Origin of the sequence: Phaeobacter sp. JH20_37 (assembly GCF_048056015.1) — a bacterium.
GTDB classification, from domain to species: domain Bacteria; phylum Pseudomonadota; class Alphaproteobacteria; order Rhodobacterales; family Rhodobacteraceae; genus Phaeobacter; species Phaeobacter bryozoorum.
Map to the genome: position 1 here is coordinate 399313 of NZ_JAYMWW010000013.1, position 226935 is coordinate 626247.

The window sequence follows — 226935 nt, forward strand, 5'->3', positions numbered from 1 at the left end:
GCAAATCCGGCCATCTGACCCGGCATCGGTTCTATCTGCTGATCAAGGAATTTGCCGTCGCCGGGGGCATCGCACCCGAAGCGGTGTCGCCCCATACCCTCCGCCACGCCTTTGCCACGCATCTTCTGACCAATGGCGCCGATCTGCGGGCGATCCAGGCACTGCTTGGCCATGCCGATATTGCCACCACCGAGATCTACACCCATGTGCTGGACGCCCGGCTGAGCGAGCTGGTGCTGGACCATCACCCGCTGGCCCGCCCTGCCGGGGCTGCCGATCACCCCGCCCCACCGGGTAAAACCGACCTGTCGGGAACAGAATAGCTCCCGCACGGCGCGAGCGTGCCACCTCCCCCCTTGCGACAGAGCGGTCGGCACCCCATAACCATGGGGATCACAACATTTCTTTCGGGACTCTGATGGACAGCACCACGACCTTTGTCGATTCCACCTTCTGGACCACCGCCGGCGCAATTGTCTTCCTGCTGGTTCTGTCGGGGTTTTTCTCTGGCTCCGAGACCGCATTGACAGCCTCTTCGCGGGGCAAGCTGCGTTCGCAGGCCGACAAGGGCTCCAACGGCGCCAAACGTGCACTGGCGATCACCGAAGACAGCGAACGGCTGATCGGCTCGATCCTCTTGGGCAACAACCTGGTGAATATCCTCGCCACCTCGCTGGCCACCGCGCTGTTCACCCGCGCCTTGGGCGAAAGCGGTGTCGCGCTGGCCACCCTCGTCATGACCCTTCTGGTGCTGATCTTTGCCGAGGTCCTGCCCAAGACCTACGCCATCTCCAATGCCGAGAAAGCCGCCGCCGCCGTTGCCCCTCCGATTGGCATATTGGTCACGTTGCTGGCCCCCGTGGTGGGGGCCGTCCGCCTTCTGGTGCGCGGTGTGCTGCGCCTGTTTGGCGTACGCATCGACCCCAACAGCCACATCATGGCCGTCCGCGAGGAAATCGCCGGCGCCCTGCACCTTGGCCACTCCGAAGGTGTGGTCGAAAAGGAAGACCGCGACCGGATCCTTGGCGCCCTTGATCTCTCCGACCGCTTTGTCGAGGAAATCATGCTGCACCGCTCCAATATCGAGATGATCGACGCCAGCCTTGAGCCACAGAAGATCCTCGAACAATGTCTGACCTCGCCGCACACCCGCCTGCCGGTGTTCAAGGACGAGCCGGAGAACATCATAGGCGTGCTCCATGCCAAGGATCTTCTGCGGGAGATGTACGCCCAGATCGGCGGCCCCGACGGCGATGCCGCCTCGCTGCGCAACTTCAATATCACCAGCGTGACCAAACCGCCCTATTTCGTCCCGGAAACCACCACACTGGATGAACAGATGCGCCAGTTCCTGCGCGCCCGCACCCATTTTGCGCTGGTGGTCGATGAATACGGCACCCTGCAGGGCCTGATCACCCTGGAAGACATCCTTGAGGAAATCGTCGGCGAGATCACCGATGAATTCGACCCGGATGAGGAAACCGTGGTGAAGAAAACCAGCGACGGCAACTACCTGGTCGATGGCGCCACCACCATTCGCGATCTCAACCGCGCAACCGATTGGTCGCTGCCCGATGACGAGGCCAACACCATCGCCGGTCTGGTCATTCACGAGGCGCAGACAATCCCCGTCGTGGGGCAGGTCTTTTCCTTCCATAATTTCCGCTTTGAGGTCACCGCCCGCGACGGCAACCGCGTGACGGAGCTGAAAATCCGCCCGCTGCAATAACGCAACCGCGCCCCCGCATCATCAGGCCGCCGCCCCACCGGGTGGCGGCTTTTTTTGATGCAGCGCCCCACGGCTGACGCCCGGTTCGTCCTTGCAGCGCTCAATCCCGACGGCTGATGTCGCGTTTTTGCTGGACTACTGAACACATCTGTCCAGAATAACCGCAAACAGCCAGTGGGGGATGCAAGATGAAGACGACAACACGGGTAGCGGTGATCGGTGGCGGCGTTGTGGGGTGCTCGGTGCTCTATCACCTGACCAAGCTCGGCTGGTCCGATGTCCTGCTGCTGGAACGCTCGGAGCTGACCTCAGGCTCCACCTGGCACGCGGCGGGCGGCTTCCATACGCTGAACGGCGACACCAACATGGCGGCGCTGCAGGGCTACACCATCAAGCTCTACAAGGAGCTGGAGGAGATCACCGGCATGTCCTGCGGGTTGCACCATGTCGGCGGCGTCACCCTCGCGGACAACCAGGAACGTTTCGACATGCTGAAGGCGGAGCGCGCCAAGCACCGGTTCATGGGGCTGGAAACCGAGATCATCTCTCCCGAGGAGATCAAGAAAATCGCCCCGGTCACCAATATCGACGGCATCATCGGCGGTTTGTATGACCCGCTCGATGGCCACCTCGACCCCTCCGGCACCACCCACGCCTATGCCCGCGCCGCGCGCATGGGCGGCGCCACGATTGAAACCCACTGCAAGGTGATCGAGACCAGCCAGCGCCCCGATGGCAGCTGGGATGTGGTCACAGACAAGGGCACAGTGCACGCCGAACATATCGTCAACGCCGGCGGCCTCTGGGCGCGCGAGGTGGGCGCCATGGCAGGCATCTACATGCCCCTGCACCCGATGGAGCATCAATATATCGTCACCGACGAGGTGCCGGAGATCGCCGAAATCATCAATGCAGGGGGCGAGCATCCGCATGTGATGGACCCGGCCGGCGAAAGCTACCTCCGTCAGGAAGGCCGCGGCCTCTGCATCGGCTTCTATGAACAGCCCTGCAAACCCTGGGCCGTCGATGGCACGCCATGGGACTTCGGCCATGAACTGCTGCCCGATGATTTCGACAAGATCGAGGACAGCATCGCCTTCGCCTACAAACGCTTCCCGGCGCTCGAACGCGCAGGCGTCAAATCGGTGATCCACGGCCCCTTCACCTTTGCCCCCGACGGTAACCCGCTGGTCGGCCCGGTGCCGGGGATGCGCAACTACTGGTCAGCCTGCGCCGTCATGGCCGGCTTTAGCCAGGGCGGCGGCGTCGGGTTGATGCTGGCGCAATGGATGGTCGAGGGCGAATGCGAGCGCGATACATTCGCAATGGACTGCGCCCGTTTCGGCGGCTGGATCACTCCGGGCTATACTCGGCCCAAAGTTATTGAAAACTATCAGAAACGCTTCTCCATCGCCTACCCGAACGAGGAGCTGCCTGGCGCCCGCCCGTTCCGCAGCACCCCGATGTATGACATCTTCGATGGCATGGGCGCGGTCTGGGGCGCGCAATACGGGCTGGAGGTGCCGAACTACTTCGCCACAGGCGACGAGCCGCGCTATGAAACCCCCTCCTTCCGCCGCTCCAACGCATTCACGGCCACCGCACGCGAAGTGAAAGCCGTGCGTGAAAACGTCGGTATCAACGAGGTCCACAATTTCGGCAAATACCTGGTCAAAGGCGCCGGCGCCCGCGCCTGGCTCGACCTCATCATGGCCGGTCGGGTGCCACAGCCGGGCCGCCTGTCGCTGACCCCGATGCTGTCGCCCAAGGGTCGCCTGATCGGTGATTTCACCATCTCCTGCCTCTCCGAGGAAGAGTTCCAGCTCACCGCCTCTTACGGCGCGCAGGCCTACCATATGCGCTGGTTCCTGCAGAACCTGGACGCGGGCGTTCAGCTGGAAAACATCTCCGACACCCGCACAGGCTTCCAGATCGCAGGCCCCCGCGCGCGCGCGGTCCTGCAAGCCTGCACAAGGCAAGACATCTCGGACATGCGCTTCATGGAGGTGCGCCGCCTGACCGTGGGCATGGCCGACTGCATCGTGCAGCGGGTCAGCTATACCGGGGATCTGGGCTATGAAATCTACTGCGACCTGCCCAGCCAGCGTGCCCTGTGGGATGCGCTGTGGAATGCAGGCCAGCCGCACGGCATGAAACCCTTTGGCATGCGGGCGATGATGTCGCTCAGGCTCGACAGGTTCTTCGGCTCCTGGCTGCGCGAGTTCTCCCCCGATTACACGGCGGCGGAAACAGGCCTCGACCGCTTTATCTCCTTCAAGAAACCCGTTGATTTCATTGGCCGCCCCGCGGCTGAAGCCGGACGCGACACACCGCCAGCCCGCCGGCTCTGCGCCTTTGAAGTGGAGGCTGACGACGCAGATGTGACCGCCTATGAGCCGATCTGGCTGGACGGCGCAGTTGTGGGCTTCTGCACCTCCGGCGGCTACTCCCACCACGCGCAGAAATCCATCGCACTCGGCTTTGTCCCCACGGACCGCGCTCAGGACGGGCTCGAGGTCGAGATCGAGATCCTCGGCAAGATGCACAAGGCCCGACTGATCACCAGGCCGCTGTTTGATGCCGACGGCGCCCGGATGCGCGGCTGACAGCAGCAGGCGAGTCAATATTTCTGACCCGTCTCCCCCACTGTTGCCATGTCGGCGCGCGCCGGGCCGCCGCTTTCGCGCAACAGATGGGTCCTGCCCCGGCCCCAATGTTTCGCACGCGAAACATTACGTCAGCCTCACTGACCTGCCCTGTCACTTTTGCTGGACCCCTCTCCTCTTCTGGCCCTAAATATCCCCGCCGGAGGCTTCCGACAGCGCGGCACCACGCCAGGGAGGCGACAGATATGACCGCCATCGCCATTCTGATCCTCGCTGCCGGCAGCGCCTCGCGGATGCGCGGGCGTGACAAATTGCTGGAGGAGATCGACGGAACACCGCTTCTGGCCCGGATCTGCGGGGCGGCCCTTGGCACCGGGCAGGACACCTATGTCACCTTGCCAGCCGCACGGCACCCAAGAATCCAGCTGCTCAGCCGCGCCTGCCCCGCTGCAACAGCGCTCTTTGTGCCGGACGCGCAGGAGGGCATGGCCGCCTCCATTCGCTCAGGCATCGCAGGTCTGACCAAGAGCTACGAGGCGGTGATGATCCTGCCTGCCGATATGCCGGAGGTGACGCAAGCCGATCTGGCGCAGGTCGCGGGCAGCGCTATGGCGCTGCCAGACCGGATCCTGCGCGCGACCGGGACAGCAACCGGTGCAGCCACAGGCTCAATCACCGGGGCGCAGGAGCGGTTTGGACATCCGGTGGTCTTTCCCCGCCGGTATTTCGCCGCGCTCGGCCAGCTCAGCGGCGATCAGGGTGCCCGCGCGGTTCTAAAGGCTGCACAGGATCAGGGAGAGACCATTCACCCGGTGCCGCTGCCCGAGGCCCATGCGCTCACCGATCTGGACACGCCCGAGGCGTGGACGGCCTGGCGCCGCGCGCGAACGACATTCAAAAGCGATTAGGCCACAGGGCTAGTGGATGAACCACTGCGCCCCCGCCTTGCACCCCGGCCGTCGGCGTGACGGCTGCGCAGGGGGCGCACCGGGCACCGGCGGCCGTGTCTGCAACTCGGGAAACAGCATCAGCACCTCATCGCGCTGGGCGCGATCCAACCCGCGCTGGGACTGGTCGGCAGGCTGAAAACACTCGATCCACGCCCCGTCGGCACAGACCACCTGATGGTCCTCACAGACAAAATGCAGATATTCGATGCTGGTGGTCTCTACCGCATCGACCCCGGACAATCCGGTCAGATGTTTGGCCGCGACCAGTATCTCGCGATTCTCGAAATAAAACGCAGTCTTGTCATTGCCGATCAGCACCCGATGGCTCGGGCTGAGCAGCAGATCCCGCTCCGGCATCCCATTGCCAAGCGACCCTGCCGCGATCAGCACCGGTTGCAGATGTGCCGCCGCCTGCAGGGCGCTGCGATCCAGCCTCCGCCGCCCGATCCAGCGAATGGGCTGCAGACCATTGTCACGGGTCACCACACGGTCCCCGACGCTCAGATCCTCGACAGCGCAGCTCCCCTGAGGGGTCGCAACAGTTGTTCCGGGCGTAAAGCAAGGCACGTCATGATCTCCGTCCCAAAGCCCGACCACCCCGGTCGCACAGCCGTGCAACCGGTCCCTAGCCTGCCTTGGTATTGCAAAGGGGCGCCACACCTCGGGGTACAGCTTTGAAGAGAGCGCCACTCATCCTGTGGCAGCATGAGATTACCCTACGCGGGCAAATCTGCCTAAAAAAGAACAAAATCTTAATCAGCGTGCATCCGCCGGCCCGACCGACCGGTGATCCCGTCCCCAGAGGCCGGGGATTGTTTCCGGTCTGACCGCCGTCACCGGGCGATCCCGCAGAATCTGCCGTCACCGCCGCGAAACAACCGCCGTTTGTCGCCATCCTGCAAACAATGGCAGATCATCAGAGCGCACAGCCGCCCTCTGTCAGATCCATCACGCGAACCGCTGGGCGCAGGGGTTGTCCCACGGCGCGCAACAATGGGGAGAATTTTAGACAACTTGTCGCCACCGCGGGCTGATTCACGATTCGCCCGGCCCCGTGACGCCGCCTGAGGCGCCGACCAGCGCTCAGATCATGTCGCTGACCTGCTGGCGAAAGGTTGCATAGGCTGCGTCAAAACCATCGCGCAGGGCAGCATCGGGGGTGACCGTGCGCGCGATCTGCGGCGCGGTCAGAACCTCGGCGGGATCCTCACCTGTCACCGCCAGCCGGGCCAGTCGCGCCGCACCAAGCGCGGCGCCGAACTCACCCCCCTGCGGGAGATGCAGCGGCAGGTCCAGCACCGTGGCCAGCAGCTTGACCCAATAGGGTGATCTGCTGCCGCCGCCGATGACCAGACAGCTGTCCAACTCAGCGCCGGTGCTGCGCAGCGCCGCCAGACAGTCGCGCAGCCCGTAGCAGACACCCTCCATCACCGCGCGGGCCATATCCTCGGGCGTGGTCGCGACCGACAGCCCCTGAAACCCACCGCGCAGGCTTGCCGAGTTATGCGGCGTGCGCTCCCCGGAGAGATAGGGAAGGAATGTCACCTCGCCGGGGGGGCGCAGCTGATCGCCAAGACCTGCTGTCAGATCCGCAGGGCTGCGTCCGGTGATCCGTCCCAGCCAGTTCAGGCAATCGGTGGCCGAGAGCATCACCCCCATCTGATACCAGCGCTCCGGGATCGCGTGACAGAAGGTATGCACCGCCGTTGCCGGATCCGGGTGGAACCCGTCGCGCGCGGTCAGCACCACACCGGAGGTGCCAAGCGAGACAAACCCCTGCCCCGGTGCCATCACCCCGGTGCCACAGGCCGCAGCGGCATTGTCGCCTGCGCCACCGGCCACGGTCACGTCTTTGCCAAATCCCCAGCGCGCGGCCAGTTCGGGACGCAGGATACCACCAGGCTCGCAGCCCTCGACCAGATCCGGCATTTGATCGCGCCGCATGCGACCCGCGCGCAGCAGGGGCTCCGACCAGACCCGCGCCCCCACATCCAGCCAGGAGGTGCCTGCGCTGTCGGACATGTCGGCCACGTGGCGCCCGGTCAGATGCAGGTTCAGATAGGCAGCAGGCAGCAGGACCTTGGCCGTATTGGCAAAAATCTCCGGCTCGTGGCGCTGCACCCACAAAAGTTTCGGCGCGGTGAACCCCGGAAAGACGATATTGCCGCTCAGATCGCGGACCTTCGCTGTAGCGTCCAGCTCAGCCGCCTCAGCGGCGGAACGGGTGTCGTTCCACAGGATGCAGGGCCGCAGCACCTGATCGGCGCCGTCCAGCAGCACCGCACCGTGCATATGCCCTGCCACTGCAATGCCGCATATCTGACCATAGCCGGGGGTATCCCGCAGCTGGTCCATCGCGCGATCCAGCGCGGTGATCCAGTCGCCGGGATCCTGTTCCGACCAGCCGGGATGGGGGGTCTGCACGCAATACTGCGCCTCAGCCGAGGCGACGGGCCTGCCCGCCGCATCGGTCATCAGCGCGCGTAGCCCCGATGTGCCGAGATCAATGCCAAGATACATATCTGTGCCCTCTCCCCATTACGCCATGGTTCCGCCGCCTCAGACGAAACGGTTGACCAGCGCCTCCAGCTGTTCCTGACGGCCAGAGACCGGCTGCGGATCAAGCGCCCTGGCCTCGGCCTGATCGGCGATGGCCTCCAGCGTTGCGCCCTCGGCCAGATAGGCCTGCGCCTCGGCAGTGGTCCAACCGGCGTAACGGTCGCGGCGCTTGGCCTCGAGGCTATCACTTTCCAGCATGGCAGCGGCGGCGCGTAGCCCCCGCGCGCAGACGTCCATGGCCCCCACATGGGCCGCGATCAGATCCTCGGCATCCAGCGACTGACGGCGCAGCTTGGCATCGAAATTGGTGCCGCCGCTGGTAAAGCCACCGCCGCGCAGAATTTCATAATAGGCCAGCGCCACCTCGGGCACGTTGTTGGGGAACTGATCGGTGTCCCAGCCGGACTGGTAGTCGTTGCGGTTCATGTCGATGGAGCCAAAGATCCCCAGCGCGTTGGCCATGGCGATCTCATGTTCAAAGCTGTGACCGGCGAGGATCGCGTGACCCTGTTCAATGTTCACCTTCACCTCCTCCTCAAGACCAAAGCGTTTGAGGAAGCCGTAAACGGTGGCAACGTCATAGTCATATTGATGTTTGGTCGGCTCCTGCGGCTTTGGCTCGATCAGGATCGCGCCTTTGAAGCCGATCTTGTGTTTGTAATCGACCACCATCGACAGGAAACGGCCCATCTGCTCCAGCTCGCGCGACAGATCGGTGTTGAGCAGGGTTTCATAGCCCTCGCGTCCGCCCCAAAGGACATAGTTCTCGCCGTTCAGACGATGGGTCAGATCCATGCAGGCGCGCACGGTGGAGGCGCAATAGGCAAAGACATCCGGGTCGGGGTTGGTGCTGGCACCGGCCATATAGCGGCGGTTGGAGAACATATTGGCCGTCCCCCATAGAAGTTTCGGGCCACCATCTGCCATTTTCTGTTCCAGCAGATCGCCCATCTGGTTCAGGCGTTTGTGGCTTTCGGCGAGGCTTGCGCCTTCTGGCCGGATATCGTGGTCGTGGAAACAGTAGTACGGCACGCCGAGGATGCGGAACATGTCAAAGGCGGCCTCCGCCTTCATGCGCGCCAGATCCATGGTATCGGCGGGGAACCACGGCCGATCAAAGGTCTGCCCGCCAAAGGGGTCGTTCCCCTCCCAAACAAAGTTGTGCCAGTAGCAGACGGCAAAGCGCAGGTGGTCTTCCATCCGTTTGCCCATGATCATTTCATCGGGGTTGTAGTGGCGATAGGCCAGCCCGTCGCCATCTGGATTGTAGGTGATTGCTGCGATGTCGTCGAAATAGCCAGCCATGGTCAGGCCCTCTCTTCTGGCCCGACCGCAGGCTGCGGGGGCATGTTGTGTTTGAAATGGACGGCGGGAATGATCTGCGCGGTCAGCGGGTCGAACGGCAGCCCGTCGCTGAGCGCGACAAGGGCCGCTAGGGCGGCGGTGATTTCCTGCGCCGGTTTCTGGTCGATCACCGCATCAATAAGGCCCTGCGCCACGGCATCGCGGGTCGCGGCGCAGAGTTCGTGGCTGATCACCACCGGAGGGTGCGGCCGTGCCGTCGCTGACAGGGCCGCGACCAGCCCCGGAATGCCGGCACCCAGATTGTAGACCCCGGTAATGTCGGGGTTTGCATCAAGCGCGCGGCGCAGCGCCTGTTCCAGCACATCGGGGTCGTCGCCGGTCTCCAGCGGTGGCAGCACCGGCAGACCGGGCGAGACCACATCGCAGAACCCGGCGTAGCGGTCGGCATGATCGCGGGCGCTGAGACTGCCGGTGATGGGAAGGATCCGGCCCCGCCCTTCGGAGGCCGCTCCGCTATGGGCCAGCACCATCAGGTCGCCTGCGGTGCGACCTGCGGTCCGGTTGTCGATCCCCACATAGGCATCCCGCGTGGTTTCCGGGCTGTCGGCGACCAGTGTGACCACGGCAACACCCCTGGCCCGCAGGCTGGTCAGCGCGGCCTCAACCTGCGGATCCTCCACCGCCACAAGGCAGAGACCGTCGTAATCCCCGGCGGCGCAGTTTTCGATCGCCCGCACCAGCGCCGCCGCATCAAAGGCAGGCACATGGGTGATGGTGATCTGCTGGCGCGCCTGCGCGCGGCGGGTCTGTTCGCTTTGGACATGCTCATGCAGCCGGGCAAAGAAGCCCTCCCCCGCCATCGGCAGCAGAAAGGCAAACCGGTAGCGGCGACGGCGTGACAGATTGGCGGCGGTGATATCGCGCTGATAGCCCAGCTCGGCAATGGCGGCGCGCACCCGGTCCTGCGATTTTTTCGCCACCCCGCCGCGATTGTTCAGCACCCGGTCCGCCGTGGCGTAGCTGACCCCGGCCGCAGCAGCGACATCATGTAGGGTTGGTTTTCCCATCCTTGCAACCCATCTGTTTCCGGCAGTTTTGACAGACGTATATCATTTTCTGATAGACGTCTATCATTTTGTCGATCAAGCCGCGGTCGCCACGATCTGACAGGTGGCTGATGGATCACGGGGGCAAGGTCTGAAACGCAAAAAGCCACCACATGCTGTGGCGGCTGTCATAAAACCATCTTGGTCTAGATGTTATGGCGGAGAGACAGGGATTCGAACCCTGGAGACGGTTCCCCGCCTACACACTTTCCAGGCGTGCGCCTTCGACCACTCGGCCACCTCTCCGTTGGGCGGACTTTTGACGGATCACGGAAGCAATTGCAAGAGCGAAAACAGCAAAAAATTCACTCTTGCAGAAACTTATTTGCAGCCCGCGCTCAAGCCCCCAGATGCAGGTAGACACGGCGGTTCTGCTTGCCCTTTTTTTCAACCTTTCCAAGGCGGATAGGGCCAATTTCAGCGGTGCTGCGCACATGGGTGCCGCCGCAGGGTTGCAGGTCGATCTGCTCCTGGGTCGTACCGATCCGCACCAGCCGAATGCGGCCATTGCCACGGGGCGGCGCCACCGACATGGTTTTCACCAGATCGGGGTTTGCATCCAGCTCCTCCTCGGTGATCCAGCGTTCGCTGACCTCCAGATCGCGGCTGATGAGGGCGTTGAGCGCATCCTCCAGCGCCTGTTTGTCCTCCGGCGCCTCGGGCATGTTGAAATCAAGCCGCCCCTTGTCGGCGCCGATGGAACCGCCGGAGACCGGCAGGGGAATCACCACCGAGAGGAGATGCAGCGCGGTATGGATGCGCATATGGCCAAGGCGGCGGTCCCAGTCGAGGGTCTGCGTCACCTCCTGCCCGACGCTGGGCAGCGGCTGGTCAGGTTCCGGCAGCAGGACAATGGCGCCCGCCTCCCCCTTTACCGTATTAGTGATCGTCAGGCGGTGCGCCCCTGCCCCATCGGACCAGCTGAGATGACCGGTATCGCCCGGTTGCCCGCCCCCGGTTGCGTAAAAGACGGACTGGTTCAGCACCAGCCCGCCTTCGTTTGTGTGGTCCATGATCTGCGCCGGGGCCTGTTGTGCATAGGCATCCGTCAGGAACAATTGGTCGGTCATCGATCGCCGTCTCCGTCTTCATCGCCGCTGTCGGCTGCATCGTCCCGGTTGGAGAGGTCCTCCAGATCCGGGGTTTCGGGGCGTTTGCTGGCGGGCGCCGCTGCCGCAGCCGGTGATGGCCGGGCCGCGCTGTCCTGAACAGATCCGGGGCCAGAGTCGGGGCCAGAGTCGGGCGCAGCTTCAGGCGCCGCGGCCGCCGCCGCCGCCCCGGCCAGCGCCTCGGGGTTGCGGATCCAGATATCGCGCTGGGCAAAGGGGATCTCGATCCCGGCCTCGTCGAAGCGGCGGGCGATGTCGTAGTTCATGTCGGATTTCACCGACAGGACCCAGTTCACATCGCGCAGGATCGCGCGGATCTCAAAGTTGAGACTGTCCGCCCCAAAGCCCTGAAACACCACCGATGGCGGCGGGTTCATCAACACCATCGGATGTGCCTTGGCGACCTCGATCAGGATGGCCTCGACCTTGCGCGGGTCGGTGCCGTAGCTGACGCCGACAGGCACGATCACCCGGCCCACGGTATTGCCGCGGGTGTAATTGGTGACGGTGCCGGTGATCAGATCCGAGTTCGGAACAATCACATCGGTGCGGTCGAAGGTCTCGATCCGGGTGGAGCGCACGGAGATATCGCGCACATATCCCATCAGGCCGCCAACCTCGATCCAGTCGCCCTTGGACACCGGTCGCTCGACCAGAAGGATGATGCCGGAGACAAAGTTCGACACGATGGTTTGCAGACCAAAGCCGATGCCCACAGAGAGCGCACCGGCGACAATGGCGAGCGACGACAGATCCAGACCGGCCATCGAAATCGCCACCAGAGCGGCCAGAAAAATCCCGACATAGCCCATGCCGGAGACGATGGCGTTCTGGCCGCCGACATCAATGCGGGTCTTGGGCAGCAGCGCGTTGCGCAGGCTGCCCTGCACCAGCCGGGTCAGACCGTAGCCGACGGCAAAGATGGTCACAAAGGTCAGAAAGGCGGTGGGCGAAATACGGGTGTCGCCAATCTGGAAGCCCTCGAGGAAGTTCGACCACAGCTCCGTCAGATCCGCAACCCGCGCGCCCCAGATCAGCGCCAGCATCGGCAGCGCCACCAGCGCCAGTGCAAAGCCGATCAGCGCCGTGAAGAGCGAGTCGCGGGCGGCGCTACCCTTGCCGGTGACAAAGCCGTAGAGATCGGCAAAGAACCGTTGCAGGACAAACAGGCCCGCCAGCATCGCCAGCGTCAGCATGGCCGGGTAGATCACCGCCTCGGCCGCGTTGAGATAGCCCACCGCAGCCAGCAGCGGCCCGGCAAAGCCGAGAAGGTAGATCGCCCGGCGCACCACCGCGATGATGCGATTGGCCCCGGCGGCGATGGCGCCTTCCTCGGGCTCCTCCTCGCTCTGTGCCTGACGCTGCTTGGCCCCGATGCGGTGCAGACGCAGCAGGATCAGCGCAGCACAGCTGATCAGCGGAAAGGCATAGACCGCGGAACTGCTGTCCGGGATGTTCTGGATCCGCTCGATGATGGCAAAAACATCCTGCAGCACCAGGATCACCGCCATCATGTCGATCAGAAAGCGGGTCTCGGCCTGATTGCCCTCCTGTACGGGCAGCAGATCATTCTCGATCTGATTGGTATAGAGCTGCTCGCCCAGCCAGTGGAACGACAGCATGATAAAGGCCCAGGCCGGCACGGATTCGAGGAAGATGCTGCCGCGCACCCCAAGAATGCCCGAAAGATCGACCGCTGCGACCAGAAAGATGACACCGATCAGCGGCAGCAGCACCTGTAGCAGCGAGACGACAAAGGTCCAGACGCCGGTGCCCCGCGCGCCGTAGCGCCGCAGGTAATCACCCGCCAGATGCGCCCATGGGCGCCCGCGCAGGATCAGCAGCATACCGATCAGCACCAGCACAAGAATGCCCACCAGATCGCCGCTGATGCGTTCGCTGGTGGTGTCATTGCGCAGCTGCGACAGGGTTTCATTGCCCACAGCGCGGCTGGCGTGGACCAGATCCCGCAGCGCGCCGGGCCAATGTTCGGGGTTGAGCGGCGAGGTGCCGCGTTCAAACAGCCGTTTGGTCAGCCGTTCGCGGACGATCTTGTCGATCTCGTTGATCAGGCCGTCGGCGCGGCTGTAGGCCTCTTCGGCGACGATGCGCGGCACCCGCAGCTCATTGAGCTGCTGGGTCAGCGCGTCACGCAGCTGGGCGATGTCTTCGGGCTCTTCCTCGCCCTCGCCCGGTGGGGCGCCAAGCGCGTCCAGCTGGCCCTGAAGGGTCTGGATACGCTCGCCGTTTTCCCCACGCTTGGTCTGGAAGGTCTGCCGGAATTCGGCCAGCTCGCTGCGCAGCTGTTCCAAGGCGATATTGGAGGCGCGGCTGGCATCAATGACGTTTTCGGCCCGGTTCGCGGTGCGCAGCCAATCCTCGTAATAGGATTTCGAACGCGCATCGAGCTGGGCCAGAGCGGGAAAGGCCAGGCTGATCAGAAGAACCAGCCCGGCCAGACATTTCACAAAACCACGCATGAGGGCGATCATACGTCCTCGAACACGCCGGGGATAGAGGCCGGGGTGTGAGTCATCCAATCCGGCACCGGCAGGTCCTTTTCACGCAGGAAGTCGGGGTTGAACAGTTTCGACTGGTAGCGCGTCCCATAGTCACAGAGCACGGTGACGATGGTCTTGCCCGGTCCCATGTCCTTGGCCATGCGCACGGCACCGGCGATATTGATCGCCGAGGAACCGCCCAGCACCAGACCCTCTTCGTGCAGGAGGTCGAAGACATAGGGCAGCGCGTCGCGGTCCTCGATCTGGTAGCAGAAATCCGGTTTGAACCCTTCAAGGTTCTTGGTGATGCGCACCTGGCCGATGCCTTCTGCGATTGAGCCGCCTTCGGTCACGATTTCACCGGTGGTGTAGTAGGAATAAAGCGCCGCGCCCATCGGATCGGCAAGGCCGATTTTCACGCCCTTGGGCTGGAGCACATCGGCCACACCTGCCAGCGTGCCGCCAGAACCGACCGCGCAGACAAAGCCGTCCACCTTGCCGTCGGTCTGCTCCCAGATCTCGGGTGCGGTGGTTTCGATATGGGCCTGCCGGTTGGCGACATTGTCGAACTGATTGGCCCAGATCGCGCCATTGGGTTCGGTCTTGGCCAGTTCCTTGGCCAGACGTTCCGAATAGCGGACAAAGTTGTTGGGATTGCGATAAGGCGCTGCGGGGACCTGCACCAGCTGGGCGCCGGCCAGTCGCAACATGTCCTTTTTCTCTTCGGACTGGGTTTCGGGGATCACGATCACCGTTTTGAAGCCCATCGACGCGCCAACCAGCGCCAGGCCGATCCCGGTGTTACCGGCAGTGCCCTCGACGATGGTGCCGCCCGGCTTCAGATCACCGCGCGCGATGGCGTCCTTGATGATATAAAGTGCGGCGCGGTCCTTGACCGACTGGCCGGGGTTCATGAACTCGGCCTTTCCCAGAATCTCACATCCGGTTTCATCGCTGACGCGGTTCAGGCGGATCAGAGGCGTGTGGCCGATCGCGTCGGCCAGATCATGTGCAATGCGCATGGTATCCCTTTCGATCATTCCAGTTGAGGTGTAGCCAAGGCATTGGACAACCACAAGCCGAGATAGCGGCGCGCCGCGCGGTTGGCGGGGTCAGCCCTGCCGCAAGCGCTCACGATGGCGTGACAGCCAGAGGGCGGCGGTGACCAGTGGCATGTCCTGATAGGTCTGGTCATCTACGCCCTGTATCAGCGCCTCATAGGGCAGGATCTGGCTGCGGATATCTTCGCCCTCGCTCTCCAGTCCGCCGCCGCCGGCGATCTCATCAAAGTCGCAGAGACCCACAAAAATATGCAGAAATTCGCCTGAGGCGCCGCTGGAGGGGTAGACCTGGGCGACGGTTTCCAGCTGGTCGATCTTCAGCCCTGCCTCCTCCATCGCCTCGCGGCGGGCGGCCTGTTCGGGGGTTTCGCCGGGGTCGATCAGCCCGGCCACCGGCTCCCACATCCAGGGGCGCTGGTTGCCGGCGATATAGGTGGCGGCGCGGAACTGTTCGATCAGCAAAACCGCGTCGCGGCGGCGATCATAGGGCAGCACCACCGCCGCCTGCCCCACCAGCGCGACGCCCCGGTTGATCACCGGGCTGAGGCTGCCGTCATAGCGGCGGAATTGCAGGTCCATCTCCTCCATCGCGAAGAAGTTGAGATAGGCGCGTTTATGCTGGTGGACGACGACATCGCGGGTCAGATCGTGATCGGGATTGCCGGGGCGGTTCTGCGCCGCGAGCCAGGCGGCGGCGCGGATGCGGATCGGGCGGAACCGCTCGGCCACCTCGGCGGCGGTCAGGCGACCGCGATAGGCCATGACCTCCTCTGCCGCGCGCAGCGACAAGGCGCCCCATTTCTGCTGCCAGTCGCCCAGATCCCAGGCCGCCCCGGTCTGCCACAGGCCCGGCTCCGGGAAATAGACCTCCGCCGGGGCGCTACCGCCTGCGTCCAGCGCGACCGTGACAGGGCGCAGCGTATAGTCGAACCCGCCTTCGTAGAAATTCAGCGCCGCCATATCGTCCGGGGTGAGACCGCGCAGCAGCAGCCCCGGTGCGCGGTGGCCGACGCGGGCCTCTATCGCCGGGAAAGGCTGATCCACCACCGCAAAGGCACCGTGATCGGGCAGATGTGCAGGGGTGACATCCAGCGCGGCACCTGACCGCCCCAACACCAGTTCAAGCAGCGGCATATGGCGCAGCGTGCCATAGACAAAAAGATCAACCACGGTCTGTATCCTGTTGGAATTCTGTTATCTCAGCGCCAGCGTCTTGCGGCATTCTCGGTCACCAGACCGCTGAAGATGCCGCCGATCACCAGCGCCAGCAACACATGTGGCACCGCCATCACGAAAAAGAAATCCAAACCGATGACAAAAATCGCCGAAAGCGCCTCAAACGGGCCGTCGTAGCGGTTGCGCATGGCGAGGCGAAACATTTCCCAGGCGCCTTGCAGAAACAGCCCCCAGAGCACCAGCAGCGCCACACCGGTGACGCCGTTGTTGATCGCATTGACCACGCCGCGGCCGACATGGCGGCCGACCCAGACCCAGCCGATCAGCGCGCCAAGCGCGGCGTTGAGCGGCACGAAATAGCCGAAATCGGTGCCCTCGGGCATCAGTGGCATGATCAGGAAAGAGGCGGCAATCGCGACAAGCGCCATGCTGACGGCGGCGATAAGACGGGCGGCTGTGGGCATGATCCGGGCTTTCGTTCAGCGGTGGGCCAGCGTGATCTGGGTCACGTCGCAGGTTTGCGCCTTGAACGCGGCGGCGCAGGAGGTGAGATAGAAATTCCACATCTTTTTGAACCGATCATCAAATCCCATGGCCGCAATCTCGTCCCAGCGACTGTTAAAGGTGGTGTGCCAACGCCGCAGCGTCTGATCGTAACTATCACCGAATTCGAGCGATTTCATGACCTTTAACCCGGCATTTTCAACCTGCTGGCGCAATATCCCGGGCGCAGGGAGCATCCCGCCGGGAAAGATATGTTTCTGGATGAAATCAACTCCGCGTTTGTAGACCGTCCAGCGCCGGTCGGCGACGGTGATGATCTGCAAGGTGGCCTGAGCGCCGGGGCGCAGCCGGTCGTGGATCATCCTGAAATAGGCGGGCCAGTATTTTTCGCCCACCGCCTCGAACATCTCGATAGAGGCAATGCCATCGAACGTGCCTTTGCAGTCGCGATAGTCCTGCATCCTGAGCTCGACCCTGTCGGAAAGCCCCGCCTTTTCAATGCGCTCGCGGGCGTATTTCAACTGTTCTTCGCTGATGGTCAGGCCCGTGACCCGCAGGCCGCGTTCGCGGGCTGCATATTCGGCAAACCCGCCCCAGCCGCAGCCGACCTCCAGCACGTGATCGCCGGGCTGCACGCCCATCTGGTCGACCATGGAGGCATATTTGGCGGTCTGCGCCGCCTCCAGGCTTTCCTGCCCGGTTTTGAACAGGGCGCTGGAATAGGTCATCGTGTCATCAAGCCACAGCCCGTAGAAGGCGTTGCCGAGGTCATAATGATAGGAGATATTCGCCTTGGCCTGTGCGCGGTGATTGCGTTGCAGCCAGAAGCGGAACTGTTCATAGGCGCGGATCAGCCCGCGTCCCGGAAAGCCATCATAGACGGTTTCAGACCCCAGATGCACCAGATCCATGAAGGCCTGAAGATCGGATGTGCTCCACCAGCCATCAAGATAGGCATCGGAGAACCCCAGATCCCCCTCGCGGATCAACCGGGCGAAACAATCGGGGTTGTGAATGCGCAGATCTGCCACCGGACCGGGGCGGTCGCCAGTGACACGGAACACCCGACCGTCCGGCAGATGGATGTCCAGCTGCCCCACCTCCAGCGCCTGCAACTGGTCAAAGATCGCCGCGAAATAGCGCGGCAGATTGGCCTGTCCTTCGGTCTGTGTGAGCGCCATTCTCTCCTCCCCTAGACGGGTCCGGTGGGTTCACGGCCCCTGTCCAGAGAAAAGGCTAGGCCAAATCAGGCGCTTCTGGCAAGGGATCTGTCAGTCCTCGGGCAGCTCGCGCTGGCCATAGACCTCAAGCGCGCGGGCGCGACCCTCTTTCAGATCAACGAAGGGGCTGGCGCGTCTGTCCTGAGGCGACAGCTCCCAGGACAGGGGTGTCGCGCGGTAGAAATCCAGCGCCGTCTGCGGCGGGCTGTCCTGACCTTCGGCGATCCACGCGGATTGGTAGCTGCCCTTGGGGTCGAATTTCTCCAGCTGGCCGTCAGGGTTGAAAATCCGGAAAAACGGCGAGGCATCGGGGCCGGAGCCGGCCACCCACTGCCAGCCCATGGCGTTGGAGGCCGGATCCCAGTCCACCAGACACTCCTCGAACCATTTCTGACCGATGCGCCAGTGGGTGAGCATATGTTTGGTCAGGAAACTGGCCACGATCATCCGGGCGCGGTTGTGCATCTTGCCGGTCACATAGAGTTCGCGCATGGCGGCATCGACGAAATTGTAACCGGTCTGACCACGCCGCCAGGCCTCGACCCGGTCGTCGTCCTGCTCGGACCAGCGGAAGCTCTCCCATTCGGGGCGCCAGTTGCGGGTCAGGATATGCGGAGTGTGGAACATCAGGTGGTAGGCGAATTCGCGCCAGACGATTTCCTTGAGAAAATGCTCAGCGCCGGATTTGCCTGCGCGACGTGCCTCCAGCCCGTGATGCCACATGCGGCGCGGGCTGATTTCTCCCCAGGCGAGGTTTTCAGACAGGCCGGACGTGGCATCCACCGCGGGAAAGTCTCGGTCCTGTTTGTAGTCGGCCACGCGGGAGTCGAGGAATTCCGCCAGCCGCTCCTGCGCGGCATCTTCCCCGACCCGGCAATATTGCGCCACGATGTCAGCGCCGCGCCGCATATCAGCGGCGAGTTTCCAGCTGTCCAGATCATCAGAGGCGGGCCATTGCTCCGGCGCGGGTATTCGGGATGGGGCGGCGATCAGATCCGCGACATCGCGGTCGCGCACGGATTTCCAGTAGGGCGAATAGACCCGGTACATGCCGCCGGTCTTGGTCTCGACGGTCCAGGGTTCAAACAGCAGATGACCACCAAAAGACTGCGCCGCAACGCCCTGCCCATTCAGCTGTTCCTTGATGGTGGTGTCGCGGGCGATGGCGTCGGGATCATAGGCGCGGCTCCAGTGCACCGCCCCTGCCCCGGTCTCCGCGATCACCTGCGCCAGCACCTCGGCTGCCGGACCACGCCGCAGGATCAGGCGGCTGCCGCGCTGCTCCAGCACCTTGGCCAGATGGGCAAGCCCCAGCCCCAGCCGGAACTTTGGCGCAGCGCCCAGGTGTTCATCCAGCGTGTCAAAGACAAAGAGCGGGATCACCGGGGTGCCCCGGGCGACGGCCGCCTCAAGGGCGGGGTTGTCGGCGAGCCGCAGGTCTCGGCGCAGCCACCAGATCACCGGCGCCTGTGGCGGGGTATGCTCAGTCATGAAAGATCAAGGTCCCTGTATCGCTGCGGTTTTCACAACACGCGATCTAGGGCCTCGATCAACTGTGTCATCTCTTTTTTCGAGGTGTAATGCGTAAAACTGAGCCGCAGCACGCCGTCACCGGTGGAGACACCCATCGCGTTCAGGGCACGCAGGGCGTAGAAATCACCGCCCCCCGCCATGATGCCATGTTCGGCCAGTTCACCGGCTACGGCTTCGGCGGGGCGATCCAGCGCCAGTGCCACGGTGGGCGCGCGTCTGCTGGCATCAGAGGGGCCGATCAGGCGCAGATCGTTGCGGTCCTTCACCATATCGAGCAGCGGTTGCAGCAGCTCCACCTCATGGGCGCGCATCAGATCGTGGACAAAGGCCCCCTGTGCCGCGCCTTCGGTCAGCGGGCCGCCGTGATGATGGGCCAGCGCGGCGATGTAGTCAGCCATGCCCGCGCAGGCGGCGACCTGAGCGTGGTCCGGCCCCGCCGGAGTGAAGCGTTTGTAGAGCGTGTCACCGTTGAAGAAATGTCCCTGATTGGGCAGCAGCTCCCCCAGGGCGCGGCGGATCACCATCAGCCCCTGATGCGGCCCGTAGGTCTTATAGGCGGAGAACAGATAGATATCCGGCCCCAGCTCGCCGACATTGGGCAGGCCATGGGGCGCGTAAGAGACACCATCGACGCAGACAAAGGCGCCGGCCGCATGGGCCAGAGCGGTGATTTCGGTGACCGGGTTCAGCTCCCCGACCACGTTGGAACAATGCGGAAAACAGACCAGCCGGACGTTTTCGTCCAGAAGATTTTCCAGATCTGCGGGGTTCAGATGGCCGGTTTGCGGGTCGATCTGCCATTCGCGCACCTCGATACCGGCATCCGCAAGGCGCCGCCACGGGCCGCTGTTGGCCTCGTGATCCTGATTGGTGACGATGATCGCCTCCCCCCGAGACAGGAACTGGCGAAAGGCCTGCGCCAGCACATAGGTATTCTGGGTGGTCGAGGGGCCAAAGCTCAGCTCATCCCGTGCCACCCCGAGGATGCCGGAAAGCCGGTGCCGCGCCTCGTCCATCTCGTCGCCCGCCAGCGTCGAGGCCTCATAGGGGGCATAGGGCTGCACTTTGCGTTCGGTATAAAAGCGGGTGAGCCGGTTGATCACCTGCTGACAGGTATAAGAGCCACCGGCGTTCTCGAAAAAGGCCTGACCTTGCAGGTTGGGCGCTGCAAAGGCCGGAAACTGGCTGCGGACAAAGTCGATATCAAGGGCCATGGTCTCTCCTCTTTCTGTCTCAGAAGAAGTGACGGCGATGATGCGCAAGGTCAAGCGCGGAGAGACTGCGGCCGCCGCTGACCTGATGTCATTTTCTGTCAACAGTGGCGGGTAGCTAGGGGGTACATCAACACGAAAGGATGCAGATGATGGCCTATACGCCCAAGGATTTTCTGGTCTGGGGAGAGATCCCCGTCACCGACATGGACGGCGCCCGCAAGTTCTACGAGCATGTGACCGGCGCCGCGCTGGAACTGGTCAGCGATGGCCCCAACCCGATGCTGCTGTTTCGCCCCAAGGACCCGGCAACCGGGGTCGCGCTGAGCATCTATCCCGGCACCCCGGCCCCGGATGGTGTTGGCCCGACCCTGCATCTGGCCGCCGAAGGTGCGCTGGCCGATGTGATGACGCGGGTGACCGACGCCGGTGGGCAGGTGGTGTCAGAGGCGGTGCCGCTGCCCGACGGGCAGTTCTTCTACGCCAAAGACCCCGACGGCAATTCGGTCGGCTTCTATGAGGCCAAGAGCTGAACGGCAAACGCCCCGGAGTTCTCCGGGGCGTTTCTGGGCGTTGCTGGTCCGGGATCAGCGCGCCTCGGTCTGCAATCCGCGCAGGATCGCCCAGCACATCAGCAGCAGCACGATGGTGAACGGCAAGCCGGTGGAGATCACCATCGCCTGCAGGGCCACAAGACCACCGCCGAGCAGCAGCACGATCGCAACCGCACCTTCGAACACGCACCAGAAGACCCGTTGCGGCAGCGGCGCGTCGACCTTGCCGCCTGCGGTGATGGTGTCGATCACCAGCGAGCCGGAATCCGAAGAGGTGACGAAGAACACGATCACCAGAAGGATGCCGACAAAGGAGGTGATCGAGGCCAGCGGCAGCTGATCCAGCATCTTGAACAGCTTCAGCTCAAGTGCGGCATCCTGCGCGCCGGTATAGCCATCAGCCACCACCTGATGAATGGCGGTGCCGCCAAAGACGCTCATCCACAGGACGCAGACCAGGCTGGGGATCAGCAGAACGCAGATGATGAACTCGCGCACGGTACGGCCCCGGCTGACGCGGGCGATGAACATGCCGACAAACGGCGACCAGCTGATCCACCACGCCCAGTAAAAGGCGGTCCAGCCCTGGCTGTAGTTGGCATCCTCGCGGCCGAAAGGCATGGAGAGCGCCGGCAGATACTGCACATAGGCCACCAGACTGTCGAAGAAGCCGGTGATGATCAGCAGCGTTGGCCCGACCAGCAGCACGAAGATCAACAGCAGGAAGGCCAGCCCCATGTTGATTTCGCTCAGCACTTTCACACCGCCATCAAGACCGCGCACAACCGAGATCAGCGCAACCGCGGTGATGGCGGAGATCAGCAGCACCTCGGTGGTTGAGCCAACCGGCACACCGAACAGCTCGTTCAGGCCCGCATTGGCCTGTGTCGCGCCAAAGCCCAGCGAGGTTGCAAGGCCAAAGAGCGTGGCGAAAACCGCCAGAATGTCGATGATATGGCCGGTCCAGCCCCAGACCCGCTCGCCGAAGATCGGGTAGAAGGCCGAGCGGATGGTGAGTGGCAGCCCCTTGTTGAAGGAGAACAGCGCCAGCGACAGGGCAACAATCGCGTAGATCGCCCACGGGTGCAGGCCCCAGTGATAGATCGTCGCCGCCATGCCCAGACGCACGGCTTCGGTGCTGTCCCCGGCTGCGCCGCCCAGCGGCGCCCAGTCGGTGCGGGCGCCATTTTCACCCATGCTCACGCCACCAAAGGCGGTGGAGTAATGGCTCATCGGTTCGCTGACGCCGTAGAACATCAGTCCGATGCCCATGCCGGCCGCAAACAGCATCGCAAACCAGCCGATGTAGGTATAATCGGGCGCCGCGTCGGCCCCGCCAAGGCGCACCTTGCCCCAAGGCGAGACGATCAGGAAGAAACAGAACAGCACGAAGATATTGCCCGCGCTGAGGAAGAACCAGTCGAACGAGCTGGTCACGGCGGGGCGCAGCCAGCCAAAGAAGGTTGCCGCCTGTTCCGGCAGAACCAGCGCGTAGAACACAAACAGCATGATGCTGATGCCGGAGACCATGAAAACCGGGTTATGGATGTCAAATCCAATCGGTCCCACGGATCCTTCCAGATTGTCCTGTCCGATTTCATATTCAGTGTCGATGACGGCGGCCTCACCGTCGGGGGCGGGTATGCCCTGATTGGCCGTTTCGTCTGTCATGGGTGTCCCTGTTCTGTCTTATGTGAACGTCCAGTGTCTCAACCGTCGCGCGCTGCGCAGGTTCCCGCCGATCGCGAAAAAATGCAGCCCCCGCACGGGTGCCTCTCCATGACCGGCGCCCGTTGAGCAGGCGGGCGCGCGCGATCATCACAGCGCTCATGCCGACAACGATCGCCGATAGATCCGCGTCAGCCCAGTCACGCGCTGCGGTCAGGCAGCGGCTGGCGTGGCCATGGACAGATCACCAGCCTAGCAGAAAACCATGCAAATGTCGCGCCTTGTGGGGCGATCTGCCTGACAGCGGTGCAATCGCTGCGCGACATGCGCCCGGTTGCCGGGTCTATGACGCGGGGATTGACCAGCTGGCCCCGCGGACGCGCAAAGAACGCGCAGGCTGGCTGCGCGTTCTGACAGGTTTCCCTGTGATCATCGCCCGATCTATCTCTGATCTGTCGACCTTCAGGCGGGCGGCCCCGTCAGCAGGGGCCGTGTCAGCCGTTCACATCAACGACAACGCGGCCCTTCACCTGCCCTTTCAGGATATCGGCGCCCAGCTGTGGCAGGTCGGACAGGGTGGCCGGCTGCACCATCGCCTCCAGCTTATCCATCGGCAGATCGGTGGCGATGCGCTGCCAGGCCCGCAGGCGGTTGTCATAAGGCTGCATCACGCTGTCGATGCCCAGAAGGTTGACGCCGCGCAACAGAAACGGGATCACCGTGGCGGGCAGACCGGCCCCGCCTGCAAGGCCAACCGCCGCCACCGAGGCCCCATATTTCATCTGGCCCAGAACCCGCGCCAGCATCGCACCACCGACCGCATCAATGCAGCCCGCCCAGTTCTCGCTTTCGAGCGGGCGCTTTACCGTCTCGTTCAGCTCTTCGCGCGGCACGATCTGGGTGGCGCCAAGGGCGGTGAGATAGTCGGATGTCTCAGGGCGCCCGGTGACCGCCGCAACCTCATAGCCGAGGTTGGAGAGGATCGCGGTTGCCACCGACCCCACGCCACCCGCAGCGCCGGTCACCAGCACCGGGCCGTGGCCCGGTGTCAGCCCGTGATCCTCAAGCGCCATGACGGCCAGCATTGCGGTAAAACCCGCTGTGCCAACAGCCATGGCCTGGCGCGTGTCGATCCCATCCGGCAAGGGCACCAGCCAATCGGCGCGCACGCGGGCCTTTTGCGCATAACCGCCCCAATGGGCTTCGCCGACGCGCCAGCCAGTCAGCACAACCTTGTCGCCGGGTTTGTAACGCTCATCGCTGGAGGTCTCGACCGTGCCTGCAAAATCAATGCCCGGCACATGCGGATATTTGCGCACCAGTCCGCCGCCCGGACCAAGACAGAGGCCATCCTTGTAGTTCACGGTTGAGTAGTCCACTGCCACGGTCACCTCTGCATCCGGCAGCTGCTCGAGGCTGAGCGTTTGCACGGCGGCGGATGTCTCGCCGCTGTCTTCGTCCTTGGTCACAACCAATGCGTTGAACATGATGGGTCCTCCTCTGAATTCAACCTGACGCGCCAGGAGCGCGGACCCGCCGTGCAGCCGAAACGGCGATGGCGGGCGACTCAACTCTTGCCAATCAAATGTCAGACTTTTAAATGTCTGACAAATGATTTCTGCCGAGACGCGCCGCGCCACAGGTCATCACAGAGATCATCACACAGGCCAAGACACTGGCCACCACACAGGGCACCGACATGAAGCTGAACCCCCGTAGCGCCGCCGATCTGTCGGCGCAGATTGCCGAAGCCATCCGCGATGCGATCATCAGCGGCGCCCTGCCTGTGGACCAGCGCCTGCCCTCGGAGGCCGAACTGGCCGAGCAGTTTCAGGTGTCCCGGCCAACAGTCCGCGAAGCCCTGAAGCGGCTGGCCGCGCAGGCGCTGATCCGCACCCAGCGCGGCGCCACCGGCGGCGCCTTTGTCAACCGGCTGAGTTTTGAGGATGCCTACGCCCAGCAGGTGACCACGTCGACGCTGCTGCTGAGTATGAATGCTGTCAGTTTCGACACCGCCTGCGAGGCGCGCTATGCGCTGGAACGGGCCTGCGCGCCGCTGGCGGCGGCACGTCGGACGGCGGATCAGCTGGCGACCATGCGCGCCGAGATCTTTCGTCAGGGGCAGCCCGGGCTGACGGATGAGGCGTTCTGCGCCTCGGATGTGGCCTTTCACCGGGCGCTGGTCGATGCGGCGGGCAATCCGGTGTTGTCCTACCAGCTGGCCGGAGCGGTCGAGGCGATGCAGCCGCTGATGAATATGATCACCTTTACCGCGCGCGACCGCGCCCGGATGGTGGCGCTGCATGGCGCCATTGCCGATGCGCTGGAGGGGCGCGACGAGGCCGCCGCCACTGCCGGGCTGACCGCATTGGAGGACGAGACCCGCACGCTGGCCGCTGCGGTCTTTGCCCGGCGGGCTGGCGAAGCGACCAGGGGCGACCATGGCTAAAACACCGCCCCGGCGTCGTGGTGCAGCCGCTCCCGCCGGGACGTATTTTATGTGTCATTTCCCCTTTAACTCCGTATCGGCACGGCCTATATTCAGGGTGTTCCTTCGGGAACTATGGACATAAACGCGCTCGTAATAAGCGGATCGGACCCGGGGGCGGTACCCGGCGACTCCACCAAACATCCTTCATTTGGGGATCATGGGGTCGAAACAGGATCGACGAACGTCTAAAGGGGTTAGCTTTGTCTCGGCTGTCTGCCACCGTTATCGGCGAAACTTGTACAATTGCAAATGACAATCGTGCTCCGGCAATGGCAGTAGCAGCGTAAGCTGTTAATGTCGCCGAAACTAAGTCCTTGCGCCTAGCCGCGTAAGGCGGGGTTCGCAGGTACCTGGCAACAGAAACCTGCACTTCCTCCTCGCCTACTCCCGACTTCGATCTTGGCCTCGGCCCTGCCGCAATATCTGTTTCTCACAATGCAGGCATCTCGGTACCACAGGCGCCCCCTGACGCCACATCCGGGGCCACGCCGAAGGTCGATACACCAGCGCAGATGCGGGAGGCACCAGAGGCGATCAAACTCGACTGCGGGCAGCGCCAACCGGAGCGAATGCCCATTGAATTGTTGTTAACACTTGTGCTTCAGTCTCATGTCTGACGACGGTCCAGTCCCGCGTCAGGCGTTGTTTCGACCAATGCTGCAACCCTGAATAAGGCTGCCTGCGCAACCCCGATGCTTCAACCGGTGTCAGTTTCTGACCCTTAGGGAATAAATGAAAAACAGTGAACGGCTCTTTCGATGGTTTCACGATGTCTGGGTCGGTCTGGACCTCGACCAGATTGAGCCGATGTTTCATCCTGAGCTTGAGGTAAACGGCCCTCTGCATGGCGCAATCGCAATTGCCGCGGACTACCGCGAAATTGTCGGCACGCTGCACAATCTCATGGAGGATCTTGACCTGACCCTGACCCATGCGCTGGATGACGGCGACTATTGCGCGATCCGGGTCCACGTGCGGTGCTATGGCCGCAGTTCGGATGACAAACTGGACTACTACGGCCAGCTGATTGTGCGGATGCAGGATGGTCAGATCCGGGAATTCCTGTCCAACTTCGACTATATGACCATGTTCGAGCAGCTCGGCCAGCTGCCACAGGACTGTCTGCCGATTTGCATGACCGGTGAGCGGCTGACCTGGATGGATGATACCTGACCAGACAGCCGCAGGCGGCACTGTGAAGTTTCTGTAACCTCTCCGGTTTTCGGCCTCTCCACGGTCCGCGGCCACTGGCACTGGTCGCGCAGAATGCTACAAGGTCAGCGTCCAGCCAATGGTGCGCCTATGACCGACATGTCCGCAGACCCCGAGATTAGCCCAGTCCCCCCCCAGATCGCGATGGCGGATCTGATCCGGGTGTTTGGCCGCATTGGGCTGCTGTCCTTTGGCGGGCCAGCGGCGCAGATTGCATTGATGCACAAGGAGCTGGTCGAGGATCGCCCTTGGCTGAGCGAGGCCGGATTTCTGCGTGCGCTGTCGTTCTGCATGATGTTGCCGGGACCGGAAGCGATGCAGCTGGCCACCTACGCCGGGTGGCGGCTGCGTGGTGGCATCGGCGGGCTGATTGCAGGGCTGTTGTTTGTCCTGCCGGGCGCGCTGGTGATCGCCGCCCTGGTCTTTCTATACGTGAACTTTGGCACCCAACCCGTTGTTCAGGCGGCTTTCCTCGGCATCAAGGCAGCGGTGGTCGCGATTGTCCTTCAGGCGCTGCAACGGCTGGGAAAGAAGGCGCTGCATGGTATCACCGACTATGGGCTGGCGGCTTTTGGCTTTGTTGCGCTGTTCCTGTTCGGGCTGCCGTTTCCGCTGGTGGTGCTGGCGGCTGCGCTGATCGGCGCGCTGGGGGCCCGGCACGCGCCCCCCTCTCCCGCCGGGCCGATCGGTCACGGGCCCGAGGCCGCAGCACCGTTCTGGTCGACACTGCTGATCTGGGGCGGGCTCTGGCTGCTGCCGCTGGCTGCTTTGAGCCTGTTCGGCCCGCAGCTGCTGGCGGATATCGGCTGGTTCTTTGCCAAGCTGGCGGTTGTCACCTTTGGCGGAGCCTATGCGGTTCTGGCCTATATGTCGCAGACGGTGGTCGGGCAGTACCAGTGGATCGATACCGGCCAGATGATTGATGCGCTGGGGCTGGCGGAAACCACACCGGGGCCGCTGATTCTGGTGACGCAATTTGTGGCGATGCTGGCCGGTGCGCTGGCCTCCGGGGCATGGATGGCGATTGCGGCCGGGCTGGTCGCGCTTTGGGCGACCTTTCTGCCCTGTTTTCTGTGGATCTTTCTCGCGGCTCCACATGTGGAGCGGATTGCCAGCCATCCCCGGCTGGGCGCTGCGCTGCGCGCAATCACCGCGGCCGTGGTCGGCGTCATCCTGAACCTGTCGGTCTGGTTTCTGCTGCATGTGCTGTTTCGCGAAATTGCGGTTCTGGAGCTGCCCGCGCTCACCCTGATGATGCCGGTCATGGCCAGCCTGAATATCAGCGCTGCGCTTTTGGTGCTGGCCGCACCGGTGGTGGCGCTGGCCTGCGGTGGACGACTGGCGCTGATACTGCCGGTGATGGGCGGACTTGGCATCCTTCTGGCGCAGGTCATCTGAGCAACGCAATGCCAGCGCAAATGTCGGGCATTCCCCTGCTAGTGTCAGAAATTATTTACGAATCCCTAACGAGCGGGCCTTTAGTTTCCGGTAGAAATCCGTATTCTGAAACCAATAGAGACTTAAGGGTATAGGAATGTCCCGCGAAATTGACTATGGAAATCTGATGCATTCGGCCATGCGTGGTCTGATCCGATCTGTACTGGATGGGGTGGCTGAACACGGGCTGCCCGGAAATCATCATTTTTTCATCACCTTCGACACCTCGCACCCCGATGCGGAGCTGGCAGATTGGCTGTCGGATCGCTACCCTGGCGAGATGACCGTGGTCATGCAGCACTGGTTCGACAATCTGGAGGTCGGCGAGGACGGCTTTGCCATCACGCTGAATTTCGGCGATGCGCCGGAGCCGCTCTATATCCCCTATGACGCCATTAAGACCTTTGTCGATCCCTCGGTTGAGTTCGGCCTGCGGTTTGAGACGCCAGAGGATGACGACGACGTCGAAGAGATGATTGCCGAACTGGACGACGGCATCGAGATCGAGGTCGACGAAGACCCGGACGCGAAGAAGGCCGCCGACGTAGTATCGTTGGACAGTTTCCGCAAGTAACACGCGGTTCCACGCGCCCATTCATTCACATCTGACCGCTAAGGTTCGTGAACCGGTGCTTGCATCGGTGCGCTCCTGTGGGGCCACTGAATGGGCCGCGATAGACTGCGTCCCGTGCGGTGCAGCCCTGACATGCCCGGTAGCCGCGCCTGTTTGACGCCGCCCGTGACGCCTTAGCTTTGCGCCGCAAGAGACTGTTAATAAAATATTTCCCCGGATTCGTCGCGGCGGTCAGTGACGTTCGAGGAAAGTTTTCAGCTCTTTGCGCGGCAACCCGTTGCGATGGGAGGAATAGACCAGATCCAGCCCGCCCTCTGCCAATGTCCGGTCATATTGCTGCATCTCGTAGTCGCCATTGGGGCCGATGAACATCGAGAAAACCGTCAGCGTATCGCCCACGATGCGGCCCCAGACATAGGGTTCGCCCTTCATCGGATCGAGCTGCACGGTATGGCCAAACACATTGCGTTTCATCGCGGCGGCAAAGATATCGTCCCGCTCGGTCGGCTGGAACTCGACACTATAGGACTTGGTCTTGCGTCGCCCATCCTTCTTCAGCGAGGTGGTTGTCCATTGCACATAGAAGCCTTCATCGCTTTTGGCGATCGGGCCGATCTGCACGGTGGCATCACGGTGTTCCTCGCTGCCGTCAGCGTTGGGCACCACCAGAGAGCCCTGATAGCGGCCAAAGAATGGCCGCACATCAGCGGCCAGCGCCTGCCCGGCAAAGATCACGATCAGCGCAAGTGTCAGAAACCCGGCCTGAAGACGCATCTGCAGCCGTGATACACACCGCGTCGCCGCCTCGGGCGTGCAGTGGCGCCTGCCCTGTGAGATGGCCTGAGATGGCTGCAATGGTCGGTGTCTGAGCACAGGCGGATCCTTCGGTTTGGGCTGACGTCGGATTGTCTGAGCCTAATCTAGCGGTCTTCTGCCCCGGTGCAATGGCTCATCCCGCATTGGCCTCTATACCTCGGGTGCGGAATGGCTATGCTGCGCGAAACTGCGCAATTGCCTCGTGGTCCGGCACGGGGTAGACGGCATACCAACGCATACATTTAGTCATCATCAGACGGAGAGAGACTTATGTCCGATACCCGCACCGAAACCGACAGCTTCGGTCCGCTTGAGGTCCCTGCAGACAAGTACTGGGGCGCTCAGACCCAGCGCTCGATCATGAACTTCCCTATTGGCTGGGAAAAACAGCCCGTCGCCATCGTGCGCGCGCTGGGGGTGATCAAACAGGCCTGCGCCATGGCCAACAAGGCATCGGGCGCGCTGGATGCGACGCTGGCGGATGCCATCATCCAGGCTGCGGGCGAAGTGATCGAGGGCAAGTTCGATGACAACTTCCCGCTGGTGGTCTGGCAGACCGGGTCCGGCACCCAGTCCAACATGAACTCCAACGAGGTGATCGCCAACCGCGCCATCGAGATCCTCGGCGGCACCATCGGCTCCAAGGATCCGGTGCATCCGAATGATCACTGCAACATGGGCCAGTCCTCAAACGACACCTTCCCCACCGCGATGCATATCGCCACCGCGATGATGGTGCGCGACGTGCTGGTGCCGGGGCTGACGAAACTGGCCGAAGGGCTGGAAGCCAAATCCGAGGCCTTCAAGGATATCATCAAGATTGGCCGCACCCATACGCAGGATGCCACCCCGCTGACGCTGGGCCAGGAATTCGGCGGCTACGCCCATCAGATCCGTCAGGGTCTGGCCCGGGTCGAGGCGGCGATGCCCGGCATCTACGAGCTGGCACAGGGCGGCACCGCCGTTGGCACAGGACTGAACACGCAAAAAGGCTGGGGCGAGACGGTCGCTGCCAACATGGCCGAGATCACCGGCCTGCCGTTTGTCACCGCGCCGAACAAGTTCGAGGCACTGGCCGCCCATGACGCCATGGTGTTCCTGTCCGGCGCGCTCGCGACCATTGCGGGCAGCTGCTACAAGATCGCCAATGACATCCGCTTCCTCGGCTCCGGCCCGCGCTCTGGTCTGGGCGAGCTGATCCTGCCGGAGAATGAGCCGGGATCGTCGATCATGCCGGGTAAGGTGAACCCGACCCAAGCAGAGGCGCTGACCCAAGTTGCCGCCCACGTGATGGGCAATGATGCCGCGATCAAATTCGCAGGCTCGCAGGGCCATTTCGAGCTGAACGTCTACAACCCGATGATGTCCTATAACCTCCTGCAGTCGATCCAGCTCCTGGGCGATGCGGCGGACAGCTTCACCGAGCGGATGCTGAACGGCATCGAGGCCAATGAGCCGCGCATCGACAAGCTGATGAAGGAATCGCTGATGCTGGTCACCGCGCTGGCGCCGACGATTGGCTATGACAATGCCACCAAGGTTGCCAAGACCGCGCATAAGAACGGCACCACGCTGAAGGAAGAGGCCATTGCGCTTGGCTTCGTGGATGAGGCGACATTTGACGCGGTGGTGCGGCCTGAGCAGATGATCGGTCCCAAGGGCTGATGGTGAAACCGGTCAATCTGAACCGGTATCGCAAAGACAAGGCGCGGGCCGAGAAAAAGGCCCGCGCTGACCGAAACGCCGTGACCTATGGCCGGACCAAAGCCGAGAAGGATCTCGACAAGGCGCGCAATGCGCAGGAGATCGACCGGCTGGACAAGCACCGGCGCGACGATGACTAACCGGCCCAGAAAACACTCTCTGACCCTGCGGGGCCACCGCACCTCGGTCTCGCTCGAAGATGAATTCTGGCAGGCCTTCCGCGAGATTGCAGCCGAAGACGGGCGCGCCATCAATGATCTGGCCGCCGAGATCGACGAAACGCGCGGCGTGGATTGCGGTCTGGCCTCGGCCATCCGCCTGCATGTCTTGCGACGCTTAAGGTCACGTTAATCAGGGCTTGGGATCGTATCGCCATACCGATGCCCGCCCCGCCTACCACCGACAGCTGACTGTTGCGGCTGTTCCAATCTCAGGCCACTGCCCGAGGTGGCGTGATCCGCCGCCAGAATCGCGACATCGAACGGCTGCTGGGTTGGGAGCGTTTTCGGCGCGAGCTGAAACGCAGGGGCGTTCATGCCGTTGGAAACGTAAGTCAGGTGATCCTCTTTTGCCATCAGGACGCATTGCGCATCACTCAGTGACGCAAATATCTTAGACGAAATGTGCCAATAAAATTCGAATTTTCTTGGCTAGCGCGGTGTCAGCTGCAGCCAGATCCCGTTCTTTGACCGAACCGTCAGATGGGCCACCGGGATCGGCTCTTTGCCTGATACCGGCGCCACCCGAAACCTTCGCAGGATCATCGACAGGATCAGCGGCCCCTCGACCATGGCAAACCCCGCGCCGGTACAGACGCGCGGTCCGGCCGAAAAGGGGATATAGGCCTCGCGCTGACAGGTCTTGCCATTCTCGGTCTGCCACCGCCCCGGATCAAACCCGTCCGGGTTCTCCCAGAGCCGCGTATGGCGGTGCAGGTGCCAGGGGCTGAGCACGACCTGAGCGCCCTTTGGCAGGGTGCGGCCACGAAATTGCTGCGGACAGGTCGTCTCGCGCACCATCATCGGCACCGGCGGGTAAAGCCGCAGCGCCTCGCGGAATACATCACGGCTGACCCTGAGCTTGCCCACTTCCGCGAAACTGTCGAGTGACAGATCCTGAGCCTCCGCCGCGATCCTGTCCTGCCAGTCGGGCGCAAGGGCCACCAGATAGAGTGCCCAGGCCAGGGCGGAGGCACTGGTTTCATGCCCGGCCAGAAAGAAAATCGCGACCTGATCGACCATCTCCTGGGTTGAGAACAGATCTCCGGTTTCGGGATCCGCCGTGGTCATGATCTTGGTGGCCAGATCATCCGGGGCGCCGCCTGCCGCGATGGTCGCCATCCGCTGTTGGGTGAGATCGGTGATCAGAGCCCGGATCCGCGCGGCGTTGCGGCGTGTGGCAAGGCGGTGAAACCGCGGCATCCAGCGCGGCAGCGGCACCAAGGCGGCAATATTGAGGATCGGCTGCGCCTGCTGATAGGCCCGAAAGCGATGAAAGACCTCCTGCGCCATATGATGCTCTATCGGGATCGAAAACAGCGTGCGAAAGATCACATCGGCCGCCGCGTGAGAGGTCACGGATTCGATTTCGACCGGGTGGCCGGGGGTTTCGCGCTGTTGATCGGCGAGCCGCGCCACTGCGGCCTCGGCGGCGTCATGGATAGCCGGATAGATCTGGCGCAGGCGGCCACCTTCAAAGGCCGGGTCAATGATCCGGCGCTGGCGCTTCCAGACCTCGCCATTGGTCAGAAACACCGAATTCCCGAGCAGCGGGCGCAGCCCCTCGCTGATGCGGCTGGATTTCGGGAAGCTCTCCGGGCGCTGTTTCAGCACCGTATCAACCAGATCCGGCTGATTGACCAGATAAGAGCGAAAGAAGGGTGTGCGAAACTCTGCCATCCAGGCGCGGTAGAGTTTGGCGGGCTGTGCCGATAGAAGATCGGCGCGAAACAGCCGCAGATAGCGCCAGAGCGAGACCTTGTCGGCGCGCGCGGGCGGCTTGGGCGGGGTTACCGTTGATCCTGCGGAACCGGGCGCCGAGCCGGGTGTGGCTGTGGTTGGATCTGACGTTTTGCCTTTGCCCGCCATCAGTCCCCCAACGAGGTATATTTGGACGCGGTGACATCAATCCGGGACCGCGAGGGGTTGCGGTTGCGATAGCGGCTTTCGAGCGTCCTTGGCCCTGCCGTGATCTGAAAATAATCGTAATCCCCCGGCTGGTCGAAGGCGCAGAGGTATTGAAAATGCAGCCGGAAAAACCGCCACCGCAGCGCGGCCCATCGTTCCGGGCTGAGGGTCTGGGTAAAGGCCGCCGAGATCACCAGCGGCCAACGTTTTGTCGCGGGAGCAACGCCGCTCACGGCAACGGGATCACAAAGCGCAAAGGCACAGCCATCTCCCGGCGCCGTGACATCCACCCAGCACAGATCCCCGCGCCCGGACAGGTCGTGCAGATCACGGCGCAGCCGATGTGCCTCGGGCAGGAAGGAGACCATCGGGACCACCTGGCCGAGGCTCAGAAAGCCGAGGGTGGCATGACGTCCGGCCAGCCCGCTGCGCTGCACATCGGCCAGTACGCTGACCCCGATATAGGCGCCGGAGGAATGACCGACGACCAGCACCTCGTCATAGCTGGGGTCACTCAGGGCGACGGCAACCTCCCCGGCGAATTGTGCAATACGCTGTCCCAGTTCGGGCGCATAGGCGCCGCGCAGCGCGGCGGAATGGGCGTAATCATGCATCAGGTAATAGGCAAACAGCCGACCGTCCTGACGCCGGAACCAGCGCATCAGCGCCGCCGCCGCAATCAGCCCCAGCGCCCAGAACACCACCGCTGCCGCCGCAGCAGCCCAGCCCGCGGAGAGACCAAGCCAGGCAACAGCGCCCTGCCCGAGCCGGGCGATGGTCACGGCAAGCAGACAGGCAAGCACCAGCTGAAGCAGCAGCATACCCACAGGATAAAGCGCCGCGATCACCGGGCCTTTGCGCAGCCACATGAGCCGCCGCAAGGTGCCGGTGGAGATATAGATCCAGGCGGTGCGCAGCATCTGCCAATAGGTCTGCGCAATCGACGGCGCCATGCTGCCCTGAACAATGTCCGACCAGATCAGCACATCAACATCGGTGTGGACCTTGCAGCCCTCGATCTGTGCGGTGACCTGCCAGCCGAACCCGGGTGTTGCGGCAGCTGCCTGCGGTCTCTCAGATCGGGGCGAGAGCGACAACTGGTAGCCGGAAATCTCCGCCTGCCGTGCGCCCTCCGTCCGGTAGAGCTCGCGGTAGCGGCGCGGTGGCATCGGATCATAGCCGGGGATGTAGAACAGCTTGCGGCGGCGCACGGGCGGATCCTGCCCGTCGCACGGGGAGGCGCCACTCTTTTGCGCACCGGGCTTGCCAACGGCGGATGTCTTGGTTGTTTGCTCTTGCACGGACTGCGCGACCCGATTTGCCTGTTTGTCGTCGCGCCAGCTTAGCGGTGCCTTGCAAAAAGAGTAAGCCCCGCCGGACCTCTGTCAGACGGGGCGATCTCGGGCGGGGATGCCGTGGCAACGGCGCAAAGGGACCGCCAGCCCGGACGGCAGGTCAGCCGAGGGTGGCCAGCGCCGGGAAGGTCTCAAGCAGCCAGAAAGAGAACTCAGAGAAAAGGCCGGTGACCAGCATGAACCCGACAACAATCAGCAGCAGGCCCATGAACTTCTCGATCACCCCCATGTAGGGTTTGATCCGGTTCATCAGGACCATCGACCGGGTCAGGAAGATCGCCGCCAGCAGGAACGGCACGCCAAGACCAAGCGCGTAGATCCCGAGCAGCAGCGTACCGCGCGCCACCGATGCCTCGGTCGCCGCCAGCGAAAGAATGGCACCGAGCTGCGGGCCGATACAGGGCGTCCAGCCAAAGGCAAAGGCGAGCCCGAGAATATAGGCCCCCACGGCCGAGCCACCGGATTGATCGGTTTCCATCCGCGCCTCGCGGTCAAGGATCGGAATGCGGAAAACCGACAGGAAATGCAGGCCGAAAATGATTACAACAACGCCTGAGATCTGCGCAAAGAGTTCCTGATTCTGCAGCACAAAGGCACCAAAAGCCGAGGCCGTGAACCCAAGCAGCAGAAACACCGTCGACAGCCCCATGACAAAGAACAGCGCCGCGACGATGGCCTTGCGCCGGGCATGGGTCGTGCCCTGGATCTCGCCAATGGAAACGCCGCTCATATAGGCCAGATAGGGCGGCACGATGGGCAGCACACAGGGCGACAGAAAGCTGATCAATCCAGCCGTCAGCGCCACCAGCATGGCAGGGATCAGCCCTGCGTCGATGATTTCAATACCAAACATGCCCAATCCTTAGACCAGCCTCTTGCAAAGGTCACGGGGGGCGCCGGTCACAACCTTGTGGACAGGATGAAACAACCGGATTATCTGCAAGGTATGACCGACACCAAAGAGACTCTGGACGCAATCGGGCTGCTGTGCCCCCTGCCCGTACTGAAGGCACGCAAACGCCTGAAACCATTGGCCTCTGGCATGGTTCTGGAGGTTCATGCCGACGATCCGGCAGCGGTGGTGGATATCCCGCATTTCTGTCATGAGGCGGGCCATGAGCTGTTGGAAATCCGCGACAATCCGAAGCATCAGACCTATCTGATCCGCAAAGGCGGCTGAGCCTATCAGCCGGTGCAACCCTCTGTTCGGGGTACGGACATGGACAGGCTGCGCGCCTGGGCAGGCTGGTGATCGCCAGCGCCTAGGGGAGCGGGTTTTCCGCCCCCTCTGGCAGGGCCTCGGTGTCTTGGCTGAAGATATTGATCCAGACCGCATCGACGCGCTGCCAGATTGAACTGACATACATTGTGGCGGCCTCTGCATCCCAGCCGGTCTGGTCCGGGCGGGCATAGGTGGCACGATAGGCGAGCAACGCGCAATCGGGTGCCAACGACAGGACGCGCGCCTGCTCAAGTCTGAACCATGCCACTGTGGGTCCGTTGGCCAGCTGTTCGCAATGATCGTCGCGCCCGGCAAAGCCGCTGGGGTAGACGCCCAGAAACTGCGGATGCAGCGCGGCGCGGTCCGCGGCAACATCACCCCGCTGCAACGCTGTCCAGACGGCGGTTTCGGCCGCCAGCAGCTGCTCCAATAGCGGATCCATCACGGGGGGCTCGCTCTGCATGGAGGTGCTCCTGATGTCTTGAGACCTGACATGAAAAAGGCGGGCTAAACGCCCGCCTTTCTTTGGTTTTGCTGATCAGCTACCAACCGACCACCAACCGCGCCGCTTGGGCTTGGGCGGGCTAACCGGCTCCGCCTCTGCGCCTGCCAGGGCAGGTTCGGCCTGGTCCTCAGGCGCCGCTTCGCTAGGCGCTTCGGCAGCGGTCTCCGTCGGCGCCTCGACGTGATCTGCCGCCACATCCTGCGCCGTCGCTTCATCGGTCTCGATCGGGTCGGCCGTTGCCGGTTCGGCTGGAACCTCCTGCGCGGCGGTCGGCTCAACCTCCGCAGCGTCTGGCTGTTCGGGTGTGGAGACGGTGTTTGCCGCTTGGGTTTCTTCCACCGGAGCCGCCCCGTTGAGAGCTGCTGCTGGTGTGGGTGCCACCTCCTCCTCGGTCGGGGCCTCCACAGACGCCTCCTCTGCCGTCACCTGCTCATCCGAAGGCTCCGGGGCGGGATCCGCCTCCTCTGCCCCGGCTTCGGCCGGTGTCTCACCATCGGCTGCCACGGTCTCATCGGTCTTCTTCTTGCGGCTGCGCGAACGGGTGCGGGTGCGGGTGCGTTTCTTCACCTCGCCCTCACCCTCCTCGGGTGCGGCGTCCTTGCCTTCGGCGGCATCAGCTTTGTCGTCGCCGTCGTCTGCGTCGCCATCTGCCGAGTCTGCGGCCTTCTGGTCATCAGATTTCGCATCCGCCTGAGCGTCGCCGTTGGTCTCATCGCCCTCACCGCCGGAGGACTTCCGCCGCCGCCGACGACGACGCTTGCGCTTGGGTTTGTTGTCCCCATCGCCCTCGTCGCCAGAGGCTTGGGTCTCTGCGACATCCGCGTCATTGGTATCGGTCTCGACCTCATCATCGGCCTCCTCGGCCGCCTCGTCGGCGTCGACCTGATCCATGATCGAGGTATCAACGGATACCACCGGCGTCGTGACAACAGGAACCACACGCGAGGCGGTCTTGAACTTCTCGAGCGAGAAATCCGGGCTGACCAGATGCGGGTCACCCTCGATCCGCACGGACAGGCCATAACGGGTTTCGATCTGGGCGATATGCTCGCGTTTCTGGTTCATCAGATAGTTGGCAATGCTGACCGGGCAGCGCACCAGCACCTCGCGGGAACGACGGCGGGTGCCCTCTTCCTCGATCTGGCGCAGGATCGACAGCGCCAGCGAGTCATCCGACCGGATCAGACCGGTGCCGTGACAATGCGGGCACGGCGCGGTGGTCGCCTCGATCATGCCGGGACGCAGACGCTGACGCGACATTTCCATCAGGCCAAAGCCGGAGATCCGGCCCACCTGAATACGGGCGCGGTCGGTCTTCAGCTTGTCCTTCATGCGCTTTTCGACGGCGGCGTTGTTCTTGCGCTCGTCCATGTCGATGAAGTCGATGACGATCAGACCGGCAAGGTCACGCAGACGCAGCTGGCGCGCCACCTCTTCGGCGGCCTCCAGGTTGGTCTTGAGCGCGGTTTCCTCGATCGAGCCTTCCTTGGTGGCGCGACCGGAGTTCACGTCGATTGCCACCAGCGCCTCGGTCACGCCGATCACGATGTAACCGCCGGATTTCAGCTGAACGGTCGGATTGAACATCGCACCGAGGTAGCTTTCGACCTGGAACCGGGCAAAGAGCGGCAGCTGATCCTGATAGTTTTTCACGTTCTTGGCGTGGGACGGCATGATCATTTTCATGAAGTCCTTGGCGATGCGGTAGCCGCGTTCGCCCTCAACCAGAACCTCGTCGATCTCGCGGCTGTAGAGGTCGCGGATCGAGCGTTTGATCAGATCGCCCTCTTCGTAGATCTTAGCCGGTGCGATGGATTTCAGCGTCAGTTCGCGGATCTGCTCCCACAGGCGCTGGAGGTATTCATAGTCACGCTTGATCTCGGATTTCGTGCGTTTGGCACCGGCGGTGCGCACGATCAGCCCCGCGCCGCTCGGCACGTCCAGTTCAACCGCAATATCTTTCAGCTTTTTGCGGTCGGCGGCATTGGTGATCTTGCGCGAGATACCACCACCGCGCGCGGTGTTGGGCATCAGCACGCAGTAGCGGCCAGCCAGCGACAGATAGGTGGTGAGTGCTGCGCCTTTGTTGCCGCGCTCTTCTTTCACGACCTGAACCAGCAGGACCTGACGGACCTTGATGACTTCCTGGATCTTGTAGCGACGCGGGCGCGGTTTGCGCACCGGACGAATGTCTTCGCTGTCGTCTTCCTCGGCAACGGATTCGATATTCTCATCCTTGGCCGTCGCATCGGCAGCGGTCTCGGCATCGTCGCCGTCGTCATCGGCAGACGCATCAGAAGCGTCTTCTGCCTCTGCCGCAAGATCGTCAGCGGAGCTGTCGTCCTGTGCTTCCGGCTCTGGCGAAGCTTCCTTCACCGCTTCTTCGACAACCACCTCTGCGGCGGCGGTCTCATTGCCGTCTGTGGCCTCGGGCACATCCGCCAGCTTGGTGTCAGCTGCGGCCATGTCATCGGTCAGGTCGATGGTTTCCATACCCGCGATGTCGGCGCCGCCTTCGCTGGCCTCCGGGCTGACATCCTTCGTCTCGACGACATCGGCGGATTTCACCTCGGCAGCCCGAGTGCGACCACGACGCGACCGCGACTGGCGCTTGGCAGGCCTTGCCTCTTCCTCGTCATCACGGGCGCGCTGTGCCTCGGCATAGGCGCGCTCTTCCTCCATCAGGGCCTCACGGTCGGCGACGGGGATCTGGTAATAGTCGGGATGAATTTCCGAAAAAGCGAGGAAGCCATGGCGGTTGCCGCCATAGTCCACAAAAGCTGCCTGCAGCGAAGGTTCGACGCGGGTTACTTTTGCGAGGTAGATATTGCCAGCGAGCTGACGTTTGTTTTCGGATTCAAAGTCAAATTCCTCAACCTTGTTTCCATCGACCACCACAACGCGGGTCTCTTCCGCGTGGGTGGCATCAATAAGCATCTTCTTTGCCATGAGTCCTTGGTGCACCTGCCGCGCACGCGCGCATCTGGCCCGTTTCCGGGCGGACGTGAACGATTGGGGTGGTGTCTTGTCTGGGCGATGTCTTGAGGCGCGCGATTGGCCCATGCAGTACAGCGGTTAGCCCCGGAACATCTGTCCGGCCCTCCTGCCTGTCTGCTGTTCTCTCTCGCGCGCGTCATCGCGTTTCTTCTCCGACAGGTGGGAATATCCGCGCCCTGCCCTGATTATATCCCTGCTGGGAAACCCCAGTCAGGCGCTAAACTGCCCCGAAATACTGCGAGGCCAATCGGTCTGACTTTGCTTTCTCGGATCTTGCCGGACAAAAACAAAGGCAGCGAATCTCATCAAGAGGGGCAGGATCACTCTAGTCCCGTCCCCATTTAGGCAGCATAAGACCTGTGGATAGGTAATGACAATGGTCATTCGTCACACCTGCAATCTAAATGCTATCCTCTTGGTTCCTAGGCTGAAAATCATGAATATTCCGTTACCGGTACGACAAGGACCGCCCCCAGGAGGGAGGCGGCCCAATCTTGGTTAACGCGCGGTTTGGCGGTCAGGACAGATAGTCGGAACGTTGCAGCCCGTATTTGGCCATCTTTTCGTTGAGCGTCCGGCGCGGCAGGCACAGCTCATCCATGACGCTGGCGATGGACCCTTTGTGGCGCCGCATGGTGTTGTCGATCAGCATCCGTTCGAAGGCTTCGACATATTCCTTCAGCGGCTTGCCTTCGGTGGTCATCACCGGTTGCATATCCTCGTGGTCCGACATCAACAGCGATGCAATGGTCCCCGAGCCACGGCGCGACTGAAGCACCGCGCGTTCGGCGATATTGATCAGCTGGCGCACATTGCCCGGCCAGGGCGCCTGCAACAGCTGCGCGGCCTCCTGGGCGCTCACCTGAGGTGCGTCACAGCCGTATTCTTCGGAAAACTGTTCGGACAGGCGGGTGAACAGCGTCAGGATATCCTCGCCGCGCTGGCGCAGTGGCGGCACGGTGATCCGAAGCGCGGCAAGCCGGTAGAACAGATCCGGGCGCAGCGCGTCTTCGCAGGTCTTGCCGGCTTCCTGCAGGTTGGAGATCGCCACGATGCGTGTCTCCCCCGGAATGCCCTGCTCATTGATGACGCTAAGCAGCTTGGCCTGGAGCGTTTCGCTCAGGGCTTCGACATCTTCCAGCACCAGGGTGCCGCCACGGGCCTCCTCAATGGCGGGGAGCGAGCTGTCTTCGGGCTGCATCGGACCGAACAGGCGTTTGGACAGCGCCTCCTCTTCCAGCGCGGCGCAGGAGACCAGCACGAATTTCTTGCCCGCCCGGCTGCCGACCGCGTGCAGCGCGTGGGCCACCAGCGTCTTGCCGGTGCCGGTTTCGCCGTCGATCAGCACATGGCCATCCGCCTGCCCCAGATCCAGGATATCCTCGCGCAGGCGCTCCATCACCGGGCTGGAGCCGATGAGTTTCTTCATGATGGTGCTGCCGTCGGAGAGCTCGCGCCGCAGCACCCGGTTGTCGAGCGTCAGGCGCCGGGCCCCGGTGGCGCGCTTGGCCAGTTCCGACATGCGATCCGGGTTAAAGGGTTTTTCGAGAAAGTCGAATGCGCCAACCCGCATCGCCTCAACCGCCATTGGCACATCACCGTGACCGGTGATCATGATAACCGGCAAGGCAGAGTCGCTGCCCATCAGTTTCTTCAGGAACTGCATCCCGTCCATGCCCGGCATCTTGATATCCGAGATGACAATCCCGGGATAATCCGGCCCCAGCACCTTTAGCGCGTCCTCGGCGCTGGCAAAGGTCTCGGTGTCATAGCCAGACAGCGCCAGCCATTGGCTGATCGACTGTCGCATATCCTGTTCATCATCGACGATCGCGATTTTCATGGCCTGTGCCATTCGCGTGCCCTCCATCCAGTGATACCGCGCTATTCCGCGGCCTCGATACCGTCCACAAGGATCGGCAGTTGCATTTCAAATACGGCGCCACCGCTCTGCCCGTTGCGGGCGGTCAGCCGACCGCCTAGGTCGTTCACGATACCCGAGGAGATGGCAAGCCCCAACCCAACCCCGTCCCCCGGCTGCTTGGTGGTGTAGAAGGGTTCAAACAGGCTGCCGAAATCCTTGATCCCCATCCCGTTGTCGCGCACCGACAGAGTGGCTGTCTCGCCCGCCGCCAGCAGGATTTCGACCTCCGGGTCTTCGACTGACTTTGTAGCATCTAGTGCGTTTCGCAACAGGTTCACCATCACCTGCTCAATCCGCATCCGATCGCCCATCACATAGACCGGTTCCTCGGGCAGGATACGGGCGATCTTGACGTGCCGCTGACGCAGCTGCGGCTCCATCATCGACAGCGAGGAGGCAAGCGCATCGCCCATATTTACGGGGCTGAACGTATCACCGCCCTTGCGCGCGTAGGACTTCAGCTGGCGGGTGATCGCGCCCATCCGTTCAATCAGATCGTCGATCCTGCCAAAGGAGGCCAGCGCCTCCTCGGGGCGGTTGCGATTGAGCAGCAGCCGCGCCCCCGCCAGATAGGTTTTCATCGCCGCCAGCGGCTGGTTCAGCTCGTGGCTGACGGCCGCCGACATCTCACCCAGAGCGGCCAGTTTCGAGCTCTGCGCGAGGCTCTGTTCGGCCACTGCGAGGGTCTCCTGCATGCGTTCGCGTTCGGCAATTTCCCGCTGTAGCCGTGCGTTCAATACGCGAAGCTCTGCCGACTCGCGCTGGAACAGCGCCATGCGCAGCGCGGTGCGACGGCTCAGCGCATAGAAAGCCAGCGCCAGCAGAATGGCGAATCCCATGATCTCAAGCGCCAAAACCGTGTTCACCCGCTCGCGGATCGACGCGTAGGTGGTGAAAGAGGTCAGCCGCCAGCCCTGAAACGGGATCCGGGATTCCAGCCGCATCACCGCTTCGCCCTGGAGATAGGCATCGGCGGGCAGCGCGGTCCAATCCGTGGTGGCCCGGATCGCCCGCTGAATGGCCCCCTCAGGGGTCTGCAATTGCAGCGCATCCGCCTCCGACAGGCCGCGCCAGCGCGACTCTGTCGCCAGAATGATGGTGCCGGTGCTGTCGGACACCATCACCGCATCCGAAATCCCTGCCCAGGCGCGCTCGAACTTCTGCAGATCGACCTCCACCACGATCACCCCGAGGATGCCGGAGGTGTCGACGATGCGGCGCGAATAGGTGAAACGATAGCTGCCGACCTCGCTGCGGATCGCCGAGAACACGGTGGTTTTGGAGCGCAGCGCGTCGACGAAATAACCCGCATTGCGGTGAGTTTGGCCCAACCGGTTGCGATCGGTGGCGGCCACGGTGCGCCCGTCCTGCGCCATCAGCATGATGGAGGCGGCGCCGATTTCCTCGACAAAGGAGATCAGCCGCTGGGTCGAGAGCGAAAAATCATTCGATTGCAGCGCCGATATCAGTGCCTGATCCCGCGCCAGCAGCTGCGGCACGATGGCGTGGCGCCCCAGCTCGCTCACCAGGTTGCCAGAGTAGAGCGCAAGACGCAGCTCAGCCCGGTTGCGGGTGCTTTCGGTGAAGCGATCGGTCAGCGCCCGATTGGTGACCCAGACGGTCACCGCAGCGACGGCCATAAGCAAGAGCAAAGCAAGACGCACCCGCCACGAGGTCGTGCGGGAGCGCGGTTTTCCAGAGGATAGGGTTGCGTCACGCGCGGCAGTCATAGGCAAAACCTAACGCAAGCCGCCGCGCATTCACAAGTCACGCCGCAGTGACTAGCCCGGCCAATGCGCGGAACACTGCCGCCCCGTCGGTGCCCCCGTGGCCTGCATCCGCAGCCCGCTCCGGGTGAGGCATCATGCCCAGAACCCGGCGGTTTTCCGACAGGATACCGGCAATATCGGCCACCGACCCATTGGGATTGTCGACATAGCGGAAGGCGACGCGGTCCTGATCCTGAAGGGCGGCGATGGTGTCGGCATCAGCATAGTAGTTGCCGTCGTGATGCGCGATCGGCACGCCGATCACATCACCTGCCGCATAGCCTTCGGTAAAGACGCTGTCGGCTGTCGCCACCTGCAAATCGACGGTGCGGCAGATGTATTTCAGACCGGCATTGCGCAACAGCGCGCCCGGCAGCACGCCGGTTTCGGTCAGAATCTGGAAGCCGTTGCACACGCCGATGGCATAGCCACCGCGATTGGCATGATCGACAACCGCTTGGCAGATCGGTGACTGGGCGGCAATGGCGCCGCAGCGCAGATAGTCGCCATAGGAAAACCCGCCCGGCACGCCAACGATATCGACACCCTCGGGCAGCGCGCTGTCCTTGTGCCAGACCATGGAGACGTCACAGCCCGCCTGTTCAAACGCCACCGCCAGATCGCGGTCGCAGTTGGACCCGGGGAAGACAACAACAGCCGCCTTCATCCCTGCATCTCGATGCTGTAGGATTCGATCACGGTGTTGGCCAGCAGCTTTTCGCACATCGCGGTCACATCCGCCTCGGTGGCATCATCCGCCAGATCGAGGTCGATCACCTTGCCCTGACGCACGCCGCCCACCTTGTCAAAGCCCATGGCGCCAAGCGCGTGGCGCACGGCCTCGCCCTGCGGATCCAGAACCCCGTTTTTCAGCATTACATGCACGCGTGCCTTCATCGCATTTTCCCTCAGGTTTCGATGGCAAAGCCCGGATTAGGGGCCTCTAAGTTAGATAGTCAAAATCCCGCCCTTTGGTCAGGGCGGGATCCATGGATCAGGTCAGTTTACCAGCGTCGGCTTGCCGCTCGCCGGCGGGTTGTTCGGCATCACGCCCAGACGCCGGGCCACCTCGGTATAGGCGTCGGTCAGATTGCCAAGGTCGCGGCGGAACACATCCTTGTCCAGCTTCTGACCGGTTTTCATGTCCCACAGACGGCAGCTGTCGGGGCTGATTTCATCGGCGACGACCAGACGCTGGAAATCGCCGTCATAGATCCGGCCGATTTCGATCTTGAAATCCACCAGCTTGATCCCGACCGCCAGCATGACACCGGACAGGAAGTCGTTCACCCGTAGCGCGAGGCTGAGGATATCATCCATATCCTGCTGGCTGGCCCAGCCGAAGGCGGCGATATGCTCCTCGGTGACCAGAGGATCCCCCAGCGCGTCGTCCTTGTAGCAGTATTCCACAATCGGGCGCGGCAGCTGGGTGCCCTCGTCAATGCCGAGGCGTTTGGAGATCGACCCGGCCGCATAGTTGCGCACGATCACTTCCAAGGGAATGATCTCGCAGCTGCGCACCAGCTGTTCACGCATATTGAGCCGCTTCAGGAAATGGGTCGGCACGCCGATCTGCCCCAGACCTTGCATGAAGAACTCGCTCAACAGGTTGTTGAGCACGCCCTTGCCTTCGATGACATCCCGCTTTTCCGCGTTGAAAGCGGTGGCGTCGTCCTTGAAGTACTGAACGATGGTGCCCGGTTCGGGACCTTCATAAAGTGTCTTCGCCTTGCCTTCGTAGATCTTCTTGCGACGTGCCATGCGGAGCCTTTCGGGAAAAAAGCGGGAATCTCATGCCCGGGAACTGTCGCCCTCATACGGCAAGGGGGGCCGTGCCGCAAGCTTGGTCCCGGCCCGCCCGCAATCACGATTGGGGAGACGGGCTTTTCGTCCCTGCGGGCTTGCTGTGCTATGATGGCCCGGCGTGGTCGGGCAGCCACGCGGATTCTGGGATCAATTGCCCCGCCCGCCTCTTGTTGGCGCCGCGCGCCATCCACATATCACAATGATCTACGACACTTATCGCCCTGAGGGAGGATCCATGACCACTTTCGACGACCGCGAACACGCCTTTGAAGCGAAATACGCCCATGACGAGGAAATGCAGTTCAAGGCGCAGGCCCGCTGCAACAAGATGCTCGGGCTGTGGGCCGCTGGGCTGCTGGGCAAAACCGGCGCTGATGCCGAGGCCTATGCGCATGAGGTGATCAAATCCGATTTCGAGGAACCGGGGTTTGAAGATGTGCTGCGAAAGGTCAGTGCTGATCTGGAAGGTCGGGCCACCGCGGATGAGGTACGCCAGAAGCGGGCCGCCCTGCTGCCGGAGGCCAAGGACCAGGTCCTGAACGACAGCGCATGATTTTACGCGCATTTCACGCAGGACCGGCAGCGATGGGACTGGCATTAACCGGGTGACAATCCATCAGGTGTAGCGTGTCGGATGGCGACCTGCCATTTGACACAAGGATGCTGATGCCCAGCCTACTGTCCCCTGCCGCCCGCATCTTTGCGCGGACTTCCGCACGCGGTCTGCGCCTGATGCTGCCTGTCGCCGTCATGATCGGCTGTCTGGCATTGCTGCAGGCCCATGTGGCGCTGCCCGATCTGGCGGAACTGCGCGGGATATTGCGCTCTCTTGCGCCGTGGCAATGGGGCGCTGCGCTGATGGCCACCGCGGTAAGCTTCTGGGCTCTGGGCCGCTATGACAGCGTTGCGCACAGGCACCTCGGGACCGGGCTGGATGGCCCGCAGGCGCGGCGCGCCGGTATGATTGCCATCGCGGTGTCGCAAACCCTTGGGTTTGGTCTGGTCACCGGCGCCTTTGCCCGCTGGCGCATGCTGACGGGGCTGCGCCCGATCCGTGCAGCCCAGCTGACCGGAATGGTCGCCATCACCTTCCTGATTGCACTGGCGGGTATCTGTGGCGGTGCCCTGATCCTGAGCCCGCCCCCGGTGTCCAGCCCATGGCTGGGATCGGCTATTCTCCTTGCAACTTTCGCCATGACCGCTGCCATGGTGGCGGTGCCGGTGGTGCGGATCGGCCGGATGACCCTGCGCTGGCCCTCGCTGATGGCGATTTCCGCGCTTGGGTTCTGGGCCATGATCGACGTGGTGGCAGCTGGCACAGCGCTGTGGCTGCTGCTGCCTGCCTCTGTCGAGCTGTCTCTTGCTGCAATGTTGCCCGCCTATTTTCTGGCGCTTGGCGCTGCGATCCTTTCCTCGGCGCCCGGCGGCGCCGGCGCATTCGAACTGGCGCTTTGCGCGATGTTGCCCGCAGATATCACCCCCGAAGTTATCGCGGCTATCCTCGGGTTTCGTCTGGTCTACTACCTGCTGCCCGCGATCATCGGCGGGATCTGCCTCGGGTGGCCTGCGCTGGCCGAACTGCCACGACGATTGGCAAGCAATGCGCCCGACGCTGAGCTCTCTGGTCCCGAAGACACGCAGGCCCTCAGCGGCAGTCGGATGCGCCCAGCCGCACAGCTGCCGCAGATCCGTCCTGTCGCCGAAACCGCCGTGATCCAGCAGAATGGCGGACATCTGCATGCTTTTGGCTTCAATCAGGTGGCGCTGCTGGACAGCCCGCAGGCCTCAATCGCGCTCTTTGGTGCGGTGAGCGGTCATCTAAGCGAACTTCTTCCGGGCCTTCACCACCATGCCAAACACCGCAATGCCGTTGCCTGCCTCTATAAGTGCACGGCCCGCGACGCGGTTGAGTGTCGCCGTGCCAGCTGGCGGGTGCTTCGGATCGCGCAGGAGGCGGTGCTTCACCCCGCGACCTTCAGAGAAACAGGCTCAAGCCGGCGCCAGCTGCGACGCAAACTCCGGCAGGCCGAAAAGGCGGGCGTCTGCGCCCTGCCCGCAGCCGCCGAGCTGCCGATTGACCAGATGAAAGCCATCGATGCCGCCTGGCAGTCCACCCATGGACAAGCCAAGGGCACGACGATGGGACGGTTTCAGGCAGAATATCTGGCACAGCAGCAGGTGTTTATCGCCTGGCATGACAAGCGCATGGTCGGCTTTGTCAGCTTTCACGCCATCGCACATGAATGGTGCCTCGATCTGGTGCGCCTGCTGCCCGATGCCCCCGATGGCACCGGCCACGCGCTGATCCGCGCGGCGCTTGCTGCGGCGGCGGAGAGCGGCGTTTCGCGACTGTCACTCGCCGCGGTGCCCGATCATCGGTTTGCCAAGCGCCTGGATCCCGGCTTGCGCCGCTTCAAGACCAGCTTTGCCCCTACCTGGGAAGATCGCTATGTGGCCGCGCCCTCATTCCTGCACATGCTCATCGCCCTTGGCGAACTGCTGCGGCTGGTCCATCATCCTGCGCCGCTGCCCCATTGGCCCAGATCGACCGAAACCGATGGCAGCGACGACACAGCACCGCGCGATGGCGACCGTGGACCGGATGGCGAGCGGCTGAACGGCAGCGTTGCCGACACAAACGCCCGGACCGAAGAGAGCCTGTGGCGCAAATTCGAGCGCCGCGCAGCAGCTGCCCGCGCGGCCCGAAGGCAGGCCTCGGGCAGATGGTCCGACGCGGCAGATCGCGATGATCCGCCGCCCGATGGTGATCGTCTTCATAATGAAGATGAAGAAAATGAAATTGCCCTCACCCGCCGCGCATGACAGACCGGGCCATTGACACAAGCCGACCCCAGGTGCCGATAGCGGCGAGCCGCGGCCCAACCACCGACATCACCCCACAGGAACATCCCATGACAAATACTTTCACAACCCTGCTGGAAACCAAGGACGCCCTGCTTGCCGATGGGGCCACTGGTACCAATCTGTTCAATATGGGACTGCAATCCGGTGACGCGCCTGAACTGTGGAATGTGGACGAACCCAAGAAGATCACCGCGCTTTATCAGGGATCGGTCGATGCAGGCAGCGACCTGTTTCTGACCAACACCTTTGGCGGCACCGCAGCCCGGCTGAAGCTGCACGACGCGCAGCGCCGTGTGCGGGAGCTGAACATTGCCGGCGCAGAGCTGGGTCGCAATGTCGCCGATCGCTCCGAGCGCAAGATCGCGGTGGCCGGATCCGTTGGCCCGACCGGCGAAATCATGCAGCCGGTGGGCGAATTGAGCCATGCGCTGGCCGTCGAGATGTTCCATGAACAGGCCGAGGCCCTGAAGGAAGGCGGCGTTGATGTTCTGTGGCTGGAGACGATCTCCGCGCCCGAGGAATTTCGTGCCGCGGCGGAGGCGTTCAAACTCGCCGATATGCCCTGGTGCGGCACCATGAGCTTTGACACCGCAGGGCGCACCATGATGGGCGTGACCTCATCCGACATGGCGGAGCTGGTCGAGGAGTTTGATCCGGCACCGCTGGCGTTTGGCGCCAACTGCGGCACCGGTGCCTCGGATATTCTGCGCACCGTGCTTGGCTTTGCTGCGCAGGGCACCAGCCGCCCGATCATTTCCAAGGGCAACGCGGGCATTCCCAAATATGTCGATGGTCACATCCATTATGACGGCACGCCAGCCCTGATGGGCGAATATGCCGCCATGGCGCGCGATTGCGGCGCCAAGATCATTGGCGGCTGCTGTGGCACCATGCCCGATCATCTGCGCGCCATGCGCGAGGCACTGGATACCCGCCCTCGCGGCGAGCAGCCGACGCTGGAGCAGATTGTCCAGATCCTCGGGCCGTTCAGCTCAGACAGCGATGGCACCGGCGAGGATAACGCGCCCGAACGGCGCAGCCGTCGCGGCCGTCGGCGCGGGTAACACCCGCCCGAACGGCATTGCGTTTTCAGCCCGAAGCGGTCTCAGGATGGCTTCGGGCGATCACCTTCGCGGCCCTGCGACGACTTTTAGAACAGCGCCAGCTGATCCCCGGCCTGTGCCGGTTTTGCAAAGAGATCGCAGCGCAGCTGAGGCGCGCGCTGCTCAAGGCCCAGCCGTTTGCACGCGGCATTGAACCGGTTGGCGATCACCGCCGCATAAGGCCCCTCGCCACGCATACGATGCCCCCAGCGCGGGTCATAGTCCCGCCCTCCGTGCATTTCGCGCAGCCGTGCCATGACTTTTTCGGCGCGCAGCGGCACATGCTCCGCCAGCCATTCCTGCCAGAGCTCCGACACGTCACGCGGTAGCCGCAGCATGATCCAGCTTGCCGCATCGGCGCCGGCATCGGCCCCGGCGGCCAGCAGCGCCTCCAGCTCATGGTCGGTCAGCCCCGGCACGACGGGCGAGGTCATGATACGCACCGGGACACCCGCCTCAGACAGGCGCCGGATGGTCGCGAGGCGACGGGCAGGCGTCGGCGCGCGCGGCTCCATGCGGCGCGACAGCTCCGCATCCAATGTGGTGACGGAGATGCCAACCCGCACAAGGCCACGCCCGGCCATGGCCGACAGAATATCAAGATCCCGCTCAATCAGGGTCCCCTTGGTGACGATGGCGACCGGATGGGAGAACTGATCCAGCACCTCCAGACAGGCGCGGGTCAGCCCGAGATCACGCTCACACGGCTGGTAGGGATCGGTATTGGTCCCGATGGCAATCGGCGCCACCTTGTAGCGCGGCTGCGACAGTTCGCGGCGCAACACCTCGGCGGCATTGGGGCGCGCGATCAGCCGGGTTTCGAAATCCAATCCCGGCGACAGCCCCAGATAGGCATGGCTGGGACGGGCAAAGCAATAGATGCAGCCATGTTCACAGCCGCGGTAGGTGTTGATAGAGCGATCAAATGGCAGATCGGGCGATCTATTATAGGAAATCAACGAGCGCGCCACCTCATGCCGTATATAGGTTTCGATCCTCGGCGCGCCGCCATCATCGCCGTCATCACGCGAATCCTGCAGCCCTCCCCAACCGTCATCAATGGCATCTCGTGCCAAATCAAACCGCCCTGCCGCATTGCTGAGGCTGGCGCGGGCTTTGCGACGTTGTGGCGGTGGTGGCAAGATCTCGGTCATTGGGGCATCTTGCCGCAAAGTTGAGAACAAATAAAGAACAAACGCAAGAAACCGAAGATTTCCATGCGAAATCTTCATTATTATTCCGCCATTTTTGCGCCTATACGTCGGTTCGGACCAAGGCAACGTCGCAAACAATGCAGTCTCTTGGGGTCAATCTGGACCAATACGAGTTAAACGAGGCCAAACCGGGGTCACCCCGCCCAGTCAAGGAATACACCCATGTCGGAAGACGCAGATGACATCATCCTGGCAGATCTCAATGACGAGGAACTCGTCCAGCAGATGTTCGATGACCTCTATGACGGCCTCAAGGAAGAGATCGAAGAGAGTGTCAATATTCTGCTCGAGCGCGGTTGGGCACCCTACCGGATCCTGACCGAGGCGCTGGTAGGTGGCATGACCATCGTGGGCGCCGACTTCCGCGACGGCATCCTATTTGTGCCCGAGGTGCTGCTGGCGGCCAACGCGATGAAGGGCGGCATGGCCATCCTGAAGCCGCTGCTGGCGGAAACCGGCGCGCCGCGCATGGGCTCCATGGTGATCGGCACCGTGAAGGGCGACATTCACGACATCGGCAAGAACCTCGTCTCCATGATGATGGAAGGCGCCGGTTTCGAGGTGGTGGACATCGGCATCAACAACCCGGTCGAGAACTATCTGGAAGCTCTGGAAGAGCACAAGCCGGACATCCTCGGCATGTCGGCCCTGCTGACCACCACGATGCCCTATATGAAGGTCGTGATCGACACGATGATCGAACAGGGCAAACGCGACGATTACATCGTTCTGGTTGGCGGCGCGCCGCTGAACGAAGAATTTGGCAAGGCAATTGGCGCAGATGGCTATTGCCGTGACGCGGCTGTGGCCGTGGAAATGGCGAAGGACTTCGTTGCGCGCAAGCACAACCAGATGAGCGCCTGATTTGGCACGCAAAGGACGCGCCGCCCGCCTGACTGAGCGGGCGGCGTTCCAACCGCCCACCGGGCGGTCGCTTGAGGAAACCTCCCTCACCGAGCGGGGCCTCGCCGCACCTTTGAGAAAAACGGGCCGTATCCTGTTGATTGCCTGCGGTGCGCTGGCCCGGGAAATTCTGGCTATCAAAGATGCCAACGGGCTTGATCACATTGATCTCACCTGCCTGCCGGCCAAGCTGCACCTTTACCCTGAACAGATTGTTGATGCGGTGGACGGGGCCGTCGCCAAACATTCCCGCGTCTATGACAGCATCTATGTCGTCTATGCCGATTGCGGTACGGGGGGCGCGCTGGAGCGCAAATGCGCCGAGCTGGGTGTCGAGATGATTGCCGGCCCGCATTGCTATTCGTTCTTCGAAGGCAACGACCAATTTGCCGCCCATGGCGAGGCCGGAGAGATCACCGCCTTTTACCTGACGGATTTTCTGGTGAAGCAATTCGACGCCTTTGTCTGGCGGCCGATGGGATTGGATAAGCACCCAGAACTGCGGGACATTGTGTTCGGCAACTACACCAAGCTGGTTTACCAATCGCAGATCGATGATCCGGCACTGGTTGAGAAAGCCGAACTCTGCGCCAAGCGCATGGGGCTGGCGTTTGAACATCGCCACACCGGGTATGGGGATCTGAAAACCGCGGTGCTGGCCTGGAGCGATAAGATGGCGCGCGATTAGACCGCGCGCCGCAGATTTATCGGAATGGGAGGCTGCCCTGACCCGCTCAGGCGTCTTCCAGCGCGCTCAACTGCGCGGTTGTTTCGGCCTCGTAGGCCGCGATGGCCTGACCGTCCTGCGCGGCGCTGACCCGCTCCACCCAGGCCTTGATCACGGCACTGTCGGGCATCAGATGCGGCGCCCACTGAAATGGCGACGCCAACAGGATATCGGCGAGGCAGAGCGTATCGCCCAGCAGGAAGTCACCTTCGGCCAGCGCTGTTTCCAGCGCCGTGCAGACTTCAGCCAAACCGCGATACGCCCCATTGATGGCCGGATGATCCAAGCCTGAGAAGGCCGCCACCAGAACCGGATCCAGCACGCCGCCGGCGTAGGTCATCCAGCTGAGATAGCGGCCACGATCCGGCGCGCCGATCTTGGGGCTGAGCGGCTGACCGTACAGCTCATCCAGATACATCATGATGGCAGCGCTCTCACGAACACCCTGCCCCTCATCGGTGACCAGATAGGGGACTTTCCCCTCGGGATGAGGATTGCGTGGATCACGGCGACCGGTGCCATCAAAGCGCTCTACGCTGACGGGAACGACCTCGACCGCATCCAGTTTGCCGATGAGCATAAGCTGCGCAATGACACGAGAGGAGCGGCTGTTGGGGCAATGATAAAGCGTCGGCATTTCAATGACTTTCCATTTGTTATGTTGCTGATGGTAGTGATATGCGACTACCCTCCTGCCAAATTCTGTCAGGATGTTTGCGGATAGATGGACCCATGCCTAAAACAGATCGCCTTTTTCGTCTGCTGCATCTGATCCGGGGGTTGCGCCCGCCGGTCACGGCGGCCCGGCTTGCCGCCGCGATGGAGGTGTCGGAGCGTACGATCTACCGTGACATCGACAGCCTGCGCGCGGCAGGGGCGCGGATCGAGGGAGAGGCGGGGCTGGGTTATACGATGACCGAAGATCCGGCGCTGCCGCCGCAGACCTTTTCCCAGATCGAGCTGGAAGCGCTGACCCTTGGGCTGTCGGATGTGAATCAGCGCGGCGACCCCGATCTGGCGAAGGCAGCGACAGATGCGCTGGTCAAGATCCTCGCAACATTGCCCGAACGCCAGCAGCGGCAGGCCATGCATGCGGTCAATCTGGTCCATCGCTATTATGCACCGGCCAAACCCACCATTGACATGACCCTCCTGCGCGAAGCGATGTGGGCGGAGGAGGCGCTGGATATAGGTTATCGCGACCTGAAAGACGCCCGGACCACGCGGCGGATCTATCCGCTGGCGCTATCCTATCACGACCGCAGCGTGATGCTGCTGGCCTGGTGCTGCAAACGCGAGGATTTCCGCAGTTTCCATGTGACCCGGATTGATGGTTACAGCAAGACCGGAGAAAGCTTTCGTCCCCGGCGTGTCACCCTGCTGCGTGCGTTCATTGACCACCTTCATTCGCGGGATCGCGGTGGCGAAGGCGCGGCCCGATGACGGGCGATGATCACCCGGGACCGGCCCGCTGGATCAGACGGCCGCCGCTGCCGTTTCGCGAATGCGCTGGACCATTGCAGTCAGCCCATTTGAACGCTGCGCCGACAGATGATCATTGAGACCCAGCCGCGCCAGTTCGGCCCGCGCGTCGACCGCCAGCACCTCCTCAAGGGAGAGGCCGTTATACAGCGCACGCAACACCGCGATCAGCCCGCGCACGATCATTGCGTCGCTTTCACCGTCGAAGTGGAACACACCGTTTTCGATGGTGGGATGCAGCCAGACCTGACTGGCGCAGCCGTCAACCTTGGTTGCGGGCACCTTCAGCGCGTCTTCCAGCGGATCCATCGCCTTGCCCTGTTCGATGACATGGCGGTAGCGATCTTCCCAATCGTCGAGAAACTCGAAATCTTCGACAATCTCTTCAAAGGCGGCACTGGCCATGGGGGTGTTCCTCGTCTGGTTTTGCGGCCCGGTGTCCTGCGCTGATCGACGCAACCACCGGCACCGCTGGACCTAAGGCGCAAACAATGGCTTTTCAACTGCTTTTCAAGTGGCTTGCAATCGGGTAACCACATGCGAGGACATATCGAACGGGTGAACCATCATGCAACGATCTCTCGCACTCCTCCTGATTGGAGCCGTGGCGCTATCTGGCTGTGGGTTTCGCGATTCGCGGGTGAACCCGTTGAACTGGTTTGGCGGCTCCGATGAGGTCGAGGTGCAGGAGACCAGCGGTGAGCCGGTCAATCCGCTGATCCCGGTGAAGACCCGCGTCAGCGTCTTTGCCCGCCCCGATGCGGTGGACAACAGCGTGCTGGTGCAAAGCGTCAGCGAGATGCGGGTGGAACGCACGCCAACCGGTGCAATCGTCTATGCTACCGGCATTGCCGCGCGGCAGGGCGCCTATGGGGTCGAGCTGCGCCTGGACGAGGCCGATCGCGACGTGCGCACCCGTGACGACACGCTGGATTTCACATTCCGCGCCACCTACCCCGAGTATCGGACGGCTGTCGGCAGCGACCGCACCCGGACCTTGCGCGCTGCTTTCAGCCTCAGCAAGCAGGAGCTTGCCAGCGTACGCAGCATCCGGGTTGTCGCCGCACAGAACGCACGCGAAAGCCGCCGCTGAGGTTCACGCCCAACATAGGCTGAATATGCAAAAGGCGCCTGCAACGGGCGCCTTTATTGTTTTATGTTCCGGTGCCCCGGCGACGTGATCGGGCAGCGATCAGAGGGTTACAACCTTCACGTATTGCCCCTTTGCAGCCAGCGCGATCTCGCCGTTGCAGAGACGCAGCGCATCGGCGCCAAACACCTCGTGACGCCAGCCATTAAGCGCGGGAACATCGCGCTGACCGGCCGCGATGGCGTCCAGATCGGAGCTGGGGGCAATCAACTTGGCCGCAACACCGGAGGCCTCGGTCTTGGCCTTCAGAAGCACCCGCAGCAGATCGGCGAGCGCCGGATTCACCTGCATTTTCTCACGGCTGCGATCCGGTTGCGGCTGTGATCCCGCCGGGCAGTTCACACCCTTGGCAACCGCCTGAAGGATGCCTTCGGCAATTGCGCCCTTGCGGGCCTCGCGCAGCAGCAACCGCGAATTGCCGAGGTCTGAGCTGTTCTTCGGCTTGGTCGAGGCCAGCTCCACCAAGGCGTCATCCTTGAACACACGGTTGCGCGGGACATTGTTGGTCTTGGCGTAGCTCTCGCGAAAAGCCGCCAGCTCGCGCACGATTGCAAGGAATTTGCCGGAGTTGGTGCGGGTTTTCACGCGCCGCCACGCCTCTTGCGGGTCGACATCATAGGTCGCCGGATCGGTGAGCACCTGCAGCTCTTCAGCCACCCAATGGGCGCGTTCGGTGCGCTGCAGCTCGGCCGCGAGATGTTCGTAGATCTGGCGCAGATGGGTCACATCCGCCAGCGCATAGGTTTTCTGCGCCTCGCTCAGCGGGCGACGCGACCAGTCGGTAAACCGCGAAGTCTTGTCGACCCCCTGTTTGGCGATCTTGCGCACCAGTGTCTCATAGCCCACCTGCTCGCCAAAGCCGCAGACCATCGCCGCGACCTGCGTGTCAAACAGCGGCTTGGGAAAGACCTGCGCGTCAACCCAGAAGATTTCCAGATCCTGCCGCGCGGCATGGAACACCTTGACCACATTCTCGTTGCGAAACAGCGCATAGAGCGGTTCCAGAGAAATCCCGTCAGCCAGCGGATCAACCAGAACGGCGTCAGTCTCTCCGTCACCGGAGAAGGCCAGCTGAATCAGGCAGAGTTTGGAATAATATGTCCGTTCACGCAGAAACTCGGTATCCACCGTGACATAGGCGTGCTGCGCTGCAGCTTCGCAGAAGGCCTGCAGTTCTTCGGTAGAGGTCAGAGTTTTCATCAATTACGGCTTTTTCTTTATCTGAATTATTGGGCCGTGATACGCGCTTGTCCCGGTCAATGCAAACATGTGCAGAGGGGGCCAGAGGATTTCAGCCCCGCCGTGATGTAGCAGGCGCACAGTCGCTGAAAATGTTCAATTTACGTGATGACAGGGCAATCAAACATTCATTTTCGGAATACCTAACGGATGGCTAGGTTGGTCATATAGCCAAAAAGGAGCATGACCGATGACCGCCCTGACCCCCTGTGAAACCAGCCCCCTTGCCCTCGCCTGCCCCGGGTTGTCCGCCGCCGGCCTGGCAGCCGTGGCGCTTGTCCTGGTGCTTGGCCTGCCCGCCCTGATGGCCCCGTCACCACAGGGGGCGACGCCGGACTGGCATGGCAACAGCGCGACACTGCCTATGCCAGGACCGAGCAATTAGACCGGGAAGATAGTCGTCGGGGCAGATCGTCAGGGCAGATAGACTGGCGTGCGATCTCCGGCGGCATAGCGACGCAACACGGCCGGATAGAGCTGATGCTCCTGCACCAGAACTTTTGCGGCCAGGCTCTCCGGCGTGTCGTCAGCAGCGACATCGACCCGCGCCTGCCCCAGGATCGGCCCGTCGTCGAGCACGGCCGTCACCTCATGTACGGTGCAGCCATGCTGGCGGTCGCCCGCCGCGAGTGCCCGTGCATGGGTGTTGAGACCGGTGTATTTCGGCAGCAGCGAGGGGTGAATATTCAGCATCCGCCCCTGAAACTGCGATACAAAACCATCAGTCAGAACGCGCATGAACCCCGCGAGACAGACGATATCCGCGCCGGAGGCAAGGATCGGCTTGACGAGTTCCGCCTCAAATGCGGCGCGATCCTTGCCATAGGGTTTGTGGTCCACCACCGCAGTTGGAATGCCTGCGGCGGCAGCCTTCGTCAGGCCACCGGCACTGGCGATGTTGGACAAGACCAGACAGGGCCGCGCCGGATGATCGCCGGTCATGCTTTCGACCAGCGACACCATGTTGGAGCCGCCGCCCGAAATCAGGATCGCGACCTTCTTGTGGCTCACAGCAGCTTGCCCGAATAGCGCATACCGGCGCCTGCTGTGACGGTGCCCAGACGCGAGACGGTCTCGCCCTCGGTTTCCAGCACCTTCACCAGTTCATCCGCGCGGCCGGCAGAGACAGACAGGATCATGCCAATGCCGCAGTTGAAGGTCTTCAGCATCTCTGCCTCGGCAATACCGCCAGTCTCGGCCATCCATTTGAACACGGGCGGCAAGTCCCAGGCATTCAGGTCGATGTCAGCGCCCAGATCCTCGGGCAGGACACGCGGCAGGTTTTCGGTCAGACCACCGCCGGTGATATGAGCCAGCGCATGAACGCCGCCCGCCCGCACGGCAGCCAGGCATTGTTTTACATAGAGACGGGTCGGCGTCAGCAGCGCCGCACCCAGCGTGCCCTCGCCGAAGGGGCAGTCCGCGTCCCAGCCGAGGCCGGAGACGTCAACCAGCTTGCGCACCAGCGAGTAACCGTTGGAGTGCACGCCGTCAGAGGCCAGCCCCAGAAGCACGTCGCCTTCTTGCACGTCGGCAGGCAGCGCACTGCCGCGTTCCATTGCGCCCACCGCAAAGCCCGCCAGGTCGAAATCCCCTGCGGGGTACATGCCCGGCATTTCGGCCGTCTCACCGCCGATCAGCGCACAGCCAGAGCGCACGCAGCCCTCGGCGATGCCTTCGATGATGCGGGCCGCCACGTCGGTTTCCAGCTTGCCGGTTGCGAAATAGTCGAGGAAGAACAGCGGCTCAGCACCCTGGCAGACCAGATCGTTGACGCACATCGCCACCAGGTCGATGCCAACGCCATCCACCACACCGGTGTCGATGGCAATCCGCAGTTTGGTGCCGACACCATCGGTGGCGCCAACCAGAATGGGGTCGCTGTAGCCTGCGTCCTTCAGATCGAACAGCGCGCCAAAGCCCCCAAGGCCGCTCATCACGCCAGAACGGTTGGTCCGTTTCGCGGCGGGCTTGATGCGGTCCACCAAAGCGTTGCCTGCATCAATATCCACCCCCGCGTCCGCGTAGGTCAAACCGTTCTTGCCGCTGGTCATCTCAGTGCTCCTTGAAAGACGTTGGGCAGCCTTTAGCGCAAGGCGCATCAGAAGGGAACTAGGGAATCCGCTGCGCCATCCCGGACGGCGCAGCAGGCTGTTGTTCGAGACGGGACAGCTGCCTCAGATGCCAAACTGCCAAGGCGCTGCCTGATAGGCAAAGGCGTCCCCCTGCCGCAGCACCCGGCCCAGCGCCGGGAAGTCGAGATGCGCGCCAGTGACCAGCAGGTTGTCCGCCGCCGCCCGGTCCATCATCCGCCGCCGTGTCTGAGCTGTCTGGGCCGGATCGGTGTCAAAGGCGATGGTCCACTCCGGCAGCGAGAACTGCAGCGCGGCGCTGTGGATCAGGTCACCCCAGAACAGCAACCCCTCGCCGCCCGCATCCAGCATGAAGCCGGTATGGCCCGGCGTATGGCCCGGCAGTTCCAGCGCGGTGAAGCCAGGCGCGGCCTCGCCCTCGCCCTGTAGGAGGCGCAGGCGGTCCGCATAGGGGGCAACCGTGCGGCGCGCCATTTCAAAGAAACCGCGGTTGCTTTGCGGTACGCCCGCCATGATGGCATCGTCATGCCAGAAATCCCATTCCCGCTGCGCCACGACCAGCTCAGCACTGGCAAAGGCCGCAGCACCGTCGGGCGTGATCAGCCCGCCGGAATGATCCGGGTGGATATGGGTCAAGAGTACCGTATCAATACTCTCCGGCGCGACGCCCGCTGCGGCCAGTCCGGCACCCAGCGCCCCCAGCCCGGGCCCCATCAGCTGCGCGGTGCCGGTGTCGATCAACAGCTTCTTCCCGCCCCGCTCCACCAGGTAGCCGTTGACAGGGATCTGCAACGCATCGTTCTGAAGCCGGTGCAGGCCCTGTGCCAGGACGGTTTCGGCCTTGGCAGCATCGTAGCCGTTGAAGAGCTGCGTCCCCAGCGGCAAGTGGCCATCCAGCAATACCGTGATTCTGGCATCCCCAAGTGTGAATGCGTGGATAACCGGGCTCGCCGTTACAGCCCCTTCTGCCGCCCAAGCCCAGCTGCCGCCCGCGAACCCGGTTGCCATTGCCGCGGGGGCCGCTACCAGCCCGCCCAGAAATGCCCTGCGATTGATTGTCATAAGAAACTCCAATATCTGTTTTAGGAAATATTCCCGTGCACCGGACTTAAGGCCGTAATTTCACGGCTTGCAGCCCGGCAGCACCGATAACTGTTATTAGCAACTCTTATAGGCCCCCCATGGACAAACTGACGCTGCTGGAAACCTTCACCATCGCCCTGGACGAAGGCAGCCTGAACCGCACTGCCCAGCGCCGCGGCATTACCCAGTCTGCAGTTAGTCAGCAGATCAAGCAACTAGAGGCGCTGATGGGCCAGCAATTGCTGCACCGCACCGCCAAGGGCATTCACGCCACCCGCGCAGGCGATCTGGTGTTCAGCCATGCGCAGGCCCTGCTGTCCGGCTACAACCGCATGACAGCCGAAGTGGACGCCCTGGAAGGCAGCGTCTCCGGCACCTTCCGCATCAGCGTGAACTCCTTTCTGGGGCGCAGTGTGATCGGGCCGATGCTTTTGGATCTGAACCGCGAACACCCGGACCTGAATATCGTGATGCGGCTGGAGGACCGGCTGGTCCATGTGGTGCGCGAAGGCTACGACCTTGCGATCCGCACCGGGAGGCTAGGCGACACAGACGGTTTTGGACGCAAGATCTCCACTCTGGAAACAGTGCTGTTTGCCACCCCGGACTATCTGGACCGCGAAGGTCGCCCGCAAACGCCAGAGGAGCTGAAACGGCTCAAGTTCATTCAGCACCACGAGGATCAGACCCGCGGCTTCTTTCCGCTGCGCCGCGGCGGGCAGGAATACCCGGCACCGGTGCAGGTTGGCTTCACCGCCGACGACCCGGACCTGATCATGCGCGCCGTCAGCAGCGGCTCCGGCTATACCCGCGCGCCCCGTTTCATGGTGGAGGATCGGCTGGCCAGCGGGGAATACGAACAGGTTCTTCCCGGCTTTGAAGCCCCTTTGAAGGACGTGTTTGCCGTCTACCCGTCGCGCCGCACGCCAGACCGCCGCCGGGACCTGACAATCGAACACACCGTGGCACGGCTGGACGCCCTGCTGCGGCCCCAAGCGTCGGAAACACCGGCGCCCTCTGCAATCACCGCTTGACCTTGGCTGCCCCATTTCCTAACCAACCTGTGGCGGGCCTGTAGCTCAACGGTTAGAGCAGAGCGCTCATAACGCTTTGGTTGCAGGTTCGAATCCTGCCGGGCCTACCATTCCTCCGCTACAGATCAGGGTGATACTACTGCCGGAGCACCCGCAAGGAATTTGACGCGCGTCAACTTGCGTGACACAGTCCACATCCTGCGCGGCGCACTGCGGCGACGGGCGCTGGCATTCAGACCGCAAGGATGCCCCCGGACGCCCCCTCTCCGTACGCCCAAGGACGACAACAAGGACCGCGACTGATGAGTGATCCCAAGATCAAGAACATGGATGAATTCGCGGCCGTTAGCGGCATCTCCCGCCCGACGCTGTCGAAGTTCTTCAACGATCCGGCCAGCGTTCGCACCTCGACACGCAAGCGGATTGAAGATGCGCTGGAGAAATTCGACTACCGGCCCAATCTCTATGCGATGAACCAGAACCGGCGGCTGACCAAGACCATCGGCATCGTGGTTCCAAATCTCACCGATCCGTTCTTTGCCAAGATCGCCGGCCATATCGAAGATCATGTCATCGCCGCAGGCTATCGGCCGGTACTGCTGGGATCAAACGGCACGCCGTCACAGGAATTGGAGAACCTGACCAATCTGCGTATGCTCAAACCCGCCGGTGCGCTGCTGGCGCCCCTTGGGCGCGGGTCCGAGGTCCCGCAGATCCGGCAGTTCTGCGAAGAGGTGCCGACCGTCCTGTTTGATGCCAATCTGGAAGAGACCGGTGCCGCCTTCATCGGCTCGAACAATCAACAGAGTATCGGCACGATCGTGGAGTATCTGTGCCGTACTGGCGATGCGCCAGCCTTTTTCGAGATGAAGACGCCGACGAACCCCAATGCGGTGAAACGGCGCAACGCCTATATTTCCGCAATGCAACAGCTGGGTCACGAACCCGAGCTGATCCAGGTCGAAGGTGACGGCTGGGACTTTGAAGAGATCGGCTTTCGCGAGGGCACCCGGGTGCTGTCTGGTCAGCGACCGCAAACCGATACCATCCTGTGCAGCAATGACCGGCTAGCCATCGGGCTGTTGTCCGCTGCCTATCAGCAGGGGCTGCGCGTCGGCCTTGGGGATGGCTGCGCCCTGCGGATCGCAGGGCATGATGACCACCCGTTTTCCCGCTACACCTGCCCGACGCTGACAACCGTTTCGCAGGATTACACCGCAATCGCCCGCACCAGTGCCGAAACACTGGTGGCCCGAATCGAAGGCAGCGCGGCGGCGGCGCCCCGCCGGGAAATTCTGTTTGACGGACAGCTGGTCATGCGCGGATCCGCATAGGCACTCCCATTCATCCAGCTCTTTCAAAACTTTACGCGCGTTAAATTTAAATTGACGCGCGATGACCTGCTCCGGTATCCTCACGTGGCAACATCCAATCATGGGAGGATAAGGATGTACCTTAAGAGCGCATTGCATGCGGCAACGGCCTTGACCGTTTTTGCCAGCACCGCCGCCTTTGCCGATACGATCACAATCGCCACCGTGAACAACGGCGACATGATCCGAATGCAGGGGCTGACAGAGGATTTTACCGCCAAGACCGGCCATGAGGTGGAATGGGTCACGCTTGAGGAAAACGTGCTGCGGCAGCGTGTCACCACCGACATCTCGGCCAAGGGCGGTCAGTTCGACATCATGACCATCGGCATGTACGAAACCCCGATCTGGGGCAAGAACGGCTGGCTGGTCCCTCTGGATGATCTGCCTGCCGAGTATGACGTGGACGATATCCTGCCCGCCATGCGGGGTGGCCTGTCCCATGACGGCACGCTTTATGCGGCGCCGTTCTACGGCGAAAGTTCCATGATCATGTATCGCACCGACCTGATGGAAAAGGCCGGTCTTGAAATGCCCAGTGCACCGACCTGGGACTTTGTCGCCGATGCGGCACGTCAGATGACCGACAGGGACAATGAAATCTATGGCATCTGTCTGCGCGGCAAAGCCGGCTGGGGGGAGAATGCGGCCTTCCTTACAGCGATGTCCAACTCCTTTGGTGCACGCTGGTTCGATGAAAACTGGGTGCCTCAGTTCGACAGTGATGCCTGGTCGAACACGCTCAATTTCTACATCGACCTGATGAATGACGCAGGCCCTCCCGGGGCATCGGGCAACGGGTTCAACGAAAACCTTTCGCTGTTCCAGCAGGGCAAATGCGGCATGTGGATCGACGCCACCGTTGCGGCGTCTTTCGTGACCAATCCGAATGACTCCACCGTCGCGGACAAAGTCGGCTTTGCCCTCGCGCCGGATACCGGGCTCGGCAAACGCAGCAACTGGCTCTGGGCCTGGGCGCTGGCCATTCCGGCAGGAACACAGAAGGAGGCCGCCGCAAAGGAATTCATCCAATGGGCCACTTCGAAGGACTATATAGAGCTGGTCGCCGAGAAAGAAGGCTGGGCCAATGTCCCGCCGGGTGCGCGGACCTCGCTCTATGACAACCCGAACTACAAGGATATCCCCTTTGCCAAGATGACACTGGACAGCATCCTGTCGGCGGATCCGAACAATCCGACGGTTGATCCGGTGCCCTATGTTGGGATCCAGTTTGCGGCAATCCCCGAGTTCGCAGGAATTGCGACCGAGGTCGGTCAGGAGTTCTCGGCGGCCCTCGCCGGGCAACAGACCGCTGACGAGGCGCTGGCCAAGGCGCAGGCGCTGGCCGCAGACGAAATGGAAGCGGCAGGGTACTGACGCCTCCTCCCTCCCAGAGGGCGGCGCCACGATCTGGCCGCCCTCTGGCCCCCCGGAACTAACAAGCCAATATTGCTCACGACGGCCTCAGCCCCCGGCGAGAATGGAGATTTGCCATGGCGACCCAGCATTCCCGGTCGGCAGCACGCATCATGATGGCCCCCGCAGTGATCCTGCTTCTGGGCTGGATGCTGGTCCCGCTGACGATGACGCTCTACTTTTCCTTCAAGAAATATCTGCCCCTGCGTGGTGGCGATCTGGGCTGGGTGGGATTTGACAACTACGTCCGGTTCCTGTCCTCCAGCTCGTTCTGGCCAAGCGTTCAGGCGACGCTGATCATCGTTGGTGGAGTGCTCCTCATCACCGTGATCCTCGGCGTGTGCCTCGCGCTGCTGCTTAATCAGCCGATGTGGGGACAGGGCATCGTCCGCATTCTGGTGATCGCGCCGTTTTTCGTGATGCCAACGGTCTCTGCGCTGGTCTGGAAGAACATGTTCATGGATCCTGTGAACGGTCTCTTTGCTCACCTGTGGAAGGCCTTCGGAGCCGAGCCGGTGTCATGGCTGTCCGAGGCCTCGCTGCAATCCATCATCCTGATCGTCAGCTGGCAGTGGCTGCCCTTTGCCACGCTGATCCTGCTGACCGCGATCCAGTCGCTGGACAGCGAACAGCTGGAGGCTGCTGAAATGGATGGCGCCCCGCCGGTTGCACGCTTCGGCTATATCACCCTGCCCCATCTCAGCCGCGCGATTACCGTCGTGGTGCTGATTCAGACCATTTTCCTCCTGTCGATTTTCGCGGAGATCTTCGTCACCACCCAAGGCTCGTTCGGGACCAAGACGCTGACCTATCTGATCTATCAACGCGTTTTGGAAAGCCAGAACGTCGGATTGGGATCCGCCGGTGGTGTCTACGCCATCATCCTCGCCAATATCGTTGCCATCTTCCTGATGCGCATCGTTGGCAAGAACCTCGACGCATAGGAGGCCACCATGGCACGAGCCGTTACACCTAGACGCAAAGCCATCAATACTGCGCTGGCCTGGGCTGTTGGGTTGCTGATCTTCTTTCCAATCCTCTGGACCATTCTGACCAGCTTCAAGACCGAGGCACAGGCCATCAGCGATCCGCCCGTCTTCCTGTTCTTTGACTGGACGCTTGAGAACTACAGCATCGTCCAGGAGCGCTCCGACTATATGCGCTTTCTGTGGAACTCGGTGATCATTGCCGGCGGCTCCACCATATTGGGTATAGTCATCGCCGTTCCCGCCGCCTGGTCGATGGCCTTCGTACCCTCGAAACGGACAAAGGATATCCTGCTGTGGATGCTCTCGACCAAGATGCTGCCAGCGGTCGGCGTGCTGTACCCGATCTATATCCTGTTCATCAAAATGGGTCTTCTGGACAACCGCTTTGGCCTGGTTGTGGTGCTGATGCTGATCAACCTGCCGATCATCGTCTGGATGCTTTACACCTACTTCAAGGAAATCCCCGGCGAGATCCTTGAGGCGGCGCGCATGGATGGCGCCACCCTGAAGGAGGAGATCCTCTATGTGCTGACGCCCATGGCCATTCCCGGCATCGCGTCCACGCTGCTGCTGAATATTATCCTGGCCTGGAACGAAGCCTTCTGGACGCTGAACCTGACGGCGGCGCAGGCTGCCCCCCTGACCGCCTTTATCGCCAGCTATTCCAGCCCGGAAGGCCTGTTCTACGCGAAACTGTCAGCCGCCTCGACCATGGCCATCGCGCCGATCCTCATCCTTGGCTGGTTCAGCCAGAAACAACTTGTCAGCGGCCTGACCTTCGGCGCCGTGAAATAAGGAAGATACCCCATGGGACAGATCAAACTTGAACGCGTGACCAAGCGCTTTGGCTCCGTTGAGGTTATCCCGCCGCTGGACCTGACCATTGAAGATGGCGAATTCACCGTTTTTGTCGGCCCCTCCGGTTGCGGCAAGTCCACGCTGCTGCGGCTGATTGCAGGGCTTGAGGATATTACCACCGGCACCATCCGCATCGACGGGCAGGATGCCACCGACATTCCCCCGGCCAAACGCGGGCTGGCGATGGTATTTCAGTCCTATGCGCTCTACCCGCATATGACAGTGCGAAAGAACATCGCCTTTCCGATGAAGATGGCGGGCATCCCGGCGGATGAGCAGAAGCGACGCATTGAAAATGCCGCGGCGGCGCTGAACCTCACCGATTATCTGGATCGCCGTCCGGGGCAGCTGTCCGGCGGTCAGCGCCAGCGGGTCGCCATCGGTCGCGCCATCGTGCGTGAGCCCGCAGCCTTTCTGTTTGACGAACCGCTGTCCAATCTGGATGCCGCCCTGCGCGTCGGGATGCGTCTTGAAATCTCCGAACTGCATAAGCGCCTTGCCACAACCATGGTCTATGTGACCCATGATCAGGTTGAGGCGATGACCATGGCCGACAAGATCGTGGTCCTGAATGCCGGGGTCATCGAACAGGTTGGCAGCCCGCTGGAGCTCTATCGCGCACCGCGCAATGTATTTGTGGCAGGCTTCATCGGCTCGCCCAGAATGAACCTGCTGACCGGACCGGCGGCAGCGGCGCAGGATGCCGCAACGATCGGCATTCGGCCCGAGCACATCGCGATTTCCGAGACCGAAGGATCGTGGGAAGGAACCATCGGCGTTTCCGAGCATCTGGGCTCCGATACGTTTTTTCATGTTCAATGTGAGGCCTTTGACGATCCGCTCACTGTTCGTGCCGGGGGCGAACTCGATCTTCGCTATGGAGCGCGCGTTTTTCTGACGCCCGATATGGCGCATCTGCATCGGTTCGGCTCTGACGGGCTGCGGATCGGATGATGCGGCTGCTTGGAAAACGCGCCCTGATCACCGGGGCCGCGCGTGGCATCGGCGCAGCCTTTGCCGAAGCATATCTGCGCGAAGGTGCACGGGTGGTCATCGCCGATATCGATCATGCGCGCGCCGAGGCTACCGCCGCGCGTCTCGGCGACGCCGCCATTGCCATCGACCTTGATGTCACCGATCAGACCAGCATTGACCATGCGCTTGCCCGCACGGTGGAGGCGCTGGGAGGCCTGGATATCCTGATCAACAATGCCGCCGTGTTCACCGCAGCGCCGCTGGTCGAGGTCACGCGGGAGGCCTATCAGCGCACCTTTGATATCAATGTCTCCGGCACGTTGTTCATGATGCAGGCCGCCGCGCGGCAGATGATCGCGCAGGGCAATGGCGGCAAGATCATCAACATGGCCAGCCAGGCCGGCCGCCGGGGAGAACCGCTGGTGTCGGTCTACTGCGCAAGCAAGGCCGCGGTGATCAGCCTCACCCAATCTGCGGGACTGAACCTGATTTCGCATGGCATCAATGTGAACGCCATCGCACCCGGCGTGGTCGAGGGCGAGCATTGGGACGGTGTCGATGCTTTCTTCGCCAGATACGAAGACAAGGCACCCGGCCAGAAAAAGGCCGAAGTGGCGCAATCCGTTCCCTATGGCCGCATGGGCACCGCAACGGATCTGACCGGAATGGCTGTCTTTCTTGCCAGCGACGAAGCCAATTATATCGTCGCCCAGACCTACAATGTCGACGGCGGTCAATGGATGAGCTGATGCGGGAACACAAGCGGGAGGCAGCGGCCATGAAACTATCAAATGACACCCTGACACAATTGCCGCAAACAATCGCGCGCCCCGGCTACGACCGGGCACAGATCACGCCCGGCATCGTCCATATCGGGCTTGGGAATTTTCACCGGGCACATCAGGCCTGGTATCTCCACGCGCTGATGCAGCGCGGTCTTGCGATGGACTGGGGCATTATCGGAGCAGGTGTGCGCGCCGCCGACGCCAGAATGCGCGACCGGCTGCTTGCGCAGGACTGCCTGACAACTTTGATCGAACTCGACCCCACCGGGCGCTCGGCCGAAGTGATCGGCCCGATGATCGACTTTCTCCCCGTGGAGGCGGGCAACACAAGCCTGATCACGACGATGGCGAGCCCCGCGATCAGGATCGTATCGCTTACGGTGACAGAGGGCGGCTATTATCTGGACCCGCAGCAGGGTGGGCTTGACCTCAAACACGAGGATATCCGTCACGACATCGCCCATCCGGGCCATCCTCGCAGCGTGTTCGGCGCCATCGTCGAAGCGCTGAGGCGGCGCAGAAGCCGCAGCCTGCCCGCCTTTACCGTGCAGAGCTGCGACAATCTGCAGGGCAATGGTCAGATCACCCGCACCGCCGTTGTCACCTTGGCACGACAAACCGATCCCGAGCTTGCGGCATGGATTGATCAGAACGCAGCCTTTCCGAACTCCATGGTCGATTGCATCGTTCCGGCCACCGGCCCGGCAGAGGTGGCACTGGCGCGCGGATACGGGCTTGAGGACAGCGCCCCGGTGACTCATGAGAATTATCGCCAATGGGTGATCGAGGATGATTTCTGCGCAGGCCGCCCCGATTGGGATCAAGTTGGTGCGATTATGACCGATGACGTGCACGGTTATGAAAGCATGAAGATCCGCGTGCTGAACGCAGGGCATCAGGTGCTGGCGAATGTCGGCGAGCTATTGTCGATCCCGACCATCGCCGATTGTATGGGTGACCCTTTGGTGGCGACCTTCTTTCGCAAGGTCCAGCAGGAGGAAATCCTGCCCTATGTCGCGGCCGTCCCGGACATGGCGCCGAGCGATTACCTCAGCCTGATTGAGGCGCGGTTTTCCAACCCGGAGATCCGCGACACGACGCGGCGGGTGGCCTATGATGGCTCGTCTCGCCATCCCGGTTTTGTGCTGCCCATCCTGCGCGATGCGGTGCAGCAGGCCGGAGCGATTGATGGCTTGTGTCTTGTCGAGGCGCTATGGGCGCGGATGTGTACCGGCATTCGCGAAGATGGCAGTCTCATCCCGCCAAACGATCCGGACTGGGAGGTCCGTAATACCCACGCCGAACGGGCACAGCACGCCCCGGAAGCCTGGCTACAGCAGAGCGCGATCTACGCGGATCTGTCGGTTGAGGTGCCTTTCGTTCAGCGGTTTTCCCACTGGATGCAGGTCATAACGGCGCAGGGCTGTCGTTCGGCACTTCGCACCTATCTCGGCCCGGCATGAACATGTTCTATTGCGGAATGCTGGACCGGTCAGCGATTGGTCCCATCAACGGGCAGGCCGCTTGGAACGGACGCGGGCACTGATGACGTTTCGGCGCGGGCCTCTGCCCCGGTGAGTGCTGTGAGGAAAGCGATCAGCGCTGCTATGTCCTGATCGCTGAGGTCCCGGCGTAGATAGATATCCCGCGCGCGCGCCTGCCGCGCCATCTCGAACCGGTCCTGCTGTACCACAAAATCCGTGGCGGCCAGCCAGGACACATCTGGCAATTGCAGATCGTCAGGCGTCCACGCCGAACGGCTTGCGACTGGATCGAGGTGATGCCGGATCATCCGGTCAAGCGTCGGAAAAGCGCCATTATGGCCATAAGGCGCGGTCAGCTCCACATTGCGCAGCATCGGCGTGCGAAAGCGGTAGGCATCTGACAGATCGTCGCTTTCTCCCATTCGACCGACATCCCGGACGTAGGGGTCAAAGCGGCGCGCGCGACCGGGGCCAAAGGCCGGCAGACCAAGGGCGTAGAAGTTCTGATCCGAAAACAGCGGCCCAGCATGGCAGCCGCTGCATCCGGCGCTGCCAAAAAACAGATCGGCACCGGCTTTTTGCTGCGCGGTCAGCGCCGTCGCATCCCCGGCCAGATAGGCATCAAACGGGCTGTCGAACGAGGTGAAATCCTGCACCATGAACTGGGCCAGAGCCTCCGCGATATCGGTTATCTGCACATCCTCAGGCGCCATGATGTGATCAAAGGCGGCGACAAACCCCGCCGCATATGTCGGCAGGCCGCGGACGCGTTTGGCAATGATTGGCCAGGCCAGATCAATCCGGTCGCGGCTGGCACCGATGATTTCATTCTCGCCGACATTCCCGGCCATTTCCACGCTGGACGTCATCGGAAACAGCGCCTGCGCTGCCAGCAGGGATTGCAGCCCGTCAGGCAGCCATTCCTCTGCCGGGGTGTTGAAGCCATTGCCATAGACCGGATCCGCGCTGATCCGCCCGTCGTGCATCAGAACCCGGATGGATTTTGCCCCGAGGTTCCAGAGCGCGGGCGCATTGCGGGGGATGCGTTTTTGCACCCGGTTGCGGCCCCTGGTGGAAACCCGCGCCCGGCCCAGCCCCTCGCCGCCTTCTCCAAGGCCTAAGGATAGTCCGTCAGAGGTGCCATGGCGCGGATGATGGCAGGTTCCGCAGCTGATATTTCTGTTCCCGGACAGGATCTTGTCGTAAAATAGCAGCCGACCCAACTCGGCCTTTGCGGGGTCTACGGGTAGAAAATCGCTTGCCCCCAGCGGCGGCGGAAACCGCGGATCAGTCGCAGCCGCCGACCCCGCAAAAAGGCTGAACGCCAGCACAACACAGGAGAGCACATGCGCAAGAGATGGAAACCGGTTCTGGCCGCGATAGCGCTGTCCACGAGCAGCCTGACGCTGCTGGTCCCGCTGCCCGCGCGGGCCGAAATCGAGCAGGCGCGCGACCTGATGGAGGCCGGCGAATTTGCGGCTGCGCGCGAGGCGCTCTGGCCAGCGGCGCGCTCCGGCAACGCAGACGCTGAAGAGCTGATCGGGGTGATGTATGCCATGGGGCTGGGTGTTGACCGTGACGACCAGCGGGCCTTTGAATGGTATCTGCGCAGCGCCATGAAAGGGCACCCCGGCGCGCAATCGGGTATCGGTTGGTACTATGAAATCGGCCGTGGGCTGCCCGCCCCCGACTTGGTGCGCGCCTATATGTGGTACACGCTGTCGGCCATTGGCGGTGATCCCGATGCGGCGATCAGCCTTGAAGAGGTGGTCAAGAAAATGACCCCTGCGGAGATCGAGAAAGCGCATGTTCTGGTCGCGGACTATAAGGTCTGGATGTATCCGTTTCGCTAGCCAACGGGGCAGCGGCGCGGCTAGATCCCGCACCGCCGGTTGGTGTTGCAGCCGACTGATCAGTTCAGATCGGCGGCACGTGCCGCGTTGACGTCGGCTTCGGCCTTGGCGACTGCATCGGTCAGCGCGGTAAAGATCTCATCGCCGCGCGTCACGTTGGATTTGAACCAGTCATAGACCGGCTCGGCTGCGGATTTGAACGCCGCCTTCTGTTCGGACGTCGGAACATAGAGATCGCCGCCACCGGCAACAAAATCCTCATAGGCCTGGATCGACTTGCGCTTCGGCGAGGCAAATGTGGCCTGTTGCAGCGCGTAGAAGCCATCGACCACGACCTGCCGCATGTCTTCCGGCATACTGGTGAAGGTTTGGTTCGACATCCACCACAGCGCCCCCATATAGGCGTGTCCGTCCAGCGTCACATATTGCAGGCCAGCGTCGGGGAATTTCATGCCCATGATATCGGTGATGCCGTTCTTGGAGCCTTCGACCACGCCGGTCTGGAACGAGGTAAACAGCTCCGGCCAGGGGATCGGTGTCGGAGAGGCCCCGAGCGCCTTCACCAGTTCCTGCGGCAGGTCGGCGACGACCGTTCGGATTTTCAGACCTTCCATGTCGGCAGGTTCCGCGACCCGGCGTTTGGTATTGGCGAAGTTGCGCCAGCCGCCGGTGTTGCCAATGGTCATCAGGCGGATCGCATCGCCGGAATCCTCCAGTGCCATCCGGCGCATGGTGCGGGTGAAATCGCCCGACAGCACATGTTCGGCAATCCGGTCATCCGCCATCAGATAGGGCAGATCCAGCACCTGGACGTAAGGGAACAACCCCGACGCGCCGCCGGAGGTGGAAATATAGATGTCGATTGAACCATCCGCGACGCCTTGCAGGCATTCTGCCCCGTTGGAGCAAAGCTGGGTGCCGATGAACAATTCAACCTCGATTGCGCCATTGGAGGCCGCTTCGACGTAGTTCTTGAACACGACCAGACCGTCGTAATCCTCGTCATTCTCGTTGGAATTGGCGGTCGCGCGGATCTTGTAGTCTGCGGCGTAGGCCGACAGCGCGGTGCCTGCCATCAGGGCCGACAGGGCCAGTGTCTTCACCATTTTGCTGAGCATTCGTGTCTCCTCCTGTTGCTCTTTTATTCTGGGTATCGGGTAGTCCTTAGTTCAGAAATCCGGTCAACCGCGGAATGGTCAGCGAAATGGCCGGCACAAAGGTGATCAGAAAGATCACCGCAATTTCAATCGCAAGAAAGGGCAGGATCGCCCGGGCAATTGTTGTGACCCGCTCTTGCGAAACGGCGGCTGCCACAAACAGCACCAGCCCCATCGGCGGTGTCGCCAGACCAACCGTCAGGTTCACACACATGATGATGGCAAAATGGACCGAGTCGACGCCAAGATCGGTGAACACCGGTCCGAGGATCGGGCCAAGGATGATGATCGCAGGGCCCGCATCCAGGAACATGCCCACGACAAACAGCAAGAGATTGATCAGGAACAGCAGGATCAGCGGATTTTCCGAGAGGGTGAGGATGAAATCCGCCAGCTGTTCCGGCGCGTGACTGAGGCTGACGACGGTCTTGAACGACATCGCGGCGCCCACCAGCAGCAGCACCACGGCGGAGGTGATCCCCGCCCTCGTGAACACCTGCGGCAGGTCCGCCAGCCGCATCGACCCCAGCACCAGAAAGCTGATCAGCAGCGCATAGGCCACCGCCACGGCAGCTGCCTCGGTCGGGGTGAAGACGCCGGCAAGAATACCACCAAGGATCAGGACAGGCGTCTGCAACGGCACCACCGCTCGTTTGCAAATGGTGCGAAACGCCGGGCTGACCATCCGGCGCAGCCCCAGCATCAGCCCATGGGCAAACAGAACCGCGCCAAGGAACACCAGCCATTTGATCTGCGCTCCGGCCCCCTCGCCCAGCGGGACAAACTGTGCCAGCAACAGGCCAAGGTTGAGCCGCACCAGCCCAAAGGAGAACCAGCGCTCCATCGCGCCGATCTCAACGCTGTCGAACACCACCCGCCGTGCGGCCGGCAGCTCATACCGGTCGGCCATGGCGCGGACCATGATCATCAGGCCGACGCCGACCAGAACACCCGGAACGATGCCTGCGAGGAACAGCGCGGCAACGCTTTCGCCCATGACATAGGCATAGATGATCATGATGCCGGATGGCGGAATGATTGGCCCGATCACCGAACTGGCGGCAGTGACGGCCGCAGCGAATTTGCGACTGTAGCCTTCGCGCTCCATCGCCGGGATCAACATGGACCCAAGGGCAGAGGTATCGGCCACGGCAGAGCCCGAGAGGCCGGCAAACAGGATCGACGACAGGATGTTCACCTGCGCCAGACCGCCGCGCAGATGACCCATCAGCGCCTGCGAGAATTCGACCAGCCGAACGGTGATGCCACCGCGATTCATCAACTCGCCCGCCAGCATGAAAAACGGGATCGCCATCAGCGGAAAGCTGTCCATCCCGTTATAGAGGTTGCGATACAACAGGGTGAGATCGCGTTCTTGGCCATTCAGCCATAGCAGGGCACCCGGGGCTGCCAGAAGACAGAAAAAGACCGGCAGACCGATCAGCAGAAGAAACAGGAACAGCGGCAGGAACCAGATCAGCATCACTCGGCCCCTCCGATGGTCATGCCCGGACGGTCCGGCAGGCGATCACCCTGACCGAACAGTCGCACGATGCGTTCAAGGATCAGCTCGATATTGACCAGGATCAGCAGGCCCAGGCCCACCACAAGCGACAGCATCATCCAGCTGCGGGGCACCCGGTGCCAGCTGTCAAACCCGAGAGAGGTCGGAACATAGAGCGAGGCAGTGGCAAACCGCCCGCCAAGACCGGTGACCTCCCGATACCCGATCTGAATACCAACGATCAGCACGGTCAGGCCAATCGCCAATAGCAGCAGCTGCAGCAGGTGGAACAGCCGCCCACGCAGCAGAGAGTCGATAACATCAATGGCCACAAAACCACCGTTGCGCAGTGCGGTCGGCGCCATCAGGCCGGTCATCCACAACATGCAGAACCGCGCGGCCTCATCCGGCCAGGGCAAGGCACTGCCCAGCACGTAGCGAAAGAAGACCTGAATCAGGATCGCCAGAACCATCAGGCCAATGGCAAAAACGCCCACCCATCGGCCGAGCGCAAGCAGGCCGGTGTTGAGCGGGCGCAGTATGTTCAGGACCGACAGAACTGCCGTCATCGCGTCTCTCTCCTCCCCCCAATGTGCCCGCACCAACCTCCCTTGGTGCAGGCAGCCGGTCGCTAGCGTGACACGGCGATCTGACCCATCTGGCCCTTGTAGAATGTCAATGCGTCCCCTTCTTCGCGCATGGTGGCGCGGTCAACGTGACCCAGAACGATGGCGTGGTCTCCCCCGTCATGGATGGCTGAACGGGTGCATTCAAACCGCGCCAGACAGTTTTCCAAGAGCGGCACCCCGTTTTCGTTGCGCTCCAGCTGCAAATGGTTCAGCCCAAAAGCATCTTTTGCGACCTGCCAACACAGATCATCCTGATCCGCCGCCAGAACGTGGATGGCGTAGTGGCGGGCTGTCTCGAAATAGGGAAAGCGCCGCGAGTTGCGGTCTGGCGACCACAGCACCAGCGGCGGAGTCAGCGAGACCGAGGAAAAACTGTTGGCGGTGATCGCCACAACCCCCTGATCGGAGGCTGCGGTCACGATGGTGACCCCAGTTGCGAACCGGCCAAAGGCGTCGCGCAGCAGCCGCGTGTTGTCCGGTGCCGGAACAAAGCTGTGTTTGCCCTGCCCTGCATGTGCCGACATCATGCGACCTCCCGGCCCAATGCCGCCTCGTACAGGGTGAACCAGGTCGGGCGGTCCAGCTCGACCTTCAGCGCGTCAGAGGCCTGTTTGATCCGCTCCAGATTATTGGTGCCCAGCACCGGCAGGATCTGAGCCGGGTGCCGCAGCAGGAAGGCTATGGCGACGGCGGCGCGGTCAACGCCTTGCGCGGCAGCAATCACATCCAGCCGATCGGCCAATTGGCCGCTCCCGGTCATCAGCCCCCCACCGCCAAGCGGTGACCACGCCATCAGCGGATGCCCCTGCCGCTGATGAAAGGCCAGATCGCCGTTGGTGAAAGGGCTGATCTCGGACAAAGATAGTTCGATCTGATTGGTGGCCAGCGGCGTCTTCATCGCCGATTGCAGCAGCTCCCAATCCCAGGGACGGAAGTTCGACACGCCGACGGCGCGCAATTTGCCTGCGGCGACCAGCGCGTCCAGCGCAGCCCCTGTCTCGACATGATCCATCAGCGGATCCGGCCGATGGATCAGCAAGAGGTCGATATGGTCGATGCCCATTTCCATCAGCGACGTCTCAACCGAACGGGTGATATGGGCGGCGGAGGTATCGTAATGTTTGACCGCCGCGTCCGCATAGCGCCCGACCGGAGCCACGATATCGCATTTGGTGACGATCTCCATCTGCTCACGCAGGGCTGGATTCGCCTTCAACGCCCGCCCCAGGATCCCTTCGGCTGTATAGCCGCCATAGATATCGGCCTGATCAAAGGTGGTGATCCCCTGCGCCAGACAGGCCTCGATCTTGGCCTCGACATGGGCGGTCGAGGTATCGCTGTCATCGCCAAGACGCCACATGCCATAGACCAGACGGCTGAACTCCAGCCCTTCTGCAATCTTGATCCGTTCCATCAACGACGTTCTCCGTTCCCTAGGGGTGTCGCCGGGGTCGATTGCGGCACCCGGCCATATTCATGCGGCAGTGAGCAGGTTTTCAGATGTGGCATCACTCGCGCCCCGAAATGCCGCGCTTCCTCCAGATGCGGGTAGCCCGACAGCACAAAGGCGCGGATGCCCATCTTCTGGTAGGCTTCCAGCTTTGACATGACCTGATCGGTGGATCCGACCAGCGCCGCCCCGCAACCAGAGCGTGCCCGCCCTATCCCTGTCCAGAGGTTCGGTTCGATAAACCCGAATTCATCAGCAATATCGCGGTTCTTGGCCTGATGCGCCACGCCCAGCGAGGTGGCATCCAGCGCCCGATCCCGAATGGCCCTGCCCTGCGCATCATCCAGTTTCGATACAAGGTGATCGGCGTATTCATAGGCTTCTGCCTCGGTGTCGCGGACAATCACATGCACCCGCAGACCATAATCAAGCGTACGCCCATAAGTTTCCGCGACGCTATGAACCGCCTGCATGCGACCGGCCAGATCTTCCATCTTTTCCGGCCACATCAGATAGACGTCGCAATGTTCACCGCAGAGCTCCAGCGCCGCCGGGGAATAGCCCCCAAAGTACAGCAGCGGCCCGCCGGTCTGATAGGGTTTCGCCGGATCGGTGGTCAGCCCTTCGAATTGGTAAACCTCGCCATTGTGGTTGATCTCATCCCGGGTCCAGGCCTGTTTCAGGATCTCGACCACTTCGCGCGAGCGCTGATAGCGAAAGCCGCTGTCGGCGGTCTCCCCCGGAAAATCGGAGGAGATAATATTGACCGTCAGCCGCCCCTTCAGCATGTGATCCAAGGTGGCCAGGGTACGCGCCAGCATGATCGGCTGCATCTCGCCGCAGCGCACCGCTGCCAGCATGTTGATCCTGTCAGTGATCGGCGCACAGCCCGCCACAAAGCTGAGCGTATCCTGACCCACCTGATAGGACGACGGGCAAAGGATATTGCGAAACCCCTGCGCCTCTGCCTCTTTCACGATGTCAGAGCAATGCGCCCAGGACGACCGCAGGTCACCATCCGGTACACCAAGAAACTGGTAATCGTCCGAGCAGAGTGCCGCAAACCAGGACACTTCGACCGCATCAAGATCCGCGGATGTTACCGGAACAACGCTCATCGGTCTCTCCCTCGCAGTTGGCAACTTAACTCTTGCATAGCCTGCGCCTTGATGTAGATCAATGGTGTATCAATTTTCTCACATGGTGACGATTGGCCCCATGCCCACTGCCCGCTCCACTGCCAGCGCGCTGCCGCTTTACCTTCAGATCAGCGAGTCCCTGACCCGTGAGATCGCGGCCGGAAGGTTGGCCGACGGGGAGCGACTGCCGCCCGAGCGTCAGCTGGCGCAGCAGTATGGAACCACCGTAAGAACCCTGCGCAAATCCCTGTCGGAGCTAGAAAAACAGGGGATGCTCGAACGGATTCAGGGATCGGGAAACTACATCCGCACCACCCAGTCAGTGCAAAGCGTCTATTCGATGTTTCGGCTGGAGCTGCCCGGCGGTGGTGGCTTGCCCACGGCAGATGTTCTGTCGGTGACCGCGCTCGCCAAGCCCGATACGCTGCCCGAATTTGGCAGGTCAGGCAGTGGCACCCGGATCAGGCGGCTGCGGTATCTCGATGATGTGGTGATCGCCGTTGAAGAGATCTGGCTGGATGGTGGCGCGGGACCGGTCGATGCCGGACAGCTGTCCGATTCCCTCTATAGATATTATCGGCTGCATCTGGGCTTCTGGATCAGCCGAGCCGAGGATCGGGTATCGCTTGGTCGGGTGCCCGACTGGGCGCCGACACGGTTTGGCAAGCCCCCGGGCGCGACGGTTGGGTATATCGAACGGCTAAGCTGGGCACAGGATGAGGCCGCCGTGGAGTTCTCACGCAGTTGGTTTGACCCGGACAGGGCGCTTTATGTGCAGCGCCTGACGTAGGAGGAAACATGTCACACCCCACCACCTATGGAATCATCGGCTGCGGCATGATGGGCCAGGAACATCTGCGCAATATCGCCCTGCTGGACAACACGCGGGTCGGTGCGATCTATGAACCCAATGCGGCCATGCGCGAGATTGCCGCCACGCTGACCCCTGATGCAGCGTTTGTGGACAGTATCGAGGCCCTGCTGGCTGTCGCTGAGCTTGACTGCCTGTTGATCGCCAGTCCCAATTTCCGCCATCTGGAGCAGCTGGAGACCCTGGCCCGCCTGCGCCCGTTGCCGGTGCTGGTCGAAAAACCGCTGTTCACCAGTCTTGCCGATCTGGCACGACTGGACGGTTTTGCAGCAGATTATCCAGCCCCCGTTTGGGTGGCGATGGAATATCGCTATATGCCCCCCATTGCGGCTTTCCTGAAGCAGGCCCAGACAGCGACCGGCGGCATCAAGATGCTGAGCATCCGCGAGCATCGGTTTCCATTTCTCGCAAAAGTCGATGACTGGAACCGGTTTGACGCCAAATCCGGAGGCACCTTTGTTGAGAAATGCTGTCACTTTTTCGATCTGATGCGGCTGACGCTCGATTCTGAACCGCTACGGGTTATGGCCAGCGGCGGTCAGGATGTGAACCATCTGGACGAAAGCTATGCCGAGGGAACCCCGGACATCCTCGACAATGGTTATGTTATCGTCGACTTCAGCTGCGGCGCCCGGGCGATGCTGGACCTGTGCATGTTCGCAGAAGGCGCTGAATATCAGGAAGAGGTCGCCGCGGTCGGACCCACAGGCAAGATCGAAGCCTTTGTGCCCGGACCGGGGCGGTTCTGGCCCACCCATCTGGGCGCGCCGCCGCTGCCGAAGCTGGTGACCTCGCCACGCTCCCCCAAAGGCCCTGTAAAACAAGAGATTCCTGTTGATCCCGAACTTCTTGAGGCGGGTGATCACAACGGATCCACCTTTTATCAGCACCAGAAGTTTCTCGAACTGGTCCGCGGCGAACGCGCAACACCTGAGGTGACCCTTCATGATGGGCGGATGGCAGTGCTCATGGGGATGGCGGCGCAGATCTCCATTGCCGAGCGGCGCAGCGTAGAGATCTCAGAGCTGATCTGAGCGCGCCCCGGTGACGGGATATTACAAGCCGATCACGATATCGGCCTGTAGCCCACCCAGCTCGGCGCTGGTGCCCAGCCGGAGCGTCCCACCATGCGCGCGCGCAATATCGGTGACAATCGCCAGCCCCAGACCAACCCCGCTGCCAAGATCCTGATTGCGGGCAGGATCAAGCCGGGTAAAGGGCCGGGTCGCCTCGGTCCGGTCCGCCTCTGCAATGCCGGGACCGTCATCCTCGACCCTTATGCGCAGGAATTTCTCGGTCATGGCAACAGACACTCGTGCGCGGGTGCCATAACGCACTGCGTTTGAGATCAGATTCTGCACGGCCCGACGCATTGCTGCGCCGCGCAGCATCACCTTGCCTTCGCCGCTCATCTCGCCGAGCATCACATCCTTGCCCTGCCGCCGCCAGCCATCGACCAGCAGCGTGATCATCACATGCGGGTCCACTTCTTCCGGCTCGCTGGTGGAAACACCGCGCGAGAAGTCGAGAAAGGCATCCAGGAGCGCCTGCATCTCGTCGACATCCTGACGCAGCGGTTCGGCGTCCTCCTCGTCCAGCATCGACAGGCCAAGTTTCATCCTTGTGAGTGGGGTGCGCAGGTCGTGGCTCACCCCCGAAAGCATCAGGGTCCGCTGCTCCATCTGCCGCTCGATCCGTGCGCGCATGTCCAGAAATGCGCTGCCGGCCGCCCTCACCTCATTCGCGCCGCGCGGCGAATAAGGCTCCGTCCGCCCCCGGCCAAAGGCCTGCGCGGCATCGGCGAGTTGTTTGATCGGGCGCAGCTGATTACGCATGTAGACAAAGGCGATGATCGTCATCAAAAAACCAAAGGCGATCACTGTCACGATCAGCTGGTGCGGTGCCGCCGCGGTCACCCGGCGCCGATCAAATACCAGAGCCATCGGACCGTGATCACTCGCAAGCACCAACTGTACCCGGCGGGTGTTGGGGAACTGGGCCGAAATGAACTGCGGCGCAGTGGCCTGCAACGTATTGCGCACCACCCGCCCGGAAAATTCCAAGAGCCCCATCTGATCCAACGGCACCGGCTCCCCTGATTCCAGAAACCGGATCTGCATCTGCAAGGGTTGCAACAGAGGTTCTGCCAGCAACAATGCCTCCTGCTGACTGGCAGCCGGCGCCATGGTCTGCTCCAGCAATCGCAATTCCCGCAGCATGGTCAGGGTCATCTGGACCGTCAGGTCCTCAAGATCGCGCTTGATGAACACAACCGACACCACCAATTGCAGCGTCACAATCGGCACCAGTAGAATAAGCGCTGCCCGCCCATACAGGCTGCGCGGCATATAGTGTTTGAGCCATTGAAAGAACATGCGCTACACCTACCCCGCGACCCCGCCGCTGAAAAGCAAAACGCGCATCCCCTGCGCCCCGTTTGTTACCAAGGATCAGACCTGATGCAGGCACCCGATGATTTCAATCCCCCCGCCGGGATCGCGGAGAATGTCGAACCGGGTCTGCGCCGTATCCTCGCACCGAACCCCTCTGCGATGACATATCGCGGCACCAATACCTATCTGCTGGGCCACAGCGATATTGCCATCATCGACCCCGGCCCAATGAGTGACGCCCATCTGCGGGCGATCCTTGACGCCGTGGAACCGGATCAGCGCATCAGCCACATTCTGGTCAGCCACAGCCATCTGGACCATTCCCTCCTCGCCCGGCCGCTTGCCAAGGCCACCGGCGCGCCGGTCTACGCCTTCGGCGATGCAACAACAGGGCGAAGCGCTGTGATGACGGAGCTGGCCGCCGCCGGCCTCGCCGGTGGCGGTGAGGGCATCGATGTGGATTTCACGCCAGACATCAGGCTGCGCGACGGTGATATCGTGGCCGGCCCGGACTGGCAGCTGAAAGTGATCCACACGCCCGGACATCTTGGCAATCATATCGCTTTTGCCTGGAAAGACGCCTGTTTTACCGCCGATCACGTGATGGGCTGGGCCAGTTCGCTGGTGTCGCCTCCCGATGGCGATCTGACAGATTTCATGGCTTCCTGCCAGCGATTGGCCGCGCGCAACTGGCGCGTCTTCTACCCCGGGCACGGCGCACCGGTTTGCGACCCTGCGGCCCGGCTCGCCTGGCTGATCACCCACCGCAAAGGGCGTGAGGCTGCGATCATGGCGGAGCTTGCGAAAGGACCGGCCACCGTGGCAGAGCTGACCGCGCGCATCTACACCGAAACCCCGGCCGCGCTGCGCATCGCCGCCGAGCGCAATGTTTTTGCCCACCTCGTTGATCTTGCAGGGCAATCCCGCGTCACATGCGCAGACCCTCTGTCATTCGGCGCGCTGTTCGCTCAGCTCCCATAGACAACCGGATCACCGCAGATTTTTTCAAAAAATCGCAAAACGACTCTGGACCTCATCAGATCCGACCGCTATACGGCACAAACCGTTCCGGCGTAGCTCAGCGGTAGAGCAGTTGACTGTTAATCAATTGGTCGTAGGTTCGATCCCTACCGCCGGAGCCAAAGATTTCAAGGGCTTGGAGATTACATCTCCAGGCCCTTTTCTTTTGTGAAGGCCGTCAGCCGGTGTCATGAGCCCTGAGACGCAGTACCAGCGGCACCATCGCCACCACAAGCACAGCGGCGACCAGAAACGGGGCACCGGGCAAATACCAGCCGGTCTCGCCGACAAACCGTTCAAACACCCCGGTAAGCACCAGCGGAGCCGCGACAGCAGCAACCGACGACAGCGAAGCGATGACGCCCTGAACCACACCCTGCTGATCCTCGCCAACCCGGTTGGCGGCAAATGCGGTGATCAGCGGCGGAGCCATATCTGACAGGGCGGCGATCGGCAGAAACACAATGACGACCCAGATGGCACTGGCAACGCCAAACCCGATCATGGAAATCACCGCCGCCACCATCGCGATGATCAGTGTTCTGAAATCCCCAAGGCGTTTGGTGAGCTGCGGCAGGATGCCCGCCTGTACCACGGCGATCAGAACACCATAGGCTGAAAGGGTCAGCCCGATGGTGAACCCGTCCCAGCCAAACACCTCGCGGCCCCAGAAGGACCAGAGTGTCGGGTAGACCAGATTGGCAAACTCGAAGACAAAGATACAGATCAAGGGGATCGCCAGACCGGGGATGGCAAAGGCGCGGAGGAGGGTCGCGAAGGGGTTGATATCACGGCGGCCAAACGGGCGACGGTTCTCCGGCTTCAGGGATTCCGGCAGAATGATCAGCCCGAACAGCACGTTGACCGCCGAAAGGCCCGCAGCGATCCAGAAGGGCGCGCTGATGTGCAGCCCCGACGCCATGCCGCCAATTGCAGGCCCCAGCACAAAGCCGATACCAAAGGCGGCACCGATCATCCCAAAGGCAGCGCCACGCTCTGCCGGTTTGGCGATATCCGATATATAGGCGGTCGCCGTGATATAAGTCGCCCCCGCCATCCCGGCGATGACCCGACCAACCAGCAGCATCCAATAGGTCTGGGCCAGCGCCATGATGACATAGTCGATCGTCAGGGTGACAAGCGCGAGGATCAGGATCGGCCGACGCCCATAGGCATCGGAGAGGCTGCCGACAATCGGGCCGAACAGAAACATGGCGGCGGCATAGGCCGACATCATGATGCCGCTCCACAACGCGCCTTCGGCGGTACTTTCGGCCCCCACTCTCAGCATTAGATCGGGCATGATCGGAAACACGATGCCAATGCCAATCGCATCAATCATCAATGTCGCAAGAATGAACAGAAAGGGGCCGGTCAACTTCATGGTGCTTGTCATTTTTGATCTGAAACAGCGCCAACACGCGGCACAGCACTTAGTAGCTGAGGCGCGCGCGCAATGGGTAACCCTATTTCCGCAGCTTCGCGGCTTTTTGGCGCAGCGGTACAGAATGGCATCCTCGACGGCAGGCGGGCGACGTCAGCCTTCGGGAAATCTCACCTCGACCCGCAGTCCGCGCTGATCTGGTCCCGACATCAACGCCAGCTCCGCTTCGTGCAGGTCTGCAATCGCTTTTACCATGGCCAGCCCAAGCCCTGCCCCGGCGGTGTTGCGGCTGCGATCGAGCCGGTAGAGCGGATCCAGCACGCGGCTGCGTTCAGCCTCGGGGATTCCCGGGCCAGTGTCAGTGACTGACAGCCTGCGACCGCTCAAGTCGATTGCAATGCTGGCCCCCTCGCCGGCGTGGCGGATTGCGTTCTCGATCAGATTTGCCAGAAGCTGCATGATCAGGCTGCGGTCCGCATTGATAGTATCGGCATCGCTGACGCGGCAGGACAGCTCTTGCCCGGCGTCCTGAGCCACCGCCTCGTATATTTCGTGCACCTGCTCCACGACTGCCGCCAGTTCGACGGGTGCAAAACCGTCCCGCCGCCGCTGGCTCTGCATCCGCGCAATCCGCTGGATGGCGCCAAAGATGGCAATGATATCATCCATCTGCGCAATCGCGGCCTCTCTATGGGCGGCCTGATCCTCGGCATCTTCGGCCTGATCGAGATGCAGCCGCAGACGTGTCAGTGGCGTGCGCAGATCATGCGCAATATTGGCGGAAAAATCAGACATCTGCCGCATCGAGGCCTGCAAACGTTCGGTGGCACCGTCAATCCGCGCAGCCAGTTCATCAATATCATCGCGGATCACCCGGGGCGCCAGCCGAAGATCAAGATTGCCATCGGCAATACGGTCAAATCCCGCGCCGATCCGGTTCAGACGTCGCTGTGCCCGGATCCCGAAGATCAATCCGATGACCAGCGCAGGCAGCGACAGGATGATGACGAAGATAAGGATGACGCCGGTAAGATCCGCGCCAAAGGCACTGACACCGGGCGCATAGACCAGAAGGCGGCCATCCAGCACCGCACCGCTATAGATGCGCCAGCCGAGATCGGCGTCGCTGTCAAACTCCACATCGAAGCCCAGCTGGCGAGCGGTACCAGGGTTCCGCCCCGGCTGGTCAGAGGATATATCGTCCTCTTCATCTTCATCCTCGATCAGCTCAAAGATCCGGTCCAGAGTTTCCAGTGCCTCAGGTTGAAACAGCTGTTCGCCCTCCAGGATATCAAACCCCGGCCTGTCAAAAGCTCCCCGCAGCACGGGGCCGAGAACCTTGCCATCTGCGCGCAGAACGGCATAGCCGACACCGCTGTCGGAAAACACTTCGGCAGTCACGATCTGATCGGGGAAGCGACCGGTGCGTGTGAGCCGATCGCTGATGCGCTGATATTCCTCCCGCAGCGCCGCTTCCGTCTCGGCGCGGAACTCTTCGGTGATGACATCGTCAAGCAGCAGCCCGCCAATGGTCAGCAGAACCAGAAACGCCAGCGACAGGGCAATCGCCTGACGCAGGGCGCTCATCCGCAACAGGCTCTTTATGAAGGATCTAATCAAGGAACATATACCCGGACCCGCGCACGGTTTTGATGAACTCCGTTCCGAAGGGTTTTTCAATCTTGTTCCGTAAGCGGCTCATATGGGTTTCGACAACGCTGGTGGCGGGATCGAAATTAATGTCCCAGACCCGTTCAAGCAGCATGGCGCGGGTCTGGATCCGCCCCTTGGAACGCATCAGAACCTCCAGCAGGCGAAACTCCTTGGGGTTCAGCAAGACGGTCTGGCCATTGCAGGTACAGGTCTGGCTCAAGAGATCCAGCTCAAGCCCGCGATGAGAGAGCCGGGTTGTCATTTCTGCGGCCTCAGCCCGTCCGCGACGGCCCAGGGCGGTGATACGGGCCAGCAGCTCCGACATGGCGAAGGGTTTGCTGAGATAGTCGTCGGCACCGGCTTCCAGCCCCTCGACACGGTCCTCAACCGCGCCGAGCGCGGTGAGCAGGATCAAGGGGGTGGCAATCCGTGCAGAGCGCAGGGTTTTCAGCGCCGAAAGCCCGTCAAGATCCGGCGTCATCCTGTCAAAGATCAGGACATCATAGTCGCGGGTTGTTGCAGCCAGCAGCGCCTCGCGACCATTCTCGATCCAGTCGACCACATGGCCCGCTGCCATGAGGCCCTTGACCGTCCAGGTGCCAATTTCAGGATCATCTTCGAGCAGGAGAATTCGCATCAGGACTCCGCCGGTTTCAGCATCGCGCCCAAGTGACCAAGCAGGCCCCCTGGCGCTGCAATTGGGTGCAAGCTCGTTTCGGATGACCGGAGTTCAACGGATCACAATTAAGCTCCCCAAGGTTGAACCCGGCGCACCGGACGATCGGCAGTATTTGCCGACCGACAAGTCGGCGACGGGAGCTGGACAGGGCATCACGCCAGCACACGATGCCCGCGCCCCTGCATGCAGCGGATAAGAATGGTGCGGCGCTGTTTGTCGCGTTCATTCTGCCCGTCAAGCGCCCCGATACCACCGCCGAGTGCAGCTCCGATCCATGCGTCATCGGCGCGGTCTCCATCCTCACTGTCTACCGCTCCGATGATGCCACCGATCACCGCACCTTGAACAGCGCTGGATTTCAACGTTTTGTCTACGTGTTGTTCGGCCAACGCACGGCAGGCGCCCAAATCGGAGTGAAACTCGACTTGCTGCGGCCCATCTAACAGGAGCGGTTTTTCATAGCTGTCGCCACAGGCTCCAAGGGCGACTGCCGCGAGGCAGCCAAGATATAGCTTTTTCATGAATGGTCTCCGGCCAGCCGCCTGATCTGTCTTTCTCGCGGCGGCAAGGATGGTCTAGGGAATACTTCGATAAGGCCGGAGCCCACGCTCCGGCCCGTCATCAGATCCGGACGAGGTAATCAGCCTTTGTGATCGTCATCCTCATCGTCGTCATCGTCGCAATCGCACTCATCATCTTCGAGTTCATCAATCAGGCTTGCGAAGTCCAGCCCGTCCTCGAACTCATCGTCCAACAGCTGCTGCATCATTTCGGATGAGGCCGCGGTTTGGGTCGCGGTGTTCAGGATCGAGCCATCGGTAGCTGACACCACGATCTCTGTCAGGCTGGTCGGACTGGCGACAACCGCAACAAACACAGGCGTGTCGTGAAGGTCATCAAGGCTGATTTCCACCAGTCGGCCTTCGGCGTTTTCCAATGCTGTGCGCATGACCTGATCAAAGGTGACAGGCACGGCGAGCATATCCGCATAGGTCAGCTCGGCCTCTGCCACCTCGACCGGGGCCACCTCTGGCGCCTGCTGCGCGCGCAGACTCTGTGCGGCAAAGCCACCTGCAATCAGGGTTGCGGTCATCACGATACGTGTCGTTGTCTTGGTGATCATCTTCCATTCCTCTCATCTATTGCGCCAGGGCGGTGGACGCCGTGTCTGGCTGATGAGACGAATATGCAGGTCCAGTCTTACAGGGTCTCTGCGCGGAGCTTACAATTCTGTAAGCTTGGGATTTTTTGGGCCACGGCAGAGGATCTGTCGTGGCCCGAAGCTGTATTCTTTATATCTGGCAGATCCTTAGGCGAGGCTTGGCAGCCAGAGCACGATAGAGGGGAAAGCAACCAGCAAAGCGATGGTAATACCATCGGCAATGAAGAACGGCGTCACGCCCTTGAACACATCCTGCACCGTCAGATCGTCCCGCACACCCGCAACGACAAAGCAGTTGAGACCGATCGGGGGTGTGATCAGGCAGAACTCGGCCATTTTCACCACCAGAATACCAAACCAGATTGCACACATCGGCCCGGACATGCCAAATGTGCTTTCCGCCGCTGAAACGTATTCACCACCGTTGAGCGCCATCACCGCCGGATAGACCACCGGAAGCGTGAGCAGCAGCATACCGATGGCGTCCATGAACATGCCGAGCACCGCATAGGCTAGCAGGATGCAGATCAGGATCAGCATCGGCGACAGGGTGAGCGAGGTGATCCAGTCGGAAAACGCCGCCGGCAGTTCGGCAAAGCCAAGGAAGCGGACGTAGATCAGGACGCCCCAGATGATGGTAAAGATCATCACCGACAGTTTTGCGGTTTCCAGCAGCGCGTCCTTGAACTCCGCCCATCGCATCCCGCGATACAGCGCCATCAAAAACACCACGAAGGCCCCGATTGCGCCACCCTCTGTCGGGGTCCCCCAGGCATCGCCCCCAAAGGGGTTGTAGACAAACAAAATGATCGTCGCGACCACAAACAGGATCGGCAGCGCAGGCGGCAGCGAGACAAAGCGCTCGCGCCAGGTAAAGCCGGTGACAGCAGGGCCAAAGCCCTTGATCGTCATCGCCATGCCGATGATCAGCAAACCGTAAATCAGTGCCGAGAAGGCACCGGGGATAAAGCCTGCCAGCAGGAGTTTGCCCACGTCCTGTTCGACGATGATCGCGTAGATTACAAGGATCGCAGAGGGCGGGATCAGCGAGGCCAGCGTGCCGCCGGCCGCCACCACACCTGCGGCAAAGCGTTTGTCGTAACCGATTGCCAGCATCTCGGGGATGGCGATCCGGGCAAAGACGGCGGATGTCGCAACAGAGGCGCCAGAGACGGCGGCAAAGCCCGCCGTGGCAAAGACGGTCGACACCGCCAGCCCGCCCGGCACCCAGGCCAACCAGCGTTTTGCGGCCTCAAACAGCGCTTTGGTGAGGCCTGCGTAATAAGCGAGATAGCCGATCAGGATGAAGGTCGGAATGAGGCTCAGCGCCTGGCTTGAGACCTTGGAATGGGGCACCTGCCCTGCGGTCTTCACGGCGATGGTCAGCGCCTTCGTGAACCGCGCCGGATCATAGCCAAACTTGGCCCAGAAGATCCAGACAAGGCCGACCAGCCCAGCGAGACCGGCGGCAAAGGCCACCCGCATCCCCAAGAACACAGTTACCAGAAGAAAGCCGCTGACCCAGAGGCCAATTTCGATAGGTTCCATAGTCTGCCCCTTTAGTCGCGGTCACTGGCGGTGGTCGACACCCCGCCCAGATGTTCAGCCTCGGCCGCTGCCTGCTCTGCGGCGCTCTGCACCAGCGGAACCGCAGCCGGGCTGTCCAGCCCCAGAACCAGCGCGCGGCCATAGCCCCAGACCTGCAGCAACAGGCGCAGGCACAGCACGCCAAATGCGACCGGCGCCAGCAGCTTGGCCGGCCAGATCGGCAGACCGATATCGATGGAGCTGTCGCGGCTCCACAGGGGGGCGGCAAAATCGAAGGAGCGCTGGAAATGCGACCAGCTGCCCCAGAGCAGCGCCAACATCAGGGCCAGGATCAATAACACCGAGAACAGCTCAAACAGCCAGAGTGCACGCCCCCGCAGCGACGAGATCACCAGATCCATGCGAATATGGCTGCCGTCGCGCTGAACAAAGGAAATGCCCATAAAGGCGATCAGCGGCATCACCTGTTCGATCCAGTCCACATAGCCAGGTAGCGGCGCGTTGAAACCATTGCGCCCGCCAACCGAGACCACCGCAAGTACCATCAGCGAAAACACCGCAAGACCACTGACCAGGGCCAATCCGCGTTCCAGCCGCAGCAGACGCCTGTCCAAACTGCTGATCAGGCTGTCATCTACCAGCACCGCCGCACTGCCTGCCATCGTCTGCCCCCGTCATATCTACTTTGCAATCACGTAAGAAAGGGCCGGCGCAGCTTTGCCCGGCCCTTTCATCATTTGGATGAAAATCAGCTTCCCGAACGCAGGTCGCTCAGGGTTTTCTGCACCAGGTCATAAAGCTCCTGCGCAGGCAGCCCCTGCGCGCTCATGTCGGCGATCCACTGCTCGCGGATCGGATCGGCGGCAACCTTGCGGAATTCAGCCAGCTGATCCTCGGAGATGGTGACCTTCTCGACGCCTTTTTCGGCCAGAACACTGTCCCATTTCTCAAGCAGCACGCCATAGTTCGCAAGGTAATGGGCAATTGCCTCATCCACCGAGCTGTCCAGGGCTTCACGCTCGGCATCGCTCAGCGCGTCGTAGGCATCGGTGTTCACGACCACCGGGCAGTTCACGGTGCCGGGGTTGAGGTTTTCGGTCCACCAGTCGGCCTTGTTGATGGTGCCAAAGCTGAGATGCGCGTGCTGGGCAAAGGCAACGGTATCGACAACGCCGGATTCCATCGCGTTATAGGCTTCTGTTGCGGTCACGGATGTCGGCACCGCGCCCACGGCAGAAAATGCCTGACCGATGCCGCCGGTGGCGCGCACGCGCATATCCTTGAACTCACCCAGCTCATCGCGCGCCTCGCCGGTGCCTACGATATTGTACTGCGGCATGGGTGAAGTCATCAGCAGCTTGGCGTTCCAGCGCGCCAGATCCTTTTGTACGGCCGGATGTGCATAGACCGCATGGCTGACAGCGACTTCCTCTTCCAGCGTATTCACGCCAAGGAACGGCAGTTCCAGCACGGTGATCGACGGGTTCTTGTCGCGGTGGTAGCCCGCGCAGAACTGCGCCATCTCGAAGGCACCGATGGAAATCCCGTCAAGGTTTTCCTTGTTCTTCGACAGGCCACCATAGCTGATGTTCATGGTGAATTCGCCGCCGGTTTTCTCGGACACGAGCTCAGCCAGCTTTTCGACATGTTCGGTAAAGGCGCGGCGTTTGCCCCAGACAGAAACGTTCCATTCGGTGGCCGCAGCGCTGCCTGCAATGGACAGGCCGACAAGCGCCGCAGTTGCGGCGGTCAAATTGGTCTTCATGAGTACCTCCCAGTTTGTGCCCTTGTCCCTCTTGCGCCCCCCTGCACCTTGGCGTCGCCGGGTGCCGGGCTTGCTGTGATCCTGCGATCACAGCCCTCAGGTCCGCAGAGTTGCGAGCATCTGGCACCACGCTAGCGCTAAGCCAGGGCGCTGCCAACCCCACAAGGCGCTGGTGCGCCATGGGCACAAAACCTGCCTGACAACCTGGCAGCGGTCCGCAGACGCGCCCGGCCCCATGGACCGACAGGCACCCGAGGGCGTCGCACCCTGGCACAGTTTGCCGCAGGCGATGGTGCCAGTCGGTGCCCGTTGATAGCGCCAGCATTGCGCAGGCCGCTGATTTGCCAGCACGGGCGCTCCGGTCGATATTTACACCTAACATCATGATAAACAAAAGATTGATGTGCCAACGCCAGAATAAGTTTACTACCTCAGACCAACCTCGGAAATAGATTTACAGGTAAATCCTTATTCCTCGGACACTTATTTCCTTATTTTCAAGCTTGGGTATTATCGCTGTGGAGGACGGAAAAGGTTTGACACATCTCGCTGTGCGCTGTGGTGTGCCATTCCGAGAACAGACTGGAGGGAGGGACACAAGATGACCCAGGAGAGCGACAGCAAAGCCTATGCGCCGTCGGAGGAGACGGTTGCACGCGCCCATGTCAACGCTGCACAATACGACGAGATGTACGCCGCTTCGATGCGGGATCCCGAGGGATTCTGGGGCGAACAGGGCAAGCGGATCGACTGGATCAAGCCCTTCAGCCAGGTGAAGGATGTGGATTTCACACTCGGCAATGTCTCGATCAACTGGTACGCGGACGGTACGTTGAACGTCTCCGCCAACTGTATTGATCGCCACCTGGACACCCGAGGCGATCAGACCGCGATCATCTGGGAACCGGATGATCCGGAAGAGCCTGCCCAGCATATCTCTTACAATCAGCTGCATACCCGTACCTGCCGGATGGCAAACATCCTGGAGACCATGGGCGTGCGCAAGGGCGACCGGGTGGTGATCTACCTGCCAATGATCCCCGAAGCGGCCTATGCCATGCTGGCCTGCGCCCGCATTGGCGCCATTCATTCCATCGTCTTTGCAGGCTTCTCCCCCGATGCGCTGGCGGCCCGGATCAACGGCTGCGACGCCAAGGTGATCATCACCGCCGACGAGGCGCCGCGCGGCGGCCGCAAGACCCCGCTGAAATCAAACGCCGACGCAGCCCTCTTGCACACAAAAGACACAGTGAAATGTCTCGTGGTGAAGCGCACCGGCGGTCAGACCACCTGGGTCGACGGGCGCGACTACGACTACAACGAAATGGCGCTGGAAGCGGATGATTACTGCAAACCGGCCGAGATGAATGCCGAGGATCCGCTGTTCATCCTCTACACATCCGGCTCAACCGGCCAGCCCAAGGGCGTGGTGCATACCACCGGCGGCTATCTGACCTATGCCGCGATGACCCACGAAATCACCTTCGATTACCACGACGGCGACATCTACTGGTGCACCGCGGACGTGGGCTGGGTCACCGGCCACAGCTATATCGTCTATGGCCCGTTGGCCAATGGCGCCACCACGCTGATGTTTGAGGGCGTGCCGACCTACCCGGATGCCTCGCGCTTCTGGCAGGTCTGCGACAAGCACAAGGTGACGCAGTTCTACACCGCCCCCACTGCCCTGCGCGCCCTGATGGGTCAGGGCAATGAATGGGTCCAGAAATGCGATCTTTCCTCGCTGCGCACCCTCGGCACCGTCGGCGAGCCGATCAATCCGGAAGCCTGGACCTGGTACAATGATGTGGTCGGCAAGGGGAAATGCCCCATTGTCGACACTTGGTGGCAGACTGAAACCGGCGGCCATCTGATGACCCCCCTGCCCGGCGCCCATGCGACCAAACCGGGTGCTGCGATGAAACCCTTCTTTGGTGTGGCCCCCGTCGTTCTGGACCCGCAGTCCGGCGAGGAAATCAACGGCAACGGCGTCGAGGGCGTGCTCTGCATCAAGGACAGCTGGCCCGGCCAGATGCGCACCGTCTGGGGTGATCATGAGCGGTTCGAGAAAACCTATTTCTCCGACTACAAAGGCTACTACTTCACCGGCGACGGCTGCCGCCGCGATGCCGACGGCGATTACTGGATCACCGGTCGCGTCGATGACGTGATCAATGTCTCCGGCCACCGCATGGGCACCGCTGAGGTCGAAAGCGCGCTGGTGGCCCACGCCGCCGTGGCCGAGGCCGCTGTGGTTGGCTACCCGCATGAGATCAAGGGCCAGGGCATCTATTGCTATGTCACCCTGATGAACGACCGCGAGCCCTCGGATGAGTTGATGAAGGAGCTGCGCACCTGGGTGCGGACCGAGATCGGGCCGATTGCCAGCCCGGATGTGATCCAATGGGCGCCGGGTCTGCCAAAGACACGGTCAGGCAAGATCATGCGGCGTATCCTGCGCAAGATCGCCGAGAACGATTTCGGCTCGCTTGGTGACACTTCGACCCTCGCCGACCCTTCCGTGGTCGACGACCTCATTGCAAACCGGGCCGACAAAGGATGATTGCTGACATGGAGACTGATGTTCTCACCCGCCCTGCGGTTCTGATCCTGCTCGGACCGCCCGGCGCCGGCAAAGGCACCCAGGCGCGTAAACTGGAACAGAGCTTTGGCCTTGTCCAGCTATCCACCGGCGATCTGCTGCGGGCTGCCGTCGCTGCGGGCACTCCGGCGGGCCTCGCGGCAAAAGCCGTAATGGAGGCAGGCGAGCTGGTCAGCGACGAGATTGTGATCAACATCCTGCGTGACCGGCTGGCGGAACCGGATTGTGCAAAGGGCGTCATCCTGGATGGCTTCCCCCGCACGACGGTCCAGGCTGAGGCACTGGACAAGCTGCTGGCGGAAACCGGTCAGCGGATCAACGCCGCTGTCAGCCTGGAGGTGGACGATGCCGCAATGGTGGCGCGGGTAGCCGGACGGTATACCTGCGCAGGCTGTGGCGAAGGTTATCACGACCAGTATAAACAGCCACGCGTCGAGGGCACCTGTGACGCCTGTGGTGGCACCGAGATGACGCGTCGGGCGGACGACAATGCCGAAACCGTGGGCAGCCGTCTGGCCGCCTATCATGCTCAGACCGCGCCGCTCATCAGCTATTACGACGACAAAGATGTGTTGAACCGAATCGATGCAATGGGCGAGATCAACCAGATCGCGAACTCGCTGAGCAAAGTTGTACGTGCTGCAACTGCTTGACGAAGGTCAGCACCACGACGTTCAATCAAAGCGTGTTGTCGAAAAACATTAATTACCAGACAGGTCCGCAGAAATGTGGGCCTGTTTTCAATCCTCTCTGGCTTTTGAGGGGATGCGTGCCACATTGGTAGCTGGTGGACATGGGCTTGTTCCCATGGCACCCAGCACAGAACTGAACCAAAGGCGCGCGAGATGTCCGAAACCAGCTTTATCCCCGGTCCCGACAGCCTGCGGGCCTACCGAGACGCCCTAGGGTGTTTCGGCACTGGCGTGACCGTGGTGACCACACGCACGGACCGTGGGCCGCTGGCAATCACAGCCAACAGCTTCACCTCGGTCTCGATGGATCCGCCACTGCTGCTCTGGTGTCCCGCCCGCGCGTCCAAACGCCACGATCCCTTTGTCTCTGCCACCCATTTTTCGATTCATGTCATGGCCGAGGATCAATTGGACATGGCGATGCATTTTGCCCGCAACGGCGAAGATTTTTCCTGTATTCCAGCGCGAGACAATGACGAGGGAATACCCGTTCTGCCTGATGTCATTGCCCGATTTGATTGCCGCACCCATGCCTGCCACGACGGCGGCGATCATAGTATTCTTGTCGGCGCGGTGCTGCGTACCACGAGCCGCCCGGGCAAGGGTCTGATTTTCAAACGCGGCCAATACGGCGGGTTTATGGAGCAAAGCTAGCTTCGGATCTCCAGATCTGTCGCCCCTCTGCACAGCCACGCCAAGGTCCTAGGACAGCGGATCTTCGCGCCGTTTTGCCATAAGTCCCGTCAAACGCGCCCAGTCAGGCCAATGCGCGCCCAGATCATTCAGCCGCAGCAGCGACGAACCCGTGCCGCCCCCCCGGTCTGTCCTCTCCCGGACAGTATGCCCGGACCAGTCAGCGCCGCCACCGCCCATCCAATCATCGGGATCGTCATGATCATCATCGTTCTCGGTCTTGCCCGATGCCGCTGCCTCAGTCGCCCGAGCAGCGCCCGGCGTATCGATGGTCGGCCCGGAACCGCAACTGGCCGTCTGCGGCGCCGTCTCCCCCGTTGCGGTTTCGGCCCCGCCAGACAGCCCATCCGACCAGAAGAAATCCGGCTGGGTCAGCGATACCGGCAGCCGGTCCCGCTTCAGCTCCAGCCGTGGCACCAATCTGATCGCATTCTGGCGGCACACCGATACGCATAGCCCGCATTGCATGCAGTCCGCCTCTATGAAGTCCAGCCCGCCTCCGTTCTCCGCTCCGATCAGCGCATTGGTGGGGCACATCCAGGTGCAGGCCTGACAGAGGGTGCAATCCCCAGTCAGCTCGATCCCGCCATATGGGGCGTCCTGCGGCAACGCGATGACATCAGTGTCTTGCGACAGGGTCACACTGGCAAAGAGCTGCAGCGCCTCGCGCCGACGGCGCGGCTTGGCCTTGCTCTCGGTGTCGACACACCGGTGCTCCATCACCGGCAGCTGCGCAATACCTTCCGCCAGCAGCTGCTCCAGATGCGCCGCCGAATGGAACAGGACCACCCGCCCCTCAAGCCCCAGACAAGCGGCCAGCTCCATCTCCCGCAGTTGCGCCAGACGCGCGTTCTCTTCAATTGCGGATTCCAGCAGCACCCAGTCAAACCCGTCGGAAATCGCGTGTAAGAGATCCGCGTGACCAGCGCGTTCCAGACCGCTGGTGGCGGCAGCTGTGACATCCATACCCGCAATCGGGGGATGGTTCTTCAACCAGGATAGCTGCTCCACTGCGCGGGCATCATACATCACCAGCACCTGATCGGAGCGCGGCGCCGATGCTCCCAACCGCGAATGCTGCTGACGCCGCCGCACCGCCGCCTCACAGAGATCTGCCAGCGGCCAGCGCACCTGGCTTTCGGGGTTATACCGTCGATAGGAAGCACCGGGATGCGACACCCGGACCGCAGTCCGCAGATCAGCCATTTCGCGCACATTGGGTTGAGAGCGTAGGCAGAGTTGCACGTTTTCCCAGACAGTCATGGCCTCTCCCTTCAGATTGAGAACCAAACCACAGCCGAAAATCCCCATCGTTTGATGAGATGAGGCTAACATGGAATTTCGACCTGTAACGTGTAATCGAAAATATGACTCAACTTTTAACTGTCATTTATTCTGAAAGATCCGCCCTATCCGATCGGCGGTCACGCCGTTTCTGTCGGCGTCAACAGCTGCTGAAGGAACAGGGAAATGGGCCACCTGCCCACAGACCGGGCGCAACTGGTGCAGAACCAGCCGCCGCACCGGCTGCGGCGCAACAACGACGGCAGGGTCACAGACCTGTCTCCACCATCTGGCGAATCTTTACTGCCTTTTCAAAATGGTCCAGCTGATGATGCTTGATCCACCATTCTGCCGCCTCCATCAGCGCCTCGGGATCGTCATTCCGATTGGCAAAAAACGCATAGAAGGAAAGGCCAACGCCATCCCCCTTTTTCGCGATCTTGTCGTTGCAGACGGCGATGATCTTTGCCCTCAAACTGTCTCTCATAAGATGCTTCCGCCCCCACCGCTGGCCTGCCGAGACAGGCGAGGATCACAGCGCCCCATAGCGCGCCTGTGCGCAATACAATAGAAAAGCCCCCGCCCGCAGAACAGCGGACAGGGGCCAGATCACTGCACTAAAGCTCAGTTCAGCGCGGCATCGGTGATGACATGGGTCCAGGCGCCTTCCGGCTCCTTGGTGATCACCGGGCTTGAGCCGCCATCAAGCAGCGTCTTCACCGTGCGCTGGTAATCAGCCTCGCTCAATGCGCCGTTGCTGCCAGCTGTCAGCTTGGCGACTTCCGACATCATCCGCTTCTGATGCTCTTCGGTCTGCGCGCCCGAGGCATCATTGTCCAGGACGATCTCTGCTGCGGCGTCCGGGTTCTCCTCAGCCCATTTCCAGCCCTTCATGGAGGCCCGGACAAAACGCTGCATCTTGTCGACAAAGGCCGGATCAGAAAGCTTGTCTTCGAGAACGTAAAGACCATCCTCAAGCGTTGCCACGCCCTGATCCTCATATTTGAAGGTAATCAACTCATCCGGCGACACGCCGGCATCAATCACCTGCCAATACTCATTGTAGGTCATGGTCGAAATGCAGTCGGCCTGACGCTGCAGCAGCGGATCGACATTGAAGCCCTGTTTCAGAACCTCGACGCCCTTTTCACCCTTGCCCTCGGTGGAAATCCCGAGCTGGCTCATCCAGCTCATGAAGGGGAATTCATTGCCAAAGAACCAGACGCCCAGCGTACGATTTGCCAGATCTTCAGGCGCTGCGATGCCAGTGTCCTTCCAACAGGTCAGCATCATGCCCGAGCTTTTGTAGGGTTGCGCGATATTGACCAGTGGCAAGCCCTTTTCACGCGCCGCAAGCGCGGCCGGCATCCACTCGACCGTGACATCCGCACCGCCGCCTGCAATCACCTGCGTCGGCGCAATATCGGGACCGCCGGGCAGAATGGTCACATCGAGATTCTCGGCCTCGTAGAACCCCTGATCCAGCGCGACATAATAGCCCGCGAACTGGGCCTGTGTGACCCATTTCAGTTGCAGCTTCACCTCATCGGCAGCCTGCGCAACCGATGCCGTTCCCAGCGCCAATGCGGCGGCGGTCAGCAGTGTTTTCATCTGTCTTCTCCCTGTTGTTATGTCTGTTGTTCTATGCGAATTCTGCGCGAATTTCCCTGTGTCTCCAAAGGTTTTTTCCAGTTTTTACGGGGCCGGGCAACGACGGCCTGCCCCCGCCTATCCCCGTTGCGACGGGTGCCAGAAAGTAAGCGTTTTCTCAACCAAAGCCATCATGCCGTAGAATGCCGACCCCGCCAATGCAGCCACCAGGATTTCGGCCCAGACCATGTCCAGCGCCAGCTGTCCGACCGAGGTCGAGATCCGAAACCCCATCCCCACCGTCGGTGAGCCAAAGAACTCCGCCACAATGGCCCCCACCAGGGCCAGCGTGGTCGAAATCTTCAGACCATTGAAGATGAAGGGCAGCGCCGCAGGCAGGCGCAGTTTGAAGAACCCCTGCCAGTAGCTCGCCGCATAAGTCTGCATGAGATCGCGTTGCATGGCCGAGGTTTCCCGCAGCCCGGCCACGGTGTTCACCAGAACCGGGAAAAACACCATCACCACCACAACGGCCGCTTTTGACTGCCAGTCAAAGCCGAACCACATCACCAGAATCGGTGCGGTGCCTACAATCGGCAGCGCGGCCACAAAATTGCCAACCGGGAGCAATCCCCGCCGGAGGAAGTCACTGCGGTCCACCGCAATGGCCATCAAAAGCGCCGCGACGCAGCCGATGATATACCCAGACAGCGCCCCTTTGAGAATGGTCTGCTGAAAATCCTGCCAGAGAATGGGCAGGCTGGTCGCAAACCGCTCCGCAATGACCGAAGGCGCAGGCAGGATCACCAGCGAAACCGCAAGCCCCCGCACCAGAAGCTCCCAAACGACAAGAAGCGTCACGCCAAAAATTGCCGGGACAAGCAGCTTCACACCACGGGTATGGGCGCGTGGACCATTGGCCAGACGGCTGTTCAGCCACCAGCCTCCACACCAGACCAGCAGCGCAATCGCAACCATCGTCATGATCTGATCCCCTTGTTCTTCTGGCCGAAAATATCCCGGGTGAGCCGCGCAGCGGCGAGGGCAGAGCCCTTGGCCCAAACATCAATCATACGGTCACCCCCATCCGTTTCAGCACCAGCCGTTCGATCAGTCCCAAGAATGCAACCAACGCGGCGGCCAAGATCGCAGCCGCAAAGAGCGCCGACCAGATCTGTACGGTCTGCCCATAGTAGCTCCCCGCCAGAAGCCGCGCGCCTAGGCCCGCAACGGCGCCCGTTGGCAACTCCCCGACGATGGCCCCGACCAGCGATGCGGCAATGCCGATCTTGAGGGAGGCAAAAAGATAGGGAATCGAGGCAGGCAACCGCAACTTCCAGAACCCCTGCCCGACACTCGCATTGTAGGTCTTCAGCAGGTCAAGCTGCATCTGGTCCGGGCTACGCAAGCCTTTCACCATCCCCACAACAACCGGGAAAAAACTCAGATAGGCCGAGATCACCGCCTTTGGCAGGATTCCCTGTACCCCGATGGAATAAAGAACCACGATGATCATCGGTGCCAGTGCAATAATCGGGATGGTTTGGCTGACGATGGCCCATGGCATCACCGACATATCCATCACCCGGCTGTGTACGATTCCAACCGCCAGAAGAATGCCCAGCCCGGTGCCGATCACAAAGCCGAGAAGCGTCGCCGACAGCGTCACCTGACCGTGATAGATCAGACTGCGCTTTGAGGTGATCCTCTTCTCAACCGTGGTCTCCCAAAGCTCCACCGCCACCTGATGAGGAGCCGGCAGTCGGGGCCGGTCCTGCGACCAAACCTGTGTCACCACAGCGGGGTTGCCAAAAACCAGCCCAAACGCCGCCATATCTCGCCGCTCACGCGCGGTGGCCGGTGTCACCTCGGCACCCGCGCGTTCCGCAGCGTCCAGAACTCCCTTGATGTTCATCGGCACACAGGCCGCGTACCAGATCGCGGTTATCGCGGCGAGAACACTCAATATCGCAAGTGCGGTTTTCATGATCCTGCCCCTCCGGACCCAGCGCTCCGCGACCCCCTGTTTCTTCCACGAAAATGTCCCGGAAAATTGGAATCTTCCGGTGCCCCGCCCCGCAAACAGACCACATCAGTCATCGGCATGCCCCGCTCGCAGACCGTCACGAACACGATGCGCAATCTCGATGAACTCCGGGCTGTCGCGAATATCCAGCGGTCGGTCCTTTGGCAGCGGGCTGTCAATCACGTCATGGATCCGCCCGGGTCGCGGCGACATGACCACAATCTTGGTCGACAGATAGACCGCCTCCGGGATCGAGTGGGTGACAAAGCCGATGGTCTTGTTGGTCCGCGCCCAAAGCTTCAAGAGCTGCTCATTCAGATGGTCGCGCACAATCTCGTCCAGCGCCCCAAAGGGTTCATCCATCAGGAGGATATCCGCATCAAAGGCGAGCGCCCGCGCGATCGAGGCCCGCTGCTGCATACCGCCGGACAGCTGCCAGGGGTATTTGCCGCCAAACCCGGTGAGTTCCACCAGGTCCAGAACCCGTTCGACCCGCTTGTCCTGCTCCGCCCTTGAGTAGCCCATGATCTCCAGCGGCAGCTTGATGTTCTTGGCGATGGTTCGCCACGGATAGAGCCCGGCCGCCTGGAACACATAGCCATAGGCCCGCTTGCGCCGCGCTTCATCGGGGGTCATGCCATTGACACTGAGACTGCCACCGGTGGGCTGTTCCAGCGCCGCGATGCAGCGCAGGAAAGTTGTCTTGCCGCAGCCGGACGGCCCGATAAAAGAGACAAAGTCGCCGCGATTGATCTCCAGGCTGACATTCTTCAGCGCGTGCACCGGCCCGTCATTGGTCTGAAACGTCAGATCGAGCGCCTTCGCCTCTATGACAGGGCCAAGCGGGTTGATGTCGGAAGCGGCGGCCTGGGAATTGAGCGCCTGGGTGGTCGTTTCCATGTTCATTTCTTCGCCTTGATTACACACAGGAAAACGGGCCGCCATAGCTGGCAGCCCGTCCCTGGATTACACACCTGTTGCCGGAATTCCCGACCGCTCCACCGGGCGCGGCGCCGTCAGCTCCTTCCAGGTCGACAGCGCCTTGTTCACAGTGGCATTGGCCTCGCGGGCGACGAACTTGCCATGGCCCTCCTGACAGCGGATCTCTCCGTCATGCACTGCCACATGGCCACGGGTCAGGGTAAAGCGCGGCAGGCCCTTCACCTCATGCCCCTCGAACACGTTATAGTCGATCGCCGACTGCTGGCTGGCCGCGGAAATCGTCTTGCGCTTCTCCGGATCCCAGACCACCAGGTCGGCATCAGCGCCAACCAGAACCGCGCCCTTTTTCGGATAGCAATTCAGGATCTTGGCAATATTGGTCGAGGTGACGGCCACAAATTCATTCGGGGTCAGTCGGCCGGTTTCGACGCCGTGGGTCCATAGCATCGGCATCCGGTCTTCCAACCCGCCGGTACCATTGGGAATCTTGGTGAAATCGCCAACGCCATAGCGTTTCTGCTCGGTGGTAAAGGCACAGTGGTCCGTCGCCACCACCGACAAGGAGCCCGACTGCAAGCCGTTCCAGAGCGAGTCCTGATGCTGCTTGTTGCGGAACGGCGGCGACATCACCCGGCGCGCGGCGTGGTCCCAGTCCGTATTGAAATACTCGCTCTCATCGAGCGTCAGATGCTGGATCAGCGGCTCGCCCCAGACGCGCTTGCCCTGCATGCGGGCGCGGCGAATGGCCTCGTGGCTGTCCTCGCAGGAGGTATGCACGACGTACAGCGGCACACCTGCCATGTCGGCAATCATGATGGCGCGGTTGGTGGCCTCGCCCTCCACCTGCGGCGGGCGGGAATAGGCGTGTGCTTCGGGGCCGGTGTTGCCTTCTGCCAACAGCTTGGCCGACAGCTCCGCCACCACATCGCCGTTTTCAGCATGCACCATGGCGATGCCGCCAAGCTCAGCCAGCCGCTGGAAGGAGGCATAGAGCTCGTCATCATTCACCATCAGCGCGCCCTTATAGGCCATGAAGTGCTTGAACGTGTTGATGCCGCGCTCCTGGATCACGGTCTTGATGTCGTCAAAAACCTGCTCGCTCCACCAGGTCACCGCCATGTGGAAAGAGTAGTCGCAGTTGGCGCGGGTCGATTTATTGTCCCAGCGTTTCAGCGCGTCCAGCAGGCTCTCGCCTGGATTCGGCAGCGCAAAATCCACCACCATGGTAGTGCCCCCAGCCAGCCCGGCCCGGGTACCGCTTTCAAAATCATCCGAGGAATATGTCCCCATAAAGGGCATTTCGAGATGCGTATGCGGGTCAATCCCCCCCGGCATCACATAACAGCCGGTGGCGTCCAGCTCCTCGTCGCCTTTCAGGTTCGGGCCAATCTCGGTGATCACCCCGTTCTCGATCAGCACATCCGCTTTATAGGTCAGATCGGCCGTCACGACGGTGCCGTTCTTGATGACTCTACTCATGGTAACAACTCCCTGGATTGGGGCGTGTTTCTACGCCTCCGCGTGTTCTTTCAGAACAGGTGCCCTGTTCCTCTGGTTGTTCTTCTGGCCGGAAATATCCCGGGGGAGCGGCCCGGCGGGCCGCGGGGGCAGCGCCCCCTTCACTGCACGCCGCAGCTTGCCGCAACCCACACCCCAAACCTTTCCGGGGCGCATCTCACACGACGATCTCTGCAGTTTCCAGCACCGCATGTAGCATGACATCGGTTCCGGCGGCCGCCCAGTCCTTGGAAATTTCCTCGGCTTCATTGTGGCTCAGACCGTCCACACAGGGGCACATGATCATCGCCGTCGGCGCCAGATCATTGATCCAACAGGCATCATGTCCTGCACCTGACACGATATCCATATGGCTATAACCGAGCCGCTCGGCCGCCGAGCGCACCGCGCTGACGCAGCCCTCATCAAAGGTGACAGGATCAAAATGGCCGACTGGTTCAATCTCCAGCCCAAGGCCCAGCTCGTCGGCGATCTCCTTCGCCTTCACCTCGTATTTCGACCGCATCGACGTCAGCTTTTCAAGATCGGGCGACCGGAAATCGACGGTGAAGACCACCTTTCCGGGGATCACATTGCGCGAGTTCGGGTAGACGTCACAATGTCCGACTGCCCCGACCGCATGGGGCTGATGCGCCATGGCAATCTGATGCGCCGCCTCCGTCATGCGCGCCATGCCAAGGCCTGCATTGACACGCATGTTCATCGGGGTCGATCCGGTATGGGCGTCCTTGCCCGTGACCGTACATTGCAGCCACCACAGGCCCTGGCCATGGGTCACCACGCCGATATCCTTGTTTTCCGCCTCAAGGATCGGCCCCTGTTCGATGTGCAATTCGAACATCGCGTGCATCTTGCGCGCGCCAACCTCTTCATCGCCCACCCAGCCAATACGTTTCAGCTCGTCACCAAAGGTCTTTCCCTCGGAATCTTCCCGCGCATAGGCCCAGTCCTGCGTATGCTTGCCTGCAAAAACACCGGAGGCCAGCATCGCCGGAGCGAACCTCGTGCCTTCCTCATTGGTCCAATTGGTTACCACGATCGGATGTTTGGTCTTGATGCCTAGATCATTGAGTGTGCGGATGACTTCCAGCCCGCCCAGCACCCCAAGGACGCCGTCATATTTACCGCCAGTGGGCTGCGTATCCAGATGTGATCCCATATAGACCGGCAGCGCATCGGGGTCGGTTCCTTCGCGACGGGCGAACATATTGCCCATCGTGTCCAGCCCCATAGTGCAACCTGCCGCTTCGCACCATGTCTGAAACAGCGCGCGCCCCTCGGCATCTTCATCGGTGAGCGTCTGGCGGTTGTTGCCGCCCGCGACGCCGGGTCCGATTTTTGCCATCTCCATCAGACTGTCCCACAGCCTGTCACCATTGATCTTCAGATTCTGTCCAAGCGACGTCATCTCAGCTTCCTTCCCTGTTGCCCTGCTTTTTTGCAGGGTCCCGCGGCTTTGCGCCTTGTCGGTGGCTTTGAAACGCTGGTCATGATTTGACCAACTGGTCAAACTCAGGCTATCACGGGTGGACATTCAGTCAAGAAATTGCGTCTAACAAGACAAGAAAACTCCGGCGCGCAGAGCCGGTTGAGCGAAATTCAGGCGCGCAGCGGTGTTGCGGCCACCAGCGAGAGCCCAAACAGCCCCATGCCCAAGGATCGCAATCCCACCCGCATTCAGAAAAAGAATCGCGCCACCATTCTGGAGGCCGCATTGGAAGTATTCTCCAACAGCGGATTCCGCGGCGCCACTGTCGACCAGATTGCCCGTGCCGCCGGGTTAAGCAAGCCCAATCTTCTCTACTATTTCCCCTCGAAGGAGGCGATTTTCACGGAACTGCTGTCGGGGCTGCTTGACACCTGGCTGGATCCGCTGCGCGCCATCGACGCCGAGGGTGACCCGCTGGAGGAACTGCTGTCCTATGTACAGCGCAAGTTGCAGATGAGTCGGGATTACCCGCGCGAAAGCCGCCTGTTTGCAAATGAAATTGTCCAGGGCGCCCCACGAATGCTGGAAACCCTGTCCAAGGATCTAAAACCGCTGCTGGAAGAAAAAGCGGATCTGATCGAAGGCTGGATGACAAACGGCAAGCTGAACCCGACCCATCCGAAGCATCTTCTGTTTTCGATCTGGTCGCTGACCCAGCATTATGCGGATTTCGATGTACAGGTCCGCACATTGATGGGGGATGAGGATCCGTTTGATGCGGCACCAGAGCATCTCGACCGGATGTTCCGCCGGATGCTGACACCTCCCGGTTCCTGCAGGTCCTGATCCTAGCCAAACCCCCGTTCAACAGTGTGATGCGATCAATAGCAAACGGCGCGCCGATCAGGACGCGCCGTTTCCAATTATGTCAGTCGGGCAGCGTGTTAGGCCGCCAGCCCCCCTATTCGGCCGCCGTCACCGACGGATTGTTGGGATGGGTTGTCCAATTTGCATATTCATCGGACACCACTTTGCCCGTGCGTTCGTCGATCTGACCGGCGGGCACCTCCTCCATGGTGATGCAGCCTTCGACCGGGCAGACATTCACGCAAAGATTACAGGCGACGCATTCGTCATCCTTGACGGTAAAGACGCGATCCTCGCTCATCGCGATGGCCTGATGCGAGGTGTCTTCGCAGGCGGCAAAGCAGCGACCACATTTGATGCAATCATCCTGATTGATCTTGGCCTTGGCGACGTAGTTCAGATCCAGATACTGCCAGTCGGTGACATTGGGCACGGCTTTACCAACAAAATCATCTAGACGGTTGTAGCCTTTGTCATCCATCCACTGGTTCAGGCCCGAGATCATCTCCTTCACCACATTGAAACCATAGGTCATGGCAGCGGTGCAGACCTGCACGTTGCCTGCACCCATGGTCATGAACTCAGCCGCATCGCGCCAGGTGGTGACGCCGCCAATGGCCGAGATCGGCAGGCCATGAGTCTGCGGGCATCGGGCGATTTCGGCCACCATATTCAGCGCAATCGGCTTCACTGCCGGGCCGCAATAGCCGCCATGTGTGCCCTTGTCGCCGATGGTTGGCTCAGGCGCCATGGCATCAAGATCCACCGATACGATCGAATTGATCGTATTGATCAGGCTGACCGCGTCGGCACCGCCCGCTTTGGCTGCCCGCGCTGGGTGGCGAATGTCGGTAATATTCGGCGTCAGCTTCACAATCACCGGCTTGGAGTAGTATTTCTTACACCACTCCGTGACCATCTGGATGTATTCCGGCACCTGCCCCACGGCAGAGCCCATACCACGTTCGGCCATCCCATGCGGGCAGCCAAAGTTCAGCTCGATCCCGTCAGCACCGGTAGCTTCGACACGCGGCAGGATATCCTTCCAGGCCTGCTCCTCGCAGGGCACCATCAACGAAACGATGATGGCGCGATCTGGATAGTCCTTTTTCACGCGGGTGATTTCTTCCAGATTCACCTCAAGCGGGCGGTCGGTGATCAGCTCGATATTGTTGAGCCCCAGAAGGCGGCGGTCCGCCCCCCAGATCGCGCCATAGCGCGGACCGTTCACATTGACCACCGGCGGGCCTTCGGAGCCGAGGGTCTTCCAGACCACCCCACCCCAGCCGGCCTCAAAGGCGCGGCGCACGTTGTATTCTTTATCCGTCGGCGGCGCAGAGGCGAGCCAGAACGGGTTCGGAGATTTGATCCCCAGGAAATCTGCTGTCAGATCAGCCATTTGTCTGTTCCTTACACTGGCAACACAGGGCCGGGTCCGGCCCTGCTGCTGGCTTAGCCCATCAGGCTGGCGTGAATATCCATGGCCGCATCGCGACCTTCGGCGACGGCCGTCACTGTCAGATCCTCGCCGCCAGAGGCACAATCACCCCCGGCCCAGACCCCCGCGACCGATGTCCGGCCCTGCGCGTCCACCTTGATCTTGCGCCCATCAAGCGCCAGCGCGTCCGGCTGGCCCTCAAGCGTCTGCCCGATCGCCTTGTAGATCTGGTCAGCTGCGATCCGCACCGTCTCGCCGGTGCCGGTCAGCTGACCGCCTTCGCTGGTGGTATACTCCAGCTCGATTTCCGCACAGGCGCCATTCCCGTGCACAGCCACCGGCTGAACGTTGAACATCAGCTTTACACCCTTGGTGGCCGCAAGGTCCTGCTCGAACCGGCTCGCCCCCATGGCGTCACGGCCGCGGCGGTAGGCGATGGTGACATTCTCGGAACCAAGAAGCTTCGACTGCACAGCCGCGTCAACCGCAGTCATGCCGCCGCCGATCACGACGACATTGCGACCGACCGGCAGGTTTGCCAGATCATCGGCCTGACGCAGCTCGGCGATGAAATCGACTGCATCACGCACACCGTCCTTGTCCTCGCCCGCCGCCCGCAGGGCGTTCACACCGGCAAGACCGATGGACAGAAACACTGCGTCATATTCGGCCTTCAGGGCATCGAGGCTCAGATCGCCACCAAGCTTCTTGCCGTATTCCATGGCAATTCCACCGATCTGCAGAAGCCAATCGACTTCTTTCGCCGCAAAATCATTGGTGGATTTATACGCGGCGATCCCGAATTCATTCAGGCCGCCCGCCTTGGACCTGGCGTCATAAACGACAACGTCATGGCCCAACATCGCAAGACGGTGCGCCGCAGAGAGACCCGCCGGACCGGCACCAACCACGGCCACTTTCTTGCCGGTTGTTTCGGCGCGGCTGAAAGGGTGCGCGCCCTTTTCCATCAGCGTGTCGGTTGCATAGCGTTGCAGACGGCCAATCTCGACCGGCTTGCCTTCGGCCGCTTCACGAACGCAGGCTTGCTCGCAGAGGGTTTCGGTCGGGCAGACCCGCGCGCACATCCCGCCAAGGATGTTCTGTTCGAGAATAGTCTTCGCCGCCGTTTCCGGGTGGCCGGTCTGGATCTCGCGGATGAACTGCGGAATGTCGATGGAGGTTGGGCAAGCCGTAATACAGGGCGCATCATAGCAGAAATAGCAGCGATCCGCTGCCACCGCCGCCTCATGCGCCTCATATTGCGGATGCAGATCTCCAAAGTTGTCGGCAATTTCTGAGGCGGACAAACGCCCTGCCTGAACGCCGGATGCCTGATGGCTGGTCGCCATTGGGTGTCTCCCTGGATTTGTTTATTATGCAAACCAGAGTGCCACAGTTTGATTTTTTATCAACTGGTAAAATTTTTGAAATGACGTTTTTCTTAGCCTGCCCTGCCGATCCTCTACTCAAGGTGTTAAAAACAAAAACGAAAACCGCGCCGCCCAGAATATGGGCAGGCGCGGCATCCCTCAATCCACCCGCGCGCTCGGGGCAGTATCGGTGTCAAAAAAGGTCAGGACAACTGATCTAAAACAGCGCCCGCAGCGCTGCCGACAGGACCATTCGCATGGAGAGATTCAGCGCGCGGCTAAGCGCCAGCCACCTCAGGCAAGCATGGCCGTCGCTTCGATCTCGATTTTGGCACGGTCTTCCACCAGGTCTGCAACAACGACCATTGTCATGGCTGGAAAATGATAACCCATCACCGCACGATAGGCGGCGCCAACCTCCGCCTGATGGGCCAGATACTCCGCCTTGTCGGTGACATACCAGGTCAGCCGGGTGATATCGCTGGCCTGCCCGCCTGCCTGCTGCACCACGGTCAGGATATTCTGAAGCGCCTGGCTCATTTGGCCGATGAAGTCATCGGTTTCAAACACCTGATCCGCAGTCCAGCCAATCTGGCCACCGACGAACAACATCCGCCCCTCGCCGATCATGCCATTCGCATAGCCTTTTGCAGGTTTCCAGCCATCGGGGTGCACGTTGATTGTGGGCATTGGGGACTCCTGCATCGGCGGACGGGGGACAATTATCCGCCAATATCGGTCACCTGAGATAATACTTCAAGCTTAAAATTTACAGACCTAAAGCATAACCGGGATCGAAGGCCCAGAAACAACAAAGCCCCCCGCATTGGCGGAGGGCCGATGTCGTCACCTTGCAGTCACGCGCGGTCTGAGGCCGCCGTTACATGCCAAGCGCTTCTTTATACATTTCAAGAACCGCTTCTTCCTCGGCGATATCGTCCTTGTCTCGCTTGCGCAGGGCGATCACCTTGCGGATCACCTTGGTGTCATAGCCGCGCGCTTTGGCTTCGGCCATGATCTCTTTCTGCTGCTCTGCGAGATCTTTTTTCTCGGCATCCAGACGCTCGAACCGTTCGATAAACTGGCGCAATTCACCAGCGGTCACACGGTAGCTGTCGCTTTTTTCGTCTTCGGTCATATCCATCGTGGGCTCCGTCGGCAAAGGGTAGACATTCGGATCAGCCCTCCAGATACAAGTGCGCACCTCAGTCCGCAAGCAGTGATAGGACAATCCCGCGCAGCGCCCGCCCCAATAGGCAAAATCTGCCACACACCATAACCCACCAGGCCCGCACGGGTTGCCGCGGGCGCAGCAATCCGATAGGCGCTGCCCCTGAAAACGACCGGCGCATTGGCGCGCCGCCATCGGAGAGTGCGATGTACGAGATTCTGGTTTGGGCTGGTGCGGCTGTATCTGTGGCCGGTCTTTTGGGGCTGATGTGGAGCGTTCTGCGCGTGATGCAGGCCAAACGTCAGAAGCTGGACGACGACGCCCTGCGGGCCGTCATCCAAAAGGTCCTGCCCTATAATCTGGGCGCGCTATTCCTGTCGGTTATCGGCCTGATGCTGGTCATGCTGGGGCTCAGCCTGGGCTAAGCCCCGCCTTGCGGTGGCGCCGTTTTTTCCACCGTGTCGGTGACGCACTGCCCCCGGGCAGGCCGACCGTGACCATGACAGGCCAGCGGCTGACCGCCGGGCACAGCGCCATCTGTCAAACCGGCATATTGTCGAACATATCCTCGGCGGATTCCTCGCTAAGGATCTGCTCCAGTCGCACCATGCGGGTCGGCACACGCCCACCCGCCACACGCAGACGTGCCAATGTCCGGTTAAAATCAGGATGCAGCGCAAGCCGATCCTGGCGATGTGCGGCCAATATCTTGCGTTCGAGCCCTTCGGCCCGCTGTATCAGACTGTCGATCCTGCTATTGTCGTTGGTCATTCCACACTCCTCCCTAGAGCCTGCGCGGCGGGCATCACCCGCGCCGCAACACGGGGGTATGAACCGGGACGGAGAGGGCTGAACAACGCCCTTCTGCCCGCTCCCGACACCCCTTGTGTTCTGCACAAGTCATCGCGGTTCACCTCACCACAATCGCCACAGTAGCATAGTATCCGCAGCATGACTTTGAGCGAGATCAACCATAACGAGAAAATGAGCAGGTACAAGCCAGGGCACCGACCCCGCGCCCTGATTTACGGTCGATTTTTCACAGCCCCGGGTGAATGCCCACTTGAACATATTCATTATTTAATATATGTAAGTGCCACAGCAGGAGGGTCCCCATGAAGCCGATCGTCAAAGCCTTTTTTGATGAACAGACAAATACCGTATCCTATGTGGTGCGGGAGCCGGACGGCAGCGCCTGCGCGCTGATCGATTCCGTGCTGGATTTTGATCATGCCGCAGGGCGCACCGATACCCGGTCCGCTGATGAGATGATTGCCTGGGTCAAGGCCGAAGGGCTGCGGGTGGAATGGATCCTCGAAAGCCACGTTCATGCCGACCACCTGTCGGCAGCGCCCTATCTTCAGGAACAGCTGGGCGGGAAGATTGGCATTGGTGCCAATATCACGCTGGTTCAGGACACTTTCGGCAAGGTGTTCAACGAAGGCACCGAGTTTCAGCGCGACGGCAGCCAATTCGACGCATTGTTCAAACATGGCGATAGTTTTCACATCGGCCAGATGCGCGGCGACGTGCTGCACACACCGGGCCATACCCCGGCCTGCCTCACCTATGTGATTGGCGACGCAGCCTTTGTCGGTGATACGCTGTTCATGCCGGACTTCGGCACCGCCCGCTGCGATTTTCCGGGTGGATCCTCTGAGGCGCTGTTTCAATCCATCCAGAAAATTCTCGCCCTGCCCGATGAGACCCGAATCTTTGTCGGTCACGATTACAAGGCGCCCGGCCGCGACGACTATGCCTGGGAAACCACCGTTGGAGAGCAGAAGGCGCTCAACATCCATATCGGTCAGGGCCGTCCCATCGAGGAGTTCGTGGCCATGCGGGATGCCCGCGACGCCACTCTGGCCATGCCCCGGCTGATCCTGCCATCACTGCAGGTCAATATGCGGGCCGGCCGGATGCCAGAACCGGAGGACGACGGCCATGTCTACCTCAAGGTGCCGATCGACAAGCTTTGATCGGGCCTGACACACACTGCGCCGAACTGGGCACAAGCGGCCATAAACAAGGGATATCACGATGAATGCAGATTGGATCTGGGGACTGATTGGCGGTGCGCTGATCGGCACAGGCGGGGCAGTTTATCTGCTTGGCAACGGCCGTATCATGGGCGCCAGCGGCATCCTTGGCGGGCTGATCGACGGCAGCGGGCGCAATACGTCGGGCGAGCGCATCGCGTTCATCGCCGGTGTCATTCTGGTGCCGCTGGTGATCTGGCTGACCGTGGCCGACGCCCCTGACACCCATCTGACCAGCAACACCGTGGTGATTATCGCAGCGGGCCTGCTGGTTGGTCTTGGCACCCGTATCGCCAATGGCTGCACATCCGGCCATGGCGTCTGCGGCATATCGCGGCTGTCGCTGCGCGGGCTAGTGGCAACTCTCATTTACATTCTTGCAGGCGCCGTGACATTGGCCCTGTTTCGTCATCTCTGGGGGCTGATCTAATGCGGGTACTGCTGTCCTTCGTCGCCGGCGGGCTTTTTGGTCTAGGACTGTTTCTGTCAGGGATGACCGACACGCAAAAGGTCCAGGGCTGGCTTGATATCTTTGGCAACTGGGACCCCACGCTGGCCTTCGTGATGGGCGGCGCGATCCTGCCGATGGCAGTGGCCTGGCAACTGACAGACGGACGCCGCCCACTGGTCGGTGGCTCCTTTCCCAGCCTGCCGCGCCAGGAACTGGACAGGCGCCTGGTGATCGGTTCGGTCCTCTTCGGGATGGGCTGGGGGCTTGCCGGTCTCTGCCCCGGACCAGCAATGGCCTCGCTCAGCTATGGTGGGTTTGGAGGCGTCATTTTCCTGGTCTCGATGGGCGCCGGCATGATTGCGGCACCGCCCGTCGTCCAGCGACTGGACCGAACCGCAGCAAGCACGTAAAAGACAGATCCATGGATGCACGCACATTGACCCCCCGCTATTCCGTCTCGCCGCAGATTTCGGTTGAGGACCTGCCACAGCTGGCCGAGGCCGGTTTCACCACGGTGATCTGCAATCGGCCCGATGCCGAGGTACCGCCAAGCCATCAGGCCGAGGCTATCCGCGCCGCCGCTGAGGCGCAGGGGCTTCGGTTTGAGGTGCTTCCCCTGACCCACCAGACCATGACGCCTGAGAATGTTGCGCAGCAACAGGCCTTTATTGAGGCTTCCGAAGGTCCGGTTCTGGCCTACTGTGCCTCGGGCACGCGCTGCTCGGTCATCTGGGCCCTTGGGCAAGCGCCGGTGATGCCGGTGGATGAAATCCTCGCTGCAACCGCGCAGGCGGGCTATCAGCTGGACGGGCTCCGGCCGACTCTGATCGCCGTCGCAACCCAATCCGCCCTTGCCGAAGGCGACAGCTGACGTCGTGGCCAAAGCCCGCAACGCCAGATAAGCTTCGCCATATAAACATATGAAAAATGAAGACAGTGCCGATCGTGCACTGTCTTTTTTGTTTCTGCCGATAGCGGGTGTTCAGCTGAGCTTTCGAAAGGGTCGCATTGCCGCGCACCGTGCGGAGACTGGCAGGACAGCATCAGGCGCGATGGGATTGCGTTATCGGGGTCAGCCGGTACCGCTGTTCAGCCCTGCCAGATCGGAGATTTCCATCGCGGCGGCGTCGGCGTTGAACTCGCCCAGCCCATCTCCCAGCCCATCTCCGAATCCATCACCCAGACCGTCCCCCATGGGCATCGCGCCAAGGTCCGGCAATTCGCCAAGATCCGGCAGATCACCAGACATCGCATCACCAAGACCGTCGCCAAGCCCATCACCGAGGCCATCGCCCATTGGCATTCCGCCGAAATCGCCGCCAAGGTCGCCTCCCAGATCGCCGCCAAGGTCGGCTCCAAGATCACCGCCGAAATCCCCAAGGTCGCCGCCCATATCGCCAAGCCCATCACCTAGCCCACCCATGCCGCCCATCGGGTCTTGCAACCCGTCGGCCGCGATGGAGAGATCCAGCGTCGGAGGTTCATGGTCGAGCGCAGCGGCATCGCCGCCCATATGAGTTGAGAATGAGCCCTGATCGGCTGCACTATCATTCACAAGTTTGGTCCGGGGATCTGTCAGCCGCACGGCGCGGGCACCATTCATCTGCCCCAGACGTCCCTGCGCAACGGCTTGGCCGCTGATCGAGATCATTTCCGTCTCATAGAGATAGGCCTGATCCAGCGGCAGAAGATCCCCCTCCTCGAGCGAGGAGAATTCATTTGCGGGGATCTTCATCTTGCAGAGGATCGCGCGCAGCTCTGCACGCATTGACCCCATGTTGCTGCCCAGTGACGGTCCCGTAGCATGGGCTGATTGCCCGGCCTGCCCCAGATCCTCCGGCGTGGGTTCCGGCAGGATCAATGTCAGCCCGCCCTGCATGGCACCGCAGGCCAGATCCAGCGTCAGCTCAATCACCCGGTAATCTTCAGCCTCAAGACCCAGAACGAGGCTGCGCACATCCTCTACCTGCGCGCCGAAACGGTAGCCGGAGAAGATCGCCTCATCCTTTTGCTGGGCCAGCATGGAGACCACCTTGGCAAAGGTGCGCTCAAGAAAATCGGCAACCATGGCCGCGTCTGTCGGGGTGTAATTACGTTCGCTCGGCGCCTTGCCTAGAACCTGCCCCATGGTCTGCTGCTGAATGAGGGCGGTCACGGTTGGCGCGTCCAGTGTCGCAGCACCGATACGCCCGTTCGGCCCGTCCAATACCACCAGCAGATGCTTGTCCGACAGATGCGGTGGCAGATCTTCCGGAACACGGTTGGACTGGCGCGCGGCCAGCACAGCGACCGGCAGATCACACAGATCCGCCGCCGCCCGCGCAATCGAGCGGCGCAACGCCTTGAGGGTCAGGGAGCTGGTAAGCCCGCCTTTGCCTTCTTTGGTGGCGGCCAATTTGCGGGCCAATACGCCGCTGCCACCAGTCGCTGCCGATTCCGATTTCGTTTCAGACATAGGTTGTAAACCTGCCCCTCTCGCACCGCTTTGCCATAGGTCTACCCCAAGAGTGGTTACCAATAACTTTACGATAAACAGTTAAACCGGGTTTTCCCGACGAAGAGGTAAGGAAACCTGAAACGCGCCGCCGACCTCATCCGATAGGTAGGCCACATCACCGCCGAGTCGCTGCATGATCTCGCGACAGATCGCCAAACCAAGACCGGCGCCGCCTGCACGTTCTGGGCTAACTCTCGAGAATTTCTCGAAAATCATGGTCCGAAACTCCGCCGGGATTCCCTGCCCATTGTCGATGAAGTCAATGAACAACCAGTCACCGCTCTGCCGAGCCATGATACGCAGCTGCGGCTCTGCCGCGGTGCAGTATTTGTCGGCATTGGCGATCAGATTGATAAACACCTGTGCCAGCCGGTCCAGATCCGATGACAGCCGCATCTCATCCGTCGCGGCATCACGCTGAACCTTCAACCGCGCGGAACCATCCGCCAGCGCGGTTGCCTCCGCATGATCCAGTACATCGCCGAGCCGCCCGGCGCTGATGTTGAGGCTGACCTGACCGTTTTCCAACACGCTCAGATCCAGCAGATCGTTCAGCAGACGGGTCAGCCGCTGCGCCTCGTCATGGATGATACCAGCATAGCGGCTGTGATCACGGGGTTCGAGGTTCTCAGTGTCGCGCAGGATTTCGGAGAAGGCGCGAATAGAAGTCATCGGCGTGCGTAATTCATGGCTCACCTGGCTAAGAAACGCATCCTTCTGCTGCGATAACTGGGTCAGCTTTTCGTTTGTTTCCTGAAGCTTGCGCGCGGTTCTTGACAGCTCTTCAGATTGCGCCTCAAGCCGGTTGGAATACTCGAGGATCTGCGCGGTCTCATCCGCCACAGCCAGCAGATCCTGCACCGACACCGACGATCCCCCCACAATCTGCCCCACCATGGCGTGGGCCGCCGCCGCCCCGATCGAGGCGCTGAGTTCGCGTTCCAGCCGCTCCAGAAACGCAGGCGTCGGCTCCGGCAACGGACCACGCCCTCCCTGCCGCGCCAATTCGCTCTGAAAGAACTGCTGAGCCTCGCCCGCGCCCAGAATACGCTGCGACATGATCATCAGATCCTCGCTTTGCGCAACCGAGCCGGTCCAGCCGCGCGGCCCCGACGAATGATCGAACACATGAACAAACTGCGCGCCCTGTAACCGCTCCAAAGGGCTCGGAAAGGTCAGCAATGATCCGATAAGAAACGCCGCCGTGTTCAAGGCCATCGACCAGAGCACCGCATGGACCGTCGGATCAAGGCCCTCGATCCCAAAGAGCGCATGTGGCCGCAACCAGGATAGGCCCAGCAGCCCCTCGGCCAGCACCCGCGCGGGCAACAGCCCACCGCCAAGCTCCGGCAGCAGCATTGTATAAAGCCAGATCGCAAAGCCGACCGACAGGCCGGCCAGCGCACCGCTGCGCGTGGCGCCGCGCCAGAACAGGCCCCCGACAAGGCTCGGCAGCATCTGGGAGATACCGGTAAAGGAGATCAGACCGATGGCGGCCAGCGCCGCACCGCCGCCTGACAGCGTGTAATAGAAATACCCCAGCGCCATGATGCCTGCGATGGACAGACGTCGCGACAGCAGCACCACATGCCGCACATCCCCCGAGACCGAGGCGCCCACCTCCTGCCAGCGCAGCCAGATCGGCATCACGATATGGTTCGACACCATCGTCGACAGCGCCATTGCAGCCACAATGGCCATGGATGTTGCCGAGGAAAACCCGCCAAGGAAAGACAGCATCGCCAACCCTTGCTGTCCCTGCGCCAGCGGCAGGGTCAGCACGAACAGATCCGGATTCGACCCGGCCGGGAGCAACTCCAGCCCGATGGCCGCAATCGGCACCACGAAGATCGAGATCAACAGCAGATAAAGTGGAAACGCCCAGGCCGCGACCCGCAGGTGGCGTTCATCCTCATTCTCGACCACCATGACCTGAAACATACGCGGCAGGCAGACAAAGGCGGCGGCGGACAGGAACGTAATGGTGGCCCAGCGACCGCCATCGACCTGCCACTGACCTATGCTGGAGGCGTCAATCCGCGCCATCGTCTCGCCCACACCACCCGCCACTCCCCAGACCACAAAAATGCCCACCGCCAGCAGGGAGATCAGTTTTACCACGGCCTCAAGCGCGACGGCGGTGACAACACCATGATGGCGTTCGTTGGCGTTGAGATTGCGCGTACCAAACAGAATGGCAAAGGCCGCAAGCCCCGCCGCCACCCAGAATACCGTCTGCGTTTCATTGACGCTGCGCAGCGGATCAGCCTCGGCAAAGATCGAGAAAGACAGTGTAATCGACTGCAATTGCAGCGAAATATAGGGGGTCGTACCAATCACCGCCAGAATCGTGACGCCAATCGCCAGAAGGTTCGACTTGCCATAGCGCGCAGACAAGAGGTCAGCGATAGAGGTGATCCGCTGGCTGCGACCGACCCGTACCAGCTTGCGCAGCCCCCACCACCAGCCGACCATTACCAGCGTAGGGCCGAGGTATATGGTGATAAACTCCAGTCCCGAACGTGCCGCATAGCCCACGGCGCCATAGAAGGTCCAGGCCGTGCAGTAGATGGACAGCGACAGCGTATAGATCAGCGGAGATCGCATCCAGCGGGCGGCGCGACCGTGGCTGGCATGGCGGTCCGCCGCAAAGGCGACGATGAACAGAAGGGCGACATATCCCAGACAGACCAGCGCCAGAACATTGAGTGACGCCATCAGTCTGCGTCCCCGCCCCGGCGCGGCTCGCCACCCTCTGTCCAATGTTCCGCCCAGCGGCGCACCGCCAGCGCAAAGCCGAAGCTGGCCAGGATCAGCCCCGCCCAAACGACCAGGATATAGATCATTGCCCGCGACAGGGGCATACCCGACACCGTGTCGGGGGCCGGATAGGGATCAGGGTCAGGCCACATCAGCGGAACCGCAAACAGCAGCGCACCGAGCACCGGCAAGAATCGTGCGACATCCATCAGGCGACGGCGGCGGTAGGTCTTGCGCTCGACAAACGGCGCCGCGGTTTCACCCTCGCCTTCGGCCCCGTCGCCACGGATCATCCCTGGCGGGCCTGTTCGGCCAGATCGGCAGCGGCGGCAGCCGCCGCATCAGACAGTTTGGCCCGGTTCTGGGCAGCCTGCGCGTGCAGATCCCGCACAGCGGTCAGCACCTCATTGTTGGAAAACGGTTTGGTCATGAACCGCGTAACTCCGGCCTGTTCGGCCATCTCCCGGTCGCGCAGCTGCCCCCTTGCGGTCAGCATCAGCACCGGCAACCCCGGCAATCGCGCGCTCTCGCGCAGCTCGCGGATGATCTCCAGGCCACTTTTGCCCGGCAACATCAGATCCAGGATCACCAGATCCGGCTTGGCTGCACAGATCACCTCTACCGCATCACTGCCATCGGCATGGCTGTCCACCTGCCAGCCGTCGCGGGTCAGCAGAAACCGGATTGCTTCGGTGATATTCGGCTCGTCTTCGACCAGAACAACATGCCTGCCCATTGTGTGGATAGTCCTCCCCTACGCCCGAACCTTCGCGGGGTCATTGCCCCCAGGCGCCTCCGTCCCTGGCGCAACAGTAGCGCTGCGCTTGCGCCGCTGTCAAAACTCTTCCTTCAGGATCGACGGCTCGCGCCGCGCCACACAGTCGCGGCGCGAACAGATCCGGCAGCTCGCGCCGACCGGCTGAGCGGTCTCGGCCACGTCACGCTTGGGCAGGATCAGCATCACAGCATGATACAACGGATCGCTGTCGAAATCCGGTCGCTGATGCGGCCAGGAAACCGCCAGACAATCAAACCCGACTGCATTGCGCCCCTGTTGCACCACATCGCGGCGCACGGGTTCCTGCGGCCGCGACAGCGCCGTGTAAAGCGGCCAGAGCGGACAGGAGGCTCCAAAACGCGGCAGGGCGAACCCGGTCACAGGCTTGCGGAACAGGATCGACCCCGAGGCATCGCAGATCACCAGCCCTGCCTCCTGCCCCAGAACTTCAGGCGGCAAGGCCCCAAGCCGCCGCAGCACCGTCGGCAGGTCACAGTCGAACGCACGCGCCAGGGCGACGGGGGCCACGCCATCGCGGGCAAGCCGCTCGGCCAAATCTGTCAGCGGCATCGCCTCGGCATCGGCGCAATATTGCAGCAGCCCGGCGCGGGCAATGGCGGTTCCGGCGGCGCTGACCAACTCATCGGCCTGCGACAGCAGCGCCTCGATCAGCCCGGGGCGGGCGGCCACATCCGCAACTTCCAGTTCCACGAAGTGGTGCTCATGAGCGGCAAAGAACTGCTCCGCCTCTTCCTGAGGCATCCCCCGCCGTTCGACCGATGTGTTGCTCTCATCAAGAAAATTCACCAGCGCGCGGCTGCTCTCGGCCAGACGCCGGGAATCCTCGTTGAGGTTCTTGTGGAACCGATCCCGCCATTCGGCCTCCAGCTCGCCGGTTTCGGCGAGGATCGAGGCAGTCGACCGGATGGCGGCAGCGGTAGACAGCACCTCATGCAGCGAAGCCGCCAGCTGAGGATCATGTGTCAGCCGGTCCGACAACGTCTGGACCGTCCGTTCCAAGCTGGCAATCCGCAGTCGGCCTTGGGCCAGAACCTCGGCCCAGCCGGGAAAGCGGCCCGCAAATTCGTCTACCCGGTCCAGTTCGGCCACAGGTCGGGTGAGATCAGCCGCCGCCTCCCGCAGGGTCGCCAGCAACGCCACCTCTGCCCCTTCGGTCAGCATGGAGGGTTCAACCGCCAGCACCCTTGCAAGATCCACCAGCAGCTTACCGCCGATTCTGCGGCGATTGTGTTCAATCAGGTTCAAATAGGAGGCCGAGATATCGACCAGCCGGGCCAGCTCCGCCTGACGCAGTCCCAACATCAAGCGCCTCTCCCGGATACGGCTTCCTGTCAGCGTGTCACGGCCCATGGCAATGCCCCCTCTCAAAAACACGGTGGATCAAGGGTTTTCTGCAACGCAACATAAGTTTCTTTACAAAGAATCCTTAACACCTGTTCATTTCTTTACAGAATAAACCTGCATTTCAAGGGTTTTATTGCGCAATTTTACAAGCCGCGCCCATACTGATTTTGCACGAAAACGTGCGGGCGCCAGCGGAAGTGAGGAGCTGTTGTCGTCATTACACAAATGGGAGGATTACATGTCCAAGACTGACGTATCACGTCGCGGAGTCCTGAAGACCGGCGCCCTGGCAGGTGCCGGCGTTGCGCTTCCGACAATCTTTACCGCATCGTCTGCTGCGGCGTTTACCAACGAACCGACCGGCAGCAGCGTGACGCTGGGCTTCAACGTTCCGCAAACAGGCCCCTATGCCGACGAAGGCGCGGACGAGCTGCGCGCCTACAAGCTGGCGGTCGAACATCTGAATGGCGGCGGCGACGGCGGCATGATGAACACCTTCTCGTCCAAGTCGCTACAGGGCAACGGTATCCTGGGCAAAGAAGTCAAATACGTCACCGGCGACACTCAGACAAAATCTGACGCCGCCCGTGCCTCCGCCAAGTCGATGATCGAAAAGGACGGTGCCGTAATGATCACCGGTGGCTCGTCCTCCGGTGTTGCGATTGCCGTGCAGGGTCTCTGCCAGGAGGCCGGCGTGATCTTCATGGCGGGTCTCACCCACTCCAACGACACCACTGGTAAAGACAAGAAAGCCAACGGCTTCCGTCACTTCTTCAACGGTTACATGTCCGGCGCTGCCCTGGCGCCGGTGCTGAAGAACCTCTACGGCACTGACCGGAACGCCTATCACCTGACGGCGGATTACACCTGGGGCTGGACCCAGGAAGAATCCATCGCCGCCGCCACCGAGGCCCTGGGCTGGAACACCGTGAACAAAGTGCGCACGCCGCTGGCTGCAACCGACTTCTCGTCCTACATCGCCCCGGTTCTGAACTCCGGCGCGGATGTGCTGGTGCTGAACCACTATGGCGGCAACATGGTGAACTCGCTGACCAACGCGGTTCAGTTCGGCCTGCGTGAAAAGGTTGTAAACGGCAAGAACTTCGAGATTGTCGTACCGCTCTATTCGCGTCTGATGGCGAAAGGTGCGGGCGAGAACGTGAAGGGCATCCACGGCTCCACCAACTGGCATTGGTCGCTGCAGGACGAAGGCTCGCAGGCATTCGTACGTTCCTTCGGGTCCAAGTATGGCTTCCCGCCCAGCCAGGCCGCGCATACCGTCTACTGTCAGACCCTGCTGTATGCAGATGCGGTGGAACGCGCGGGTTCGTTCAACCCCTGTGCGGTTGTCGAAGCCCTCGAAGGGTTCGAATTCGACGGTCTGGGCAACGGCAAGACGCTCTATCGCGCCGAAGACCACCAGTGCTTCAAGGACGTTCTGGTTGTGCGCGGCAAGGAAAACCCGACCTCGGAGTTCGACCTGCTTGAAGTGGTCGAAGTGACCCCGGCAGCGCAGGTGACTTACCCGCCGGATCACCCGATGTTTGCAGGCGGTGCCCTGGGCACCTGCAACAGCGGCGCCTGATCGCGGTAACCGGGGCGGGCACTCTCAACGGTGCCCGTCCCGTCACTCTCCCGGCTTGACCCTGCCCGACATGTCTAGACGACAGGACCAGCGCCAGCGGCGCTGAACAGCCGACTTATGCCAATTCCAGACGGACCAACCGAAGGTGGGGACAATGGACGCAATCCTATTGCAAATCTTGAACGGGCTCGACAAGGGCTCGGCCTATGCGCTGATCGCGCTGGGTCTGACACTCATCTTTGGCACGCTCGGCGTGGTGAACTTTGCCCATGGGGCGCTGTTCATGATCGGCGCGTTCTGTGCGGTCACCGTGCAACGCGTCCTGAGCCTCAGCTTTGAAACCGTGGATGAAACCCAGAAGGATTTTCTGGGCAATCCGCTCAAGGTGAAAACCCCCTATGTGGAGAGTTGGTTCGGCCCCGAGGTGGGCGGTGCCATCGTCGACTGGGCCGTGCCGTTGGCGATCCTATTTGCCATCCCGATCATGATTACGGTTGGCTATGTGATGGAACGCGGGCTGATCAAGCATTTCTACAAGCGCCCCCATGCGGATCAGATTCTGGTGACCTTTGGCCTCGCCATCGTGTTGCAGGAGGTGGTGAAATATTTCTACGGCGCCAACCCGATCCAGACGCCTGCGCCCGATGCGCTGAACGGCGTGATCAATCTGGGTGCGATCATCGGCCTCGACATCATCTATCCGGTCTGGCGCGTGGTCTATTTCGGCTTTGCCCTTGTGATCATCGGCGGCATCTTCTCCTTCCTGCAGTTTACCACATTCGGCATGGTGGTGCGCGCCGGTATGGCCGACCGTGAAACCGTCGGGCTGCTGGGAATCAATATCGACCGCCGCTTTACCATCATGTTCGGCATCGCGGCCGCCGTCGCGGGACTGGCCGGCGTTATGTACACACCGATCAACTCCCCCAACTACCACATGGGTATGGATTTCCTGGTGCTGAGCTTTGTGGTGGTGGTTGTCGGAGGTATGGGATCGCTGCCCGGCGCCGTGCTTGCAGGGTTCCTTCTTGGCGTGCTCGAAAGCTTCGCCTCGATGAATGAAATCAAATCCCTGATCCCCGGTATCGACCAGATCATCATCTATGTGGTCGCAATCATCATTCTGCTCACCCGCCCGCGAGGCCTGATGGGCCGCAAAGGTGTGATGGAGGACTAAGCACATGTTCGCACTCAACAAAAAAGACAAGACGCTGCTGCTGGTCGTTGCCATCCTGACCCTGTTTGCACCGTTCATCCTGAACCCCTTCCCGACTGGCAGCGCCCTGGCGCAGTTCAACGCGGGCTACCCGGACCTGATGCAGCGGTTTGTAATCTTCGGGATCTTTGCCATCGGCTTCAACATTCTCTTTGGCCTCACCGGCTACCTGTCCTTTGGTCATGCCGCCTTCCTTGGTGTGGGATCCTATTCAGCGGTCTGGATGTTCAAGCTGCTCAGCATGAACGTGGTTCCGGCCATCGTGCTGTCGGTGATCGTCGCGGGTCTGTTTGCACTGGTGATCGGCTATGTCAGCCTGCGCCGCTCCGGCATCTACTTCTCGATCCTGACGCTGGCATTCGCGCAGATGTCCTTCAATCTGGCCTATTCGGTGCTGACCCCAATCACCAATGGCGAGACCGGCCTGCAGCTGACGCTGGATGACCCGCGCATTCTGGGCGTGTCGGCAACCGCTGATGGCTCGATCCCGGTGACCAGCCTCTTTGGCCTGGAGATGCGCTCGACCTTCGAGATGGTCGTGGGTCCGTGGGCCTTCCAGTTCAACGCGGGCTACTACCTCTGCGCACTGATCCTGCTGGCCGCATTCTACCTGTCGATCCGTATCTTCCGCTCGCCCTTTGGTCTGATGCTGAAGGCGGTGAAATCGAACCAGCAGCGGATGAACTACACCGGCCTGAACACGCGGCCCTACACGCTGGCTGCCTTTGTGATCTCGGGCATGTATGCCGGTCTGGCTGGCGGCCTGATGGCCTCAATGGACCCGCTGGCAGGCGCCGAACGGATGCAGTGGACCGCCTCTGGTGAAGTGGTTCTGATGACAATCCTCGGCGGAGCAGGCACCCTGATCGGGCCGGTTCTGGGCGCAGGGTTCATCAAATACTTCGAGAACATCTTCTCCAAGATCAACGACAACGTCCTGCACAGCTGGTTCAGCTTCATGCCCGACGGGATCGAGGATGCGATGGTCTTCATCGTCCACCCCTTCATCGGCAAGGGCTGGCACCTGACGCTGGGCATCCTGTTCATGCTGGTTGTGATTTTCCTGCCCGGTGGCCTGGTCGAAGGCGGACAGAAGCTGCGCGGCTGGATCCAGGGGCGCAAACACGAAAAAGACAGCCCCTCGGGCAAAACTGAACCTGCGGAATAAGGAGCAAGACCAATGGGTATCCTTGAAGTCAAAAACGTAGGCAAACGGTTCGGCGGCCTTCAGGCACTGTCAGAGGTGAACCTCAGCGTGCGCGAAAACACGGTCCACGCCATCATCGGCCCCAATGGTGCAGGCAAATCAACCCTTCTGAACTGCCTGGTGGGCAAACTGATCCCGGATACAGGGTCGGTGATGTTTGACGGCAAATCCGTTCTGGGCCGCGCGCCTTATGAGATCAACCAGATGGGCATTTCCCGCGTCTTCCAGACGCCAGAGATCTTTGGCGACCTCTCGGTGCTGGAGAACATGATGATCCCCTGCTTTGCCAAACGCGACGGCGCATTTGAGATGAATGCGATCAGCGCCGTCTCCAGCCAGCGCGACATTCTGGAAAAGGCAGAGCATATGCTGGAGGAGATGAACATGGCCGACAAACGGCACATGAACGCGGCCTCCATGTCACGCGGGGATAAGCGACGGCTTGAGATTGGCATGTGTCTGTCACAAGAACCGCGCCTCCTGTTGCTGGACGAACCCACAGCGGGCATGGCGCGGGCCGATACCAACAACACCATTGATCTGCTGAAACAGATCAAGTCCGAGCGCGACATCACCATCGCGATCATCGAACACGACATGCACGTCGTATTCTCGCTGGCGGACCGGATCACCGTGCTGGCGCAGGGCAAACCACTGGTGGAGGATGATCCGCAAAACATCAAAGGCAACCCGAAGGTGCGCGAAGCCTACCTCGGCGAGTCGGCGTAAGGAGATCACAGATGAACGTCAAACCCGACTTTTCCAAACACGCCAACCACGCCACCACGGCCCCGGCCTTTCTCTCGGTCTGGGACATGCACGCCTATTACGGCGAGAGCTACATCGTTCAGGGCATTTCCTTCAATGTGCATGAAGGTGAGATCCTGGCGCTTCTGGGTCGCAACGGCGCTGGCAAGACTTCGACCCTGCGTTCCATCGCGCGCACGGGTTCACCGATGGTGACCAAGGGCGAAATCTGGCTCGATCATCAGCCGCTGCACACGATGTCCTCGCATGAGGCTTCGGCGGCGGGCCTGGGTCTGGTGCCGGAAGATCGCCGCATCATCCCCGGCCTGACGGTTGAGGAAAACCTGCAGCTGGCCCAGATTGCCCCGCCCATCGGCTGGTCGATCGAACGTCTATATGAACTGTTCCCGCGTCTTGGCGAGCGGCGCAAGCAAGAGGGCGTGACCCTCTCCGGTGGGGAGCAGCAGATGCTGGCCATCGCCCGCGCGCTGGCCCGTGACATCAAGGTGCTGCTGCTCGACGAACCCTATGAAGGTCTGGCCCCCGTGATCGTCGATGAGATCGAAAAGACCCTCATCCACATCAAACAGCAGGGCATCACCACCGTCATCGTCGAACAGAACGCAGTGCGCGCCCTGGAACTGGCCGACCGCGCGGTGATCCTCGACACCGGAGGCATCGTCTTTGATGGCTCAGCGGCCGAGGTTCTGGAAAACGAGGAACTGCGCGCCGAATATCTGGCCATCTGATCCAAACACTCCCCGTCGGGTCGGTACGAATGGCCGACCTTGGCACCTTGGGGCTGATGCCAGTGCATCAGCCCTTTTTTTTGGTGCCGCATCCGCGCGGAATCCCGGACAATGAAGGCCTGCCACCACGAGACAGATCGGCACTGGCGCCTATCCGGCGGAATTCGCTTTGCTTTGCACAATAACAGCGGTTATCTGCCCGCATGACCGATCTCGCCTTTGAATTCGCCCCGGTGGGGCTGGCTTTGCTTGACAAACGGGTGATCCAGCGCTGCAACCGGCAGTTTGCCGAAACCTTTGGCGGCGACAGCGCCAGTTATGTCGGCCTGCCCATCGCCGAGCTTTACCCCAGTCAGGAAGACTTCCAGCGGATTGGAGATCGGCTGCAACAGGCGGATGCGCAATCCGGCCACTATAACGACGAACGGATCATGCGCCGTCGCAACGGCGATCTGTTCTGGTGCCGGGTGCGCGGGCGGTCGCTGACACCGGAGCAGCATTTTCGCAGCGGTGTCTGGAGCTTTGCCGATATTTCAGACGACCGACCGGTGGTCAGCCTCACCCCGCGCGAGCGGGATGTCGCGATCCTTACCTGTCGCGGGCTGTCGGCCAAGGAAATCGGTGCGGAACTGAACCTTTCGTATCGCACGATAGAAACCCATCGCGCCCATCTCCTGGTCAAATTCTCCGCCCGCAAGCTGCCGGAACTGGTGGCAAAACTGACCGGAATGCCGCTCTGAGCTCTGATCTGCGCGACGAGATTGCAAATCCTGCCAATGGCGCTCATGTTAGCGGCTATCTTGTCAGCGCTTTCCTTGTGGTAAAGCATACCCTATAAGCGCCTTCAATTCTTATGCCCGTAGGGATCTGCGGGCCTGTCGGAACCGGCTGAGGACAACAATGACAAATAAGACCCACGAAGCAGACGTATCCTTCATCAAAGCGCTGGCGGAACTGCTGCGCGACAATGATCTGACCGAATTGCAGGTCAAACGTGACTACGGCGAAGACGACAGCCTGAACGTGCGCGTATCGCGCCAGACCATGGCCGCGGCCCCTGTACAGGCTTATGCCGCACCGGCCCCGGTGGCCGCGGCAGCTGCCCCGGCGGCCGCCGCCCCTGCCGCAGCACCCGCCGCCGCAGAGGATCCCGCCAGCCACCCCGGCGCCGTTCCCTCGCCGATGGTCGGGACCGTCTACACCCAGCCCGAACCGGGCGCGCCGACCTTTGTAAAAGTTGGCGATCAGGTGGCCGAGGGCGATACCCTCTTGATCGTCGAAGCCATGAAGACCATGAACCACATCCCGGCCCCGAAGGCCGGCACCATCAAGCGTATCCTCGTCGAAGACGGCGCAGCGGTCGAATTCGGAACGCCGCTGGTCATCATCGAGTAAGGGTCCAACATGTTTGATAAGATCCTGATTGCCAACCGAGGTGAGATCGCGCTGCGCGTGATCCGCGCCTGCCGGGAAATGGGCATCAAGTCGGTTGCCGTGCATTCCACCGCTGACGCGGATGCGATGCATGTTCGCATGGCCGACGAATCCGTCTGTATCGGACCGCCGTCCGGCACCCACAGCTACCTGTCGATCCCCGCCATCATCTCCGCCTGCGAGATCACCGGTGCTCAGGCGATCCATCCCGGCTATGGCTTCCTGTCGGAGAATGCCAATTTCGTTCAGATCGTCGAAGACCACGGGCTGACCTTTATCGGCCCCACCGCGGAACATATCCGCGTCATGGGCGACAAGATCACCGCAAAGGACACCATGAAGGATCTGGGCGTGCCCTGCGTGCCCGGCTCCGATGGTGGTGTACCGGATCTGGAAACTGCCAAGAAAATTGGCGAGGACATCGGCTATCCGGTGATCATCAAGGCCACCGCCGGCGGTGGCGGACGTGGCATGAAGGTAGCCAGGACCGCCGCCGACATGGAACAGGCCTTCATGACTGCCCGCGCCGAAGGCAAAGCCGCCTTTGGCAACGATGAAGTCTATATCGAGAAATACCTGACCACACCGCGCCACATCGAGATCCAGGTCTTTGGCGACGGCAAGGGCAATGCCGTTCATCTGGGCGAGCGCGACTGTTCGCTGCAGCGGCGCCACCAGAAGGTTTTCGAGGAGGCTCCCGGCCCCTGCATTACCCCGGAGGAACGCGCGCGGATCGGCAAGACCTGTGCGGATGCTGTTGCAAAGATCAATTACATCGGCGCTGGCACCATCGAGTTCCTCTATGAAAACGGTGAATTCTACTTCATCGAGATGAACACCCGCCTGCAGGTGGAACATCCGGTCACCGAGAGCATTTTCGGTGTCGATCTGGTGCGCGAGCAGATCCGGGTCGCCGAAGGCCTGCCGATGTCGTTCACACAGGACGATCTGGAGATCAACGGTCACTCGATCGAGGTGCGGATCAACGCCGAGAAACTGCCGAACTTCTCGCCCTGTCCGGGCAAGATCACCCAGTATCACGCCCCCGGCGGGCTGGGTGTGCGGATGGATTCGGCGCTTTACGACGGCTATTCGATCCCGCCCTACTACGACAGCCTGATTGGCAAGCTGATCGTGCATGGCCGCGACCGGCCAGAGGCCTTGGCGCGTCTCAGCCGTGCCCTGGGAGAGCTGATCGTGGATGGTGTCGACACCACCGTTCCGCTGTTCCACGCGCTGCTCGAAGAGAAGGATATCCACACCGGGCAGTACAATATTCATTGGCTGGAAAAATGGCTGGAAACCAATCTCGGTAACGCCTGATCATTTGGGGCGGCCTTGCGGGGCCGCCTTTTTTCTTTCCCGCTGCTCGATTTTTACCCCTGCCCTTTGCCTTGTATCATCGCGTTTTCCATTTCCCCGAACCCACGATCCCGTTTTAGACTAGCCTTATGACCCTCACGCCAGAACTGCTGCTTCACGCCTATTCCGTCGGCGTTTTTCCCATGGCCGAGAGCCGGGACGACCCCGACGTTTTCTGGGTAGATCCGAAGCGGCGCGGCGTGTTCCCGATCGGTGGATTTCATCTGTCGCGCTCGCTGGCCAAAACCCTGCGAAAGGGGGGGCATGAAATTGCCGTGAACCGGGATTTTGCCGCAGTGCTTGACGGCTGTGCCGATCGCGCCGAGACATGGATCAACCCAGAAATCCGCGCCCGCTACATTGATCTGCACCAGCAGGGCAACGCCCATTCGCTTGAGGTTTATCACGCAGGTGAGCTGACAGGCGGCGTCTATGGGGTTGTGCTGGGCGGTGCGTTCTTCGGTGAGAGCATGTTCTCCCGGCGCCGGGACGCGTCAAAGATCGCATTGGCCTATCTGATGGATCGGCTGCAACAGACGGGTTTCACCCTCTGTGATACGCAGTTCCTGACGCCGCATCTCGCCTCTCTCGGCGCGGTCGAGATCAGCCGGGCGCGCTATCGCCGCCAATTGCGGGAGGCGCTGGATATTGACGCGGATTTTACCGCCGCCCCCCTGCCCACGCCTCAGGCGTTGGTGCAGCGCATCACCCAGATATCATAGCGGCTGTGATCCAGCGCGTTCAAAGCCGGGCTTGACGCGATCATCCAGCCGTCAAAATAAACCGTGGCATCATTGGGATTGCGCACCGTCACATAGGCATAGGCATCGCCGGTTGGGTTGTCGGCAGGAAAGCGGCATTCCTGCAGGCTAACGATCACGCCAAATATCTCAGCGCTGCCGCCCACCGGAATTTCCAGATCCTGCGTCTGACCATTGACCTTGTCGAGGCCGCGCAGAACGGCGGAGGTGCCATTTTCAGCAGCCCCCTGCGCGCAAGCGACACCCGTGGCCATCGCAAGTGCAAAAAGCGCCGCAATCAGACGCATCAGCCTTCGTCTCCGCTGCCTGCAACAAATTTCACCAGAAGCGAGATCAGGCTGACCGCACCCTGAGTGTCCTCCACCGCGTCCCCCGCCTCAAAGGCAAAGGGCGATCCGCCGGGCATCACCTCAACGAAGTTGCCGCCAAGCAGGCCTTCGGAAGAAATCACCACCGCGCTGTCATCGGGGATCTCGATCCCTTCCTTGACGGAGAACCGGGTATCGGCACGAAAGGTCTGCGGGTTCAGTTCAACACCGGTGACCGTGCCGATCTTGACACCGGCAAGACGGACATCGGTGCCAACGCTCACCCCTTCCAGAGACCGGAACGAGGCGTTCAGCTCATAAGCAGAGCCGGCGCGCGACAGACCGGCAGCCTGACCGGCATAGACGGCAAATCCGATGGCAGCGGCCAGAACCAGCCCACCTGCCAAAACCTCGGTAGTGTTATGCGACATGCTGTTTCAGCCCCTGCCTTTGGATGGGTCGACACCTGTGCCAACCGGCCAGCGCCGCTGGCGACGCTGTTGTCTCGATCAGATGTGACCGATGCTTATTCCGGCGACCATGCTTCATAGTCGCTGCGTTCCTTGGGAGCTCCGGCTGCGCGGATCGACCCGGCCGGCGCATAGGCCAGCATGGTGCCGGTCAGGTTTTCCTGATGCGGCTTTTCCCAGGGTTTATGCGCCAGAGGTTTTTCGGACGGCACTTCGTCAAACGTGCGGTGCAACCAGCCATGCCAATCGGCCCCGATGCGCGAGGCCTCAACCTCGCCGTTGAACATCACCCAGCGCTTGCTGTCGTCGGCATTGCGATAATACACGTTGCCCTGATCGTCCTCACCCACCTTGGTGCCCTTACGGGCGGTGAAGATACGCGTATTCAGGGTCGAGCCGTTCCACCAGGTCACAGCCCGCAAGAGAGAGTTCAGGATTCCCATCGGTTCCTCCGAAAATTTCGCTTCTGATATGGCGCAATTTACCGCCAAGGTCCAGACACGCTGCACCCGCCCATGGGGATTGTCGCAAAACTTCTCGGGCATTTGCACAATCGGGCCATAATTGCCGCCTAAGATGCGCGTGAATTCTTAACATCCGATAGCGAGGCCGCCCGTGCGCTTCATCCTTTCTCTGGTCGCGACCCTTATTGTCGCTGTTACTGTGCTGGACCTGATGCAGGTGACCAGCCTGATGATCCACGGCGACCGTGCCCAGCAGGGGCCAAAGACGATCCGCCTGGCCGAACCGGATGAAGGAGATTGGCAGCAGATGACAATGAAAACGCTGGACGCGGCGAAATCCATGCTGGGCCTGAATGCAGAACCAGAGAAAAGCGAGTTGCAGAAGCTGATGGAGCGGCGCCGCAAGGAAACCGCCCCTATGCGTAGTTTCGAGTTCTAGCCCGCAGTCGGCCCAGGCCAGAGTTCCCCTTAGGCCGGGGCCAGGGCCGTTACCTCGATCTCGATCCGAAACTTGGGATCAATCAGCCCGCATTCGATCATCGTGGCAGCTGGCGGGTTATCGCCAAAGGTCTGCGCCAACAGCGGCCAGCAGGGCTCGAACTCAGCGCGATCGGGCAGGTAGTAGTTCACCCGTACCACATCGGCAAAACTGCTGCCCGCCTGCTCAAGCGCGGCCCCAATGATATTAAGCGCTGACTGGCACTGCGCGACCACGTCGTCCCCCTGTCCCACGGTGCCTGCCACATGCACAAAGCCGCCCGCAACCACGGCGCGGCAATAGCCGATCTTGGCCTCAAATTCGCCTCCGGAGGAAATGCGTTTGATCATGTTCTCTGTCTCTTTCTTACCGAAAATCACATGGAAAAGCGGCGCAAGGTTACCCTCACGCCGCCTTTCAATCATCTCAGCTCTGCCATTGGCATCGCTACAAAGCTTAACCAGCTGTCGCCGACTCTTTTTCGGCGTCGGCGTGGATCATCAGCGGTTGTGCGTCCGAGTTCACAGCCTCTTCGTTCACGACCACTTTCTCGACGCTGTCCATTCCCGGCAGCTCAAACATGGTGTCGAGCAGGATATCCTCCAGAATGGAGCGCAGACCACGGGCGCCGGTTTTGCGTTCGATCGCTTTCTTCGCAATCGCACTCAGCGCTTCCTCGGTAAAGTCCAGCTCGGTATCTTCCAGCTCGAACAGGCGCTGATACTGTTTGACCAGAGCATTCTTCGGCTTGGTCAGAATGGTGATCAGCGCGTCCTCATCCAGATCTTCCAGTGTTGCCAGAACCGGCAGACGGCCGACGAATTCCGGGATCAGGCCGAATTTCAGCAGGTCTTCAGGTTCAAGCTTCTTGAAGGTTTCACCGACACCCGCATCGCTGTCATCACGCACATCCGCGCCAAAGCCCATGGCCGAGCCCTTGCCGCGCTGTTTGATGATCTTGTCGAGACCGGCGAAGGCACCACCGCAGATGAACAGGATATTGGTGGTGTCCACCTGCAGGAATTCCTGCTGCGGATGCTTGCGCCCGCCCTGCGGCGGCACGCTGGCCACGGTACCTTCCATCAGCTTCAGCAGCGCCTGCTGCACCCCCTCGCCCGACACGTCGCGGGTGATCGAGGGGTTTTCCGACTTGCGGGTGATCTTGTCGACCTCGTCGATGTAGACGATGCCGCGCTGCGCACGTTCGACGTTGTATTCCGACGCCTGCAACAGCTTGAGAATGATATTCTCGACATCCTCGCCCACATAACCGGCTTCGGTCAGCGTGGTCGCATCCGCCATGGTGAAGGGCACATCCAGAATACGCGCCAGCGTCTGCGCCAGCAGCGTCTTGCCGCAGCCGGTTGGGCCGATCAGCAAAATGTTGGATTTTGACAATTCGATGTCCGAACCCGCCTTCTGAGCGTGATTCAGGCGCTTGTAGTGGTTGTGCACCGCAACAGACAGCACCCGCTTGGCCATTGCCTGACCGATCACATAATCGTCAAGGACCTCGCAGATGTCCTTCGGCGTCGGAACGCCGTCGGTGGACTTCAGCCCGGAGGCCTTCGTCTCTTCGCGGATGATGTCCATGCACAGTTCGACGCATTCGTCGCAGATGAACACGGTTGGGCCCGCAATAAGCTTGCGTACCTCATGCTGGCTCTTGCCGCAGAAGCTGCAATAAAGCGTGTTCTTACTGTCGCCGCTTGAGTTCGTTGCCATGGTCTACCTTTCCGTCCAGGGCGTGCATGCGCCTCCTGCGCCACCCGTAATATTGGCAGCTTATGCCACAGGCACAGCAGCCACAATCGCAAAGTGTGCCCCGATGACGACGGGGCACACCTGCCAGCTCACACCGCTGATCAGCTGTCCTCGTCGTCCAGCTTGCTGCGGTTTTCGACGATTTCGTCGATCAATCCGAATTCCTTTGCCTCTTCGGGAGACATGAAATTATCCCGCTCCAGCGCGTTCACGATCTTGTCGTATTCCTGGCCGGTGTGCTTGACGTAGATTTCGTTCAGACGCTTCTTCAGCTTCAGGGTTTCCTCGGCGTGGATCATGATATCCGTCGCCTGCCCTTGGAAGCCACCGGAGGGCTGATGCACCATGACGCGGCTGTTGGGCAGCGAGAACCGCATCCCCGCCTCACCCGCCGTCAGCAGCAGCGAGCCCATGGAGGCCGCCTGGCCGATCACCAGTGTCGAAACCTTCGGCTTGATGTATTGCATGGTGTCATAGATCGACAGACCCGAGGTCACAACGCCGCCGGGGCTGTTGATATACATCGAGATCTCTTTCGACGGGTTCTCCGCCTCAAGGTGCAGCAGCTGGGCCACGATCAGGGAGCTCATGCCGTCGTGAACCGGACCATTAAGGAAAATGATCCGCTCCTTCAGCAGGCGCGAAAAGATATCATAGGCGCGTTCACCGCGGCTGGTCTGTTCCACCACCATCGGCACCAGCGTGTTCATGTATGTTTCTCTTGGATCGACCATATTGACCTGCCTGCTTTGAATTGTATCGGCATCATAGCCGAGTGAGTATTACCCGAGTCTTAGTGCCGCCACATTTGGGCTGCAAGGGGCGGCGATTGTTTTTGCGCTGGCCTGTGCCCTGCACCCGAATGCGGCCTCGGTGGCGCAAACAGTCAGGTCCGCGTCGAAAACCATCGCCCCGCCGTCGCAAAAGGTGGGATGCAGGCCGCAGATCGGGGTTAACAAGCAAAGATCACAGACCCAACCGAAACCGGTGTGTTACAGGTTCCCGAAATGATCGATGACTATTTTGTGCAAAAAGGGGCGTCGGCCAACCTGACGATCCCCTTTGACGGTGAGCCGCAGGATTTCTATTTCCTGCTGCTGCCGAAGGCGACGATGCTGCCCATCGCGGCCGCCGTCGAGCCGTTGCGCATTGCCAATCAGGTCACCAATACGCAGCTCTATCGCTGGTATGTGATGACACCGGATGGTGAACCGATCCGCTGCTCAAACGGGATGACCATCACGCCGGACCTGCCAATGGGTCCGCTCCCGGGGGATGCTCTGGCTTTTGTCTGCTCGGGCGTGGAACCGCAGAATGCCGCCAGTGAGACGGTGTTGAACTGGCTGCGGCGCGAACGCCGCTTTGGTCGCTCGATCGGCGGCATCTGCACCGGGGCCTTTGCTCTGGCGCAGGCTGGGCTGCTGGGCGAGCATCGGTTCACCCTGCACTGGGAGAACCAGCCCGGTTTTGTCGAGAGATATCCGGACCTGCTCCCATCGCCCCGGATCTTTGAAATCAGCGATACTCTGATGACATGCGGCGGCGGCAATGCAGCCACAGATATGATGCTGAACCTGATCGAGGAACGCCATGGCAAGCAGCTGGCGATCATTGTTGCCGATATGTGCCTGCATGTGCGTACCGGCGGGCAGAGCACACCGCAGAAGTCCAATTACGCGGTCGCAATCGGCAGCCGCAACCAACGGCTGCTGAACGCGCTTCAGCTGATGCAGGAATCAATTGAGGAGCCACTCTCAATCGGCGAGCTCTGTGATCGGCTGGATATCTCGCGCCGTCAGCTGGAGCGGCTGTTTGCGCGCTATCTCGACCAGAGCCCGATGCATGTCTATTTCGACATGCGGCTCAGCCATGCCTTTGCGCTGATGAACGAGACCTCGATGTCAGTGACCGAGATCGCGCTAGCCTCGGGCTTCAACAGCGCCACGCATTTCTCGCGCCAGTTCAAACGCAAGTTCGGCGCCAGCCCGCATTTTTTCCGCAAGGGGTGGAACTGAGCCGCAGCAGCCGCCGACAGCAGCAGACTCCCCCCGTTGCGGATGAGCAGGCGGTGTCCTCAGCCGTCGATCTTGCGCCCCATGATGGCCAGCGACTGCTGGTAGACGGTTGCCGCATTCCATTCCTTCAGCACGCGGTAATTCGGCTCCCCCTGTTGGTAGCCACGCCCAGGTTTCCAGCCTTTCTTGCGCAGGAAATGGGCGGTTGAGGCCAGCGCATCCCCCATGTTGTAGAAATCCACCCGCCCGTTGCCATCCCAGTCCACACCGTAGTTGAGCGCATTCCCCGGCAGGAACTGGGTGTGCCCCAGTTCGCCGTGTTTGGCGCCTTTGGTCGCGCCGGTAATGGCGCCCTGATCTACCAGTTTCAGCGCACCAATGGCATGGGGTTTGAAGAAATCGGAGCGGCGGCAGTCGTATGTCAGCGTCACGATGGCCGAGACCACCTGACTGTCACCCATGTAATTGCCAAACGCAGTTTCCATACCGTGAATCGCAATCAGGATCCCGGCCGGAACCCCGAACTTGCGTTCCAAGGCGGCAAAGAACTCCGCATTGCGTGCCTTGCGCTTGCGGCCTTGGGCGATGATCGTATTGGCGCCGCGGATCTGCATGAATTTCTCAAGAGAATAGCGAAAGCTCTTCTGGTTGCGATCTGCGGCGATGGTGCGGCTGGCGTAGCTGGTATTGGCCAGCGCGTTCAGCCCGGCCTGGCGGACACCGGCGCGTTGCGCCTCCTGGGCGAAATCGCGTTTCCAGGTCTCAAACCCGGCAGAGGTATTGCCGCAGGATGCCGCCATCGCGGCAAGGGGAAGGCCAGAGGCCAGTATCGCGGCGGCTGCGATGGCTGACAGCCGACGGCTGAGCAGCAGCGGCGCTCGACGATGAGTGGGGGCGGCATCTGAGGTGAAGGGGCGAAACAACTGGAACATCTTAAAAAACCTGAATCCGAAGCTTATGGGCTGAACCTTCAGTCTAGCTGAAATCTGCGTCGAGACCAGCCATCAGATCACCCCGGCGCAAGCCTATGTCCGGCGTCAGTTAGCCGCCTCAGGCAAACGCGCTGCCCGCAGCCTGCGCCAGACCATCGGCGACAGCTGTCATCGCGTTCTCTGAATATAGCTCAGCGCGCGGACAGAGCTGCTGCATCTGCGTCTGCACCGCCGCAAGCAGGGCCGAACCCCCGACCAGAACCACCCGCGTGACCTGATCACCGCGCAGATCCGCCCGACGAAGGGTCTCGCGGGCACAGGCGGTGATCTCGTCGATATCGCTCGCCAGGCTCTGCTCAAGCGTCTGCGTGTCCAGGGGCACCGACAGCCCCGGTTCCAGAACCTTCAGATCAATCACCGCGCGGCGGCGATCTGGGTGATTGACCGCGATTTTGCCCCGCTCAACGGCAAAGGCCAGATCGTGCCCCAGCTCATCTTCCAACACGGAGACAAGCCGTGCCAGTTTTTCAGGTTCTTCGGCATTGCGCGCCAGATCCTGCGCGGCGCGGCGACTGTCGGCAGCATAGAGGAAAGGGATCATCTGCCAGGTCGCCAGATTGTTGAACAGCCGGTTGGGTGCAGGCAGGCTTCCGCCGCCAAAACTGTTGCGAATGGCACTGCCGCGCCCCAACAGCGGCATCACGTGATCAATGCTCAGCTGCCGGTCGAAATCGGTCCCGCCAAGACGCACGCCATGCGAGGCCAGAATACGCGCGGTCCCATCCCGTGACTGCTCAAAGGCTGTAAAGTCCGAGGTGCCGCCGCCGATATCAACGATCAGGCCGATGCCGGGCTTGGGCTGTGCCGAGCGCAGGGCCGCTTCGGGTTCCAGCATGAAACGGACCTCCTCAAACCCTGCGGCCAGATAGCAGGCGCGCAGGTCCACTTCGGCCTGGGCATCGCGGGCTGCATCCTTGCTGTGAAACAGCACCGGACGGCCTGACAGCGCATGGCTGAACGACTGGCCGGTTGCCGCCTCTGCCCGGGTCTTCAGCTCGGCCAGAAAACGGGCCACGATAGTGACAAAATCGACCAGCTCACCGTTCAGACGACGCTTTTCATACATCAGCGGCGTGCCGAGAAGGCTTTTCAAGGCACGCATGAAGCGGCCTTCGTCCCCATTGATCAACGCGCGGGTGGCTGGCCGCCCGATAATCATCTTGCGACGATCAGGATCAAAGAACACGGCCGTTGGCAGCGTGGTTTCCCCCGGCTCGATCTCCACCAGCCAGGGTCGTCCGTTGACCGCAACACCGGCTGCCGAGTTGGAGGTGCCAAAGTCGATTCCAAGGGTGTTGGGAGTGGTCATGTCTGGCACCTGTCGCTGAGAAAGAACCGGCGTGAGTATCTGAAGACGTTGTGCAAAACAAGTGTTCAGACAGCGGCGGAACGACACAACTCTGGCGGAACGCAAACCACCCCCGCGATAGCCATAGCGGAGGTGGTGGGAGGCAGGCATCGCCTGACGCCTGCATTGAGGAGTTCTGGCGGGGTCAGTCGGCGGTTGCGGCCTTCAGATAAGCGATCACCGCTTCGATATCGGCGTCTTTCTTCAATCCCGCAAAGGACATCTTGGTCCCTTTCATGTATTTCTTCGGATTTGCGAGAAAGGCCGCAAGCGCGGCCTCATCCCAGACCAGCCCATTCTCTGCCGCCGCTAGCAGCGCCTTGGAATAGCGAAACCCATCAACATGGGCGGCTGGTGCGCCGATGATTCCGTTCAGGATGGGACCGGTTTTCGATTTCGCGCCCGCGCCGATCTGGTGGCAGGATTTGCATTTGCGAAAGGTCTTCTCGCCCTTTGCGACCAGCTCAGGGTCTGGGCCGATGTCTGGGGTAGCCTCTGGGGCGACGGCCTCTTTAACGGACGCGGTGTCTGCCGCTGCGGCGGCAACGGTCGGTTCGGCTGCGGTGTCCGCTTGTGTCTCAGCGGCATCGGTTTCGTCCGGCGTCACATCCAGCACCATGGCGCGCATGGTAATCTCGACGCTGTCCTTGCAGCTCTCCATGCAGGGCGAAGCGGTCCAGAAGTGTTTTTCCGCTTCCAGCCGGTCATCCAGAATGAAGCCATCCGCATTGGGCAGCTGCACCCCGGCAAAGGTTTCGTCCGACAGCACAAACTCATCATCGACCAGGTCGTTGGAATAGAGGATATAGGCGACAATCGCATAGACCTCATCCGGGGTCAGAGATTGTGCGTCGCCAAAGGGCATGGAACGGTTCACGTAATCCCACGTGGTCGAGAGATACGGCCAGTAGCTGCCGACAGTTTTCAGCGGATCGTCATGGTCGAGCGTGCCCTGCCCGCCCGCGAGCTTGGGCCAATTGCCCACACCCTCGGCGAAATCGCCGTGGCAGACCGCGCATTTTTCGGCAAAGACCTCCTCGCCGGTGAAGACATCGCCCGAGCCTTCGGGCAGCCCGGTGCCATCGGGAGAGACATCGAGATCCCAAGCCGCGATTTCCTCCGGCAAGGCCGGGCGACCGAGGCCGAATTTTTCCGCTGCGGCTGGCGTCGCGACCATCGTGGACAAGACAGCCGCTGCAAGCAAGCTCCGCCTCCCCTCGGTGGGCTTCATCACCACTTCAAGAAACCTCGACATTTTCCGCCTCCCCGTTTGCCTTGACCCACCAGGTCTGGATGGCGTTGTTGTGATAAATCGAATTCAGCCCCCGCACCTCACGCAGCTGCGCCTTGGTTGGCTGCACATAGCCCGACGCGTCGCGGGCCCGGCTTTGCAGCAGCATCTCGGACCCGTCCCAGTTGATATCCAGATAGAACCGGGTCAGCGCCTTGTCCGTTCCCGGTGCCGCCAGCCGCGCCTCGGTCCAGGTCTTGCCGCCATCCAGGGACACATCCACGCCAGTGATTGCGCCGCGCCCGGACCAGGCCAGGCCAGTGACCACCAGCGGCCCGGCGCCATGGGTAATCGGTGCCTGAGGGCTTGGGCTGGTCACAACGGATTTTGCGTCCATCTCCCAGGTCCACTTGCGGCTGATGCCATTGGCCAGCGTGTCGGTGTATTTCGAGGTTTCCTCGCGGCTCTCGACCGGACCTGCCATGACCTCGATCCGGCGCAGCCATTTGACCCACATATTGCCTTCCCAGCCGGGCACCACGAGGCGCACCGGATAGCCGTGCTCCTTGCGCAGCGCCTCACCGTTGGCCTTGAAGGCGACCAGCACGTCGTCCATCGCCTTTTCCAGCGGGATCGAGCGCCCGTTCGAGGACGCATCCGCCCCCTCGACATAAACCCATTTGCCTGCGGGGTTTACGCCCGCTTCCTCAAGCAGGGTGCGCAGCGGGACACCGGAATATTCCATGTTGTGGATCATGCCATGGGTGAACTGCGCGCCATTGAGTTGCGCACCGGCCCACTCCATGCCGGAATTCGCAGCACATTCGCAGAAATAGACGCGATTTTCGCGCGGGAAGCGTTCCAGATCCGCATAGGTAAACACCAAAGGCGTGTCGACCAGGCCGTTGATCATCAGCCGGTAGTCATCCTTGCGCAGCTCAATCGCGCCGGAGTGATGACGTTCAAAGGCGCAGCCTTGCGGGGTGATGGTTCCGTCCAGCGCGTGGATCGGCGTGAAGTTGATCGAGCTGATGGTGTCCGCCGTCAGCCACTCCACATTGCGCCGGACCACGTCGCTTTCGTATTTGATCGGCAGGCCGTAGGGGGTGGTATCCACGCCGTCGCCAAGACCGGATGCCCAGTCCTGCACCTCTGTGATCAGCGGGTCGGGTGTCGCGGCGCCAGCAGAACGGCTCGCCACTGCCCCTGCCCCAACCGCCGCAGCACCGGCCAGAAACTGGCGGCGCGACCGGCTGGTTTGCTTCGGTTTATCAGTCATCTCTGATTGCCTCCTTACATCGAAAAATTCACTTTCGTGAATTCATCAGCGCAAAAATTTTTGGCGGATGCCGGGCTTAGGCGCCCGACACCTGCACGGAATTGTTCGGGGAAAGGGTAACGGTGCCCATCTTGCGAATGTGGCTTTCGACCACATCCCAGATCTGCGGGCCCTCGGTCCCTTCATTCACGCTGGCCCAGCCGGCAACGATATAGGTCTTGGCCGGGTCAATCGCCTCGCCGGTCTTCAGCAGTGTCATATTGCTGATCCGTTCGCCCTGCGGCTTGGTGATGTCGATATGGTAGCCCATGCCACCGACGCGCACCATGTCGCCGCCCTGCTGGTAATAAGGGTCGGGATTGAAAATGTTGTCGGCCACGTCCTCCATCACCACCTTCAGGAATTCGCCTGTCATTTCATTGCGATAGGCTGCACCGTAGCTCATCGACGTGACATTCCAGATATCCTCGCGGGTGATGTCATCGCCGGGCAGCAAGGACGGCCCCCAACGCACGCCGGGCGACAGGGCGATATCGGCTTCACGCTCGGTCAGCAGCGCGTCACAGATGAGATCGTCCCAAGTGCCGTTGAAATTGCCGCGCCGATAGAGCAACTCATCAGTCTGGCCGATCACCTCGGCCAGCTCTGCCTCATAGGGCGCGCGCTGGTCGTTGATCAGCTGGCTGATCACCGGATCCGGCGCAATGACGTCGGAAAACACCGGGATCAGCTTGTGCCGCAGCCCCATCAGCTGGCTGTCACGCACATCCAGATCCACGCGGGAGACAAATTTACCATTGGACCCAGACGCAACAATGTGGGTCTGACCAACAAGAACCGGTTCCGGCAGCGCATCATGGGTGTGACCGGACAGGATCACGTCGATGCCACTGACCACACCGGCCATTTTCTTATCAACGTCAAAACCGTTGTGCGACAGCACCACAACAACATCCGCACCAGCGGCGCGTACCTCGTCGACCACCTCCTGCATATGTTCATCGCGGATCCCAAAGGAGTATTCCGGGAACATCCAGCCGGGGTTTGCAATCGGCATATAGGGGAAGGCCTGACCGATCACGGCTACCTTGGCCCCGCCGCTTTCGAAAAATTTGTAAGGTTTGAACAGCTCAGCCGGTTCATCCCATTCCGCGTCAAAGATATTCTGGCCAAGTGCGGCAAAGGGCAGTCCCTCGACGACCTCATTCACCCGGTCCGATCCCAGCGTGAACTCCCAGTGGAAGGTCATCGCATCCGGCTTCAACGCGTTCATCACATTGACCATGTCCTGGCCTTCGGTGTGATGACAGGTATAGGAGCCATGCCAGGTGTCGCCGCCATCCAGCAACAGCGCATCGGGCCGGTCAGCGCGGATGGCATTGATGATTGTTGCAACACGATCCAGCCCCCCGACCCGGCCATAGCCCTGCGCAAGCGACGCAAAATCATTGTAGGTCAATGCATAAGCTGAGGGGCTGCCATCGGCGATCCCATAGGCCTTGCGGAAATCCGCGCCGGTGATATGCGGAACATGGCCCTTATTGTCACCAACCCCAAGATTGACCGAGGGCTCACGAAAATAGATCGGCTTCAGCTGAGCGTGAATGTCCGTGACATGGATCAGGCTGATGTTGCCATAGGTGTCAAACTGCAGGAGCTGATCCTGTGTCAGCTTCTGCTGCGCTGCCAGTCTGGCCCAGCTGCCAAAACCTGAGGCCCCGACAAGCGCTGACGCTGCCATGGAGACCTGCAAGAAATCACGCCGCGAGATCATGGGTTCATCTTCCTACTGAGACACACGATATATTCGCATGTTTGAATGATATTGAGGGAAACGCGCCCCGCATCATCTCTGACACGGGGCCACGCGGATCAGTTGCGGACAGACGGTGCCTCGACCGAGAGGCCGTTGCCACGCGATGCGACATAGAGCTCCAGCGCCACAAACTCAGCCGAACCCGGTTTGTAAGTCTCGGCGCGGGTGTCACGCACGCAGCCTTTGAACCGCGCATGGGCCGTGTTCAGCTTAGTGTTCTTCAAGCGGTAGACCGGGAAGCCATTGATCTGGCCCTGGCTCAGATGGTCGGCGCGGATCATGTTGCCATAGTTGTCTTCATGGCAATTGGCACAGGAGAGTTCCAGCTGACCGGTGCGGGTGTAGTAGAGCTCCTTGCCCTGTTCCCAGGTGGACTGGGCCGGGCCGTCAATGGCCACGTTGACCGGCATCCCGCGCGATTGCACCGAAATCAGCGCTTCCATGGCCGCCATCTTGCCGCTGGTGTATTTCCACTTCTCCGCGCCCATCTGGTTCTCGCGGCAGTCGTTGATCTGCATGACGAGGGTACGCATCTCGCCTGCATCCTCGTTCCACTTGGGGTAAACCGCGCGGACGCCGACCATGCTCTCTTCGACATCGTCGTGGCAGGAGGCGCAGGATTTCTCCGCGGTGCCTTCAACCTTGGACCATGTATCCATTGCCTGATCGACAAAGACCATTGCAGGGTTGTCAAAATCATCCATCTGCAGCGCCTGCGTCTCATCCGAGCGGAAATGCCAGCCTGACATCACCTCGTCCAGCACATCAGCAACATGCGCGGGTGCGGCGGTCTTGGTGACCATTTCGATCTCGTCATTGACGACCAGCGTATCATCATCCGCCTCGGCAAAGGCGGTAACGGGCAAGGCCAGCGCCATGGCAATTGCGGTGATTGCCTTATTATTCATCTTGTTTCCTCCCTTGGGTGGTCGTCCCGCCCGGCGTTCCGGACAGGGCGTTTGCCTATGGATCCGGAAGGGATCAGCCGATCGCGATCGGTTTTTGTTCCGTGTAGACAGAACCGTCATCGTCGTACCAGGTGAAGACGAATTCACCCGCCTCGGGGACGGTGGCGTCGAACTGGAAGTAAGGGTTGGTGGAAATGGCGGGTTCCATGGCCACATCAACAACGGACTGACCGTTAAACTCGCAGGTAAAGCGATTGATGATCGACCGCGGAATGACGTTGCCTTCCTTGTCCTTGCGCTGACCGCTTTCCATGTTGTGGCTGATCAGCGTCTTGATGGTCACCGCTTCGCCTGCGGCTGCTTTCTTCGGGACTTTGACGCGGGGTTTTACACCGGATGCCATGTCGTTAACTCCTGATATCTATGGGGCGAACCTGACGGACAGGTCGCGCTTAGCCGCCGCAGCCGCCGATGGTCACCTTGACGGTCGCGCTTGCCTTGGCAAAGCTGCCGTCGGCCATTTTGGCAACTGCCACAATGTCTTGCGTGCCTGCGAGGCGAATCCGTGTGGCGGCTGACTGGCTGGCAGCCAACGGACCAAAGGTAAAGGTCGCGACGCCCGGGGTCGGGTTGCCCGTCGCCAGGATCATGATGGCGGAAGCACCGGGCGCATCGACCTCGATCGGTACGGTATTGCCGTTTTCGGCGATTTCGGGCGCGGTCAGTGTCAGGCCGGTGTCAGCCATATCAGCGCCACCCGTGAACTCTGCAATCCGATCCTCGGCTGCAGCAACGACACGCAGGGGCAGCATGGTCAGGGCAGCGGCCCCAAGGCCAAGGCCAAGTGTGTCGCGACGTGAGAACTCCATCGTATGTCTCCTTTGACGTTGATGGCGCAAAAGATCCCGGTCCTTTGCGTCAGTCTTCTTTCAGGGTCGCAAGAAATGCGACCACATCTTCGATTTCCTGGGCGGTCAGGATCGGCGGCAGCGGCTCGGTCCCCGCCTCGCCCGTGTAGGCATCGCCCGGCCGGATGAAGCCATCGACCTTGTAAAAGGCGGGCATCATCGTGCCGTCGAATGTCATCTTGGCATTGGCCACCAGACCGCGCAGCTCCGCCTCGCTCCAGCGGCTGCCGGCACCATCCAGCGCAGGGCCGATTTCACCGTGAAACGGCACATCCGACAGCGCGGACACCTGATGGCAGGCCACGCAATTGCCCTTGGATTTGTCGCCAACCAGCAATGCGCCGCTGGCGGCATCCCCGGCAGCTCCGCTGAGCGATACGGCAACAGCGCCGTCGTCGTCATAGGCGACCTCTTTCGGCGCGATCTCAGCGGCAAACGCAACTGTCCCGGCCAGACAGGCTGCCAGTGTCAGAGATATTTGCTTCATGTTTCCTCCCATTGGCTCCCACGCGCTTTGGCGTGCTTCGCTGGCGTTTACCCTAGGCGACCTCACCCGGCTAACGCAACATCAAATTCAGTAATTTGAATTTCATTATGTCGTTTCGACCGTTCAACCTATCCGGCCTCGTCTGCCCGACGGCACGCAGGCAAGGCCATCTTTGCTGCAAAGACGATCAAACCACCGGTATCAATCGGTGGAGCCGTTGTTCCGTTCCTGGATGCGGCGGGCATGGTAACGTTGAAAATCTTCTCCGTTATCAAGCAAATAGCGCTCTTCGTTCACCCATGTGAACATATCGAGCGTAGTGCCGACCCCAAAAGCACCGGGCATGATCGCCACCGCGGCCTGCGGCGCCGGAATCTCGGGCACCTCCTGCGGCAGGAACATCATTGTCGGGGTAAACAGAACGCCCCATTTTCGGGCCATGTCCTTCTCCGACAGGGTTTCACCGTCAAAATCCGTCACTTCGACATCGCCATATAGATTGAGCTGCACCACAAAGAAATTGTCGCCAATGTAGGACCCGACCTCGGGTGTCGGGAACACCTCCTCGTGCATCTTGGTACAATAGACACAGCCCCTTTGTTCAAAGAACAGCACCAGCCGCTTGCCCTCGGCATTGGCCTCGTCCAGATCCTCGCGCAGATCCTTGAAGGTCTCGCGCATCCAGGGGGTCTTGTGCAGGCCATCATCGCCGAGCTCCACCGCGCCCGCAGAGCCGACACAAAGCAGCCACAACAGTCCGATCATTAGTCGTTTCATCTCTTACCCTCCCAATACGGCCGCCATTCTGGGCCGCTCAGCCGATACTTGCAAAACCCGGGAACCACCGGATCATAGCCTCGGCAATATAACGCACGCTGCCCGTGGCGATCAGAACCGCAAAGATGATGAGCATTACGCCCACCCCCTTTTCCACCCAGGCAAAGGCAGACCGGTGGCGGGCCACAAACCTAAGAAAAGGCCCGACAAACAGCGCCGCCACCACAAAGGGCGCGGTCATCGCCGCGCCGTAGACCAGCAACAGCAGCCCGCCGCGCCAGATATCGCCAAGGCCAGAGGCAATCATCAGGATCGAGGCCAGGGCCGGCCCCACGCAGGGTGTCCAGCCAAAGCCAAAGGCCAATCCCATCAAATAGGCGCCAGCCAAGGTCGCGGGCGGCGCGGTGCTTTCGATCCGAGCCTCGCGAAAAAGCAGTGGAATCCGCAGGACCCCCAGAAAATGCAGCCCAAAGACCAGCAGCAATACCGCAGCGCCATAGGCCAGCACATCCATATATTGGCCAAACACCTGCCCCAGTGCGGTGGCTCCCATTCCCATCAGCACGAAGACAGTGGTCACCCCTGCGGCAAAGCAGATCGACGCCAGCACAAGGCGCCGCCGCGCGCCCAAAGCGATCTCGCCGTCGCTGCGCAGCTCCGCGATGGAAAGCCCTCCCATATAGGAGAGGTAAAACGGCACCATGGGCAGCACGCAGGGCGTGAAGAATGACAATAGCCCCGCAACAAGCGCTCCGAACAAAGAGATTTCCAGCATGTATCAAGGCCCCTTGCCATCTTCTGCGTTCGAACCAGACAAGACCACAGTTGCCGATCCACGTCGCGCCGAGAAGTATCTTCTGTCGGCTGCTGGCGGTCGATCTCCGTGTGCAAGCCGCGATTGCCCAAATCAGGCACAGCTCCAACAAGATGCGCGGGCCGCCGGTCACCCCGGTAGAAACTTGTACTATTCACATATTCAAATTACGTAGTACATATAGACACCCTTCATGCCGACCCGTCAATCACCGGCCGTGGCTCAGACATCGTACTTCACGGCCCCCACACAGATCATCGAGACAAATCGCATCATGGCCTTTTCTTCGCTGACCTCCCTGCCCTATCGCAGCTGCCGCGCCGCTGCCTCGGCGCTGGCAAAGGTCGCTGTCATGGCGGCATTGCCGCTGATCGCATCGGCCAGCGATGCCGCAGAGCTGGTGATGGTCGAGCAGCCGGGCTGCGCCTGGTGCGAACGCTGGGACGCGGAGATTGCGCCGATCTATCCAAAGACCGCCGAAGGCACCTTTGCCCCGCTGCGCCGGGCAGATTTGCGCGACATGCCGAAAGATCTGACGCTGTCACGGCGGGTCACATTCACGCCAACCTTCTTGATCGTTGAGGGCGGCCATGAGATGGCGAGACTGGAAGGCTATCCGGGAGAGGATTTTTTCTGGCCGCTGATTTCCGGTCTGCTGCAGGCGCACGCAGGCTTTGTGCCGCCCGCTGCCGAGCAACCAGACGCTGGACAAGCCCCCGACCAGCAGCCCGCCCCGATGGCCACCAATGGTTGAACCAGGAGAGAACACCGATATGGCCCTGCCACAGTTTTCCGCCGATATGGCCCCCGAAGATCTCGATACGATGGTGGACAATGCCACCCGCGCCTCGAATTTTCTGAAGGCGATCAGCCACGAGGGACGCCTGATGATCCTTTGCCATCTGGTCTCGGGTGAAAAATCGGTGACCGAGCTGGAAGAGCTGCTCTCCGCACGTCAGGCGGCGGTTTCCCAACAGCTGTCACGCCTGCGTCTGGAAGGTCTGGTCATTCCACGCCGTGAGGGCAAGGCGATCTATTACCGGCTGGCAGATGATCGTCCGCGCCGGATCCTGGAAGTGGTCTACGAGCTGTTCTGCAAGGAGGACTGATCGACGACCGGTCGGCCCGGCCACACTGGCAGCGGACCCTTCAGCCGCCAGCCCCGCAGCTCTTTCACCGGCGGAACCCGCACAAGATGCCCACCCCCCTGTCCGACCTCCTGAGCGATACGCAGCTGACCGCCCTGCTGGGGGTGTTTGGCGGGGTCCTGCTGGGATTGGCGGCGCGGCTGGGGCGGTTCTGCACGCTGGGCGCCATCGAGGATCTGCTCTATGGCGGCTCGTCCCTGCGTCTGCGGATGTGGGGCATGGCAATCGGCATGGCAATCCTGGGAAGTTTTGGCCTCATGGCTCTAGGCTGGCTGGATCCGGCGCAGTCGCAATATCTTGCCATTCGCTGGATGCCGCTGGCCTCTATCGGCGGCGGCCTGTTATTTGGCTATGGCATGGCCCTGAGCGGGATGTGCGGCTATGGTGCCATAGCCCGGCTCGGCGGCGGCGATCTGCGCAGCTTTGTCATCGTGCTGGTGATGGGCGTATCGACCTTTGTCGTGCTGACAGGCCCTCTCGCCCCGCTGCGCAACCTGTTTTTCCGGCAACAGAGCATCACCGATGATCTGCCCGCCGGCATCGCCCATCATCTGGCCAACTATCTTGGAGCGTCGGTCAGCGCTATCGGCCTTGCCATCGGCGGTGCGATCCTGCTGATATCCATCCTCGGGCGTGAGGTGCGCGAGTCTCCGGCCGCTATTGGCTGGGCTGCGCTGGTGGCGTTTGCCATCATCAGCGGCTGGGCAGGCAGCAGCCATATCGCGCGGACGGGGTTTGACGCGATACCTCTGGTCTCGCATTCCTTCTCCGCGCCGCTTGGCGAAACCATCATGTGGACAATGACCGGCAGCCTGCGGCCGATCAGCTTTGCCGTCGGCTCGGTCAGCGGCGTCTGGCTCGGTGCCTTTATCGGTTCGCTGATCAAGGGGCATTTCCGCTGGGAGGCCTGCGACGACCCGCGCGAGTTGCGCCGCCAGATCATCGGGGCCGCGATCATGGGGGGCGGCGCGGTCCTTGCAATGGGCTGCACGGTCGGCCAGGGGCTGAGCGCCTTTTCGCTGTTGTCGATTTCTGCCCCGGTGACCTTTCTGTCGATCTTTGCCGGGGCCGCTGTTGGGCTGCGCCAGCTGATCACCGGTTTTCGCCGCGCCGCCTGACTGCACTACCTGACTGCCCGCCTGACTGCCCTGCCGCGCGGCTCGCACCGGCTGCACGACAATGTGACTGCGATGCAGCCGCCGAGGCATTAACTTCGTAAGCAACGACAGGAGATCACGGCCATGTTTCAAAACGTGATGGGTTCGATGGCCCTCCGCCGCAGCCATCTGTTCGCTGCGGCCCTGGCCTTCGTGCTGCTTGCCGCAACAGGGTCACATACGATGGTTGCGACCGCCGCACCGCTGGCCGAGCGCCAGGGCTGGGCGGTTCATCAGACCCGCAAGCCCTACCCGCAGCTGGTCGAAGATGTGATTGCGGCGACGAAGGCGCAGGGTCTTGTCGTGGTGACGCAGGCCGGGCCGACCAAGGCCGCTGCGGCCCGTGGCATTACCATACCCGGCAACCGGGTGATCGGTGTTTTCAACAATGACTATGCGGTGCGGGTCCTCAGCCATTCCACCGCCGCAATGATCGAAGCCCCGATCCGCCTTTATGTGACCGAAGGCGAAGATGGCTTGGCGACGCTTTCTTATAAAACCGCAACCCATGTCTTTGCCCCCTATCTCGATGAAGGCGGGGCTGATCTCGCCGATATCGCGGCAGAGCTGGACCAACATCTTGATGCCATTGCGCAAAATGCGGCGCGCTCGGCGCCTTGACGCTCACACCCGCGTGAGGAGGCTTGCAACCTTGCCCGGTTCCGGCAATTTGGCGGCACTTGTTCACGAAGGGTGGATTTCATGACACAGACCGACACCGCGGCTGCGACGGCCACAGAACCATTGCGCGCGGCGGATGTGCTGGCCCGGCGACTATATGCCGCCGGATGCCGCCATGCCTTCGGCATGCCCGGTGGCGAAGTGCTGACGCTTGTCGATGCGCTGACCAAGGCGGGCATCCGCTTTCACCTTGCCAAACACGAGAACAGCGCCGGTTTCATGGGCGAAGGCGTGCACCACAGCGATGGCGCACCGGTTATCCTGGTGGCCACGCTGGGCCCGGGGGCGCTCAATGGGGTGAACGTTGTCGCCAATGCGCATCAGGACCGGGTGCCGATGCTGGTGCTGACAGGATGTGTGGATGCGGCGGAAGCGGCCACCTATACCCATCAGGTACTGGACCACCAGGCGGTTTTTGCCCCGATCACCAAGGCCAGCTATCGCCTCGACGCCGAGGCTGCGGGTGTGATCGCCGACAAGGCGGTGCGGATCGCAACCGCGCCGCGCAATGGGCCGGTGCATATCGATGTGCCGATCTCCGTCGCCGATTCCCCTGCCGGCACCCACCGTCCTTGCCTCGCGCCTGCCAGAGCAACGCAACCGCAGCCCGCTGACCTGGCGCAGGCGCGCGCGTGGCTTACCGAGGCCGAGCGCCCGCTGGCGGTGATCGGTCTTGACGCTGTTGCCGAGGCCGCATCCGCGCCGCTTCTGGCCTTTCTCGAACACTACCAGATCCCTTTTGTAACCAGCTACAAGGCCAAGGGCATCCTGCCTGAGAAGCACCCGCTTTGCCTTGGCGGCGCCGGGCTGTCGCCGCTCGCCGATCGTCACCTGCTGCCGCTGGTGCGCGAGGCCGATCTGGTTCTTGCGCTGGGGTACGATCCAATCGAGATGCGCCCGGGCTGGCGCAACGCCTGGGATTGTTCCCGCCAGCGGGTGATTGATATCTGCGCCGAGGACAACACCCACTACATGCACGCGGCCACTCTGACGCTGGTTGCCGGTCTTGCGCCCAGTCTGCGTGCCCTGACGGTTGGGGCGCAGCTCGCCGATGACACACAGCCGTCCCCGCAGCGCTGGCCCGAAGGTCAGCCTGAGGTGGCCCGGGCAGCCCTTCGCTCCGCCTTCACCCCGCAGGCGGACTGGGGACCCGCTGCGATCGTTGCCGAATGTCAGGCCACCCTGCCCGGCGATACGCTGGCGACGGCAGACAGCGGCGCCCATCGGATCTTGCTCTCGCAGATGTGGAGCTGCCATGAGCCTCGCGCCCTGATCCAATCCTCGGGCCTCTGCACCATGGGCTGCGCGGTGCCGATGGCCATAGGCCGCAAACTGGCAGAGCCGCAGCGCACGGTTGTCAGCTTCTCCGGTGATGCGGGTTTCCTGATGGTGGCGGGCGAGTTGTCCACCGCCGCCGAGCTTGGCGTTGCACCGATCTTTGTTGTCTTCGCCGATGCCAGCCTCGCATTGATCGATCTGAAGCAGCGACAGCGACGGCTGGATAACGCTGGCGTCGACTTCGGCCAGCACGACTTTGCCGCGATGGGCCGGGCCTTTGGCGGCCATGGCGTCAGGGTCCGCGACCGCGCAGGCCTGCGCGCTGCCTTGCAAGAGGCACAGCAGGCCGAGCGTTTCACCGTCATTGCCGCAGAATTCGAGCGGGAGGCCTATGATGGGCTCATCTGACCGGACATCCGAAGCCAAGCTGCCTCATGGCCCGCTGACCGGCATCAAGGTGCTGGACCTGTCCCGCATTCTGGCAGGGCCGACCTGCACCCAGATGCTGGGAGATCTGGGGGCCAGTGTGCTCAAGGTCGAAAACCCGCGAACCGGGGGCGATGACACCCGGCAGTGGGGGCCGCCCTATGTGGTGGATGGAGACGGTCACCAGTCGGATCTGTCGGCCTATTTCATGGCCGCAAACCGCAATAAGCGTTCGGTTGAGGTGGACATCGCCACGGCCGAGGGCCAGCAGGTCATACGTCGTCTCGCCGCCGAAGCCGATATTCTGCTGGAAAACTTCAAACCCGGCGGGCTTGCCAAATACAGCCTCGACTACGAGAGCCTGCACGCAGAGTTCCCGCATCTGGTCTATGGTTCGATCTCCGGCTACGGCCAGACTGGACCCAATGCCCATAAACCCGGCTATGACCTGATGGCACAGGGCTATGGCGGGATCATGTCGCTCACCGGTGAGCCTGAGGGCCGACCGATGAAGGTTGGCGTCGGCATCGCCGACGTAATGTGCGGAATGTATGCCTGTGTCGGCATCCTCGCAGCGCTGCGCCACAAGGAACAGACCGGCGAAGGCCAGCAGGTCGATATCGCGCTGGTGGATGCGCAGATCGCCTGGCTGATCAACGAAGGTGTGGCAACACTCAACACTGGCAGCGCCCCCAAACGGCGCGGTAATGAGCATCCCAGCATCGTGCCATATGGGTTATATGAGACCTCAGATGGCCATGTGATCCTCGCGGTCGGCAATGACGCGCAATTTGGCCGCTTCCTATCTTTTCTCGGTCTGGACGGGCTGGCGCGGGACCCGCGCTTTGCAACCAACCCGGCCCGCTTGCAGCACCGCGACGCGCTCGCCGATATCCTGGTACCGGCGCTGCGCCAATACCGCACCGATGAGGTGATCGCCGCGATGGAGGCCCGCAAGGTGCCAGCAGGACCGGTGCAGACGCTCGATCAGGTTTTTGCCTCTGATCAGGTGGCGGCGCGGGATATGACAATTGAAATGTCCTCTGCGGCGGGGCCGGTGCGTTTGCTTGGCAATCCGCTCAAATTCTCCCGGACGCCGGTGACCTACCGCCATGCGCCTCCAATCTGCGGCGCAGACAGCGACCTCCTTGCCAGGACCGCGGACCCGTTTTCGGAAGACGACAACTAAGAAAGCGGCGCAGCGCCGACCGAGAACAGGCAGACGCCCCGTCACCCTGGGGCGGCTGCCTGCTCAATATCTCTGCTATCCCCTTAAGACACCGCAGAAAACGCCTGTTTCTCGGGCTTGCAACCGGCAGGATCTGGCCGAGTGTTACAGAAACTGGCGGTGTTCGGCCAAAGTCGCGCTGCACGGGCTTGCCAGATTACAAAAAATGCGGGAAATCGCTGTCAATCAATATGGTTGGCCCATTAATCCGGCGAGATTGCACACGCCGCTTCACCAAACCGCGAGCGGGCATCGCGAGACGCGCGGCCGTGCTTTAGGCTCGACGACAAAGCACCTCTGCTTTCGTTTTTGACACGGATCGGACAAACGATGATGCAAGATATTTTTGGCCAGGACACCAGCCTGACAAACGCCGCGGCGCTCGAGAACTGGAACTGCGTTCAGATGGGGGTGTTGTCTCACGGCGCTGCCGCGCCGCAACATCTGGGCGCCCTGCTGGAGGCTGCACCGGAGTTTGCCATGGCCCAGGCGGCCAAGGGCATGTTTGTGTTGCTGCTGGGTCGGGCAGAACTGATGCAGGCCGCACGCGACGCCTATGCTGCGGCCAAGGCCGCCGAGGATGGTGCATTGCCACGCGAACGCCACTATATCGCGGCGCTTGGTGCTTGGCTGGAGGGCCGTCCATCGCTGGCGATTGCAGAGATGGAGACCGTGCTGCGCAGCCACCCCGAGGACGCGCTGGCGATGAAACTGAGCCACGCGATCCGCTTCATCCTGGGCGACAGCGCAGGTATGCGCCGGTCGATCGAGCGGGTCCTGCCCGCCTATGCGCCGGATCACGCCGGGCGCGGTTACCTGCTTGGATGCCACGCCTTTTCGCTGGAGGAAACCGGCGCTTATGACCTGGCCGAAGCAACCGGGCGTCAGGCACTCTGGATGGCACCGGATGATGCCTGGGGCCTGCATGCGGTGGCCCATGTCCATGATATGACGGGCAACTCCCGTGCCGGGCTTGACTGGCTGACCGGTCGCGAAGAGGCCTGGGCGCATTGCAACAACTTTCGCTACCACGTCTGGTGGCACAAGGCGCTGATGCATCTGGATCAGGGGCAGACCGAACAGGTGCTGGCGCTATACGATCACGAGATCCGCAAAGACAAAACCGATGACTACCGTGACATTTCCAACGCCACCTCACTGCTGATGCGGCTGGAGCTAGAGGGCGTTGCAATCGGTGACCGCTGGGAAGAACTCGCAGAACTCTGTGCCAACCGGACCGAAGACGGCTGCCTGATCTTTGCCGATCTTCACTATCTTCTTGCCCTGGTGGGCGATGATCGCAAGGTTGAGGCTGGCCAGCTGGTGCAGCGGATTCACGCTGATGCGCGTCGCGGCGCCAGCGAGAGCGATGGCCGCATGGCAACGCCAGGCTGCGGCCTTGCGCTCGGGCTCGAGGCCTTTGGCGAAGGTAACTACAGCGAAGCCTTCGGCTATCTCGCCAGCGGACGCAGTTCCCTGCAACTGGCAGGGGGCAGCCATGCCCAGCGGGACGTTTTCGAACGCGTGACCATTGATGCGGGCATCCGCGCGGGGCGTCTGGACGCGGTGGAGGCCATCCTCAACGAACGGCGCGCCCAGCGGGGCGGCGCCGAGGACAGCTATGCACAGGCGCGCCGTGCACTGATCGCTGCCGGACGTGGCGCGCCCTGCGCGCAAAGCGTCCCGGCAGAATAACAAAAGTAAGGACACAACAGCCTATGGCGACCATCTCGCCCTTTCCCGGTGCCAAGGGCACCGAGACCACTCCAGTGGCCAATCGCCCGGTTGCCCCGCAATCGGACGCGCAGACCCGCGCGCTTCGCGATCCCCGGCTGGATTTCTACCGCGGCATTGCGATGTTCATCATCCTGTGCGCTCATATTCCCGGGAACCGCTGGACCGGCTGGATTCCGGCCCGGTTTGGCTTCTCCGACGCGACGGAGATCTTTGTCTTCTGTTCGGGCATGGCCTCGGCCATCGCCTTTGGCGGCACCTTTGCCCGCCGCGGATGGCTAATTGGCAGCGCCCGCGTGGTGTTTCGCTGCTGGCAAGTCTACTGGGCCCATATCGGCCTGTTTGTCTTTCTCGCCACCACCATGGCGGCGCTGGATCTCTACGGGGCTTTTGACAAGAGCTATATTGCCTCGCTGAACCTGTTGCCGTTCTTTGAAAACCCGGTGCCGCAGCTGGTTGGGCTGATGACGCTCAGCTACGTGCCAAACTACTTTGACATTCTGCCGATGTATCTCGTCGTGTTGGGGCTGATGCCGCTGATGATGGGGCTGGAACGCGTCGGCGTCTGGGCAGTGGCGACCACCTCGATCGCGATCTGGCTGCTGGCCAACCCGTATATGATTGGCCTCGGGCCGAATGGGCTGTCGCTCTCCGCCGAACCCTGGTCGAGCCGCGAATGGTTTTTCAACCCCTTTGGCTGGCAGCTGCTGTTCTTCACCGGCTTTGCCTTCATGAAAGGCTGGCTGCCCGCCCCGCCAGTCTCACGCGGACTGATGATCATAGCGACCGCGTATCTGCTCCTGCTGGCGCCCTTCGGCTCCTGGAAAGTCTTCCTCTGGGTCGAAGCCTGGAACACCGGTCTGGCGGAGCTGATCCGACCGACCTGGCAGCTGACAGCCGAATGGCGGGAAAAAACCGACTTTGGCCTTTTGCGCTATGGCCATTTCCTGTCGCTAGCCTACCTCGGCTGGGTGGTTGCGGGCGAAGGCGGTCGCCGTCTGATCGCCTCCGGGCAATCCACACCCGCGCGGATCTGGGCCGTGCTGCTGTCGCTGATCACCAAAGTCGGTCAGCAATCGCTTGCGGTCTTTGTGTTTTCCATGGCGCTGGCCCGGTTGCTGGGCTTTGCCATGGATCTCACTGACAGGTCGATCATGACGACTGCATTTTTTAACCTCACCGGGTTTGGCCTGATCATCGGCTGCGCCTATATCGCTGCCTGGTTCAAATCACATCCATGGAAAACCAAGAGATGAAAGAATTCTCGCGACGCACCTTTCTGGCAACCGCCCTGGCCAGCACGGCCCCGCTTGCGCTTGGCGCGCCGACCTCGCCTGCGCGTGCGACCGGAGGCCCTGCATTCTCGCGCGAAACGGTTGTGGCGCTGGCGCGCGAGTTGGCGGCCGCCCCTTACGCGCCCCGGCCCAGCGTGCCGCAGGACTGGCAGGAGCAGACCTATGAGGAATACCAGACCCGCTGGTTCCGCAGCCGCGATGCGCTCTGGTCGAAGACCCCGCGCAGCTACAATGTCGATTTCTTTCTGCCCGGCCTTTATTTCCCGCGCCCGGTCGAGATCTACACCGTGGAAAACGGCCTCGCCCAGCCGGTGGCCTTTGACCTGTCGCTGTTTGACAAAACCGACAAAGCCCCCGACCTCAGCGTCGACGACAGCCTCGGCTACTCCGGTTTCCGGCTGCGGACCGATCTAAAGGAACCCGGCAAGAAAACGGAATTCTGCGTATTCCAGGGCGCGAGTTATTTCCGGGCCATCGGGGCTGCACATACCTATGGGTTGTCGGCGCGCGGCCTGGCGGTGAATACCGCTACCTCCAAGGGCGAAGAATTCCCTGAATTCATTGCCTTCTGGCTCGAAGCTCCAGTTCCCGGCCAAAAGAACATGATCGTCCATGCGCTGATGGATTCGCCGTCTGTCACCGGGGCCTACCGGTTTGACATATTGCCGGGGCAAGACACGGTGATGGATGTCGAGGCGCGCCTGTTTGCACGTGCGGAACTGGACAATATCGGGCTTGGACCACTCACCTCGATGTTCCTGTTTGATCAGACCAATCGCAACCGGTTTGACGATTTCCGCCCTGCGGTTCACGACAGCGACGGTCTGCTGGTGGTCAACGGCAACGGCGAGACCCTGTGGCGCCCACTGGCCAACCCCAAGACGCTGCAGCTGTCGTCCTTTGTCGATGAAAACCCGCGTGGCTTTGGCCTGATGCAGCGCCCGCGGCTGCTGTCTGATTATGAGGATCTGGAAGCGCATTATCACCAGCGCCCGGCGCTCTGGGTTGAGCCGAAGGGTGATTGGGGCAAAGGCGCCGTCACGCTGGTCGAAATCCCGGCGGACAAGGAAATCTACGACAATATCGTGGCCTATTGGCGCCCCCGCGACAGCTACGCCCCTGGCTCAGAGATTGCCATTGACTATCGGCTGACCTGGGGCAACGGCCCGGATCTGCCGGTGCCACAGGTGATCAACACCGCTGCGGGCGCGCGCATCTTTGGTGATCCGGGTCGGATCATCACCATCGATTTCGCCGCCCATCCGCTGTTTGCCGGTGGCGTTGATGATCTAAAGGCGCATATCACGTCACCTCATGTCACCCCAACCGAAGGCGTGTTGCAGCAAAACCCGGAAACTGGCGGGGTGCGGTTGGCCTTTGCCTTTGACCCGGGCGAACGCGACCACGTCGAATTGCGCGCTGAACTGCGCAAGGATGATCAGCCCGCCTCCGAAGTCTGGCTTTACCGGTGGACCAAATGACCAATTTCTCCCTGACCCCACCGGAACAACCGCTGGCTATGCCAGAGCAGAATTTCGGTGCCCATTTTCAGGATCACGCCTGCCCCTTACCCGGTGACAGCGTGGCAACCGGCGGACAGCCCAGCGAGTCAAGCCAGCGTCAGGTGGCGCTATGGCGTGTTCTGGCCTTCTCTCCGGCGATGGCCGCTACGGGGCTGTTGACCTGGGGTATGAAGGACTGGTTCGCGGCAGACGGGTTTTCCATGCTGGAGGTCGCACTTCTGGTGTTGATCGCGTTCAATTTCTTCTGGATCTGCTTTTCGGTCTCTACCGTCCTTCTGGGTCTCTGGGGCCTGTCCCAGCGCCCCCGCGCGCTGGGACGAGGCCGCCCGCAGCGGATGAAGGTCGCGCTCCTGATGCCGATCTACAACGAGGTCCCCTGGTATGTACTTGGCAATGCCCAATCCATGCTGGAAGAGCTGCACGCCCGTGGCGGTGTCCATGACTATGCAATGTTCATCCTGTCCGACACCCGCGACGATGCCATCGCCGCAGAGGAACGTGCCAGTGTCGAGGCCCTGCGCAGTATGCTCCCCGCAGGGGCCCAGCTCTATTATCGGCGCCGCGATGACAACGCAGGACGCAAGGTCGGCAATATCGCCGACTGGGTGCGCCGGTGGGGCGCCGGCTGGGACGCCATGCTGGTGCTCGATGCCGACAGCCTGATGACCGGGCGCGCCATTGCCCATCTGGCCGACGCGCTGGCCCGTGATCCCGGCGCAGGTCTGATCCAGAGCTATCCGCAGCTGATAGGTGCGCATTCCGTCTTTGGCCGGATGCAGCAGTTTGCCAACGGCGTCTACGGCCTGGCTCTGGCCGAAGGTCTAGCCCGCTGGGCAGGGCATGAAGGCAATTACTGGGGGCATAATGCGATCATCCGCACCCGTGCCTTTGCCGCCTGTGCGGGGCTGCCGCCGCTGCGCTCTGTCTTTGGTGGTGAAAAGCTGATCATGAGTCATGATTTCGTGGAGGCCGGGCTGCTGCGTCGCGCCGGTTGGAGCGTGCAGTTCCTGCCCCGCATTCGTGGGTCTTACGAAGAAACTCCGCAGACGCTGATTGATCACGTGCTGCGGGATCGGCGCTGGTGTCAGGGCAATCTACAGCACCTGAACCTGCTCAACGCCAAGGGGTTTCGCGCCTTGTCACGCTTTCATCTGCTGCATGGGGCCATCGGCTACCTGATGGCGCCAGTCTGGTTCGCCCTGCTGGTGATCTGGGCGCTGATCGGACGTGGCGAGGAAGCTTCGGTCCTGACCTATTTCAGTGAAACCAATCCGCTGATGCCCTCCTGGCCGGACATGTCAGAGCCGCGCCATGTGCTGGTGATCCTGCTCATCTATGCCATGCTGCTCGCCCCAAAGCTTCTGGCCGTGGCGGCGCTGCCGATGACCGGGAGCCGCTTCTCCGACTATGGCGGCGCGGGCGCCTTTGCCCTGTCACTGTTGACGGAAATCCTGCTCGCGATCCTTTATGCGCCGATCCTGATGGTTCAGCAGATGATCGCGGTGCTGCGCACCGCCTTTGGCCTCCAAAAGGGATGGGCGCCGCAGGCACGCGACGGTGGCAGCTACTCCTGGCGCACGCTGTTCACCTGCCACGCGCTGGAAACCGTCAGCGGCATCGCGCTGTGGACGGGGATTCTTGCCGGCGTGGTATCCGTCTGGCTATTGCCAATCGCCGTATCGCTGATCCTTGCGGTGCCCCTTTCGGCCCTGTCGGGCGTACCGTTGCAGCGCTTCGCCAAAGCCCTTCTGGCCACCCGTGAGGTCCATAACGAGCCCCGCATCACCCGCATCGCCCGTGCCAGACGGGACAGGTTGCGTCTGGCATTGGAGCGATCCCCCGCCCATCCCACAGCCGCTGAGTAAAAAAGACAGTTCAGGCGAAAATATCCACAATTTGCATCAAGTTGAAAATTCCGGCAGGAACCATCAGGTTTCGCCGGAATTTATTATTGAGAATTCACAGCCACCCCATCGACGCCACATGTTGCACTACTGCGACAGCGGGCGATCCTCGAACCAATCGGCAAGCCATGCGGCCCAGCCCTCCGGCACCCGGTGCCCGCCGTCGAAAAGCACCACGTCGATATCCGCGCCTGTACCGCAGGCCCATCGGCGCCGCAGGGTGCCACCTTCAGATCCGCTGTGGCTTGGCGCGTGTGTCGTGCAGCCGTTGGTATCGCGCCACAGCTCAAGCCCGGCAAAGATATCTCCCTGCTGAAAACGACGATTGCCAAGGTATCGGCCTTCCAGCGGCACCACCTCATCGCGCCAACCATGAGTGTGCATCAAACGCACCGGACCGGTGCAGCTCTCAGGCTGCGGCCGCCAGAAACTGCCCGCAATCGTTGCGTAAGCGGCAAATTGATCGGGGGTTGCACAGGCCAGATAGCTGACCATGAAGGCACCTGCGGAAAATCCTGATAAAACAACGGATTTCCGGTCGATATTAAACCTATGTTCAGCATCTGCCAGCACCGCCTCAAGAAACGCGGATTCGTCGCGGCCACCGAAATCCGGCAAGAACGCCCAAGTGCGAGGGCCACCGGGATTGCGCGGCAGCGCCGTGGGGGCGATCACCGCGTAGCCCCGATCGTTCAACCCATCGACCATCGCGCGATTGCGCAATGCAGCCTCACCCGACCCGCCGTAGCCGTGCAGGAACATCACCGCCGGCAGCGCTTTCTCATCGCCGGTATCCGGCAGCACGATGTGATAGTCGCCCCCGTCAATCTGGCAGGCATCGGCGAGGGGCCCGCATCCAGCCTGTAGCGCCGAGCCGAAAAGCAGGCCCGACAGAGCAACGCTTACGCCCGGCCAGAGGCGCCCCATACCTGCTATCACCCGTTTCATCAGCCCTGCCCCGTCCAGCGCGCGACCGGCAGATTACTGCGCAGCCATCCCGGCCCGGCGGCGGAGCCGAGCATCCCCTCCGGCACGTCGATCACATTTGTATAACCGGCCGCGTCCAGCGCCAGCGTCACCCGGGCGGAGCGCACACCGCGCGCGCAGATCAGGGCCAGCGGCGCGCTGCGATCACCACCGGTGACGCGATCAAGCGCGGCCAGAAAATCCTCACGCCGCATGTCGATCTGATGGCTGCCCACTGGCACACCGCTGGCCCGCCACTCACGCGGTGTGCGGATATCTACCAGGATCAGCTCCCCCGCCTTGGCCCTGGCAAATGCGTCCTCAACCGACAGGCGGGGACGGTCATGGGCCGGGGGTTGCCTGCGCCACCATGTATATCCACCGCCCCCCGCAATGGCGATCCCGGCGAAGGCCACACCGGCCTGAAGCAATCGACGCCGCGAGATCAACGGATCACCCGCCTCCGCCTCAGCTGCCGGGTCACTGTCCGCGCCATCAGTCTGAGGGCCGGAGTTATCTGACCGTTTTGATTGAGAATGCGACATCTGGCCTCTCCCCGCGCTGCCGGCGCCGTCCTACATGACCCAAGACCTAGCAGGTTCCTGCAAAGTGTTCAGCCTGAGACATCCCGCATGGTGATCAAGTTGTTGTCAACCTGACACCGGGCCGCGCCAAATTGCTGCCGCGGGCAAAAAACTCACCGGATCGCTGCCTTTGCAGGGTTTGCAGGCGCGGTCGGGGCTGGCACAGTTGCGAAAAATTGCTTAGGCACCAAACGATCTGGCCTTGTGCATGGAGGAGAACCGCACGTGTCCCTGTTCCTGATTGCAGCCCTGCCCTTTCTCGGCGCGGTATTCCCCGCGCTATTGATCCGTGCCGGGCGCAATGCCTCGGCATCGGCGGCAGGCCTGACAACATTGCTCGCGTTTGTCGGACTGATGCTGCACGCCCCGGCGGTGATGCGCGGCGAAGTTATTCAGGCGCAATTCGACTGGCTGCCGGCGCTTGGGCTGAATGCCAATTTCTTCCTCGACGGCCTGGGCTTTCTCTTTGCCGGGCTGATCCTTGGAATTGGCCTGCTGATCATCCTATATGCCCGGTTCTACCTGTCGCGCGAGGATCCGATGGGTAATTTCTACACCTATCTGCTGCTGTTTCAGGGCGCGATGGTGGGGATTGTCACCTCGGACAACATTCTGCTGCTGCTGATCTTCTGGGAGCTGACGTCGCTCAGTTCCTTCCTGCTGATCGGCTACTGGAAGCATCTGCCCGAAGGACGTCAGGGCGCGCGAATGGCGCTGACTGTTACCGGCGCCGGTGGCCTTGCCATGATCGGTGGCATGCTGATCCTCGGCAATATCGTCGGGTCTTATGATCTGACCGTGATCCTAGGCGCAAAGGAGGTCATTCAGGCTTCGCCGCTCTATCTGCCGGCCCTGATCCTGATCCTGATTGGCGCCTTCACCAAATCGGCGCAGTTCCCGTTTCATTTCTGGCTGCCGCACGCCATGGCCGCACCGACGCCGGTGTCGGCCTATCTCCACTCCGCAACCATGGTGAAGGCAGGCCTGTTCCTGATGGCGCGGATGTGGCCTGTGTTGGCCGGTACGCCGGAATGGTTCTACATCGTCGCAACGACGGGTCTGATCACGATGGTGCTGGGGGCGATCATTGCCCTGTTCAAGGATGATCTGAAGGCGCTTCTGGCCTTCTCCACCGTCAGCCACCTGGGCCTGATCACCATGCTTCTGGGGTTTGGTACCAAATTTGCTGCCGTCGCCGCCGTTTTCCACATCATCAACCATGCCACCTTCAAGGCGGCTCTGTTTATGAGCGCGGGCATTGTCGATCACGAGGCCCACACCCGCGACATCAAACGGCTGGGCGGCCTGCGGCACCTGATGCCGATCACCTTTGCCATCGCCACGGTCGCGGCCCTGTCGATGGCTGGCATTCCGCCCTTCAACGGTTTCCTGTCGAAGGAGATGATGCTGGAGGAAGCCGTTCACACGGTCTGGGCGGGTTCACATTATCTGGTGCCGGGTCTAGCGCTATTGGGGGCCTTGTTCTCCGCCGCTTATTCGTTCCGCTTCATCGCCCATGTCTTCCTCGGACCAAGGCGTGACGACTACCCTGCGACCCCGCATGATCCCGGCACCGGCATGTGGCTGGCCCCTGCGTTTCTGGTTGGTCTTGTCGTGCTGATCGGCCTGTTCTCGGCCAAGATCGTCGGGCCGTTGGTGGCCACTGCGGCCTCTGCCGTGATTGGTGGCGAGAAACTGCCCTATTATTCGCTGAAACTCTGGCACGGATTTACTCCGGCGCTTTATATGTCGATGGCGGCGGTTGCCGGGGGTGTCGTCCTGCTGATGCTGCACAAACCGCTGATGCGTATGTGGGATGCCGCACCGCGCCCGGAGGCGAAGGTGATTTTCGAGGCGCTGATCGGCGCGCTCACACGGCTTTCGCGTGCCATTACCGACGGTATGCACAATGGCTCGATGCCACGCTATGCCGGGATCATGATCACCTTTACCGCGGTACTGTCCTTCTATGCCTATCAATCCGGCACATTGGCGGCGCCGACCCGCAGCCTTCAGGATGTCGGGCTGATCCCGATCCTTGGCTGGGCCAGCCTGCTGATCGCAACCGGTTTTCTGGTTGCCATGCACCGCAACCGCCTGCTGGCGCTGGTGCTGATCGGCGTTGTTGGACTGGTGGTGTCGATGGGCTTTAACTACATGTCAGCGCCGGATCTCGCTCTGACGCAGATTTCGGTCGAAGTGGTCACCATCATTCTGATGCTGCTGGCGCTGAACTTCATGCCCAAGGAAACCCCGGTCGAAAGCTCTGGCGGCGCCCGCCTGCGCGACATCTCCATTGCCGGCATCTCAGGCCTTGGGGTTGCGGGGCTGATCTATGCACTGATGACCCGTGATTTCATCGGCGAGACGATTTCCGGCTTCCACCTTGAAAACTCCTACAAGGGCGGCGGCGGCACCAATGTCGTCAATGTGATCCTGGTGGATTTCCGAGGCTTCGACACCTTTGGCGAGATCATCGTTCTTGGCATTGCCGCGCTGGTGATCTTTGCGCTGACCGAGGCGGTGCTGGGCACCCGCGTGCGGGCCTATCTGCTGAACCGCAAGCCCGATCTGCCGCAGGCCGGTGACTCGCATCCGATGATGATGGTGGTGGCGACCCGCGTGATGATGCCGCTGGCGCTGATGGTGGCGGCCTATATCTTCTTCCGGGGGCACAACCTGCCCGGTGGCGGCTTTATCGCCGGGCTGATCGCGGCGATTGCGGTCATCATGCAATATATGGCGTCGGGCTTTGCCTGGGCGACCGAGCGGCAGCGCTACCCCTATCATGGCATCATCGGATCCGGTGTGCTGATCGCCGCCGCAACCGGCATGGGATCATGGTTCAGCGGCAAGCCCTTCCTGACCAGCGCCTTTGGGTACATCCACTGGGAACCGCTGGAAGAATTTGAATGGGCAACTGCTGCGCTGTTCGACCTTGGCGTGTTTCTGGCAGTTGTTGGCGCTGTGCTGCTGGCGCTGGAGAGCCTGTCACGCTTTGCCTGGCAGCCTGGCACCGACAGCACCCACGCGATGGATATCAACCCGGCCCGCGATGACGTGGCCATGACCGAGAACGAGGGCTGACTATGGAAATTCTAGTCGCTTCGGCCGTGGGCGTCCTGACCGCGGCCGGCATCTACCTGATCCTGCGCCGACGCAGCTTTCCCGTCATCCTCGGGCTGTCACTGATCTCCTATGCGGTGAACGTGTTCCTGTTTGCCACTGGCCGCTTGATGACCAACGCCCCTGCGATCCTCAATAAATACGAAGAGGTCCCCTATACCGACCCGCTGCCGCAGGCTCTGGTGCTGACCGCGATCGTGATCTCCTTTGGCATGACGGCCGTTGTGGTGATGATTGCGCTGGGGGCCTATCTGTCGTCGCAGGATGACCGGATCAATCTCAGCGATGATGATGCCAAAGTTGGAGATGACGCATGAACCACCTCGTGATTGCGCCGATTGTCCTGCCGGCAATCGTCGCGCCCTTTATTATCATGGTCCTGCGCTACCATCTGGACCTGCAACGGATCTTCTCGGTCGCCAGCAGCCTGCTGGTGCTCTGCCTGACCCTGGCGCTGGCAGCGCAGGCCGCCGACGGCACCGTGCAGGTCTATGAGCTGGGTGACTGGCCTGCGCCTTTTGGCATCGTGCTGGTGCTGGATCGCCTGTCGGCAATGATGATCGTCCTGACATCGGTTCTGGCGCTGGCTGTCGTGCTCTACGCGATTGGCACCGGCTGGGATTCTCGCGGCGCCAATTTCCACGCGCTGTTCCAGTTCCAGATCATGGGCATTCTCGGCGCCTTCATGACGGGCGATGCCTTCAACCTGTTCGTGTTCTTCGAAGTGCTGCTGATTGCCTCCTACGGGTTGATGATCCACGCAGGCGGCGCCAAGCGGTTTCAGGCCGGCGTGCAATATGTGGTCTACAACCTCCTGGGCTCGACCCTGTTCCTGTTTGCGCTCGGCACGATCTACGCCGTCACCGGCACGCTGAACATGGCCGATCTGGCGGTGCGCGTGGCCGAGATGTCGGGCGAGGAAACCGCCCTGCTGCGCGTTGGTGCGGTCATGCTGCTGCTGGTCTTCGCGATCAAGGCTGCGGTGCTGCCGCTGCATTTCTGGCTGCCCGCCTCCTACAGCCATGCCCCGCTGCCGGTGGCCGCGCTGTTTGCGATCATGACAAAGGTCGGCGCCTATGCAATCCTGCGGGTCTACACGCTGATCTTTGGCCCGGATGTTGCGATCACCCAAGGGCTGGTCGGCGATTGGCTGCTGCCTGCCGCCATGGTCACGCTGGCCGTCGGCGCCATCGGTGTCCTCGGCTCGCGCGAGATCGGGCGACTGGTCGCCTTTGGGGCGATCACCTCGATGGGGACACTGCTGATTTCCATTGCCCTGTTCACCCCTGCCGCAACCGGAGCCGCGCTCTACTACATCGTCCATTCGACGCTAGCGACGGCGCTGATGTTCCTGATTGCCGATCAGGTCATGGAACGCCAGGGCGGTGCTATTGCCGCCCTTCGTCTGATGCCGCAGAGCGGCTTGCTGTCGGTGATGTTCTTTATCGCCGCTATCGCGCTGGCCGGTATGCCACCAGTCTCCGGCTTCATCGGTAAGCTGCTGGTGATGGATGCCGCGCGCGATCATGACCTGGTCTGGTGGATCTGGGCGGTCATTCTGCTCGGCTCGCTTGTGACCATCGTTGGTCTGGCTCGTGCAGGCACGCTGATCTTCTGGAAAAGCCATGGTCTGCAGGCAACCGACGGCACGGTCGCATCCGATGCAGGTGACGAGGATCTTCTCGACGGCAACGCCACCGCAGCCCCAGCGGCGGCGCCGGTCCTGCCGCTTGTTGTCTGCTTTGGGCTGATGGCGGCGATTGTGCTGCTCACCCTCTTTGCCGGGCCGATGACCCGCTATGCCGACGCCACGGCGGCCCAGCTGTTCACCCCAACCGCCTACATCGAAACTGTCCTTGGGGGGCTTTGAAATGAAGCTGATGCGCCGCGTACTGCCACACCCGATCCTGACACTGGTGCTGACCGCAACCTGGCTGTTGCTGGTGAATGGCTGGTCGCTCAACTCGCTGGTGTTCGGATTCATGCTCGGGGTTTTGATCCCCTTCCTGACACAGCCCTACTGGCCCCAACAGCTGAAGATGAAAGGCCCGGTGAAGATCGTCGGCTACATCCTCATCGTACTCTATGATATCGTGGTGGCCAATCTGGTGGTGGCCAAGATCGTCCTGTTCAAATCCAATGCCAGCCGCCACCCCAATTGGGTGACGATCCCGCTGGACCTGCGCACACCCGAAGCGATCACGGTGCTGGCAGCGACCATCACCATGACACCGGGGACCGTCTCTGCCGATCTCTCAGCCGAAGGTCATGCGCTGCTGGTCCACTGCCTTGACGCGCCGGACCCCGAAGCGGTGCGCGACGAGATCAAGGACCGCTACGAACGCCGCCTGAAGGAGATTTTCGAATGATCGAAACAGCTGCAATCTTTGCGTTTGTCTGCTTTGCGCTGTCGCTGCTGATGAACCTGTGGAAAGTTGTCTCCGCCGAGGATGTTGCCGACCGGATCCTGGCGCTGGATACGATGTTCATCAACGCCATCGCGCTGATGGTGCTCTATGGGCTGGCGCTGGGAACCGAGATCTTCTTTGAGGCGGCAATGATCATCGCCATGCTGGGCTTCGTGTCCACAGTGGCCTATGCGCGCTTCATCCTGCGCGGCAATATCATCGAGTGAGGAGAGATCATGGACCTGTTCTTTGACATCGTGATCGCCGGATTTCTCGTGATCGGCGGCATCTTCGGTATAGTGGGATCATTTGGCCTGTTGAAGCTCAACGACCGCATGTCCCGGCTGCACGCGCCCACCAAGGCGACGACGCTGGGTGTTGGCGGTGTGCTGCTGGCCTCGATGACCCATGCCGCCGTCTACGAATACCACCTGTCGGTGCATGAGCTGATGATTACGCTATTTCTGTTCCTGACGGCGCCGATCACGGCAAATTTCATTGCCAAGGTTCACATCCACCGGCACGACACGCCAGACAGCCTGCCAGACGCAGGTAAAGATAAGATATGGGCGACGCATAAACTGCCCGAAAACGAAGTGATCGGCCCAGAGGTCTGATCTCCCAGCGCCCCCGCCCGTCCGGCGGGGGTCTTTCATCCGGGGCGGAGCCTGTCCGGGTGAGCCAGCCCAGCCCGGTGACACATAGATGATGCACGCAGCCCCCCTCCCCCTGACCAAAGACGTGGTATTGATCGGCGGCGGCCACACCCATGCGCTGGTGCTGCGCAAATGGGGTATGCGGCCCCTCGCCGGAGCGCGCCTGACCGTGATCAACCCCGGTCCGACCGCCCCCTACTCCGGCATGTTGCCGGGCTTTGTCGCCGGGCTTTACGCGCGCGAGGCGTTGGATATTGATCTGGTGAAGCTGGCACGCTTTGCCGGGGCGCGATTGGTGCTCGGGGCGGCTGATCACATCGACACCGATAGACGCGAGGTCCATGTCTCGGGCCGCCCCCCAATTGCCTATGACATTGCCGCAATCAACCTGGGCATCACCTCTGCCATGCCCGATATGCCGGGATTTGATGACCATGCGATCCCGGCAAAACCACTCGGCCGTTTTGCGGAAAGCTGGGCCGCGTATCTGCACGGCGACAGCGCCGCCCATGTTGCGGTGATCGGTGGCGGTGTGGCCGGAGTGGAGCTGATCCTCGCCATGGCCCATGCGCTGCGGGCCCGGGGCCGGACGGTGCAAGCCACGTTGATTGATCGCAGCGAAATCCTGACTGACACCGGCACCAAGTCCAGCGCCCCGCTGCGCGCTGCGCTGCGCGGTCTTGATGTCACCGTGATAGAACACGCGAAGATTGCCCAGATCGAGGCCACTCATGTGTTGCTGGCGGACGGCCGCGCAATCCGGTCCGATTTCACAACCGGGGCGGCGGGTGCACGTCCCTACCCCTGGCTCAACGGAACCGGGCTGGACCTGCACAGCGGGTTTCTCTCGGTTGATGCCTATTTGCAGACCAGTCGCAAAGGCGTCTTTGCTACCGGCGACTGCGCTCATTTCAGCCCCGACCCGCGTCCGAAGGCCGGGGTCTATGCGGTGCGTCAGGCGCCGATCCTCTATCATAATCTGCGCGCCAGCCTGACGCGGGATCCGCTGCGCCGCTACCGCCCGCAGAAAGACTATCTGAAACTGATCTCGATGGGCGGCAAAACCGCTGTTGGAGAACGCTTTGGACAGACCTTTTCGGGCGGTTGGATCTGGCGCTGGAAAGATCACATCGATCAGGGCTTCATGGCGCAGTTCCGTGATCTGCCGCAGATGGATCAGCCGGCGCTGCCCCCCGAACACACCCATGATCTGCCAGAGGCGCTTGGCCATAAACCGATGTGCGGAGGTTGCGGTGCCAAGGTTGGCGCGCGCACGCTCAAGGCGACGCTCCGATCGCAGCCGCATACTCAGCGCGCGGACATCACCCCGCTTCCCGGTGATGACGCCGCGCTGCTGATAACGGGCGGGCAAAGGCAGGTGATCAGTACAGATCACCTGCGGGCCTTTACCGCCGACCCCGTGGTGATGGCCCGTATCGCGGCGGTCCATGCGCTTGGCGATATCTGGGCGATGGGCGCCGAGCCGCAGGCCGCGACCGCCAACTTGATCCTGCCCCGACTGTCGGCGGAACTTCAGGCCCGGACCCTTGATGAAATCATGTCTGCCGCCGGTGACATCCTGAGGAAAGCCGGCGCCGAGATCGTTGGTGGCCACACCTCCGTGGGAGACGAGCTGACCATAGGGTTTACCGTGACCGGACTATGCGACGCGGCGCCCATCACCCTGGCCGGGGCACAGCCGGGTGACGCCCTGATCCTGACAAAACCGCTGGGCACCGGGGTGATCATGGCGGCGGAAATGGTGGGAAAGGCCGAGGGTGCCTGGGTCGCCGCGGCATTGACGTCGATGAGCCAGTCGCAGGACAAGACCGCCGAGCTTCTGCACGCCGCACATGCGATGACCGATGTGACCGGATTTGGCCTGCTGGGCCATCTGCTGGGGATTTGCGAAGCCTCCGCTGTTGGAGCTGAACTGGACCTCGGGGCAATTCCTGCGCTGCCCGGTGCCGCCGCACTGACAGCACGCGGGGTCAGGTCCTCGCTCTTTGAAGAGAATGCCGCGCTTTTGCCGCAGATAACCACCGGCGGGCCACAGGACCTGCTGTTCGATCCGCAGACTGCCGGTGGCCTGCTGGCCGCACTGCCGCGCGATCAGGCCGAGGCGCTCTTACCCGTACTCCGCAGATACGCAGCTGAGGCCGCGATCATCGGCCATATCACCGGCTCTGCGGGCGCGATCACGCTGATCTGAAGTTGCGGCTATAGCCGGTCCAGCTCAAGACGCAGATCCGCGGCCAGCCGGTCAAGATCGGGCTCCCGCAGGTCGGTTGCCCCCAGGGTGGTTATCACATCGGCACCGATGGCCCGGCGCGCAGTCTCATAGGCGGGGTCGTAATGCTGCGTGATGAGCGCCTCCGTCAGCGCCGGTTTGTCGCCTTCGGCAATCCTCTGCAACCAGCCATCGACCACCGCATTGGAGCGATGTGCCCGCAACCCATCGAGACGCACGCGCAGCATCTCAGTGTTTGACAGAATATCATCATAACCCGCCAGCAAGTATCGACAACGCGCCGCCACAGGTGCGTGGATTTCGATCCGCGGAGCCTGTTTCATGGCCGCCCAGAGCTGCGGTGGGATGATCCGTGCGCCGATCTTGCTCGACTCCGCCTCCACCAGCACCGGGCGTTTCGGGTTCATCCGTGCCAGTTGACCGGCCAATGCGGATTCAAACGCCTTCTGGCTGGGCTGCGGGGTTGGGTGATCGCCAAGCAGCGAGCCACGATGATGTGCCAGCCCCTCGAGGTCCAGAACCTGTGCGCCAAGCAGTCCAACACGCTGGAGGATATCGGTTTTTGCAGTGCCCGTGTAGCCATCCAGCGCCACGAAACGATGCGGCAACGCGGCTTTATAGAGATAGTCATGGACCAGTCTGCGGTAACTTTGGTAGCCGCCCTCGACCACATCCGCCCGCCATCCAATCTGCTGCAACAGCCAAGTAAAACTGCCGGACCGTTGCCCGCCGCGCCAACAGTAGACCAGCGGGCGCCAGGATCCCGGATGATGGCTCAGCCGTTGCTCAATATGGTCGGCAGCATTGCGAAACACCTTCGCCGCACCGACCTTGCGGGCCAGAAACGGACTTTGCTGGACATAGATCGTGCCAACTTCGGCGCGCTCTTCATTATCCAGAACCGGCAGGTTTATGGCCCCGGGCCAGTGATCCTCAGCAAATTCGGCGGGACTCCGCACGTCGATGACACAATCGTAGTCTTGAACGAGGATTTCGGATAGCGATGTAAAACGAAGGGCCATGTCTGATGATCTACCGCGCCGCGCGCGCAAGGAAAAGTCGCATTCCCTTTATACCTTAAACATTTTATTATGGATCAAAGATTCGTTTGAAATTCTATCTATAAACCGATCACAGCCGGTTCCCGGATGTGAACTGGATGCTTTTTCCAGCGGGAGGCAGGACATGGCAGAGCCACAGATAGATACCTTGCAGTTCCCCGGTCATCTGATCCGGCGGTTGCACCAGATCTCTGTTGCCCTGTTTGCGGATCATATGGCGCGCAATGACATCGACCTGACACCGGTACAGTTTGCCGCGATTGACGCCCTTGCCCACGAACCCGGTGTTGATCAGGCAACAATCGCGGCCCGCATTGCCTATGACCGCGCAACGCTTGGAAAAGTGATCGACCGGCTAGAGGCCAAGGGACTGATCCGGCGTGATATTTCTCCAGCTGATAGACGTGCGCGCGTTGTCACCCTGACCGAGGCTGGCCAGTCGCTCCTGAACAAAGCCATGCCGATTGTCGAGGCGCTACAGTCCGAAATCCTGACCGGCCTCAGCCCGGCGGAGCAGGTTCAGATCACCACATTGTTGACCAAGGCGACCCAGATCGGCGACCGGCTGCGCCGCGCTCCGCACCGCGCGCAAACAGGCTCGCAGAAGGAATTCTGACCCCGCTATCGCGCGGAGACGGCCCGGCAGCCATATGGTGAGTAGCGGATAACAAGCTGCCGACGCAGGACCCGAACAGCACCGTCAACGCCCTAGCCAGATCGCGTGCAACGCTGGTTATCGACCATAGGCCTTGCGCGCGAGGTCGATGCGGGCTTCCAGAATTGTCATTTCTTTCATGATATCACGGCGTTTTGAACGGTCGCCGGTATCGGCAAGCTGTTGGCGCAGAACCGCAAGCGTGCGCGACAGCGTGACGAACTCCGGCACACCGCCGCTCTCCTTGATCAATCGGTTGACCAGCGCATTCTCCGGGTCGTCAACCGGTGGCAACGGTTTGCCCGCTCCTGACAGGTTGTCAAAAGCGCCATCGGCCTCCGCCTTCTGGATACGCGCGTTGATAAGGTCAATCAGGGGGTGATCCATAACGGTGTTATGCCGCAGCTGACAGGAAAAACAAAGACCGCGCCGAAGATACGGCGCGGTCCAGTCTGGGTTGTTGAGGCAGCGCAATAGCTGCGCCCGGTCACTTCTGGCTGATGCGGCCGTCGGTGTAGGGCTTATAGGGGGAGTTCTCGACCAGATACTCTGCCAAGACATCCGCCAGATCCGGGCCAAAGTCATAGGCGTTCTTGTCGTCGCCTGCGAAGACCTTGTAGCCATCACCGCCATTGCGGACGTAGTTGTTTGTCACGACAACATAGGTCTTGGCCGGATCAATCGGCACGAAGCTGTCGCCTTCGCTCACCATGACCTCCTGAATGCGGCCCTCATTGGGTGCAACCGACGGATCCCAGGTAAATTTCAGACCAGCGACCTGCGGGAAGCGGCCCTTGACCTCTTCAACCTGGCTCACCCCGTTTTCCAGGGCCGCGATGACGTCCTCGCCAGTGATTTCAAAGGTCGAGAGCGTGTTCTGGAACGGCAGGACCGTCAGGACCTCTCCCATCGTGACCTCGCCCGGCTCCAGGCTCGCACGGATACCGCCCGAGTTGGCAATCGCAATGCTGACACCCTGATCCTTCACTCGGTCCAGCATCGCATCGGCCACCAGGTTGCCCATCTGGCATTCCTGAACACGGCAATTGTCGCGGTCGCCGTCAACAGCTTCTGCGCTCTCGGCCACAACCTTGTTGCGGATCTCGTCCAGCGGTTTGGCCAGCTCGGCGATGCGTGCGACGGTATCCGCATCCTCGGTGACGGTGCCATCCATAATCAGAGGTTCGCCAACCGCTTCGACGACATTGCCTGCATCATCGAAGGTCACGTTCAGCTCACCCAGGAACTTGCCATAGGCATAGGCCTGCACGATGGCCACATCATTGACCATGGTCGGGTATGGCCCTGAAGCATCTTCCGAAGTGTTGGAAAGATAGGTGTTGCTGTGCCCACCCACGATGACGTCCACACCCGTGGTGCCCGCCGCAACGCGCTGATCCACGGCATAGCCCGAATGGCTCAGCACGATGATCTTGTTGACGCCCTCGGCGGTCAGCCGGTCGACCTCCCCCTGCACGGCATCAACCGGGTTGGTGAAGGTGATGTTTTTGCCCGGGCTGGCCAGATCGGGCGTATCTTCGGGAGTGAGGCCGATCAGGCCGATCTTTTCACCGCCGCGTTCGATCACGGTGGATTTCTTCAGCACATCGGCCAAGGCAGGCTCAGCGCTGACATCGGCATTGGACATCAGAACCGGAAACTGAACCGAATCCATGAACCCGCGCAGGACCTCCGGGCCATCATCGAACTCGTGGTTGCCGACAGTCATGCCGTCATAGCCAAGCTTATTCATCATCTCGGCGGCAACTTTGCCCTTATAGTAGGTGTAGTAGAGCGAGCCCTGAAACTGGTCGCCACCATCAACAAGAATGCTGTTGTTGCTGCGCGCGCGCGCATCCGCCAGCGCAGTTACCAGACGTGCAGATCCGCCAAAGCACTTGCCCTCGGCATTGTCCCCTTCGCGGCAGCCGCTGTCATACTTGCTGATCGGCTCAAACCGCGAATGAAAGTCATTGGTGTGCAGGATGGTCAGCTTGTAGTCGGCTGCGGCTACGCCCGCCGTCAGGCCAAGCGCGGCAACAGACGTCAGAAAACGCGTCATCATGGAAACATACTCCCTTATTATTTTTCTATTGCCGGATGGTGAGGGGAAATGCGGGCGCAGTCAAAGGGGAAAAATTCATCGCCGTGCTGTCTTTGCGTCAAGACCGATCATATTCAGCCTTGATTCACCTCTGCGCGCAGGGCATCACCGCGCCATGCTCATCTATAAAATCTTCCGCACCGACGAATGGACCACCCTTCAGGCAGAGGGTGAGACCCTCGGCGCCCCCATCGATCTGAGCGATGGGTACATTCATTTCTCCACCGCCGACCAGTCCCAGGAGACCGCAGCCAAGCATTTTGCCGGAGTTGACGGGCTTTGGCTGATTGCGGTCGATGCCGAACGGCTGGGGCTAGACCTGCGCTGGGAAGTGTCGCGGGGCGGCGCCGAGTTTCCCCATCTCTACCGCAAGATGACCATGACTGATGTGGTCTGGGCGAGACCGCTGCCGCTGGTCGACGGCACCCATCAGTTCCCGGAGGATACTGCGTGAGCCTCGTTGAACGTCTTGCCCTTGGTGCGCTGCATCGCTGCGACCCGGAGACCGCCCACGGCCTGTCGATCAAGGCGCTGAAACTGGGGCTGACGCCCGCCCCCGGCCCGGTCACCTCCCAGCGTCTTGCGACCGAGATCGCCGGTCTGTCCCTGCCAAATCCGGTTGGCTTGGCGGCGGGATTTGACAAGAACGCCGAAGCACTGCGCCCGCTCTCTCAGGCCGGGTTCGGTTTTATCGAGGTGGGAGCCGCGACGCCGCGCCCGCAACCCGGCAACCCCAAGCCGCGCCTGTTTCGTCTGACCGAAGATCAGGCGGCTATCAACAGGTTCGGCTTCAACAACGACGGCATGAGCGTGATCGGCCAGCGTCTTGCGGCCCGCCCGCGCGATGCTGTGATCGGCCTCAACCTTGGGGCCAACAAGGACAGCAGCGACCGCGCTGCCGATTTTGCCAAGGTGCTAGCCCATTGTGGGGCGCATCTGGATTTTGCGACGATAAATGTCTCCTCGCCCAACACCGAGAAACTGCGCGATCTGCAGGGCAAGGCCGCCCTGTCAGCGCTGCTCAGCGGCGTGATTGAGACGCGGAACGGGCTGGACCAGCGGGTGCCGGTGTTCCTGAAAATCGCCCCCGACCTTGACCGCGCCGGGATCGAGGATATTGCCGAGGTGGCGCTCGAAACCGGTATTGATGCGGTGATCGCCACCAATACAACGCTTGATCGCGACGGGCTGAACAGTGCGCATCGTGGCGAAACGGGCGGCCTGTCTGGCGCGCCGCTGTTTGAGAAATCCACCCGCGTTCTGGCGCAGCTTTCCGAGCTTCTGGACGGTCGGGTGCCTCTGATTGGCGTGGGCGGCATCTCCACAGCCGAACAGGCCTATGCCAAGATCTGCGCCGGCGCATCGGCGGTCCAGTTTTATACCGCCATGGTCTATGCCGGGCTGTCATTGGCCGGAGAGATCGCGCGCGGGCTGGACCAGCTGCTGGCCCGCGACGGTTTTGACACTGTCGCAGATGCCGTCGGCATCAAACGCGGGGACTGGCTATGATCACCTACTGGCACAATCCGCGCTGCTCAAAATCCCGTGCGGGCCTTGCCCTGCTTGAGGAGGCCGGAACAGCGGTCACCCTGCGCCTTTATCTGAAAGATGCGCCCTCGGAGGCAGAGCTGGCGGAGGTTCAGGCCAAACTGGGTGTCACTGCAATTGAGATGATGCGCAGCGGCGATGCCACCTTCAAGGAGCAGAACCTCAGCCCATCGGATGATGACGCAACGCTGATCGCGGCGATGGCCGCGCATCCGATCCTGATTGAGCGCCCCATCGCCATTTCGGAAACAGCAGCCGTCATAGGCCGTCCTACCGAAGCGCTGAAAAAACTGCTCTGACAGGAGCTGCCCGAAACAGTGGCCGCCTGAAACAGTCGCCATCTGAAACACAGCTGCTCTCTTTCAGCCCATCCCCGATCTATGCGCCGACCTGCGCTTCGAGCCGTGGATAGCGCAGACCAAGCGTCGCACCTCGCGCAAGGTTCAACACCATCAATGCCGCCCAAAGCCCGTGATTGCCGAGGAGCGGCACCAGAACCAACAGGGCCACAACGTAGACCGCCACTGATTGCAGCATCGCGATCCGCATGTCCCGCGTCCAGGTCGCCCCGATGTAGATCCCGTCGAACATATAGCTGGCCACACTGAGCAGCGGTAATATCGCAGCCCAGATCAGGTAATCCCGCCCGGCTGCCCGCACCTCAGGCGAAGTGGACATGACATCGATGAGCCAACCACCGCCCAGCCAGAACAGCAGCCCCAGTGCGATTGCGCCGCCCACGCCCCATTGGCTGGTCACCACCGCCGCCCGTCGCAGCTGCATCCGCGCCTTTGCACCGACCGCGCTGCCCACCAGCGCCTCGGCAGAAAAGGCAAAACCGTCGAGCGCAAAGGCCGTTATCTCAACGAATTGCAGCAACACCTGATTGGCTGCGAGCGTCACATCGCCCAGATCGGCGCCGATGAACAGAAAGGTCGTAAAGGATCCGGTCAGCAGCACCGAGCGGATCATGATATCGCCATTGACCTGCATCATGCGTTTCAGCCGCACAGGATCGAACACACGGGCCCAGTTGCGCCACTGGCTGCCCGCAAAGGCATCGCGGCACAGCCACAGCCCCAGCGCAAGACCGCTCCATTCCGCGATCAGGGTTGCGACCGCGACCCCTTCGACTCCCCAGCCCAGCCCCAGCACGAACCAGAGATCCAGCAGAATATTGAGACCGTTCATCCAGATTTGCAGGGCAAAAACACCGCGTGTGCGTTCAACCGCGATCAGCCAGCCTGTGACCGCATATAGCGCGATGGTCGCAGGGGCACCCCAGATGCGAATCTGAAGGTAATCCCGCGCCAGCCCTTCGACCTCGGCACTGGCAGGGGCCAGCGCAAAGGCCCCCCAGAACACCGCGACCTGTCCAACAATGAACACAAGGCCCGCAGCAAAGGCCAGCAGGATCCCCCGGGTGAGCAGCGCGCCCGTTTCTGCCCAGTCTCCAGCCCCGCGGGCCTGCGCGGCGAGACCCGTGGTGCCCATCCGCAGAAAACCGAAGATCCAATAGATCGTCGCCAGAATGACCGCACCGATGCCCACCGCCCCAATAGGAGCCGCCTGCCCCATCTGGCCGACAACTCCGGTATCCACGGCCCCCAGAATAGGCACCGTCGCATTCGAGAGAACAATCGGCAGCGCAATCTTCAGCACCCGCGCATGGCTGATCGGTTCCGGCACCTCGGCGCTGGCCGTGGACATGCGTTCTAGCCCTTGTCCCGAGGCGCGGCATCGGCCACGAAGTCCGGCGCGGCAGACCCCTGTTTTGCCGCCTCCTGCGGCATCAGGAAATGGCCCGTGGCCTGGGCGAACAATTTGTCCCTGTGATCCTGCCAGGCCGCCACATGGACCGAGGCATAACGCCGACCGGACCGGGACACGGTGGCGCGTGCATAGGCATCTCGCGGCAGCCCGGAACGCAGGTAATCCACTGTGAAATCAATGGTCTTCGGCTGGCGTGGCAATTTACCTGCGGCCAGTTCCTCAACATCGAGCGTGCCGCTTTCGATACGCTCCCACAGGTTGGCCCAGGTCAGGGTCATCACGGCTGTCACCTCCAGAAAGGCCGCTGTGACACCACCGTGGATGGCGGGCAGAAACGGGTTACCGATCAGCTTGTGATCGAAATTTAGCTGCGCCGTCAGCTCATCGCCGCGACGATCAAACGTGATGTTGAGAAAACGCGCATAGGGCACGGATTCCACAAGCGCGGCGAGGGCAGCGTCGCGCCGTTGCTTCACCACCTGAACGGGTTCGGGACGGGGGCGGCTCAAAATTTTGCCTCCACGGTAAAGGCGCCAACCGCCGTGGCGACGGGATGTGCCTCATCCTCGTCCATCGCCGTCGCACGGACGAAGGCGACATTGCGGGTCATGTGATGACAGGTCGCGCGGGTCACGATCCGCTGCCCGGGAGTGGCTGCACGCATGTAGTCGATACGCAGGTCGATCGTGGCGGTGCCGCCCGGCGCCGACGGATGGCACATCACCGCCGCGCCGCAGCAGGTATCCATCAGCGCCGACACCGCGCCACCGTGGATCACCCCGGTTTCAGGGTCGCCGATCAGTTTCTCATCATAGGGCATCACGATCTCGGCCGTGCCATCCCCCAGTTCCGTGAGGGTCATCCCCAGTTCCTGCGCATGCGGGATGGCTTCTATGAACTGTCGCGCGAGCTGCGTCTTGTCGACCATGGGCTTCCCCGTTCCTATGTTTTCCTCTTTATCGGCCAGACCTTGGCCGAAGAGCAACCCCGGCGGTTGAACCCTTTGCCGGTTGTGCTTAGTTTGCGGGTAAGGGAGATACGGAATGACCGAACAGAAATTGTCATTCAAGGAGATGTGCAGCGAATTCGACGTGACCCCGCGCACGCTTCGCTACTATGAGTACATCGAATTGTTGCAACCCGATCGCGAAGGCCGGTCGCGGTTTTACGGTGCCCGCGAGCGGGCCCGGATGAAGCTGATTATGCGGGGACGCAAGTTCGGCTTCCAGCTCGAAGAAATCCGCCAGTGGCTGCTGATCTATGAAAACGAGGGCGATGAGGCTCAAAATCGCGCCTTTGTCGAAATGGCCGACCGCCAGATGGAAGAGCTGCGCAAGCAGCGCGAACAGCTCGACGAAGCGCTTCAGGAACTCCACGATCTGCGAGCCACCACGCTCAACCTGCTGAAACAAGACGCCTGATCCCAGCCGACCAAGCGTCAGGTTGGATCCGCTTTTGACACTCAACGCCCCGCCGACTGGTGGGGCGTTTGCCGTTCTGCGGACTCGTCAGCACGTGATCTGCCGTCCATGTGACGGATGTTCCAATCAAAAAAATCGAACATAATCCACGCGAAAAAGCCCGATAATTTTGTCGGTAATTTGCACGATCGCCCTATTTTAAGGGCTGATAGCCAAACCCGAAACGAAGTAACGTTGCGTCAGTTCGGTGGATCCTACGTCACCTCGGAAAGTGACGCAGCGTTCAACTTACGTCAACGTCAAGTTGCTGTTGTAAACGACGGGCAAGCTGCTCACCTTAGTCTCACAACCCAGCAGTTATGAGTTACGACGATGACCGATGAAACCAAGACCATCCGCCAGATGTGCGATGAGTTCGGCGTTACGCCGCGTACATTGCGGTTTTACGAAGCCAAGGAGTTGCTGTTCCCGATCCGCGAGGGTCAGAAACGCCTCTTTACCAAACGCGACCAGGCCCGGCTCAAGCTGATCCTGCGCGGCAAGCGGTTTGGCTTCAGCCTCGAGGAAATCCGGCAACTTCTGAATCTCTATCATATGGGCGACCAGCAGCTGACGCAGTTGACCCGCACCTATGACATCGCCTGCGACCGGCTCGCCGATATGGAGCGGCAGCGCGATGAGCTGAACGAGGCCATTGACGATCTGAAAGAGCAGCTGCGTTGGGGCGAACGTGTGATCGCCTCGATGAGCGCCAAACAAGAAGCCGCGGAATAGATCCCGGCCCCCATGCCTGCCTGTCCCAAGATGGGAGAGGCAACCAGACCGACACCGCAGAACCACAGCGAGGACCGCGATGCCCAGTTACACCGCCCCGATCAAAGACACTCAGTTCATTCTTCACAATGTTCTGAAGATCTCTGAAAGCGCCATTCCCGGCTATGACGAGCTGGACGCCGATTTCACCAATGCCGTGCTGGAAGAAGCAGGCAAGATCTCCAGCGAAGTCCTGCACCCGCTGAACACCGTCGGCGATACCGAAGGCTGCCGCCTTGAAAACGGCGTCGTCTACACACCGACCGGGTTCAAGGCTGCGTTTGAGCAGGTCAAGGAAGGCGGCTGGACCGGTCTCGACATGCCGGAAGAATACGGTGGCCAGAACATGCCCTATATCATGGGCACAGCCGTGGGCGAGATGTTCTCCGCTGCGAACCAGGCCTTCACCATGTATCAGGGCCTGACCCATGGCGCCGCGTCGGCGATCCTCGCCCATGGTAGCGACGCCCAGAAAGATACCTATCTGCCGAAAATGGTGTCCTGCGAATGGACCGGCACGATGAACCTGACCGAACCGCACTGCGGCACCGATCTGGGTCTGATGCGCACGAAGGCCGAACCGCAGGATGACGGCAGCTACAAGATCACCGGCCAGAAGATCTTCATCTCCTCCGGTGATCACGACATGGCCGACAACATCATCCATCTGGTGCTGGCCAAGATCCCCGGCGGCCCCGAGGGCATCAAAGGCGTGTCGCTCTTCATCGTGCCGAAGTTTATGGTGAACGAGGACGGCTCGCTCGGCGAACGCAATGGTGTCTCCGTTGGCAAGATCGAAGAAAAGATGGGCATCCACGGCAACTCGACCTGTGTGATGAACTACGACAGCGCAACCGGCTACCTGCTCGGCACCGAGCACAAGGGCATGCGCGCCATGTTCACGATGATGAACGAAGCCCGCCTCGGCGTTGGCATGCAGGGTCTGGCTCAGGCCGACGCCGCCTATCAGAACGCCTTGGAATATGCCAAGGACCGTCTTCAGGGTCGCGACGTGACCGGCGCCAAGAACCCGGAAGGCCCGGCAGACCCGCTGATCGTCCACCCGGACATCCGCCGCAACCTGATGGATCAGAAAAGCTTTGCCGAAGGCGCGCGCGCATTCATCCTCTGGGGCGCAAAGATGATCGACCAGGCGCATCGCGCCGAGGATAAGAATGCCGACGGGCTGATCTCGCTGCTGACACCGGTCATCAAAGGCTTCCTGACCGATCAGGGTTATGACATGACCGTTCAGGCACAGCAGATCTACGGCGGTCACGGCTACATCGAAGAATGGGGCATGTCGCAATACACCCGCGATGCCCGGATCGCGATGATCTACGAAGGCGCCAATGGCGTTCAGGCGCTGGATCTGGTCGGCCGCAAGCTGGCGCAGGATGGCGGCAAACATGTCATGGCCTTCTTCGAGATGGTGAAGAATTTCTGCAAAGAAAACGGAGACATCTCCGACGCTTACAGCAAGGAGTTCATCGACCCTCTGAAAGCCGCGTCGAAGGACCTTCAGGCCGCTGGCATGTATTTCATGCAAAACGGCATGACCAACCCGAACAATGCGCTGTCTGGGTCTTATGACTTCATGCACATGTTTGGTCACGTCTGCCTCGGCCTGATGTGGGCGGAGATGGCCAAGGCGGCACAGGCAGAGCTTGACGCCGGGTCTTCTGACGCCGCGTTCTACGAGACAAAAATCGCGACCGGGCGGTATTACATGGCACGCAGGCTGCCTGCGACGGCGCTGCACCTCAGCCGTATCCAGACCGGCGGCGACACGGTGATGGCACTGGCGGCAGACCAGTTCTGAAGCGCAGTTTGATCACCTCGGGGCCCCTTTTCGTGAGGGTCTCCGACACCGCCCCCGTCTGATCATCGGGGCGGCAGGATAACAGGCGATCCGGGCCATCTGGGGCGCCAGAACCAGGGCGTCGCAATCGGAGGAGAGACAATGCCCAAACGCTTTCGCCTCACGCGCCGCCTGCCGGTTGCCATGACCGAAGACGGCTATCGCCGCTTGCGCCGATTTTCGCAGGAGGCCGGCCTCGACGAAGGCGAAGCCCTCTCCTTCCTGTTTGAGAATTTCGACAGCGTCACAGATCGCGACAACCTCACCCACCGGCTGCGGCTCTTCAATGCCGAGCTTGAGGACCGCAAGAAATAGGCCGGCCCACACCGTCCAAAGAAAACAGATGCCACAAGGCACGAGACAGCCACCAAAGGGGAGCCCCATGAGCGCAGAGCAAAAATCCAGCTGGATGACCGAAGAGCATCAGATGCTGGCGGATATGACCGCCCAGTTCATCACCCGCGAATGGGCGCCGAAATTCGAGACCTGGCGCAAGCAAGGCATGATGGATCGCTCCACCTGGAATGAAGCTGGCGCCCTTGGCCTGCTCTGCCCCTCCGTACCGGAAGAATACGGTGGCGTCGGTGGTGATTTTGGCCATGAAGCCGCAATCCTGATCGAAGGCAGCCGCGCCAATCTCGCCAGCTGGGGCCACGGGATCCATTCCGGCATCGTCGCCCATTACGTGCTGGCCTATGGGACCGAAGAGCAGAAACAGCGTTGGCTGCCCAGGATGATCACCGGCGAGCTGGTCGGCGCTCTGGCGATGACCGAACCCTCCACCGGCTCCGACGTGCAGCGGATCAAGACAAAAGCGGTCAAAGATGGCAACGCCTACCGGCTGAGCGGTCAGAAAACCTTCATCACCAATGGCCAGCACGCCAATCTGATCCTGGTGGCGGCCAAGACCGACCCCACCGAAGGATCCAAGGGCATCTCGCTGGTGGCGGTTGAGACCGATGGCGCAGAGGGTTTCAGCCGCGGCCGCAACCTCGACAAGATCGGCTGCCATGCCGCAGATACCTCGGAACTCTTCTTCGACAATGTCGAGATTGCGCCGGAAAACATCCTCGGCGGCGCCGAGGGTCAGGGCTTTTACCAGATGATGCAGCAGCTGCCGCAGGAACGGCTGATCATCGCCTGTGGCGCCGTCGGTGCCATGGAAGGGGCGGTTGAACGCACGATCGCCTATTGCAAGGAGCGCGAGGCCTTTGGCGGGCCGCTGACGCAGTTTCAGAACACCCGGTTCAAACTGGTCGAATGCCAGACAAAAACAAAGGTTGCCCGTGCTTTCCTTGATGAATGTATGGTCGAACATCTGCAGGGCAAGCTGACCGTGGAAAAGGCGGCGATGGCCAAATACTGGATCACCGATACCCAAGGTGAGGTGCTCGACGAATGTGTCCAGCTGCATGGCGGCTACGGGTTCATGCAGGAATATGCCGTGGCCGAGATGTGGGCAGATGCCCGCGTTCAGCGCATCTATGGCGGCACCAATGAGATCATGAAGGAATTGATCGCGAGGTCCCTGTGAGGCTTCGGGCTGCACATATAGATGCGGATGCCGGAAGCCTCCGGCGGGAGTATTTGGGGAAAGATGACAGGATGAGACGCGCCTCCCCCCGAGCTCTCCGCCTAATGGGTCGGCGCGCCGTCACCTTTCACGGTCATCGGCTCTCCAGCCTGTTCCGCAGGACCATGCTGACGCCATCTACCTTAATACGGAGTGAAGGTTCCGTCATCTTTCCAGAAATACTCCACGGGGGTGCGGGGGTGTGAAACCCCCGCTCCGCCAGCAGACACAGGGAGCAACATATGACACTCAAACTGCATTGTTTCGGTGAAAGCGGCCATTCCTATAAGGCCGCCCTGGCTCTTGAACTGGCCGGGATCGACTGGGAGCCGGTGTTTGTGGATTTTTTCAGCGGCACCACCCGGGGTGATGCCTTCCGTCGAGATATCAACGACATGGGAGAATGCCCGGTGCTGGTGGATGGCGATCTGGCACTCAGCCAATCCGGGGTGATCCAGCAGTATCTGTCGGACACTTATGGCCGGTTCGGCGGCGCCACTGTCGAGGAAAAGCGCGAGATCCTGCGCTGGCAGCTATGGGACAATCACAAATTGTCCTCAAACGCAGGCTTGTGCCGGTTCCTGATGAATTTCCTGCCCGAAGACAAACGCCCGCAGGAGGTCATCGCCTTCCTTCAGGGCCGTCTGCAAGGCGCCTACGCGATCCTGGACAAACATCTTGAGGGGCGAAGCTGGATTGTCGGCGATGGGCTGACCAATGCCGATCTGACCTGCTGCTCCTATCTCTATTACCCCGAACCCTTCGGCTTTGATCGAGCCGAATGGCCCCATATTGACGCTTGGCTCTCGCGGCTGAGCGCACAACCGGGCTGGAAAGCCCCCTACGACCTAATGCCCGGCAACCCGTCGGACCGAGCCTGAGGAGACTGATATGACCGAAGCCTATATTTACGACGCCGTGCGCACCCCGCGTGGCAAAGGCCGCAAGGATGGATCCTTGCATGAAGTAACGGCCGCGCGTCTCTCTGCGGTGGCGCTCAACGCTCTGAAGGAGCGCAACAATCTGGAAGGCCACGCAGTCGAGGACGTGATCTGGGGCAATGTGACCCAGGTTGGCGAACAGGGCGCCTGCTTGGCGCGGACCGCTGTTCTGGCCTCTGATCTGGATGAATCGATCCCCGGCGTGTCGATCAACCGCTTCTGCGCCTCGGGTCTGGAAGCCGTCAACATGGCCGCCAACCAGGTGCGGGGACGTGCTGGTCATGCCTACATCGCCGGCGGTGTGGAATCCATGAGCCGTGTCCCCATGGGCATGGACGGCGGTGCCATTGCTGTTGATCCGGCGATTGCCATCGAGAACTACTTTGTGCCCCAGGGGATCTCGGCAGATATCATCGCCACCGAGTATGGTTTCTCGCGTGATGATGCCGATGCCATGGCGGTGGAATCCCAGCGCCGGGCGAAGGCGGCCTGGGACGACAAGCGTTTTGCGCGCAGCGTTGTCCCGGTGCGCGATATCAACGGGCTGACCATTCTCGATCACGATGAATACATGCGACCCGGCACCGACATGCAGTCGCTCGGCGGTCTGAACCCCTCGTTCCAGATGATGGGTGAGCAAATGCCCGGCTTCGACAAGATCGCGATGCTGAAATACCCGCATCTGGAGCGGATCAATCACATCCACCACGCGGGCAACTCTTCCGGTATCGTGGATGGCGCCGCTGCCGTACTGATTGGCGACAAGGAGTTCGGCGAGGCGATGGGCCTGAAACCGCGCGCCCGTATCAAGGCCACAGCCAAGATCGGCACCGACCCCACCATCATGCTGACCGGCCCCGTACCCGTCACCGAGAAGATCCTGCGCGACAATGGCATGGAGATTGGTGACATCGACCTCTTTGAGGTCAACGAGGCCTTTGCCAGCGTCGTCATGCGGTTCGAGCAGGCCTTTGGCGTCGACCATGACAAGGTGAACGTCAATGGCGGCTCGATTGCCATGGGCCACCCACTTGGTGCGACCGGCGCCATGATCCTCGGCGCACTGCTGGATGAGCTGGAGCGCAGCGACCGCGAAACCGGTCTTGCGACACTCTGCATCGGGTCCGGCATGGGCGCGGCCACCATCATCGAACGCGTGTAACCCAGGCGACAGGAGACTAAGATATGTCTGATTTCACAATGAAAAAAGACGCCGACGGCGTCGCCATCATCACCTGGGACTGCCCCGGCAAAAGCATGAACGTTCTGAACGGTCAGGCGATGCTAGACCTCGACGGGCTGGTTGACGACGCGCTGGCAGATGATGCCGTCAAGGGCATCGTCATCACCTCGGGCAAAAAAGACTTTGCCGGCGGCATGGATCTCAATGTGCTGGCCAAGATGAAAGAGGATGCCGGTGACGAACCCGCCCGTGGTCTGTTCGAAGGCATCATGAAAATGCACCACGGTCTGCGCAAGATCGAACGGGCCGGCATGGATCCGAAAACCAACAAGGGTGGCAAACCCGTGGCAGCAGCCCTGCCCGGCACAGCTGTTGGCATTGGTCTGGAACTGCCGCTGTCGACGCATCGCATCTTTGCCGCTGACAACCCCAAGGCCAAAATCGGCCTGCCGGAGATCATGGTCGGCATCTTCCCCGGTGCAGGCGGCACCACCCGTCTGGTACGCAAGATGGGTGCCATGAACGCTGCGCCCTTCCTGCTGGAAGGCAAGCTGGTCGATCCCAAAAAAGCCAAGGCCGCAGGCATCATCGACGAAGTGGTCGAGGATCCGCTGGCCGCCGCACGCGCCTGGGTTCTGGAGGCTAAAGACGCCGACATCGTCAAACCCTGGGATGCCAAGGGTTACAAGATGCCCGGTGGCGCGCCCTATCATCCTGCGGGCTTCATGACCTTCCTTGGTGCAGCAGCCATGGTGCATGGCAAAACATTTGGCGCCTTCCCGGCAGCCAAAGCGCTGCTGAGTGCGGTCTATGAAGGCGCGCTCGTGCCCTTTGACACCGCGCTGAAGATTGAGGCGCGCTGGTTCACCCATGTGCTGATGAACCCTTCGTCCGAGGCGATGATCCGCTCGCTCTTCCTCAACAAGGAAGCGCTGGAAAAAGGCGCTGTGCGCCCGGCGGGCATCGAGGATCAGTCGGTCAAGAAAATCGGCGTTCTGGGCGCTGGCATGATGGGGGCCGGTATCGCGCTGGTCTCCGCTCAGGCCGGGATGGAGGTTGTTCTGATCGACCGTGATCAAGCCGCCGCCGACAAGGGCAAGGCCTATACCGAAAGCTATCTCGACAAGGGCATCAAGCGCGGCAAAGTCACGGCCGACAAGAAAGAGGCGATGCTGTCACGCATCACCGCAACCCCTGATCTGGACCATCTCAAGGGCTGCGATCTGATCATCGAAGCGGTCTTTGAGGATCCCGGCGTCAAGGCGGAGATGACCAAGAAGGTCGAGGCGATCATCCCCGACGATTGCATCTTTGCCTCCAACACCTCGACTCTGCCGATCACCGGTCTGGCCGAGGCCTCGGTGCGCCCGGAGCAGTTCATCGGCATTCACTTCTTCTCGCCGGTGGAAAAAATGTTCCTGGTGGAGATCATCAAGGGTGAGAAAACCGGCGACCGCGCGGTGGCCAAGGCGCTGGACTACGTGCGCCAGATCCGCAAGACTCCGATCGTGGTCAATGATGCCCGGTTCTTCTACTGCAACCGTTGCATCATCCCCTACGTGAACGAAGGCGCGCGGATGATCACCGAGGGCGTTGCCCCTGCGTTGATCGACAATGCCGCACGCCAGTTGGGCTTCCCGGTCGGTCCGATCCAACTGACCGATGAGACCTCGATTGACCTCGGTGCCAAGATCGCTCGCGCCACCAAGGCGGCAATGGGCGATGCTTATCCCGAAAGTGCTGCGGATGATCTGATCTTCTGGATGGAAGAACAGGGCCGTCTGGGGCGCAAGTCCAACGCTGGTTTCTTCGACTATGACGACAAGGGCAAGCGGCAGGGTTACTGGAAGGGCATGCAGGAGAAATACCCGCTGGCCGAGGAACAGCCGGACCTGATCGAGGTCCAGGAACGCCTGATGTTTGCACAGGTCCTGGAAGCCGTGCGCGCGCTGGAAGAAGGTGTTCTGATGGACATTCGCGAAGGGGATGTTGGCGCGATCCTGGCCTGGGGCTTTGCGCCCTGGTCCGGTGGCCCGCTGAGCTGGCTGGACATCATCGGCACGCCATATGCTGCCGAGCGCTGCGACCAGCTGACCGCGAAATATGGCGAACGTTTCACCTGTCCGCCGCTGCTGCGCGAGATGGCTGAGAAAGGCCAGACTTTCTATGGCCGGTTCAGCCCGGAGGCCGAAAAGGCCGCCTGATTGAGGTCAGATGACGTCTGAAAGCTCTGAAAGCGGCGCCTCCGGGTGCCGCTTTTTTCACATCAGGAAAGCCGCCTAAGTGGTTATGAAAAATAAAAACCGCCTCCGATATGGTGACGGTTCTGTCTCTGTTTTCACTTGTTGGATTACAGCGCGGTCTAGACCATCGCTGCGTATTCCGCAGCACCATGCCCACCAGGACCCATCGGCAATGTATTGGCCCAGACGCTTTCCTCGGTGATCATGTCGATCACCAGTTCGCGGGCAGCGTCGGGGTCCAGAACCCGATAAAGCTCGGCATAGGCGCTGGTGTCGAACGACAGAATGTCACGCGGTGACACGCTAAAGCTCAGCAGACCCGCCTCCAGATAGATGACCTCATCCTGTGCAAACCGTGGCACCATGATCTCGACCCGTGTGTCAGGCTCGACCCGGCCAATGCCGCGGTACCCTTCCAGCGCGCAGGCGGGTACGACAACAAACGGATCGCCCTGCCCATCACAGGCAAGATCGCTCTCGATCAGGATCCCCTGGTTCGGCATCACCCAGAGCGGCGCGCGATTGTTCAGCGCATCCTGCGGAATATGAACCGGGCATGTCAGCGGATTGGGTCCACCGCTGGAAAGCAGGATAGTTTCGCGGTGGATATCGACTATGGGCTGCATCCCATGGTCGAAGGTCAGGACCATATCGCCCACGGCCAGAGCCTCAATCGGGCGCCAGCCAAGATGTGAGGCCACATGGGTGCCCGACAGGATCCCGCCCTGCCCGGCTGCGACCAACGGGTACTCTGTTGCCAGAGCCTCGGCCATCGGAGAGAGCTTGCGTTTCAGCAGCCAATCCAGCATCGGTTTTCCCTTTCACCAAGGCAGCCATACGTTCTGCATGACCCGTCACGTTACCCGTCCGAGAGGCGGCCACTGGCGCGCCCACGGGAGAGATTATCATGGTCGCGGATCGAAGATGCGCCATTTTGGCGAAGACTTCGGACCCAGCGTCGTCCCATGTGATTCCATCTCTCGACTACTGGTCTATCGGTGAATCGTTAAAAGAGTATTCAAACTGGGCAAGATCCGCCTCGCAGGCCTCAGCCACCGCCGCGCGGGCCGCGTCGGTATAGGCGTCCTGCCAGCCTCTGGGACGGTCTGAGGCATTGGCCCGTGGCAGCTGAAGCTCAAAACCCAGGTGATCAAAGAGCGGGGCCGCATCGCGTGCGAAATGTTCCAGGCGGATATAGCAGTCGCATTGTTCGCCCCCATCCGCGCGCCGCATATATGACCGCGCCGGATGTGCACGAAACGCTGCAAGCATCCGGGGATCGCTGGCAAAATCGGGAAATGCCAACGCTTTGGCCAGAGCGACCGAAGGGTGATCAAAGCTCTGCTCGCGCAGCCAGTGATAGAGGCTCAGCACCCGATCGAACGGGTTCCGTACCAGCGTAAAGGCAAAGAGACCGCGCAGCTGCGCCTCGGGCACCAGACCGTCAATATCGGCAAGAGTTGAGTGTTTCCACAATCGGCCCCGGGTTTTAGCGTCTCTGAGGCGTCGCCGCCGCTTGCTGGCCTTGGGCGTGTCGCCGAGCATGAGATCATCTGCCATGGCCCGCGCTTCCAGCGCGAGGGACAGCGCGGTGCCCCCGGTCTTGGGGATATGTACAAAGACATAGGAACGGCCAGGCGACAAGATCATGACAGGCAGGCTAAGCGGTTTGAAGACCAATGGAAACCTCGGCCCTGCCAGACAAAAATGTCTTACGCCTTTCATTGGGGGCAACTTTGCGCAATATCTTGCAACCACGTCGCATGAATCATCTTGGAGGGGTCGAAATGGGTTGGATGTCGGACGAGTCGGGACTGGAGAAAACCGCCGCCAACTATGTGCCGCTGACGCCGCTGTCACATCTGCGCCGGGCCGCGCATGTGTTTGCCGATGTCCCTGCCGTCATCTACGGCAGCCATCGCAAGACCTATGCGGCCTATTATGATCGCTGCACGCGGCTGGCCTCGGCGCTTGCGGGGATGGGCGTCCGCCCCGGCGACGTGGTGGCGACCTTGATCCCCAACCTGCCGGCCCAGGCCGAAGCGCATTTTGGCGTGCCTGCCTGCGGTGCCGTTCTCAACACGATCAACACACGTCTCGACGTCAGCACGGTCGCCTATATTTTCGACCACGGAGAGGCCAAGGTCGTGCTGGTCGACAGCCAGTTCCTGCCACTCGCCGAAGAGGCCAAAGCAGCCTGCGACGGCCCGGGACCGCTGATCATTGAGGTCCCGGATGATCAGGCAGCCTATCCGGCGTCCGGTCGGCACCCGGTCTACGAGCATGTTTTGGCCGCTGCCTCCCATGATTTCGACTGGATCATGCCGCAGGACGAATGGGAAAGCCTTGCGCTCAACTACACCTCCGGCACCACGGGTCGCCCGAAAGGCGTCGTCTACCATCACCGTGGCGCCTATCTGATGACCATGGGCACGGTGATTTCCTGGCGCATGGTGATGCAGCCGAAATACCTTGCCATTGTACCACTGTTTCACTGCAACGGCTGGAACCACACCTGGATGATGCCGGTTCTAGGTGGCACCCTGGTGTGCTGTCGCGATATCACCGCGCCCGCGATCTACGATGCGATTGCCGACGAAGGGGTGACCCATTTCGGCGGTGCGCCAATTGTGCTCAATATGCTGGTGAACGCACCCGAAGAGGACCGGCGCAGCTTTGATCACACGGTCGAGGTCTTCACCGCCGGCGCCCCGCCCGCCCCGGCCACCCTGCAAAAGATCGAGGCTATCGGCTTTCATGTCACGCAGGTCTACGGGCTGACGGAAACATATGGCCACGTCACCGAATGCCTGTGGAAAGGCGGCAGCTGGGACACGCTGGACCAGCAGGGCCGGGCCGCGATCAAGGCGCGTCAGGGCGTGGCCTTCCCGATGATGGATCACATTACGGTCATGTCCGACGATATGCAGCAGATTCCGATGAACGGTCAGGATCAGGGTGAGATCGTGATGCGCGGCAATTCGGTCATGAAGGGATATCTGAAGAACCCCGAAGCCACCGCCGAGGCCTTTCAGGGGGGGTATTTCCATTCCGGTGATATCGCCGTGCAGCATCCCGATGGCTATATCCAGATCGCCGACCGCGCCAAGGATATCATCATCTCCGGCGGCGAGAATATCTCCTCGGTGGAGGTTGAGGGTGTGCTGATGGGGCACCCCGATGTGAACTTAGCCGCGGTGGTTGCCAAACCTGACGAAAAATGGGGCGAAGTGCCTTGTGCTTTTGTCGAGTTGAAGCCCGGCGCGGAGGTTGATCCTGCCGAACTGATCCGCTTTGCGCGCGAAACGCTGGCCGGTTTCAAAGCGCCAAAACAGGTGATTTTCCAAGAACTTCCCAAGACATCGACCGGAAAGATCCAGAAATTCGAACTGCGCCAGCAGGCCAAGGCTCTCTGACCCGGTTTCCTGACCAAAGCAGGCGCGAACTGCCGCAAAGTCAATTGCTGACGCTGGGGGCTGCGTGCTATTTGATCTGTGAACAATCGACGGTGAGGACGCGCCCCATTCATGACGGCATTGCGGGAATATCAACGGCTGGAAGCTGCTGCGCTGTGGCGGGCTGCCCCTGACGCGCAGCGGCGCGATGTGATCGTCTCGGTTGGCGACGCGACCCTGACCATTGCGGATATGAATGACCGGCCACTGGCCCATTGGTCACTGGCGGCATTAGAGCGACAGAACCCCGGCAGTTTCCCCGCGTTGTTCCACCCTTACGGCGATCAGGGCGAAACGCTGGAGATCGCGGAAGATGAAACCGCGATGCTGGACGCAATCGACCGTTTGCAATCCGCCCTCACCCGCGCTCGTGCCCGCCCCGGTCGCCTTCGCTCGGTGACGCTGCTGTCGGCGCTGGCTGTCGTGACCGGTCTGGCGGTGTTCTGGCTGCCCGATGCGCTGCTCTCGCATACGGTGAATGTGGTGCCGGACATCAAACGCAAGGCGCTGGGACAGGCGCTGCTTGGCCGGATCGAACGGGTGTCAGGTCAGGCCTGCAGCACATTGGAGACCGCGCCCATTCTGGAACGTCTCGCAGAGCGGCTGGATGTGCGTCAGTTGGTGATCCTGCGCAGCGGCGTGGCCAGCAGCCTCTATCTGCCAGGTGGCATCGTGCTTCTGAACCGCGAGCTGGTGGAGGATCACGAAGATCCGGCGGTAGCAGCTGGCGCGGTACTGGTGGAGCGCGCCCGTGCGGTGGAAAAAGACCCCCTGGCCGAGCTTCTGGCCGCGGGCGGCATTCGCGCCACCTTCAGGATGCTCACAACCGGTGAACTGACCCGTGCAACCCTCGACCGTTATGCGGAAACCGTCATTAGCGCGCCGCGCCCCACGCCGGACGAGGCCACGACACTCGCTGAATTTGCCCGTGCTGCCGTTCCCTCCAGCCCCTATGCCTACGCTCAGGACATTACCGGTGAAACAGTGCTCGGCCTGATCGAGGCCGATCCGATGGCGGGCCGTGACTTGCAGCCGGTACTGAATGACCGCGACTGGGTGCAGCTACAAAGCATCTGCGGCTGATCCAACAGTACCGGTGTGGAACACATCGCACCTCTGACACGATGCGTTGAGATTTCTGCATCCTGTCACCGGGCCGCTGCACGCAATACTGACGCAAACGTCAAGCATTCGGGATCCCGATCGGAACTTCACCGCGAACGTTTCCAGGGTCGGCAGAGTGCGACGGAGCTGACATACCTTTTTCCTGCTGAATGGCTGCTACAGATACCTGAAGACGAGTTCCAAATCAGCCATCAACGGTTGTGTTGTGCATGTTTCCCCACTATCTGCACGTCATCTGTAATGGAGTTTTCATGTCCCGGTAAGGAAGGGAGGCAGCGCGCCTCCCGGAGCACATACAAAATCGCAAACATCGCCGTCACTTTGTAGCTGACGGGTCGGTTTGATGTGCTCACTCGTTTCCTACCATCGGCGCCCAAAATTGACTTGGGCCAGAGACATGAAAGTGAACACCCTATGACGAGGGATTACTCAGACTTCCTTCCGCGTCGCGCGCGCGACACCGGATCACAGGCCAAACTCAGCCCCCTTCATGCGCTGGGATGGCAACCGTTTTTCACCCAGCAAGTTAGCGTGGAAGACATGGCCGCGATACCTCCTGTTCGCGTTGTCGAAGTGCATCGCAGCGGGCTGCACGCCCTTGGTGACGGCATCGATACCATCCTTCCGCCCAGAGCCGATGTGACTGTCGGGGACTGGCTGTTGCTGGACCAGTCGCACCCGCGGTCCAGTCGGGCTCTTGAGCGTACCAGCCTTATCAAGCGGCGCGCGCCCGGCACCGACCGGCAGGAACAACTGATCGCGGCGAACATTGATACGGCCTTTATCGTCACGTCCTGCAATCAGGACTTCAAATTGGCCCGGCTTGAACGCTATGCCTCCTTGGCGTTCGAGGCGCGGATCACGCCCGTCATCGTCCTCACGAAAACCGACCTCTTGGCGGATCCTGAAGACTACATTGACGCGGCCCACGCGGTGTCGGACATAATCGACGTCGTCGCACTTGACGCGCGCGGTTCTGCCCCGAAGACAGACCTTGCGACCTGGTGCAAGCCCGGCAAGACGGTAGCGTTCCTTGGCTCATCCGGTGTTGGGAAATCGACGCTGGCCAATGCGTTGCTCGACAGCCAATCCATCGAGACCCAGACCATTCGCGAGGACGACGCGAAGGGGCGGCATACGACGACGCGGCGTGAGCTTCATGCTATGCGCAATGGCTGTCTGATCCTGGACACGCCGGGCATGCGGGAATTGCAGCTCACCGATGCGGCGGACGGAATCAATGATCTCTTTGCCGATATTCAGGAGTTGGCCGCGCGGTGTCGATTCAACGACTGTCAGCACGAGACCGAGCCGGGATGCGCGATTCTGACGGCTGTTGATGATGGCGTTCTCGATGCCCGTCGGCTTGGCAGATGGCGTAAGCTGATAGCGGAGGACGCGTTCAACTCCGCGAGCCTTGTGGAACCCAGGTCGCGCGACAGGGCGTTCGGAAAAATGGTGCGCGGCGTCAAGAAAATCAAAGATGTCAGGAGGTAAGACGATGACGCAGTCGAAAGCAGGTCAAATCGTATGGCACGATCTTTTCACATCGGACAGGGCGTGTTCGATGGCATTTTACCAGCACGTGGCCAAATGGACGTATGAAGTCGAGCGGGCGACGGATTTTGCCTGGGGAGGCGGCGAGAAGGATTTCATCCTCGCCCTCTCCGGGGACGAAGCGGGTGCGGGGTTGGCCGAGACGCCTGCCGAGCAGGAAAATGGCTGGATCGCCTACATCGAGGTTCCCGACGTGGACGCGGCGGTCAGACGCGTCGCCACGCTCGGAGGCAAGATCGTTCGGGAGCCATTCGAGGTGCCGGGTGTCGGTCGCAATGCACTCGTCCGCGATCCGCTCGGTGCTCTGGTCGGGATTTCGCTGTCCCGGCACAGCTTCCCTGTTCCGCACCGGCAGTTCGGCCCTGACGTGTACGTCGGCAACGGGACTGACTTCCCGCTGGCGTTCTATGCAGAGCTTTTTGGATGGAAGGTCTCTCCCGAGCAGGACACGGATTGTCTTGCACTCCTCGGGCCTGAGGGCGATCTTGTTGCACTCCAACATGCCGCGACCTGGCCAATCGGTTCAAATGCAGCTTGGGTCCCGTGCATCAAGGTTGCTTCAGTCGCCAATGCCTGCCGTGCTGCTGAAGCCGAAGGGGCGCGTCCGGCTCCTGTGGATGTGAAGGGAATTTTTCAAGCCCGTAACCCCATCCTGTGTGATCCAGACGGCGCGCCGTTTGCTCTTGGCATCGAATAGACGACCACTTTCTAGCAGTTCGCCAATTCTTCACAGGAACTGCAGATCGGACATTTGTACGCTCTGCAGCATTTGCGGCTCAGGGCTCACTGCCCGCTTCGCTGCGTCGCCCATGGATGGCCGCTCTAGTTCTCTTCGCAAAGATCAGGGGTAAGCTGCTCTGGCGTAGTTTGCGAAGCGTCGGCCAACGCCTGCTCAATCTTTGCGATCTACTCATTCTTTTGCCTACCAAAGTACCGCAGAGTCCGTCACTCCCAATTCGCAGGCAATCCTTGCAAGGGAGCTTCCCCGAACTCGAAGATCGGCGTTGCGGCGGTCACGTCTATCTAAATGCTGCTTTGTGGGCTGACGCATATTGGCACAATGGCGCGGCGCAATTGTTAGGACAATACAGAACGTCCGCGAGCCATTTGCCGATATTGCGACAATGTTGTGAAGGAGGAGTTCGGCCGGGGCCGTGTTGGGTTAATGATGAGACGAAAAAGTCAAATATCTCTGACGTTCTAAAAGCGGTTGGCGCAATCATAGCGCCGCGCCAAGCCGCCCCCGCTCCGTTGCGTGAACGCAGATTGGCCAAACAACGTGGCTGACCGGACCCACCGTCTTGATTACTTGCTCAGCCGCGCGCCAGAGAACCCAGCCGCGCGCACTGTCGACAGGGCCGCTTGCGCCGCCTCCCCGACAAAAGGCCCTGCCAGAACGACCTGCAGGCTCTGACCATTGCGGTTGACCCGACCCAGACGCACCGGCAACCCTTTTTGGCGCAACCGTTGAGCCACGGCGTCGGCCTGACTTACATCGGCGAGGGTCGCCGCGCGCACATACCGCGTAGCCGGAGATGACTGAGGTTTGGCCATCGAAGCCGAGGCCGCGCGCGCTGATGTCGCATCGCCGGAAGGCGCCGACCGGGTCGACAGACGGGTGACCAGGGTCTCGTCATCGGTGCCCACGGACGTTCTCGCATCTCCTGCAAGCTGTCTCTGCGAAAGCTTCACAACCGGTCGATCGACCGGACGGCGAATGCCTTCGCGGGGGACGGTGCGCGTCCAGATCGCGCCGGTTTGCGGTCCGCGGTTCGGATTGTAGCGATCCTGATGGATCACCCGCACATATCCCGCAGGCACGCCATCGTTGGCCGCCGCGAGTACGCCGCCCAGCGACATCTCCGCCCGGCGCGGATTAAGACGGTCATCCTCCCATGCGCGGCGATACCCCTGCGGCACTACCAGCCCTCGGCTCAGGCTGCGCTCCTGATAGACATGCTTGGGAACAACGCGGGTGTTGGGATCCAGAACCGAGGACAGGCGGCTGCTGCCCCACTGCGGGCCGCATCGCACATTGCCCGTCTGGTTGATATATTGCTGGCTCAGGGCAGACGCGCCGGGACAGCGGCCAAAGCCCGGCGCCGAACTGGCCGTGGTTACGGTGCTGACGGGCGGACGATAGGCATCATCCAGTGGCTGCCGGCGCGGCAGCTTCGCCGTTGATGTGCCAACCCGAAGCGGCTTTGCCTGTCGCACGGCACTGCGCTGCGGCTTGGTGGTGGTGACGGTCTGCGGCGCGCGCGCTGCTGCAACCGGCTCTGTAGTTGCAGTTACGGCGCCTTCCAGATTATTCGCTCGCTGCCCCTCCGGCAGGGTGATCAGCTCCGGCACCGGAGCCGAAGTGGCTCTCGGCGAACTGGGGGCCGCAGCAAGCTCAGTGGGCTGGAAGCCGCAGAGCTGTTTGCGGCTGCGGGTTACCCTCGGCACCCAGGTGACATTGCCGTCGATCCCCGCCCGAATGAAAACACAGCCGCGACTGTCGACATATTGCTTGCCTGCAAAGGAGGCGGGCGGAAATTCTGCCGGCGGTTCGGTGGGGCGGATCGACTGCGCCTCTGCTGTGCCGAAGCAGGCCGCCGCGATCAAAGCACTTGCAATAATTCTAGTAAGCGTCATCCGAGAGCCCCACAACATATGGCCGCAGGATGCCTGAAAAGCGAATCTGAGTAAAGCAGGGTTTCCCCGATTTAACGAAAGATCCCAGAGACATCGCGACCCTTACCCTCCCCGCACCCGGGTGTGTCACCCGACGGACATGGAAAAGGCGCCTGTTGCCAGACGCCCTTGCCTTGATGGCCGTGCCTTGTGTCCATGCCGCCCCAAGAACTGCACGCGGGCCGCAGGCTTATTTGGTGCCGAACATCCGATCACCCGCATCGCCGAGCCCGGGCAGGATATACCCCTTCTCGTTCAGCTGCCGGTCCAACGACGCCGTCACGATCGGCACATCCGGATGCTTCTCCTTCATCAGCTCTACCCCCTCGGGCGAGGCCAGCAGGCAGAGGAAACGGATGTCATTTGCTCCGGCCTCTTTCAGCAGGTCGATGGCCGCGGCCGAACTGTTGCCGGTTGCCAGCATCGGATCTACCGCAATGACCAACCGGTCCTTCAGCCCCTCGGGTGCCTTGAAGTAATATTGCACTGGCTGCAGGGTTTCCTCATCCCGGTAGAGACCGACAAAGCCGACCCGTGCCGAGGGGATCAGTTCCAGCACGCCGTCCAGCATCCCGTTGCCCGCCCGCAGGATCGACACCAGCGCCAGTTTCTTACCCGCAAGGATGGGTGCCTCCATTTCCTCCATCGGAGTGTCGATGGTGGTGGTGGTCAGCGGCATCTCGCGGGTGATCTCATAGGCCAACAGCTGGGTAATCTCGCGCAGCAGGCGGCGGAAACCGGCGGTAGAGGTGCCCTTGTCGCGCATCAGGGTGAGCTTGTGCTGCACCAGCGGGTGGTCGACAACGGTCAGATGATCGGACATTGGGCGCTCCTTTCAGGAAAATTCAATCTCTCTTAGTGCCTGCACTGTGGGACAGGCAAGGTGGATTTGTCGGCGATCGTCTCCAACCGCTCCAAATTCGGGCGCCGTTCAGCGCGCAGACGCTGCCGAGGACGCCATCTCATCCGCCCGCTTCAATCAGGTCAGCACCGACCGGCCAGGCCCCTGAGCAGGGATTTTCAGATGGTCCGCCACGGTCGCTGCCACGTCCGCGAATGCCAGATTGCCCAGCGGTCCGGCCCCCGCGCCGGCCATCAGCACCGGCACCTGTTCACGGGTGTGATCGGTGCCGGGCCAGCTCGGATCGTTGCCATGATCGGCCGTCAGGATCAGCAGATCGCCATCCCGCAGCTGCGGCAGCAGCTTGCCGATCTCTTGGTCAAACCATTCCAGCGCTCGCGCATAGCCCGAGATATCGCGACGATGCCCGTAGAGGCTGTCAAACTCGACAAAATTGGCAAAGGTCAGGCTGCCGTCCTCGGCCTCAGCCACAGCCGCCTGCAAATGCCGCATCAGCCTCGCGTCATCGCCTTTCTTCAGCGTATCAATCCCCTGCATCGAGAAAATATCACCAATTTTGCCGATGGCGTGCACTGGTCGACCGGCATCCTGCACCCAATTGGTCAGGATCGGCTCAGGCGGCATGATGGCGTAGTCACGCCGGTTTGTGGTGCGCTGAAATCCGGTCTCGGGCGTCCCGACAAAGGGCCGCGCAATCACCCGCCCCACCTTCATCGCGTGCAGATAGGGGGCCACCGCCTCGCAGAGCGCCAACAACCGGCCAAGACCAAAGCTCTCCTCATGGGCGGCAATCTGGAAGACACTATCGGCAGAGGTATAACAGATGGGCTGCCCCGACTGCATATGCGCGGCGCCATGTTCGGCAATGATCGCAGTACCCGAGGCATGGCAATTGCCAAGTAGAGCCTCGGTTCCGGCCGCCGCGCAGACATGGGCCACCAGATCATCCGGAAACGCGGGTGTCTGATCCGGGAAATAGCACCAATTCCAAGGCACCGGCAGGCCCGCCAGTTCCCAATGACCAGAGGGGGTATCCTTGCCCCGGCTGATCTCGCGGGCGACACCCCAGCGCCCGACAATCTCCGCCCCACCCAGATCAGGGCAAGGCACCGCCGAGGCCTGCGCCACGGCAGCCCCCAATCCGAGGCGGTCCAGATTTGGCACCTGCAGCGGACCGCTGCGCCCCTCCTCTGCGCGGCCCGCAGCACAGGCCTGGGCGATATGGGCCAGCGTATTGGCGCCAATGTCCGGCAGATCACCATTGAAATACTGACCAGCATCTGGCGCACCACCGATACCGACGGAATCCATCACCACCAGAAACGCACGCGCCACTAGGAAACCCTCTTGTAGATCAGCGGCAGCCGCTCAGGCGCGCTATCAGACAGCTGATAGGCTGCGCGCAGGCTGGCCTCGGCTGCATCAGCGGCGTCTTCATCAGCGGCATGGATCACACCAATCAGGTCGCCGACTGAAAGCGTGCGTCCAAGCGGCGCCAGCTCCGCCAGTCCGACGGAGGGGTCGACCACGTCGCTTTCGATCATCCGCCCGCCGCCCAGCCGCACGACCGCAAGGCCGAGCGCCTCGCCATTGATGGCGTGAACATGGCCCGCCCGATCTGCGGTGATGGGGCGTACCACCGGAGCCGTCGGCAGAATTGTCTGCCAGTGGTCCGCGAAATCGGTCGGGCCGCCCATCGCGGCGACCATTCGGGCAAAACGTTCGGCAACCGCCCCGCTGGCAATGGCCTTGCGGATCATATCCGCCCCGGCATCGCTCTGCGCCGCCAATCCGCCATGTGCCAACAAGACACCTCCCAGCTCCGCCGTCAGCTCCGCCAAGGCGCCCGTCTGACCGCAGATACCGGTCAGCACCCGCATGACCTCCGCCACCTCCAACGCGTTGCCCAGCGCGGGCGCCAAAGGCTGGTTCATATCAGTGATCAGCGCCGAGGTCCTACAACCGGCCGCATTCGCCGTCTCAGTGAGACTACGGGCCAGCGCCTCGGCCTCCTCCAGCGTTTTCATAAAGGCACCGGAGCCGATTTTCACATCCAGAACCAGCGCATCGGTGCTGGCCGCCAGTTTCTTTGACAGGATTGAGGCGGTGATCAGGTCCAGACTATCCACCGTGGCGGTGACATCACGGATCGCATATAGCCGCTTGTCCGCCGGGGCGATCTCTGCGGTCGCCCCCACGATGGCGCAGCCTACGCTTTGCATCATGCTGCGCAGCCCCTGTTCGGACACTTGGGTGCTGACGCCCTGAATGGCTTCCATTTTGTCGAGCGTCCCGCCGGTATGGCCCAGACCCCGACCGGAGATCATCGGCACATAGGCACCGCATTCCGCCAGCGCGGGTGCCAGCAGCAGCGACACGCAATCGCCGACCCCACCGGTAGAGTGTTTGTCCAGCACCGGCCCATCCAGATCCCAGCGCAGCACGTCACCGCTATCACGCATTGCCAGCGTCAAGGCCCGCCGCGGATCGACGCCAAGCCCCTGCAGACAAACCGCCATGGCAAACGCACCCGCCTGCGCATCCGAGACAGCCCCATTGGCCAATCCTTCGGCAAACCAGCGCAGGTCTTCATCGCCGGGTGTCTCTCCCCGGCGCAGGCTGGCGATGATCGCGCGTGCGTCCATGGCTCAGCTCCGTTCCATATGGTCCGCGCCAAAGGCACCGGGCAGCAGATCGCCAATCGTGGTTTCACGCTCCAGCCCATCTGTGGTGGCAAGCGTCACCTTCACCTCGGGCGCGCCAAACTCCGCTAGCTTCTGACGGCAGCCGCCGCAGGGCGGGATTGGCGCCGGGCAATCGGCAATCACATATGCCGCCTCAAGCTTCGTCTCGCCTGCGGCAACCATTGCGGCGATGGCACCGGCTTCTGCGCAGGTGCCTTCTGGGTAGGCAACGTTTTCCACATTGCAGCCAACATAGACCGTCCCGGATGCTGCCCGGATCGCCGCACCGACCTTGAAGTTGGAATAAGGCGCGTGTGCGTTTTCACGAACGGCGGTGGCAGCATCTTTGAGGCTCATGGCGATTCCCTGATTTTTTGATCAACTGGTCAGAATTTGAGACGATAGCTGAATTTGCCGAAGGAGCGAAAGCCCCCTCGACCAAGCTGAACCACAATATCACATCCTCCGGCCAATACCGCTATTGCCTGATGATCCACCCAGGATCTGCGGTCAGACCGTTGGCTCTGCCAAGCTGGTGTTGAACACACCCGGAAGCGTCACCTCCAGCAGTTCCACATCATCCGACGGCGCGCTGAGGCGGGTTTTCATCCCCGGCGGAATGACGAAGGCATCGCCCTGTTCCAATTGATAAGGCTCGCGGCCCTCGCCCTCCAGCGTGACCGTGCCGTTCATCACAAATGTAAAATGGATATCGGTGTCATGCGCGGCCCACTGCGGCGCGCCTTCTCCGCGGCGCACCACCTGTACGCCTGCGACGCCCTTGGTGTTCTCGGCAATCGTCGTGTCGCGGCAGATGTAGCCCGGCAGGCGGAACGGCATCCATTCGGCGCCTTCTGCCTTGTTGTAAACAAACCGCTGGCCCTGCCATTCCCGTTCGGGACGGTAGTGCGGCGTCGGCAGGGTCATCTCGTGGTCGATCTCGGTCACATGCTCGGCCGGGACGCCGATCTCGATCACCTGCACATTGTCGCTGGCCTCCAGCACCCGGTGGCGGATCTCCGGCGGCTGGATGAAACAATCACCGGCGGTCAGCCGCATCTTGTCTCCCTGATCCTCATAGACGACATCAACCCAGCCGTGGATACAGAAGATCAGCTGAAAGCCCACCTTGTGGAAATGCACCATATCCGGCACCGGGCCGCCGTCGGGAATGCGGATGTGGCTGGCGATGATCGAGCCGCCCAGCCGGTCCGGCACCAGGTCGCGGTAGTGCATGCCTGCGCGGCCGATGATCCAGGGCGCCTGATCCTTGAGGCGGCGGACCACGAAGCTGTGCACCGTTTCCGGCATCACCAGTGGTGGGTTGCGCTCTTCAATCTCAATCTGGGTGCCATTGGGAGCGGTCAGCCTACGGGCACCACCGGCAAACCCATCGGGATCATCAGTCAGGATGCGAATGGTGCCGGGTGATTCAGCGGCGCCGCGCTCGATCCGCAGCCGCAGCCCATGGCCCGAAAACACCCCGATAGCCGGATCATCTGCCGGATAGATCGAGTCCAGCTTCATCCCGAGGGTTTTGGTGTAAAACGGGATGTCGTCCCGAAGCTCCTGCGTCGGCAGCCGCAGCTCCGCAATCGTATCCGCCATTCTTCGCTCCCTTTTGGTCTTTTGCCACACAGTGAGACCAAGCGCGCTCGGGCGCAAGCTCTTGCGAAAGCCCCCAAACACCCAACGAGAATAGTCTGTTTCCCTGACGTCAAAAGTCGTTTAACACTAAACTATAGTCTCTGGAGCGCCTGATGACCAAAAATCCAAAGTCCGACACCCAAACCCTGCGCGACGCCGCGCTGCACTATCACGCCTATCCCAACCCCGGTAAGCTGGAGATCCGCGCAACCAAGCCGATGGCCAATGGCCGCGATCTGGCGCGGGCTTATTCGCCGGGCGTGGCAGAGGCCTGCATCGAAATCAAATCCGATCCTGCGGACGCGGCGAAATACACGTCGCGCGGCAATCTGGTCGCGGTTGTGACCAATGGGACAGCGGTCCTCGGCCTTGGAAACATCGGCGCGCTGGCTTCGAAACCGGTGATGGAAGGCAAGGCCGTCCTGTTCAAGAAATTCGCCAGTATCGACTGTTTCGATATCGAAGTAAACGAAAGCGATCCGGAGAAGCTGGCCGATATCGTCTGCGCGCTGGAGCCGACCTTTGGGGCGATCAATCTTGAGGATATCAAGGCCCCCGACTGCTTTATCGTGGAAAAGATCTGTCGCGAGCGGATGAATATCCCGGTCTTCCACGATGACCAGCACGGCACCGCAATCGTCGTGGGCGCAGCTGCCAAAAACGCACTGCACGTCGCGGGTAAGACATTCGAAGACATCAAGATTGTCTCCACCGGTGGTGGCGCGGCGGGGATTGCCTGCCTCAACATGCTGGTGAAACTGGGCGTGAAGCGTGAGAATATCTGGCTCTGCGACCTGCACGGGCTGGTCTATGAAGGCCGCACCGAGGATATGAATCCGCATAAGTCCGCCTTTGCACAGAAAACCGACCTGCGCACGCTGGATCAGGTGATCGAGGGCGCGGACCTCTTCCTCGGCCTGTCCGGCCCGAATGTACTGAAACCGGAGATGGTGGCAAAGATGACGGATCGTCCGATCATTTTTGCCCTGGCCAACCCCAACCCCGAGATCCTGCCGGATGTGGCGCGCAGCGTCTCCCCCAACGCCATCATCGCCACCGGCCGCAGCGACTTTCCCAATCAGGTCAATAACGTCCTCTGCTTCCCCTTCATCTTCCGTGGGGCGCTGGATGTGGGCGCGACAGAGATCAACGACGCCATGCAGATCGCCTGTGTCGAGGGTATCGCCGAAATGGCCCGGATGACCACCTCGGCCGAGGCGGCAGCCGCCTATCAGGGCGAACAGCTGACCTTTGGCGCCGACTACCTCATCCCCAAGCCGTTTGACCCGCGTCTGGTCGGTGTGGTGTCCTCCGCCGTGGCCAAGGCCGCCATGGACAGCGGTGTCGCCCAGCGTCCGATTGATGATCTTGTCGCCTACCGCGCGAAATTGAACCAGACCGTGTTCAAATCCGCCCTGCTGATGAAACCCGTCTTTGAGGCGGCAAAGGCTGCATCGCGCCGCATCGTTTTCACCGAGGGCGAAGATGAGCGGGTGTTGCGCACGGCTCAGGGCATCCTTGAAGAGACCACCGAAACGCCGATCCTGATCGGTCGGCCCGAGGTGATCGAAACCCGCTGTGAACGGCTGGGCCTGCGCATCCGCCCCGGCACCGACGTCCAGATCGTGAACCCGGAGAACGATCCGCGTTACTACGACTACTGGACCAGCTACCACCGCGTGATGCAGCGCGAAGGCGTGACCCCGGATCTGGCCAAGGCGATCATGCGCACCAACACCACGGCAATCGGCGCAATCATGGTCCACCGGGGCGAGGCCGACAGCATGATCTGCGGCACCTTTGGCGAATATCGCTGGCATATGAACTACGTGAACCAGGTGCTTGGCGGTGGCAGCTATGAGCCCCATGGGGCGCTGTCACTGATGATCCTTGAGGACGGGCCGCTGTTCATCGGTGATACCCATGTGCGGATCGAACCAACCCCGGAACAGATTGCGCAGACGGTTCTGGGCGCCGCGCGCCACGTACGCCGCTTTGGCCTGGAGCCAAAGATCGCCCTGTGTTCGCAATCGCAGTTTGGCAATACCAGCTGCGATTCCGGCGCACGGCTGCGCGCCGCCATCGACATCCTCGACCGGACGCCCCGCGATTTCATCTACGAAGGCGAGATGAATATCGATACTGCGCTGGATCCTGAGCTGCGGAGCCGGATCTTCCCGAATTCGCGACTGGAGGGCGAGGCCAATGTGCTGATCTTTGCCCATGCCGATGCCGCGAGCGGTGTGCGCAACATCCTCAAGATGCGGGCCGGCGGGCTGGAGGTCGGGCCGATCCTGATGGGCATGGGCAATCGCGCGCATATCGTCTCCCCCTCGATCACCGCCCGCGGGCTGCTGAACATGGCGGCAATCGCCGGAACGCCCGTCGCCCACTACAGCTGACGGCTGGCTGCGGGGCGCAGATCCCGCAGCGCCACAAACAGAGCAGGCACGTGGCCTCGAATCAGAGTGCCTGCCCCACCCTCCCTCAGACGACCGGCTTCTGAGGCTTGCGCAGAGACTTTGCAAACTGCGCTTCATCTTGCTGTAAATTCCGCGAATGCACCCTGTTTGCAAAACTTTGCAACGCCACACCGGCAAAAAATGCAAATTTCTTGCGCCAATCTGACGCGACGTCGCCCAGCACGCTTGCCCGGTGGCGATCCATGCGCCTAACTCACCTCCAAGGATGAGTGAGGAGGAACCGCATGTCGTATTCAGAGGTCTATGAGGGCTGGAGGTCCAATCCGGAACAATTCTGGATGGAAGCCGCAGCGTCGATCAGCTGGGATCGCGCGCCGAGCAAGGCCCTGACCGACAAGGGCGATGGGCTCTACGAATGGTTTGCCGATGCAAAGGTGAACACCTGCTACAACGCTGTCGACCGTCATGTCGAAGCAGGCCGGGGAGAGCAGACGGCAATCATCTACGACAGCCCCATCACCCAGACGAAGCGCGAAATCTCCTATGTTGAGCTGCGCAACCGTGTCGCCACCCTGGCTGGGGCGCTGCGGGCCAAGGGCGTGGGGAAAGGCGACCGCGTCATCATCTACATGCCGATGATCCCCGAGGCGCTGGAGGCGATGCTGGCCTGCGCCCGCATCGGTGCCGTGCATTCGGTGGTGTTCGGCGGCTTTGCCGCCAACGAACTGGCGGTGCGGATCGATGATGCCAAGCCCAAGGCGATCATCGCCGCCTCCTGCGGGTTGGAGCCGGGGCGGACGGTCCATTACAAACCACTTCTGGACGGCGCCATCGACCTGGCCAGCCATAAGCCGGATTTCTGCGTGATCTTCCAGCGCGAGCAGGAAGTGGCCGAGCTGATCGAAGGCCGCGACGTGAACTGGCACGGTTTCCAATACGGTGTGGAACCTGCCGAATGCGTGCCGGTTGAGGGCAACCACCCCTCCTATATCCTCTATACCTCCGGCACCACCGGCCAGCCCAAGGGGGTGATCCGCCACACCGCAGGCCAGCTGGTGGCGCTGAACTGGACCATGAAGAACATCTACAACGTCGATCCCGGCGATGTGTTCTGGGCTGCGTCCGATGTGGGCTGGGTCGTGGGCCACAGCTATATCTGCTACGGGCCGCTGATCCACGGCAACACCACCATCGTGTTCGAGGGCAAACCGGTCGGCACGCCCGATGCGGGCACCTTCTGGCGGGTGATTTCCGAGCATAAGGTCAAGAGCTTCTTCACCGCGCCGACTGCTTTCAGGGCAGTGAAACGCGAGGACCCGAAGGGCGAGTTCGTCAAGAAATACGACCTTGGCTGCCTCAAACAGGTCTACCTCGCCGGCGAGCGTGCGGACCCCGACACCATCACCTGGGCGCAGGAGCAGCTGAAGGTGCCGGTGATCGACCACTGGTGGCAGACAGAGACCGGCTGGTCGATTGCCGCGAACCCGCTGGGGATCGAGGAACTGCCGGTCAAGCTCGGCTCCCCCGCCGTGCCTATGCCGGGCTATGAAGTCGATATTCTGGACGAAGGCGGCAACCCGGTGGCGCCGGGCGAGCTGGGCGCGATCGCGGTGAAGCTGCCGCTGCCGCCGGGCACGCTGCCGACGCTCTGGAATGCTGAGGACCGCTTCAAGAAAAGCTACCTCACCACCTTTCCCGGCTACTATGAGACCGGCGATGCCGGCATGAAGGACGAGGACGGCTATCTCTACATCATGGCGCGCACGGATGACGTGATCAACGTGGCGGGCCACCGCCTGTCCACCGGCGGCATGGAGGAAGTGCTGGCGGGCCACCCGGATGTCGCTGAATGCGCCGTAATTGGCGTCGCCGACAGCCTCAAGGGGCAGATGCCATTGGGTTTCCTCTGCCTCAATGCTGGCTGCAACACGCCCCATGAGGAGGTAGTCGCGCAGGTGGTGAAACTGGTGCGCGAGAAGATCGGCCCCGTCGCCGCCTTCAAACTGGCCTGCGTCGTGGACCGCCTGCCCAAGACCCGCTCCGGCAAGATCCTGCGCGGCACGATGGTGAACATCGCCGACGGCACGCCGTGGAAGATGCCCGCGACCATCGATGACCCGGCCATTCTGGACGAGATCACCACAGCGCTGCAAACTCTCGGATACGCGAAGTAAGACTCGCGCAGGCTTCTGACAAACGCAGGCTTCGCCACCCGGCGGAGCCTGTCTTTGTATGATGTGCCGCGCGGTTTTCCTTGCAACTCGGTCGTGCCCGCCTACCCTGCCGGGAAGGAGGCATGTATATGACACACATCGACATCTGGCGCCTGAGCGCAACGGAACTGGCACAGCACACCCGAGCGGGAGATCTAACCGCCGAAGCCGCCGTTGCCGCCTCCATCAACCGCATGGCAGCGGTCAATCCCGATCTGAATGCCGTTGTCGAGGATCTGAGCAGTGACGCCTTGGAGCGGGCCAGAGCGCTGGACAAGGCGCGCAATGCGGGTGCCACGTCCGGTCCGCTGCACGGTGTGCCGGTCACCATCAAGATCAACGTCGATCAGAAGGGCCACGCCACCTCCAACGGTGTGACCGCGCTGAAGGACCTGATCGCGCCGGATGATGCGCCGGTGGTGAAGAACCTCCAGGATGCAGGGGCCGTCGTGATTGGCCGCACCAACACCCCTGAGTTCTCCTTCCGCGCCGACACTGACAACCCGCTCTTTGGGCGCACGCATAATCCCTGGGGGCGCCATATCTCGCCTGGCGGCTCCTCCGGCGGGGCCGGTGCGGCGGTGATGGCCGGGATCGGCGCGCTGGCCCATGGCAATGACATCGGCGGCTCCTTACGTTTTCCCGCCGCTGCCAATGGCGCGGTAACCGTCAAACCCGGCCTTGGCCGCGTGCCTGCCTGGAACCCCAGCCAAAGCGCAGAGCGTGGAATACTGGCGCAGAATATGTCCGTACAGGGGCTGATCACCCGCACGGCACGGGATCTGCATCTGTCGATGCCCAGCCTTATTGCGCCCGATCCTCGCGATCCCTTCCACGTGCCGATGCCCTGGCACGGTCAGGCCACCGAAGGCCCAATCCGCGTCGCCTTTTCCAAGGAGACCTACGGCTACGAACTCCACCCGCAGGTGGAGGCCGCCTTGGATGACGCGCGCGCAGCCCTGCTGGATGCAGGCTATATCGTCGAGGAAACCCTGCTCCCCGATGTCTTCGATGCCGGGCGCACAGGGTACCGCGCGTTGATGGGCGAGGTCTATGCCCTGATGAAAGACGATGTTGACGCAGCCGGGTCGCAAACGGTGCGGGATATCTTTGCAGTCTATTTTGAGGAATTCCCGCCCTTTGCCGGCGTCGAGCTGTTGCAGATGATGGCCAAACGCACGCAATACGCGCGTGACTGGTCGCTCTTCATGCAGCGTTACCCATTGGTATTGACCCCGTTCCTGCCGCAGCCATTTTTCAAACCCGACCGCGACACCGAAGGGGCGGCAGGCGTGCATGAGGTGCTGGGCTGTGCTGTCTATTCCTATGCGATGAACTTCCTCGGCCTGCCTGCGGCCTCGGTTCCCAGCCGCCTTGCCAAATTGCCCTCAGGATCGCAGCCGATCAATGTGCAGATCGCAGCATCGCGCTGGCGCGAGGACATGGCAGTGGACGCCTGTATCGCCATTGAGGATCGGATCGGGCGCATGTGTGACAGACTGTGGGAGCAGCTCTAACCCGGCTGGCAGATGGTCGGATACATACTATGGGTGCGCGAAAAGAACCGCGGGAAACCAACACGCTCGCGGATAAGGAAACCCGGGACTCGGCTCACACCGACCCCCGGATTTTCCGATACCACCGGATACTCGTTCACAAACATCACACGAAGGTTGCGGGACCATCGCCCCGGCGTTTCCCGCCTTCGCGGATCCAAACGCGTACGGATCAATACCCGCACAGTCCGGCTGAAGCAAAATCTTAGCTGCTTAAAATATAGGGGCCGATGGCCATCCCGGTAGATCCTGCGCCTCTCTTCTTGAGAGCGCTATGCCCTTTGGCTGTCACCGCTGGCATCGGCCTTGTCTAGAGTTCGATTATCGCACAAAAACGCGAGCCTTGCGATCACAAACACGTGATCCACCCCGGGCAATGGCCATCTACCTTAGGTGAATTGCTCCGAAATCAACCGTTCCTCCAGCCCATGGCCGGGGTCGAACAGGATCTTGTGGCGGATTCTGGTCTGGGTTGCGATCTCAACCTGCACAACATTGGCAAAAGAAACGGAATCCGCGGCCGCAATCACGGGCCGTTTCTCAGGTTCCAGCACATCAAACCGCACTGTTGCATTGCTGGGCAGCAAGGCACCGCGCCAGCGGCGCGGACGAAAGGCGGCGATTGCGGTCAATGCCAGCACATCCGAACCGATGGGCAAAATGGGACCATGCGCCGAATAATTATAGGCCGTCGACCCCGCTGGCGTTGATACAAGCGCCCCGTCACAGACCAGTTCCGCCATACGCTGACGATCATCAACAGAGATCTTCAGCTTGGCTGCCTGCGGACCGGCCCGCAGCAATGAAACCTCATTGATAGCCAGAGCCCGATGCGTCTGCCCTTCTGCATCCAGTGCGACCATGGACAGCGGGTTAATAATCTCTTCCTCGGCTGCCATCAGCCGCGCGATCAGGTCAACGACGCCATATTCATTCATCAAAAAGCCGATAGTACCTCGGTTCATGCCATAGACCGGCGCCGACAGATCAATCGTGTCGTGCAGCGTGTCGAGCATGAAACCATCGCCGCCAAGCGCAACGATCACATCCGCCTCTTCCTTGGGCACGTTTCCGTAGCGTGCGACCATCTCGGCTTGAGCTGACTGCGCCACCGGAGCCCGGCTGGCCAGAAAGGCGATTCTCATTGTCATCAAATCTGTTTCCGGTGTTACGCAATTCGTTCCGAAACAATCACAGCTTTCCCAAGATTGCCAGTCTTGCCGCTCTCAGCGGGGATTTCGTCGCATTCCGGGCTTTCGGGGCCTAGGTGTTTCCGATAGGAAATCTCTCGAATACTACGCCAACTGATGGAGTGTCATCATGACCGAGACCACCTCCCGCGACCCCGGTTTTTTTACCCAATCCCTCGCAGAGCGCGACCCGGAGCTGTTCGGCTCGATCACGGATGAGCTCGGCCGTCAGCGCGACGAGATTGAGTTGATTGCATCGGAGAACATCGTTTCCGCCGCCGTGATGGAGGCTCAGGGCTCCGTTCTGACCAACAAATACGCCGAAGGCTACCCGGGGCGTCGCTACTATGGTGGCTGCCAATATGTTGATGTTGCAGAAAATCTTGCCATCGACCGCGCAAAACAGCTGTTCAACTGCGAATTTGCAAACGTTCAGCCCAACTCCGGTTCGCAGGCCAACCAGGGTGTGTTCCAGGCGTTGATCCAGCCCGGCGACACCATCCTGGGGATGGACCTCGCCTCTGGTGGCCACCTCACTCACGGTGCGCGTCCCAACCAGTCTGGCAAATGGTTCAACGCCATCCACTACGGTGTGCGTGAAGACAACAACCTGATCGACTATGATCAGGTCGAAGCGCTGGCGCTGGAGCATCAGCCCAAGCTGATCATCGCCGGTGGTTCCGCCATTCCGCGGGTGATTGACTTTGCCCGCTTCCGCGAGATCGCGGACAAGGTTGGCGCCTATCTGCACGTCGACATGGCGCATTTCGCCGGTCTGGTTGCGGCGGGTGAACACCCCTCGCCCTTCCCCCATGCCCATGTTGCGACCACCACCACGCATAAGACCCTGCGCGGTCCGCGCGGTGGCATGATCCTGACCAATGACGCCGATATCGCCAAGAAAGTGAACTCCGCGATCTTCCCCGGCATCCAGGGTGGCCCGCTGATGCATGTGATCGCCGCCAAGGCCGTCGCATTCGGTGAAGCTCTGCGCCCCGAGTTCAAAGACTACCAGAAGCAGGTGCGGGCCAATGCCGTCGCGCTGGCCGATCAGCTGATCAAGGGCGGTCTGGACATCGTCACTGGCGGCACCGACACCCATGTGATGCTGGTCGACCTGCGCCCGAAAGGCGTGACCGGCAATATCGTGGACAAGGCTCTGGGCCGCGCCCATATCACCACCAACAAGAACGGCATTCCGTTTGACCCGGAGAAGCCGACCGTGACCTCCGGTATCCGTCTCGGTACCCCGGCAGGCACCACCCGTGGTTTTGGTGAAGCCGAGTTCCGCGAGATTGCCGATCTTATCATCGAGGTGGTCGACGGCCTGGCAGCCAATGGTGAAGATGGCAACGCCGCTGTTGAGGCATCGGTACGCGAGAAAGTGGCCGCCCTCTGCGCCCGCTTCCCGCTCTACCCGAACCACTGATCCGTTCGCGGAAACAAACAACAACCGCCGCGGGCCCATGGCGCGCGGCGGTTTTCTATTCATGATCTCTGCCCACTGGGATCAGAGCGATTTGGTCTCTGCCAGAGCCTCCTCCAGCATCTTCTCATTGCGCGCCTCTTCGATACGGCGGATGCGATCCTCGCTGGACCGGATATCAAAACGGTATTTCACAACATTGATCAGGCTCAGCGTCAGAAGCATGATCCCCATGCCCCAGAACCCTTTGGTCGCAAGCGGCACATCGGTCGACAGCCAGAGCGAAATGCCCAGCATTCCGTAAGCCACGGCCACACCGGCCACGTTGAGAGTGATGATCAGGTTGTTGTCATTGCGTGTGTTTGTCATTGGATTTCTCCCGGTTGGTCATAGGTGGTGTTAAGGTCAATCAGATATCGGGCGCATCGGCCCTATACGTGTTGTGTCAGGCTTTTGCGTGCAGCCGTGCCAGCACATCGGCAGCAGTACTGCGGGTCGGCTTCCCAAACCCTGCATCAGCCAGATCGTCGGCCACCGAGCCATGGCTCAGCCCGGTTTCGATGTCTTTGAGGATCGCACTCTGTTCAAAGGGGTCTTCGGCAGACATCACCCGATTGATCAGGGCTTCGACCTCTCCCAGCGTGTCACCGGAACCGGCGCTGCGGGCCATGCCGCCATGCGCATGTTGCGCCTTGCGGGTGGCGCGGGCCGCGATGGCGCCCTGTTTCAGATCCATGAGGCGACGATGGCTGGCCTCGACCGACTGGCGCAATTGCAGGCCGCGCTGCTCCAGCATATCGACGGTACGGCGGCGCATGGCCTGTTCATTCTCCAGCTCGGCTATCGCGGCGGCAGCTGTCTGGGCCAGATCCTCCCGCCCCTCTCTCAGCGCTGCCTGCGCCCGCTCCAACAGATCCGCAATCCGCAGCGTCACCGCATCCAGCTGCCGGGTTTCCATACGGGATTTCTGGATCAACCCGGCCAGAACCTGCTTCGCACGGGCCAGATCTGCTTCGCTGGTGCGGATCTTCTGGTCGATCAGGTCAATCGCATAGGTGTCGCTCAACCGTTCCTCGGCACGTGCATCAATGCCTCGGATCAGGGTCTTAATCGTTGCAAACATCACATCCTCCAAATCTGAACATCGTTCATAAATCTGGTATAGAAAAATCCTGAACGTTGTTCAAGGTTTATTTTGAACAACGTTCAAGAGATCATGCAAGTCGCGATAATACCTCGGAAATCATCCGCTCGATCTTGGCGATCGGAACCCCGGAGATCCGGTTCTCCAGCCCCAGAAGCACGATTCCATGCACCGCCGAGAACAGCGCCCGCACCATGAGCGCCAGATCCTCAGGCGCCTTATCAGGAAAAATCTCGGCAACAGGCGCGGCAATATTGGCAAATAGTTTCTCCAGCGCCGCCCTGTACCAGTCGGGCACCTCGGCCTCCTCCGCCCGAACATCGAACAAGGCCCGCCAGAGCCGCGTGTTTTCAGCCGCAAACCCCAGATAGGCGTGGCTCATCAGGATCAGCCGGTCCGTTGGCGCCTGCGTCTGCGCGCCAACCAGCGATCGCTGCACCGCCAGCCCCAGCGCCTGAAAAGTCCGCCCGTTGACAGCCATCACGATGGCATTCATGTCGTCGAAAGCGTTGTAGATGGCCCCAACTGCACAGCCTGCATCGGTCGCCAGATCACGTGCCCGCAGCGCCCCTGCCCCGTCGCGGCGAATGCGGATCTCGGCCGCTGCCACCAGCTTTTCGCGCAACTCTTGCTTGCGGATTTCGGCCTTGCTCGCCATCTGCTCTGCCCCTCAATCTTGAACCACGTTCAAGTTATCGCCTCAGGCAGGCAAACAAAAGAGCAATCAGATAAAACCCCGCCAGCGCAGCACCACCACCAGCAGCACCGCAACAACGATCAGTGAAAATGCCATCGTCGCAACGATGTCCAGTATCCGCCCCCGTCGCCGATCGGCCAGATCAATGGATTTCAGATGTTTGCTCACCTCGCGCGCCGCGCGTTGCAGCGGTTCGTGATCCACCGTCAGCGCCAGTTTCGGATGCGCCAGAAGATGCTGTGCCTCTGCCAGTCGCAGCCCCTGCTGGTAAATCCGTCGGGGCAGCCGTCGCCGCGCCCGGTTCAACGCCGCAGAGAGATCCCCGCCCGCCTGTTCACGGTCCTTCAGCAGATCCTGAACCTGTTCGATCTCTTTCAGAAGTGTCTCTGCCATGGGCTGCCCGAAGTATGAGGAGTTTCGCGCACCTTAGCCGGGCCGGGTCCGACGCTCAATGGCTGGGCCGCTCTGGTCAGGATTGGGGCAATCCCCCGCGCAAAGGGACTGGCGACCGCCGTGATCGGGCGCTATCACGGGGACATGCTGAACACCATCCGCCATGGCGCCCCGACTGATAAACCCACCTTGATGATCGCGCATGGACTCTATGGATCCGCCCGCAACTGGGGCGCGATTGCCAAGCGGCTCTGCGATGATCGCGAGGTCATCGCCGTCGATATGCGCAACCACGGCAACAGCACCTGGACGGAGAGCCACAGCTATCTCGATCTGGCCAGCGACCTTGCCGAGGTCATCGAGCAGCACGGCGGTCCGGTCGATATGATCGGCCACTCCATGGGCGGCAAGGCGGCGATGACACTCGCGCTCAATCACCCTGACGCGCTGCGCCGTCTCCTGGTCGCCGACATCGCCCCGGTCGCCTATGGCCGTAGTCAGATCCAGTTCATCCACGCCATGCGCCAGGTCGATCTGTCACGGGTTGAGCGGCGCTCCGATGCGGAGGCCCAGCTGGCAGAACTGGGGGTCGAAAAAGCTTTGCAGAGCTTCTTCACTCAGTCGCTTGACCTGCCCAACAAACGCTGGCGGCTGAACCTGGACACGCTGGAACGTGATATGCCCAAGATCATGGGCTTTCCCGAAACCGAGGCGCAATGGGACGGCACCACGCTGTTTCTCTCCGGCGCTGCATCCGACTATGTCCTCGCCGAGCACCGCCCTCTGATCAAAGCCCGCTTCAGCCAGTCGCATTTCGCCAAGCTTCCGGACTGCGGCCATTGGCTTCATGCAGAAAACCCGCGCGCATTTGTTGCCACAGCCCGCGGGTTCTTTGACGCCTGACCGGGGATACCGCGCCAGACCGACCAGGAATCATCCCTGATACAGACGACGCGCCACGAGATAGGACACCGGCAGGCCAGCAACAGCACCGATGGCCGCCGCCATAAGGATGGCAGCCACCGAAACGTGACCGGCGACCAGCACCGCGATCACACCAGCGCCGGCAAGGCTGCTGCCGATCAGGGAATAGAGAATGGACGCTAGGCGGATCATGTCGGTCACTCCGGTCATGGTTGGCAGATGTCATTTAGAACTGCCCTCTTAGACCATCGCGACCGCTCGATCGTCTTTGATCCTGATCAGGTTCTCCATGACGGTTTGGCCGATCGGGAAATCTGTGTTTCGATGCAGGCCGAAACGATGATCAGGCCGGACGCGCCTGATCAGGAACTTGCGTACATCCAAAACGGACAACCGCCGCACCTGCTCTCGCGGTACGACGGTGGCCTGCCGGGGGCCATTGGTACAGACGTGCCCCCAGATATCATCGCTTGTGACGCAGCAGTGGTCGGACCAGCTCAACCCCAGGTCTGCCGCATTTATGTCAGGCCCTAGCCGGTAGCCCGCGCACCATAGCCGCCAGCGCCACCATTTGCGAAGGACACGATGTTCTGCCCGCCCGAACCGGTCTTGAAGATGGAGATCTGGCGGGTCAGCTCATTGGCGTCGTTGGACAGGGTCTGGCTGGCAGCCGTCGCCTCCTCAACCATCGCCGCATTGTGCTGGGTCACCTGATCCAGCTGGCTGACGCCCGTGTTGATTTCCACCAGCGTGACCGATTGCTCGGCGGCGCCGGTTGCGATCTGGCTGACATGGCCGGAAATCGTGCTGACGCTGCCGATGATCTTTTGCAGCTCTTCCCCCGCCCGACTCACCAGTTTCACGCCATTGCCAACATATTGCGAGCTTTCGGTGATCAATTGCTTGATCTCGCCCGCCGCATCAGAGGACCGCTGCGCCAGCGCCCGCACTTCGGAGGCCACAACGGCAAACCCGCGCCCTGCCTCGCCTGCTCTCGCGGCTTCAACGCCGGCGTTCAGTGCAAGCAGGTTGGTCTGGAACGCAATGTCGTCAATGACCGAGATGATCTGGGAGATCTTGCCGGATGATTCCTCGATCTGCGACATGGCCGTGACCGCACTATTAACCACCTCACCGCTTTCTTCGGCGGTGACGCGGGCGTTGCTTACAATTTCCTCGACCTCGCGGGCACCATCAGCGGCCGAGCGCACGGTCGAGGTCAGCTCCTCAATCGCCGCTGCCGTTTCTTCCAGGGTTGCGGCCTGGGTTTCGGTGCGATGCGACAATTCGCTGGAGGATTGGCTGATCTCAGAAGCGGTGCTGCCGACGGCCTCGGCCACAGCTTTCACCGTTTCAACCGCGCCCATCAAGGTGTCCTGCGCCTTGTTGAACGCATCGCAAAGCACCCGCATATCCGGCAGATCACTTGTTGGTACACGGTAGCTGAGGTCGCCGTCGCTCAGCGCTTCCAGCGCTCTGGAGATTTCCTCAACACAGTTCTGCCGAGCAGTGATATCGGAGGCCAGCTTGATCACACGGATCGTCTTGCCTTCGCTGTCCAGTACAGGGGCGTAGGTGGCCTGGATCCAGATCGTCTTGCCCGATTTGGCAACGCGCGGAAACTGATCCGTAAACGCCTTGCCAGCCGCAAGATCCCGCCAGAACTCCGCATAGGACTCGCTGCGGGCATAGTCCGGGTCCACGAACATCGAATGATGCTTGCCTTGGATTTCCTCAAGAGGGTAGCCGATCGCGCCAAGGAAGTTGGCATTGGCTTCAATGATGGTCCCATCAGGTTCAAACTGGATCATCGCCTGCGTCCGGTCGATCATGTCCATGACCGACTGCTGCATCGTCGACTCTGCCGACTTCTTCTTTGCGTCTCTCTTGAAAAACATCGTTACCCTCGGCCTAACATTGAAAGTTCACTAGAAATTCAATACCCAAGAGACATTGCTCAAACATTAACCCGAGGGAGCGATACCAGCATGATCGAAAGCCGATGACCAGCAAACCCGAAGCATGATTTTGCGCAACAATCCCAATTACTTAATATACGCCCCGCAAGTGAAGCATACGACCAGTTTTAACGCCATAAGGAACACTCTTGCCGCACCGTCAACCCAAGGTGGTGAGACTTCTGACGAACCGCCAGCCGGAAATGAACACAATTTGATATTAATCAAGGATACGCTCCCAGAACGCCCCTATACAGAGCATCTTGCGCGCGACCTGAATTCACAAAAATCGCCTAAAGCGGAAAAGACCGAGTATTGTTAATACTGGCTGAACAGTTTTGCGACAGAAATGACCCTAGATTGCAGTAAACGATAACCACCGGTGTAGCCTTCATGAGTTTTCGGCCCAAAGCATGGATCCAGGCGCTGAACAATCGGACCTATCTTCCGACCCTGGTCGCCTTTGTGGTGATCGTGGCGGCCGGGCTGTCTGCCGAGTCCCAGAATGACACAATCTATGAACAGAAGCTGCGCGCGGATGTACAATATGAAGCGGGGCTGATCCGCGCCCGGATCGAGGGAAACCTGTCAGCCGATATCCAGCTGGTGCGCGGGCTGCAGGCGGTCCTCTCGACCGAACCCGACATGACGCAGCGGCGCTTTGCCGAGCTGGCGTCACAACTGATTGCTGATGAAGCAAGTCTGCGCAACATCGCCGCGGCGCCGGATCTGGTGATCCGCCTGATGTATCCGATTGCGGGTAACGAGGCTGCAATTGGCTTGGACTACCGCAAGAACGAAGCCCAGCGTGCTGCGGCGCTCCGCGCACGCGACAGCGGCGACCTTGTCCTTGCCGGACCGGTCAACCTGCTGCAGGGCGGTCGCGGTATGATCGCCCGCTTTCCGATCTTCGCGGGCCCGCAAGCGACCAGATCATTCTGGGGCATTCTCTCGGCGGTGATTGATGTCGATGCCATCTATACCCAAGGGGGGCTCAACAACCCGGATCTTATGATCGACGTGGCGCTGGTCGGCAAAGACGGCAGGGGCGCCGAGGGCGAGCAGTTCTACGGTGACCCGAGCATACTGAAGGACAACCCGGTCCTGATGGACATTGTCCTGCCCGTAGGCACCTGGCAGCTGGCTGCCCGGCCCAAAGGTGGCTGGCCCGCCCATGCAGACAACCAGTGGCAACTGCGGTTCACCGTTCTGCTGGCTGGCGCCTTCATTCTGTTTCCAACCGCGCTCGCCGGTCGCCTGTCCGCAGCGCGGCGTTCGGTGATCCAGACACTCAAACGGCGCGAACGTGATCTGGAGGCGCTCTCGCGCCGTCTCGAAATGGCTGTTGAAACCTCGAAAATCGGCATCTGGGAAATAGACGAGACTTCTGACAACGCCCTCTGGGACCGCCGGATGCGTGAACTCTACGGGGACCCTGCCGAAGCCGGTGAAGTGCCTTTGTCGCTCTGGCGATCGTTTCTGCACGCCAAGGATCGCGATCGCGTTATTAGCGGCTTCCAGGAGGCGCTGCGCAATGGCAACAACCACTCGGTCGATTTCTGCATCGAGCTGAAAGATGGCACTCATAAGAATATCCGGGCCATGGGCTGTTCGTTCCGTGATCGACGGGGGCGCAACCGGATGATCGGTGTCGAATGGGATGTCACCCGCGATGTTGAGTTGAACAACGAGTTGAAGCGCGCGAACCAGCAGCTGACCCATCGCAACGCCCAGCTCACCCAGGCCAAACAATCCGCCGAAAAGGCCGATCAGGCAAAAACCGAATTCCTCGCCAATATGAGCCACGAGATCCGCACGCCGATGAATGGGATCATCGGCATGTCCGACATCCTCGCTGAGAGCCCGCTGTCGGAGGAACAGGAGCAATGTGTCGAAACCATCCGTGATTCCTCAGTCGCGCTGTTGAAAATCATCAACGACATCCTGGATCTGTCCCGGCTCGAGGCCGGAAAGATGGAAATCAGCACGGTCGATTTCAACCTGCGCAAATGCGTCGACGGCGCCGTCGACGTGCTCAGGCCGAAGCTGCGCGAAAAGGGGCTATCCTTTACCCTGAGCTTTGCCCATGACCTGCCCGAACAGGTCCATGGTGATGACGGTCGGCTGCGCCAGATCCTGGTCAACCTGCTGAGCAATGCGGTGAAATTCACCCACGATGGCAGTGTCGCCCTGCACGTCAGTCGCGGAGCAAAGGATCCCTATCATCTTTTTATCGACGTGGTGGACACCGGCATTGGCATCTCCGAAGATCAGGCCAAACACGTATTTGAGCGGTTTTCGCAGGCCGATGCCGCAACCACACGCCACTATGGCGGAACCGGTCTGGGGCTGACCATCTCCAATATCCTCGCACAGCGCATGGGCGGCGGTATCAGCCTGCAATCCAGCGCCGGCAACGGCGCCTGCTTCCGCTTGGAAATCCGCCTTTCAGCTGCCCGCACGGCCCCCATCGCCCCGACCCAGATCAGCCGGGAAACCTCCCAGCCGCAGCTTGGTCCGGGGGTATTGCTGCTGGCTGATGACAATCGCACCAACCGCCTGCTGATCCTGAAATTCCTGGCCGACACGCCGCTGAAGGTGATCGAAGCCGAAAATGGACACGAAGCGGTAGATATGTGCCGCGACCATCAACCCGCCATCATCCTGATGGATATGTCGATGCCCGAGGTCGATGGCCTGACTGCAACCCGCCAGATCCGCGCCAGCGACATGGCCCAGCCCGCGATCATCGCATTGACGGCCAATGCTTTTGACAGCGATCGCCGCGCCTGCCTGGATGCCGGGATGGACCGTTTTCTGCAAAAACCGATCCGCAAGCCGCTGCTGCTGGAAACCATCGCCGCCGTTCAAGCCGAACGCGCGGCACCGCAGGATCAGACCAAGGACGGCACCAACTCCTGACGCCAGCCTCGGCTTACGCCCTCATCCAACCACTCCGCAACACCACGGCCGACGCCCTCCTGCGGCCTTGGGGTTGATAATCCGTCCGACGAATGGGCCGCAAAACGATCAGATCTAGGGGAGACCTCAACGGTCAGCCGCCTGTTGGCAGCATCTGATTTTCCAGACAGAACTCATAGAGTTCGCGATAGGCGGCCTCTTTCATCAACGCCTCAAACCGGGCGCGATGCAGCGCGATGGCCTTGCTGCGCAGGTCAAACAACCGCCCGCCCGACGCCACATCCAATGCAGCCATACCCGCCCTGATTCTGTCAGCCTTGGCCGCAAGCCGTGTGTCGGCCTGAACATTGTGATTGCGGCGCAGCCAGTATTTGCGATCAATCAGCCGGTTCGCCTGATGGGCACTGCCGCGGTGCGACTTCAGAACAAAACTCGCCGCATCCTTGGTGATGTAGTGGTTGATCTGGGCCAGCGCGCGCAGGCTGGGATCCTTAGCCCTGAAATTGCGATGTTCGTAGGCGCTGCTCGGCAGGCCGGATCCATTGCAAATTCTGATCTGATCATCGGGAAGCTTCGCGCCATTTGGCCTGTGGATGCCGCACCGCTCATGAGCAGCAGGATCAAACATCGTCTTGAACGGTGTCAGATGCGTAGCAACCCGTTCGTCATCCTCGGCCAGCAAAAAGGTCTCCACCACCAGCTGCTCCGACAGGGTTGCACTGCCTGCGCTGCCAAACTTCTTCCAGTTCACCATGATCTGGTCGCAGTCCGGCACGGCATCAATGAGATCGCCGACGGTGCCCGTGCCGGTGTGAACGACGAGAAACTCGTCAAGATCAAGCGCAAGGACCCATCGCGCATCCCGGAACTCCGGCTGGCGCGCGGCACGTTTGTAGGCTTTGACCTGATGTCGCCCGCGTTCAGCCCGATTGTAGAAATAGGAAATTTCACCGAGATCGCGCAGAGTTTTCAGAATTTCATCTGTAAAATCATCAGAGTCGTTCTGGTAGATGATGATGTTCTGAAACCCGATCATCTTGTGGTAGGCGACCCATTCCAGGATCGAGGGCCCTTCATTCTTGGCAGTCGCAACCAGCGTAAAAGACAACGGAGGCTCCTGATCTCAAACTGAGGAAACTGGTGCGGACGGCGGGACTCGAACCCGCACGGCCATACGGCCAGGAGATTTTAAGTCTCCGGTGTCTACCATTCCACCACGTCCGCACAGCGGGCTTGGCCCGTTGCAATCACAGACCTAGCGAGGACGCCGCAGCGGCACAATGGGATATCTCACGGATCATGGAATTTTTCCCGCATCGGTGTTTCGGACGCCGCGTCATGCGAAACAGGGGTCTCAATGCCCACAGATCACAGGTCCACTTCAGGCGCCGTCGGGCCTGCCCCTTCCGGTGCCAATGGACCACCCGGCGCCACCAGATGCCGCTCCGGCAGCCAAGGATTGAGCGCCAGCGCCTGCTCCAGCGCCTGGCGCGCCTCCGTCAGGCGCGACAACCCGTAAAGCGACAGCGCCCGACCACTCAGCGCCGCAACATGACGCGGCGACAGGGCGATTGCGCGATCCAGATCCGTTAGCGCCGCGCCAAAATCCCGCCGCAGATAATGGACAAAAGCGCGCTGATTGTAGCCCTCGGCGTAATCCGGGCAGTAGGCGACCAACCTGTCAAATGCCTCCAGTGCACCGAGAAAGTCAAAGGCCGAGCGCCGGGTCATCCCCCGATCCAGCAGCGCCTGCGCCTGAGCATTGGGTGCATCTGCCCAATATTGCCAGAACTGGTTGGAAATGGCCTGCGCCGTCATCTCATCGCTTGCCGCCTGCACGCGGCGGATCAGCCCTTCGACCGCATTACGGTGATCCGGTGCGGCAGGACAGGCCCCGGCCGCCTCGGCTTCTCTCGCCTGGCCCGCCCCCTCGGCCAGAGCAAAGGGTGCAGCGGCCGCGAGGCCAAGAGCTAGAAATGGGGCAATCCAAGACTGTCGCATCCCCCTATTCTGCCGCAAAGTGATCGCCGGACAAGTCACGATTTCGCGTGGATGTCACGACTTGGGGGGTCACGGCAGCAGCGCGCTATCCTCGATTACTGCCTGCATGGCGACATAGGTGGAGGTCGACGCGACATGCGGCAGCGCCGAAATCTTCTCGCCGAGCACCGCACGATAAGCCGACATCGACCGCGTCCGCACCTTTAGCAGATAGTCGAAATGCGAGGCCATCAGATGGGCCTGTTCGATCTCGGGCACCCGCGCCAGCGCCGCATTGAATTTCGCCAGCGCCTCCTCTCGGGTATCGGTCAGCTTCACCTCGACAAAGGCGACGTGATCCAGGCCCAGCCGGATCGGATCGATCAGCGCCCGATAGCCTGTAATGAAGCCCTCGGTCTCTAACCGCCGCAGCCGCGCCTGTGTCGGCGTTTTGGACAGGCCGATCCGCCGCGCCAGATCCGCGATGGACATGCGGCCATCCTCTCCAAGCGCCTCCAGAATCGCCTGATCGAACCGATCCATGCCCGGAAAGTCTATTTGCATTGTCCTGAGATCCTTTTTTGGGCGTTATGCCTATTTATTGCACAACATAGGGCGATTGTCCCGGCAATTTCGCGATATCATATGCGGATAGACCAACCACGGCACGATCTGTGGTTCCTTCGGAGAGTTCCCTAAAATGACAGCGACCCAATCCCGGCCCACGCCCCCCCTGTCCTCCGCGCAGACTGCGGACCACGCGGAGGCGCTGCGCTACCGCATCGACGCGGGCACCTATGTTGATCAGGCTCAGATGCGCGACCGGCTGTTTGCGTTGGCCGATCTTAGCGCTGCGGACCGTCGCACCATCTGCGCCAATGCCGCCGCCCTGGTGCGCGACATCCGGGGCCATTCCTCGCCCGGCCTGATGGAAGTATTTCTCGCCGAATACGGTCTTTCCACCGACGAGGGCGTTGCCCTGATGTGCCTGGCCGAGGCGCTCTTGCGGGTGCCCGACGCCGACACCATCGACGCGCTGATCGAGGATAAGATCGCGCCATCGGAATGGGGCAAGCATCTGGGCAAATCCACCTCCTCTCTGGTCAATGCGTCGACCTGGGCCCTCATGCTGACCGGCAAGGTGCTCGACGAAAAGCGCAGCCCGGTCTCGGCGCTGCGCGGCGCCATCAAACGTCTGGGCGAACCGGTGATCCGCACCGCCGTCAGCCGCGCGATGAAGGAAATGGGCCGCCAGTTCGTGCTGGGCGAGACCATTGAAGGGGCCATGAAACGCGCCGCCGGGATGGAAGCCAAAGGCTACACCTATTCCTACGACATGCTGGGAGAGGCCGCCCGCACCGAAGCGGATGCCGCCCGCTATCACCTGGCCTATTCCCGCGCGATTTCGGCCATCGCCGCCGCCTGCGACAGCGAGGATATCCGCCAGAATCCCGGTATCTCGGTCAAACTCTCGGCGCTGCATCCGCGCTACGAACTGGCGCAGGAAACCCGCGTCATGGAGGAACTGGTGCCACGCCTGCAGGCGCTGGCGCTGCTGGCCAAGGCCGCCGGCATGGGGCTGAACGTCGACGCCGAGGAGGCCGACCGCCTGTCCCTGTCGCTTGAGGTGATCGAAGAGGTGATCTCCGATCCCGCGCTTGCTGGCTGGGATGGGTTTGGTGTGGTGGTCCAGGCCTATGGACCGCGCACCGGAGTGGCGCTGGATGCCCTCTATGATATGGCCAACCGCTATGACCGCCGCCTGATGGTCCGCCTTGTCAAAGGCGCCTATTGGGACACCGAGGTAAAGCGCGCCCAGGTCGAGGGCGTCGATGGGTTCCCCGTCTACACCCATAAATCGCTGACCGATGTGTCCTACATCGCCAACGCCCGCAAACTGTTGTCGATGACCGACCGGATCTACCCGCAGTTTGCCACCCATAACGCCCATACCGTCGCAGCCATTCTGCATATGGCCAAGGACACCGACAAAGGCGCCTATGAGTTTCAGCGCCTGCATGGCATGGGCGAGACCCTGCATCAGATGGTGCTGGAACAGAACCGCACCCACTGCCGGATCTATGCGCCGGTTGGCGCCCATCGCGACCTGCTGGCCTATCTGGTCCGCCGTCTGCTGGAAAATGGCGCCAACAGCTCCTTTGTGAACCAGATCGTTGATGAAAATGTGCCTCCCGAAGTGGTCGCCGCCGATCCCTTCGATCAGGTCGAGGATCTGACTGCGAACCTGCGCAGCGGACCGGAGCTGTTCCAGCCGGAGCGGCCGAACTCCACCGGGTTCGATCTGGGCCACGCCCCCACCCTTGCGGCGATCGACGCCGCCCGCGCGCCTTGGAAGAGCCACAGCTGGACCGCAGCGCCCCTGCTAGCCAAGGCGCCCGCGAGCCCCAGCACCACCGAAGACGCAGTACGCAACCCGGCTGATCTCACCACGGTAGGCCAGGTGCACAGCGCCGGTCAGGTCGAAATCGAGGCGGCCCTCGGCGCCGCAGCCCCGTGGCAAGCCAGCGCCGAAATCCGCGCCGAAGTGCTGAACCGGGCCGCCGACCTCTACGAGGCCAATTATGGCGAACTGTTTGCGCTGCTGACGCGCGAAGCGGGCAAGACGCTGCCCGACTGTGTGGCCGAGCTGCGCGAAGCGGTGGATTTCCTGCGCTACTACGCCGCCCCCATTCCAGCAGAGCCGCCGGTCGGCGTGTTCACCTGCATCTCGCCCTGGAACTTCCCGCTGGCGATTTTCTCCGGCCAGATTGCAGCCGCCCTGGCAACCGGCAATGCAGTGCTCGCGAAACCGGCCGAGCAGACCCCGCTGATCGCCCATCGCGCCATCGCGCTGCTGCATGAGGCAGGCGTCCCGAAAGAAGCGTTGCAGCTGCTGCCCGGCGGCGGCGCTGTTGGCGGCGCGCTGACCTCAGATCCGCGCGTCGGCGGCGTCGCTTTCACCGGCTCCACTGCAACCGCACTGAAAATCCGCGCTGCCATGGCCGAGCACCTGCGTCCCGGCGCGCCGCTGATTGCCGAGACCGGTGGTCTCAACGCGATGATCGTGGACAGCACCGCGCTGCCGGAACAGGCCGTTCAGGCCGTCATCGAAAGCGCCTTTCAGTCGGCAGGTCAGCGCTGCTCGGCCCTGCGTTGCCTCTACCTCCAGGAAGATATCGCCGATAACGTGTTGAAAATGCTCAAAGGCGCGATGGATGCCCTGCGGCTTGGCGATCCCTGGCACCTGGCAACCGACAGCGGACCGGTGATCGACGAGGCCGCCCGCGCCGGTATTCTCGCCCATATCGACACCGCCCGCGCCGAGGGCCGGGTGCTGAAGGAACTGACCGCACCGCAGGGCGGCACCTTCGTGGCGCCAACCCTGATCGAAGTCTCCGGCATCAGCGTGCTGGAACGGGAGATCTTTGGCCCGGTCCTGCATGTCGCCCGCTTCAGATCGCAGGATCTCGACCGGATCATCAACGATATAAATGCCACCGGCTATGGGCTGACCTTTGGCCTGCACACGCGGATCGACGACCGGGTGCAATATGTCTGCGACCGTATTCACGCAGGCAACCTCTATGTGAACCGCAACCAGATCGGTGCCATCGTCGGCAGCCAGCCCTTTGGAGGCGAAGGCCTGTCCGGCACCGGTCCCAAGGCCGGCGGCCCCTTCTACATGACGCGTTTCTGTGCGCCTGACCGTCAGCAGAGCACCGACAGCTGGCCCGCCGATACCGCAGCGATGGTGTCCCTGCCAGCACCAACAGGTCAGCCAATGCAGCAGACCACAACCAGCCTGCCCGGCCCGACCGGCGAATCGAACCGCCTGTCGCAGCAGGCCCGCCCACCGCTGCTCTGCCTGGGACCGGGACCACAGGCCGTGGCGGCCCAGGCCCGCGCCGTTCACGCGCTCGGCGGCACCGCGATCGAAGCGACCGGCCCCTGCGATATGCCCCTGCTTCTGACCGCAGAGGGCATCTCCGGGGTGATCTGGTGGGGTGATGAGGCAACCGCGCGCGAGATTGAGACTGGGCTGGCGCGACGCAACGGGCCAATCCTGCCGCTGATCCCCGGCCTGCCGGATGTGGCACGGGTACAGGCCGAACGGCATGTCTGCGTCGACACCACCGCCGCAGGCGGCAACGCAGCCCTGCTTGGCGGGATGTCCTGACCGCGAGCGTCAGGCCAATGCGCACAATATCTGGGTAAACTCTTGACGCTGGGCCATATCCGGCCCAGCGTTCCCCCATGTTTCCAATCCGTGACCACAACCCCTCCGGGCGCACGCCCTACGTGACCTATGCGCTCATGGTTGCGAATATCGCGATCTTTGCGCTGACCTACTTTGGCTATGACAGCCCGCGCCGCCTGACCGCGCTCTACAACGCCTATGCGTTGCTGCCGGCGGAGATCATGGCAGGCTATGACTGGAAAACCCTGCTCACCTCGACCTTTCTGCATGGCAGCTGGATGCACCTGGGCGGCAACATGCTGTTTTTATGGATCTTTGGCGACAATATGGAGGACGAGATGGGGCATTTCACCTTTCTCGCCTTCTACCTTGTTTCCGGTATCGGCGCCGGGCTGGTCCATGTCGCAAGTGCCCCGGACTCGCTGGTGCCGCTGGTCGGAGCCTCCGGCGCCATTGCCGGTGTCATGGGCGGCTACCTGCTGCTGTTCCCACGGGCGCGCGTCGATATCCTGTTGATCCTGATCATCTATTTCCGCGTCTTCTCGATCCCTGCCTTCGTCATGCTGGGCGTCTGGCTGGGCATGCAGTTCCTCGGCGGGATCGGCTCTGACCCTCAGGCAGGTGGCGTCGCCTATTGGGCGCATGCCGGCGGCTTCGGCGTCGGGCTGGTATTGACACTACCGCTCTGGCTCAGGCGCGGCGGGCCGGTGTACTGGGGCAAGACCCACGGCCATCCGCCTCATCCCGAGGTCAGCTATACCGACAGCCGCATCCCACGCGTGCAGCGCAGGCCATCCGCCCCCAACCGGCGCAACACCCCCTGGGGCAAGTAGCAGTCCAGATATCGCAATCTCAAACAAAGGGCCGCAGCAGATGTCCGCATCCACCTCCGCCACGCCGCAGAACGGCGCCCAGCCCTGGCAGGCAAGCTGTCATTGCGGCGCCGTTGTAATCAGAGCCGAGCTGCCTGACGGGCTCGCCTCAGCCAGCCGTTGCAATTGCTCCTTCTGCATCCGTCGCGGGGCCGCGGCAGTGACCGCGCGCACCGCCAGCCTGACCATTCTCAAAGGCGCCGAAAATCTCAGCCTCTACACTTGGGGCAGCCATACGGCGAAACACTATTTCTGCAAGACATGCGGCATCTACGTCTATCACCAGCGCCGTTCCGATCCGGCAGAATGCGGGATCAATCTGGGCTGTATCGACGGTGGCAACCCGCGCACCCACGCCGAAACCTATGGTGACATTCCTTGGCACGACGGGGTGAATCACCCCTCTGACCGCTAGGCAGACGCCGCAGATCAGCCGCAAAACAAAAACGCGACCCGAGGGGCCGCGTTTCAATACGTCAAATCCAGCGAAAAAACCGGGGCGGCATCAGCCCCGGATCACCTTGGCAAAGCTGTCGTAAATCGACTCATTGGCGCAGAGCACATCGCCGGAGGTAAGGATATCATCCTCGGGGTTCACCGCTTCGATAAGGCCGCCTGCCTCCTGCACGATGATCACACCCGCAGCCAGATCCCAGGCATTCAGGCGGCGCTCCCAGTAGCCCTCGTAGCGGCCCGCCGCCACATAGGCCAGATCCAGCGAAGCCGCGCCCCAGCGACGCACACCGGCGCAGGCAGGCATCAGACGCGCCAGATCCTGCAGGGTCGCAGGCAGGTCGGAACGACCGGCAAACGGCAGCCCCGTCGCAAAGATCGACTCGATCATGCGATGACGGCCCGAGACCCGGATCCGGGTGTCATTCATCCAGGCGCCAGCACCTTTTTCGGCAAAGAACATCTCGTCCTTGGCGGCATCATACACAACACCGGCGACAACCTTGCCCTTATGCTCCAGCGCGATGGAAATCGCCCAATGCGGCAGACCGTGCAGGAAGTTGGTGGTGCCATCCAGCGGGTCGACGATCCAGCGGCGGGTCGGATCTGCGCCTTCTTCTTCGCCACCCTCTTCGGCCAGCCAGCCGTAAGTGGGGCGGGCGCCCATCAGCTCTTCTTTCAGGATCTTCTCGGCAGCGATATCGGCCTTGGAGACAAAATCGCCTGCCCCCTTTCTCGACACCTGAAGGTTTTCAACTTCGCGAAAATCCTTGACCAGCGACCGCCCCGCCTTGCGGGCAGCTTTGATCATGATGTTGAGGTTTGCGCTGCCAATCATGCGAAAGACTCCTGAGCGAAAAGGGGGAGATGTCGGTCAAACCGTGCCTATACGCGCCTGATTGCCGCTTGCCAAGGCCCAATAGGGGCCTGAACGCACCAGTACGACACATGAGAGCTATGCCTCTGGCGCATGGGTATGCCCTGCTCTGCCCCCTGCGCCACCGCCAGTGTTCGCGCACTACTGCTGTTGCAGCCTGCGCGCCTCCACCTTGGCCAGTCGGATCAGCTCCTGCATATAGGGTTTTTCACGATCTTCACTGCGGATCGCCGCATAAAGCCTGCGGGTGATCCCTTTGGAAGTCAGCGGCCGGGTCACATAGTCGGAGGAATATTTGACCTCCCGCACCACCCAGTCCGGCAGCACCGAAACACCCCGGTTCGACGCCACCAAGAGCAGGATCACCGCCGTCAGCTCCACCTGCCGGATGCCGGCAGGTTCCACGCCCGCAGGCGTCAGCAGCTGGCTGAAGATATCCAGCCGTGCCTTGTCCACCGGATAGGTGATCAGGGTCTCGCCGCGAAAATCCTCGGCCTCGACATAGGGTTTCTCAGCCAGCGGATGCAGCGCCGAGGCAACAAAAACCGGTTTATAGTCAAACAACTCGATAAACTCGATTCCCGGCAGCACCTCGGGATCCGAGGACACCACCAGATCGACCTCCTCCTTTTGCAATGCAGGCAGCGCGTCAAAGGCAAGGCCGGGGCGAATATCGACATCGACATCGGCCCAGTTCTTGCGCAGCCCCTCCAGCACCGGGAACAGCCATTCAAAACAGGCGTGGCATTCGATGGCGATATACATCCGCCCGGTGTTTCCGTCACGCAGGGCCGAGAATTCCGCCTGCATCGCCTCCACCTGTGGCAGCACCTGATCCGCCAGCCGCAGCAGCCGCAGCCCCGCCGCCGACAGTTTCATCGGCTTGGAGCGGCGCAGGAACAGTTCGACCCCCGCCTGATCCTCCAGCCCCTTGATCTGATGGCTCAGCGCGCTCTGAGTGATATTCAGCTGATCGGCCGCCCGCGCCAACCCGCCTTCCTGATGTATGGCCTTGATGGTGCGCAGGTGACGAAATTCGATGTGCATCTATCGTGTCGCTCATGTTGTTCTTGAGTATTATGAAATTGTTTCACAATAGACGCTATGCAACAAGAGATGAAATCATGCGGAGCGCTTTTGAAAATGACGACCCCTGACATCTCTTTTGAATTCTTCCCGCCGCAGTCGCTGGAGGCCTCTTTCCGGCTCTGGGATACGGTTCAGACACTGGCGCCGCTGGCGCCCCGCTTTGTCTCCGTCACCTATGGGGCCGGCGGCACCACCCGCGACCTGACCCGCGATGCGGTGGCAACGCTGCATAAATCCTCCGGTCTCAATGTGGCGGCGCACCTGACCTGCGTGAACGCCAGCAAATCCGAGACCATGGAGATTGCCGACCAGTTTGCCGAGGCCGGCGTGCGCGAAATCGTTGCCCTGCGTGGCGATCCGCCAAAAGGCTCCGCCGGGTTTGAACCCCACCCCGAGGGTTTTGCCAATTCGGTCGAGCTGATCTCGGCGCTGGCAGAGCGCGATCAGTTCTCGATCCGCGTCGGCGCCTATCCCGACCGCCACCCGGAGGCCACTAGCGCACGTGCGGATGTCGACTGGCTGAAGCGCAAACTGGACGCTGGCGCCGATGAGGCGCTGACCCAGTTCTTCTTTGAAGCCGATACATTCCTGCGCTTTCGCGATGACTGCGCCAAGGCCGGGATCGACACCAGCCGCATCACGCCCGGTATCCTGCCCATCGAAAACTGGAAGGGCGCGCGCAATTTTGCCAAACGCTGTGGCACCAATATTCCGGCCTGGATCGACGATGCGTTTGACAAGGCGATCCGCGATGGGCGCGAGGACCTGCTTGCCACGGCGCTGTGCACCGAGCTCTGCTCCGATCTGATGGACAACGGCGTTGACAAGCTGCATTTCTACACGCTGAACCGGCCCGAGCTGACCCGCGATGTCTGCTTTGCGCTCGGCATCACACCAATGGTCTCGCTGGAGAACGTGGCGTAGCGCTTGTCCTGCCACCGCTGTCCTCCTAGCCTTTGATCTGGTCGCCCCTGCCGCTGTCGGCAGGGGCATCGTCTTTGCCGACCGGATCAGGATTTCTGCATGACCTCACCCATAAGTTCGCCCGAAACGTCGGCCAAGACGTCCTCCACCACCGCCGCAGCCGCTTCCCCTCTGCGCCGCGCGACCGGCCCGGACGACCTGCTGCGCCCCGAGGACATCACCGGCATGTCCGGGCTGGACTTCATGCAGGGCATTCTCGCAGGCCGCCTGCCCGGTCCGCCCATTGGCGAGACACTGGGCTACCACCTGCATAGCGTCGAGGCAGGCAAAGTGGTGTTTCGAGGCACCCCGGAATTTGCTGTGACCAATCCAATGGGCACGGTCCACGGCGGCTGGTACGGCACCCTGCTGGACAGCGCCATGGCCTGCGCAGTGATGACCCGCGTGCCGAAGGGAGCAGCCTATACCACGCTGGAATTCAAGGTAAATATCCTGCGTTCCATCCCACTCGGCACTGAAATCGAATGTATCGGGATGACCGACCATGTCGGGCGCTCGACCGGTGTCGCCCATGGTGAGTTGCGCGGGCTTGCGGATGGCCGCCTCTATGCCACCGGCTCCACCACCTGCATCGTGATGCAGATCACCGCCGGCTAAGCGCCGAAGCGCTTCCCCTCCGGTTCAGGCGCTGCTTGGAGTTCGGAAACTCCCCCAAAGATCGCTCCCAGAGGGAGCGCGCCCGGCTCTTTTGGCCAACGCATAAAAAATCAAGCAATGTCTGTAAAGCGTGTTGGGCGTTTGATCTTTGCCGCCGCGAAGATGTTTTGTGCCGCAAGAATCATTTATTTTTCAGTTCGATAGTTTTGGAGGTTAAGAGCGCTTGCAGTCCTGATTGATTGCCACAACTTTGCAACCTTAGTTGCATCGACCATTTGGCTGAAAAGCAATCATCAGGTTTCTCGTGCGGCTTTCGATCTTGTGAGCCGCATAATGCGATCTGAAACCTCATCCTCTTTAGATTGCGCCATCCTGGTGCGCCCCCACATCAAGCCTGCACAGATAAAATACCAACGAAAGAACCATGGGGCGAAGAGCACCAACACTCCGATGCCCAGAACCATGTTGACGATTGCTCCGAAAATACCCGTTTTCTCAAGCAGGAGGACGGACAGAATGCCAACAGCGATCATGGGCAAAAAGAACCAAACCCACAGCGTTCCGAAGGCGAATATAGCCAGGAGAGGCACTCTCCTTGCGACCTTGAGCACCCAAGCCTCGTGGCGCACAAAACGTAACTTCACCCAAAGAGGCAATTTCCGAACAAGAAATGCGTCATGTTCTTCTATTGTGTTCAGCTCAGTCATGTAGTCACAATTTTCCCCCTAATAACAAGTCACATAGCAGGCTTTCGCCCTGCGCGCAGCATCCTTTTACATGCGCGTATCCCTTTGTCTTTCAACACATCTCTGAATCAATCAGCGTCATATCCGCGGTCCCCAAGCAGCCGGTCGGCATCAGGCAGGCTGCTCAGCGATGCCCGTGCGCCAATGTAGTCTCTGACCTGACCGGCCGTGACGAACAGGGCCGACCAATCAGACGTCGACGCCCCTCTTTTTGACGCCCATGCTGGTCGCTGTCCGGTGGGCCTTCAGATACGTCGCGTCCACTGCCCGGCAGTTGATTACGCAGCAATCAATGAGAGGGGATCATCACGGTCTTCTGTTCGCCATCCTCGGCGGCCAGGCCGACCATCATCCGAGCGAAAATGCCCTTGTCGCTCCACCGCTTCCAACGGTTTTAGAGGGTGTTCTGCGGGCCATATGCAATAGGCGCATCGCGCCATCGTAAGCCACTGCGATTAATGAAGATAATCCCACTCAGCACCGGCCCGTCATCAACGCGTGGTTCGCCGTGGGACTTCGGAAAATAAGGCTCACGGCGCGCCACCTGCGCGTCCCTCAGCCAGAAAAGATCAGACATGTTCACCGCTCGTTTTCGAACCGAGAGCCATCCAGCCAAGCGGAAATCAATGGGGCCTGACCCTAGTTAGCGGATACCATTTGCTTCCTGCAGTTCCCGCACATAGCGGATGATGCCACTGACGTCGCCATCAGTAAGCCCCTGCTGCGGCGGCATGCTGCCAAAATCCCAGTGGTGTGCCCGCACTCCGTTGCGGACGGCGAGCAGGAAGGCAGCGTCACCATGGTGAGATGGTTCATAGATGTTATGAACCAGCGGCGGCCCAATCCCGTTTCGTCCTGCGGCATTCGTACCATGGCACTCGGCGCAGACCGCATCAAAGGCGCGTTTGCCGATTGCTGCAGTCTGGCTCAAGTCATGCGGCAGCTGAACGTCCGTAAGGGGGGCACCGTATTCCAAAACGGAACCCTGCAGGGCCGCTTCGTTTCCGCCAGCGCTGCGAAGTACGAAATAGGTCGCTCCCGCTGAAAAGGTCGCAGCAGCAATGATCGTGGTGATTTTGTTCATGAGAAGTTCTTTCATCTTTGGAAGTCAGGCGCTGGTCTCAGTATCCCGCCGGAAAGCGCCGCGAAGGCGCGAATTTCCTGGTAGCGGATCCGCACATCCTCGCTTTGCTGGTAGAAACGGAACAGATCCTTCAGCGGTGAGGAAAACTCCTTGTGTGCCGATAGCATCGCCACAAGCGCACCCAGCGAGACGCGCTCCTGCAAAACAAAATAGCCGCCCAGGGAATAGAACAGGAACGGGGTCAAGGCTGTCAGGAAGTTGTTGATGGCCTTGGCAAGGAATTTCAGCCGGTGGATCTGCAGTCGCAGATCCTGCAGTTGGCGGAAGCTCTGCGCAACCGGCAGAACGCCGGAGCTCAACTCCCGCAGTTGCAAGTCCAGATGGCCACCAAGCAGGCGCATCTCGCGGATACGTTTGCGGGATACCGCATTTACCCGCCGCTGCAGTCGCGGCACGATGATCAGTTGCAAAGGGAGCACTGTGAGCGCAGCAGCCGCAAGGATCGGATCCTGCACGAACATGAACAGAAGGATTGTCGCGAGGGTTCCGCCTTGAAGGAGCGGGACTGCCAGCAGTTCGGAGGCAAAGCCGCCGACAGGCTCAACCTCGGGACCAAGTACTGGCATGATGGCAGCCTGGCGCTGCGCGGGGTGCTTTCGTCGCCACTGGCGGTAGACTGCAAGGCGGAGCCGGCGCACGAAGCTCTCGGCGACCCGACCCTTGCAGATGTTCAGCCAGTATTTATTGAGGCCGTTGAGCGATATAACCGCCAGATAGGCGCCGCAGAGCACAAACAGCAGCGAGATTTGCGGGAGGTCATATCCCAGGACCGCAACCGTCCCGTCTTGGCTTTCAAAAACACGGTTCACGATCTGCTTGGGCAGTTCAAGTGTCAGGTAGAGGGTGGGCATGGCGGTCAGGCTCAGCACAACTAGGACTGCCTGCTGCCGTCCGGTGGCGGTCAGGATATGGCGCGGAAGGCTGGCCCGAATTCCGGCTGCTTGCCCCGGTATCGCTTCATCAGGTGACACGACGGTCCGAAGATGCCTGCGCAGCAGCAAGGCCGCCTGAACCGCCAAGGTTGCTGCCAGCAGTGCCGGGGCGAGAACCAGCACCAGATGCATCACCGGATGCAGCCAGGCCGGCGCGCTGCTGTCATAGCTGAAGCCAAGTGCCGCCGCTGCATCATGCGCTAGACTGTGAAATTTGGGCATCGAATTCTCTGCTGGAAAACGCGGGAAGCGGGATGGCCCGCCTCCCGCCTAACTTAGTTCAGGGCCGTCACGGTAAGCTTGCCCTGGATCCGCTCGGCAACGAACTCGATGGCATCGCCAACCTCGAGCTGGTCCAGCATCGCCTGATCCGCTACCCGAAACACCATGGTCATCGCGGGCATCTCCAGGTTCACCAGTTCCTCATGGATGATGGTAACCTTGCCAGATTTGGTATCGAGCTTTTTTACCGTGCCCTTGGTGAAGCTACCTGCGCTATCAGCCAGCACGGCAACCGGCCCGTGCATGCCCGATTCATAATGACCAGGGATCAGGCATGCGAACTCGAATGTGCCTGCATTGGAGAAGGTCCAGATGACCTCTCCGCTTGCACCCGGATCTAGGCGCACCGAGTTCGGATCATCATGTTCCATCTCCATTTCGGCCATCATCGCCTTGTGCCGAACATTACGCTCTGCCGTATCCAGCACAAACTCATGCTCCAGCTCACCGGCGTTGGTAATCACAAATTTCACCGTCTCATTCTTAACAAAAGAAAAGCTGGAAGGCTCAAACAGCATCTCCCCGTCATCGGTTTCCATCATGGTGACGGCGACCTCGCGGTCCGTGCGGGACAGGTCGCCGGGCTTGCCAACTTCCATGCCGCCATCATGGCCGCCGCCGTGTGTTCCATCGGCAAAGACCGGAGCTGCGGGAAGTAGGCAAAGAAGGGCGGTGTAAAGAGCTTTGTTCATGTTTGTTTCCTTATTAGGTTTGGTTAAGGTCAAGGGCTGGTCAGCCCTTGACGGGTGGTTTGGGGGTAATGCGCGTCTGCGCGTCTTCGACGCGGGCAGTCTCCGGGAGCTGTCCGGTCCACTCATAGGCCTGGGTGCCGGGCGGGTTCTCGTACCAGCCGGGATCGCTGTAGTCGTCTGCGCCGATGCCCTCGCGCACCTTCACGACCGAGAACATGCCGCCCATTTCCAGCGGCCCGTAAGGCCCCCAACCGGCCATCATCGGCACGGTGTTGTCGGGCAGCGACATCGACATCTCACCCATATCCGCCATGCCTGAGGTGCCCATCGGCATGTATTCTGGCTGCAGCTTGCGGATCTGACCGGTCAGCTTGCGCTTGTCGGCCCCGATGAAGGTCGGAATGTCGTGGCCCATGGCGTTCATCGTGTGGTGGGACTTGTGGCAGTGGATCGCCCAGTCACCCGGATGCACCGCGTCGAACTCATAGGCACGCATGGCGCCGACGGGAATGTCGATCGACACCTCCGGCCAGCGGGCGCTTTCCGGAACCCAGCCGCCGTCGGTACAAGTGACCTCAAAGTCGTAGCCGTGCATGTGGATCGGATGGTTGGTCATGGTCAGGTTGCCGGTCCTGACCCGCACCCGGTCGCCCTGATTGACCACCAGCGGGTCGATGTCCGGGAAGATCCGGCTGTTCCAGCACCACAGGTTGAAGTCTGTCATCTCCATCACCCGCGGCACATAAGAGCCGGGGTCGATGTCGAAGGCGTTCAGCATGATCAGGAAATCACGGTCGACGGGCATGAAGGAGGGGTCCTTGGGATGCACGATGAACATCCCCATCATGCCCATCGCCATCTGCACCATCTCATCGCCATGCGGGTGGTACATGAAGGTGCCGGATTTGATCAGGTCGAACTCATACACAAAGGTCTTGCCGGGCGGGATGCCGGGATGGCTGAGGCCGGCAACCCCGTCCATACCGGAAGGCAGGATCAGCCCGTGCCAATGTACCGTGGTATGCTCCGGCAGCTTGTTGGTGACGAAGATCCGCACCCGGTCGCCCTCCACCGCCTCGATGGTGGGGCCGGTGGACTGGCCGTTGTAACCCCACAGGTGGGCGATCATGCCGTCGGCCAGCTCGCGCTCGACCGGCTCGGCCACCAGGTGGAATTCCTTCACCCCGTTGTTCATCCGGAACGGCAGCGTCCAGCCGTTCAGGGTGACCACCGGGTTGTAGTCCGGCCCGGTGGTTGGGGCCAGCGGCGGCTGGGTTGCCGCGCTGTCTATCCTGGCGGCCTCGGGCAGGCCCATGTTCGCGGTCTTGCCCCAAGCCTGGCTGGACACCAGCGC

General features: G+C 61.4%; 214 protein-coding genes, 4 tRNA genes, 1 other RNA gene and 1 pseudogene (2 of these 220 cut by a window edge). 100 read left to right on the forward strand and 120 right to left on the reverse strand.

Translation table 11 applies throughout. The annotated features are described in order from the left end of the window. The 4 genes from VWZ87_RS06730 to VWZ87_RS06745 all read left to right on the forward strand — a co-directional run. Positions 1-323, forward strand: the 3' portion of a protein-coding gene (locus VWZ87_RS06730; protein ID WP_416536053.1) for a site-specific tyrosine recombinase XerD. Its footprint begins 685 nt before the window's first position; 323 of the gene's 1008 nt are visible here — the last part of the coding sequence; its start codon lies off the left edge, out of view; its stop codon occupies positions 321-323. Positions 324-418: 95 nt separating this feature from the next. Further along, on the forward strand, positions 419-1729 hold the full coding sequence (locus VWZ87_RS06735) for an HlyC/CorC family transporter (protein ID WP_340545425.1): 1311 nt from the start codon (positions 419-421) through the stop codon (positions 1727-1729). Between the two features lie 188 nt (positions 1730-1917). Continuing rightward, a complete protein-coding gene (locus VWZ87_RS06740) occupies positions 1918-4335 on the forward strand; it encodes a GcvT family protein (RefSeq protein ID WP_416536055.1) in 2418 nt (805 codons plus the stop codon). Positions 4336-4580: 245 nt separating this feature from the next. Next, entirely contained in the window at positions 4581-5243 is a 663-nt protein-coding gene (locus VWZ87_RS06745; protein ID WP_416536057.1) for a nucleotidyltransferase family protein, read from the forward strand. 9 nt (positions 5244-5252) lie between these two features. On the opposite strand, the gene VWZ87_RS06750 is transcribed toward VWZ87_RS06745, so the two are convergent. From VWZ87_RS06750 to VWZ87_RS06810, 13 genes are all read right to left on the reverse strand, one after another. Beyond that, a complete protein-coding gene (locus tag VWZ87_RS06750) occupies positions 5253-5852 on the reverse strand; it encodes a Hint domain-containing protein (RefSeq protein ID WP_416536059.1) in 600 nt (199 codons plus the stop codon). A gap of 516 nt (positions 5853-6368) precedes the next feature. Continuing rightward, entirely contained in the window at positions 6369-7805 is a 1437-nt protein-coding gene (xylB, locus tag VWZ87_RS06755) for a xylulokinase (protein WP_416536061.1), read from the reverse strand. A gap of 39 nt (positions 7806-7844) precedes the next feature. Then, the gene (gene xylA, locus VWZ87_RS06760; protein WP_416536063.1) at positions 7845-9149 is read right to left on the reverse strand and encodes a xylose isomerase; all 1305 of its coding nucleotides are present in this window, start codon (positions 9147-9149) and stop codon (positions 7845-7847) included. A gap of 2 nt (positions 9150-9151) precedes the next feature. After that, complete coding sequence (locus tag VWZ87_RS06765) at positions 9152-10216, reverse strand: LacI family DNA-binding transcriptional regulator (protein WP_416536065.1); 1065 nt, start codon at positions 10214-10216, stop codon at positions 9152-9154. A gap of 195 nt (positions 10217-10411) precedes the next feature. Then, positions 10412-10501: transfer RNA gene (locus VWZ87_RS06770), tRNA-Ser, on the reverse strand. Positions 10502-10593: 92 nt separating this feature from the next. After that, entirely contained in the window at positions 10594-11325 is a 732-nt protein-coding gene (locus VWZ87_RS06775) for an alanyl-tRNA editing protein (protein ID WP_416536067.1), read from the reverse strand. Beyond that, the gene (locus VWZ87_RS06780; RefSeq protein WP_416536069.1) at positions 11322-13856 is read right to left on the reverse strand and encodes a DUF3772 domain-containing protein; all 2535 of its coding nucleotides are present in this window, start codon (positions 13854-13856) and stop codon (positions 11322-11324) included. The genes VWZ87_RS06775 and VWZ87_RS06780 overlap by 4 nt, the downstream gene beginning before the upstream one ends. Next, positions 13853-14887, reverse strand: coding sequence for a cysteine synthase A (locus VWZ87_RS06785; protein WP_416536071.1), 1035 nt, complete (start codon positions 14885-14887; stop codon positions 13853-13855). The genes VWZ87_RS06780 and VWZ87_RS06785 overlap by 4 nt, the downstream gene beginning before the upstream one ends. Positions 14888-14977: 90 nt before the next feature. Then, positions 14978-16096 carry an NUDIX domain-containing protein gene (locus tag VWZ87_RS06790; protein ID WP_416536073.1) on the reverse strand — a complete coding sequence of 373 codons (1119 nt, stop codon included), beginning with the start codon at positions 16094-16096 and terminating at the stop codon, positions 14978-14980. 29 nt (positions 16097-16125) lie between these two features. Beyond that, positions 16126-16566, reverse strand: a complete 441-nt coding sequence (locus tag VWZ87_RS06795) for a TrgA family protein (protein WP_340545414.1) — start codon at positions 16564-16566, stop codon at positions 16126-16128. A gap of 15 nt (positions 16567-16581) precedes the next feature. Next, positions 16582-17787, reverse strand: coding sequence for a class I SAM-dependent methyltransferase (locus VWZ87_RS06800; protein ID WP_416536075.1), 1206 nt, complete (start codon positions 17785-17787; stop codon positions 16582-16584). A 90-nt stretch (positions 17788-17877) separates the two neighbouring features. Next, positions 17878-19317 (reverse strand): cryptochrome/photolyase family protein, encoded by a 1440-nt coding sequence (locus tag VWZ87_RS06805; RefSeq protein WP_416536077.1) that lies wholly within the window; start codon positions 19315-19317, stop codon positions 17878-17880. 32 nt (positions 19318-19349) lie between these two features. Then, a complete protein-coding gene (locus VWZ87_RS06810; RefSeq protein WP_416536079.1) occupies positions 19350-20573 on the reverse strand; it encodes an aminotransferase class V-fold PLP-dependent enzyme in 1224 nt (407 codons plus the stop codon). Between the two features lie 146 nt (positions 20574-20719). On the opposite strand from VWZ87_RS06810, the gene VWZ87_RS06815 reads away from it, so the two are divergent. After that, complete coding sequence (locus VWZ87_RS06815) at positions 20720-21103, forward strand: VOC family protein (protein WP_416538677.1); 384 nt, start codon at positions 20720-20722, stop codon at positions 21101-21103. A 54-nt stretch (positions 21104-21157) separates the two neighbouring features. On the opposite strand, the gene VWZ87_RS06820 is transcribed toward VWZ87_RS06815, so the two are convergent. Together VWZ87_RS06820 and acuI are read right to left on the reverse strand one after the other, a co-directional pair. Continuing rightward, entirely contained in the window at positions 21158-22795 is a 1638-nt protein-coding gene (locus VWZ87_RS06820) for a BCCT family transporter (RefSeq protein ID WP_340545409.1), read from the reverse strand. Between the two features lie 491 nt (positions 22796-23286). Next, positions 23287-24279, reverse strand: coding sequence for an acryloyl-CoA reductase (acuI, locus tag VWZ87_RS06825; protein WP_416536082.1), 993 nt, complete (start codon positions 24277-24279; stop codon positions 23287-23289). A 212-nt stretch (positions 24280-24491) separates the two neighbouring features. Here acuI and VWZ87_RS06830 point away from each other — a divergent pair, with 212 nt between their 5' ends. From VWZ87_RS06830 to VWZ87_RS06850, 5 genes are all read left to right on the forward strand, one after another. Next, positions 24492-25241 (forward strand): FadR/GntR family transcriptional regulator, encoded by a 750-nt coding sequence (locus tag VWZ87_RS06830; RefSeq protein WP_416536084.1) that lies wholly within the window; start codon positions 24492-24494, stop codon positions 25239-25241. Between the two features lie 60 nt (positions 25242-25301). Further along, positions 25302-25654: a transfer-messenger RNA gene (ssrA, locus tag VWZ87_RS06835) on the forward strand. A gap of 361 nt (positions 25655-26015) precedes the next feature. Then, entirely contained in the window at positions 26016-26456 is a 441-nt protein-coding gene (locus tag VWZ87_RS06840; protein ID WP_416536086.1) for a nuclear transport factor 2 family protein, read from the forward strand. 129 nt (positions 26457-26585) lie between these two features. Continuing rightward, positions 26586-27893: a chromate efflux transporter gene (gene chrA, locus VWZ87_RS06845; RefSeq protein WP_416536088.1), complete on the forward strand. Its 1308-nt coding sequence runs from the start codon at positions 26586-26588 to the stop codon at positions 27891-27893. 136 nt (positions 27894-28029) lie between these two features. Next, positions 28030-28506 carry an SspB family protein gene (locus VWZ87_RS06850; protein WP_340545405.1) on the forward strand — a complete coding sequence of 159 codons (477 nt, stop codon included), beginning with the start codon at positions 28030-28032 and terminating at the stop codon, positions 28504-28506. A 231-nt stretch (positions 28507-28737) separates the two neighbouring features. Here VWZ87_RS06850 and VWZ87_RS06855 read toward each other — a convergent pair whose 3' ends face one another. After that, positions 28738-29280: a hypothetical protein gene (locus tag VWZ87_RS06855; RefSeq protein WP_340545404.1), complete on the reverse strand. Its 543-nt coding sequence runs from the start codon at positions 29278-29280 to the stop codon at positions 28738-28740. A 312-nt stretch (positions 29281-29592) separates the two neighbouring features. Between VWZ87_RS06855 and fumC the strand changes: the two genes are divergently transcribed. Genes fumC through VWZ87_RS06870 form a run of 3 tightly spaced genes read left to right on the forward strand, consistent with a single transcriptional unit; the run spans position 29593 to position 31377 of the window. Then, positions 29593-30987, forward strand: coding sequence for a class II fumarate hydratase (gene fumC, locus VWZ87_RS06860; RefSeq protein ID WP_340545403.1), 1395 nt, complete (start codon positions 29593-29595; stop codon positions 30985-30987). Beyond that, a complete protein-coding gene (locus VWZ87_RS06865; RefSeq protein WP_340545402.1) occupies positions 30987-31166 on the forward strand; it encodes a DUF4169 family protein in 180 nt (59 codons plus the stop codon). Before fumC ends, VWZ87_RS06865 begins: the two co-directional genes overlap by 1 nt. After that, positions 31159-31377, forward strand: a complete 219-nt coding sequence (locus VWZ87_RS06870; protein WP_029601902.1) for a ribbon-helix-helix domain-containing protein — start codon at positions 31159-31161, stop codon at positions 31375-31377. Before VWZ87_RS06865 ends, VWZ87_RS06870 begins: the two co-directional genes overlap by 8 nt. A gap of 299 nt (positions 31378-31676) precedes the next feature. Here the strand turns inward: VWZ87_RS06870 and VWZ87_RS06875 are convergent, their stop codons facing one another. The 3 genes from VWZ87_RS06875 to VWZ87_RS06885 form a co-directional block, all read right to left on the reverse strand. Continuing rightward, complete coding sequence (locus tag VWZ87_RS06875; RefSeq protein ID WP_340545401.1) at positions 31677-33113, reverse strand: cytochrome P450; 1437 nt, start codon at positions 33111-33113, stop codon at positions 31677-31679. Next, on the reverse strand, positions 33113-34363 hold the full coding sequence (locus VWZ87_RS06880) for a hypothetical protein (protein WP_340545400.1): 1251 nt from the start codon (positions 34361-34363) through the stop codon (positions 33113-33115). Before VWZ87_RS06880 ends, VWZ87_RS06875 begins: the two co-directional genes overlap by 1 nt. Before the next feature lie 244 nt (positions 34364-34607). Beyond that, positions 34608-35360: a cytochrome c biogenesis CcdA family protein gene (locus VWZ87_RS06885; RefSeq protein WP_416536090.1), complete on the reverse strand. Its 753-nt coding sequence runs from the start codon at positions 35358-35360 to the stop codon at positions 34608-34610. Positions 35361-35453: 93 nt separating this feature from the next. Between VWZ87_RS06885 and VWZ87_RS06890 the strand changes: the two genes are divergently transcribed. After that, positions 35454-35687: a sulfurtransferase TusA family protein gene (locus VWZ87_RS06890; RefSeq protein ID WP_340545398.1), complete on the forward strand. Its 234-nt coding sequence runs from the start codon at positions 35454-35456 to the stop codon at positions 35685-35687. Positions 35688-35769: 82 nt separating this feature from the next. Here VWZ87_RS06890 and VWZ87_RS06895 read toward each other — a convergent pair whose 3' ends face one another. The 7 genes from VWZ87_RS06895 to purC all read right to left on the reverse strand — a co-directional run bounded on the left by VWZ87_RS06895 (position 35770) and on the right by purC (position 44685). Next, positions 35770-36192: a DUF4440 domain-containing protein gene (locus VWZ87_RS06895; RefSeq protein WP_416536092.1), complete on the reverse strand. Its 423-nt coding sequence runs from the start codon at positions 36190-36192 to the stop codon at positions 35770-35772. Between the two features lie 75 nt (positions 36193-36267). After that, positions 36268-39183: an Rne/Rng family ribonuclease gene (locus tag VWZ87_RS06900; RefSeq protein ID WP_416536094.1), complete on the reverse strand. Its 2916-nt coding sequence runs from the start codon at positions 39181-39183 to the stop codon at positions 36268-36270. A 565-nt stretch (positions 39184-39748) separates the two neighbouring features. Beyond that, positions 39749-41086: a sigma-54 dependent transcriptional regulator gene (locus VWZ87_RS06905; RefSeq protein ID WP_340545395.1), complete on the reverse strand. Its 1338-nt coding sequence runs from the start codon at positions 41084-41086 to the stop codon at positions 39749-39751. Positions 41087-41115: 29 nt separating this feature from the next. After that, positions 41116-42885, reverse strand: coding sequence for an ATP-binding protein (locus tag VWZ87_RS06910; RefSeq protein WP_340545394.1), 1770 nt, complete (start codon positions 42883-42885; stop codon positions 41116-41118). Between the two features lie 37 nt (positions 42886-42922). Next, positions 42923-43591: a phosphoribosylformylglycinamidine synthase subunit PurQ gene (gene purQ, locus VWZ87_RS06915; RefSeq protein ID WP_340545393.1), complete on the reverse strand. Its 669-nt coding sequence runs from the start codon at positions 43589-43591 to the stop codon at positions 42923-42925. Next, positions 43588-43821 (reverse strand): phosphoribosylformylglycinamidine synthase subunit PurS, encoded by a 234-nt coding sequence (purS, locus tag VWZ87_RS06920; RefSeq protein ID WP_416536096.1) that lies wholly within the window; start codon positions 43819-43821, stop codon positions 43588-43590. Before purS ends, purQ begins: the two co-directional genes overlap by 4 nt. A gap of 102 nt (positions 43822-43923) precedes the next feature. After that, complete coding sequence (purC, locus tag VWZ87_RS06925) at positions 43924-44685, reverse strand: phosphoribosylaminoimidazolesuccinocarboxamide synthase (protein ID WP_340545391.1); 762 nt, start codon at positions 44683-44685, stop codon at positions 43924-43926. Between the two features lie 280 nt (positions 44686-44965). On the opposite strand from purC, the gene VWZ87_RS06930 reads away from it, so the two are divergent. The 3 genes from VWZ87_RS06930 to bmt all read left to right on the forward strand — a co-directional run bounded on the left by VWZ87_RS06930 (position 44966) and on the right by bmt (position 48659). Then, positions 44966-45283: a DUF1476 domain-containing protein gene (locus VWZ87_RS06930; protein ID WP_340545390.1), complete on the forward strand. Its 318-nt coding sequence runs from the start codon at positions 44966-44968 to the stop codon at positions 45281-45283. A 113-nt stretch (positions 45284-45396) separates the two neighbouring features. Beyond that, entirely contained in the window at positions 45397-47553 is a 2157-nt protein-coding gene (locus tag VWZ87_RS06935; RefSeq protein WP_416536098.1) for a phosphatidylglycerol lysyltransferase domain-containing protein, read from the forward strand. 89 nt (positions 47554-47642) lie between these two features. Then, the gene (gene bmt, locus VWZ87_RS06940; RefSeq protein WP_416536100.1) at positions 47643-48659 is read left to right on the forward strand and encodes a betaine--homocysteine S-methyltransferase; all 1017 of its coding nucleotides are present in this window, start codon (positions 47643-47645) and stop codon (positions 48657-48659) included. An 86-nt stretch (positions 48660-48745) separates the two neighbouring features. Here bmt and VWZ87_RS06945 read toward each other — a convergent pair whose 3' ends face one another. Further along, on the reverse strand, positions 48746-49852 hold the full coding sequence (locus VWZ87_RS06945; protein ID WP_416536102.1) for a PA0069 family radical SAM protein: 1107 nt from the start codon (positions 49850-49852) through the stop codon (positions 48746-48748). 222 nt (positions 49853-50074) lie between these two features. Between VWZ87_RS06945 and VWZ87_RS06950 the strand changes: the two genes are divergently transcribed. Together VWZ87_RS06950 and VWZ87_RS06955 are read left to right on the forward strand one after the other, a co-directional pair. Continuing rightward, positions 50075-50776: a corrinoid protein gene (locus VWZ87_RS06950; RefSeq protein WP_340545386.1), complete on the forward strand. Its 702-nt coding sequence runs from the start codon at positions 50075-50077 to the stop codon at positions 50774-50776. Between the two features lies 1 nt (position 50777). Next, positions 50778-51503: a DUF1638 domain-containing protein gene (locus VWZ87_RS06955; RefSeq protein WP_416536104.1), complete on the forward strand. Its 726-nt coding sequence runs from the start codon at positions 50778-50780 to the stop codon at positions 51501-51503. A 46-nt stretch (positions 51504-51549) separates the two neighbouring features. Here VWZ87_RS06955 and VWZ87_RS06960 read toward each other — a convergent pair whose 3' ends face one another. Further along, positions 51550-52179, reverse strand: a complete 630-nt coding sequence (locus VWZ87_RS06960; protein ID WP_416536106.1) for a glutathione S-transferase family protein — start codon at positions 52177-52179, stop codon at positions 51550-51552. 95 nt (positions 52180-52274) lie between these two features. Here VWZ87_RS06960 and VWZ87_RS06965 point away from each other — a divergent pair, with 95 nt between their 5' ends. Beyond that, positions 52275-52985 carry a helix-turn-helix transcriptional regulator gene (locus VWZ87_RS06965; RefSeq protein WP_416536944.1) on the forward strand — a complete coding sequence of 237 codons (711 nt, stop codon included), beginning with the start codon at positions 52275-52277 and terminating at the stop codon, positions 52983-52985. A 33-nt stretch (positions 52986-53018) separates the two neighbouring features. On the opposite strand, the gene VWZ87_RS06970 is transcribed toward VWZ87_RS06965, so the two are convergent. After that, positions 53019-53429, reverse strand: a complete 411-nt coding sequence (locus VWZ87_RS06970) for a SufE family protein (RefSeq protein WP_340545382.1) — start codon at positions 53427-53429, stop codon at positions 53019-53021. A gap of 163 nt (positions 53430-53592) precedes the next feature. Here VWZ87_RS06970 and VWZ87_RS06975 point away from each other — a divergent pair, with 163 nt between their 5' ends. Then, positions 53593-54117: a hypothetical protein gene (locus VWZ87_RS06975; protein ID WP_340545381.1), complete on the forward strand. Its 525-nt coding sequence runs from the start codon at positions 53593-53595 to the stop codon at positions 54115-54117. Between the two features lie 99 nt (positions 54118-54216). Here VWZ87_RS06975 and rnd read toward each other — a convergent pair whose 3' ends face one another. Beyond that, on the reverse strand, positions 54217-55374 hold the full coding sequence (gene rnd / locus VWZ87_RS06980) for a ribonuclease D (protein WP_416536108.1): 1158 nt from the start codon (positions 55372-55374) through the stop codon (positions 54217-54219). A gap of 229 nt (positions 55375-55603) precedes the next feature. Between rnd and VWZ87_RS06985 the strand changes: the two genes are divergently transcribed. Continuing rightward, the gene (locus VWZ87_RS06985; RefSeq protein ID WP_416536110.1) at positions 55604-55798 is read left to right on the forward strand and encodes a hypothetical protein; all 195 of its coding nucleotides are present in this window, start codon (positions 55604-55606) and stop codon (positions 55796-55798) included. A gap of 29 nt (positions 55799-55827) precedes the next feature. Here VWZ87_RS06985 and purN read toward each other — a convergent pair whose 3' ends face one another. From purN to VWZ87_RS07000, 3 genes are all read right to left on the reverse strand, one after another. Further along, positions 55828-56424, reverse strand: coding sequence for a phosphoribosylglycinamide formyltransferase (gene purN, locus VWZ87_RS06990; protein WP_340545378.1), 597 nt, complete (start codon positions 56422-56424; stop codon positions 55828-55830). Then, positions 56421-57467 (reverse strand): phosphoribosylformylglycinamidine cyclo-ligase, encoded by a 1047-nt coding sequence (gene purM / locus VWZ87_RS06995; protein ID WP_416536112.1) that lies wholly within the window; start codon positions 57465-57467, stop codon positions 56421-56423. The genes purN and purM overlap by 4 nt, the downstream gene beginning before the upstream one ends. Positions 57468-57590: 123 nt before the next feature. After that, positions 57591-58568 (reverse strand): MBL fold metallo-hydrolase, encoded by a 978-nt coding sequence (locus VWZ87_RS07000; RefSeq protein WP_416536114.1) that lies wholly within the window; start codon positions 58566-58568, stop codon positions 57591-57593. A gap of 119 nt (positions 58569-58687) precedes the next feature. Here VWZ87_RS07000 and VWZ87_RS07005 point away from each other — a divergent pair, with 119 nt between their 5' ends. The 9 genes from VWZ87_RS07005 (at position 58688) to VWZ87_RS07045 (ending at position 67482) form a co-directional block, all read left to right on the forward strand. Further along, a complete protein-coding gene (locus tag VWZ87_RS07005) occupies positions 58688-59623 on the forward strand; it encodes a LysR family transcriptional regulator (protein WP_340545375.1) in 936 nt (311 codons plus the stop codon). A gap of 34 nt (positions 59624-59657) precedes the next feature. Next, a tRNA-Ile gene (locus tag VWZ87_RS07010) sits at positions 59658-59733 on the forward strand. Positions 59734-59925: 192 nt separating this feature from the next. After that, positions 59926-60957 carry a LacI family DNA-binding transcriptional regulator gene (locus VWZ87_RS07015; RefSeq protein ID WP_340545374.1) on the forward strand — a complete coding sequence of 344 codons (1032 nt, stop codon included), beginning with the start codon at positions 59926-59928 and terminating at the stop codon, positions 60955-60957. 114 nt (positions 60958-61071) lie between these two features. After that, entirely contained in the window at positions 61072-62373 is a 1302-nt protein-coding gene (locus VWZ87_RS07020; protein WP_340545373.1) for an ABC transporter substrate-binding protein, read from the forward strand. A gap of 116 nt (positions 62374-62489) precedes the next feature. Then, positions 62490-63356 carry a carbohydrate ABC transporter permease gene (locus VWZ87_RS07025; protein ID WP_340545372.1) on the forward strand — a complete coding sequence of 289 codons (867 nt, stop codon included), beginning with the start codon at positions 62490-62492 and terminating at the stop codon, positions 63354-63356. Between the two features lie 9 nt (positions 63357-63365). Further along, entirely contained in the window at positions 63366-64196 is an 831-nt protein-coding gene (locus VWZ87_RS07030) for a carbohydrate ABC transporter permease (protein ID WP_340545371.1), read from the forward strand. A gap of 12 nt (positions 64197-64208) precedes the next feature. Next, the gene (locus VWZ87_RS07035) at positions 64209-65213 is read left to right on the forward strand and encodes an ABC transporter ATP-binding protein (RefSeq protein ID WP_416536116.1); all 1005 of its coding nucleotides are present in this window, start codon (positions 64209-64211) and stop codon (positions 65211-65213) included. Continuing rightward, a complete protein-coding gene (locus tag VWZ87_RS07040; protein ID WP_416536118.1) occupies positions 65210-65983 on the forward strand; it encodes an L-iditol 2-dehydrogenase in 774 nt (257 codons plus the stop codon). Before VWZ87_RS07035 ends, VWZ87_RS07040 begins: the two co-directional genes overlap by 4 nt. A 29-nt stretch (positions 65984-66012) precedes the next feature. Continuing rightward, complete coding sequence (locus VWZ87_RS07045) at positions 66013-67482, forward strand: mannitol dehydrogenase family protein (protein WP_416536945.1); 1470 nt, start codon at positions 66013-66015, stop codon at positions 67480-67482. 29 nt (positions 67483-67511) lie between these two features. Here VWZ87_RS07045 and VWZ87_RS07050 read toward each other — a convergent pair whose 3' ends face one another. Then, a complete protein-coding gene (locus VWZ87_RS07050; RefSeq protein WP_416536304.1) occupies positions 67512-68834 on the reverse strand; it encodes a cytochrome-c peroxidase in 1323 nt (440 codons plus the stop codon). A 126-nt stretch (positions 68835-68960) separates the two neighbouring features. On the opposite strand from VWZ87_RS07050, the gene VWZ87_RS07055 reads away from it, so the two are divergent. Then, the gene (locus VWZ87_RS07055; RefSeq protein WP_416536305.1) at positions 68961-69356 is read left to right on the forward strand and encodes a tetratricopeptide repeat protein; all 396 of its coding nucleotides are present in this window, start codon (positions 68961-68963) and stop codon (positions 69354-69356) included. Between the two features lie 59 nt (positions 69357-69415). Here the strand turns inward: VWZ87_RS07055 and dctP are convergent, their stop codons facing one another. From dctP to VWZ87_RS07085, 6 genes are all read right to left on the reverse strand, one after another. Next, on the reverse strand, positions 69416-70474 hold the full coding sequence (dctP, locus tag VWZ87_RS07060) for a TRAP transporter substrate-binding protein DctP (protein WP_416536122.1): 1059 nt from the start codon (positions 70472-70474) through the stop codon (positions 69416-69418). A gap of 46 nt (positions 70475-70520) precedes the next feature. After that, positions 70521-71996 (reverse strand): TRAP transporter large permease, encoded by a 1476-nt coding sequence (locus VWZ87_RS07065; RefSeq protein WP_340545366.1) that lies wholly within the window; start codon positions 71994-71996, stop codon positions 70521-70523. Further along, entirely contained in the window at positions 71996-72586 is a 591-nt protein-coding gene (locus tag VWZ87_RS07070; RefSeq protein WP_416536124.1) for a TRAP transporter small permease, read from the reverse strand. The genes VWZ87_RS07065 and VWZ87_RS07070 overlap by 1 nt, the downstream gene beginning before the upstream one ends. 62 nt (positions 72587-72648) lie before the next feature. Next, positions 72649-73170 carry a flavin reductase family protein gene (locus VWZ87_RS07075; RefSeq protein WP_340546310.1) on the reverse strand — a complete coding sequence of 174 codons (522 nt, stop codon included), beginning with the start codon at positions 73168-73170 and terminating at the stop codon, positions 72649-72651. Next, positions 73170-74060 carry an aldo/keto reductase gene (locus VWZ87_RS07080; protein ID WP_416536126.1) on the reverse strand — a complete coding sequence of 297 codons (891 nt, stop codon included), beginning with the start codon at positions 74058-74060 and terminating at the stop codon, positions 73170-73172. The genes VWZ87_RS07075 and VWZ87_RS07080 overlap by 1 nt, the downstream gene beginning before the upstream one ends. Continuing rightward, entirely contained in the window at positions 74060-75214 is a 1155-nt protein-coding gene (locus VWZ87_RS07085; protein ID WP_416536128.1) for an LLM class flavin-dependent oxidoreductase, read from the reverse strand. Before VWZ87_RS07085 ends, VWZ87_RS07080 begins: the two co-directional genes overlap by 1 nt. A gap of 100 nt (positions 75215-75314) precedes the next feature. On the opposite strand from VWZ87_RS07085, the gene VWZ87_RS07090 reads away from it, so the two are divergent. After that, complete coding sequence (locus VWZ87_RS07090; RefSeq protein ID WP_416536130.1) at positions 75315-76025, forward strand: GntR family transcriptional regulator; 711 nt, start codon at positions 75315-75317, stop codon at positions 76023-76025. An 8-nt stretch (positions 76026-76033) separates the two neighbouring features. After that, the gene (locus VWZ87_RS07095; RefSeq protein ID WP_416536132.1) at positions 76034-77140 is read left to right on the forward strand and encodes a Gfo/Idh/MocA family protein; all 1107 of its coding nucleotides are present in this window, start codon (positions 76034-76036) and stop codon (positions 77138-77140) included. Positions 77141-77161: 21 nt separating this feature from the next. On the opposite strand, the gene VWZ87_RS07100 is transcribed toward VWZ87_RS07095, so the two are convergent. After that, positions 77162-78481 (reverse strand): ATP-binding protein, encoded by a 1320-nt coding sequence (locus tag VWZ87_RS07100; protein WP_416536134.1) that lies wholly within the window; start codon positions 78479-78481, stop codon positions 77162-77164. Positions 78482-78565: 84 nt separating this feature from the next. Here VWZ87_RS07100 and VWZ87_RS07105 point away from each other — a divergent pair, with 84 nt between their 5' ends. Next, a complete protein-coding gene (locus tag VWZ87_RS07105; RefSeq protein WP_416536136.1) occupies positions 78566-79480 on the forward strand; it encodes an MBL fold metallo-hydrolase in 915 nt (304 codons plus the stop codon). An 86-nt stretch (positions 79481-79566) separates the two neighbouring features. Next, a tRNA-Asn gene (locus VWZ87_RS07110) sits at positions 79567-79641 on the forward strand. 56 nt (positions 79642-79697) lie between these two features. Here VWZ87_RS07110 and VWZ87_RS07115 read toward each other — a convergent pair. From VWZ87_RS07115 to VWZ87_RS07150, 8 genes are all read right to left on the reverse strand, one after another. Further along, positions 79698-80903, reverse strand: coding sequence for an MFS transporter (locus VWZ87_RS07115; protein WP_340545358.1), 1206 nt, complete (start codon positions 80901-80903; stop codon positions 79698-79700). 153 nt (positions 80904-81056) lie between these two features. After that, complete coding sequence (locus tag VWZ87_RS07120; protein WP_416536138.1) at positions 81057-82490, reverse strand: sensor histidine kinase; 1434 nt, start codon at positions 82488-82490, stop codon at positions 81057-81059. A gap of 25 nt (positions 82491-82515) precedes the next feature. Beyond that, positions 82516-83193, reverse strand: coding sequence for a response regulator transcription factor (locus VWZ87_RS07125; RefSeq protein ID WP_416536140.1), 678 nt, complete (start codon positions 83191-83193; stop codon positions 82516-82518). A gap of 194 nt (positions 83194-83387) precedes the next feature. After that, positions 83388-83756 (reverse strand): glycine zipper family protein, encoded by a 369-nt coding sequence (locus VWZ87_RS07130; protein WP_416536142.1) that lies wholly within the window; start codon positions 83754-83756, stop codon positions 83388-83390. A 119-nt stretch (positions 83757-83875) separates the two neighbouring features. Continuing rightward, on the reverse strand, positions 83876-84358 hold the full coding sequence (locus VWZ87_RS07135) for a hypothetical protein (RefSeq protein WP_416536144.1): 483 nt from the start codon (positions 84356-84358) through the stop codon (positions 83876-83878). Between the two features lie 186 nt (positions 84359-84544). Continuing rightward, positions 84545-85945, reverse strand: a complete 1401-nt coding sequence (locus tag VWZ87_RS07140) for a TRAP transporter large permease (protein ID WP_340545353.1) — start codon at positions 85943-85945, stop codon at positions 84545-84547. Between the two features lie 11 nt (positions 85946-85956). Continuing rightward, positions 85957-86607, reverse strand: a complete 651-nt coding sequence (locus tag VWZ87_RS07145) for a TRAP transporter small permease subunit (RefSeq protein ID WP_340545352.1) — start codon at positions 86605-86607, stop codon at positions 85957-85959. 86 nt (positions 86608-86693) lie between these two features. Continuing rightward, a complete protein-coding gene (locus VWZ87_RS07150) occupies positions 86694-87710 on the reverse strand; it encodes a C4-dicarboxylate TRAP transporter substrate-binding protein (protein WP_340545351.1) in 1017 nt (338 codons plus the stop codon). Between the two features lie 601 nt (positions 87711-88311). Between VWZ87_RS07150 and acs the strand changes: the two genes are divergently transcribed. The 3 genes from acs (at position 88312) to VWZ87_RS07165 (ending at position 91658) form a co-directional block, all read left to right on the forward strand. Next, positions 88312-90273, forward strand: coding sequence for an acetate--CoA ligase (gene acs / locus VWZ87_RS07155; protein ID WP_416536146.1), 1962 nt, complete (start codon positions 88312-88314; stop codon positions 90271-90273). Between the two features lie 8 nt (positions 90274-90281). After that, positions 90282-90965, forward strand: a complete 684-nt coding sequence (locus tag VWZ87_RS07160) for an adenylate kinase (protein ID WP_416536148.1) — start codon at positions 90282-90284, stop codon at positions 90963-90965. A 192-nt stretch (positions 90966-91157) separates the two neighbouring features. Continuing rightward, positions 91158-91658, forward strand: a complete 501-nt coding sequence (locus tag VWZ87_RS07165) for a flavin reductase family protein (RefSeq protein WP_416536150.1) — start codon at positions 91158-91160, stop codon at positions 91656-91658. A gap of 48 nt (positions 91659-91706) precedes the next feature. Here VWZ87_RS07165 and VWZ87_RS07170 read toward each other — a convergent pair whose 3' ends face one another. The 8 genes from VWZ87_RS07170 to VWZ87_RS07205 all read right to left on the reverse strand — a co-directional run bounded on the left by VWZ87_RS07170 (position 91707) and on the right by VWZ87_RS07205 (position 100465). After that, a complete protein-coding gene (locus VWZ87_RS07170; protein WP_416536152.1) occupies positions 91707-92960 on the reverse strand; it encodes a 4Fe-4S binding protein in 1254 nt (417 codons plus the stop codon). 289 nt (positions 92961-93249) lie between these two features. After that, the gene (locus tag VWZ87_RS07175) at positions 93250-93468 is read right to left on the reverse strand and encodes a DUF6500 family protein (protein ID WP_340545346.1); all 219 of its coding nucleotides are present in this window, start codon (positions 93466-93468) and stop codon (positions 93250-93252) included. 137 nt (positions 93469-93605) lie between these two features. Continuing rightward, positions 93606-94592: an ABC transporter substrate-binding protein gene (locus VWZ87_RS07180; protein ID WP_416536154.1), complete on the reverse strand. Its 987-nt coding sequence runs from the start codon at positions 94590-94592 to the stop codon at positions 93606-93608. Between the two features lie 117 nt (positions 94593-94709). Further along, the gene (locus VWZ87_RS07185) at positions 94710-95555 is read right to left on the reverse strand and encodes an ABC transporter permease (protein WP_340545344.1); all 846 of its coding nucleotides are present in this window, start codon (positions 95553-95555) and stop codon (positions 94710-94712) included. 85 nt (positions 95556-95640) lie between these two features. Further along, on the reverse strand, positions 95641-96558 hold the full coding sequence (locus tag VWZ87_RS07190; RefSeq protein WP_340545343.1) for an ABC transporter permease: 918 nt from the start codon (positions 96556-96558) through the stop codon (positions 95641-95643). Between the two features lie 105 nt (positions 96559-96663). Then, positions 96664-97503, reverse strand: coding sequence for an ABC transporter ATP-binding protein (locus VWZ87_RS07195; protein ID WP_340545342.1), 840 nt, complete (start codon positions 97501-97503; stop codon positions 96664-96666). 60 nt (positions 97504-97563) lie between these two features. Next, a complete protein-coding gene (gene hydA / locus VWZ87_RS07200) occupies positions 97564-99018 on the reverse strand; it encodes a dihydropyrimidinase (RefSeq protein WP_416536156.1) in 1455 nt (484 codons plus the stop codon). Positions 99019-99214: 196 nt separating this feature from the next. Beyond that, on the reverse strand, positions 99215-100465 hold the full coding sequence (locus tag VWZ87_RS07205; protein WP_416536158.1) for a Zn-dependent hydrolase: 1251 nt from the start codon (positions 100463-100465) through the stop codon (positions 99215-99217). Between the two features lie 240 nt (positions 100466-100705). Here VWZ87_RS07205 and VWZ87_RS07210 point away from each other — a divergent pair, with 240 nt between their 5' ends. Continuing rightward, complete coding sequence (locus VWZ87_RS07210) at positions 100706-101332, forward strand: TetR family transcriptional regulator C-terminal domain-containing protein (protein ID WP_340546309.1); 627 nt, start codon at positions 100706-100708, stop codon at positions 101330-101332. Positions 101333-101447: 115 nt separating this feature from the next. Here the strand turns inward: VWZ87_RS07210 and preA are convergent, their stop codons facing one another. The 4 genes from preA to VWZ87_RS07230 all read right to left on the reverse strand — a co-directional run bounded on the left by preA (position 101448) and on the right by VWZ87_RS07230 (position 105305). Next, the gene (gene preA, locus VWZ87_RS07215; protein WP_340545339.1) at positions 101448-102752 is read right to left on the reverse strand and encodes an NAD-dependent dihydropyrimidine dehydrogenase subunit PreA; all 1305 of its coding nucleotides are present in this window, start codon (positions 102750-102752) and stop codon (positions 101448-101450) included. 53 nt (positions 102753-102805) lie between these two features. Next, positions 102806-104140 carry an NAD(P)-dependent oxidoreductase gene (locus tag VWZ87_RS07220; RefSeq protein ID WP_416536160.1) on the reverse strand — a complete coding sequence of 445 codons (1335 nt, stop codon included), beginning with the start codon at positions 104138-104140 and terminating at the stop codon, positions 102806-102808. A 315-nt stretch (positions 104141-104455) separates the two neighbouring features. Continuing rightward, on the reverse strand, positions 104456-104851 hold the full coding sequence (locus VWZ87_RS07225; RefSeq protein ID WP_340545337.1) for a RidA family protein: 396 nt from the start codon (positions 104849-104851) through the stop codon (positions 104456-104458). Positions 104852-105041: 190 nt separating this feature from the next. After that, positions 105042-105305: a DUF2312 domain-containing protein gene (locus tag VWZ87_RS07230; RefSeq protein ID WP_014874404.1), complete on the reverse strand. Its 264-nt coding sequence runs from the start codon at positions 105303-105305 to the stop codon at positions 105042-105044. A gap of 233 nt (positions 105306-105538) precedes the next feature. On the opposite strand from VWZ87_RS07230, the gene VWZ87_RS07235 reads away from it, so the two are divergent. Beyond that, a complete protein-coding gene (locus VWZ87_RS07235) occupies positions 105539-105757 on the forward strand; it encodes a hypothetical protein (RefSeq protein ID WP_340545336.1) in 219 nt (72 codons plus the stop codon). 115 nt (positions 105758-105872) lie between these two features. On the opposite strand, the gene VWZ87_RS07240 is transcribed toward VWZ87_RS07235, so the two are convergent. After that, entirely contained in the window at positions 105873-106103 is a 231-nt protein-coding gene (locus VWZ87_RS07240) for a hypothetical protein (protein ID WP_340545335.1), read from the reverse strand. Positions 106104-106447: 344 nt separating this feature from the next. Between VWZ87_RS07240 and VWZ87_RS07245 the strand changes: the two genes are divergently transcribed. The 4 genes from VWZ87_RS07245 (at position 106448) to VWZ87_RS07260 (ending at position 108693) form a co-directional block, all read left to right on the forward strand. Beyond that, positions 106448-107311 (forward strand): MBL fold metallo-hydrolase, encoded by an 864-nt coding sequence (locus VWZ87_RS07245; RefSeq protein WP_416536162.1) that lies wholly within the window; start codon positions 106448-106450, stop codon positions 107309-107311. A gap of 61 nt (positions 107312-107372) precedes the next feature. Then, on the forward strand, positions 107373-107801 hold the full coding sequence (locus VWZ87_RS07250) for a YeeE/YedE family protein (protein WP_416536164.1): 429 nt from the start codon (positions 107373-107375) through the stop codon (positions 107799-107801). Then, positions 107801-108232 (forward strand): DUF6691 family protein, encoded by a 432-nt coding sequence (locus VWZ87_RS07255; protein WP_416536166.1) that lies wholly within the window; start codon positions 107801-107803, stop codon positions 108230-108232. The genes VWZ87_RS07250 and VWZ87_RS07255 overlap by 1 nt, the downstream gene beginning before the upstream one ends. A gap of 11 nt (positions 108233-108243) precedes the next feature. Next, entirely contained in the window at positions 108244-108693 is a 450-nt protein-coding gene (locus VWZ87_RS07260; protein ID WP_416536168.1) for a TIGR01244 family sulfur transferase, read from the forward strand. 201 nt (positions 108694-108894) lie between these two features. Here VWZ87_RS07260 and VWZ87_RS07265 read toward each other — a convergent pair whose 3' ends face one another. The 5 genes from VWZ87_RS07265 to VWZ87_RS07285 all read right to left on the reverse strand — a co-directional run bounded on the left by VWZ87_RS07265 (position 108895) and on the right by VWZ87_RS07285 (position 115228). Further along, complete coding sequence (locus VWZ87_RS07265) at positions 108895-110277, reverse strand: FliM/FliN family flagellar motor C-terminal domain-containing protein (RefSeq protein WP_416536170.1); 1383 nt, start codon at positions 110275-110277, stop codon at positions 108895-108897. An 81-nt stretch (positions 110278-110358) separates the two neighbouring features. Beyond that, positions 110359-113037: an ATP-binding protein gene (locus VWZ87_RS07270; RefSeq protein ID WP_340545329.1), complete on the reverse strand. Its 2679-nt coding sequence runs from the start codon at positions 113035-113037 to the stop codon at positions 110359-110361. Continuing rightward, positions 113037-113372, reverse strand: coding sequence for a hypothetical protein (locus VWZ87_RS07275; protein WP_416536172.1), 336 nt, complete (start codon positions 113370-113372; stop codon positions 113037-113039). Before VWZ87_RS07275 ends, VWZ87_RS07270 begins: the two co-directional genes overlap by 1 nt. Beyond that, positions 113369-113815, reverse strand: a complete 447-nt coding sequence (locus VWZ87_RS07280) for a response regulator transcription factor (RefSeq protein ID WP_340545327.1) — start codon at positions 113813-113815, stop codon at positions 113369-113371. The genes VWZ87_RS07275 and VWZ87_RS07280 overlap by 4 nt, the downstream gene beginning before the upstream one ends. Before the next feature lie 99 nt (positions 113816-113914). Further along, positions 113915-115228, reverse strand: a complete 1314-nt coding sequence (locus VWZ87_RS07285) for a short-chain fatty acyl-CoA regulator family protein (protein ID WP_340545326.1) — start codon at positions 115226-115228, stop codon at positions 113915-113917. 232 nt (positions 115229-115460) lie between these two features. Here VWZ87_RS07285 and VWZ87_RS07290 point away from each other — a divergent pair, with 232 nt between their 5' ends. The 9 genes from VWZ87_RS07290 (at position 115461) to aat (ending at position 124244) form a co-directional block, all read left to right on the forward strand. Then, the gene (locus VWZ87_RS07290; protein ID WP_340545325.1) at positions 115461-116807 is read left to right on the forward strand and encodes a substrate-binding protein; all 1347 of its coding nucleotides are present in this window, start codon (positions 115461-115463) and stop codon (positions 116805-116807) included. Between the two features lie 154 nt (positions 116808-116961). Further along, a complete protein-coding gene (locus VWZ87_RS07295; RefSeq protein WP_340545324.1) occupies positions 116962-117984 on the forward strand; it encodes a branched-chain amino acid ABC transporter permease in 1023 nt (340 codons plus the stop codon). Between the two features lie 4 nt (positions 117985-117988). Beyond that, the gene (locus tag VWZ87_RS07300; RefSeq protein ID WP_416536174.1) at positions 117989-119191 is read left to right on the forward strand and encodes a branched-chain amino acid ABC transporter permease; all 1203 of its coding nucleotides are present in this window, start codon (positions 117989-117991) and stop codon (positions 119189-119191) included. 12 nt (positions 119192-119203) lie between these two features. After that, positions 119204-119959, forward strand: coding sequence for an ABC transporter ATP-binding protein (locus VWZ87_RS07305; protein WP_340545322.1), 756 nt, complete (start codon positions 119204-119206; stop codon positions 119957-119959). A gap of 11 nt (positions 119960-119970) precedes the next feature. Further along, the gene (locus VWZ87_RS07310; protein ID WP_340545321.1) at positions 119971-120726 is read left to right on the forward strand and encodes an ABC transporter ATP-binding protein; all 756 of its coding nucleotides are present in this window, start codon (positions 119971-119973) and stop codon (positions 120724-120726) included. A gap of 203 nt (positions 120727-120929) precedes the next feature. Further along, positions 120930-121466 (forward strand): LuxR C-terminal-related transcriptional regulator, encoded by a 537-nt coding sequence (locus VWZ87_RS07315; protein ID WP_416536176.1) that lies wholly within the window; start codon positions 120930-120932, stop codon positions 121464-121466. Positions 121467-121626: 160 nt separating this feature from the next. Then, positions 121627-122121 carry an acetyl-CoA carboxylase biotin carboxyl carrier protein gene (gene accB, locus VWZ87_RS07320; protein WP_340545319.1) on the forward strand — a complete coding sequence of 165 codons (495 nt, stop codon included), beginning with the start codon at positions 121627-121629 and terminating at the stop codon, positions 122119-122121. Positions 122122-122130: 9 nt separating this feature from the next. Then, positions 122131-123483: an acetyl-CoA carboxylase biotin carboxylase subunit gene (gene accC / locus VWZ87_RS07325; RefSeq protein ID WP_416536178.1), complete on the forward strand. Its 1353-nt coding sequence runs from the start codon at positions 122131-122133 to the stop codon at positions 123481-123483. Between the two features lie 128 nt (positions 123484-123611). Beyond that, positions 123612-124244: a leucyl/phenylalanyl-tRNA--protein transferase gene (gene aat, locus VWZ87_RS07330; protein ID WP_416536180.1), complete on the forward strand. Its 633-nt coding sequence runs from the start codon at positions 123612-123614 to the stop codon at positions 124242-124244. Here aat and VWZ87_RS07335 read toward each other — a convergent pair. The 3 genes from VWZ87_RS07335 to VWZ87_RS07345 form a co-directional block, all read right to left on the reverse strand. Next, positions 124208-124570 (reverse strand): DUF2155 domain-containing protein, encoded by a 363-nt coding sequence (locus VWZ87_RS07335; RefSeq protein ID WP_416536182.1) that lies wholly within the window; start codon positions 124568-124570, stop codon positions 124208-124210. The genes aat and VWZ87_RS07335 overlap by 37 nt on opposite strands. Continuing rightward, the gene (mlaD, locus tag VWZ87_RS07340; RefSeq protein WP_340545315.1) at positions 124570-125022 is read right to left on the reverse strand and encodes an outer membrane lipid asymmetry maintenance protein MlaD; all 453 of its coding nucleotides are present in this window, start codon (positions 125020-125022) and stop codon (positions 124570-124572) included. Before mlaD ends, VWZ87_RS07335 begins: the two co-directional genes overlap by 1 nt. Positions 125023-125117: 95 nt before the next feature. Beyond that, on the reverse strand, positions 125118-125504 hold the full coding sequence (locus VWZ87_RS07345) for an NADH:ubiquinone oxidoreductase subunit NDUFA12 (protein ID WP_340545314.1): 387 nt from the start codon (positions 125502-125504) through the stop codon (positions 125118-125120). Positions 125505-125676: 172 nt separating this feature from the next. Here VWZ87_RS07345 and VWZ87_RS07350 point away from each other — a divergent pair, with 172 nt between their 5' ends. Then, positions 125677-125964 carry a hypothetical protein gene (locus VWZ87_RS07350; protein WP_416536184.1) on the forward strand — a complete coding sequence of 96 codons (288 nt, stop codon included), beginning with the start codon at positions 125677-125679 and terminating at the stop codon, positions 125962-125964. Between the two features lie 29 nt (positions 125965-125993). Here the strand turns inward: VWZ87_RS07350 and VWZ87_RS07355 are convergent, their stop codons facing one another. From VWZ87_RS07355 to VWZ87_RS07365, 3 genes are all read right to left on the reverse strand, one after another. Next, complete coding sequence (locus tag VWZ87_RS07355) at positions 125994-126353, reverse strand: RidA family protein (protein ID WP_416536186.1); 360 nt, start codon at positions 126351-126353, stop codon at positions 125994-125996. A 106-nt stretch (positions 126354-126459) separates the two neighbouring features. After that, positions 126460-127728 carry an ATP-dependent Clp protease ATP-binding subunit ClpX gene (clpX, locus tag VWZ87_RS07360; RefSeq protein ID WP_340545311.1) on the reverse strand — a complete coding sequence of 423 codons (1269 nt, stop codon included), beginning with the start codon at positions 127726-127728 and terminating at the stop codon, positions 126460-126462. A gap of 140 nt (positions 127729-127868) precedes the next feature. Beyond that, positions 127869-128501 carry an ATP-dependent Clp protease proteolytic subunit gene (locus tag VWZ87_RS07365; protein ID WP_340545310.1) on the reverse strand — a complete coding sequence of 211 codons (633 nt, stop codon included), beginning with the start codon at positions 128499-128501 and terminating at the stop codon, positions 127869-127871. A gap of 273 nt (positions 128502-128774) precedes the next feature. On the opposite strand from VWZ87_RS07365, the gene VWZ87_RS07370 reads away from it, so the two are divergent. Beyond that, entirely contained in the window at positions 128775-129782 is a 1008-nt protein-coding gene (locus tag VWZ87_RS07370) for a GlxA family transcriptional regulator (protein WP_340545309.1), read from the forward strand. 59 nt (positions 129783-129841) lie between these two features. Here VWZ87_RS07370 and VWZ87_RS07375 read toward each other — a convergent pair whose 3' ends face one another. The 11 genes from VWZ87_RS07375 to VWZ87_RS07425 all read right to left on the reverse strand — a co-directional run bounded on the left by VWZ87_RS07375 (position 129842) and on the right by VWZ87_RS07425 (position 140303). Beyond that, positions 129842-130651: a lytic murein transglycosylase gene (locus VWZ87_RS07375; RefSeq protein WP_416536306.1), complete on the reverse strand. Its 810-nt coding sequence runs from the start codon at positions 130649-130651 to the stop codon at positions 129842-129844. 181 nt (positions 130652-130832) lie between these two features. Beyond that, positions 130833-132083 (reverse strand): Hsp70 family protein, encoded by a 1251-nt coding sequence (locus VWZ87_RS07380; protein WP_416536188.1) that lies wholly within the window; start codon positions 132081-132083, stop codon positions 130833-130835. A gap of 184 nt (positions 132084-132267) precedes the next feature. Beyond that, entirely contained in the window at positions 132268-133299 is a 1032-nt protein-coding gene (locus tag VWZ87_RS07385; protein WP_416536307.1) for a c-type cytochrome, read from the reverse strand. 61 nt (positions 133300-133360) lie between these two features. After that, positions 133361-134632, reverse strand: a complete 1272-nt coding sequence (gene soxC / locus VWZ87_RS07390) for a sulfite dehydrogenase (RefSeq protein ID WP_416536190.1) — start codon at positions 134630-134632, stop codon at positions 133361-133363. A 76-nt stretch (positions 134633-134708) separates the two neighbouring features. Further along, the gene (soxB, locus tag VWZ87_RS07395; RefSeq protein ID WP_416536192.1) at positions 134709-136406 is read right to left on the reverse strand and encodes a thiosulfohydrolase SoxB; all 1698 of its coding nucleotides are present in this window, start codon (positions 136404-136406) and stop codon (positions 134709-134711) included. 98 nt (positions 136407-136504) lie between these two features. After that, the gene (gene soxA, locus VWZ87_RS07400; RefSeq protein ID WP_416536194.1) at positions 136505-137356 is read right to left on the reverse strand and encodes a sulfur oxidation c-type cytochrome SoxA; all 852 of its coding nucleotides are present in this window, start codon (positions 137354-137356) and stop codon (positions 136505-136507) included. A gap of 73 nt (positions 137357-137429) precedes the next feature. Beyond that, on the reverse strand, positions 137430-137759 hold the full coding sequence (gene soxZ, locus VWZ87_RS07405; RefSeq protein WP_340545304.1) for a thiosulfate oxidation carrier complex protein SoxZ: 330 nt from the start codon (positions 137757-137759) through the stop codon (positions 137430-137432). Positions 137760-137808: 49 nt separating this feature from the next. Further along, positions 137809-138225: a thiosulfate oxidation carrier protein SoxY gene (gene soxY / locus VWZ87_RS07410; RefSeq protein ID WP_340545303.1), complete on the reverse strand. Its 417-nt coding sequence runs from the start codon at positions 138223-138225 to the stop codon at positions 137809-137811. Positions 138226-138274: 49 nt separating this feature from the next. Continuing rightward, the gene (soxX, locus tag VWZ87_RS07415; RefSeq protein WP_340545302.1) at positions 138275-138751 is read right to left on the reverse strand and encodes a sulfur oxidation c-type cytochrome SoxX; all 477 of its coding nucleotides are present in this window, start codon (positions 138749-138751) and stop codon (positions 138275-138277) included. A gap of 201 nt (positions 138752-138952) precedes the next feature. After that, positions 138953-139528, reverse strand: a complete 576-nt coding sequence (locus VWZ87_RS07420) for a thioredoxin family protein (RefSeq protein ID WP_340545301.1) — start codon at positions 139526-139528, stop codon at positions 138953-138955. 37 nt (positions 139529-139565) lie between these two features. Then, entirely contained in the window at positions 139566-140303 is a 738-nt protein-coding gene (locus VWZ87_RS07425) for a cytochrome c biogenesis CcdA family protein (protein ID WP_416536196.1), read from the reverse strand. 313 nt (positions 140304-140616) lie between these two features. Between VWZ87_RS07425 and VWZ87_RS07430 the strand changes: the two genes are divergently transcribed. From VWZ87_RS07430 to mdoH, 10 genes are all read left to right on the forward strand, one after another. Further along, complete coding sequence (locus VWZ87_RS07430) at positions 140617-141096, forward strand: hypothetical protein (protein ID WP_416536308.1); 480 nt, start codon at positions 140617-140619, stop codon at positions 141094-141096. Positions 141097-141115: 19 nt separating this feature from the next. Next, positions 141116-141451, forward strand: a complete 336-nt coding sequence (locus VWZ87_RS07435) for an ArsR/SmtB family transcription factor (RefSeq protein ID WP_340546305.1) — start codon at positions 141116-141118, stop codon at positions 141449-141451. A gap of 86 nt (positions 141452-141537) precedes the next feature. Continuing rightward, on the forward strand, positions 141538-142608 hold the full coding sequence (locus VWZ87_RS07440; RefSeq protein WP_340545299.1) for a YeeE/YedE family protein: 1071 nt from the start codon (positions 141538-141540) through the stop codon (positions 142606-142608). Between the two features lie 222 nt (positions 142609-142830). Then, entirely contained in the window at positions 142831-143268 is a 438-nt protein-coding gene (locus tag VWZ87_RS07445; RefSeq protein WP_416536309.1) for a DUF302 domain-containing protein, read from the forward strand. Between the two features lie 81 nt (positions 143269-143349). Beyond that, on the forward strand, positions 143350-145014 hold the full coding sequence (locus tag VWZ87_RS07450; protein ID WP_416536198.1) for a thiamine pyrophosphate-binding protein: 1665 nt from the start codon (positions 143350-143352) through the stop codon (positions 145012-145014). Continuing rightward, positions 145001-146221: a CaiB/BaiF CoA transferase family protein gene (locus VWZ87_RS07455; RefSeq protein WP_416536200.1), complete on the forward strand. Its 1221-nt coding sequence runs from the start codon at positions 145001-145003 to the stop codon at positions 146219-146221. Before VWZ87_RS07450 ends, VWZ87_RS07455 begins: the two co-directional genes overlap by 14 nt. Before the next feature lie 369 nt (positions 146222-146590). Further along, positions 146591-147955, forward strand: a complete 1365-nt coding sequence (locus VWZ87_RS07460; protein WP_340545296.1) for a tetratricopeptide repeat protein — start codon at positions 146591-146593, stop codon at positions 147953-147955. Positions 147956-147978: 23 nt separating this feature from the next. After that, a complete protein-coding gene (locus tag VWZ87_RS07465; RefSeq protein ID WP_416536202.1) occupies positions 147979-149250 on the forward strand; it encodes an OpgC family protein in 1272 nt (423 codons plus the stop codon). Further along, entirely contained in the window at positions 149247-150770 is a 1524-nt protein-coding gene (locus tag VWZ87_RS07470) for a glucan biosynthesis protein (protein ID WP_416536204.1), read from the forward strand. The genes VWZ87_RS07465 and VWZ87_RS07470 overlap by 4 nt, the downstream gene beginning before the upstream one ends. Then, positions 150767-152677, forward strand: coding sequence for a glucans biosynthesis glucosyltransferase MdoH (gene mdoH, locus VWZ87_RS07475; protein WP_416536206.1), 1911 nt, complete (start codon positions 150767-150769; stop codon positions 152675-152677). Before VWZ87_RS07470 ends, mdoH begins: the two co-directional genes overlap by 4 nt. 126 nt (positions 152678-152803) lie before the next feature. On the opposite strand, the gene VWZ87_RS07480 is transcribed toward mdoH, so the two are convergent. Continuing rightward, the gene (locus VWZ87_RS07480) at positions 152804-153664 is read right to left on the reverse strand and encodes an alpha/beta hydrolase family esterase (RefSeq protein ID WP_416536208.1); all 861 of its coding nucleotides are present in this window, start codon (positions 153662-153664) and stop codon (positions 152804-152806) included. After that, the gene (locus tag VWZ87_RS07485) at positions 153664-154227 is read right to left on the reverse strand and encodes a rhodanese-like domain-containing protein (protein ID WP_416536210.1); all 564 of its coding nucleotides are present in this window, start codon (positions 154225-154227) and stop codon (positions 153664-153666) included. Before VWZ87_RS07485 ends, VWZ87_RS07480 begins: the two co-directional genes overlap by 1 nt. A 264-nt stretch (positions 154228-154491) precedes the next feature. Between VWZ87_RS07485 and VWZ87_RS07490 the strand changes: the two genes are divergently transcribed. The 7 genes from VWZ87_RS07490 to selD all read left to right on the forward strand — a co-directional run bounded on the left by VWZ87_RS07490 (position 154492) and on the right by selD (position 162668). Further along, complete coding sequence (locus tag VWZ87_RS07490; RefSeq protein WP_416536212.1) at positions 154492-157353, forward strand: monovalent cation/H+ antiporter subunit A; 2862 nt, start codon at positions 154492-154494, stop codon at positions 157351-157353. A gap of 2 nt (positions 157354-157355) precedes the next feature. Then, positions 157356-157709: a Na+/H+ antiporter subunit C gene (locus VWZ87_RS07495; protein ID WP_340545289.1), complete on the forward strand. Its 354-nt coding sequence runs from the start codon at positions 157356-157358 to the stop codon at positions 157707-157709. After that, entirely contained in the window at positions 157706-159262 is a 1557-nt protein-coding gene (locus tag VWZ87_RS07500; RefSeq protein WP_416536214.1) for a monovalent cation/H+ antiporter subunit D, read from the forward strand. Before VWZ87_RS07495 ends, VWZ87_RS07500 begins: the two co-directional genes overlap by 4 nt. A 1-nt stretch (position 159263) precedes the next feature. Then, complete coding sequence (locus VWZ87_RS07505) at positions 159264-159761, forward strand: Na+/H+ antiporter subunit E (protein ID WP_340545287.1); 498 nt, start codon at positions 159264-159266, stop codon at positions 159759-159761. After that, on the forward strand, positions 159758-160027 hold the full coding sequence (locus tag VWZ87_RS07510) for a K+/H+ antiporter subunit F (RefSeq protein WP_014874349.1): 270 nt from the start codon (positions 159758-159760) through the stop codon (positions 160025-160027). Before VWZ87_RS07505 ends, VWZ87_RS07510 begins: the two co-directional genes overlap by 4 nt. Positions 160028-160036: 9 nt before the next feature. Further along, positions 160037-160417: a Na+/H+ antiporter subunit G gene (locus VWZ87_RS07515; RefSeq protein ID WP_340545286.1), complete on the forward strand. Its 381-nt coding sequence runs from the start codon at positions 160037-160039 to the stop codon at positions 160415-160417. A 91-nt stretch (positions 160418-160508) separates the two neighbouring features. Next, positions 160509-162668, forward strand: a complete 2160-nt coding sequence (selD, locus tag VWZ87_RS07520) for a selenide, water dikinase SelD (RefSeq protein WP_416536310.1) — start codon at positions 160509-160511, stop codon at positions 162666-162668. Positions 162669-162676: 8 nt separating this feature from the next. Here the strand turns inward: selD and mnmH are convergent, their stop codons facing one another. Then, positions 162677-163729, reverse strand: coding sequence for a tRNA 2-selenouridine(34) synthase MnmH (gene mnmH, locus VWZ87_RS07525; RefSeq protein ID WP_416536216.1), 1053 nt, complete (start codon positions 163727-163729; stop codon positions 162677-162679). Between the two features lie 163 nt (positions 163730-163892). On the opposite strand from mnmH, the gene VWZ87_RS07530 reads away from it, so the two are divergent. Beyond that, positions 163893-164384: a MarR family winged helix-turn-helix transcriptional regulator gene (locus VWZ87_RS07530; RefSeq protein WP_416536217.1), complete on the forward strand. Its 492-nt coding sequence runs from the start codon at positions 163893-163895 to the stop codon at positions 164382-164384. 117 nt (positions 164385-164501) lie between these two features. Here the strand turns inward: VWZ87_RS07530 and VWZ87_RS07535 are convergent, their stop codons facing one another. After that, complete coding sequence (locus VWZ87_RS07535; RefSeq protein ID WP_416536219.1) at positions 164502-164810, reverse strand: DUF1992 domain-containing protein; 309 nt, start codon at positions 164808-164810, stop codon at positions 164502-164504. Between the two features lie 100 nt (positions 164811-164910). Further along, positions 164911-166488, reverse strand: coding sequence for a bifunctional metallophosphatase/5'-nucleotidase (locus VWZ87_RS07540; protein WP_416536221.1), 1578 nt, complete (start codon positions 166486-166488; stop codon positions 164911-164913). Positions 166489-166642: 154 nt separating this feature from the next. On the opposite strand from VWZ87_RS07540, the gene VWZ87_RS07545 reads away from it, so the two are divergent. The 3 genes from VWZ87_RS07545 to arsC are packed head-to-tail and all read left to right on the forward strand — an operon-like array spanning position 166643 to position 168374. Then, the gene (locus VWZ87_RS07545; protein ID WP_416536223.1) at positions 166643-166981 is read left to right on the forward strand and encodes a DUF952 domain-containing protein; all 339 of its coding nucleotides are present in this window, start codon (positions 166643-166645) and stop codon (positions 166979-166981) included. Then, entirely contained in the window at positions 166978-168036 is a 1059-nt protein-coding gene (locus VWZ87_RS07550) for a quinone-dependent dihydroorotate dehydrogenase (RefSeq protein ID WP_416536225.1), read from the forward strand. The genes VWZ87_RS07545 and VWZ87_RS07550 overlap by 4 nt, the downstream gene beginning before the upstream one ends. Continuing rightward, a complete protein-coding gene (gene arsC / locus VWZ87_RS07555; RefSeq protein WP_416536227.1) occupies positions 168033-168374 on the forward strand; it encodes an arsenate reductase (glutaredoxin) in 342 nt (113 codons plus the stop codon). The genes VWZ87_RS07550 and arsC overlap by 4 nt, the downstream gene beginning before the upstream one ends. Before the next feature lie 79 nt (positions 168375-168453). On the opposite strand, the gene VWZ87_RS07560 is transcribed toward arsC, so the two are convergent. The 3 genes from VWZ87_RS07560 to VWZ87_RS07570 are packed head-to-tail and all read right to left on the reverse strand — an operon-like array spanning position 168454 to position 170776. Further along, entirely contained in the window at positions 168454-169785 is a 1332-nt protein-coding gene (locus VWZ87_RS07560) for an MATE family efflux transporter (RefSeq protein WP_416536229.1), read from the reverse strand. Positions 169786-169790: 5 nt separating this feature from the next. Continuing rightward, positions 169791-170357, reverse strand: coding sequence for a PaaI family thioesterase (locus tag VWZ87_RS07565; RefSeq protein ID WP_340545277.1), 567 nt, complete (start codon positions 170355-170357; stop codon positions 169791-169793). Continuing rightward, complete coding sequence (locus tag VWZ87_RS07570) at positions 170354-170776, reverse strand: PaaI family thioesterase (RefSeq protein ID WP_340545276.1); 423 nt, start codon at positions 170774-170776, stop codon at positions 170354-170356. Before VWZ87_RS07570 ends, VWZ87_RS07565 begins: the two co-directional genes overlap by 4 nt. A gap of 115 nt (positions 170777-170891) precedes the next feature. Here VWZ87_RS07570 and VWZ87_RS07575 point away from each other — a divergent pair, with 115 nt between their 5' ends. The 8 genes from VWZ87_RS07575 to VWZ87_RS07610 all read left to right on the forward strand — a co-directional run bounded on the left by VWZ87_RS07575 (position 170892) and on the right by VWZ87_RS07610 (position 179844). Further along, positions 170892-171269: a MerR family transcriptional regulator gene (locus tag VWZ87_RS07575; RefSeq protein ID WP_340545275.1), complete on the forward strand. Its 378-nt coding sequence runs from the start codon at positions 170892-170894 to the stop codon at positions 171267-171269. Between the two features lie 372 nt (positions 171270-171641). After that, positions 171642-172043 (forward strand): MerR family transcriptional regulator, encoded by a 402-nt coding sequence (locus tag VWZ87_RS07580; RefSeq protein WP_340545274.1) that lies wholly within the window; start codon positions 171642-171644, stop codon positions 172041-172043. A gap of 79 nt (positions 172044-172122) precedes the next feature. Beyond that, a complete protein-coding gene (locus VWZ87_RS07585) occupies positions 172123-173904 on the forward strand; it encodes an acyl-CoA dehydrogenase C-terminal domain-containing protein (protein WP_416536231.1) in 1782 nt (593 codons plus the stop codon). A gap of 141 nt (positions 173905-174045) precedes the next feature. Then, positions 174046-174258 carry a hypothetical protein gene (locus tag VWZ87_RS07590; protein ID WP_340545272.1) on the forward strand — a complete coding sequence of 71 codons (213 nt, stop codon included), beginning with the start codon at positions 174046-174048 and terminating at the stop codon, positions 174256-174258. A 67-nt stretch (positions 174259-174325) separates the two neighbouring features. Further along, positions 174326-175477, forward strand: a complete 1152-nt coding sequence (locus VWZ87_RS07595) for an acyl-CoA dehydrogenase family protein (RefSeq protein WP_416536233.1) — start codon at positions 174326-174328, stop codon at positions 175475-175477. Positions 175478-175758: 281 nt separating this feature from the next. Further along, positions 175759-176397, forward strand: coding sequence for a glutathione S-transferase family protein (locus VWZ87_RS07600; protein WP_416536235.1), 639 nt, complete (start codon positions 175759-175761; stop codon positions 176395-176397). 10 nt (positions 176398-176407) lie between these two features. Continuing rightward, positions 176408-177619: an acetyl-CoA C-acetyltransferase gene (locus VWZ87_RS07605; protein WP_416536237.1), complete on the forward strand. Its 1212-nt coding sequence runs from the start codon at positions 176408-176410 to the stop codon at positions 177617-177619. Between the two features lie 23 nt (positions 177620-177642). Next, the gene (locus VWZ87_RS07610; protein ID WP_416536239.1) at positions 177643-179844 is read left to right on the forward strand and encodes a 3-hydroxyacyl-CoA dehydrogenase NAD-binding domain-containing protein; all 2202 of its coding nucleotides are present in this window, start codon (positions 177643-177645) and stop codon (positions 179842-179844) included. 158 nt (positions 179845-180002) lie between these two features. Here VWZ87_RS07610 and VWZ87_RS07615 read toward each other — a convergent pair whose 3' ends face one another. Beyond that, positions 180003-180692: a Hint domain-containing protein gene (locus tag VWZ87_RS07615; RefSeq protein WP_416536241.1), complete on the reverse strand. Its 690-nt coding sequence runs from the start codon at positions 180690-180692 to the stop codon at positions 180003-180005. A 175-nt stretch (positions 180693-180867) separates the two neighbouring features. Continuing rightward, entirely contained in the window at positions 180868-181533 is a 666-nt protein-coding gene (locus VWZ87_RS07620) for a sulfotransferase family 2 domain-containing protein (RefSeq protein ID WP_416536243.1), read from the reverse strand. A gap of 137 nt (positions 181534-181670) precedes the next feature. Between VWZ87_RS07620 and VWZ87_RS07625 the strand changes: the two genes are divergently transcribed. From VWZ87_RS07625 to VWZ87_RS07640, 4 genes are all read left to right on the forward strand, one after another. Beyond that, on the forward strand, positions 181671-183299 hold the full coding sequence (locus VWZ87_RS07625) for an AMP-binding protein (protein WP_416536245.1): 1629 nt from the start codon (positions 181671-181673) through the stop codon (positions 183297-183299). Between the two features lie 111 nt (positions 183300-183410). Next, on the forward strand, positions 183411-184421 hold the full coding sequence (locus VWZ87_RS07630) for a hypothetical protein (protein WP_340545265.1): 1011 nt from the start codon (positions 183411-183413) through the stop codon (positions 184419-184421). A 456-nt stretch (positions 184422-184877) separates the two neighbouring features. Then, entirely contained in the window at positions 184878-185960 is a 1083-nt protein-coding gene (gene rsgA, locus VWZ87_RS07635; RefSeq protein WP_416536247.1) for a ribosome small subunit-dependent GTPase A, read from the forward strand. A gap of 4 nt (positions 185961-185964) precedes the next feature. Then, positions 185965-186717 carry a VOC family protein gene (locus VWZ87_RS07640; RefSeq protein ID WP_416536249.1) on the forward strand — a complete coding sequence of 251 codons (753 nt, stop codon included), beginning with the start codon at positions 185965-185967 and terminating at the stop codon, positions 186715-186717. Between the two features lie 608 nt (positions 186718-187325). On the opposite strand, the gene VWZ87_RS07645 is transcribed toward VWZ87_RS07640, so the two are convergent. The 6 genes from VWZ87_RS07645 to VWZ87_RS07670 form a co-directional block, all read right to left on the reverse strand. Next, the gene (locus tag VWZ87_RS07645) at positions 187326-188657 is read right to left on the reverse strand and encodes an SPOR domain-containing protein (protein WP_416536251.1); all 1332 of its coding nucleotides are present in this window, start codon (positions 188655-188657) and stop codon (positions 187326-187328) included. Positions 188658-188886: 229 nt separating this feature from the next. Further along, entirely contained in the window at positions 188887-189519 is a 633-nt protein-coding gene (upp, locus tag VWZ87_RS07650) for a uracil phosphoribosyltransferase (protein ID WP_014874324.1), read from the reverse strand. Positions 189520-189675: 156 nt separating this feature from the next. Then, positions 189676-190893 (reverse strand): phosphopentomutase, encoded by a 1218-nt coding sequence (locus tag VWZ87_RS07655; protein ID WP_416536253.1) that lies wholly within the window; start codon positions 190891-190893, stop codon positions 189676-189678. Continuing rightward, positions 190893-192203: a thymidine phosphorylase gene (locus tag VWZ87_RS07660; protein ID WP_416536255.1), complete on the reverse strand. Its 1311-nt coding sequence runs from the start codon at positions 192201-192203 to the stop codon at positions 190893-190895. The genes VWZ87_RS07655 and VWZ87_RS07660 overlap by 1 nt, the downstream gene beginning before the upstream one ends. Positions 192204-192206: 3 nt before the next feature. Beyond that, the gene (locus VWZ87_RS07665) at positions 192207-192599 is read right to left on the reverse strand and encodes a cytidine deaminase (RefSeq protein WP_340545259.1); all 393 of its coding nucleotides are present in this window, start codon (positions 192597-192599) and stop codon (positions 192207-192209) included. Positions 192600-192752: 153 nt separating this feature from the next. Next, entirely contained in the window at positions 192753-193850 is a 1098-nt protein-coding gene (locus VWZ87_RS07670; protein WP_416536257.1) for a cupin domain-containing protein, read from the reverse strand. A 152-nt stretch (positions 193851-194002) separates the two neighbouring features. Between VWZ87_RS07670 and VWZ87_RS07675 the strand changes: the two genes are divergently transcribed. After that, complete coding sequence (locus VWZ87_RS07675) at positions 194003-196291, forward strand: NADP-dependent malic enzyme (protein ID WP_340545257.1); 2289 nt, start codon at positions 194003-194005, stop codon at positions 196289-196291. An 85-nt stretch (positions 196292-196376) separates the two neighbouring features. On the opposite strand, the gene VWZ87_RS07680 is transcribed toward VWZ87_RS07675, so the two are convergent. Next, positions 196377-196556: a hypothetical protein gene (locus VWZ87_RS07680; RefSeq protein WP_416536259.1), complete on the reverse strand. Its 180-nt coding sequence runs from the start codon at positions 196554-196556 to the stop codon at positions 196377-196379. Positions 196557-196596: 40 nt separating this feature from the next. Here VWZ87_RS07680 and prpE point away from each other — a divergent pair, with 40 nt between their 5' ends. Both prpE and VWZ87_RS07690 read left to right on the forward strand, forming a co-directional pair. Continuing rightward, complete coding sequence (gene prpE, locus VWZ87_RS07685) at positions 196597-198486, forward strand: propionate-CoA ligase PrpE (RefSeq protein ID WP_416536261.1); 1890 nt, start codon at positions 196597-196599, stop codon at positions 198484-198486. Between the two features lie 128 nt (positions 198487-198614). Further along, the gene (locus tag VWZ87_RS07690; RefSeq protein ID WP_416536262.1) at positions 198615-200042 is read left to right on the forward strand and encodes an amidase family protein; all 1428 of its coding nucleotides are present in this window, start codon (positions 198615-198617) and stop codon (positions 200040-200042) included. 428 nt (positions 200043-200470) lie between these two features. Here VWZ87_RS07690 and VWZ87_RS07695 read toward each other — a convergent pair whose 3' ends face one another. Further along, the gene (locus VWZ87_RS07695) at positions 200471-201232 is read right to left on the reverse strand and encodes an NAD kinase (protein ID WP_340545253.1); all 762 of its coding nucleotides are present in this window, start codon (positions 201230-201232) and stop codon (positions 200471-200473) included. Between the two features lie 169 nt (positions 201233-201401). Between VWZ87_RS07695 and glyA the strand changes: the two genes are divergently transcribed. Continuing rightward, positions 201402-202700 (forward strand): serine hydroxymethyltransferase, encoded by a 1299-nt coding sequence (gene glyA, locus VWZ87_RS07700; protein ID WP_340545252.1) that lies wholly within the window; start codon positions 201402-201404, stop codon positions 202698-202700. Between the two features lie 81 nt (positions 202701-202781). On the opposite strand, the gene VWZ87_RS07705 is transcribed toward glyA, so the two are convergent. The 4 genes from VWZ87_RS07705 to VWZ87_RS07720 all read right to left on the reverse strand — a co-directional run bounded on the left by VWZ87_RS07705 (position 202782) and on the right by VWZ87_RS07720 (position 204931). Then, the gene (locus VWZ87_RS07705; RefSeq protein ID WP_260101729.1) at positions 202782-203066 is read right to left on the reverse strand and encodes a hypothetical protein; all 285 of its coding nucleotides are present in this window, start codon (positions 203064-203066) and stop codon (positions 202782-202784) included. Between the two features lie 76 nt (positions 203067-203142). After that, entirely contained in the window at positions 203143-203820 is a 678-nt protein-coding gene (locus VWZ87_RS07710; RefSeq protein ID WP_416536263.1) for a PspA/IM30 family protein, read from the reverse strand. Positions 203821-203911: 91 nt separating this feature from the next. Then, a complete protein-coding gene (locus VWZ87_RS07715) occupies positions 203912-204499 on the reverse strand; it encodes a TetR/AcrR family transcriptional regulator (protein WP_416536264.1) in 588 nt (195 codons plus the stop codon). A 66-nt stretch (positions 204500-204565) separates the two neighbouring features. Next, a complete protein-coding gene (locus tag VWZ87_RS07720; RefSeq protein WP_340545249.1) occupies positions 204566-204931 on the reverse strand; it encodes a hypothetical protein in 366 nt (121 codons plus the stop codon). Positions 204932-205075: 144 nt separating this feature from the next. Here VWZ87_RS07720 and VWZ87_RS07725 point away from each other — a divergent pair, with 144 nt between their 5' ends. Continuing rightward, positions 205076-205834, forward strand: coding sequence for an alpha/beta fold hydrolase (locus VWZ87_RS07725; RefSeq protein ID WP_416536311.1), 759 nt, complete (start codon positions 205076-205078; stop codon positions 205832-205834). Positions 205835-205864: 30 nt separating this feature from the next. Here the strand turns inward: VWZ87_RS07725 and VWZ87_RS07730 are convergent, their stop codons facing one another. Then, positions 205865-206047, reverse strand: a complete 183-nt coding sequence (locus VWZ87_RS07730) for a hypothetical protein (protein WP_340546300.1) — start codon at positions 206045-206047, stop codon at positions 205865-205867. Between the two features lie 338 nt (positions 206048-206385). Then, positions 206386-207753, reverse strand: coding sequence for a methyl-accepting chemotaxis protein (locus VWZ87_RS07735; protein WP_416536265.1), 1368 nt, complete (start codon positions 207751-207753; stop codon positions 206386-206388). 453 nt (positions 207754-208206) lie between these two features. Here VWZ87_RS07735 and VWZ87_RS07740 point away from each other — a divergent pair, with 453 nt between their 5' ends. Continuing rightward, on the forward strand, positions 208207-210735 hold the full coding sequence (locus VWZ87_RS07740; protein WP_416536266.1) for an ATP-binding protein: 2529 nt from the start codon (positions 208207-208209) through the stop codon (positions 210733-210735). 133 nt (positions 210736-210868) lie between these two features. Here VWZ87_RS07740 and VWZ87_RS07745 read toward each other — a convergent pair whose 3' ends face one another. The 4 genes from VWZ87_RS07745 to VWZ87_RS07760 form a co-directional block, all read right to left on the reverse strand. Beyond that, on the reverse strand, positions 210869-211843 hold the full coding sequence (locus VWZ87_RS07745; protein WP_416536267.1) for a glycosyltransferase family 2 protein: 975 nt from the start codon (positions 211841-211843) through the stop codon (positions 210869-210871). Between the two features lie 30 nt (positions 211844-211873). After that, positions 211874-211959: transfer RNA gene (locus tag VWZ87_RS07750), tRNA-Leu, on the reverse strand. 144 nt (positions 211960-212103) lie between these two features. After that, positions 212104-212736, reverse strand: coding sequence for a tetratricopeptide repeat protein (locus tag VWZ87_RS07755; protein WP_416536268.1), 633 nt, complete (start codon positions 212734-212736; stop codon positions 212104-212106). Between the two features lie 69 nt (positions 212737-212805). Beyond that, positions 212806-213279, reverse strand: a complete 474-nt coding sequence (locus VWZ87_RS07760) for an Lrp/AsnC family transcriptional regulator (RefSeq protein WP_416536269.1) — start codon at positions 213277-213279, stop codon at positions 212806-212808. A gap of 136 nt (positions 213280-213415) precedes the next feature. Here VWZ87_RS07760 and putA point away from each other — a divergent pair, with 136 nt between their 5' ends. The 3 genes from putA to VWZ87_RS07775 all read left to right on the forward strand — a co-directional run bounded on the left by putA (position 213416) and on the right by VWZ87_RS07775 (position 218200). Continuing rightward, the gene (putA, locus tag VWZ87_RS07765; RefSeq protein WP_416536270.1) at positions 213416-216892 is read left to right on the forward strand and encodes a bifunctional proline dehydrogenase/L-glutamate gamma-semialdehyde dehydrogenase PutA; all 3477 of its coding nucleotides are present in this window, start codon (positions 213416-213418) and stop codon (positions 216890-216892) included. A 77-nt stretch (positions 216893-216969) separates the two neighbouring features. Next, a complete protein-coding gene (locus VWZ87_RS07770) occupies positions 216970-217746 on the forward strand; it encodes a rhomboid family intramembrane serine protease (RefSeq protein WP_340545242.1) in 777 nt (258 codons plus the stop codon). A gap of 40 nt (positions 217747-217786) precedes the next feature. Continuing rightward, a complete protein-coding gene (locus VWZ87_RS07775) occupies positions 217787-218200 on the forward strand; it encodes a GFA family protein (RefSeq protein ID WP_416536271.1) in 414 nt (137 codons plus the stop codon). A 90-nt stretch (positions 218201-218290) separates the two neighbouring features. Here VWZ87_RS07775 and VWZ87_RS07780 read toward each other — a convergent pair whose 3' ends face one another. Continuing rightward, a complete protein-coding gene (locus VWZ87_RS07780; protein WP_416536272.1) occupies positions 218291-219076 on the reverse strand; it encodes an inositol monophosphatase family protein in 786 nt (261 codons plus the stop codon). 180 nt (positions 219077-219256) lie between these two features. After that, positions 219257-220162 carry a LysR family transcriptional regulator gene (locus VWZ87_RS07785; protein WP_260087555.1) on the reverse strand — a complete coding sequence of 302 codons (906 nt, stop codon included), beginning with the start codon at positions 220160-220162 and terminating at the stop codon, positions 219257-219259. A 96-nt stretch (positions 220163-220258) separates the two neighbouring features. Between VWZ87_RS07785 and metF the strand changes: the two genes are divergently transcribed. Further along, positions 220259-221128 carry a methylenetetrahydrofolate reductase [NAD(P)H] gene (metF, locus tag VWZ87_RS07790; protein ID WP_416536273.1) on the forward strand — a complete coding sequence of 290 codons (870 nt, stop codon included), beginning with the start codon at positions 220259-220261 and terminating at the stop codon, positions 221126-221128. 99 nt (positions 221129-221227) lie between these two features. Then, positions 221228-221785: a hotdog fold thioesterase gene (locus VWZ87_RS07795; protein WP_416536274.1), complete on the forward strand. Its 558-nt coding sequence runs from the start codon at positions 221228-221230 to the stop codon at positions 221783-221785. Between the two features lie 293 nt (positions 221786-222078). Here the strand turns inward: VWZ87_RS07795 and VWZ87_RS07800 are convergent, their stop codons facing one another. The 6 genes and pseudogenes from VWZ87_RS07800 to VWZ87_RS07825 all read right to left on the reverse strand — a co-directional run. Further along, the gene (locus tag VWZ87_RS07800) at positions 222079-222492 is read right to left on the reverse strand and encodes a hypothetical protein (protein ID WP_416536275.1); all 414 of its coding nucleotides are present in this window, start codon (positions 222490-222492) and stop codon (positions 222079-222081) included. A gap of 110 nt (positions 222493-222602) precedes the next feature. Continuing rightward, a pseudogene (locus tag VWZ87_RS07805) lies at positions 222603-223108 on the reverse strand (transposase); the annotation flags it as partial. A 66-nt stretch (positions 223109-223174) separates the two neighbouring features. Further along, positions 223175-223615: a c-type cytochrome gene (locus VWZ87_RS07810; RefSeq protein ID WP_416536276.1), complete on the reverse strand. Its 441-nt coding sequence runs from the start codon at positions 223613-223615 to the stop codon at positions 223175-223177. Between the two features lie 11 nt (positions 223616-223626). Then, positions 223627-224829 (reverse strand): ABC transporter ATP-binding protein, encoded by a 1203-nt coding sequence (locus tag VWZ87_RS07815; RefSeq protein WP_416536277.1) that lies wholly within the window; start codon positions 224827-224829, stop codon positions 223627-223629. A gap of 53 nt (positions 224830-224882) precedes the next feature. Next, entirely contained in the window at positions 224883-225581 is a 699-nt protein-coding gene (locus VWZ87_RS07820) for a copper-binding protein (RefSeq protein WP_416536278.1), read from the reverse strand. 40 nt (positions 225582-225621) lie between these two features. Then, positions 225622-226935, reverse strand: partial view of a multicopper oxidase family protein gene (locus VWZ87_RS07825; protein WP_416536279.1) — the 3' portion only. The gene runs 45 nt beyond the window's last position; only the last 1314 of its 1359 coding nucleotides appear in the window; its start codon lies off the right edge, out of view; its stop codon occupies positions 225622-225624.

Bases quoted from the DNA above. Each gene is read 5' to 3' on its own strand.
- VWZ87_RS07035 (WP_416536116.1), top strand. From the start codon at position 64,209: ATGGGACAGATCAAACTTGAACGCGTGACCAAGCGCTTTGGCTCCGTT.
- VWZ87_RS07695 (WP_340545253.1), bottom strand. From the start codon at position 201,232: ATGACAATGAGAATCGCCTTTCTGGCCAGCCGGGCTCCGGTGGCGCAG.
- soxA (WP_416536194.1), bottom strand. From the start codon at position 137,356: ATGAATAATAAGGCAATCACCGCAATTGCCATGGCGCTGGCCTTGCCC.
- VWZ87_RS07205 (WP_416536158.1), bottom strand. From the start codon at position 100,465: ATGACGTCGCTTGGACAGAATCTGAAGATCAATGGTGACAGGCTGTGG.
- purQ (WP_340545393.1), bottom strand. From the start codon at position 43,591: ATGAAGGCGGCTGTTGTTGTCTTCCCCGGGTCCAACTGCGACCGCGAT.
- VWZ87_RS07585 (WP_416536231.1), top strand. From the start codon at position 172,123: ATGCCCAGTTACACCGCCCCGATCAAAGACACTCAGTTCATTCTTCAC.
- VWZ87_RS07620 (WP_416536243.1), bottom strand. From the start codon at position 181,533: ATGATCTTGTCGCCTGGCCGTTCCTATGTCTTTGTACATATCCCCAAG.
- VWZ87_RS07630 (WP_340545265.1), top strand. From the start codon at position 183,411: ATGACGGCATTGCGGGAATATCAACGGCTGGAAGCTGCTGCGCTGTGG.
- VWZ87_RS06875 (WP_340545401.1), bottom strand. From the start codon at position 33,113: ATGGCGGGCAAAGGCAAAACGTCAGATCCAACCACAGCCACACCCGGC.
- VWZ87_RS07760 (WP_416536269.1), bottom strand. From the start codon at position 213,279: ATGCAAATAGACTTTCCGGGCATGGATCGGTTCGATCAGGCGATTCTG.
- VWZ87_RS07485 (WP_416536210.1), bottom strand. From the start codon at position 154,227: ATGTCGCATTCTCAATCAAAACGGTCAGATAACTCCGGCCCTCAGACT.
- VWZ87_RS07225 (WP_340545337.1), bottom strand. From the start codon at position 104,851: ATGCCCACAATCAACGTGCACCCCGATGGCTGGAAACCTGCAAAAGGC.
- VWZ87_RS07355 (WP_416536186.1), bottom strand. From the start codon at position 126,353: ATGATCAAACGCATTTCCTCCGGAGGCGAATTTGAGGCCAAGATCGGC.
- selD (WP_416536310.1), top strand. From the start codon at position 160,509: ATGCACGCAGCCCCCCTCCCCCTGACCAAAGACGTGGTATTGATCGGC.
- VWZ87_RS07285 (WP_340545326.1), bottom strand. From the start codon at position 115,228: ATGGGCCGTGACACGCTGACAGGAAGCCGTATCCGGGAGAGGCGCTTG.
- VWZ87_RS07605 (WP_416536237.1), top strand. From the start codon at position 176,408: ATGACCGAAGCCTATATTTACGACGCCGTGCGCACCCCGCGTGGCAAA.
- VWZ87_RS06795 (WP_340545414.1), bottom strand. From the start codon at position 16,566: ATGCCCACAGCCGCCCGTCTTATCGCCGCCGTCAGCATGGCGCTTGTC.
- VWZ87_RS06870 (WP_029601902.1), top strand. From the start codon at position 31,159: ATGACTAACCGGCCCAGAAAACACTCTCTGACCCTGCGGGGCCACCGC.
- VWZ87_RS07295 (WP_340545324.1), top strand. From the start codon at position 116,962: ATGGACGCAATCCTATTGCAAATCTTGAACGGGCTCGACAAGGGCTCG.
- clpX (WP_340545311.1), bottom strand. From the start codon at position 127,728: ATGGCAACGAACTCAAGCGGCGACAGTAAGAACACGCTTTATTGCAGC.
- VWZ87_RS07345 (WP_340545314.1), bottom strand. From the start codon at position 125,504: ATGGGAATCCTGAACTCTCTCTTGCGGGCTGTGACCTGGTGGAACGGC.
- VWZ87_RS07030 (WP_340545371.1), top strand. From the start codon at position 63,366: ATGGCACGAGCCGTTACACCTAGACGCAAAGCCATCAATACTGCGCTG.
- prpE (WP_416536261.1), top strand. From the start codon at position 196,597: ATGTCGTATTCAGAGGTCTATGAGGGCTGGAGGTCCAATCCGGAACAA.
- VWZ87_RS07120 (WP_416536138.1), bottom strand. From the start codon at position 82,490: ATGAGCGCCCTGCGTCAGGCGATTGCCCTGTCGCTGGCGTTTCTGGTT.
- VWZ87_RS07040 (WP_416536118.1), top strand. From the start codon at position 65,210: ATGATGCGGCTGCTTGGAAAACGCGCCCTGATCACCGGGGCCGCGCGT.
- xylA (WP_416536063.1), bottom strand. From the start codon at position 9,149: ATGGCTGGCTATTTCGACGACATCGCAGCAATCACCTACAATCCAGAT.
- VWZ87_RS07600 (WP_416536235.1), top strand. From the start codon at position 175,759: ATGACACTCAAACTGCATTGTTTCGGTGAAAGCGGCCATTCCTATAAG.
- VWZ87_RS07770 (WP_340545242.1), top strand. From the start codon at position 216,970: ATGTTTCCAATCCGTGACCACAACCCCTCCGGGCGCACGCCCTACGTG.
- acuI (WP_416536082.1), bottom strand. From the start codon at position 24,279: ATGTTCAACGCATTGGTTGTGACCAAGGACGAAGACAGCGGCGAGACA.
- VWZ87_RS07175 (WP_340545346.1), bottom strand. From the start codon at position 93,468: ATGAGAGACAGTTTGAGGGCAAAGATCATCGCCGTCTGCAACGACAAG.
- VWZ87_RS07130 (WP_416536142.1), bottom strand. From the start codon at position 83,756: ATGAAAAAGCTATATCTTGGCTGCCTCGCGGCAGTCGCCCTTGGAGCC.
- VWZ87_RS06830 (WP_416536084.1), top strand. From the start codon at position 24,492: ATGAAGCTGAACCCCCGTAGCGCCGCCGATCTGTCGGCGCAGATTGCC.
- VWZ87_RS07270 (WP_340545329.1), bottom strand. From the start codon at position 113,037: ATGGCGTCACTCAATGTTCTGGCGCTGGTCTGTCTGGGATATGTCGCC.
- VWZ87_RS07575 (WP_340545275.1), top strand. From the start codon at position 170,892: ATGACCGAACAGAAATTGTCATTCAAGGAGATGTGCAGCGAATTCGAC.
- VWZ87_RS07300 (WP_416536174.1), top strand. From the start codon at position 117,989: ATGTTCGCACTCAACAAAAAAGACAAGACGCTGCTGCTGGTCGTTGCC.
- bmt (WP_416536100.1), top strand. From the start codon at position 47,643: ATGACAAATACTTTCACAACCCTGCTGGAAACCAAGGACGCCCTGCTT.
- VWZ87_RS07260 (WP_416536168.1), top strand. From the start codon at position 108,244: ATGGATGCACGCACATTGACCCCCCGCTATTCCGTCTCGCCGCAGATT.
- VWZ87_RS07290 (WP_340545325.1), top strand. From the start codon at position 115,461: ATGTCCAAGACTGACGTATCACGTCGCGGAGTCCTGAAGACCGGCGCC.
- VWZ87_RS07365 (WP_340545310.1), bottom strand. From the start codon at position 128,501: ATGGTCGATCCAAGAGAAACATACATGAACACGCTGGTGCCGATGGTG.
- VWZ87_RS07540 (WP_416536221.1), bottom strand. From the start codon at position 166,488: ATGATGACGCGTTTTCTGACGTCTGTTGCCGCGCTTGGCCTGACGGCG.
- rsgA (WP_416536247.1), top strand. From the start codon at position 184,878: ATGACGAGGGATTACTCAGACTTCCTTCCGCGTCGCGCGCGCGACACC.
- VWZ87_RS06910 (WP_340545394.1), bottom strand. From the start codon at position 42,885: ATGACTGCCGCGCGTGACGCAACCCTATCCTCTGGAAAACCGCGCTCC.
- VWZ87_RS07305 (WP_340545322.1), top strand. From the start codon at position 119,204: ATGGGTATCCTTGAAGTCAAAAACGTAGGCAAACGGTTCGGCGGCCTT.
- rnd (WP_416536108.1), bottom strand. From the start codon at position 55,374: ATGAAAACTCTGACCTCTACCGAAGAACTGCAGGCCTTCTGCGAAGCT.
- VWZ87_RS07495 (WP_340545289.1), top strand. From the start codon at position 157,356: ATGGAAATTCTAGTCGCTTCGGCCGTGGGCGTCCTGACCGCGGCCGGC.
- arsC (WP_416536227.1), top strand. From the start codon at position 168,033: ATGATCACCTACTGGCACAATCCGCGCTGCTCAAAATCCCGTGCGGGC.
- VWZ87_RS07460 (WP_340545296.1), top strand. From the start codon at position 146,591: ATGATGCAAGATATTTTTGGCCAGGACACCAGCCTGACAAACGCCGCG.
- VWZ87_RS06775 (WP_416536067.1), bottom strand. From the start codon at position 11,325: ATGACCGACCAATTGTTCCTGACGGATGCCTATGCACAACAGGCCCCG.
- VWZ87_RS06800 (WP_416536075.1), bottom strand. From the start codon at position 17,787: ATGGCGCTCACACAGACCGAAGGACAGGCCAATCTGCCGCGCTATTTC.
- VWZ87_RS07780 (WP_416536272.1), bottom strand. From the start codon at position 219,076: ATGATTGGCAGCGCAAACCTCAACATCATGATCAAAGCTGCCCGCAAG.
- VWZ87_RS07235 (WP_340545336.1), top strand. From the start codon at position 105,539: ATGTACGAGATTCTGGTTTGGGCTGGTGCGGCTGTATCTGTGGCCGGT.
- VWZ87_RS07255 (WP_416536166.1), top strand. From the start codon at position 107,801: ATGCGGGTACTGCTGTCCTTCGTCGCCGGCGGGCTTTTTGGTCTAGGA.
- VWZ87_RS07500 (WP_416536214.1), top strand. From the start codon at position 157,706: ATGAACCACCTCGTGATTGCGCCGATTGTCCTGCCGGCAATCGTCGCG.
- VWZ87_RS07775 (WP_416536271.1), top strand. From the start codon at position 217,787: ATGTCCGCATCCACCTCCGCCACGCCGCAGAACGGCGCCCAGCCCTGG.
- VWZ87_RS07510 (WP_014874349.1), top strand. From the start codon at position 159,758: ATGATCGAAACAGCTGCAATCTTTGCGTTTGTCTGCTTTGCGCTGTCG.
- VWZ87_RS07455 (WP_416536200.1), top strand. From the start codon at position 145,001: ATGGGCTCATCTGACCGGACATCCGAAGCCAAGCTGCCTCATGGCCCG.
- VWZ87_RS07580 (WP_340545274.1), top strand. From the start codon at position 171,642: ATGACCGATGAAACCAAGACCATCCGCCAGATGTGCGATGAGTTCGGC.
- VWZ87_RS07135 (WP_416536144.1), bottom strand. From the start codon at position 84,358: ATGATCACCAAGACAACGACACGTATCGTGATGACCGCAACCCTGATT.
- hydA (WP_416536156.1), bottom strand. From the start codon at position 99,018: ATGAGTAGAGTCATCAAGAACGGCACCGTCGTGACGGCCGATCTGACC.
- VWZ87_RS07450 (WP_416536198.1), top strand. From the start codon at position 143,350: ATGACACAGACCGACACCGCGGCTGCGACGGCCACAGAACCATTGCGC.
- VWZ87_RS07230 (WP_014874404.1), bottom strand. From the start codon at position 105,305: ATGGATATGACCGAAGACGAAAAAAGCGACAGCTACCGTGTGACCGCT.
- VWZ87_RS07715 (WP_416536264.1), bottom strand. From the start codon at position 204,499: ATGGCGAGCAAGGCCGAAATCCGCAAGCAAGAGTTGCGCGAAAAGCTG.
- VWZ87_RS06840 (WP_416536086.1), top strand. From the start codon at position 26,016: ATGAAAAACAGTGAACGGCTCTTTCGATGGTTTCACGATGTCTGGGTC.
- chrA (WP_416536088.1), top strand. From the start codon at position 26,586: ATGACCGACATGTCCGCAGACCCCGAGATTAGCCCAGTCCCCCCCCAG.
- VWZ87_RS07800 (WP_416536275.1), bottom strand. From the start codon at position 222,492: ATGACTGAGCTGAACACAATAGAAGAACATGACGCATTTCTTGTTCGG.
- VWZ87_RS06950 (WP_340545386.1), top strand. From the start codon at position 50,075: ATGTCGGAAGACGCAGATGACATCATCCTGGCAGATCTCAATGACGAG.
- VWZ87_RS06935 (WP_416536098.1), top strand. From the start codon at position 45,397: ATGCCCAGCCTACTGTCCCCTGCCGCCCGCATCTTTGCGCGGACTTCC.
- VWZ87_RS07545 (WP_416536223.1), top strand. From the start codon at position 166,643: ATGCTCATCTATAAAATCTTCCGCACCGACGAATGGACCACCCTTCAG.
- VWZ87_RS07095 (WP_416536132.1), top strand. From the start codon at position 76,034: ATGTCACACCCCACCACCTATGGAATCATCGGCTGCGGCATGATGGGC.
- VWZ87_RS07730 (WP_340546300.1), bottom strand. From the start codon at position 206,047: ATGATCCGCCTAGCGTCCATTCTCTATTCCCTGATCGGCAGCAGCCTT.
- putA (WP_416536270.1), top strand. From the start codon at position 213,416: ATGACAGCGACCCAATCCCGGCCCACGCCCCCCCTGTCCTCCGCGCAG.
- VWZ87_RS07115 (WP_340545358.1), bottom strand. From the start codon at position 80,903: ATGAAGTTGACCGGCCCCTTTCTGTTCATTCTTGCGACATTGATGATT.
- VWZ87_RS06850 (WP_340545405.1), top strand. From the start codon at position 28,030: ATGTCCCGCGAAATTGACTATGGAAATCTGATGCATTCGGCCATGCGT.
- purC (WP_340545391.1), bottom strand. From the start codon at position 44,685: ATGGCACGTCGCAAGAAGATCTACGAAGGCAAGGCGAAGACACTTTAT.
- VWZ87_RS07725 (WP_416536311.1), top strand. From the start codon at position 205,076: ATGCTGAACACCATCCGCCATGGCGCCCCGACTGATAAACCCACCTTG.
- VWZ87_RS07675 (WP_340545257.1), top strand. From the start codon at position 194,003: ATGACCAAAAATCCAAAGTCCGACACCCAAACCCTGCGCGACGCCGCG.
- VWZ87_RS07210 (WP_340546309.1), top strand. From the start codon at position 100,706: ATGCCCAAGGATCGCAATCCCACCCGCATTCAGAAAAAGAATCGCGCC.
- VWZ87_RS07815 (WP_416536277.1), bottom strand. From the start codon at position 224,829: ATGCCCAAATTTCACAGTCTAGCGCATGATGCAGCGGCGGCACTTGGC.
- VWZ87_RS06785 (WP_416536071.1), bottom strand. From the start codon at position 14,887: ATGCGCATTGCACATGATCTGGCCGACGCGATCGGCCACACGCCTCTG.
- VWZ87_RS07370 (WP_340545309.1), top strand. From the start codon at position 128,775: ATGATCGATGACTATTTTGTGCAAAAAGGGGCGTCGGCCAACCTGACG.
- VWZ87_RS07590 (WP_340545272.1), top strand. From the start codon at position 174,046: ATGCCCAAACGCTTTCGCCTCACGCGCCGCCTGCCGGTTGCCATGACC.
- VWZ87_RS07670 (WP_416536257.1), bottom strand. From the start codon at position 193,850: ATGGCGGATACGATTGCGGAGCTGCGGCTGCCGACGCAGGAGCTTCGG.
- VWZ87_RS06810 (WP_416536079.1), bottom strand. From the start codon at position 20,573: ATGGCCCTTGATATCGACTTTGTCCGCAGCCAGTTTCCGGCCTTTGCA.
- VWZ87_RS06805 (WP_416536077.1), bottom strand. From the start codon at position 19,317: ATGACTGAGCATACCCCGCCACAGGCGCCGGTGATCTGGTGGCTGCGC.
- VWZ87_RS07595 (WP_416536233.1), top strand. From the start codon at position 174,326: ATGAGCGCAGAGCAAAAATCCAGCTGGATGACCGAAGAGCATCAGATG.
- VWZ87_RS06970 (WP_340545382.1), bottom strand. From the start codon at position 53,429: ATGGCCAGTGCCGCCTTTGAAGAGATTGTCGAAGATTTCGAGTTTCTC.
- VWZ87_RS07680 (WP_416536259.1), bottom strand. From the start codon at position 196,556: ATGGATCGCCACCGGGCAAGCGTGCTGGGCGACGTCGCGTCAGATTGG.
- VWZ87_RS07440 (WP_340545299.1), top strand. From the start codon at position 141,538: ATGCCCACCCCCCTGTCCGACCTCCTGAGCGATACGCAGCTGACCGCC.
- VWZ87_RS07310 (WP_340545321.1), top strand. From the start codon at position 119,971: ATGAACGTCAAACCCGACTTTTCCAAACACGCCAACCACGCCACCACG.
- soxX (WP_340545302.1), bottom strand. From the start codon at position 138,751: ATGAAGCAAATATCTCTGACACTGGCAGCCTGTCTGGCCGGGACAGTT.
- VWZ87_RS06930 (WP_340545390.1), top strand. From the start codon at position 44,966: ATGACCACTTTCGACGACCGCGAACACGCCTTTGAAGCGAAATACGCC.
- VWZ87_RS07240 (WP_340545335.1), bottom strand. From the start codon at position 106,103: ATGACCAACGACAATAGCAGGATCGACAGTCTGATACAGCGGGCCGAA.
- mlaD (WP_340545315.1), bottom strand. From the start codon at position 125,022: ATGTCGCATAACACTACCGAGGTTTTGGCAGGTGGGCTGGTTCTGGCC.
- VWZ87_RS07625 (WP_416536245.1), top strand. From the start codon at position 181,671: ATGGGTTGGATGTCGGACGAGTCGGGACTGGAGAAAACCGCCGCCAAC.
- VWZ87_RS07470 (WP_416536204.1), top strand. From the start codon at position 149,247: ATGAAAGAATTCTCGCGACGCACCTTTCTGGCAACCGCCCTGGCCAGC.
- soxY (WP_340545303.1), bottom strand. From the start codon at position 138,225: ATGGAGTTCTCACGTCGCGACACACTTGGCCTTGGCCTTGGGGCCGCT.
- VWZ87_RS06975 (WP_340545381.1), top strand. From the start codon at position 53,593: ATGCAACGATCTCTCGCACTCCTCCTGATTGGAGCCGTGGCGCTATCT.
- VWZ87_RS06735 (WP_340545425.1), top strand. From the start codon at position 419: ATGGACAGCACCACGACCTTTGTCGATTCCACCTTCTGGACCACCGCC.
- VWZ87_RS07190 (WP_340545343.1), bottom strand. From the start codon at position 96,558: ATGAAAACCGCACTTGCGATATTGAGTGTTCTCGCCGCGATAACCGCG.
- VWZ87_RS07615 (WP_416536241.1), bottom strand. From the start codon at position 180,692: ATGCTGGATTGGCTGCTGAAACGCAAGCTCTCTCCGATGGCCGAGGCT.
- VWZ87_RS07075 (WP_340546310.1), bottom strand. From the start codon at position 73,170: ATGTCGGCACATGCAGGGCAGGGCAAACACAGCTTTGTTCCGGCACCG.
- VWZ87_RS07640 (WP_416536249.1), top strand. From the start codon at position 185,965: ATGACGCAGTCGAAAGCAGGTCAAATCGTATGGCACGATCTTTTCACA.
- VWZ87_RS07245 (WP_416536162.1), top strand. From the start codon at position 106,448: ATGAAGCCGATCGTCAAAGCCTTTTTTGATGAACAGACAAATACCGTA.
- VWZ87_RS07610 (WP_416536239.1), top strand. From the start codon at position 177,643: ATGTCTGATTTCACAATGAAAAAAGACGCCGACGGCGTCGCCATCATC.
- accC (WP_416536178.1), top strand. From the start codon at position 122,131: ATGTTTGATAAGATCCTGATTGCCAACCGAGGTGAGATCGCGCTGCGC.
- VWZ87_RS07530 (WP_416536217.1), top strand. From the start codon at position 163,893: ATGGCAGAGCCACAGATAGATACCTTGCAGTTCCCCGGTCATCTGATC.
- VWZ87_RS07105 (WP_416536136.1), top strand. From the start codon at position 78,566: ATGCAGGCACCCGATGATTTCAATCCCCCCGCCGGGATCGCGGAGAAT.
- purM (WP_416536112.1), bottom strand. From the start codon at position 57,467: ATGACCAGCGGCAAGAACGGTTTGACCTACGCGGACGCGGGGGTGGAT.
- VWZ87_RS07195 (WP_340545342.1), bottom strand. From the start codon at position 97,503: ATGAACATGGAAACGACCACCCAGGCGCTCAATTCCCAGGCCGCCGCT.
- VWZ87_RS07080 (WP_416536126.1), bottom strand. From the start codon at position 74,060: ATGGAACGGATCAAGATTGCAGAAGGGCTGGAGTTCAGCCGTCTGGTC.
- VWZ87_RS06900 (WP_416536094.1), bottom strand. From the start codon at position 39,183: ATGGCAAAGAAGATGCTTATTGATGCCACCCACGCGGAAGAGACCCGC.
- glyA (WP_340545252.1), top strand. From the start codon at position 201,402: ATGACCGAGACCACCTCCCGCGACCCCGGTTTTTTTACCCAATCCCTC.
- VWZ87_RS07740 (WP_416536266.1), top strand. From the start codon at position 208,207: ATGAGTTTTCGGCCCAAAGCATGGATCCAGGCGCTGAACAATCGGACC.
- VWZ87_RS07820 (WP_416536278.1), bottom strand. From the start codon at position 225,581: ATGAACAAAGCTCTTTACACCGCCCTTCTTTGCCTACTTCCCGCAGCT.
- VWZ87_RS07000 (WP_416536114.1), bottom strand. From the start codon at position 58,568: ATGACAATCAATCGCAGGGCATTTCTGGGCGGGCTGGTAGCGGCCCCC.
- VWZ87_RS07315 (WP_416536176.1), top strand. From the start codon at position 120,930: ATGACCGATCTCGCCTTTGAATTCGCCCCGGTGGGGCTGGCTTTGCTT.
- VWZ87_RS07335 (WP_416536182.1), bottom strand. From the start codon at position 124,570: ATGCGTCTGATTGCGGCGCTTTTTGCACTTGCGATGGCCACGGGTGTC.
- VWZ87_RS07505 (WP_340545287.1), top strand. From the start codon at position 159,264: ATGAAGCTGATGCGCCGCGTACTGCCACACCCGATCCTGACACTGGTG.
- VWZ87_RS07055 (WP_416536305.1), top strand. From the start codon at position 68,961: ATGGAGGCCGGCGAATTTGCGGCTGCGCGCGAGGCGCTCTGGCCAGCG.
- VWZ87_RS06885 (WP_416536090.1), bottom strand. From the start codon at position 35,360: ATGTTTGGTATTGAAATCATCGACGCAGGGCTGATCCCTGCCATGCTG.
- VWZ87_RS06855 (WP_340545404.1), bottom strand. From the start codon at position 29,280: ATGCGTCTTCAGGCCGGGTTTCTGACACTTGCGCTGATCGTGATCTTT.
- VWZ87_RS06960 (WP_416536106.1), bottom strand. From the start codon at position 52,179: ATGCCGACGCTTTATCATTGCCCCAACAGCCGCTCCTCTCGTGTCATT.
- VWZ87_RS07015 (WP_340545374.1), top strand. From the start codon at position 59,926: ATGAGTGATCCCAAGATCAAGAACATGGATGAATTCGCGGCCGTTAGC.
- VWZ87_RS07125 (WP_416536140.1), bottom strand. From the start codon at position 83,193: ATGCGAATTCTCCTGCTCGAAGATGATCCTGAAATTGGCACCTGGACG.
- VWZ87_RS07665 (WP_340545259.1), bottom strand. From the start codon at position 192,599: ATGAGCCTCAAAGATGCTGCCACCGCCGTTCGTGAAAACGCACACGCG.
- xylB (WP_416536061.1), bottom strand. From the start codon at position 7,805: ATGTATCTTGGCATTGATCTCGGCACATCGGGGCTACGCGCGCTGATG.
- fumC (WP_340545403.1), top strand. From the start codon at position 29,593: ATGTCCGATACCCGCACCGAAACCGACAGCTTCGGTCCGCTTGAGGTC.
- metF (WP_416536273.1), top strand. From the start codon at position 220,259: ATGACGACCCCTGACATCTCTTTTGAATTCTTCCCGCCGCAGTCGCTG.
- VWZ87_RS07795 (WP_416536274.1), top strand. From the start codon at position 221,228: ATGACCTCACCCATAAGTTCGCCCGAAACGTCGGCCAAGACGTCCTCC.
- acs (WP_416536146.1), top strand. From the start codon at position 88,312: ATGACCCAGGAGAGCGACAGCAAAGCCTATGCGCCGTCGGAGGAGACG.
- aat (WP_416536180.1), top strand. From the start codon at position 123,612: ATGACCCTCACGCCAGAACTGCTGCTTCACGCCTATTCCGTCGGCGTT.
- mdoH (WP_416536206.1), top strand. From the start codon at position 150,767: ATGACCAATTTCTCCCTGACCCCACCGGAACAACCGCTGGCTATGCCA.
- VWZ87_RS07265 (WP_416536170.1), bottom strand. From the start codon at position 110,277: ATGTCTGAAACGAAATCGGAATCGGCAGCGACTGGTGGCAGCGGCGTA.
- VWZ87_RS07140 (WP_340545353.1), bottom strand. From the start codon at position 85,945: ATGGAACCTATCGAAATTGGCCTCTGGGTCAGCGGCTTTCTTCTGGTA.
- VWZ87_RS07020 (WP_340545373.1), top strand. From the start codon at position 61,072: ATGTACCTTAAGAGCGCATTGCATGCGGCAACGGCCTTGACCGTTTTT.
- VWZ87_RS07025 (WP_340545372.1), top strand. From the start codon at position 62,490: ATGGCGACCCAGCATTCCCGGTCGGCAGCACGCATCATGATGGCCCCC.
- VWZ87_RS06765 (WP_416536065.1), bottom strand. From the start codon at position 10,216: ATGGGAAAACCAACCCTACATGATGTCGCTGCTGCGGCCGGGGTCAGC.
- VWZ87_RS07380 (WP_416536188.1), bottom strand. From the start codon at position 132,083: ATGACCACTCCCAACACCCTTGGAATCGACTTTGGCACCTCCAACTCG.
- soxB (WP_416536192.1), bottom strand. From the start codon at position 136,406: ATGATCTCGCGGCGTGATTTCTTGCAGGTCTCCATGGCAGCGTCAGCG.
- VWZ87_RS07430 (WP_416536308.1), top strand. From the start codon at position 140,617: ATGGCCTTTTCTTCGCTGACCTCCCTGCCCTATCGCAGCTGCCGCGCC.
- VWZ87_RS07070 (WP_416536124.1), bottom strand. From the start codon at position 72,586: ATGACGGCAGTTCTGTCGGTCCTGAACATACTGCGCCCGCTCAACACC.
- preA (WP_340545339.1), bottom strand. From the start codon at position 102,752: ATGGCTGATCTGACAGCAGATTTCCTGGGGATCAAATCTCCGAACCCG.
- VWZ87_RS07385 (WP_416536307.1), bottom strand. From the start codon at position 133,299: ATGGTCGCGACGCCAGCCGCAGCGGAAAAATTCGGCCTCGGTCGCCCG.
- VWZ87_RS06740 (WP_416536055.1), top strand. From the start codon at position 1,918: ATGAAGACGACAACACGGGTAGCGGTGATCGGTGGCGGCGTTGTGGGG.
- accB (WP_340545319.1), top strand. From the start codon at position 121,627: ATGACAAATAAGACCCACGAAGCAGACGTATCCTTCATCAAAGCGCTG.
- VWZ87_RS07150 (WP_340545351.1), bottom strand. From the start codon at position 87,710: ATGAAGACCAATTTGACCGCCGCAACTGCGGCGCTTGTCGGCCTGTCC.
- VWZ87_RS07250 (WP_416536164.1), top strand. From the start codon at position 107,373: ATGAATGCAGATTGGATCTGGGGACTGATTGGCGGTGCGCTGATCGGC.
- VWZ87_RS07785 (WP_260087555.1), bottom strand. From the start codon at position 220,162: ATGCACATCGAATTTCGTCACCTGCGCACCATCAAGGCCATACATCAG.
- VWZ87_RS07445 (WP_416536309.1), top strand. From the start codon at position 142,831: ATGGTTGCGACCGCCGCACCGCTGGCCGAGCGCCAGGGCTGGGCGGTT.
- purS (WP_416536096.1), bottom strand. From the start codon at position 43,821: ATGAAGGCACGCGTGCATGTAATGCTGAAAAACGGGGTTCTGGATCCG.
- upp (WP_014874324.1), bottom strand. From the start codon at position 189,519: ATGTCCGATCATCTGACCGTTGTCGACCACCCGCTGGTGCAGCACAAG.
- soxC (WP_416536190.1), bottom strand. From the start codon at position 134,632: ATGACTGATAAACCGAAGCAAACCAGCCGGTCGCGCCGCCAGTTTCTG.
- VWZ87_RS07710 (WP_416536263.1), bottom strand. From the start codon at position 203,820: ATGTTTGCAACGATTAAGACCCTGATCCGAGGCATTGATGCACGTGCC.
- VWZ87_RS06890 (WP_340545398.1), top strand. From the start codon at position 35,454: ATGACCGACACCAAAGAGACTCTGGACGCAATCGGGCTGCTGTGCCCC.
- VWZ87_RS07170 (WP_416536152.1), bottom strand. From the start codon at position 92,960: ATGACTGTCTGGGAAAACGTGCAACTCTGCCTACGCTCTCAACCCAAT.
- VWZ87_RS06865 (WP_340545402.1), top strand. From the start codon at position 30,987: ATGGTGAAACCGGTCAATCTGAACCGGTATCGCAAAGACAAGGCGCGG.
- VWZ87_RS07810 (WP_416536276.1), bottom strand. From the start codon at position 223,615: ATGAACAAAATCACCACGATCATTGCTGCTGCGACCTTTTCAGCGGGA.
- soxZ (WP_340545304.1), bottom strand. From the start codon at position 137,759: ATGGCATCCGGTGTAAAACCCCGCGTCAAAGTCCCGAAGAAAGCAGCC.
- VWZ87_RS07160 (WP_416536148.1), top strand. From the start codon at position 90,282: ATGGAGACTGATGTTCTCACCCGCCCTGCGGTTCTGATCCTGCTCGGA.
- VWZ87_RS07005 (WP_340545375.1), top strand. From the start codon at position 58,688: ATGGACAAACTGACGCTGCTGGAAACCTTCACCATCGCCCTGGACGAA.
- VWZ87_RS07180 (WP_416536154.1), bottom strand. From the start codon at position 94,592: ATGAAAACACTGCTGACCGCCGCCGCATTGGCGCTGGGAACGGCATCG.
- mnmH (WP_416536216.1), bottom strand. From the start codon at position 163,729: ATGGCCCTTCGTTTTACATCGCTATCCGAAATCCTCGTTCAAGACTAC.
- VWZ87_RS07100 (WP_416536134.1), bottom strand. From the start codon at position 78,481: ATGTTCTTTCAATGGCTCAAACACTATATGCCGCGCAGCCTGTATGGG.
- VWZ87_RS07280 (WP_340545327.1), bottom strand. From the start codon at position 113,815: ATGGGCAGGCATGTTGTTCTGGTCGAAGACGAGCCGAATATCACCGAA.
- VWZ87_RS06905 (WP_340545395.1), bottom strand. From the start codon at position 41,086: ATGGCACAGGCCATGAAAATCGCGATCGTCGATGATGAACAGGATATG.
- VWZ87_RS07570 (WP_340545276.1), bottom strand. From the start codon at position 170,776: ATGGTCGACAAGACGCAGCTCGCGCGACAGTTCATAGAAGCCATCCCG.
- VWZ87_RS07420 (WP_340545301.1), bottom strand. From the start codon at position 139,528: ATGAAACGACTAATGATCGGACTGTTGTGGCTGCTTTGTGTCGGCTCT.
- VWZ87_RS06820 (WP_340545409.1), bottom strand. From the start codon at position 22,795: ATGACAGACGAAACGGCCAATCAGGGCATACCCGCCCCCGACGGTGAG.
- VWZ87_RS07185 (WP_340545344.1), bottom strand. From the start codon at position 95,555: ATGACGATGGTTGCGATTGCGCTGCTGGTCTGGTGTGGAGGCTGGTGG.
- VWZ87_RS07535 (WP_416536219.1), bottom strand. From the start codon at position 164,810: ATGGATCACCCCCTGATTGACCTTATCAACGCGCGTATCCAGAAGGCG.
- VWZ87_RS07755 (WP_416536268.1), bottom strand. From the start codon at position 212,736: ATGCGACAGTCTTGGATTGCCCCATTTCTAGCTCTTGGCCTCGCGGCC.
- VWZ87_RS07085 (WP_416536128.1), bottom strand. From the start codon at position 75,214: ATGAGCGTTGTTCCGGTAACATCCGCGGATCTTGATGCGGTCGAAGTG.
- VWZ87_RS07735 (WP_416536265.1), bottom strand. From the start codon at position 207,753: ATGTTTTTCAAGAGAGACGCAAAGAAGAAGTCGGCAGAGTCGACGATG.
- VWZ87_RS07720 (WP_340545249.1), bottom strand. From the start codon at position 204,931: ATGGCAGAGACACTTCTGAAAGAGATCGAACAGGTTCAGGATCTGCTG.
- VWZ87_RS07045 (WP_416536945.1), top strand. From the start codon at position 66,013: ATGAAACTATCAAATGACACCCTGACACAATTGCCGCAAACAATCGCG.
- VWZ87_RS06815 (WP_416538677.1), top strand. From the start codon at position 20,720: ATGATGGCCTATACGCCCAAGGATTTTCTGGTCTGGGGAGAGATCCCC.
- VWZ87_RS07705 (WP_260101729.1), bottom strand. From the start codon at position 203,066: ATGACAAACACACGCAATGACAACAACCTGATCATCACTCTCAACGTG.
- VWZ87_RS07065 (WP_340545366.1), bottom strand. From the start codon at position 71,996: ATGCTGATCTGGTTCCTGCCGCTGTTCCTGTTTCTTCTGCTGATCGGT.
- VWZ87_RS07480 (WP_416536208.1), bottom strand. From the start codon at position 153,664: ATGAAACGGGTGATAGCAGGTATGGGGCGCCTCTGGCCGGGCGTAAGC.
- VWZ87_RS07090 (WP_416536130.1), top strand. From the start codon at position 75,315: ATGCCCACTGCCCGCTCCACTGCCAGCGCGCTGCCGCTTTACCTTCAG.
- VWZ87_RS07560 (WP_416536229.1), bottom strand. From the start codon at position 169,785: ATGTCCACGGCCAGCGCCGAGGTGCCGGAACCGATCAGCCATGCGCGG.
- VWZ87_RS07275 (WP_416536172.1), bottom strand. From the start codon at position 113,372: ATGATCCGTGGCGACGGGGCCGAAGGCGAGGGTGAAACCGCGGCGCCG.
- VWZ87_RS07645 (WP_416536251.1), bottom strand. From the start codon at position 188,657: ATGACGCTTACTAGAATTATTGCAAGTGCTTTGATCGCGGCGGCCTGC.
- VWZ87_RS06895 (WP_416536092.1), bottom strand. From the start codon at position 36,192: ATGCAGAGCGAGCCCCCCGTGATGGATCCGCTATTGGAGCAGCTGCTG.
- VWZ87_RS06780 (WP_416536069.1), bottom strand. From the start codon at position 13,856: ATGATCGCCCTCATGCGTGGTTTTGTGAAATGTCTGGCCGGGCTGGTT.
- VWZ87_RS07165 (WP_416536150.1), top strand. From the start codon at position 91,158: ATGTCCGAAACCAGCTTTATCCCCGGTCCCGACAGCCTGCGGGCCTAC.
- VWZ87_RS07515 (WP_340545286.1), top strand. From the start codon at position 160,037: ATGGACCTGTTCTTTGACATCGTGATCGCCGGATTTCTCGTGATCGGC.
- VWZ87_RS06965 (WP_416536944.1), top strand. From the start codon at position 52,275: ATGCCTAAAACAGATCGCCTTTTTCGTCTGCTGCATCTGATCCGGGGG.
- VWZ87_RS07435 (WP_340546305.1), top strand. From the start codon at position 141,116: ATGGCCCTGCCACAGTTTTCCGCCGATATGGCCCCCGAAGATCTCGAT.
- VWZ87_RS06745 (WP_416536057.1), top strand. From the start codon at position 4,581: ATGACCGCCATCGCCATTCTGATCCTCGCTGCCGGCAGCGCCTCGCGG.
- dctP (WP_416536122.1), bottom strand. From the start codon at position 70,474: ATGCTCAGCAAAATGGTGAAGACACTGGCCCTGTCGGCCCTGATGGCA.
- VWZ87_RS07220 (WP_416536160.1), bottom strand. From the start codon at position 104,140: ATGGCGACCAGCCATCAGGCATCCGGCGTTCAGGCAGGGCGTTTGTCC.
- VWZ87_RS07145 (WP_340545352.1), bottom strand. From the start codon at position 86,607: ATGGCAGGCAGTGCGGCGGTGCTGGTAGATGACAGCCTGATCAGCAGT.
- VWZ87_RS07465 (WP_416536202.1), top strand. From the start codon at position 147,979: ATGGCGACCATCTCGCCCTTTCCCGGTGCCAAGGGCACCGAGACCACT.
- VWZ87_RS07660 (WP_416536255.1), bottom strand. From the start codon at position 192,203: ATGGACGCACGCGCGATCATCGCCAGCCTGCGCCGGGGAGAGACACCC.
- VWZ87_RS06985 (WP_416536110.1), top strand. From the start codon at position 55,604: ATGACCGCCCTGACCCCCTGTGAAACCAGCCCCCTTGCCCTCGCCTGC.
- VWZ87_RS07690 (WP_416536262.1), top strand. From the start codon at position 198,615: ATGACACACATCGACATCTGGCGCCTGAGCGCAACGGAACTGGCACAG.
- VWZ87_RS07425 (WP_416536196.1), bottom strand. From the start codon at position 140,303: ATGCTGGAAATCTCTTTGTTCGGAGCGCTTGTTGCGGGGCTATTGTCA.
- VWZ87_RS06945 (WP_416536102.1), bottom strand. From the start codon at position 49,852: ATGACCGAGATCTTGCCACCACCGCCACAACGTCGCAAAGCCCGCGCC.